At 41.0% G+C, this 230,686-nt stretch carries 213 protein-coding genes, 8 tRNA genes and 1 pseudogene (1 of these 222 only partly in view); 98 read left to right on the top strand and 124 right to left on the bottom strand.

All coding sequences use genetic code 11. The annotated features are described in order from the left end of the window. Positions 1-229 precede the first annotated feature (229 nt). Positions 230-874 (top strand): LysE family translocator, encoded by a 645-nt coding sequence (locus FCN25_RS05615; protein WP_137222754.1) that lies wholly within the window; start codon positions 230-232, stop codon positions 872-874. Between the two features lie 393 nt (positions 875-1,267). Here FCN25_RS05615 and FCN25_RS05610 read toward each other — a convergent pair whose 3' ends face one another. The 14 genes from FCN25_RS05610 to FCN25_RS05545 form a co-directional block, all read right to left on the bottom strand. After that, complete coding sequence (locus FCN25_RS05610; protein ID WP_137222752.1) at positions 1,268-1,888, bottom strand: DsbA family protein; 621 nt, start codon at positions 1,886-1,888, stop codon at positions 1,268-1,270. Positions 1,889-2,292: 404 nt separating this feature from the next. After that, entirely contained in the window at positions 2,293-3,495 is a 1,203-nt protein-coding gene (locus FCN25_RS05605) for a tetratricopeptide repeat protein (protein WP_137222750.1), read from the bottom strand. Between the two features lie 5 nt (positions 3,496-3,500). Then, positions 3,501-4,142 (bottom strand): energy transducer TonB, encoded by a 642-nt coding sequence (locus FCN25_RS05600; protein ID WP_137222748.1) that lies wholly within the window; start codon positions 4,140-4,142, stop codon positions 3,501-3,503. Further along, positions 4,142-4,543 carry a biopolymer transporter ExbD gene (locus FCN25_RS05595; protein ID WP_137222746.1) on the bottom strand — a complete coding sequence of 134 codons (402 nt, stop codon included), beginning with the start codon at positions 4,541-4,543 and terminating at the stop codon, positions 4,142-4,144. Before FCN25_RS05595 ends, FCN25_RS05600 begins: the two co-directional genes overlap by 1 nt. Next, positions 4,533-5,054 (bottom strand): MotA/TolQ/ExbB proton channel family protein, encoded by a 522-nt coding sequence (locus FCN25_RS05590; protein ID WP_137222744.1) that lies wholly within the window; start codon positions 5,052-5,054, stop codon positions 4,533-4,535. The genes FCN25_RS05595 and FCN25_RS05590 overlap by 11 nt, the downstream gene beginning before the upstream one ends. Next, positions 5,041-6,456, bottom strand: coding sequence for a MotA/TolQ/ExbB proton channel family protein (locus tag FCN25_RS05585; RefSeq protein WP_137222742.1), 1,416 nt, complete (start codon positions 6,454-6,456; stop codon positions 5,041-5,043). Before FCN25_RS05585 ends, FCN25_RS05590 begins: the two co-directional genes overlap by 14 nt. Then, complete coding sequence (locus FCN25_RS05580) at positions 6,456-7,259, bottom strand: DUF3450 family protein (RefSeq protein WP_254693725.1); 804 nt, start codon at positions 7,257-7,259, stop codon at positions 6,456-6,458. The genes FCN25_RS05585 and FCN25_RS05580 overlap by 1 nt, the downstream gene beginning before the upstream one ends. Beyond that, positions 7,256-8,077: a hypothetical protein gene (locus tag FCN25_RS05575; RefSeq protein ID WP_137222740.1), complete on the bottom strand. Its 822-nt coding sequence runs from the start codon at positions 8,075-8,077 to the stop codon at positions 7,256-7,258. The genes FCN25_RS05580 and FCN25_RS05575 overlap by 4 nt, the downstream gene beginning before the upstream one ends. Next, positions 8,074-8,766, bottom strand: coding sequence for a hypothetical protein (locus tag FCN25_RS05570; protein WP_137222738.1), 693 nt, complete (start codon positions 8,764-8,766; stop codon positions 8,074-8,076). Before FCN25_RS05570 ends, FCN25_RS05575 begins: the two co-directional genes overlap by 4 nt. A 29-nt stretch (positions 8,767-8,795) precedes the next feature. Next, complete coding sequence (locus FCN25_RS05565; RefSeq protein ID WP_137222736.1) at positions 8,796-10,118, bottom strand: ATP-binding cassette domain-containing protein; 1,323 nt, start codon at positions 10,116-10,118, stop codon at positions 8,796-8,798. Further along, positions 10,118-11,164, bottom strand: coding sequence for an iron ABC transporter permease (locus tag FCN25_RS05560; RefSeq protein ID WP_137222734.1), 1,047 nt, complete (start codon positions 11,162-11,164; stop codon positions 10,118-10,120). Before FCN25_RS05560 ends, FCN25_RS05565 begins: the two co-directional genes overlap by 1 nt. After that, positions 11,155-12,153 carry an ABC transporter substrate-binding protein gene (locus FCN25_RS05555; protein WP_137222732.1) on the bottom strand — a complete coding sequence of 333 codons (999 nt, stop codon included), beginning with the start codon at positions 12,151-12,153 and terminating at the stop codon, positions 11,155-11,157. The genes FCN25_RS05560 and FCN25_RS05555 overlap by 10 nt, the downstream gene beginning before the upstream one ends. 9 nt (positions 12,154-12,162) lie before the next feature. Next, entirely contained in the window at positions 12,163-14,202 is a 2,040-nt protein-coding gene (locus FCN25_RS05550) for a TonB-dependent siderophore receptor (RefSeq protein ID WP_254693724.1), read from the bottom strand. A 370-nt stretch (positions 14,203-14,572) separates the two neighbouring features. Further along, positions 14,573-15,940, bottom strand: a complete 1,368-nt coding sequence (locus tag FCN25_RS05545) for a sigma-54 dependent transcriptional regulator (protein ID WP_137222730.1) — start codon at positions 15,938-15,940, stop codon at positions 14,573-14,575. A gap of 242 nt (positions 15,941-16,182) precedes the next feature. Between FCN25_RS05545 and FCN25_RS05540 the strand changes: the two genes are divergently transcribed. From FCN25_RS05540 to rimI, 3 genes are all read left to right on the top strand, one after another. Then, positions 16,183-17,061, top strand: a complete 879-nt coding sequence (locus FCN25_RS05540) for a helix-turn-helix transcriptional regulator (protein WP_254693723.1) — start codon at positions 16,183-16,185, stop codon at positions 17,059-17,061. 158 nt (positions 17,062-17,219) lie between these two features. After that, positions 17,220-17,591: a hypothetical protein gene (locus FCN25_RS05535; RefSeq protein WP_137222726.1), complete on the top strand. Its 372-nt coding sequence runs from the start codon at positions 17,220-17,222 to the stop codon at positions 17,589-17,591. Continuing rightward, complete coding sequence (rimI, locus tag FCN25_RS05530; RefSeq protein ID WP_137222724.1) at positions 17,557-18,036, top strand: ribosomal protein S18-alanine N-acetyltransferase; 480 nt, start codon at positions 17,557-17,559, stop codon at positions 18,034-18,036. Before FCN25_RS05535 ends, rimI begins: the two co-directional genes overlap by 35 nt. Before the next feature lie 112 nt (positions 18,037-18,148). Here the strand turns inward: rimI and lipA are convergent, their stop codons facing one another. The 14 genes from lipA to leuS all read right to left on the bottom strand — a co-directional run bounded on the left by lipA (position 18,149) and on the right by leuS (position 32,843). Then, a complete protein-coding gene (lipA, locus tag FCN25_RS05525; RefSeq protein WP_137222722.1) occupies positions 18,149-19,114 on the bottom strand; it encodes a lipoyl synthase in 966 nt (321 codons plus the stop codon). Next, a complete protein-coding gene (lipB, locus tag FCN25_RS05520) occupies positions 19,114-19,764 on the bottom strand; it encodes a lipoyl(octanoyl) transferase LipB (protein WP_137222720.1) in 651 nt (216 codons plus the stop codon). The genes lipA and lipB overlap by 1 nt, the downstream gene beginning before the upstream one ends. Before the next feature lie 101 nt (positions 19,765-19,865). Next, positions 19,866-20,132: a DUF493 family protein YbeD gene (ybeD, locus tag FCN25_RS05515; protein ID WP_137222718.1), complete on the bottom strand. Its 267-nt coding sequence runs from the start codon at positions 20,130-20,132 to the stop codon at positions 19,866-19,868. A gap of 156 nt (positions 20,133-20,288) precedes the next feature. Beyond that, positions 20,289-21,500 carry a serine hydrolase gene (locus FCN25_RS05510; RefSeq protein WP_175405829.1) on the bottom strand — a complete coding sequence of 404 codons (1,212 nt, stop codon included), beginning with the start codon at positions 21,498-21,500 and terminating at the stop codon, positions 20,289-20,291. Between the two features lie 169 nt (positions 21,501-21,669). Beyond that, positions 21,670-22,368, bottom strand: a complete 699-nt coding sequence (locus tag FCN25_RS05505) for a septal ring lytic transglycosylase RlpA family protein (protein ID WP_368074078.1) — start codon at positions 22,366-22,368, stop codon at positions 21,670-21,672. Positions 22,369-22,471: 103 nt separating this feature from the next. Beyond that, positions 22,472-23,485 (bottom strand): lytic murein transglycosylase B, encoded by a 1,014-nt coding sequence (gene mltB, locus FCN25_RS05500; RefSeq protein WP_137222715.1) that lies wholly within the window; start codon positions 23,483-23,485, stop codon positions 22,472-22,474. A 14-nt stretch (positions 23,486-23,499) separates the two neighbouring features. Further along, positions 23,500-24,606, bottom strand: coding sequence for a rod shape-determining protein RodA (gene rodA, locus FCN25_RS05495; RefSeq protein WP_175405927.1), 1,107 nt, complete (start codon positions 24,604-24,606; stop codon positions 23,500-23,502). Beyond that, complete coding sequence (gene mrdA, locus FCN25_RS05490) at positions 24,603-26,459, bottom strand: penicillin-binding protein 2 (protein WP_137222711.1); 1,857 nt, start codon at positions 26,457-26,459, stop codon at positions 24,603-24,605. The genes rodA and mrdA overlap by 4 nt, the downstream gene beginning before the upstream one ends. Positions 26,460-26,588: 129 nt before the next feature. Continuing rightward, complete coding sequence (gene rlmH / locus FCN25_RS05485) at positions 26,589-27,059, bottom strand: 23S rRNA (pseudouridine(1915)-N(3))-methyltransferase RlmH (RefSeq protein ID WP_137222709.1); 471 nt, start codon at positions 27,057-27,059, stop codon at positions 26,589-26,591. Next, positions 27,059-27,388 carry a ribosome silencing factor gene (gene rsfS, locus FCN25_RS05480; RefSeq protein ID WP_137227336.1) on the bottom strand — a complete coding sequence of 110 codons (330 nt, stop codon included), beginning with the start codon at positions 27,386-27,388 and terminating at the stop codon, positions 27,059-27,061. The genes rlmH and rsfS overlap by 1 nt, the downstream gene beginning before the upstream one ends. A gap of 527 nt (positions 27,389-27,915) precedes the next feature. Continuing rightward, positions 27,916-28,551 carry a nicotinate-nucleotide adenylyltransferase gene (gene nadD / locus FCN25_RS05470; protein ID WP_137222707.1) on the bottom strand — a complete coding sequence of 212 codons (636 nt, stop codon included), beginning with the start codon at positions 28,549-28,551 and terminating at the stop codon, positions 27,916-27,918. 21 nt (positions 28,552-28,572) lie between these two features. Then, positions 28,573-29,607, bottom strand: a complete 1,035-nt coding sequence (gene holA / locus FCN25_RS05465; protein WP_137222705.1) for a DNA polymerase III subunit delta — start codon at positions 29,605-29,607, stop codon at positions 28,573-28,575. Then, on the bottom strand, positions 29,607-30,101 hold the full coding sequence (gene lptE / locus FCN25_RS05460; RefSeq protein ID WP_137222703.1) for an LPS assembly lipoprotein LptE: 495 nt from the start codon (positions 30,099-30,101) through the stop codon (positions 29,607-29,609). The genes holA and lptE overlap by 1 nt, the downstream gene beginning before the upstream one ends. Before the next feature lie 150 nt (positions 30,102-30,251). After that, the gene (leuS, locus tag FCN25_RS05455) at positions 30,252-32,843 is read right to left on the bottom strand and encodes a leucine--tRNA ligase (protein ID WP_137222701.1); all 2,592 of its coding nucleotides are present in this window, start codon (positions 32,841-32,843) and stop codon (positions 30,252-30,254) included. Between the two features lie 119 nt (positions 32,844-32,962). Between leuS and FCN25_RS05450 the strand changes: the two genes are divergently transcribed. Then, entirely contained in the window at positions 32,963-33,463 is a 501-nt protein-coding gene (locus FCN25_RS05450; RefSeq protein WP_137222699.1) for a zinc ribbon-containing protein, read from the top strand. A gap of 200 nt (positions 33,464-33,663) precedes the next feature. Here the strand turns inward: FCN25_RS05450 and FCN25_RS05445 are convergent, their stop codons facing one another. The 6 genes from FCN25_RS05445 to miaB form a co-directional block, all read right to left on the bottom strand. Continuing rightward, positions 33,664-34,164: a type II secretion system protein gene (locus tag FCN25_RS05445; protein ID WP_137222697.1), complete on the bottom strand. Its 501-nt coding sequence runs from the start codon at positions 34,162-34,164 to the stop codon at positions 33,664-33,666. A 12-nt stretch (positions 34,165-34,176) separates the two neighbouring features. Then, a complete protein-coding gene (gene lnt, locus FCN25_RS05440; RefSeq protein WP_137222695.1) occupies positions 34,177-35,739 on the bottom strand; it encodes an apolipoprotein N-acyltransferase in 1,563 nt (520 codons plus the stop codon). 3 nt (positions 35,740-35,742) lie between these two features. Beyond that, entirely contained in the window at positions 35,743-36,621 is an 879-nt protein-coding gene (gene corC / locus FCN25_RS05435; protein ID WP_137222693.1) for a CNNM family magnesium/cobalt transport protein CorC, read from the bottom strand. A 45-nt stretch (positions 36,622-36,666) separates the two neighbouring features. Then, entirely contained in the window at positions 36,667-37,140 is a 474-nt protein-coding gene (ybeY, locus tag FCN25_RS05430; protein ID WP_137222691.1) for an rRNA maturation RNase YbeY, read from the bottom strand. After that, on the bottom strand, positions 37,140-38,198 hold the full coding sequence (locus tag FCN25_RS05425) for a PhoH family protein (RefSeq protein WP_137222689.1): 1,059 nt from the start codon (positions 38,196-38,198) through the stop codon (positions 37,140-37,142). Before FCN25_RS05425 ends, ybeY begins: the two co-directional genes overlap by 1 nt. A 170-nt stretch (positions 38,199-38,368) precedes the next feature. Next, the gene (gene miaB, locus FCN25_RS05420; protein WP_137222687.1) at positions 38,369-39,793 is read right to left on the bottom strand and encodes a tRNA (N6-isopentenyl adenosine(37)-C2)-methylthiotransferase MiaB; all 1,425 of its coding nucleotides are present in this window, start codon (positions 39,791-39,793) and stop codon (positions 38,369-38,371) included. 744 nt (positions 39,794-40,537) lie between these two features. On the opposite strand from miaB, the gene FCN25_RS05410 reads away from it, so the two are divergent. The 11 genes from FCN25_RS05410 to FCN25_RS05360 all read left to right on the top strand — a co-directional run bounded on the left by FCN25_RS05410 (position 40,538) and on the right by FCN25_RS05360 (position 45,980). Beyond that, complete coding sequence (locus FCN25_RS05410; protein WP_137222685.1) at positions 40,538-41,758, top strand: FAD-dependent monooxygenase; 1,221 nt, start codon at positions 40,538-40,540, stop codon at positions 41,756-41,758. Between the two features lie 169 nt (positions 41,759-41,927). Further along, entirely contained in the window at positions 41,928-42,515 is a 588-nt protein-coding gene (gene pth, locus FCN25_RS05405; protein ID WP_137222683.1) for an aminoacyl-tRNA hydrolase, read from the top strand. 78 nt (positions 42,516-42,593) lie between these two features. Then, positions 42,594-43,685, top strand: a complete 1,092-nt coding sequence (gene ychF / locus FCN25_RS05400; protein WP_137222681.1) for a redox-regulated ATPase YchF — start codon at positions 42,594-42,596, stop codon at positions 43,683-43,685. Between the two features lie 212 nt (positions 43,686-43,897). Next, positions 43,898-43,974 (top strand) — tRNA-Met (locus FCN25_RS05395). 45 nt (positions 43,975-44,019) lie between these two features. Next, a tRNA-Leu gene (locus tag FCN25_RS05390) sits at positions 44,020-44,104 on the top strand. A gap of 45 nt (positions 44,105-44,149) precedes the next feature. After that, positions 44,150-44,224, top strand: a tRNA-Gln gene (locus FCN25_RS05385). Between the two features lie 23 nt (positions 44,225-44,247). Further along, positions 44,248-44,322, top strand: a tRNA-Gln gene (locus FCN25_RS05380). 5 nt (positions 44,323-44,327) lie between these two features. After that, a tRNA-Met gene (locus FCN25_RS05375) sits at positions 44,328-44,404 on the top strand. Between the two features lie 94 nt (positions 44,405-44,498). Continuing rightward, positions 44,499-44,583: transfer RNA gene (locus FCN25_RS05370), tRNA-Leu, on the top strand. Positions 44,584-44,636: 53 nt separating this feature from the next. Further along, a tRNA-Gln gene (locus FCN25_RS05365) sits at positions 44,637-44,711 on the top strand. Between the two features lie 234 nt (positions 44,712-44,945). After that, on the top strand, positions 44,946-45,980 hold the full coding sequence (locus tag FCN25_RS05360; RefSeq protein ID WP_137222679.1) for a patatin family protein: 1,035 nt from the start codon (positions 44,946-44,948) through the stop codon (positions 45,978-45,980). 245 nt (positions 45,981-46,225) lie between these two features. Here the strand turns inward: FCN25_RS05360 and FCN25_RS05355 are convergent, their stop codons facing one another. From FCN25_RS05355 to lolB, 3 genes are all read right to left on the bottom strand, one after another. Continuing rightward, a complete protein-coding gene (locus tag FCN25_RS05355) occupies positions 46,226-47,173 on the bottom strand; it encodes a ribose-phosphate pyrophosphokinase (protein WP_137222677.1) in 948 nt (315 codons plus the stop codon). A 90-nt stretch (positions 47,174-47,263) separates the two neighbouring features. Then, entirely contained in the window at positions 47,264-48,145 is an 882-nt protein-coding gene (ispE, locus tag FCN25_RS05350; protein ID WP_137222675.1) for a 4-(cytidine 5'-diphospho)-2-C-methyl-D-erythritol kinase, read from the bottom strand. 46 nt (positions 48,146-48,191) lie between these two features. Beyond that, positions 48,192-48,803, bottom strand: coding sequence for a lipoprotein insertase outer membrane protein LolB (lolB, locus tag FCN25_RS05345; protein WP_137222673.1), 612 nt, complete (start codon positions 48,801-48,803; stop codon positions 48,192-48,194). Between the two features lie 238 nt (positions 48,804-49,041). On the opposite strand from lolB, the gene hemA reads away from it, so the two are divergent. From hemA to FCN25_RS05305, 8 genes are all read left to right on the top strand, one after another. Beyond that, positions 49,042-50,292, top strand: coding sequence for a glutamyl-tRNA reductase (gene hemA / locus FCN25_RS05340; protein WP_137222671.1), 1,251 nt, complete (start codon positions 49,042-49,044; stop codon positions 50,290-50,292). 14 nt (positions 50,293-50,306) lie between these two features. Continuing rightward, positions 50,307-51,395: a peptide chain release factor 1 gene (prfA, locus tag FCN25_RS05335; RefSeq protein WP_137222669.1), complete on the top strand. Its 1,089-nt coding sequence runs from the start codon at positions 50,307-50,309 to the stop codon at positions 51,393-51,395. Between the two features lie 9 nt (positions 51,396-51,404). After that, on the top strand, positions 51,405-52,262 hold the full coding sequence (prmC, locus tag FCN25_RS05330; protein WP_137222667.1) for a peptide chain release factor N(5)-glutamine methyltransferase: 858 nt from the start codon (positions 51,405-51,407) through the stop codon (positions 52,260-52,262). A 137-nt stretch (positions 52,263-52,399) separates the two neighbouring features. Next, positions 52,400-52,795: a SirB2 family protein gene (locus tag FCN25_RS05325; protein WP_137222665.1), complete on the top strand. Its 396-nt coding sequence runs from the start codon at positions 52,400-52,402 to the stop codon at positions 52,793-52,795. 9 nt (positions 52,796-52,804) lie between these two features. Next, positions 52,805-53,593 (top strand): tetratricopeptide repeat protein, encoded by a 789-nt coding sequence (locus tag FCN25_RS05320; RefSeq protein ID WP_137222664.1) that lies wholly within the window; start codon positions 52,805-52,807, stop codon positions 53,591-53,593. A gap of 184 nt (positions 53,594-53,777) precedes the next feature. Further along, entirely contained in the window at positions 53,778-55,025 is a 1,248-nt protein-coding gene (locus FCN25_RS05315; protein ID WP_137222662.1) for a DUF819 domain-containing protein, read from the top strand. Between the two features lie 17 nt (positions 55,026-55,042). Further along, positions 55,043-55,894, top strand: coding sequence for a 3-deoxy-8-phosphooctulonate synthase (gene kdsA / locus FCN25_RS05310; protein ID WP_137222660.1), 852 nt, complete (start codon positions 55,043-55,045; stop codon positions 55,892-55,894). Positions 55,895-56,065: 171 nt separating this feature from the next. Then, the gene (locus FCN25_RS05305) at positions 56,066-56,938 is read left to right on the top strand and encodes a DMT family transporter (RefSeq protein WP_137222658.1); all 873 of its coding nucleotides are present in this window, start codon (positions 56,066-56,068) and stop codon (positions 56,936-56,938) included. A gap of 120 nt (positions 56,939-57,058) precedes the next feature. Here the strand turns inward: FCN25_RS05305 and FCN25_RS05300 are convergent, their stop codons facing one another. Continuing rightward, positions 57,059-58,033 carry a ketopantoate reductase family protein gene (locus FCN25_RS05300; protein WP_254693722.1) on the bottom strand — a complete coding sequence of 325 codons (975 nt, stop codon included), beginning with the start codon at positions 58,031-58,033 and terminating at the stop codon, positions 57,059-57,061. A 27-nt stretch (positions 58,034-58,060) separates the two neighbouring features. Next, positions 58,061-58,417 carry a VanZ family protein gene (locus FCN25_RS05295; RefSeq protein WP_137222656.1) on the bottom strand — a complete coding sequence of 119 codons (357 nt, stop codon included), beginning with the start codon at positions 58,415-58,417 and terminating at the stop codon, positions 58,061-58,063. A gap of 341 nt (positions 58,418-58,758) precedes the next feature. Between FCN25_RS05295 and FCN25_RS05290 the strand changes: the two genes are divergently transcribed. The 4 genes from FCN25_RS05290 (at position 58,759) to FCN25_RS05275 (ending at position 63,355) form a co-directional block, all read left to right on the top strand. Beyond that, positions 58,759-59,244 (top strand): YajQ family cyclic di-GMP-binding protein, encoded by a 486-nt coding sequence (locus FCN25_RS05290; protein ID WP_137222654.1) that lies wholly within the window; start codon positions 58,759-58,761, stop codon positions 59,242-59,244. 774 nt (positions 59,245-60,018) lie between these two features. Continuing rightward, a complete protein-coding gene (locus tag FCN25_RS20885; protein ID WP_175405828.1) occupies positions 60,019-61,635 on the top strand; it encodes a methyl-accepting chemotaxis protein in 1,617 nt (538 codons plus the stop codon). Positions 61,636-61,717: 82 nt separating this feature from the next. Continuing rightward, positions 61,718-62,929 carry a hypothetical protein gene (locus FCN25_RS05280; RefSeq protein ID WP_217495331.1) on the top strand — a complete coding sequence of 404 codons (1,212 nt, stop codon included), beginning with the start codon at positions 61,718-61,720 and terminating at the stop codon, positions 62,927-62,929. 12 nt (positions 62,930-62,941) lie between these two features. Beyond that, entirely contained in the window at positions 62,942-63,355 is a 414-nt protein-coding gene (locus tag FCN25_RS05275; RefSeq protein WP_137222651.1) for a phosphate ABC transporter substrate-binding protein, read from the top strand. Positions 63,356-63,571: 216 nt separating this feature from the next. Here FCN25_RS05275 and nqrM read toward each other — a convergent pair whose 3' ends face one another. Next, positions 63,572-63,769 carry a (Na+)-NQR maturation NqrM gene (nqrM, locus tag FCN25_RS05270; RefSeq protein WP_137222649.1) on the bottom strand — a complete coding sequence of 66 codons (198 nt, stop codon included), beginning with the start codon at positions 63,767-63,769 and terminating at the stop codon, positions 63,572-63,574. A 337-nt stretch (positions 63,770-64,106) separates the two neighbouring features. Here nqrM and FCN25_RS05265 point away from each other — a divergent pair, with 337 nt between their 5' ends. Beyond that, the gene (locus tag FCN25_RS05265; RefSeq protein WP_137222647.1) at positions 64,107-64,616 is read left to right on the top strand and encodes a PaaI family thioesterase; all 510 of its coding nucleotides are present in this window, start codon (positions 64,107-64,109) and stop codon (positions 64,614-64,616) included. A gap of 168 nt (positions 64,617-64,784) precedes the next feature. On the opposite strand, the gene trmH is transcribed toward FCN25_RS05265, so the two are convergent. From trmH to FCN25_RS05240, 5 genes are all read right to left on the bottom strand, one after another. Beyond that, positions 64,785-65,486, bottom strand: coding sequence for a tRNA (guanosine(18)-2'-O)-methyltransferase TrmH (gene trmH / locus FCN25_RS05260; RefSeq protein ID WP_137222645.1), 702 nt, complete (start codon positions 65,484-65,486; stop codon positions 64,785-64,787). Positions 65,487-65,826: 340 nt separating this feature from the next. Then, complete coding sequence (locus tag FCN25_RS05255) at positions 65,827-67,254, bottom strand: AmpG family muropeptide MFS transporter (protein WP_137222643.1); 1,428 nt, start codon at positions 67,252-67,254, stop codon at positions 65,827-65,829. 127 nt (positions 67,255-67,381) lie between these two features. Then, positions 67,382-67,714: a hypothetical protein gene (locus tag FCN25_RS05250; RefSeq protein ID WP_137227332.1), complete on the bottom strand. Its 333-nt coding sequence runs from the start codon at positions 67,712-67,714 to the stop codon at positions 67,382-67,384. Positions 67,715-68,052: 338 nt separating this feature from the next. Next, entirely contained in the window at positions 68,053-68,637 is a 585-nt protein-coding gene (locus FCN25_RS05245) for a peptidylprolyl isomerase (protein ID WP_137222641.1), read from the bottom strand. 61 nt (positions 68,638-68,698) lie between these two features. Further along, on the bottom strand, positions 68,699-69,265 hold the full coding sequence (locus tag FCN25_RS05240) for a YajG family lipoprotein (RefSeq protein WP_137222639.1): 567 nt from the start codon (positions 69,263-69,265) through the stop codon (positions 68,699-68,701). 271 nt (positions 69,266-69,536) lie between these two features. Here FCN25_RS05240 and FCN25_RS05235 point away from each other — a divergent pair, with 271 nt between their 5' ends. Both FCN25_RS05235 and FCN25_RS05230 read left to right on the top strand, forming a co-directional pair. After that, complete coding sequence (locus FCN25_RS05235) at positions 69,537-70,562, top strand: DUF2804 domain-containing protein (RefSeq protein WP_175405827.1); 1,026 nt, start codon at positions 69,537-69,539, stop codon at positions 70,560-70,562. Positions 70,563-70,673: 111 nt separating this feature from the next. Further along, a complete protein-coding gene (locus FCN25_RS05230; RefSeq protein ID WP_137222637.1) occupies positions 70,674-71,552 on the top strand; it encodes a sterol desaturase family protein in 879 nt (292 codons plus the stop codon). Between the two features lie 28 nt (positions 71,553-71,580). On the opposite strand, the gene FCN25_RS05225 is transcribed toward FCN25_RS05230, so the two are convergent. The 7 genes from FCN25_RS05225 to FCN25_RS05195 all read right to left on the bottom strand — a co-directional run bounded on the left by FCN25_RS05225 (position 71,581) and on the right by FCN25_RS05195 (position 80,137). Beyond that, positions 71,581-72,354: a bifunctional 2-polyprenyl-6-hydroxyphenol methylase/3-demethylubiquinol 3-O-methyltransferase UbiG gene (locus FCN25_RS05225; RefSeq protein ID WP_137222635.1), complete on the bottom strand. Its 774-nt coding sequence runs from the start codon at positions 72,352-72,354 to the stop codon at positions 71,581-71,583. 173 nt (positions 72,355-72,527) lie between these two features. Next, complete coding sequence (locus tag FCN25_RS05220; RefSeq protein WP_137222633.1) at positions 72,528-73,469, bottom strand: sugar kinase; 942 nt, start codon at positions 73,467-73,469, stop codon at positions 72,528-72,530. Between the two features lie 2 nt (positions 73,470-73,471). Next, a complete protein-coding gene (locus tag FCN25_RS05215) occupies positions 73,472-74,758 on the bottom strand; it encodes an MFS transporter (RefSeq protein ID WP_137222631.1) in 1,287 nt (428 codons plus the stop codon). After that, positions 74,755-75,102, bottom strand: a complete 348-nt coding sequence (locus FCN25_RS05210) for a cupin domain-containing protein (RefSeq protein WP_137222629.1) — start codon at positions 75,100-75,102, stop codon at positions 74,755-74,757. The genes FCN25_RS05215 and FCN25_RS05210 overlap by 4 nt, the downstream gene beginning before the upstream one ends. Before the next feature lie 43 nt (positions 75,103-75,145). After that, positions 75,146-77,377, bottom strand: a complete 2,232-nt coding sequence (locus FCN25_RS05205; protein ID WP_137227330.1) for an alginate lyase family protein — start codon at positions 77,375-77,377, stop codon at positions 75,146-75,148. A gap of 65 nt (positions 77,378-77,442) precedes the next feature. Continuing rightward, positions 77,443-79,734: a chondroitinase-B domain-containing protein gene (locus tag FCN25_RS05200; protein WP_137222627.1), complete on the bottom strand. Its 2,292-nt coding sequence runs from the start codon at positions 79,732-79,734 to the stop codon at positions 77,443-77,445. 124 nt (positions 79,735-79,858) lie between these two features. Beyond that, entirely contained in the window at positions 79,859-80,137 is a 279-nt protein-coding gene (locus FCN25_RS05195) for a hypothetical protein (protein ID WP_137222625.1), read from the bottom strand. Between the two features lie 313 nt (positions 80,138-80,450). Here FCN25_RS05195 and FCN25_RS05190 point away from each other — a divergent pair, with 313 nt between their 5' ends. After that, positions 80,451-81,191, top strand: a complete 741-nt coding sequence (locus tag FCN25_RS05190; RefSeq protein ID WP_137222623.1) for a FadR/GntR family transcriptional regulator — start codon at positions 80,451-80,453, stop codon at positions 81,189-81,191. 722 nt (positions 81,192-81,913) lie between these two features. Here the strand turns inward: FCN25_RS05190 and FCN25_RS05185 are convergent. Next, positions 81,914-83,062 carry a methyltransferase gene (locus FCN25_RS05185; protein ID WP_137222621.1) on the bottom strand — a complete coding sequence of 383 codons (1,149 nt, stop codon included), beginning with the start codon at positions 83,060-83,062 and terminating at the stop codon, positions 81,914-81,916. Positions 83,063-83,373: 311 nt separating this feature from the next. Between FCN25_RS05185 and FCN25_RS05180 the strand changes: the two genes are divergently transcribed. Next, a complete protein-coding gene (locus FCN25_RS05180) occupies positions 83,374-83,784 on the top strand; it encodes a hypothetical protein (protein ID WP_137222619.1) in 411 nt (136 codons plus the stop codon). A 30-nt stretch (positions 83,785-83,814) separates the two neighbouring features. Here FCN25_RS05180 and FCN25_RS21235 read toward each other — a convergent pair whose 3' ends face one another. Beyond that, a complete protein-coding gene (locus FCN25_RS21235) occupies positions 83,815-84,294 on the bottom strand; it encodes a Tfp pilus assembly protein FimT/FimU (protein WP_302629364.1) in 480 nt (159 codons plus the stop codon). Between the two features lie 187 nt (positions 84,295-84,481). On the opposite strand from FCN25_RS21235, the gene FCN25_RS05170 reads away from it, so the two are divergent. Further along, positions 84,482-86,266, top strand: coding sequence for an ABC transporter transmembrane domain-containing protein (locus FCN25_RS05170; protein WP_137227329.1), 1,785 nt, complete (start codon positions 84,482-84,484; stop codon positions 86,264-86,266). A 95-nt stretch (positions 86,267-86,361) separates the two neighbouring features. On the opposite strand, the gene FCN25_RS05165 is transcribed toward FCN25_RS05170, so the two are convergent. Next, positions 86,362-87,966, bottom strand: coding sequence for an AMP-binding protein (locus FCN25_RS05165; RefSeq protein ID WP_137222615.1), 1,605 nt, complete (start codon positions 87,964-87,966; stop codon positions 86,362-86,364). 480 nt (positions 87,967-88,446) lie between these two features. Between FCN25_RS05165 and FCN25_RS05160 the strand changes: the two genes are divergently transcribed. Continuing rightward, on the top strand, positions 88,447-91,053 hold the full coding sequence (locus FCN25_RS05160) for a TonB-dependent siderophore receptor (RefSeq protein ID WP_137222613.1): 2,607 nt from the start codon (positions 88,447-88,449) through the stop codon (positions 91,051-91,053). Positions 91,054-91,150: 97 nt separating this feature from the next. On the opposite strand, the gene FCN25_RS05155 is transcribed toward FCN25_RS05160, so the two are convergent. Then, a complete protein-coding gene (locus FCN25_RS05155) occupies positions 91,151-91,705 on the bottom strand; it encodes a thioredoxin family protein (RefSeq protein ID WP_137222611.1) in 555 nt (184 codons plus the stop codon). A gap of 130 nt (positions 91,706-91,835) precedes the next feature. On the opposite strand from FCN25_RS05155, the gene FCN25_RS05150 reads away from it, so the two are divergent. Further along, positions 91,836-92,453 carry a LysE family translocator gene (locus tag FCN25_RS05150; protein WP_137222609.1) on the top strand — a complete coding sequence of 206 codons (618 nt, stop codon included), beginning with the start codon at positions 91,836-91,838 and terminating at the stop codon, positions 92,451-92,453. Positions 92,454-92,677: 224 nt separating this feature from the next. Here the strand turns inward: FCN25_RS05150 and FCN25_RS05145 are convergent, their stop codons facing one another. Beyond that, positions 92,678-93,004 carry a DUF3144 domain-containing protein gene (locus FCN25_RS05145; RefSeq protein ID WP_137222607.1) on the bottom strand — a complete coding sequence of 109 codons (327 nt, stop codon included), beginning with the start codon at positions 93,002-93,004 and terminating at the stop codon, positions 92,678-92,680. A gap of 71 nt (positions 93,005-93,075) precedes the next feature. Further along, positions 93,076-93,627 carry a type II secretion system protein gene (locus FCN25_RS05140; protein WP_137222605.1) on the bottom strand — a complete coding sequence of 184 codons (552 nt, stop codon included), beginning with the start codon at positions 93,625-93,627 and terminating at the stop codon, positions 93,076-93,078. Positions 93,628-93,727: 100 nt separating this feature from the next. Here FCN25_RS05140 and ung point away from each other — a divergent pair, with 100 nt between their 5' ends. Continuing rightward, positions 93,728-94,390 (top strand): uracil-DNA glycosylase, encoded by a 663-nt coding sequence (ung, locus tag FCN25_RS05135; protein ID WP_137222603.1) that lies wholly within the window; start codon positions 93,728-93,730, stop codon positions 94,388-94,390. Between the two features lie 85 nt (positions 94,391-94,475). Here the strand turns inward: ung and ispB are convergent, their stop codons facing one another. Beyond that, entirely contained in the window at positions 94,476-95,447 is a 972-nt protein-coding gene (gene ispB / locus FCN25_RS05130) for an octaprenyl diphosphate synthase (RefSeq protein WP_137222601.1), read from the bottom strand. A 405-nt stretch (positions 95,448-95,852) separates the two neighbouring features. Between ispB and rplU the strand changes: the two genes are divergently transcribed. From rplU to FCN25_RS05095, 7 genes are all read left to right on the top strand, one after another. Continuing rightward, on the top strand, positions 95,853-96,164 hold the full coding sequence (gene rplU, locus FCN25_RS05125; RefSeq protein WP_137222599.1) for a 50S ribosomal protein L21: 312 nt from the start codon (positions 95,853-95,855) through the stop codon (positions 96,162-96,164). A 16-nt stretch (positions 96,165-96,180) separates the two neighbouring features. Then, complete coding sequence (gene rpmA, locus FCN25_RS05120) at positions 96,181-96,435, top strand: 50S ribosomal protein L27 (RefSeq protein WP_011638531.1); 255 nt, start codon at positions 96,181-96,183, stop codon at positions 96,433-96,435. Positions 96,436-96,642: 207 nt separating this feature from the next. Further along, positions 96,643-97,821: an Obg family GTPase CgtA gene (gene cgtA, locus FCN25_RS05115; protein WP_137222597.1), complete on the top strand. Its 1,179-nt coding sequence runs from the start codon at positions 96,643-96,645 to the stop codon at positions 97,819-97,821. A gap of 20 nt (positions 97,822-97,841) precedes the next feature. Next, on the top strand, positions 97,842-98,600 hold the full coding sequence (locus tag FCN25_RS05110) for a threonine/serine exporter family protein (RefSeq protein WP_137222595.1): 759 nt from the start codon (positions 97,842-97,844) through the stop codon (positions 98,598-98,600). After that, positions 98,600-99,070 carry a threonine/serine exporter family protein gene (locus FCN25_RS05105; RefSeq protein WP_137222593.1) on the top strand — a complete coding sequence of 157 codons (471 nt, stop codon included), beginning with the start codon at positions 98,600-98,602 and terminating at the stop codon, positions 99,068-99,070. The genes FCN25_RS05110 and FCN25_RS05105 overlap by 1 nt, the downstream gene beginning before the upstream one ends. Positions 99,071-99,089: 19 nt before the next feature. Continuing rightward, entirely contained in the window at positions 99,090-99,572 is a 483-nt protein-coding gene (folA, locus tag FCN25_RS05100; RefSeq protein WP_137222591.1) for a type 3 dihydrofolate reductase, read from the top strand. A gap of 94 nt (positions 99,573-99,666) precedes the next feature. After that, a complete protein-coding gene (locus FCN25_RS05095) occupies positions 99,667-100,053 on the top strand; it encodes a DUF3718 domain-containing protein (protein ID WP_137222589.1) in 387 nt (128 codons plus the stop codon). A 271-nt stretch (positions 100,054-100,324) separates the two neighbouring features. Here the strand turns inward: FCN25_RS05095 and FCN25_RS05090 are convergent, their stop codons facing one another. The 7 genes from FCN25_RS05090 to lptD form a co-directional block, all read right to left on the bottom strand. Then, a complete protein-coding gene (locus tag FCN25_RS05090) occupies positions 100,325-102,346 on the bottom strand; it encodes a methyl-accepting chemotaxis protein (RefSeq protein ID WP_137222587.1) in 2,022 nt (673 codons plus the stop codon). Between the two features lie 139 nt (positions 102,347-102,485). Next, entirely contained in the window at positions 102,486-103,304 is an 819-nt protein-coding gene (locus tag FCN25_RS05085; RefSeq protein WP_137222585.1) for a symmetrical bis(5'-nucleosyl)-tetraphosphatase, read from the bottom strand. Between the two features lie 3 nt (positions 103,305-103,307). After that, positions 103,308-103,688, bottom strand: coding sequence for a Co2+/Mg2+ efflux protein ApaG (gene apaG / locus FCN25_RS05080; protein WP_137222583.1), 381 nt, complete (start codon positions 103,686-103,688; stop codon positions 103,308-103,310). A gap of 50 nt (positions 103,689-103,738) precedes the next feature. Next, positions 103,739-104,545, bottom strand: a complete 807-nt coding sequence (gene rsmA / locus FCN25_RS05075; protein ID WP_137222581.1) for a 16S rRNA (adenine(1518)-N(6)/adenine(1519)-N(6))-dimethyltransferase RsmA — start codon at positions 104,543-104,545, stop codon at positions 103,739-103,741. 9 nt (positions 104,546-104,554) lie between these two features. Then, complete coding sequence (pdxA, locus tag FCN25_RS05070) at positions 104,555-105,538, bottom strand: 4-hydroxythreonine-4-phosphate dehydrogenase PdxA (RefSeq protein ID WP_137222579.1); 984 nt, start codon at positions 105,536-105,538, stop codon at positions 104,555-104,557. Between the two features lie 9 nt (positions 105,539-105,547). Beyond that, positions 105,548-106,852, bottom strand: a complete 1,305-nt coding sequence (gene surA / locus FCN25_RS05065; RefSeq protein WP_137222577.1) for a peptidylprolyl isomerase SurA — start codon at positions 106,850-106,852, stop codon at positions 105,548-105,550. Between the two features lie 140 nt (positions 106,853-106,992). After that, positions 106,993-109,287: an LPS assembly protein LptD gene (gene lptD / locus FCN25_RS05060; RefSeq protein ID WP_137222575.1), complete on the bottom strand. Its 2,295-nt coding sequence runs from the start codon at positions 109,285-109,287 to the stop codon at positions 106,993-106,995. 144 nt (positions 109,288-109,431) lie between these two features. Here lptD and FCN25_RS05055 point away from each other — a divergent pair, with 144 nt between their 5' ends. From FCN25_RS05055 to FCN25_RS05035, 5 genes are all read left to right on the top strand, one after another. Next, positions 109,432-110,532 (top strand): aminoglycoside phosphotransferase family protein, encoded by a 1,101-nt coding sequence (locus tag FCN25_RS05055; RefSeq protein ID WP_137222573.1) that lies wholly within the window; start codon positions 109,432-109,434, stop codon positions 110,530-110,532. Then, positions 110,529-111,212 (top strand): N-acetylmuramate alpha-1-phosphate uridylyltransferase MurU, encoded by a 684-nt coding sequence (murU, locus tag FCN25_RS05050; RefSeq protein ID WP_137222571.1) that lies wholly within the window; start codon positions 110,529-110,531, stop codon positions 111,210-111,212. Before FCN25_RS05055 ends, murU begins: the two co-directional genes overlap by 4 nt. 66 nt (positions 111,213-111,278) lie before the next feature. Continuing rightward, the gene (djlA, locus tag FCN25_RS05045) at positions 111,279-112,052 is read left to right on the top strand and encodes a co-chaperone DjlA (protein ID WP_137222569.1); all 774 of its coding nucleotides are present in this window, start codon (positions 111,279-111,281) and stop codon (positions 112,050-112,052) included. 41 nt (positions 112,053-112,093) lie between these two features. Beyond that, entirely contained in the window at positions 112,094-113,047 is a 954-nt protein-coding gene (locus FCN25_RS05040; protein WP_137222567.1) for a D-2-hydroxyacid dehydrogenase, read from the top strand. A gap of 94 nt (positions 113,048-113,141) precedes the next feature. Further along, positions 113,142-113,588: a hypothetical protein gene (locus FCN25_RS05035; RefSeq protein ID WP_137222565.1), complete on the top strand. Its 447-nt coding sequence runs from the start codon at positions 113,142-113,144 to the stop codon at positions 113,586-113,588. Positions 113,589-113,649: 61 nt separating this feature from the next. On the opposite strand, the gene purT is transcribed toward FCN25_RS05035, so the two are convergent. The 3 genes from purT to FCN25_RS05020 all read right to left on the bottom strand — a co-directional run bounded on the left by purT (position 113,650) and on the right by FCN25_RS05020 (position 117,211). Further along, a complete protein-coding gene (purT, locus tag FCN25_RS05030) occupies positions 113,650-114,840 on the bottom strand; it encodes a formate-dependent phosphoribosylglycinamide formyltransferase (RefSeq protein WP_137222563.1) in 1,191 nt (396 codons plus the stop codon). Positions 114,841-115,147: 307 nt separating this feature from the next. Continuing rightward, positions 115,148-115,783, bottom strand: coding sequence for a peroxiredoxin-like family protein (locus tag FCN25_RS05025; protein ID WP_137222561.1), 636 nt, complete (start codon positions 115,781-115,783; stop codon positions 115,148-115,150). Between the two features lie 126 nt (positions 115,784-115,909). Beyond that, on the bottom strand, positions 115,910-117,211 hold the full coding sequence (locus FCN25_RS05020) for a DEAD/DEAH box helicase (RefSeq protein ID WP_137222559.1): 1,302 nt from the start codon (positions 117,209-117,211) through the stop codon (positions 115,910-115,912). A 1,252-nt stretch (positions 117,212-118,463) separates the two neighbouring features. Between FCN25_RS05020 and FCN25_RS05010 the strand changes: the two genes are divergently transcribed. Then, positions 118,464-119,090, top strand: coding sequence for a family 16 glycoside hydrolase (locus FCN25_RS05010; RefSeq protein WP_175405825.1), 627 nt, complete (start codon positions 118,464-118,466; stop codon positions 119,088-119,090). A gap of 662 nt (positions 119,091-119,752) precedes the next feature. Here the strand turns inward: FCN25_RS05010 and FCN25_RS21315 are convergent. The 13 genes from FCN25_RS21315 to FCN25_RS04945 all read right to left on the bottom strand — a co-directional run bounded on the left by FCN25_RS21315 (position 119,753) and on the right by FCN25_RS04945 (position 133,828). Next, complete coding sequence (locus tag FCN25_RS21315; RefSeq protein WP_137227328.1) at positions 119,753-119,908, bottom strand: hypothetical protein; 156 nt, start codon at positions 119,906-119,908, stop codon at positions 119,753-119,755. Between the two features lie 343 nt (positions 119,909-120,251). Continuing rightward, complete coding sequence (locus tag FCN25_RS05000; RefSeq protein ID WP_137222555.1) at positions 120,252-121,130, bottom strand: F0F1 ATP synthase subunit gamma; 879 nt, start codon at positions 121,128-121,130, stop codon at positions 120,252-120,254. Beyond that, the gene (locus tag FCN25_RS04995; protein ID WP_137222553.1) at positions 121,127-122,680 is read right to left on the bottom strand and encodes an alternate F1F0 ATPase, F1 subunit alpha; all 1,554 of its coding nucleotides are present in this window, start codon (positions 122,678-122,680) and stop codon (positions 121,127-121,129) included. Before FCN25_RS04995 ends, FCN25_RS05000 begins: the two co-directional genes overlap by 4 nt. Then, the gene (locus FCN25_RS04990) at positions 122,664-123,488 is read right to left on the bottom strand and encodes a F0F1 ATP synthase subunit delta (protein WP_137222551.1); all 825 of its coding nucleotides are present in this window, start codon (positions 123,486-123,488) and stop codon (positions 122,664-122,666) included. The genes FCN25_RS04995 and FCN25_RS04990 overlap by 17 nt, the downstream gene beginning before the upstream one ends. Positions 123,489-123,491: 3 nt before the next feature. After that, positions 123,492-123,773, bottom strand: coding sequence for a F0F1 ATP synthase subunit C (locus tag FCN25_RS04985; protein WP_101088766.1), 282 nt, complete (start codon positions 123,771-123,773; stop codon positions 123,492-123,494). A 31-nt stretch (positions 123,774-123,804) separates the two neighbouring features. Next, on the bottom strand, positions 123,805-124,545 hold the full coding sequence (locus FCN25_RS04980) for a F0F1 ATP synthase subunit A (protein WP_137222549.1): 741 nt from the start codon (positions 124,543-124,545) through the stop codon (positions 123,805-123,807). Next, entirely contained in the window at positions 124,542-124,886 is a 345-nt protein-coding gene (locus tag FCN25_RS04975; RefSeq protein WP_137222547.1) for an ATP synthase subunit I, read from the bottom strand. The genes FCN25_RS04980 and FCN25_RS04975 overlap by 4 nt, the downstream gene beginning before the upstream one ends. Positions 124,887-124,929: 43 nt before the next feature. After that, complete coding sequence (locus FCN25_RS04970; RefSeq protein ID WP_101088769.1) at positions 124,930-125,295, bottom strand: AtpZ/AtpI family protein; 366 nt, start codon at positions 125,293-125,295, stop codon at positions 124,930-124,932. A 2-nt stretch (positions 125,296-125,297) separates the two neighbouring features. Next, on the bottom strand, positions 125,298-125,708 hold the full coding sequence (locus FCN25_RS04965; protein WP_137222545.1) for a F0F1 ATP synthase subunit epsilon: 411 nt from the start codon (positions 125,706-125,708) through the stop codon (positions 125,298-125,300). A 1-nt stretch (position 125,709) separates the two neighbouring features. Beyond that, the gene (gene atpD, locus FCN25_RS04960; RefSeq protein ID WP_137222543.1) at positions 125,710-127,161 is read right to left on the bottom strand and encodes a F0F1 ATP synthase subunit beta; all 1,452 of its coding nucleotides are present in this window, start codon (positions 127,159-127,161) and stop codon (positions 125,710-125,712) included. A 662-nt stretch (positions 127,162-127,823) separates the two neighbouring features. Then, complete coding sequence (locus FCN25_RS04955; RefSeq protein WP_137222541.1) at positions 127,824-129,179, bottom strand: NCS2 family permease; 1,356 nt, start codon at positions 129,177-129,179, stop codon at positions 127,824-127,826. A gap of 497 nt (positions 129,180-129,676) precedes the next feature. Next, the gene (gene ftsH / locus FCN25_RS04950; RefSeq protein ID WP_137222535.1) at positions 129,677-131,557 is read right to left on the bottom strand and encodes an ATP-dependent zinc metalloprotease FtsH; all 1,881 of its coding nucleotides are present in this window, start codon (positions 131,555-131,557) and stop codon (positions 129,677-129,679) included. Between the two features lie 483 nt (positions 131,558-132,040). After that, on the bottom strand, positions 132,041-133,828 hold the full coding sequence (locus FCN25_RS04945) for an aminopeptidase P family protein (RefSeq protein WP_137222533.1): 1,788 nt from the start codon (positions 133,826-133,828) through the stop codon (positions 132,041-132,043). Between the two features lie 555 nt (positions 133,829-134,383). Here FCN25_RS04945 and FCN25_RS04935 point away from each other — a divergent pair. The 5 genes from FCN25_RS04935 (at position 134,384) to FCN25_RS04915 (ending at position 138,462) form a co-directional block, all read left to right on the top strand. Continuing rightward, entirely contained in the window at positions 134,384-135,598 is a 1,215-nt protein-coding gene (locus FCN25_RS04935; protein ID WP_137222531.1) for a Xaa-Pro peptidase family protein, read from the top strand. A 385-nt stretch (positions 135,599-135,983) separates the two neighbouring features. Further along, entirely contained in the window at positions 135,984-136,268 is a 285-nt protein-coding gene (locus FCN25_RS04930; protein WP_137222529.1) for a J domain-containing protein, read from the top strand. Positions 136,269-136,275: 7 nt separating this feature from the next. Further along, entirely contained in the window at positions 136,276-136,803 is a 528-nt protein-coding gene (locus FCN25_RS04925; RefSeq protein ID WP_137222527.1) for a hypothetical protein, read from the top strand. Further along, positions 136,803-137,561 carry a hypothetical protein gene (locus tag FCN25_RS04920; RefSeq protein WP_137222525.1) on the top strand — a complete coding sequence of 253 codons (759 nt, stop codon included), beginning with the start codon at positions 136,803-136,805 and terminating at the stop codon, positions 137,559-137,561. Before FCN25_RS04925 ends, FCN25_RS04920 begins: the two co-directional genes overlap by 1 nt. A gap of 10 nt (positions 137,562-137,571) precedes the next feature. Next, entirely contained in the window at positions 137,572-138,462 is an 891-nt protein-coding gene (locus FCN25_RS04915) for a hypothetical protein (RefSeq protein ID WP_137222523.1), read from the top strand. A 339-nt stretch (positions 138,463-138,801) separates the two neighbouring features. On the opposite strand, the gene FCN25_RS04910 is transcribed toward FCN25_RS04915, so the two are convergent. The 5 genes from FCN25_RS04910 to FCN25_RS04890 form a co-directional block, all read right to left on the bottom strand. After that, positions 138,802-139,272, bottom strand: a complete 471-nt coding sequence (locus FCN25_RS04910; protein ID WP_137222521.1) for an FKBP-type peptidyl-prolyl cis-trans isomerase — start codon at positions 139,270-139,272, stop codon at positions 138,802-138,804. 106 nt (positions 139,273-139,378) lie between these two features. Continuing rightward, on the bottom strand, positions 139,379-139,729 hold the full coding sequence (locus FCN25_RS04905) for a DUF1294 domain-containing protein (protein WP_137222519.1): 351 nt from the start codon (positions 139,727-139,729) through the stop codon (positions 139,379-139,381). A gap of 245 nt (positions 139,730-139,974) precedes the next feature. Continuing rightward, the gene (locus tag FCN25_RS04900) at positions 139,975-141,120 is read right to left on the bottom strand and encodes a DUF418 domain-containing protein (RefSeq protein ID WP_137222517.1); all 1,146 of its coding nucleotides are present in this window, start codon (positions 141,118-141,120) and stop codon (positions 139,975-139,977) included. Between the two features lie 190 nt (positions 141,121-141,310). Continuing rightward, positions 141,311-142,198 carry an SPFH domain-containing protein gene (locus FCN25_RS04895; protein ID WP_137222515.1) on the bottom strand — a complete coding sequence of 296 codons (888 nt, stop codon included), beginning with the start codon at positions 142,196-142,198 and terminating at the stop codon, positions 141,311-141,313. 99 nt (positions 142,199-142,297) lie between these two features. Next, complete coding sequence (locus tag FCN25_RS04890; protein ID WP_137222513.1) at positions 142,298-142,774, bottom strand: hotdog fold domain-containing protein; 477 nt, start codon at positions 142,772-142,774, stop codon at positions 142,298-142,300. Positions 142,775-142,964: 190 nt separating this feature from the next. On the opposite strand from FCN25_RS04890, the gene FCN25_RS04885 reads away from it, so the two are divergent. The 13 genes from FCN25_RS04885 (at position 142,965) to FCN25_RS04825 (ending at position 156,392) form a co-directional block, all read left to right on the top strand. Beyond that, positions 142,965-143,855 (top strand): DUF368 domain-containing protein, encoded by an 891-nt coding sequence (locus tag FCN25_RS04885; RefSeq protein ID WP_137227327.1) that lies wholly within the window; start codon positions 142,965-142,967, stop codon positions 143,853-143,855. Between the two features lie 255 nt (positions 143,856-144,110). Then, complete coding sequence (locus FCN25_RS04880) at positions 144,111-145,064, top strand: DUF523 and DUF1722 domain-containing protein (RefSeq protein ID WP_137227326.1); 954 nt, start codon at positions 144,111-144,113, stop codon at positions 145,062-145,064. Between the two features lie 11 nt (positions 145,065-145,075). Next, entirely contained in the window at positions 145,076-146,509 is a 1,434-nt protein-coding gene (gene phrB, locus FCN25_RS04875; protein WP_137222511.1) for a deoxyribodipyrimidine photo-lyase, read from the top strand. A gap of 289 nt (positions 146,510-146,798) precedes the next feature. Continuing rightward, positions 146,799-148,010 carry an NnrS family protein gene (locus FCN25_RS04870; protein ID WP_137222509.1) on the top strand — a complete coding sequence of 404 codons (1,212 nt, stop codon included), beginning with the start codon at positions 146,799-146,801 and terminating at the stop codon, positions 148,008-148,010. A 50-nt stretch (positions 148,011-148,060) separates the two neighbouring features. Further along, entirely contained in the window at positions 148,061-149,470 is a 1,410-nt protein-coding gene (locus FCN25_RS04865; RefSeq protein ID WP_137222507.1) for an ammonia-forming cytochrome c nitrite reductase subunit c552, read from the top strand. A 342-nt stretch (positions 149,471-149,812) separates the two neighbouring features. Then, complete coding sequence (locus tag FCN25_RS04860; protein ID WP_254693764.1) at positions 149,813-150,211, top strand: nuclear transport factor 2 family protein; 399 nt, start codon at positions 149,813-149,815, stop codon at positions 150,209-150,211. After that, positions 150,211-150,960: an SDR family NAD(P)-dependent oxidoreductase gene (locus tag FCN25_RS04855; RefSeq protein ID WP_137222503.1), complete on the top strand. Its 750-nt coding sequence runs from the start codon at positions 150,211-150,213 to the stop codon at positions 150,958-150,960. The genes FCN25_RS04860 and FCN25_RS04855 overlap by 1 nt, the downstream gene beginning before the upstream one ends. Positions 150,961-151,027: 67 nt before the next feature. Continuing rightward, positions 151,028-152,296, top strand: a complete 1,269-nt coding sequence (locus FCN25_RS04850; RefSeq protein WP_137222501.1) for an NAD(P)/FAD-dependent oxidoreductase — start codon at positions 151,028-151,030, stop codon at positions 152,294-152,296. After that, positions 152,293-153,108, top strand: coding sequence for a DUF1365 domain-containing protein (locus tag FCN25_RS04845; RefSeq protein WP_137222499.1), 816 nt, complete (start codon positions 152,293-152,295; stop codon positions 153,106-153,108). Before FCN25_RS04850 ends, FCN25_RS04845 begins: the two co-directional genes overlap by 4 nt. 147 nt (positions 153,109-153,255) lie before the next feature. Beyond that, entirely contained in the window at positions 153,256-154,491 is a 1,236-nt protein-coding gene (locus FCN25_RS04840) for a cyclopropane-fatty-acyl-phospholipid synthase family protein (RefSeq protein ID WP_137222497.1), read from the top strand. A 97-nt stretch (positions 154,492-154,588) separates the two neighbouring features. Beyond that, a complete protein-coding gene (locus tag FCN25_RS04835; RefSeq protein WP_137222495.1) occupies positions 154,589-155,119 on the top strand; it encodes a DUF2878 domain-containing protein in 531 nt (176 codons plus the stop codon). Then, a complete protein-coding gene (locus FCN25_RS04830) occupies positions 155,116-155,748 on the top strand; it encodes a chalcone isomerase family protein (RefSeq protein WP_137222493.1) in 633 nt (210 codons plus the stop codon). The genes FCN25_RS04835 and FCN25_RS04830 overlap by 4 nt, the downstream gene beginning before the upstream one ends. 143 nt (positions 155,749-155,891) lie before the next feature. Further along, positions 155,892-156,392 carry a DUF3833 domain-containing protein gene (locus tag FCN25_RS04825; RefSeq protein ID WP_254693763.1) on the top strand — a complete coding sequence of 167 codons (501 nt, stop codon included), beginning with the start codon at positions 155,892-155,894 and terminating at the stop codon, positions 156,390-156,392. Positions 156,393-156,536: 144 nt separating this feature from the next. Here the strand turns inward: FCN25_RS04825 and FCN25_RS04820 are convergent, their stop codons facing one another. The 5 genes and pseudogenes from FCN25_RS04820 to FCN25_RS04800 all read right to left on the bottom strand — a co-directional run bounded on the left by FCN25_RS04820 (position 156,537) and on the right by FCN25_RS04800 (position 161,358). Further along, the gene (locus FCN25_RS04820; protein ID WP_137222489.1) at positions 156,537-156,881 is read right to left on the bottom strand and encodes a DUF3634 family protein; all 345 of its coding nucleotides are present in this window, start codon (positions 156,879-156,881) and stop codon (positions 156,537-156,539) included. A gap of 366 nt (positions 156,882-157,247) precedes the next feature. Continuing rightward, positions 157,248-157,970 (bottom strand): TorF family putative porin, encoded by a 723-nt coding sequence (locus tag FCN25_RS04815; RefSeq protein ID WP_137222487.1) that lies wholly within the window; start codon positions 157,968-157,970, stop codon positions 157,248-157,250. Between the two features lie 120 nt (positions 157,971-158,090). Next, the gene (locus FCN25_RS04810; RefSeq protein WP_137222485.1) at positions 158,091-158,468 is read right to left on the bottom strand and encodes a cupin domain-containing protein; all 378 of its coding nucleotides are present in this window, start codon (positions 158,466-158,468) and stop codon (positions 158,091-158,093) included. Positions 158,469-158,477: 9 nt separating this feature from the next. Next, complete coding sequence (locus FCN25_RS04805) at positions 158,478-159,977, bottom strand: CoA-acylating methylmalonate-semialdehyde dehydrogenase (protein WP_137222483.1); 1,500 nt, start codon at positions 159,975-159,977, stop codon at positions 158,478-158,480. A 29-nt stretch (positions 159,978-160,006) separates the two neighbouring features. Beyond that, positions 160,007-161,358, bottom strand: a pseudogene (locus FCN25_RS04800) (aspartate aminotransferase family protein). Positions 161,359-161,669: 311 nt separating this feature from the next. On the opposite strand from FCN25_RS04800, the gene FCN25_RS04795 reads away from it, so the two are divergent. The 5 genes from FCN25_RS04795 to FCN25_RS04775 all read left to right on the top strand — a co-directional run bounded on the left by FCN25_RS04795 (position 161,670) and on the right by FCN25_RS04775 (position 167,437). After that, positions 161,670-163,166, top strand: coding sequence for an aldehyde dehydrogenase (locus FCN25_RS04795; protein WP_137222480.1), 1,497 nt, complete (start codon positions 161,670-161,672; stop codon positions 163,164-163,166). 241 nt (positions 163,167-163,407) lie between these two features. Then, entirely contained in the window at positions 163,408-163,812 is a 405-nt protein-coding gene (locus FCN25_RS04790; protein WP_137222478.1) for a VanZ family protein, read from the top strand. Positions 163,813-163,854: 42 nt separating this feature from the next. After that, a complete protein-coding gene (locus FCN25_RS04785; RefSeq protein WP_137222475.1) occupies positions 163,855-164,688 on the top strand; it encodes a sulfurtransferase in 834 nt (277 codons plus the stop codon). Positions 164,689-165,318: 630 nt separating this feature from the next. Beyond that, on the top strand, positions 165,319-166,077 hold the full coding sequence (locus FCN25_RS04780) for a potassium channel family protein (RefSeq protein WP_175405824.1): 759 nt from the start codon (positions 165,319-165,321) through the stop codon (positions 166,075-166,077). 70 nt (positions 166,078-166,147) lie between these two features. After that, positions 166,148-167,437: a hypothetical protein gene (locus FCN25_RS04775; RefSeq protein WP_137222471.1), complete on the top strand. Its 1,290-nt coding sequence runs from the start codon at positions 166,148-166,150 to the stop codon at positions 167,435-167,437. Between the two features lie 563 nt (positions 167,438-168,000). Here FCN25_RS04775 and FCN25_RS04770 read toward each other — a convergent pair. Then, positions 168,001-169,308, bottom strand: a complete 1,308-nt coding sequence (locus FCN25_RS04770) for an FAD-binding oxidoreductase (RefSeq protein ID WP_137222469.1) — start codon at positions 169,306-169,308, stop codon at positions 168,001-168,003. A 232-nt stretch (positions 169,309-169,540) separates the two neighbouring features. Here FCN25_RS04770 and FCN25_RS04765 point away from each other — a divergent pair, with 232 nt between their 5' ends. The 14 genes from FCN25_RS04765 (at position 169,541) to FCN25_RS04695 (ending at position 184,947) form a co-directional block, all read left to right on the top strand. After that, positions 169,541-170,089: a cupin domain-containing protein gene (locus FCN25_RS04765; RefSeq protein ID WP_137222467.1), complete on the top strand. Its 549-nt coding sequence runs from the start codon at positions 169,541-169,543 to the stop codon at positions 170,087-170,089. Positions 170,090-170,535: 446 nt separating this feature from the next. Continuing rightward, positions 170,536-171,300 carry a gamma-glutamyl-gamma-aminobutyrate hydrolase family protein gene (locus tag FCN25_RS04760; RefSeq protein WP_137222465.1) on the top strand — a complete coding sequence of 255 codons (765 nt, stop codon included), beginning with the start codon at positions 170,536-170,538 and terminating at the stop codon, positions 171,298-171,300. Positions 171,301-171,302: 2 nt separating this feature from the next. Continuing rightward, the gene (locus tag FCN25_RS04755) at positions 171,303-172,658 is read left to right on the top strand and encodes a glutamine synthetase family protein (protein ID WP_137222463.1); all 1,356 of its coding nucleotides are present in this window, start codon (positions 171,303-171,305) and stop codon (positions 172,656-172,658) included. A 93-nt stretch (positions 172,659-172,751) separates the two neighbouring features. Next, positions 172,752-174,152 carry an aspartate aminotransferase family protein gene (locus tag FCN25_RS04750; RefSeq protein WP_137222461.1) on the top strand — a complete coding sequence of 467 codons (1,401 nt, stop codon included), beginning with the start codon at positions 172,752-172,754 and terminating at the stop codon, positions 174,150-174,152. A 257-nt stretch (positions 174,153-174,409) separates the two neighbouring features. After that, a complete protein-coding gene (locus FCN25_RS04745; RefSeq protein ID WP_137222459.1) occupies positions 174,410-175,510 on the top strand; it encodes a polyamine ABC transporter substrate-binding protein in 1,101 nt (366 codons plus the stop codon). A gap of 160 nt (positions 175,511-175,670) precedes the next feature. Beyond that, positions 175,671-176,807 (top strand): polyamine ABC transporter ATP-binding protein, encoded by a 1,137-nt coding sequence (gene potA, locus FCN25_RS04735; RefSeq protein ID WP_137222455.1) that lies wholly within the window; start codon positions 175,671-175,673, stop codon positions 176,805-176,807. Beyond that, entirely contained in the window at positions 176,804-177,703 is a 900-nt protein-coding gene (locus FCN25_RS04730; RefSeq protein ID WP_137222453.1) for an ABC transporter permease subunit, read from the top strand. Before potA ends, FCN25_RS04730 begins: the two co-directional genes overlap by 4 nt. Beyond that, positions 177,700-178,515: an ABC transporter permease subunit gene (locus tag FCN25_RS04725; protein ID WP_137222451.1), complete on the top strand. Its 816-nt coding sequence runs from the start codon at positions 177,700-177,702 to the stop codon at positions 178,513-178,515. Before FCN25_RS04730 ends, FCN25_RS04725 begins: the two co-directional genes overlap by 4 nt. A 185-nt stretch (positions 178,516-178,700) precedes the next feature. After that, positions 178,701-179,987 carry an FAD-binding oxidoreductase gene (locus tag FCN25_RS04720; protein WP_137222449.1) on the top strand — a complete coding sequence of 429 codons (1,287 nt, stop codon included), beginning with the start codon at positions 178,701-178,703 and terminating at the stop codon, positions 179,985-179,987. An 82-nt stretch (positions 179,988-180,069) separates the two neighbouring features. After that, positions 180,070-181,518 carry an NADP-dependent succinate-semialdehyde dehydrogenase gene (gene gabD / locus FCN25_RS04715; protein ID WP_137222447.1) on the top strand — a complete coding sequence of 483 codons (1,449 nt, stop codon included), beginning with the start codon at positions 180,070-180,072 and terminating at the stop codon, positions 181,516-181,518. An 11-nt stretch (positions 181,519-181,529) separates the two neighbouring features. Next, entirely contained in the window at positions 181,530-182,804 is a 1,275-nt protein-coding gene (gene gabT / locus FCN25_RS04710; RefSeq protein WP_137222445.1) for a 4-aminobutyrate--2-oxoglutarate transaminase, read from the top strand. A gap of 260 nt (positions 182,805-183,064) precedes the next feature. Next, complete coding sequence (locus FCN25_RS04705) at positions 183,065-183,724, top strand: RluA family pseudouridine synthase (protein ID WP_137222443.1); 660 nt, start codon at positions 183,065-183,067, stop codon at positions 183,722-183,724. Between the two features lie 99 nt (positions 183,725-183,823). After that, entirely contained in the window at positions 183,824-184,546 is a 723-nt protein-coding gene (locus FCN25_RS04700; protein ID WP_137222441.1) for a DUF599 domain-containing protein, read from the top strand. A gap of 182 nt (positions 184,547-184,728) precedes the next feature. Then, entirely contained in the window at positions 184,729-184,947 is a 219-nt protein-coding gene (locus tag FCN25_RS04695) for a diguanylate cyclase (RefSeq protein WP_217495330.1), read from the top strand. Positions 184,948-185,238: 291 nt separating this feature from the next. Here the strand turns inward: FCN25_RS04695 and FCN25_RS04690 are convergent. The 5 genes from FCN25_RS04690 to rpsU form a co-directional block, all read right to left on the bottom strand. After that, positions 185,239-185,315, bottom strand: a tRNA-Ile gene (locus FCN25_RS04690). Positions 185,316-185,500: 185 nt separating this feature from the next. Then, complete coding sequence (gene rpoD / locus FCN25_RS04685) at positions 185,501-187,327, bottom strand: RNA polymerase sigma factor RpoD (protein WP_137222437.1); 1,827 nt, start codon at positions 187,325-187,327, stop codon at positions 185,501-185,503. 151 nt (positions 187,328-187,478) lie between these two features. Then, entirely contained in the window at positions 187,479-189,206 is a 1,728-nt protein-coding gene (dnaG, locus tag FCN25_RS04680) for a DNA primase (protein ID WP_137222435.1), read from the bottom strand. A gap of 89 nt (positions 189,207-189,295) precedes the next feature. Beyond that, entirely contained in the window at positions 189,296-189,739 is a 444-nt protein-coding gene (locus tag FCN25_RS04675; protein WP_137222433.1) for a GatB/YqeY domain-containing protein, read from the bottom strand. A 7-nt stretch (positions 189,740-189,746) separates the two neighbouring features. After that, positions 189,747-189,962, bottom strand: coding sequence for a 30S ribosomal protein S21 (rpsU, locus tag FCN25_RS04670; protein ID WP_006080725.1), 216 nt, complete (start codon positions 189,960-189,962; stop codon positions 189,747-189,749). Between the two features lie 270 nt (positions 189,963-190,232). Here rpsU and tsaD point away from each other — a divergent pair, with 270 nt between their 5' ends. Beyond that, on the top strand, positions 190,233-191,249 hold the full coding sequence (tsaD, locus tag FCN25_RS04665) for a tRNA (adenosine(37)-N6)-threonylcarbamoyltransferase complex transferase subunit TsaD (protein WP_137222431.1): 1,017 nt from the start codon (positions 190,233-190,235) through the stop codon (positions 191,247-191,249). A 56-nt stretch (positions 191,250-191,305) separates the two neighbouring features. Here the strand turns inward: tsaD and plsY are convergent, their stop codons facing one another. Then, positions 191,306-191,923, bottom strand: a complete 618-nt coding sequence (plsY, locus tag FCN25_RS04660) for a glycerol-3-phosphate 1-O-acyltransferase PlsY (protein WP_137222429.1) — start codon at positions 191,921-191,923, stop codon at positions 191,306-191,308. A 252-nt stretch (positions 191,924-192,175) separates the two neighbouring features. Between plsY and folB the strand changes: the two genes are divergently transcribed. The 4 genes from folB (at position 192,176) to FCN25_RS04640 (ending at position 194,954) form a co-directional block, all read left to right on the top strand. After that, a complete protein-coding gene (folB, locus tag FCN25_RS04655) occupies positions 192,176-192,529 on the top strand; it encodes a dihydroneopterin aldolase (RefSeq protein ID WP_137222427.1) in 354 nt (117 codons plus the stop codon). Positions 192,530-192,678: 149 nt separating this feature from the next. After that, positions 192,679-193,191, top strand: coding sequence for a 2-amino-4-hydroxy-6-hydroxymethyldihydropteridine diphosphokinase (folK, locus tag FCN25_RS04650; protein ID WP_137222425.1), 513 nt, complete (start codon positions 192,679-192,681; stop codon positions 193,189-193,191). 63 nt (positions 193,192-193,254) lie between these two features. Next, complete coding sequence (locus FCN25_RS04645; RefSeq protein ID WP_137222423.1) at positions 193,255-194,055, top strand: undecaprenyl-diphosphate phosphatase; 801 nt, start codon at positions 193,255-193,257, stop codon at positions 194,053-194,055. Positions 194,056-194,111: 56 nt separating this feature from the next. Then, positions 194,112-194,954, top strand: coding sequence for a putative RNA methyltransferase (locus FCN25_RS04640; RefSeq protein ID WP_137222421.1), 843 nt, complete (start codon positions 194,112-194,114; stop codon positions 194,952-194,954). Between the two features lie 336 nt (positions 194,955-195,290). On the opposite strand, the gene FCN25_RS04635 is transcribed toward FCN25_RS04640, so the two are convergent. Next, on the bottom strand, positions 195,291-195,557 hold the full coding sequence (locus FCN25_RS04635) for an Lpp/OprI family alanine-zipper lipoprotein (protein WP_137222419.1): 267 nt from the start codon (positions 195,555-195,557) through the stop codon (positions 195,291-195,293). Positions 195,558-195,834: 277 nt separating this feature from the next. Then, entirely contained in the window at positions 195,835-197,067 is a 1,233-nt protein-coding gene (locus FCN25_RS04630) for a multifunctional CCA addition/repair protein (RefSeq protein WP_137222417.1), read from the bottom strand. A gap of 130 nt (positions 197,068-197,197) precedes the next feature. On the opposite strand from FCN25_RS04630, the gene FCN25_RS04625 reads away from it, so the two are divergent. Both FCN25_RS04625 and FCN25_RS04620 read left to right on the top strand, forming a co-directional pair. Continuing rightward, on the top strand, positions 197,198-198,871 hold the full coding sequence (locus FCN25_RS04625) for an ExeA family protein (protein WP_137222415.1): 1,674 nt from the start codon (positions 197,198-197,200) through the stop codon (positions 198,869-198,871). Next, a complete protein-coding gene (locus FCN25_RS04620; RefSeq protein ID WP_137222413.1) occupies positions 198,871-199,947 on the top strand; it encodes a general secretion pathway protein GspB in 1,077 nt (358 codons plus the stop codon). The genes FCN25_RS04625 and FCN25_RS04620 overlap by 1 nt, the downstream gene beginning before the upstream one ends. Positions 199,948-200,034: 87 nt before the next feature. Here FCN25_RS04620 and nhaD read toward each other — a convergent pair whose 3' ends face one another. From nhaD to FCN25_RS04600, 4 genes are all read right to left on the bottom strand, one after another. Then, positions 200,035-201,282: a sodium:proton antiporter NhaD gene (nhaD, locus tag FCN25_RS04615; RefSeq protein ID WP_137222411.1), complete on the bottom strand. Its 1,248-nt coding sequence runs from the start codon at positions 201,280-201,282 to the stop codon at positions 200,035-200,037. A gap of 349 nt (positions 201,283-201,631) precedes the next feature. After that, entirely contained in the window at positions 201,632-202,918 is a 1,287-nt protein-coding gene (hemL, locus tag FCN25_RS04610; RefSeq protein WP_137222409.1) for a glutamate-1-semialdehyde 2,1-aminomutase, read from the bottom strand. Between the two features lie 26 nt (positions 202,919-202,944). Continuing rightward, entirely contained in the window at positions 202,945-203,964 is a 1,020-nt protein-coding gene (locus tag FCN25_RS04605) for an aspartate carbamoyltransferase (protein ID WP_137222407.1), read from the bottom strand. A gap of 277 nt (positions 203,965-204,241) precedes the next feature. After that, on the bottom strand, positions 204,242-205,981 hold the full coding sequence (locus tag FCN25_RS04600; protein ID WP_137222405.1) for a chloride channel protein: 1,740 nt from the start codon (positions 205,979-205,981) through the stop codon (positions 204,242-204,244). A 262-nt stretch (positions 205,982-206,243) separates the two neighbouring features. Between FCN25_RS04600 and FCN25_RS04595 the strand changes: the two genes are divergently transcribed. Continuing rightward, positions 206,244-207,023, top strand: coding sequence for a DUF6776 family protein (locus FCN25_RS04595; protein ID WP_137222403.1), 780 nt, complete (start codon positions 206,244-206,246; stop codon positions 207,021-207,023). Positions 207,024-207,044: 21 nt separating this feature from the next. Further along, a complete protein-coding gene (gene erpA / locus FCN25_RS04590) occupies positions 207,045-207,395 on the top strand; it encodes an iron-sulfur cluster insertion protein ErpA (protein WP_137222401.1) in 351 nt (116 codons plus the stop codon). A gap of 143 nt (positions 207,396-207,538) precedes the next feature. Here erpA and FCN25_RS04585 read toward each other — a convergent pair whose 3' ends face one another. The 4 genes from FCN25_RS04585 to FCN25_RS04570 form a co-directional block, all read right to left on the bottom strand. Next, positions 207,539-208,009 carry a hypothetical protein gene (locus tag FCN25_RS04585; RefSeq protein ID WP_137222399.1) on the bottom strand — a complete coding sequence of 157 codons (471 nt, stop codon included), beginning with the start codon at positions 208,007-208,009 and terminating at the stop codon, positions 207,539-207,541. A 6-nt stretch (positions 208,010-208,015) separates the two neighbouring features. Then, positions 208,016-208,402: a DUF2750 domain-containing protein gene (locus FCN25_RS04580; protein ID WP_137222397.1), complete on the bottom strand. Its 387-nt coding sequence runs from the start codon at positions 208,400-208,402 to the stop codon at positions 208,016-208,018. Positions 208,403-208,516: 114 nt separating this feature from the next. Then, on the bottom strand, positions 208,517-209,629 hold the full coding sequence (locus tag FCN25_RS04575) for an anhydro-N-acetylmuramic acid kinase (RefSeq protein WP_137222395.1): 1,113 nt from the start codon (positions 209,627-209,629) through the stop codon (positions 208,517-208,519). A gap of 47 nt (positions 209,630-209,676) precedes the next feature. After that, complete coding sequence (locus tag FCN25_RS04570; RefSeq protein ID WP_137222393.1) at positions 209,677-211,194, bottom strand: peptidoglycan DD-metalloendopeptidase family protein; 1,518 nt, start codon at positions 211,192-211,194, stop codon at positions 209,677-209,679. Positions 211,195-211,318: 124 nt separating this feature from the next. Here FCN25_RS04570 and tyrS point away from each other — a divergent pair, with 124 nt between their 5' ends. Beyond that, the gene (tyrS, locus tag FCN25_RS04565; protein WP_137222391.1) at positions 211,319-212,515 is read left to right on the top strand and encodes a tyrosine--tRNA ligase; all 1,197 of its coding nucleotides are present in this window, start codon (positions 211,319-211,321) and stop codon (positions 212,513-212,515) included. A 62-nt stretch (positions 212,516-212,577) separates the two neighbouring features. On the opposite strand, the gene FCN25_RS04560 is transcribed toward tyrS, so the two are convergent. From FCN25_RS04560 to FCN25_RS04495, 14 genes are all read right to left on the bottom strand, one after another. Beyond that, complete coding sequence (locus tag FCN25_RS04560; protein ID WP_240778486.1) at positions 212,578-212,988, bottom strand: nuclear transport factor 2 family protein; 411 nt, start codon at positions 212,986-212,988, stop codon at positions 212,578-212,580. A gap of 67 nt (positions 212,989-213,055) precedes the next feature. After that, the gene (locus tag FCN25_RS04555; protein ID WP_137222387.1) at positions 213,056-213,682 is read right to left on the bottom strand and encodes a trimeric intracellular cation channel family protein; all 627 of its coding nucleotides are present in this window, start codon (positions 213,680-213,682) and stop codon (positions 213,056-213,058) included. Then, entirely contained in the window at positions 213,679-214,068 is a 390-nt protein-coding gene (locus FCN25_RS04550) for a DUF2721 domain-containing protein (RefSeq protein WP_137222385.1), read from the bottom strand. Before FCN25_RS04550 ends, FCN25_RS04555 begins: the two co-directional genes overlap by 4 nt. 79 nt (positions 214,069-214,147) lie before the next feature. Continuing rightward, positions 214,148-215,155, bottom strand: a complete 1,008-nt coding sequence (locus tag FCN25_RS04545; protein ID WP_137222383.1) for a cobalamin biosynthesis protein — start codon at positions 215,153-215,155, stop codon at positions 214,148-214,150. Between the two features lie 96 nt (positions 215,156-215,251). Continuing rightward, the gene (locus FCN25_RS04540; RefSeq protein WP_137222381.1) at positions 215,252-215,944 is read right to left on the bottom strand and encodes a 5'-methylthioadenosine/adenosylhomocysteine nucleosidase; all 693 of its coding nucleotides are present in this window, start codon (positions 215,942-215,944) and stop codon (positions 215,252-215,254) included. 406 nt (positions 215,945-216,350) lie between these two features. Beyond that, positions 216,351-217,436: a methyl-accepting chemotaxis protein gene (locus FCN25_RS04535; RefSeq protein ID WP_137222379.1), complete on the bottom strand. Its 1,086-nt coding sequence runs from the start codon at positions 217,434-217,436 to the stop codon at positions 216,351-216,353. Positions 217,437-217,649: 213 nt separating this feature from the next. Further along, entirely contained in the window at positions 217,650-218,462 is an 813-nt protein-coding gene (locus FCN25_RS04530) for a sterol desaturase family protein (RefSeq protein WP_137222377.1), read from the bottom strand. Beyond that, positions 218,459-219,154: a CDP-alcohol phosphatidyltransferase family protein gene (locus FCN25_RS04525; RefSeq protein ID WP_137222375.1), complete on the bottom strand. Its 696-nt coding sequence runs from the start codon at positions 219,152-219,154 to the stop codon at positions 218,459-218,461. The genes FCN25_RS04530 and FCN25_RS04525 overlap by 4 nt, the downstream gene beginning before the upstream one ends. A 79-nt stretch (positions 219,155-219,233) precedes the next feature. Then, positions 219,234-219,920 carry an ATP-binding cassette domain-containing protein gene (locus FCN25_RS04520; RefSeq protein WP_254693721.1) on the bottom strand — a complete coding sequence of 229 codons (687 nt, stop codon included), beginning with the start codon at positions 219,918-219,920 and terminating at the stop codon, positions 219,234-219,236. Between the two features lie 2 nt (positions 219,921-219,922). Further along, complete coding sequence (locus FCN25_RS04515) at positions 219,923-221,635, bottom strand: ABC transporter permease (protein ID WP_137222373.1); 1,713 nt, start codon at positions 221,633-221,635, stop codon at positions 219,923-219,925. Further along, positions 221,632-222,900 (bottom strand): ABC transporter substrate-binding protein, encoded by a 1,269-nt coding sequence (locus FCN25_RS04510; protein ID WP_137227324.1) that lies wholly within the window; start codon positions 222,898-222,900, stop codon positions 221,632-221,634. The genes FCN25_RS04515 and FCN25_RS04510 overlap by 4 nt, the downstream gene beginning before the upstream one ends. 115 nt (positions 222,901-223,015) lie before the next feature. Beyond that, positions 223,016-223,762, bottom strand: a complete 747-nt coding sequence (locus FCN25_RS04505) for a DUF547 domain-containing protein (RefSeq protein ID WP_254693762.1) — start codon at positions 223,760-223,762, stop codon at positions 223,016-223,018. A 262-nt stretch (positions 223,763-224,024) separates the two neighbouring features. After that, positions 224,025-226,178 carry an FAD-dependent oxidoreductase gene (locus FCN25_RS04500; protein ID WP_137222369.1) on the bottom strand — a complete coding sequence of 718 codons (2,154 nt, stop codon included), beginning with the start codon at positions 226,176-226,178 and terminating at the stop codon, positions 224,025-224,027. 11 nt (positions 226,179-226,189) lie between these two features. After that, entirely contained in the window at positions 226,190-228,493 is a 2,304-nt protein-coding gene (locus FCN25_RS04495; protein ID WP_254693761.1) for a TonB-dependent siderophore receptor, read from the bottom strand. Between the two features lie 301 nt (positions 228,494-228,794). Between FCN25_RS04495 and FCN25_RS04490 the strand changes: the two genes are divergently transcribed. Continuing rightward, positions 228,795-229,208: a hypothetical protein gene (locus FCN25_RS04490; protein ID WP_137227323.1), complete on the top strand. Its 414-nt coding sequence runs from the start codon at positions 228,795-228,797 to the stop codon at positions 229,206-229,208. Between the two features lie 160 nt (positions 229,209-229,368). Here the strand turns inward: FCN25_RS04490 and FCN25_RS04485 are convergent, their stop codons facing one another. Continuing rightward, positions 229,369-230,686, bottom strand: the 3' portion of a protein-coding gene (locus FCN25_RS04485) for a cytochrome c/FTR1 family iron permease (protein WP_254693760.1). It continues 590 nt past the right edge of the window; 1,318 of the gene's 1,908 nt are visible here — the last part of the coding sequence; the start codon falls outside the window, past its right edge — the gene reads right to left on this strand; its stop codon occupies positions 229,369-229,371.

Raw genomic sequence — 230,686 nt, 5'->3', positions numbered from 1 at the left:
CTGAGTAAACTGACTTTTAGCGTCAAAAACAAAGGCTAGCCGTTACGGCTGGCCTTTATTATTTATACTTCTTTGGTTTATAACCACTTAGTAATTCTAACCGTAAACAAACCCTGCCAACTGTGCCTCTGCTTTAAACTCCTGTAGCCGCTTAACATGATTTTCATTCATGTTGGATAGCGTTAGAATCCGCGCCTTGTTTTAGCATTCGTTTAGAATTTGTGTATTTATGATAATTGATCTGGCTTTACTTCCCGTTTATTTAACCACAGTGGTTGCCTTACTATTAATTCCTGGGCCTGACATGTTGTTGATTGCCAGTTCTAGCTTGAGTTATGGCCGCAAAGTGGGTGTGTATGCCAGTTTTGGTAATGCGACCTCGGGACTTATTTTAACCTTACTTGCTGCAATGGGCGTTTCCGCATTAGTGGCAATGAATCCAATGGCGCTAGAGTTGTTGCGAGTGTTAGGCGGGGCTTACTTGCTTAAAATGGGTTGGGATTGCATGCGCAGCAGTGCTAGCGATGCGCCCGAAATTACTCAGCAGGGTAATTTAGCTAAATTACTTTATCGCCGAGCAGTAATGAGTAATCTACTTAATCCTAAAGCGCTGATATTCTTCGTGTTGTTTTTGCCTCAGTTTGTTTCAACTCAATTGAGTGCCAGTTCTGGTGAACAAATGCTGGCATTAGGGTTGCTGCTTAATGTGATGGGTTTAGCATTTAATTTGTTATTAGTGGCGTTAGTGGGCAGTTTAGGCAAACCCTTACTGAAAAATGAAAAGTTTCGGACTTATCAGAACAAGTTTATGGGGGTAATATTTTTTGCTTTAGCGATTTGGTTACTGGCGTCGCAGGTGCAAAGTATTAGCTAATACCAATCCTTATTAGAATATGATCTATTTTAGGCTGCGTCACTAGGCCCAGTACAATAAAAATGACTGTAGGTGTAGTCTTCTACATCAAAGTCATTTGAAACAGTAATGGGTGTTGTGACACAGCCCCGAAGGGCGAATTTATCAGAGTGGTCTTCTTTGTTAGCCTTTCTTAACGTAGAACGACTATGTCTTCAAAAGGCTGCCTCGAATACCTCACTGATAATTTTAGCTAAAAGAGCAAATTCTAATGCGGATTGGTATAAGTAAGTCGGAATAAGATTTCAATTAATAAAAAACCACGGTGATAGCCGTGGTTTTTTTATTGATACATTCAAATATTGTTACGTAAACTACAAACTACAAACTAAAAGCATTCAATATGTTGTGACATTAATGCTTTGATTGCTTGATGGCATCCATCTCTTTTTCAACGGCTTCAACTACCGCTTGGGGATTGCTCAAGTATTGTGAGTGATCAACAAAGATGGCGTTGTCATCAACCGTGATCACGATAGCAGGGAATCCTGCCGTGCCAATAACTTGTTGAATTTCCTCAATGCCTTCTAGTACGTATTCGGCATCCATACTGAGTTCATCTTTAAATATTTTATTCGATGCTGACAGCTTAAATTTTTCTACTATGTCATTAAAGTCGTGTTTATTGGTAAGCGGGTTGCCTTCAATGAAATGGGCTCTTTGTAGCGCATTAAGCACTGGCAATTGCTTATCGGCATGCTTGGTTTGCAACCATGCCATTAAGTTTGCGACTTTTATTGAGCTTTTAGGACTGTTTGCGTAGCGAATATGGTCGCGACCAAACTTAAGCCCACTGATTTTTGCAGCGGCTTGCATTTGTTCTTCGCCTGCACTGTCTTTGCCGATGTAATGCGCGCTATGTAGTAAGTGTACATTCATCTCTGGATAGGCTTGTTGCAGTGCATTCACCAAAGGTGTGGCAGCATAGCTCCAAGGGCAATGTGAGTCGTAGATAAAATAAAGCTCAATGGTCATTAAGTGGATTCTTGTTTGCGATCAGATGTGGTGATCCTAAATAGTTTATTACTATTATTCAATCATTGAATTTATGCAGATTCATCCTGAAATGTATTATCGATTAACGTGACGTGCAGAATTGGACGCGTATCTGTTATCGACTGATGCAAGCGATTGATTACTTAGCGCAAACCAATCAAGCATAATGGAACTCTTATTGGCTCTGATTTAGTCATCTTAACTTGTTGGCAGTGAAAAGGGCTTCAATTTAATTATTCTTTAATAACGATCGTCATTAGTACCATTAAACGATATCGACTCATATCGGTGCGTTTAAGCATTAGCTAGATTGACGACGCAGAATGAAGCGTGTTGTGGATTAGCGACTGCAACTGATTATTATCGGTTCATTAGAATTGTAATCAGGGGGTAAATAGTTCAAATCCTGCTAAGTTTTGCTCAAAAGCTTTCGAGATGGATTCAAATCCTGGTGTTTGTGCTAGCTTGCGATAGCATGCTTTGGCTTCTGGCCATTGTTGGGCTAACCAGTAATTTTGCCCCATTAGCAATAATGCTTGCCCTTGTTGCTGATTGCGCTTTTGTCGTGCGTATTTGATTTCTTTAGCAGTGCCAAGTGTGAGTGGTTGTTGTCCTACCTTTTTCCATGAGTTTATTGCATGGTCATTTTGTTTTAATACGGCAAATAATTGCCCTTGAAGTAAATAATAGTCGTCGTATAAGGCTGTATTAAGTTTGGAATTAATGACAAATGATTGCATAAAATCTAACGCCCGCTGATATTGGCCAGAAAGCCAAGCATACTGCGCACAAGTAAAATGTTGCGAGGTAAACACTTGGCCTTGCTGCTGCGATATACATTCAACGGCAAAGTTATATGCTTTTAGGTTACCTAATAGGTTAACGTTTACGTTTGTTTTTTTACCATCTATTACACTAGAAACATCCGTCGCGACAGCTGCCGCTATGGGATTATTTAATCCCATTTCACTTCTAGCTAAAATTTGCCAAGCGCTTAGATTATCTGGTGAGCTCTTTAGCCACTGCAGCGCACTATTTTTAGCCCCTTGCCAATCTTCTAAAGCTAATTGACTATAACTAATCAAAGGCCACCAATGTTGTTTTACTGGCGATATTAATAGTATGTCGATAACCGCTTGATATTGTGTCAATTGATAATAAGAATAACCCATTATATAACGAGTTTGCACAAGTAGAGCTTGATCGCTACTTGATGCCAGTAATGGTTTTAATAGATTAATAACCATCTGATATTGATTAGATTTTAAAAGCGAATCTGCTAAGTTTATGGCTAAATTAATATCATTAGGGTAAAGCTTGTATCCTTTCGTCCAACAGTTTAATGCTTCAGTTAACTTTCCTGTGTCAGTTAAGAGTTTGCATCCATACTTAAATACGGTTGCATGAGGTTTTTCTTGTTCAAATAGTGGCTTAATTATGTTTGATGCGGCATCATAATTTTTGTTTTCAAGTAATTGATTCATTTTATAAAGTTGGTTCGACTCAAAATGACTGAGCTCGCGAGATTGAGCGTTAACACCAACTAATAAAAAGAATATCAATATAGAAGCAGTAAGATAATTCATCTAAATTAATTGACCTTAAAGTTAATGGGTACATCAACAAAAACCTTAACGGCCTCGCCAGACAATATTGCGGGTTTAAAGCGCCATTTTCGCGCGGCTTGGGTTGCTGAATCATCAAATACTTTTTCAGGATTAGATTCTAATATGTTTACTTGGCTTACCAATCCATTCGCCTCAACTATCAATCGTAATAGTACTTTGCCACCGTCTTTATATTTTCGTCCTGCAATAGGCATTTGGGGTTGAATATATTTCAGTAATTCAGGCGGTTGGTCGACATCTTTAATCCCCATCGTCATTGGGCCTAGACTGGGTAGGGGAGTGCTATCTATTGATGGTGCGACAAAAATAGGTTGATGTACCGGCGTATCTGCAACTCCCGCCATAATTGGTAAGTTCATGGTGAGTGGTGGAGCGACTTTTGCTGCAGTATGTCTTACTTCAACGCTTTCTATTTTCGATAATTTTTGTTTTTCGACTTCAGGCAACGCTATTGCCAGAGTGATAGGCTTGTTATTTATTAATCGTTGCGAAGGTTTGTGGTTTAAATAGTTGGGCAGATAAAAACAAAGCAAAATAGTCAATCCAATTGATAATAATAATCGGATACTCACAATCGTCATTTTATAATGCGGCTTTTGTTTCATTAGTCACTCTCTGAGGCCACAGAGCTATAGCTGATGCCTGCTTTTTTTGCTATATCGAGTACTTTTATGGTCACCCCAGTTGGACAGTTGGTATCAGCAACAATCAATAATTTTATTTTGGGTGTTTGGGTGACGATTTGCTGTAATTTGCCGGGCAAATAATAGATATCAATTTCTTTAGATTCAAAGTAGACCCTTCCAGTGGTATCTAATGTCACTATGATAGGGCTACCATCAACACGTGTTGCGGTGCTGGCGTATGGACGGTGTATTTCAACTGCAGATTGTTGAACAAAATTGGTCGATACAATAAAGAAAATAAGTAGAATGAATACCACATCGAGCATGGGAGTCATGTTGATTTCTGGGTCTTTATCTTGCCTAAAACGATCACTCAGCATGGTAGCCTCTTACAAGATCAATCCTTTGAATTTTATTCAATTTTCTTTGCCAGAAAAATGCTAATAACGCTCCACTTAACCCAATAAAAAGTCCTGTTTGAGTGGTGACCATTGCCATGGATATTCCCGCAGAAATCACCGCAGGGTCATGAAAACCGTAGTCTGCACCAGCAGTAAACATGGCTATCATTCCGCTAACGGTACCGAGTAACCCTAAAAGCGGTGCGACCATGGATAAAAGTTTTACGCCTTGAAGATCAAAGTATTGTTGTTGATACGCTTTTCTTAATGCAATTGAATCCAGTCTATGATTAAGCCAGTCTGGACAAGTTTGCGTTGTCGTGCGGATATAAGATAAATCATATGACTTAAATATGATCTGGCTTGCCAACCATAACATCCATAAGCAACAGGCAAAAAGTGGCCACATTACTAATCCGCCCATGTCTATAAACGCGAGGATAGAATGTTCAAACTGACTAATGGAATAAATAATATTATTGATTGTCATGTTTATCACCAGATTCAATATACAGTGCTAGCAACAAAGCCGCTTGTTGTTCCATATTCAAGCTAAGAGCTTGTGCACGTCGTTTCAATGGGTAATGAAGTAATAGTAACGGTAGTGCAACCAGTAAGCCTGCTTGAGTGGTTATTAATGCTTTACTGATACCTTGTGATAATAATTTAGGATCGCTGTTACCAAATTCGGTGAGCGACTGGAAGGTTTCAATCATCCCCGATACCGTACCTAGCAGGCCTAACATAGGCGCCATCGCAGCCAGTAATGCTATAAAACCTAAACCTCGTTCAAACTTGGACATTTGCTTTAGCATAAGTTGTTTAAGTCTGAGGTCCATAGATTCAACACTTGAATTGATTACCATTGAGTTTGCTAATACCAATGCAGCAGGTATACGGGAAGCCTTTAACAATTGCTGTTTAATCAAAGTTAAGTCAGCACTTGCTAGGTTATCTTCGTCGATTAAATGGGCTAACGGTCGCCACCTAAACAACACAATTGCTCGCCATAGGGCAATGATTACACCGATCAAGGCTAAAATAAGGATAGGCCAGAGCACTTCTCCTCCTTTTTTTACCCAATCAATAAAGGTTTGTTTATCAGCCAAACTTGGCAGCATCCGCCCTTGGCTTAAATCAAGCGGCAGTAATTGAGTTTGATTAGTTAACCACTGGTTGATGTTGTTACTGATTGTCGAATTATTGGGGGTAATTGCCGTTGGTAATTTATCGGTAAACATAATTAATTGTGGCTTCTTGCTTTCACTAACTGCCATTAATCCACCAATAATGCTAAGGTTTTCTTCACTTACGTGGCCGTCTTCAAAGCTAATAGCTGTATGAGATTTTGATACTTTAGCGGTCATCTTCATATCGTCAACAGCATAGGTTATTAACGCATTTAAGCGGGCCATGTCAGGAAAGCCAGGATGAGATTGCGCTTTTTCCAGTGATTGACGTCTTTGCGGCTCAATTAGCTGGGTCGGACTTAGTTGCCATTGTTGCGATAAGCTGCGTATTGTTTTTTGGTATGCACCTTGGACTAGTTTCATATCATCAACAATGCTTTGATAATCATCTGTTAATGTATTTTTTTGTTTGCTTAACGCTGCTAGTTTTTGATTAATAACAGCAAGCTTTTGTTTTTTATCATCCAAGCGCTTATCTAAGTTTTGTTGATTATTTCTTACTTCAGATATTTCTTGTTTCAGGCGAGTGCGCCACTGTTGGTTTTGTTGGTTGAGATTGTTTGCATGGGTGTTTACTGCTTGATCAATTATTTTGTACTTGTCACTCTGTTGTGTGACTTTATCTTTTTCCAAAGCAATAGCATTTTGCATATTCATTAACGTTGATGCACATAGGAATAAAATGATAAATATTGCTTTCATTATCTTTGCACTCCTAATGGTATATTGACGATTTCGGCAATTTGCTTATTCATTGTAATCGCCATTGCCAACCTTAAATCGCCTTGTTCATTGAGTGGTATGGTATTCCATTGGCGAGTTTGACGATCAAACCAACCAAATTGTTGTTCATCTGGTGTCATGTAAAACCAAGCTAGGCGACCTAAACGTAGTAAATTAACTTGCATTGGTTTTTCATCGATTACGACCACATCTTGGTTTACTTGCTGACCATATCCGTAGGCAACTTCAATGCTTACCACATCCAATAAACGTCTAAAGCGTTCAGCCAATGGCAATTCACTTTTATCCATCGCACTACGTAAAAACGCTAAACGTCGTTTACGCTCATCAAAGTCAAACGGTAAATCAGAGAACACTTGTTGTTCTAACATGGCATACCAAACCTCAAGTTGGGGTTCAAGTTGTTCCTTTAGAACATTAATCGTATCAATGTCTTGTTGTAACTGATTTATTTCCATTTGTAGTGACTGTAAATTTTTTTGTTTTTTCTGTAATTGGTATTCTGTCCAATATAATTCGCCTAAACTTTGCTGCTGTTGAGATAAAGAATGCATTTTCTGTTGTTGCCAATCAGCTGCTTCTTGCCCTAATTGAACTGATTGCTGAATGGGTTGTTTTATTTTATCAGTCCATTGTTCGGCTAAATTATCAACGACAGGTTTTTCGTTAACCTGTTTATTGTCGTTCGCCGTTACTATGTTGCTAGTCAACAACAAACAACAGGTTAATAAACCATTTAATTTGATTCGACTTGTCATCATCGAGTTCCTTTTTTATACGAACGACGCCAAAATATAAATCCTTGAATGAATAGGCTTAATAACAATAATCCATAACAAGCAAAAAAGTAGTTTACTAATGGGTTATGCACGGCAACAACTTTGACTTGCACCCCAAGATTATCCTTTTGATAAGGAATGCTAAAATCAGTTACTGTGAGGTATAAATCATCCACTCTGAATTGGCGCATAAATCCGGCATCACCACTGACTTTTTTGTGCCCATCATCAACAATAAAATGTGCACTATTTTTACGAGGGTCAAATTGCTCTACGCTGCGGCGAGTAATTCTACCTGCAGGGCTTTTACCTGTTTCATCTTCTTTAATGAGTGAAACATCATCTTGATAGTCTACATTTGTGAGTTGTATTTGATAATTGCCACTGGAGAAACGTTGGCCTTGATGTAACACCGCGCTATCGTGCCCATGAATGAACACCAAATCGATACCATGAAATAAAAATACCAATAGAGTAAGTACATGTATGGGCAGCATCATAATGCGTGGGCTATGCCAACGTTTACGGCGCCAAGTCGGCCATAAATCGCGCCAAGAACACAAAGCTGTGTTAACACCCAACATAACCATTAATGCGACTAAACCAATGAGCCATACGGCTACAATTGGGGCTGTTGTTAACGGTTGTAACCATTGAGACATGGGTAAATCATTCAATAATTTAAACACTTGCCTCGATGACTCTTGTTCACTAACAGCCATGCCTGCAGCAAACCACAAAGAGACAAGGACTAGTAAGACAAATGCTAAGCGCATTGAATATAACCAATTCATCTTCATAATAATCGGTATCCCAACATCAACAGGCTAATAAAGCCCAATACAACGGCCTTTCCCATGCAGAGTGCGCTAGCATTTGAAAACCACGCTTTAGGTATATGAAATACCAATATAAATAGCAGGTAAGTTAATGCCGATAAGAAAAAGTGACTGCTCCAACTCCAACTGCGTCCCCAACCGATAAATGCCCAATAACTGCCGGCGATTTCACCGCCTAAATAGGCTGTTCCAGCAAATAAACCTAACAAGTGACTATGGCTTTCTAAATTGGCATCACTGCGTAAAGCTTGTATTAGGTACCCCAAACATCCTGCGATGGCTAAGCCTAGCGCTAATGGTCGTGATAAAAAAAATAACTGAGCCCAAACCGAGGTCAGCATGGCGCTACTCTCTTTAGGTGGGATAAGCATTTGGCTGTATAACAACATTGCAAGTGCCGTCGCACATAAGAAAAAAACATAATTTATTTGGGCGCGAGTTTGTAGATTCAAAAAAACAACCGACAACATACATATCAAGGCTGTTGCGACCAAATAAATAATTTCACTGCTAGCGGGGAATAGTAAGCTATTGTTATTAATTAAGATTAATATAAATACAGCTAAACCAAGTAAAGCCACATTAGCTAATCGTACCGATAATCTCATTTTGCTAGCGGTACCAATAGACCTTAGACTTGTTTCACTCATATCATTCATTCTCTTGTTAACGGTCGTCATTAGGCCTTGGTATAGTGCTCATTATTATTCACAAATCGCATTAATTTGTTCAGTACATCAGTATCTTTAATATTGACGATTTGAGGCTTATTTAAGGACCAATGTCGGCAAACTTGATCGACTAAATTAGGCCGAACCACCCAAATGTGTCGACTTTGATTCATGGCTAATAATGGGGCTATTTGGTGGCCGAATCCTTGTCCATTTAGTTCCATTGGACCAATCTCATCTATGATACAGACCGATTTTTTGTGGATACTTTTTGGTGTTAATGCTTTTATCCCTAATGCCATCCCTTGCTCGGTAAAAGAAAATCGAGTGTTGGTTTTATTATCAAGCACACCTGTACGGTGACCGAACAAGCAACGTTCATTGGTTGCAATATCAATAATATCGCTGCTGAACCTTTGTCCTTCTTTCATCACTCCAGGGCAGAGTATTCCTGCTAGAGGGATGTGGTTTATATGACATTGTTGAATCAATTCGGTTAGTGCCGTTGTTTTGCCACTGCCACTTTCACCGGTAATAATCAACACTTTGCTAGGATGTTGGCCTAATACATTTTGTGGAATAAAAAACTCTTTATCCGCGACTTGATAGCTAGTTGCGGCAACACCATAAAGGCGGCTAATATTTTGACTCGTCATGACCATATCTCGCTCACCATAATTGAGCACCTTGCCATCTTCTAGCAGCAGCACTTTATCTGCATAAAGTTGGGCAAGATTTGGGTCGTGTAAAATGGCAATAACAGCAGTATTAAATTCAATACAACTGCGCTTAACTTGAGTCAATATTTGATAACGATGACGGAAATCAAGGTGGTTTGTCGGTTCGTCAAGCAACAATAAACGATTACTTTGAAATAGTGCTCTTGCTAATAAAACCAACTGGCGCTCACCGCCAGACAGGCGGTTGTAATCACTTTTAGCCAATCCTTCTACATCTAATAATTGCATGATGTTTTTTGCATCAATAACATCTTGCTCTGATGGCGACTCAAAAGTAGAAATAAAAGGTGTTCGCCCCATCACCACCATTTCTAATGCGGTAAACGCAAAAGCAGTTTCTTGTTGTTGAGGAACCAGTGCCATTTGCATGGCTATGTCTGCACGAGACATTTCACTTAATGGACGTTGGTTTAATGATATACAGCCATTACTTGGATGTGTTAACCCACATAAGCAATTCATCAATGTGGTTTTTCCCGCACCATTAGCGCCCAAAATGGCTAAAAACTCACCGGGTTTGAGCTCAAAACTGACATTGTCTAATAAAAGCTTATCTCCAATAGAGAAGCTAATACCTGATGCTTTTAGCATTAGTAAGTCCCTCCTTGGCGAAAACGGAATAGTAAGAATGCAAATAAAGGCGCGCCAACTAAGGAGGTTACGATCCCAATGGGAATTTCCATGGTGAAACTTGATCTTGCTACACTGTCGGCTAACAGTAGAAAAATAGCGCCGATAGCGGTGGAAAGAGGGATTACGCGCATATTATTAGCTCCCGTAAAAGTGCGAACCATGTGCGGAACAACTAACCCAATCCATGCAACTTGGCCAACGGTTGCAACGCAAGATGCCACGATGAAAGAACTAATAACAATCAATACCAAACGTAGTTTTTCAGGTTCAACGCCTAAACTTCGGCTTTGTTGATCACCTAAACACAGTACATTCAAACGATAACGTAAAGAGTGAATTAGGCCATAGCCAAGCACGACAGGAATAGCCAGTTGAGCGACTGTACTCCAGCTACTTGCAGACAAGGATCCCATTAACCAAAAGACAATAGCCGGTAATTCCCCGTAGGGGTCGGCCAGTGCTTTTAGCATGGTTAAACCAGAACCGAATATCGAACCTATAATAATGCCGGTCATTAACATCAACAATATGCTATTACTGCCAAACTTTTTGGCCATAAACATAGCAACACAAGCGGCTGATAACCCACATACAAAAGCGAGTACTTGAACTGTAATCCAACTACTGCCAGGCATAATAAGGCCCATTGCTGCACCGAACATACAGCCAGAAGCGACTCCTAGAATATCAGGCGAAACTAACGGATTACGAAATACTCCTTGGTAGACTGCTCCAGAAACAGCAAGGCCGGCACCTACAATTAATGCGGTGAGTAATCGTGGGAAGCGAATAAGTAAAATGATGCGTTCTTGTTGGGTTAACTCTTCAGAAATTTGCCCTGTCATGATTAAATCACTCAATATAGATGGCAGTTTCTTAATGGCGCTAACTAAGTCACTAGGATTAATTGAAAACCGGCCGGCAGTTAACCCAATTAATACAATAATGATTGCAATAACAGCCCATTGAATAGGGCGTAGTTTATGTTTATTGCTTACAAGCATGTAGACATACTTTGTAAAGGTGATAAGCATTCATCACCAAAAGCAACTTGATAGAAACGAGCAATCTCTGCGTTTGCATCAACATTTTTAAACTGTTCTGGATAAGCATTTACCGCAATGTAAAGCGCGCCCGCCATTGCCATTGGCGATGGCATATCCCAAAAGCTTCCTTTAGGTAACATTATTTGTGGCAATTTGCTTAATGGGGACACTAAAGATTGAGCCAGTTGCTCGTCAACCTTGGAAGAGTCATTAGATTCCCTAACTAAAATTTGTGGTTGCCAAATTAATAGCTGTTCTACATTCACTTTAGGGTAAAACCCTGGAATATTTTTAGCGACATTATCGACACCAGCTATAGTCATTAATTGGTGTTGGAACATTTTTTCACTTGCAGTGCGGTATAAATCTGAGCTATTGACATAATAAGCGCGTAAACCTTGTTCTTTAGATAAGCCAGCCAAACCCGTGTTGATAATGTTTTTTAATCTCAGGTTTTCAGCGGCAATTTGCGCAGCTTTATCTTGAGTCCCTGTAGCTTTAGCCAGCAAATCAAGCACCTGTTGAGCTTCTGAGAACGTTTCTGGTTGGATGATTAAACAGGCAATACCTAATGAGGTTAAACGGTCTGCTAATCTATAACCGTCTTTTTTGCCAAAGACTAAAACTAAGTCTGGATTTAACGCAATGATGGTTTCTAAACTGGTGCCAGCTGAACGACTACCAACAACCGAAGGTTCACGATTGCCTAGTTGCTTATTGATAAACGGTGAGTTTTTAGTCATGCCACCAATTCCTACTAATTTATCTGCAAGTCCTAAACTTAAGGAAAATAAATTAGCTGGGGTAAAGGTTGAGACTATTCGCTCTGCAGGTTTTTGTAATACCACTTCACGACCTTGTTGATCAATCAAGTGTATCGGCGCTGCCGATACACTTGAAAGACCACAAAGTAAAATGGCTACAATACTTAATAGTATGTTAGGCATTCATTATCCTTAAAAACGATATTTAACGCCGACTTCATAAGAACGGCCTTCATTTGGTTGGCCGTATCCTTCGTAGTGCGACTCGTCTAAAACGTTATTGAGGTTTACATATGCAGAAAATTGCGGTGTAAATGCTTTCTTAACGCCCATATCGATGGTCAATGTATCGCTTTCCCATTCGTCTGAACGCTCATCAATTAGGATATCTGTACGGTAACGAACGCGTAGATTGCTGCTAATATCTAAAGTTGGTTGATACCAATCTAAAATCGCTGTTATTGAATCTTTAGGGATATCTCGGAAGTAGTCGGAGTCACGATCTTCACTTTCGTTGCGGGCGTGCGTGTAGCTATAATCGAGTGATAGGTTCACGTTTTCTGAAAGTTGGCTAATGGTGCTAATTTCTAGTCCATAAATTTCTGAGGTACCAACATTTTGATATACCTCTAGATCCCAATCAGGATTGTCAGGATCTGTTTGATAAATTGATACTATTTTATCGCTAACGTCGTGATAAAAAAGACCAATATCAATATTGTTTAACCAATTATAAGTAAGATCGTTTTTCCAACCTATTGTATAGCTTGTATTACGTTCAGGTTTTAAGTCGTGGCGAGCACCCGTATCATCAAACATCTCTGAGAAGGTAGCAAAACGTGTTTTTTTCGCGATAGATCCATAAACAAGCCCCGCATTATCAAAGGTGTAGCTCATGCCTAAGCTCGGATCAAAAGTATCTGAATCATCCTCGTTTGTGTCCGCATCAATCCCGCGGTCTTCTCCAACCGTTTGTTTATGCCATGCCATTCCTGCAACAACATTGAGCGCCCCAAATGTCATTGTATCTTCAGCGGCAAAACTTAACGTATCTAATTGAGAACGTTCGTAACCGTGAGATTCATCAGGGTCAACATAAGCGACATTCTTTTTCTTATGTACATCATTTTTATAGTTAACCGATACGCTTAAGTTATTCCAATCCGTTAAATTCATATCCGCAAATAGTGCACCGCCGCCAGTATAATCACTGTAACTACTCACCGCTAATTTTACGTATTGCTCAGGTGTATCATAAGAGTCATAACTGTCATTATGGGTGTGATAATAAGCTAATGCTCGCAGGGTTAGTGAATCATTAATACGATGCAGACCACTTAAATCTACCCCGGTATCTTTATATTCAGAAATGTTTGCAAAACTACTGAAATCACTGAAGACTTTGTTATTGCGGGTATTGTAAGGAAGGTCTCGTTCGGTATCTAGATTAAAAACACTGGCAAAAATTTCACTGTTTTCGTTAGCATATCCGCCACGTACCCAGATATTAGTAGAGTCATAAGATGAGTTTTCACGCTTGTCACCATCTTCAACAATCATTTGTTTAGGTAAGTCGCCATACTTATCTTTTACATCTGAAAGTACAGGTTCATAGTCATTAGACATTCTCATGGAGTCGCGGCCACGGTGATTTACCGTTGCAAATAAACTAAATCCATTTTTACCTAGGCTAATGGATGCTGATTCATTATTTTGCCCCATTTGTCCTAATGAGGCGTCAAGGTCACCACTAATTCCATTTTGACCTTTTTTGGTAATAATATTAACCACGCCGCCCATGCCATTGGGACCATACAGTACCGATGATGCACCTTTAGTAACTTCAATTTTTGCAATAATACTTGCAGGAATTTGGTTTAAGTCTAATTGACCGTAATTGGTTTCATAATATGGCACGCCATCAAGAAGGATTAATATTTTATCTTGTTCAAACCCTTGAATGGTTATAAATTTTTCACCTTTACTAGACTGAGCGGTATGCACTCCAGGAACATAATCAAGTGCATCTGCAACCGTTTTAGCACCAACTAGTTGGATTTTTTCTTCAGTGATGGTGTTATTAATTGCAATATCTTTAACACCAGTCTGTCCTGATACAATAATTTCGCCTAAAGAAAATACATCACTTTCATCACTGGCGATTGCTATTTGGCAGGTCAGTAAGCTGCAAACAGCAATAGCAATTTTGGTTTTTTTTGTTCTAGTCATCATAGATCCCATTTGTTCAATATTGATTAACATCTGCCTGTAGAAACTTTATTCAGCTACATTTTAAAGGGCGTTATTAGCATCATTTATATTTCGGGTTTCAACATCGGTATAAAGGACCGGAATGCCCATTGCTGGGTTATAAGCCGTCTCTATATTAAGACCGATATAAATGTGCGTATTGTCACGATGGCATTGTTACAATTCAAGATTGACCAATTAGAATTACAACCAAGGCAGCAAAATTCCAGCAAATGGAAAATGGAAATTCAAAAAAGGACAAATTGTCCTTTTTTGAAAGCCGAGGCAAAGATGATTAGCAGTTATCAGGAGGGGGAAGTAAGTTGACCTAGTAATTCAGAGTGAACAATGATCAATCTTGTTTCCACTCTTTTAATTTTCTGTCGATGGTTTTACGAGCAACGCCTAGGTGTTCTGCGGTTAATATTCTATTACCTTGGTAAATATTCATGACTCGAAGGATATGGGCCTTTTCAATTTTCTTGAGGCTCCATTCAATAGGGAAGTCATGCTCATTATGCGTTCGCTCCAACTCATTTCGTTGAGTTTGCATAAAATAATGTTGAGGTGTGATGTTCTGTATCAGACATTTTTCTACAGTATTTTTAAGTTCTTGCGTATTATTTGGCCAATTGTGTTCAGTAAGGCTTAAAAAGTCTGATGCTTGCCAAGTTTGAAAACGAGACAGAATTTGACCATAGTTTTTGTCCATAGCCATTAATAAGTTATTAGTGAAAAATTTTACTAATGTAACAATATCTTCTGGGTGTTGAGACAGTGGGGGTAAACTAATATTAACCACTGCAATTCGGTAATAAAGATCACTTAAAAATGTCTTATTTTTTACCAGATTTAATAATGATGATTGACTTAAACTAATAAGACGTACAAGTGAGTTATTTTTTAATACTGTGCTATTTAAAAGGTGTAATAATTGAGTTTGCTCTGTAATTGAAAGCAAATTTATATGTGTTATGACTAAAAAAGTCTGTAGTTTGGTTTGTGTGCAACAGTTTGCAAGTTTATGCCAATCTATTAGGGATGGAGCTCGACAATCAATATTAATCATCTGGCTTTGAGATGCTGAAAAGAGTTCTAACTGTTTAATTGCGAGTTTTTTCCCTGTCCCAGCTTCTCCTTCAATAAGTAAAGGATGATGATTAAGGCTGATCTCATATAAGTTTTTCCTTATATTTTTAATTATTTCACTTTCTCCAATAAATAATGAATGCTGTTTATTGCAATTGTTGGTTATATTTGTGATTTTTTTATGGGATAAACGAAATTGCCAATGAGTAATTGCTCGCTCAACATCCTCGTGAAACAATGGCTTAGCTATAAAGTCGCATGCACCCATACGCATAGCCTCAATAATTAATTCTGGTTCGTTAGATCGACTCGTTAGTATAAAGCTAAGCGGAAAGCACAATTCAGTAATATCATCTCTAGTATTTGAATGTACGGTATGGAGAGTGTCTAGTTGTTGTTTGTTATCTGTTAAAGCCTGCCAAAACTCTTTTAATAATGTCGAGTCTATAATGATTAAGTTGAAATGAAACCGTCGAAAACTCACCTTGGCCTGCTCAGCTGTTTTGGTATGCTTAACAAAACCAAAGTATAGCCTTAGAATAGGGTCAAGTTTTTTCCAAGCGTTAAGATCGGGTTCAATAACTAATACCGCAGCATCAGCAATATAGCTAGGTGATTTGTTATTATTCATTGGTATTTACCATTTTCTTAAGCCATTAATCTTTTGGTGATATTTAATCATAAATTGAACAAGAATATGATGTCTAAAGCTGATTTTAAATACAAGCTCCATAAATCGAACATTGGCCACAGAACTGCAAAATTATTTGATTGGTATTTGTAGCTAAGAGCTAAAAAATTTAAAATGATAGAATTATTTGGGATCTAACTACTTGTAGGAATACTATGCCTATTGATTCAAGTGCTATATATATGAGTACGAAACAAGTTGCTGATTACTTAGACTTAAATGAGAAAAAAGTTTATTCAATGGCTAGCCACCGTATTTTACCTGCAACTAAAGTTACTGGTAAATGGTTATTTCCTAAAGTGTTAATAGATAGATGGTTAATGGACTCATGTCATAGTGGGATGCTTTCTGACAGAATGCATATTACTGGCAGTGATGATCCACTCCTTTCAATGTTAGTTGCACAGCTAATGTCTAAAGGAAATCATCAAGAAATAATTAGTTATAGTGCCACGGGGTCGACGCTAGGCTTGGAGTTGCTCTCTCGAGGGTATGCAGATGTTTGTAGTATCCACTGGGAAAGCCAACAAGGTAACCGAGACAGCTTGTATTCTTTACTTAAAAGCTTCCCTAATCATCCTCAATGGGTCTTAGTGAGCGGCTTTGAGCGTCAACAAGGCTTAATGGTCCGTCAAGAAATGGCATCATTGTTTGATGACAAAGCTAAATCATCGCTACAACCATTACGTTGGGTTTCTCGCCAAAAAGGGGCTGGGAGTCAGCGGCATTTAGAACATTGGTTGATGCAACAAGATGTTAATCCCAATGAGTTATTGTTTAGCGCAACGGCTCAATCAGAACGCGAATTAGCGGGTTATATAGCACGTAGAAATGCTGATATTGGCTTCGGTTGCCAAGCTGTGGCTGTTGAAAGTGGCCTGCACTTCATTCCCAAACTAACGGAGTCGTTTGACTTTGTTATGTCGCAAAGTATTTTTTTTAGGCGTCAGTTGCAAGCATTATTAGAGTTGTTAAAACAACCTCAAACAGCACAATTAGCCAATATGCTAACGGGTTATCAACTTGGGGAAAGCGGAAAAATCATTTGGAATGGGCAGTAATTCGATTTTTAAGAGACTTCCCCTTCATATTTACGTAACAATATCGGCTTTACTATGTATTTATTATCTGAATTTTTGTATGGAGTCATAATAAATAACTGCACAACCTTATTTGCTTAACTGTTATGCTTACTCTGTGTCCTTGTTTTGAGAGTTCGATGGATAAATCTGTTTTTTTAGATGCGATGAATATTACTCGCTGGCGTTGTGCCGATAAACCGTTAAAGCCTTATTTAGTGCTGCATGATATTGATGCTGATTTATCGGATCAAACATTGATTAGTGATGTACTGGGTTTATTGAACGTTGACATTGATCAGTGCGAGTTTGATTGTGAAATGATCAAGGGTCCACAGGTTGTTTGGGATATGCGTAAGGTAAAAACTCGTCCTCGTGTTGCTTGGGTAGTTAGTGCGCCTGTTAGTGACTTATTGATTCACCCCGATGAGAAACGCCAACTGTGGCAGCAAATAATACTGCATATCAATAAATCTGATGTCGATGTGGAGGGTACCTGTGCACAACACTGAATCATACACCATAGTTAATCTTACGCTTGATGATGTTCCTGAGATGGCGAATATAGAAGCTAAGGCACATACTAACCCTTGGTCTAAAGCGGGCTTAGCTGATTGTTTTGGCCCCTTGTATCGGATTATTGGTTTGAAGCAACAAAGTCAGTTATTGGGTTTTGCGGTGGTGCAGCAAATTTTCGATGAAGCGACATTACTTGATATCTGTATTGATCCTGCTCACCAAGGTTTAGGATTCGGTTTATTGCTTATTCGACAGGTTTTTGATGATGCTAAACAAGCCGATGCTGTGGTGGTAATGTTAGAAGTACGACAGTCAAATATTGTGGCGAAAGGATTGTACGAGAAAGTGGGTTTTATTGAGTCTGGCCGACGTAAAAATTATTATGCTACTGATGAAGGTAATGAAGATGCCATTTTAATGGATTTGTCTTTGGTTTAATGTTGAGTTTTGAGTGTGATATTGAGTATTGTTGCAGACAGTAGATTTATTTAAACTTTTAGACAAAAAAACAGCGCTATATTAGCGCTGTTTTTTATGCAGGTAAAGATAGTTATTTAACTTCTTTGCCCTGTGCTTGTAAATCTGCATGATAGCTTGAACGAACCAATGGACCACAGGCAGCATGGGTAAAGCCAAGTTCATCGGCTAATGCTTTCAATTCATCAAATTCAGCTGGTGGAACATAACGTTCAACAGGTAGGTGGAATTTAGACGGTTGTAAGTATTGACCCAGTGTTAGCATTTCTACGTTGTGGGCGCGAAGATCGCGTAATACGTCAGCGATCTCTTCGTTAGTTTCACCTAATCCCATCATTAAACCAGACTTGGTCGGAATAGTTGGGTGACGCTCTTTAAAGCGTTTAAGCAAATCTAATGACCACTGATAGTTTGCGCCTGGACGCGCTTTACGATAATGAGCTGGAGCGGTTTCTAAATTGTGGTTGAACACATCAGGAGGCTCGGTGGCTAATATATCTAAAGCGGCATCAATACGGCCACGGAAATCTGGAACCAGAGTTTCAATCTTAATTTCTGGGTTTAATAAACGTATTTCGCGAATACAATCAGCAAAATGTTGTGCGCCACCATCACGTAAATCATCACGGTCGACTGAAGTAATAACAACATACTTTAGTTTCATGTCTCTAATGGTTTGTGCGAGCTTTTGTGGCTCTTGAGCATCAGGTTTTAATGGACGGCCATGAGCTACGTCGCAGAATGGGCAGCGACGGGTGCAAATTGCTCCAAGGATCATAAAGGTCGCCGTGCCGTGGTTAAAACATTCTGCTAAGTTTGGGCAAGATGCCTCTTCACAAACCGAATGTAATCCATTTTTACGTAATGCTGCTTTTATATCGAGAATGCGTTGGTTTGATGCAGGCAATTTAACTCGCAACCAATCTGGTTTACGCAGCATAGTTGCGCGCTCTGATGGCACGACTTTTATAGGAATTCGGGCGACTTTCTCGGCATCACGTAATTTGACACCTGGTTGTAATCTTTCAGGCCTATTCATTATTCTGCTAATCCTTGATGATGTACAAGTTGTTGATAGCCCATAATTTGGCTAAAGGTTTGGATTAATTTATCGCCAGCTTCAAGCACGGTTTTGGGTCCACCTAATGCTTTACATTGCACCATTTCTAAACCCGCATATCCGCAAGGATTGATACGTTGAAACGGTGCTAAATCCATGTCGACATTTAATGCTAAGCCATGAAAAGAGCAACCTTTGCGGATACGTAATCCTAAAGAAGCAATTTTTCGCTCTGTAACATAAACACCTGGAGCATCAGCTTTTGCATACGCATTGATATCGAAATAGGCGAGCATATCAACAATACTTTGCTCAATATTGTTCACTAATTGACGAACACCTATTTTATTACGTTTGATGTCAATAAGTGGATAAACCACTAATTGTCCCGGTCCGTGATAGGTAACTTGACCACCTCGGTCGACTTGAATAACCGGAATATCACCTGGATTGAGTATATGCTCGCTTTTGCCAGCCTGGCCTTGGGTAAATACGGGTGGGTGCTCAACTATCCAAAGTTCATCTTGGCTGTCGCTATCGCGAGTATCGGTATATTGCTGCATTGCATGCCATGTTGATTCATAGTCCTGCATACCAAGGTGGCGAATGTGCAGTGTTTGTGCTTGCAAGGGCAACGTCTCCCACCAGATGAATGGTGTGTATCCACTTAATAAATTAATTGTTGAGCATTATACTCAAGTTTATGAGTAATGATGACCCTTTTTGGCGCTTACAGTACGCGTTTTACACCTTCAATGGCGGCAAGATCTATATACGCTTTTTCAATATGCTCTTTACTGGTCACAGTAATACGGATTGTGATTGAATTGTAATGACCTTTACTCGATGCTTTAACTGTTGGAGCATAATCACCCGGGGTAATTTGTTGTGCAACAGCAACAACACGATCTGCTAAGGTATCATCTGCTTCGCCAATCACTTTAAAAAGGCATGCACTAGGGAATTCCATTACTTGGTCAAACGTTGTATTTAACATTAGCTTACTCGATTCTGTGTTTGATATTACTAATATGGTGGCTATTATAACGGATTCAAGCCTGACAGATCTTAAAAAATTAAAGCCGCAGATTAGGCGGCTTTAATTAGTTGATTCACTAATAAATTAATTAGTGAATCAAGTAAATCTATTTAATTATTCAAACCAACTTGCGAACATTTGTTTGAAATAATCCATTAACTTACTGAACCAACCGCCTTCTTGAACTTCATTCAAGGTGACCAGTGGAAACTGAGCGATGTCTTTTCCATCAAGTTGGAAAAATACTCGGCCTACAGTTTCGCCTTTCGCTAGCGGAGCTGCTAATGGTTTAGTTAATTCAAAATTGGCTTGTAAATCTTTTGCTTTACCACGACTAAGGGTAATAGGAGTATCGGTCATGACACCAAGATCAACGGTTTCTCTATCGCCATACCAAATTTTTTGAGTGACAAAGGTATCGCCAGCTTTGTATGGTGTGATGGTTTCAAAGAAACGGAAACCATAATTGAGTAATTTTTTACTTTCTGCCTTACGTGCTGATTCACTTGCTGTGCCCATGACGACTGTAATAAGACGCATACCATCGCTAGTACCAGATGAGACTAAGTTGTAACCTGCGCCCGAGGTATGGCCGGTTTTAATTCCATCAACATTTAAGCTTTTATCCCATAATAATCCATTACGGTTATATTGCTTAATGCCGTTATAGGTAAATGACTTTTCGGAATAAACTTTGTATTCGTTAGGCACATCTCGAATTAATGCTGCCGCGAGTATCGCCATATCATAAGCGGTGGTTTTATGATTTTCTGAGTCTAAACCATGAGAGTTTTCAAAGTAGCTGTCTTTCATGCCCAATTGCTTGGCCCATGAATTCATTAAATCAACGAATGCACCTTCTGTTCCGGCAATATGTTCTGCCATAGCAACACAAGCATCATTACCTGATTGAATGATAATACCGCGGTTTAAATCGTGAACTTTGACTGTTTTACCCACTTCGATGAACATTTTTGATGAATCAGGGAAGTTTTTTGCCCAAGCATTTTTACTAATGGTGACATCGTCATCTAACGTAATATTACCGACACGGAGTTCATGACCAATCACATAACTGGTCATCATTTTGGTTAGACTTGCAGGGTTTAAACTCTCATAAGCATTTTCTTCAGCAATGATTCTGCCAGAATTATAATCCATGAGCACGTAAGCTTTGGCTGCAACACCTGGTGCATCTGGTGTCACCATAGGTGCGCGATTTGGCGTTGGACGTATATCTGGTTGTGGAGTTGCTGCTAGTGAAGAAAAACAGACAACTGATGCTATCAGCATTGTTGTTAATTGAGCAGTTTTGGAAGTCATCATGAAGTTGGCACGTCTCTTGTTAGTCGAAGAAAAGACAAAAATTAAGCGGTATAATTTTATCGATTATACAATTTGTTGATTATACATTAGTAGGCAGTCATTTCGCATTAAGCTTCATTCATACAATGTAAATGAACGTTAATGAAGCCCTTTTCGGTCAATATTTTGCTTACGGTACGATAAAGCTTTGCGGATAGCCATTTTCTTGAATACGATCGAGCAACTCATTGGTAAGATGAATTTGTCGAATAGGACCCAATTGCAATCTGTGCATACCATTTATAGAGGTGACGCGAGAGGTCACCGCATATTGAGTTTCTAGTTGCTTTGCCAGCATATTGATACTTAATATGTTTTGAGATGCGGCGACTTGAATAAAGTGATTTTCGTTGTCCGCTAAGTCACTTATCGCTCGCGCTTCTGCAGAGGGAATATAAATGGTCTCAAGTGCTACTTTAGCGGTTCCTTTGGCGAGCATACCTAAATGATAAGCCGCTGCATAAGAGAGGTCTATCACTCGGCCATGATGAAACGGTCCACGGTCATTTACCCGAACAATAATTTGCTTGTTATTGTCTAAATTGGTGACTTTGACATAACTTGGTATGGGTAAGTTTTTATGTGCTGCGGACATAGTGTACATGTCGTAAGTTTCGCCACTTGAGGTTAAATGACCATGAAACTTTGAACCATACCATGATGCATTACCTTGCTCTTTGAACCCCTTCCCACTATCTAGCACTTTATAGCTTTTACCTAATACAGTGTAATCACGATTACCTTGTCTGCTATAAGGCTCATATTTGGGTTGAGCATTTTTAACTAAACTGACATCTGGCGCATCATCAGGATAACGGTCATTAGCCATTTGATAGCGACTTTTTTTGCCTGAAGGAGATGTCTTTGCGTCATTAGACGAACAGCTTATAAGGAATATACTGCTGAAAATGATTAACAAGATGAAACGGTAATTAATGGTCATGTTGATTTACCGATTTATGATGAGCGTTAAGTTGTTGACTGAACTGATAAACCGCCATTGCATACAATGGGCTACGATTATAGCGAGTGATCACATAAAAGTTTTTAAGTCCTAGCCAATATTCAGCATTTTCTGCTTGGTCGAGTTTAATTAACATCGCCGCTTGTGATGCATCAATATCTTGGTTAATGGCCAAGCTTAAGCTTGGGCTCAAAATGTCAGAAACCTTGTAATGCAATTTTTCTTTAGTCCACACTTTTGCCTTGGGCGCCTGGGTTGATGTGTGATTAAGTAATAATGCGACAGGCTGACCTTTTTGCCAACCATGTTGATGAAAGTAATTGGCTACACTACCAATAGCATCGACTTTACTGGTTAACAAATCTCGTCGACCGTCGCCATCAAAATCGACCGCATAATGACGGTAACTTGATGGAATAAATTGACCGTAACCCATTGCGCCTGCATATGAACCTTTTAAGGTGTCTGCATCGAGTTTTTCTTCTGTAATTAAAGACATTAAGTTGGCATATTCACTGCGAAAGAAGGTTGATCGCGGTGGGTAATAAAAGCCCAGGGTGTACAAGGCATCTTTGACGCGATAATTACCTAAATAACTACCATAAAATGTTTCAATACCAATAATGGCCACGATAATTTGCGGGTCAACATTAAACTTTTTAGCCGCGTTAGTTATTGCCTGCTCATTTTCCTGCCAGAACTTAAGTCCTTTTTGCAGACGTTTCTCGGTTAAAAAAATCGGATAGTATTGATACCAAGGTTTCGCTTCCCAGGGTTTTGATATTGCGTCTATAATCGTTTGATCGAAATTAGATGATGCTAAGAATTGTTCAACTTGTTGTTGATTAAATCCTTGTTTTACTTGCGCGGCCACAAATGCTTTTTTCGCGGCCTGAGTGTCTATTTCTGTTATCGCATTGGCGTCAAAAAAAGCACTGATGAATAATGCAAAACTGACAATTTGAATGGTTATTTTAGTCATTGTTATTCTTAGTCCTATCTGTCGACAAAGCGTCTGTGTGTATGAATACTCATTAAAATACCAAAGCCTGTCATTAAGGTCAGCATCGAGGTTCCACCATAACTTATCAGTGGCAAAGGTACACCTACTACGGGCAAAATGCCTGATACCATGCCAATATTGACAAAAATATAGACGAAGAATGTTAGGGTAATACTACCGGCTAATAAGCGTGCAAAACTGGTTTGGGCTCGAGATGCGATAACCAATCCTCTGCCAATCACAAATAAGTACATTGTGAGTAACACTAAACTGCCGACTAAGCCAAACTCTTCACCGATCACCGCAAAAATAAAATCGGTATGGCGCTCTGGTAAAAATTCTAATTGTGATTGAGTGCCGTCAAGCCAGCCTTTCCCCCATAACCCACCAGAACCAATGGCAATTTTAGATTGGATAATATGATAACCCGCACCTAAAGGATCTTGTTCAGGATTAAACAGTGTTAATACTCGAGTGCGCTGATAATCGTGCATCAAGAAAAACCATAATATAGGCAAAAAGATCAAAATGGCAGTAACAAAGCCACCCACAATGAGCCAACTCATGCCTGAGAGAAACAGCACGAATACACCGGACGCAGCCACTAAAATAGAGGTGCCTAGGTCGGGTTGTTTAGCAATGAGCAATGTTGGGATTAGTAGGATAATGACTCCACCCGCTAGATAACGCTTTTTTGGGGGCAGTGGAAATTTACTGATATACCACGCCATGGTGATAGGGAAAGCCAGTTTGATGAGTTCCGATGGTTGAAACTCCATAAAACCAAGATTTAACCAACGTTGTGCGCCTTTATTAATGGTGCCGAATAGTTCCACTCCTACCAGTAACGCTATCCCGGTTAGGTAAATTGGAAATGCCCAACGTCTGAGTATTTCTGGATTGATTTGGGCAAAACACAACATGACACCCAGTGACAGAGTCATACGCACGAGTTGGCGTTCCATCATTGCTGGATCTTCACCACTGGCAGAATAGATCACAAAAAGACCAAATCCCATTAGCAATAAGATGCCCGTCAGTAATGGCAAATCTATGTGTATTTTTTGCCAAAACGATTTTTGATGTGCATGATGATTCACGGTTTTACCGCCCATTCGTCTCGTAATATATATTCATCGAGCAATGCTCTTGCTAGCGGACCTGCATTAGCGCCACCCCAACCAGCATTTTCTAATACGACAGCTAACACAATACGAGGGTTTTCATAAGGTGCATAAGCAACAACGAGTGCATTGTCGCGCAAGTGTTCTGCAATGGTATTGGCATTATATTTTTCATCTTTGCCGACACTAAATACCTGTGCCGTACCGGTTTTCATTGCGGCGGTATAAGTGGCATCGGTAAAGCGCGACTTATCGGCTGTTTGACGCATCGCTTCGTTAATGATGTCCCAGTTATGAGGATTTTTAAGTTCTATTGGTGGTTGCTCATCAATAGGGACATTAATTTTGACGGTATTATTTTTAAATGATTTTAATAGATGAGGCGTAAAGCGCTTGCCTTTATTCGCCATAATCGTAACTGCATTAGCAAGTTGTAATGGTGTTGTTGTCCAGTAACCTTGGCCAATACCGACCGAAATGGTATCACCGTTATACCAAGGTTGGTTGTAACGCATTCTTTTCCAGTCTCGAGATGGCATAACGCCATCTGATTCTTCAAAAATATCAATGCCAGTACTTTTACCAAAACCAAAACGGTCCATAAAGATTGCCATTCTATCAATGCCAACTTTATAGACTAGGTCATAAAAGAAAATGTCACAGGAATCGACAATGGCGTGATAGATATCTACCCAGCCGTGTCCCCATTTTTTCCAATCGCCCCATTTGCGATCTACTCCTGGCATTTGCCAATAGCCTGGGTCCCAAATTCGGGTGCGTTCGTCAATGATTTTCTCTTCTAAACCAAGTAACGCTACGTGAGGCTTGATAGTGGATGCTGGAGAGTATTGCCCTTGGGTTGCACGATTGATTAATGGCCGTGATTTATCATTTAATAATTTATTATAAGCTTTAGAGCTAATACCGTAGACAAACGGATTGGGGTCATATGTTGGACTTGACACCATTGCTAATACACCACCATCTCTAGGGTCAATAGCAACGACAGACCCTCGGCGGCCATCAAGTAGTTCCATGGCTTTTTGCTGTAATTTGAAATCCAGTGTGAGATAAATATCTTGTCCTGGTGTCGGGAGGGTCACTTTGAGGGTACGGATCACTCGACCACGGTTATTAACCTCTTCTTCGAGGTGCCCTGGCATACCGTGGAGTAGGCTTTCATAATATTTTTCGATACCGAGCTTACCAATGTCTTTGGTTGCGGCATAGTTTTTCCATTGACCGTTTTTTTCAAGCAAGCTTTTATCTCGGCTATTAATTTTACCGACATATCCCAATACGTGAGTCATTAAATCACTATAGGGATAGCGACGCTTAAGTCCTGCTTCAACATAAATCCCTGGAAATTTATATTGATTAACACTAAAAATAGCCACTTGGTCTTCGGTTAATTTGCTTTTAATGGTTAATGGCTTAAAGCGACGATGAAACTTTAAGGTTTCAGTGATACTTTCTCGTTCCTCTTCAGTGAGTTTAATTAAGATACTAAGCTCATCGAGGGTAGCGGTAATGTCACTGACTTTTTCGGGAATAAGTTCTAAAGAATAATAAGGCTGATTTTCGGCTAATAACACCCCATTGCGGTCATAAATCAAGCCACGGCTGGGCGCAGTAGGGACGACACGAATACGGTTGTCATTCGAACGAGTTTCATAGTCTTTATAAGAGACAATTTGCAGGTGATAAAGATTCGAAAATAATATGCACAGTAGTAAGAATACACAGACAAAAGTGAACAATGCACGGCGTTTGAATAGCGCTGCTTCTGCGGCGTGATCATGCATGGTAATGCGCTTTCTTGGCGGCACTTATGCTATCCCCGTCGTTGCCCAATAAAAGGTTGGATTATAAAAAGTCACTGTATCAGCTGATGGATATGAAAAAAAGAGTTGCATGATAATCATTATCGGTAAGTTTAGCTATTCATGCGACTGAGTTTATTCTCTGTGATATGGATGATTGTTGTTGATACTCCAAGCACGGTATAGGCTTTCTGCCACAATAACCCTAACCAAAGGATGGGGTAAGGTGAGGGCTGATAAACACCAGCTTTGGTTGGCCGCCTCTTTACAAGCAGGTGAAAGTCCTTCTGGGCCACCAATCAGTAAGCTGACATCTCTACCATCGAGTTGCCACTTTGTCATTTGCTCTGCAAGTTCTGGGGTTATCCAGTTTTTGCCGGGTAAATCTAAACTGACAATGTGGTTACCTTTGGCTACTGCCGCTAGCATTAACTCGCCTTCCTTATGTAAAATTCGGGCGATATCGGCATTTTTTCCGCGCTTCCCTGCTGGGATTTCGATGAGTTCCAAAGCCATATCTCTAGGGAAACGGCGTTGGTATTCTTCGAAGCCTCGGGTTACCCAATCGGGCATCTTGGTGCCAACGGCAATGAGCTGTAGCTTCATTATGCGCTGTGTTCAGACCACAGTTTTTCAAGCTCGTAGTAGTCACGAGTTTGTTCTTGCATTACATGCAAAATAACTGACCCTAAATCAACTAATACCCATTCACTGCTGTCACGGCCTTCAACCCCAAGAGGTTGTACTCCGGCGTCTTTTGCAGACACGATGACGTGTTCACCAATAGAACGAACGTGTGTTTTTGATGTACCAGTACAAATGATCATAGTATCGGTGATGGTTGACTGCTTAGATACATCTAAAACAGTAATGTTTTTTGCTTTTAAATCTTCGATTTTGTCGATAACAAAATCTTTTAGTTCGGTGCCTTGCACTCGAAGTACCCCATAAGTAAAAATTAACGGAGTATTATACTCAAATTCACTGTTGATGCGCAATTAATACCAATCCTATTAAATATGTGATCTTTCAGCGGGAGTTCAAAGTGCTGTAGGCAAGGCAGATGATTGAAGCGAATAGTGATTCTCGGTAACGAGCTCCTGCGTTACTCTACCTCCAGCATCTGACCGCCATGGAGGGTGGGAATGTCTTATTTTTTATGGAAAAAAATAGACCATGCAGTCGTATTTTGAAAGCATCTAACGAAGGATAAAGGACTTTGAAACCCGCCAGAATGGAGTCTCTCAGGTATTCCACTTCTGTGTTACATCGATTTAAAAGGGAACAACCATTTCTACATCAATGCGCCTTGAATTGAAAAACCTGAGTGACTCTGAACTGAGCAGATATTTAATGAGATTGGTATAAGCACTGCTAAACAAAAGTAGAATTAATTTTGGCATTGGTGCTGACTTAAGCAAAAATATGAATGGTTGGATTAACGATTGGATTTATTTGAGTATTAACAGTAGAGCTTATGTTGGTGAATATAATCTATGGTGGCTGGCGTTAATACTGAACTAGTGTCGAGACCTTGTGCTAACATTTCGCGTATTTCACTAGATGATATGTCTGTTAACTTACTGTTGATGCAAAATATTTTTCCATATTTCGTATGCGTCGGTGAGTTAAGGTAGTCGGGCGTAGCCTGTCTTAATAATAGCTGTTTGGTCATTTCTGAATGAGTATCCATACTCCAACCTGGACGTTGACACAAAGCGATATGACACAGAGCAAACAAGGATTGCCATTGATGCCAGAGTGGTAATTGAATAAATGAGTCCATTCCCATAATGAAAAAGAATTCATCATTTGGATACTGTTGTGCCAATAAAGTGAGTGTTGTAACGCTGTAAGACGGGGTATTGCGATTGATTTCAATATCGCACAGTTTAAATTGTGGGTATTGCTGGCAAACTAATTTCACCATTTCAAGCCGATGATGACTATTTACCACAGTGGTATTCTTATGAGGTGGAATGTGATTAGGCATTAACCAAACTTGGTCTAAATTAAGTTGTTGTTTTACATCTAATGCGGGATTGATATGGCCTAAATGGATCGGATCGAAAGTACCGCCTAAAATACCAATACGCATTTGCTGTCCTTATTTTGGTCGTTAGTCAGATAATTCAATATGGGCTAAACGGCTATGGGCTCGAGGATCAAACAAAATGCACAAATGGCTCATGCCAACCCAATCATCAATCCCTTTTTGTTTGAGATTTAATTCTAACGTAGAGGCAAACGCAAGCATATGTTCGATATGTTCTAAATCCAATCGTGTTATTGCCGCCTGATAGAGTGGTTTACGTTTATCCCAAATTCGATGTTGGCTCCATAATTTACTGAGTTGCTCACCATTGTGAACCGCCAGTTTTAGGCTGAGTAGTAAGTTAATCTCTTTGAATAATGCCCACATGACAATTGGCATCGCGGTGCCTTCGGCCTGTAATTGCGCCAGCATGTGTTGTGCTTGCTTTTGGTGATTACCTAAAATGGCATCACAGAGTTGAAAAACGCTGAACCGAGATTGGTCTTCGAAATATTCACTCAGTTGTTCAGTCGTAATATGTTGTTTAGGACTGAGTAATTGTAATAATTGCATCGCTTGCTCAGCAGCCAGTAAATTACCTTCAAATAACGTAAATAACATGGCTTTAGCATCATGATGAACCGTGAGCTCATAATGTGTTATTCGGCTGTTTAACCAGCGTTCAAACTGGCTGCCTTCTGGGGTGGTACAAGGTAAATATATGCCTTTGGCATCAAGTGATTTAAACCATTTGCTATTGGTTTGTTCTGCACTGACTTTTGGTCCTTGAACAATCAATAGCATATCTGGATTAGGATGTTGCAACAGCGTTTGAAATGCTGAGGCTCCTTCCATTGCTGGTTTAGCTTGTGGCAGGGTTAATTCAATAATGCGTCGACTGGAAAATAAGCTCATCGCTTGCCATTCTTGGATCAAATCGCCCCAATTAAATCCTGTTTCTTGATTTAATTGTACCCGCTCTTCAAACCCTTGTTTTTTAGCGGCATTGAGAATGAGCTGTTTGCTGTTTTCGATTAACCAAGGGTCATCGCCAAACAATAGAACACATTGAGGGAGCTGTTTAAGATGCTGTTTGAGCTGATCCGGATAAACCCGCATTACTCTGCCCCGATTGACGCCAGAGTTTGAATAATGTAATCGGCTGCTTGAATTCGCATTTCTTTAAGTAACAATTCCATTTCACGACTTTTTGCTAATGCGGTACGTGGATCGTCTTGATAGTCGCGGCGAATTTCAGTATCAAATTCTTGCGGTTCTTCTTTAGGTAATGTAACTGAATAATGCACTAAGTAGATAAGTTCATATTCTGCGACATTTCCAGTTGGATACAATGACAGCGTAGCGCGCTCAAGCGAGTCATTGATTAATCGTAAAGTTGGTGTTTTATCCGTGGCATCGACAAGGCTAATACGGTTGATGCGCAGTCTGTCACGCACTAGGCGAGTTAATTCACTGTATTCATCGTTGCTGCTTAGATGTAACTCATTTAACTCAGCGGGAATGGAGTAACTACGTTGAAGTTTAAAGCCGCAACCAGCACTGGTGAGTATTACCAATGTCATTATTGCCAAGCAAATCTTTTTGGCTAGCATAGTGAGGGTAGGCATCCTTGTTGGTTCGCATCGATAAAAATAAATAACTTACCGAAGAGTTTGTCATCCGCGGTAAGTTATGTCATTGCTAAATGTTAAGGCTTAATGCGATATAAAGCTAACTTGTTTTATATCGCACTTAAGTTTGACTTAGTTGGCCACAATACTGAGGAGTTTACCGGGTACGTAAATTACTTTACGAATCGTTAACCCTTCAGTGTGTTTTTGTACATGTTCATCACTCATGCCTAATGCTTCCACATCTTCTTTTGATGCATCGGCAGCAACAGTGATTTTTGCACGTACTTTACCGTTAACTTGAACCACAATCAGTTTGCTGTCTTCAACTAAAGCAGATTCATCAACCTCTGGCCAACGACTGTCTTCGATATTGCCTTCGTTACCCAATTCATGCCATAACGTAAATGTCATGTGTGGAACAATAGGGTAAAGCAAACGTGTAACGGCAGACAAAGCTTCGTCAAGTAATGCACGGTCTTGAGCGGTTTCTTGTGGTGCTTTTAGCAAATGGTTCATGAGTTCCATTACTGAAGCGACTGCGGTGTTAAACATTTGACGACGCGCAATATCATCACTGACTTTTGCGATTGTCTTATGCAATTCACGGCGTAAAGCTTTTTGATTGGCGTTTAGTTTGCTGGTATCTAATGCTTCAGTTTTACCTGCAGCAACATGATCGCTAGCCAATTTCCAGAAGCGCTTAATGAAGCGATGTGCTCCTTCAACGCCAGACTCTTGCCATTCCAGGGTTAATTCTGGTGGCGAGGCAAACATCATGAATAAACGTACGGTATCTGCACCGTATTTTTCAACCATGACTTGTGGGTCGATACCGTTATTCTTCGATTTAGACATCTTGCTCATACCAGTGTAAACCAGTTCATGACCTTGATTGTCTATTGCTTTAATGATGCGGCCTTTGTCGTCTTTTTCTACCACAGTCACTTCTAAAGGTGATACCCAAACACGGGCACCTTTTTCGTTGCTGTAGTAGTAAGCGTCTGCTAATACCATGCCTTGAGTTAGCAATTGCTTTGCAGGCTCATCACTGTTGACCATGCCTGCGTCACGCAGCAGCTTATGGAAAAAGCGGAAATACAACAAATGCATACAAGCATGTTCGATACCGCCAATGTACTGATCTACTGGTAACCAGTAGTTGGCTTTAGCTGGATCTAACATTTCATCTGCATGAGGGCTACAGTAACGCGCATAGTACCAAGACGATTCCATGAAGGTATCGAAGGTATCTGTTTCACGGGTTGCTGGCTGACCGTTGACTGTGGTTTCAGCCCAAGCTTTATCGGCTTTAATTGGACTTTGGATACCGTCCATTACCACATCTTCTGGCAAAATAACTGGTAGCTGATCTTCTGGCGTTGGTACAACAGTGCCATCAGCAAGGGTGACCATAGGGATCGGAGCCCCCCAGTAACGCTGACGAGACACACCCCAATCGCGTAAACGATAATTGACTTGGCGTTTACCTTTACCTTCTGCGGTTAATCTAGCATCAATAGCTTCAAAAGCGGCTTGAAAATCTAAGCCGTCTAGCTCAGGGAATGCATCGCCCGAATTAAACACCACACCTTTTTCGGTGTAGGCTTCTTTGCTGACATCTACTTCGCTATCTAGCGGCTTAATGACCGCTTCAATGGCAAGGTTGTACTTAGTCGCAAATTCATAATCACGTTGATCATGAGCTGGAACTGACATTACCGCGCCAGTGCCGTAATTCATCAATACAAAGTTAGCGACCCAAATAGGTACCAGTTTGCCCGAAATAGGATGAATAGCCTGTAAGCCAGTTGCGACGCCTTTTTTCTCCATAGAAGCCATGGCAGCTTCAGTGGTATCAGCATTTTTACATTCTTCTAAAAATGCTGCTAATTCAGGATTGTTCAGCGCAGACTGTTCAGCTAATGGGTGACCAGCTGCAATAGCAACATAAGTAACACCCATTAAGGTATCCGGACGAGTGGTGTAGATATCAAACGAGGCATCACTGTCTGCAACAGTAAAGGTCATTTCAATGCCTTCACTGCGTCCAATCCAGTTACGTTGCATGGCTTTAACCTGTTCAGGCCAGCCATCTAACGTGTCGATGTCGTTAAGTAATTCTTCAGCGTAATCGGTGATTTTAATAAACCACTGAGGAATTTCTTTTTGAATAACTGGAGTATCACAGCGCCAGCAACAACCATCTTGTACTTGCTCGTTTGCGAGTACAGTTTCATCGTTTGGACACCAGTTTACAGATGAAGTTTTTTTGTACACTAAACCTTTGGCATACAACTGAGTGAAGAACCATTGTTCCCAACGATAGTACTCAGGGGTACACGTAGCGATTTCACGACTCCAGTCATAACCAAACCCTAATAACTTAAGTTGGTTCTTCATGTAATCAATATTTTCGTATGTCCACGGTGCCGGTGAAGTCTTGTTATTTATCGCAGCATTTTCTGCAGGTAGACCAAATGAGTCCCAACCAATTGGCTGTAAAACATTTTTACCTTGCAAACGTTGATATCGTGCCACTACATCGCCTATTGTGTAGTTACGAACGTGGCCCATGTGGAGACGACCTGAAGGGTACGGAAACATTGAAAGACAATAGAATTTCTCTTTGCTTTCATCTTCAGTGACTTCAAAGGTTTTATGTTCTTGCCAGTGCTTTTGCACTAAGGCTTCAATTTCTGATGGATTATATTGTTCTTGCATCAATCTATTTCCGGCTATGCCGCCTATTTTTGATCTAACGCTCGACAGCGTGATTTATAACTGCATAGAATAAACTAGAAGTGACCTATTAAAAAGGTGCGTATTAAGGAGTATTACTTATGAGTGGAAAAAGTTCAGCACTATTAGCCTTGTATGAGTCACTATTCGAACAGGTTAAAGCCATGTTTGAAGAGGATAACTCATTAACAGCTAAGGATTTGTTTAAGGCCGTGACCCAGGGGAAGGAGTTCGTAAAACTTAAATCTCATGCTGATGATGAAGAACTCGCATTAGTAGAAGAATTTTTAAAGCGTGACATTGAAGCCTTCCTAAATGAAGAACATGCCGATGATTTGAGTTATAGCCCAATGGTAATTGGGATTGAGAACACATTATGGCAGTGGTTGAGCGAAATAACCGATCGTAGCCAAGTGGAGTGGCACGAAATATTACAAGATTTCAAAAATAATGGGGTTTATAAGTCTGGGGAAATTATTAACCAAGGTAAGCTGACTTGTAATAAATGTGGTCATCAAATGGAAATCAATTTTCCTGGGGTTATTCCTAATTGTCCTAAATGCGATTTTAATGAGTTTTCTCGGGAGCCATTAACGCCATAATTCATTAACATGTTACTTGGTAAATATATTTAGGGTAACAATCATATTTTCGGTAATAGCAGCTAACGCTTCTGTTACCGATTATTTTGTTATATGCCACTTTCTACAGGGGGGAGCGTTAATTTTACAGAAAAATTAGTAAAATTGATTTTTAAATACTCAGTTAAAATCCGCTAAAGTACTTTTCGATTAACAGCCACTCAACACTGTTTGATATTGGGGGGGGTGGTAGCGTTTGCGGCTTGAGTGTATAAAAAATAGCAATTATCGTTAGCCACTTGGCCATTACCGTCTTTATCATAGCCAATGTACGTAAACGCAATCCCTTGATACTGAATGGTAAAAACATCATCAAGATTTATCCATTCTTCGATGTCAGTGTTATCTAAATAGCCCCATTTTAACCGCGTTTCATAGACACCATCATTGTCGAGATCAACATCGATTAAATCGTCTCGGTTAGTTACAGGCTGCACTTGAAAACTGGTCATTTGTGAACGGGCATACACTAGGTTATTGGCTGTTTTTACACTGGCCATCACGCCAGATAGCGTGCTTTCTCTTGCTTCAGTACTGAGGCCTATAAACTTAGGTGCAGCAACAACAGCTAGAATAGCTAAAATGATGATCACCACAACCAACTCAATTAACGTAAATCCTTGCGAAAGTGAATGCCTGGTAAGTAGAGTTGATTGCGTCATATTACAATTCCTTTAGCGACGAAAGTAGTTTCTAACGCCTAAAAGTGTGAGTAAACCACAGAGTATCAGTAAGGGGGATTGGCCAAATTTTCTAAACCAAGTTTGTCCTTGGTAAAGCGGAATATTGGTTACAAGCACTCCTGTTTCAAATTGAGGGATCGCATCAGTTATGCGCCCATGAGGGTCAACTACCGCAGTGATGCCGTTATTGGTTCCTCTGAGTAATGGTTTTCCCATTTCAATCGCACGCATTTGGGCAATTTCCATATGCTGCAATGGCCCATTTGAGGCACCAAACCAAGCGTCGTTAGAAACTGTGAGAAGTAAATCTGTTTCGTTTGTGACACTTGCCCTGACTTGTTCAGGAAAGGCTATCTCGTAACAAATAGCGGGGGCAATATGGTAACCCAAGGCAGTTAAATTAGGCTGCGTGTAGTCACCCCGTTGGAATGATGACATTGGCAAATTAAAAAATGGTGCAATAGGGCGAAGTAAATCGCCTAACGGGACAAACTCACCAATGGGCAATAAGTGATGCTTTTTAAATTGATTACTGCCATCAACCACATAATCAGCACTCGGTTGGTGCTTCTGTTGGTAATTACCTAACACGATGAGTGAATTATAAAAATCATTTTGCTGGTGGCTAATAATACCGCTGATAATCGCCATATTGTTGATATTGGCAACTTGATTAGCATTCATTAGGAAGTCTTCAACCATGGCTTCCGGTGCTGGGATTGCGGCTTCAGGCCAAATAACAATATCGACGCTAGAGGCTTCATCAAATTGTTCGCGAGTTAGATCCATGTACTTGAGCATGGTTGGCCACAGTGCATCGGGTTCCCATTTCATGCTTTGGGCAATATTACCTTGTACTAATGCAACCTTGACCGATTTACCTGAGGCAGTAATTGGATTGAGTTGTGGTGCAATCCAAGCACTTAGTGTTAAGACGGGCAATATAATTAATACAGGTAATAGGCGTTTTTGGGTTAACAGCATTAATGAGCCTGCAACTAATGCCACCACGAAGCTCAAACCCAAGGCGCCAATAAAGCTGGCTAACTCACTAAGTGGGCCCAATGTTTGGCTATAGCCTGCCCAAATCCAAGGGAAACCAGTTAGTACCCAGCCTCGTAACCATTCTGTGAGCACCCATAATGCTGGGAATAGCCCCAGATAGGTTAAGTAAGGATTTAAGGTGTGTTTAGATGTACGTGATAGTTTACTGACTAAATACCCACAAATAGCAGGGTAAATAGCCAGATAGAGTGCCAGCAGTGCCATTAGGCTTATTGATACCGCAATGGGCATACCACCAAAGGTGTCAATACTGACATGAACCCAACTAATGCCGATAGCAAAACAACCAAAGCCAAAACTGAACCAGTAATACAAATTTTGTTTGGCGGTTAATGTTTGGCTTTGCCATAAGGCAAAGCCCAGTGCTAAAGGAAATACCGCCCAAATTTCATAAGGCGCAAATGATAATGCGGTACTGGCGCCAGCAATAAATGCTGTCACCAGACGAGCAATACTCAAAGGTGAGTATATAGATTGAGTTTTTAGCACGATTTAGTCGTCGAATTCTTCACTGGTATTAGGGTCGGGAAGTTTAACACGAAGTTGTACTAATCGGCGGTTATCTGCATTAATGACTTTGAACTCGATATTGTTAATGACAATAATTTCATTCCGTTCAGGTAGATGACCAAATGCATGCGACACCATGCCACCCACAGTATCGAATTCTTCATCACTAAAGTTGGTACCACAAGCTTCATTGAAATCGTCGATTTCAGTGAGTGCTTTCACCATAAATACGGTGTTACTGAGTTTTTTTATTTCAGTGTCTTCAACAGAATTATGGTCAAATTCATCTTCAATCTCACCGACAATTTCTTCGAGAATATCTTCGATGGTCACTAAGCCTGATACGCCGCCATATTCATCGACAACAATCGCCATATGATAACGTTGCGAGCGAAATTCTTTAAGTAGCACATCGACGCGTTTGCTTTCTGGTACAACAACAGCAGGTCGAATGACTTGGGCAAGCGTTAATGGTTCATCTGACTGTTTAAAACCGAATTTAATCAAATCTTTGGCCAGTAAAATGCCTTCAATATGATCTTTATCTTCATTAACAACAGGGAAGCGAGAGTGACCTGAATCCATGACGATTTCTAAAAATTCATCAACAGTCGAGTCTATTTGGATGGTAACAATTTGCGCTCTTGGGATCATGATGTCGCGCACTCGAAGGTCCGAAACCTCTAATACACCTTTAATCATTTCGCGAGTGTCTTCTGTAATGAGGTCGCGCATTTCTGCACCTGCGATTACGTCGACTAAATCTTCGCGATTTTGAGGTTCGCCCTGAAATAATTGGTTAATCTTATCGAACCAGCTCTTCTTGTGGGCGTTTGTACTCGGGGGGATATCGTCACTCATAATATTTACTTAAACAAGTATATCTATTTGATATAAATAGTTTATTTATGCTTCCTTATAGGGGTCGGTAAAGCCTAAGCCTTCAACAAGTTGGGTCTCTAATGACTCCATCTCATCGGCTTCTTGGTCGATAATATGGTCATAACCTAGCAAATGCAAGCAGCCGTGTATGACCATGTGCGCCCAATGCGCATTTAGGGGTTTATTTTGCTCAATGGCTTCTTGTTCGACAACCTCAACGCAAATAACTAAATCGCCCAATAATGGTAGTTCAACTTCTGGTGGCGCTTCAAACGGAAACGACAATACATTGGTGGGTTTGTCTTTACCGCGATAAGTTAAATTAAGTTGCTGACTTTCTGTAATATCAACAAGACGAATGGTTAACTCAACTTCAGGCATTGTCTGACCAATAGCAGTACGTACCCAAGTTTCAAATTCAGTTTTAGAAGGTAAGTTGAGCTTATCATCAACTGCAATTTGCAGGTCAAGATCTAGTTTTATCCCTTGTTGACTCATTAAACTAGGCCCTCTTTTTGTTGTTGACGTTTTTGCTCACGCTCTTGATATGCTTTTTCTTTGATGGCTTTTTCAATTTGCTCTTGTTGCTCAAACGCTTCATAAGCTTCAACAATTCTAGCCACAACAGGATGACGAACCACGTCTTGTGCAATAAAGAAATTAAAACTGATTTCTGGCACCTCACTCAATACTTCTATGGCGTGACGCAAACCAGACTTTTGGCTACGAGGTAAATCGATCTGGGTAATGTCACCCGTGATCACTGCTCGCGAATTAAAGCCAATACGGGTTAAAAACATTTTCATTTGTTCAACGGTGGTATTTTGGGCTTCATCTAAAATAATAAAAGCATCATTGAGCGTTCGACCGCGCATATAGGCGAGTGGGGCGACTTCAATTACGCCGCGTTCAATCAGTTTTTCAACTTTCTCAAAACCCATCATTTCAAACAATGCATCATAGAGCGGGCGTAGATAAGGGTCGACTTTTTGACTTAAATCGCCCGGCAAAAAGCCGAGTTTTTCACCCGCCTCAACCGCTGGACGAGTTAATAGAATACGGCGTACTTCTTGACGTTCATACGCATCAACCGCCGCCGCAACAGCAAGGTACGTTTTACCCGTACCGGCAGGGCCAATACCAAAGCTGATGTCATGACGAGTAATATTATGCATGTACACACTTTGATTGGGTGTACGAGGCTTAATGACGCCACGCTTTGTTTTGATATGAACGTCGCTGTCGTCATTATCTTGTTGTGCTTCAAGGTTAATCGCTTCTTGAATGGCTAAATGAACCATTTCGGGTTCTAAGTCCGGCGTACTGCCTTTTACGGTTTGGGTTTCAATGTATAACTGACGCAACAAGTTATTGGTATTGAGTGCATTACGTGGCAAACCGACAATAGTGAAATGATTATTCTTATGGATAATCTCAACACCTAAGCGGCGTTCAAGTTGTTTGATGTTGTCATCAAATGGGCCACATAAGGAGGCGAGGCGACGAGTATCTGAAGGTTCTAGATACAAATTCATGGTGGTAACTTTAGTACTCAAATAAGGCTCCAGGTTTTGGTATTGGACAACAAAACAATAGCGATATAATGCTATTTCTTCATGATAACAGTTTACGAGCCTCCGGATAGAATTACCATGATATGACTAATTTTAAGCAAAATTAAAGGCGGACAAGCCGCCTTTAATTATTTTTAAACTACAAACATCAATTACGGCTTAAAGTGGGTTACACCTAAAGCATCATCTTGCTTGTGTTTAGCCATAATATCTGACGGATGTAAGCTGCGACGTAAATCCATTTCATCTTCACCTCGAACAAATTCACCGCGTAATGAGTTGGTATAAACATCAACAATTTTCACATCAACGAAACTGCCGATGTGGGTGTGGGCAGCTTCAAAGTTAACCACACGACTGTTTTCAGTACGACCGCGAAGTTCCATTGGATTCTTTACCGAAGGACCTTCAACTAAAATGCGTTGAACAGTGCCCAACATTTGACGGCTATAACGCATTGCTTGTTGAGTAATACGTTCTTGTAAAATAGCTAAACGCTGTTTCTTTTCCTCATCGCTGACATTGTCAGGCAAGTCTGCCGCAGGTGTACCTGGGCGAGCGCTATAGATAAAACTAAAGCTGTGATCAAACGCGACATCTTCAATCAGTTTCATGGTATCAGCAAAATCTTCTTTAGATTCACCTGGAAAACCAATAATAAAGTCTGAGCTGATTTGAATATCAGGACGAGCTTTACGCAGACGACGAATAATCGACTTGTATTCAATCGCCATGTGACCGCGTTTCATTTGGGTTAAAATACGATCTGAACCCGATTGCACCGGTAAATGCAGGAAACTCACCAATTCAGGCGTGTCTTCGTACACATCGATAATGTCTTGAGTAAACTCAATTGGGTGGCTGGTAGTAAAGCGTAAACGATCGATACCGTCGATTGATGCAATTAAGCGTAGCAATTCTGCAAAGGTACAAATTTCATCGTCGTGGGTTGCGCCACGGTATGCGTTAACGTTTTGACCTAATAAATTCACTTCACGCACACCTTGAGCAGCCAATTGAGCTACTTCAAGAATGACGTCATCTAATGGACGGCTGACTTCTTCGCCGCGAGTGTAAGGCACTACGCAGAAAGAACAGTATTTACTGCAACCTTCCATAATAGACACAAATGCCGTTGGACCATCAGCGCGAGGTTCAGGAAGGCGATCGAATTTTTCAATTTCTGGGAAGCTGATATCAATTACGGCTTTTTCGCCGCGTTGAATTTGTTCAATCATCTCAGGTAAGCGATGCAGTGTTTGTGGACCGAAGATAATATCAACGCATTGAGCGCGATCTTTAATCGCTTTACCTTCTTGTGAGGCAACGCAGCCGCCGACACCAATAATTAAATTAGGATTTTTATCTTTTAAAGATTTCCAACGCCCTAGCTGATGGAAAACTTTCTCCTGTGCTTTTTCACGAATAGAGCAAGTATTAAGCAGCAGTACGTCTGCTTCGCTCGCATCTTCGGTCAAGGTATATCCTTGATAGTCGTCTAATAAATCAGCCATCTTTGATGAGTCATACTCATTCATTTGACAGCCCCAGGTCTTAATATGAAGTTTTTTACTCATCAGTGCTCGCCAGTAAATCCACAGTAAAAATAGCGCGACATTTTACCTGTTGTCGGACGCTCTGGCTAGCATTAGTGCACGTTTCGCTCATTTGAATATAAACTGGTGAGTACCCTTATAAACTGTAATGGCTTATTGTTTGAGTAAAATTAGTGTGATTGAGGGACTGAAAAAATGAATTTTGCAGCCATTTTATGACCCTAGCGCTGAACATTGGTGACTTAAGTCAGCATTATTGGATTGCAACATTTCCGTGGCATGTTGATATAGGGCATAATTAAATCCATTACGATATGTGGCTGTCATCATTTCAATAACGCTAACGTCTGTAACGTTAGGGCCTGTTGGTCTTTCAAGGTTGTTTTTGCAGCGAATTGTTGGTCATTTGTACAAGGCAGAGACTTTGTGGTGTAGTTATTCTACATAAAAAGTCGATAACGCAGTAAAAATGACCAACAAACGCTGCCCGAAGGGTTCGGCTAAAAAGGTTTTACTCTTTGTTGAGCGAATTTAGCTTAGATTGCTAGGCAGCAATCCGCTCGCCTCGATTAAAACGTTTTTATCTCGAACAAAATTTAACCTGCAAAGATCAACAGACCCTAATTATTCATTGCAAGGCAATGTAGATAAAGACGTTATAGCACCATGGGGTTATACTGTTTTTAGCCTGGCTTTAACTAGGTTGCCGATTCATTGACTGTCATATTAAACATCACGTCATCTCACTATTATGGATGTAAAACCATGCAAGATGCTTCTCTTACTGCAACTCATTGCTCCAATACCATTAATTATGATGTTGTCGTTGTCGGTGGCGGAATGGTTGGCGCTGCAGCAGCAATTGGATTAGGTCAATTAGGGCTAAGCGTGGCGGTGATCGAATCACGCCAGCCACAAGCTTATGAACCTGAGCAACCGCTCGATGTAAGGGTGTCTGCTATTAGTGTGGCGTCTGAGCAGTTGCTCACTCGTTTAGGTGTGATGGAGTATTTACTTACCCTGCGTCACGCACCATACAACGGTTTGGAAACGTGGGAACTCGACGGTTGTTTAACTGCATTTAATGCCGAACAAGTTGGTCAGGCGCACTTAGGCTATTTTTTTGAAAACCGGTTAATTCAATTGAGTCTATGGCAGCAAATCGATCAAATGGACAATATCACCTTATTGTGTCCCCATAGTGTGGCCCAATTTTCCCGGTTAGCAGACTGTCAGCAAGTGAGTATAAAGCTTGATAATGGCGATACACTGACGACTAAGTTGCTCATTGGTGCCGATGGTGCTAATTCGCAAGTGCGTCAATGGGCGGGGATTGGTGTGACAGGCTGGGATTATGCCCAGTCGGCGATGTTAATTAATATTAATACTGAAACACCACAACAAACGATCACTTGGCAGCAGTTTACACCAGCGGGTCCTCGTAGTTTGTTACCTCTGCCTGGCCATCATGCTTCATTAGTATGGTATGACGATGCCAATCGTATTAAACAATTATCGCAACTCAATAATCTTCAACTTGCAGAGCAAATTCGCCAGCATTTCCCGTCACGGTTAGATCCTCGTTTTACCGTAGAAAGTCGGGGGAGCTTCCCGTTAACGCGTCGTCATGCACAACGCTATTACCAAGATAATGTGGTGATCATTGGTGACGCAGCCCATACCATTAATCCATTGGCTGGGCAGGGGGTTAATATTGGTTTTAAAGATGTTGATTTGCTGGTGGCTCAGGTGGCTAATGCCATTGGCTGCGGTGAAACATGGTGGCAAACGCCAGTATTAAAACGCTATCAACAATCACGTTACCTTGATAATCAATTAATGATGACCGCAATGGATGCATTTTATGCGGGCTTTAGTAATAACATTTTGCCATTAAAATTACTGCGTAATGGTGCGTTAAAACTCGCCAATATTGATTCTCCAATTAAACGAAAAGTCTTGAAGTATGCACTTGGACTTAGTTAAACCTAATAAGCGGGTTAACTTGTGGTTTGTTGACAAGCCATTTGAGTGCTAAAATGCCGCGTTTTGCATCATGTGTATTTTGATGTACCCCATGAAAGGCGTTTAACTGCACTTATTGCGAATAACTTACGCAGATAATAACTTGTGCTAATAAACTGACTAGGTCGTGATGAGTAACATTAAACTGATTGTCGGGTTGGCAAACCCAGGTGCTGAATACGCACAAACTCGCCATAATGCTGGTGCATGGTACGTGCAAGAATTAGCGCGTATTTGCAATGTTCAATTAACACCAGACAGCAAATATTTTGGGGTTACTGCTCGTGCTACTTTGCACGGAAGAGATGTGCGTTTGTTGATCCCAACAACGTACATGAACTTAAGCGGAAAGTCGGTTGCAGCGTTAGCCAACTTTTTCCGGATACTGCCCGAAGAAATCTTGGTCGCCCATGATGAGCTCGACATGGAGCCCGGTGTCGCCAAATTTAAATTAGGTGGCGGTCATGGTGGTCATAACGGTTTAAAAGACATTATTGCCTGTTTAGGTAATGACAAAAACTTTTATCGCTTGCGCATTGGTATTGGTCATCCTGGTGATAAAAATAAAGTCAGTGGCTATGTACTGGGTAGAGCACCAGCAGTAGAACAAGAACGAATAAGTGCTGCGATTGATGAAGCGGTTCGTTCCACCGAGATATTATTTAACCAAGACATGGCGAAAGCTATGCACAGATTACATTCGTTCAAAGCAGAATAAGCCATGCTAATTTTGTTTTAACACCCTTTTCGACATCATTATCCGATGGGATAATTCTACATATATAAAGGTAAGCATATGGGTTTTAAATGCGGCATTGTTGGTCTTCCAAACGTAGGTAAGTCAACGTTGTTTAATGCGTTAACACAAGCGGGTATTGAAGCGGCAAACTTTCCGTTTTGTACTATTGAGCCAAATACTGGGGTAGTACCTGTACCAGATGCACGCCTTGACGCGTTAGCGGAAATTGTAAAACCACAACGCATATTACCGACTACAATGGAGTTTGTGGATATTGCTGGTTTAGTGGCTGGCGCTTCTAAAGGTGAAGGTTTAGGTAATAAGTTTTTAGCTAACATTCGTGAAACCGATGCAATTGGTCACGTTGTACGTTGTTTTGAAGATCCGAACATTGTTCACGTGGCGAACAAAATCGATCCTGCTGGCGATATTGAAGTGATCAATACCGAATTAGCGCTAGCCGATTTAGATGCATGTGAGCGTGCCATTTTTCGTCAAGCCAAGCGTGCTAAAGGTGGTGACGGTGATGCGAAATTTGAAGTCGCTGTACTTGAAAAAATGCGTCCACTGTTAAATGAAGGCCAAATGTTACGTTCGTTGGAATTAACTAAAGAAGAGTTAGCAGCCGTTGCTTACCTTAATTTCTTAACGATTAAACCTACGATGTACATTGCTAACGTTGCTGACGATGGCTTTGAAAACAACCCTCATTTAGATGTTGTTCGTGCTATTGCAGCAACAGAAAATGCCATAGTTGTGCCTGTGTGTGCTGCTATTGAATCTGAATTAGCAGAAATGGAAGCCGATGACCGTGCAGAGTTTATGACCGATCTTGGTATAGAAGAATCAGGTTTAGATCGGGTTATTCGTGCCGGTTACGAACTATTGAATCTGCAAACTTACTTTACTGCGGGTGTAAAAGAAGTGCGTGCATGGACGGTTCCTGTCGGTGCATCTGCTCCGCAAGCTGCGGGTGTTATCCATACCGACTTCGAGCGTGGTTTTATTCGTGCACAGGTAATGGCGTATCAAGATTTTATTACCTACAAAGGTGAAGCTGGCGCCAAAGATGCTGGTAAATTACGTGTTGAAGGTAAAACTTATGTCGTTAAAGATGGCGATGTAATGCATTTCTTATTTAACGTATAAGTGCTATTTACGTTATTTAGAAATTAAAATGGGGCGTAAGGGGATTTTTCGTAAGTTAATGGTGTTTATTTTGTCGATTAGGCATTCAGTTTGGTGAAGTTATAGCCGAACAAGCCGAATTGATGAAAATAGCGAAAAAAACCAGTTGACCTCGATAACCTGAATAAGCATAATACGCCCCGTTCCTCGCAAGAGGGATAGCAAGAAATAGTGGCAATATAGCTCAGCTGGTTAGAGCACAGCACTCATAATGCTGGGGTCGCAGGTTCAAGTCCCGCTATTGCTACCATCTATTTCTTACCCATCTGCTCAAGATGTAAAACTAGAGTGTTGTGCGGGAGTGGTGGAATTGGTAGACACGCCAGATTTAGGTTCTGGTGCCGCAAGGTGTGAGAGTTCAAGTCTCTCCTTCCGTACCATTTATTCGAGATGTTTGCTTCGGCGAATGTTTCAAAAAGCTTTATTGGGATATCGCCAAGCGGTAAGGCACTGGGTTTTGATCTCAGCATTCCAAGGTTCGAATCCTTGTATCCCAGCCATTTTAAACGTTAGACAAGATTATTGGGATATCGCCAAGCGGTAAGGCACTGGGTTTTGATCTCAGCATTCCAAGGTTCGAATCCTTGTATCCCAGCCATCTTTGGCAATATAGCTCAGCTGGTTAGAGCACAGCACTCATAATGCTGGGGTCGCAGGTTCAAGTCCCGCTATTGCTACCATATTTATTAGGTAGAGTGAGAGTTGCTTACACTAGCTAATAAAGCCAAAGTTTACTCTGAAATAAAAAGAGTATACTGTAAGTTAAAATTTGATGCGGGAATGGTGGAATTGGTAGACACGCCAGATTTAGGTTCTGGTGCCGCGAGGTGTGAGAGTTCAAGTCTCTCTTTCCGTACCATCAAATTTTAACCATGTGAATGGTTTATCTGCTTTACAATAAATAGTTACAATTGGGGTATCGCCAAGCGGTAAGGCACTGGGTTTTGATCTCAGCATCCCCAGGTTCGAATCCTGGTACCCCAGCCATATTTAAAAAGCCCGTCTATTAAGACGGGCTTTTTGCTGTGTATTTTTTGAAATCTTTTGCTATGAGGGTTAGTTCAAAACAAGAACAAACTTTACTGTTATCCCCATTATTGTTGTGCAAGCTGATTATCAATAGTATTTCTCTATTAACATGATTGATTCTATCCGTTATCTATTTTACTGGCTGTTGTTTAAACTTACCTTATTCAGTAAATATAGTGACAAAGGCTCACCATGAAAACTTCAGCATCGACATCACCAAGAAATCCTAATGAAGCATCTAGCCCTAAAATGGCGCTTATTGCAGAGGGTGGTGGTCAGCGGGGAATATTCACTGCTGGTGTGTTAGATGCGTGGTTAGAGAATAATTTTGATCCCTTTGATTTATTTATAGGCACGTCTGCTGGTTCTCAAAATCTGACTAGTTTTTTGTCTCGTCAAAAAGGCTATGCCAAACGGTTAATTCGTGGGCTGTCACGCCATAAGCGTTTTTACCAGTTAGGCCGAGGCTTAATCGGGGGGGATGTCGTCGATTTAGATTGGTATTTTGATAAAACGACTCAAGGTTATTTTACCTTAGACTTTACTACTGCTATGAAATCATTAGGCAACCGTGAGTTACTGATCACCGCAACTAACTCTCGCAATCGTCAAGGTTACTTTTTACGTCCAAATGGTGATAGTCATCAATGGAACGAATTACTCAAAGCATCAAGTGCATTACCTTTCTTATATAAACAAGGTGTTAAACTTACACCCTGGTTAACAACTGATGCTGCTAATCAAGCCCATGACAGTAACGATTCCCCTTTGGAAGATTTCTACCTAGACGGTGGCTTAGCCGCACCATTACCTGTGCGTGAAGCGTATCGTCGTGGCGCTAAAAAAATTGTGGTTATTCGCACTGTTAATGCGGACTTTCAGGCGCAATCAGCTTGGGTACATAAGCTAACATCATGGATTTGTGTGTCAGGATACTGCCCAAAAACTATCGATTACTTAGTTCAGCATGAACAAGCTTATGAGCAAGAGCTCGCTTTTTTGGCTAATCCTCCTGAAGATGTCGAAATCATTCAAATTTTTGCTGGTAACAATCTTGAAAGCAAACTATTAGGCAGTTCTGATGTGGATTTACGTCATGACTATCGTACGGGTATTGCTGCTGGAAATACTTTTTTGCAGACCCAGCAAGCATTTTATGCAACTGATACATTACATAAGATAGATAAGCAGCCATCATTTGCTGTTAGCCACGCATTGAGCGCTTAATAGAGTTTTATTGGTTTTAAGGGGCGATATGAGACTTGCTACGGATTAAAACTACTATCCTTAATATTTACATACCATTATCAATATCCCTAGAAGGTACCGCTTGAACTGTGCAATATGATTAGGTTGCTGATGGACTGGTAATGAGTTTGTCGTCATCGCCACGCCATTGCTAAGTTTTGGCATAGCAAACAAAAAACGCACTCATATGAGTGCGTTTTGTTATTTCATTCACTGAATAATAATTAGTGACGGAACATCGCAGAGATTGACTCTTCGTTACTTACACGACGGATTGCTTCTGCTAATACTGCTGACATAGTCAGTTGGGTAACCTTAGTCACTTTCAGCATTTCAGCGCTCAAGGGTACTGTGTCAGTTACGATAACTTCATCAATGACAGAGTTAGCAATATTTTCAGCAGCATTACCTGAAAATACCGGGTGAGTAGCATAAGCAAACACGCGATTAGCGCCATGTTCTTTTAATGCTTCAGCTGCTTTACATAAGGTGCCACCAGTGTCGATCATGTCATCGACAATAATACAATCGCGGCCTTGAACATCACCGATGATATGCATCACCTGAGCAACGTTTGCCATTGGACGACGCTTATCGATAATAGCAAGATCGGTATCATCTAATAGCTTGGCTACTGCGCGAGCGCGAACTACACCGCCAATATCAGGAGACACAACAACAGGGTTATCTAGTTTTCTGGCGAGCATGTCTTCAAGTAACACTGGGCTACCGAATACGTTATCAACAGGAACATCAAAGAAACCTTGAATTTGCTCAGCGTGTAGGTCACAAGTCAATACGCGGTCAACACCCACGCTAGACAAGAAATCTGCAACTACTTTCGCTGTAATAGGTACACGTGCACTACGTACACGGCGGTCTTGACGAGCATAACCAAAGTACGGAATAACGGCAGTAATACGACCCGCTGATGCACGGCGTAACGCGTCAACCATTACAATAAGCTCCATGAGATTATCGTTAGTTGGTGCGCAAGTAGATTGGATGATAAATACATCCGCACCACGTACATTCTCGTTTATTTGAACACTGATTTCACCGTCGCTGAAACGGCCTACAACTGCATCGCCAAGTTTGCAAAATAAACGGTCGGCAATCTTAGCGGCTAGATTTGGGGTAGCGTTACCAGCAAAGAGCTTGATGTCGGGCACTTTATGAACCTCAGGTGTTTGCTTTACGATTAAAGGCTAGATCAATTTTATGTGTTGTCACTCAAAACTGACCCAGAAGAAATTATGTTGTTAGAGTTGCTCAAGTCGTATTTGTAATGGCGACTTGTTCATCCCTTTTGCGACAAAACCTTGCATATCAGCTGGAAGTTCGGCTAAAGCATCAAGGGCTTGTTGCGAATGTGTAAATTCCCCGAACACGCATGCACCTGTTCCGGTCATTCTCGACGGCGCATATTCTACCAGCCAGCTTAAGGCATTGGCAACTTGAGGGTGCCTAGTTGTGACCAATTTCTGACAATCATTTGTCCACTGCTGTCCCATTAAGCTGACAATTTCAAGTTTTGGGGTGTCGCGAGGTAAGCTTGGATCTTGAAATATGTCTTGTGTTGACACATGCACATCTGGCACAACAACTAAGTACCATAGCTCGGCAGGTTCGACGCTAATCAATCGCTCGCCAACGCCTTCTGCAAAAGCTGAAAAACCATTAATAAAAACAGGGACATCAGCACCAAGAACAAGGCCTATTTCGGCTAGTTTTTGTGGCGAAACGTTAGTTTTCCATAGTGCATTTAGTGCCACTAATGTGGTTGCTGCATCAGACGAACCACCACCTAAACCGCCACCCATAGGCAATAATTTGTCTAACCAAATATGCGCACCACCATTATATTGGGTGTGTTTTTTGAGTGACTTTGCGGCTTTAAGAATTAAGTTATCGCTGTCAGCAACAGAATCTGAAATGGTAGAGTGGAGAATGAGCTCTGGCGAGTCGGTGATTTGAAAATCAAGGTAATCACAATGATCAATAAATTGAAATAGTGTTTGTAATTCATGATAACCATCGGCACGCTGGCCTGTAACATGTAAGAATAAATTCAGTTTTGCTGGCGCAGGCCAACGTTTGGATATAGCTGAGTTAGTTAAGTTATGTGAGTTAGTTGAGGTCATGTTCGTTTAACTACCTTATTGATTCGCCAGCACTTAATATTTTACGCTACTTTGTTTTGGCTGCGACGGCTGTCCATTGATTAGTTTGAATTTTTATTTGCACATCTTCGCGTTCAATTTTCAATAATTTAGGCACAATAGCACCGTTTTGTTGTTGCCAACTGAGAAAGCTGACCAACCAATTTGCTTCGGGGTCATGGCTAATTAATTGTTTAATGGTGCCGTCAGGATTATAGCTGATGATGTTATCATTACTACCGACTTGGCCTGTGATCCATAATGGCAGGCTTTCTAAGGGGATTGACCATCCACTGATGCCTGTCAGTAAATCCTGAGCGTTACTGTCTCGATATGTTTTGCCGTCAACATCAAGTGTTGCCATGCCTTGATCTGTCTTAAGAGTTAATACCGTTGTGCCTAATACGGTTGTTAAGCGTAAATCATTGGCCGCTGGTTGATGTAACCAATACAAATTAGTGCTGAATTTGTCCTGAGATGTCTTAACAGCAATTTTACCTTGAAGCTCCCATGCTTTAGCTTGATTCGCATTCGTGACATTGATAGGCGTAAAATCTTCAGATGGGGTTACACTACAACCTGCTAATAAAAGCGCCACGGAAATAAAGGTGATATAAAATAAAGATGTAGATAAGCGCAATGGATTTGCCTAGCAGTTGCTTAAGATGTTCTTATGATACTGGGGTTAAGGCGTTATGTAAAAATGCTTTTGCCAAAATTAATGCGACATTAATGTTATGGTTTATATAATACTTATCTGAACAATCCATAAATATTTAAACATTTATTCGGTTTTGTTAAGCCAATTGTGTTTTTCGTTGGTTCAATTCAGTAGAATAGCCTAATTAACGTCACCGAAAAGAACTTGATATTATCAAATGAGCCTAGTAATAATCGGGATAAACCATAAAACCGCCACGGTAGATTTGCGTGAAAAAGTCGCTTTCTCTCCAGACCGCATTCATGACGCCATGAAAAGCTTGGCTAGTCGCACCCGAACGGGTGAGGCCGTTATTGTGTCTACCTGTAACCGTACTGAGCTATATTGCAATAATGCCGAAAAAGAAGACATTATTGAATGGTTGCAGGATTATCATGACCTAGAACGCAGCGATTTAATGCCGTGTATTTATGCTTATGAAGAACAAGTTGCCGTCCAGCATTTAATGCGAGTCGCATCGGGTTTAGATTCACTGGTATTGGGTGAGCCGCAAATTTTAGGGCAAGTCAAACAAGCCTTTGTCAAAGCTAAAGAAGCGGGCACTATCGCATTAACGATTGATCGCTTATTTCAAAATACCTTCTCAGTGGCTAAAAAAGTCCGCACAGAAACTGAAATCGGTGCCGCCGCCGTTTCTGTCGCCTTTGCCGCTGTTAGTATGGCGAAACACATTTTCTCATCATTAAGTACAACTAAGGTGCTACTTATTGGTGCCGGAGAAACCATTGAGTTAGTCGCCAAGCATCTTAAAGACAATGGCGTTGCTTCTATGGTGGTGGCCAATCGCACTATCGAACGTGCTCAAGCCATGTGTGCAGAGTTTAATGCGACAGCGATAACCTTGGAGCAAATACCAGACTTTCTCGCTAAAGCCGATATCGTGATATCCTCTACCGCCAGCCCGTTACCTATTTTGGGTAAAGGTATGGTCGAAAAAGCGCTAAAACAGCGCCGTCATCAACCTATGTTATTGGTGGATATTGCCGTTCCTAGAGATATTGAAGCAGAAGTCGGTGAGTTAGACGACGCATTCCTTTATACTGTAGACGATCTGCATAGCATAATTGAACAGAACATGGCTTCACGTAAAGAAGCCGCCGAGCAAGCAGAAATAATTACTGAAGAGCAATCTCACCTATTTATGGAGTGGATTCGTTCTTTAGAGTCAGTCGACAGTATTCGCGAATATCGTAGCCAGAGCTTGGCGATTAAAGATGAATTAGTTGAGCGTGCCTTGAGCAAATTGTCTCATGGCAGTAATAGTGAGCAAGTGATACTTGAGTTAGCTAATAGGTTAACCAATCGTTTGATACACTCACCGACACAAGCGCTTACTTCAGCAAGCCGTCAAGGCGATTTGAATACGTTAGGCCAATTAAGATCTGCGCTTGGTTTAGATAAAAACTAAGGTTAGCGAGCTAAATGAAAGAATCCGTTATCCGCAAGCTTGAAGGCTTGCTCGAGCGAAATGAAGAAGTATTAGCATTACTGAGTGATGCGACCGTGATTGCGGATCAAGACCGTTTTCGTGGATTATCAAAAGAATATTCTCAACTTGAAGATGTTGTAAGTAGTTTTAAGGCGTTTCAACAAGCTCAAAAAGATTTTGATTACGCCAAAGAGATGCTTGAAGAAGAAGACGATGCTGAAATGCGCGAAATGGCGCAAGATGAGTATAAACAATCAAAGCAAGTATTAGAAAAACTTGAAGATGAATTACAAGTTTTACTCTTACCCACTGATCCTAATGATGACACCAACGCGTTTCTTGAAATTCGTGCCGGTGCTGGTGGTGATGAAGCGGCTATTTTTGCTGGCGATTTATACCGTATGTATTCACGTTACTGTGAAGCCAACCGCTGGCAAATGGAAGTCATGAACGTTAACGAAGGCGAGCATGGCGGCTTTAAAGAAATTATTGTTAAAGTCAGTGGTGACGGTGCCTACGGTAAGTTAAAGTTTGAGTCTGGCGGACATCGCGTACAACGCGTGCCCGAAACCGAATCTCAAGGCCGTGTGCATACTTCTGCTTGTACCGTAGTGGTATTGCATGAAGTACCTGAAGCTGAAGCGATTTCAATTAATGCTGCAGATTTAAAAGTGGATACTTTCCGCGCGTCAGGTGCTGGTGGTCAGCATGTTAACAAAACCGATTCTGCTATTCGTATTACGCATATCCCATCGGGTATTATTGTTGAGTGCCAAGATCAACGTTCACAGCATAAAAATCGTGCCCAAGCTATGAGTGTATTGGCTGCGCGTATTCAAGCTGTTGAAGATGAAAAAAGACGTAGTGCTGAAGAAACAACGCGTCGTAGCTTAGTGGCCAGTGGTGATCGTTCAGAACGCATTAGAACGTATAATTACCCACAAGGGCGAGTAAGTGATCATCGCATTAACTTAACGCTTTATCGCTTGAATGAAGTCATGGAAGGCGACTTAGATGCCTTACTTGATCCTATCATGCAAGAACATCAAGCAGATATGCTTGCAGCGTTAGCTGACGATTAAGGAGTGCTCTTGCCTCAATCTTCGTATTCAACAATTGCTGAAGCCCTACAATGGGCTTATTCACAATTAGCGGCAACCTCTGACTCAGCACATATAGATGCAGAGGCATTGCTATTACATTGCCTGAATAAAAATCGCAGTTTTTTATATACTTGGCCTGAGCGACAACTTACTAGTGAGCAATTTAAGGCCTATAGCCAGATGATTGCTAAACGTCAGAATGGTACTCCGGTTGCACATATTTTGGGTGAACGCGAGTTTTGGTCATTACCTTTTATTGTTAATGAATCAACCCTTATTCCAAGACCTGATACCGAGATTTTAGTTGAGACGGCACTGAACTTATCTGTGCGTCACAATGCAAGAGTATTGGATTTAGGCACAGGAACTGGGGCCATTGCATTGGCTTTAGCATCGGAGCGACCTAAATGGCGTATCACTGCTATTGATAATGTTATTGGCGCTGTTGAACTCGCCAAAGCTAATCGTGAAAATTTACACTTAACCCAAGTTGAAATTATTCAGTCCGATTGGTTTTCAGCTGTTGAGCATCGCGACTTTGACTTAATTGTGTCTAATCCTCCTTACATTGATGAAGCCGATGAGCATCTTCACTTAGGCGATGTGCGCTTTGAACCGCAAAGTGCATTGACCGCAAGCAATGAAGGTTATGCTGATCTGTATTATATTGCCGAACAAGCGCGAGAACGTTTACTTCCTGGTGGCTATTTACTGCTTGAACATGGTTACGAACAAGCCATAAAAGTACGTGAAAAACTCATTGAGCTCGGCTATCAAAATGTCGCTACGGTACGCGATTTTGGTAGTAACGATCGCTGTACCTTGGGTGAATGGATAAATGAATAATCCTGCAATCACCAGACACATTAACCCTTCTAAATAAATAGTAACTAATTAGCAATAATCACGATATTGGTATACGGCTGGTTGATAGAGTAAACTAGCCGCCTTTTATTTTACCTTTTTTAAATGAGACTTAATTAATGGAAACATTTTACAGTTTATATCCTGCGGTAAAACATACTCATATGACGTTAGTTTTATTGAGTGTGATATTTTTTATCACCCGTTTTGTTTTGCATTTGCGTCAGTCTCCGGTTATGGAAAAAAAGTTTCTTAAAGTGGCGCCGCATGTTGTGGATACTTTTTTATTACTGTCAGGATTTACCCTTTGTTTTATGATCCAGCAGTTTCCTTTTGTGGACCCATGGTTGACCGAAAAAATCATCTGTGTGGTGGCATATATTGCTTTAGGCATTATGGCGCTTAAATCTAACCGTAATAAATTGTTTAAGTTTTTTGCTTTTATCGGCGCAATTGGTTGGGTAGTGTTAGCGGCCAAACTGGCTTATTTTAAACAAGTCGTATTGATGGGTTAATTGGTTTTAATGGCAAAATATCTTCTTAATGATGCAGTTTCTATTCCAGAAACTGCATTCGAACTCACTGAACACCTAGGCTTTTCAGTATCCAAACCTGCTATGTGGGCGTGGTATGAAATGGCCGGTTCAGTATTGAGTCACTACGTAGTTGACCAGCAAGCAAGGCTTGAGGGTCTGTTTAACTGGTTTTATAAAGATTTAGGCTTTTGTGCTCGAGATGACTATTTTAGTGTTGAGGCGGCAGATCTAAGCTATTGCGTGTTAAAGCGTCAAGGTAATAGCACCACCTTATCAATATTATTGATTCTACTGGCAAAGCAACTCGATTTATCGCTTGAGGCGGTTTTATTACCCGGCAATACGGTTCTTAAAAGCCAAATAAATGATGTGGTTAAATACCATGATCCATTAACTGGTCAAGAGCTTAATCGCCATCAACTGCATGCATTAGTACGCGGTGAGTTGGGTAACGCTGCAAAATTAAAACCCAGCCATCTTAAAACGGCTACGCTAAAGCGTTTAATTAGTCGCATGATACATGAGCTAAAAGCGGGTTGTATTGTCAGTCATAAATTTGAACAAGCAATGGAATGCTGTAATTTATTATTACAATGGCATCCTGACGACGTGCATCTTAATCGTGAACGGGCATTTATTGCTCAACAATTAGGTTGTATTAAGGTGGCCATGTCTGATTTGCAACACTTCATCGATTTGAGTCCGCATGATCCGGTGATTGAGCTGGTTAAGATTCAATTAAAGGAACTCAGTCAACATACGCAGGTTTATCATTAATCTTTTGATGAGTCTGTGGCTTAGGCTGCTTTGATAATTCAAAGCAGCTTTATTCGCAAATAGGGCATTAGTCAGCTCATTTTGACAGCATTTAACTGCAGCACTATGCGAATTGAGCAATACTTGATTTTCGCATTAACAATAATAACTAAAAATATAATGTAACTGTAAGGGAGAACACTGCATGACAACATCAGCAATGGTGACCAATGATGCTACCGCACTGGGTATACTCGCCGTTATTCTAGGTTTCGTTTTTTACACTAATTCATCGGCTCATCCTTTTTGGCAAAAATTCTATAAATATATTCCAGCATTATTACTCTGTTATTTTCTACCTTCATTATTAAATACCTTTGGAATAGTTGATGGTAATACATCCAAATTGTATTTTGTCGCATCGCGTTATTTACTGCCAGCGTGTTTAGTTTTACTGATCCTTAGTGTTGATTTAAAAGCGATCCTTGCCTTAGGCCCTAAGGCCGTCATTATGTTTTTAACGGGTACCTTAGGGATTGTCATTGGTGGACCGATTGCATTATTGGCCGTGTCGATAATTGATCCATCACTACTAGGCGGTAATGGTCCCGATGCTGTTTGGCGCGGAATGACAACCTTAGCAGGTAGTTGGATTGGTGGTGGTGCCAACCAAGCCGCAATGAAAGAGATTTATTCTGTCGGCGGCGAAATATTCTCGGTGATGGTGACTGTTGACGTTATCGTGGCCAATATCTGGATGGCGGTACTGCTATTTATGGCCTCGAAAGCCAAAGAGATTGATGCGAGAACTGGCGCTGACACGACCGCGATTGAAGCGTTAAAAAAGAAAGTGGAAAAATATCACGCTGAAAATTCACGTATTCCTTCACTTCGCGACATCATGATGATTGTGGCCATTGGTTTTGGGGTGACAGGTTTTGCGCATTTTGCCGCAGATTTCTTGGGCCCTTTCTTTGAAGCTAATTATCCATGGACTGAAGATTACAGTTTAACCTCAAAGTTCTTTTGGTTAGTGGTGATTGTTACTACCGTTGGTTTAGGCCTATCGTTTAGCCCTGTTCGCCATTTAGAAGCGGCAGGCGCTTCTAAAGTTGCTTCAGCATTTTTATATATTTTAGTCGCGACCATTGGCTTACATATGGACGTGTCTAAAATAATGGATACACCCATTTATTTCCTAATAGGCATTGTGTGGATGTTAATTCACGCAGGATTAATGCTATTGGTTGCTAAACTCATTAAAGCGCCATTGTTTTATATGGCAGTTGGCAGTCAGGCAAACGTTGGCGGAGCCGCATCAGCCCCTGTTGTGGCCGCAGCATTCCACCCCGCATTAGCACCTGTCGGGGTGTTATTAGCAGTATTCGGTTATGCATTAGGTACTTACATGGCTTGGCTATGTGGTCAGTTATTACAAGTTGTCGCAGCGTAATGCGCTAAGAGGATCAAATGGATCAAAAAATTATTCAGTTATCTAATAATGTTCAAGTAGGCAACGATAAACCGTTTGTGTTATTTGGTGGTATGAACGTACTTGAGTCGCGTGATTTGGCTATGTCAATTGCAGAACATTATGTGGAAGTGACCCAAAAATTGGGTATCCCCTATGTATTCAAAGCCTCTTTTGATAAAGCCAATCGTTCATCGATTAATTCATACCGAGGTCCAGGTATGGAAGAAGGTTTACGTATTTTTGAAGAAATAAAATCAACCTTTAATGTGCCTATGATTACCGATGTACACGAGATCGAACAGTGTGCACCTGTTGCTGAAGTAGTCGATATTATTCAATTACCTGCATTCTTAGCTCGTCAAACTGATCTTGTTGTCGCTATGGCAAAAACTGGCGCAGTTATTAACGTGAAAAAACCACAGTTTTTAGCGCCGCACGAAATGCGCCACATTATTACCAAGTTTAACGAAGCCGGTAATGACAACATTATTTTATGTGAACGCGGCAGTAGCTTTGGTTATAACAACCTAGTTGTTGACATGTTAGGCATGGATGAAATGAAGCAAACAGGTTATCCAGTGATCTTTGATGCGACTCATGCACTGCAACGCCCTGGTGGACGTGCAGATTCTGCTGGCGGACGTCGTGCGCAGGCAACTGAACTAGCAAGAAGTGGTATGGCATTAGGGTTAGCGGGCTTGTTTATTGAAGCTCATCCAGATCCTGACAATGCAAAATGTGACGGTCCATGCGCACTACCGCTGCATTTATTAGAGAAATACCTAACGCAGATGAAAGCAGTTGATGATTTGGTTAAGTCATTTGAGTTTATCGATACCAGCAAGTAATTAGCTGGATTGCACTTAGTGCTTATTAGTACCAATTAGTGCACAGTGAGTTCTAATCAATTTAGCCATTATTTGTGTCTTTCATCTAGCTGACAAGATAAGCTAATTGTCCTTGTATAAGCCCTGACTTTTTACAAAGTTTTAGGGCTTTTTAGTAGTTGGGATTAAACGATGTGGATTCTATTTACCTTTCTCGCCGCATTTATGCAGGCGTGGCGCAATGCATTTCAAAGCAAACTCAGTAAAGAAGTCAGTGTTGCAGGCGTTACCTTAGCTCGATTTATTTGGGCGGGACCAATTGCTGCTTGTTATCTATATGGACTTCATCAGTTTCAACCCACTGCATTGCCAAATTTTAGCGGCGCTTTTTTGGGATTTGTTATTGGCGCTGCATCAATGCAAATTCTGGCAACAGGTTTAATGGTTAAACTGTTTAAAATGCAAAATTACGCCATAGGTGCAGGGCTTGCCAAAAGTGAAGCGTTAGTCGCTGCCATTCTTGGCGTGTTATTTTTCGGCACTCAATTATCCGTACTTGGTTGGATTGGCGTTACTGTGGGTGGTATAGCGGTGATGTTGCTCAGCAGCAAACAAGGCTTTAAACATTTGTCCCTTAAAACGGTATTGTTAGGCCTTGCGTGTGGCAGTTCCTTTGCGTTGACATCGCTATGGGTGCGCGAAGCCAGTTTGACTCTACAAGGACCATTCACGCATCGTGCTGCATGGGTATTGCTTTGGGTGATAGGATTACAAACGATAGTGCTAATCGGTTATCTATTGGCTAAAGATAAATCGACATTAACAGCTTTATTACAACGACCTAAACTAACCTTGGCGATCAGTGTCACCAGTTGTATCGGTTCAATCGGTTGGTTCAGTGCCATGTCGTTGCAAGCTGTACCTTATGTCAAAACATTAGGGCAAGTTGAAATATTTTTCACGTTACTCATTGCGGTATTTTGGCTTAAAGATAAAGTAAAAATTAATGATGTAGCTGGCTTAGTGTTAATTGCCATAGCAGCTGTTTTAGTGATGTGGAGCTAATTATCCCGAGTTCAGGTTAATTATTAAATTCTGTACCGAATCATTATTCGTCCAAATATTCTAACTGGACTGGCTTATCTCATCTTGTTAATCGAATTGATGCAAATGGCAGTATCGCATTTAAGATTGACTCAGTTGTAGAACCTTGTTGACGAGCTCCTGATTATTGGGCACTTTAAGGTGATGTGCCTTGGCTTGCTGGCAAATATAGCCATTAATCTCATTAATTTCAGTCAGTCTGTTGTGGACCACATCTTGATACATAGATGAAAAGTTTGCCGATGTTAATTCAATAACCTGATAAACCCTCGCGCTGATTACAGCCTTATCTAATGTTATGCCATCACATTTGGCCACTTGTACAAGTTCATCGATAATGGCACTGATCTGTGATTGATATTCTGTGGCTGCCAATTGGCCATTGGCACATTGATTTAACGCGGTTAACGGGTTTATCACCGCATTAATGGCCAGTTTTTGCCATAGCACTGGTAGTACTGGTTGATGCCATTCAATGGTTTGATGGTCACTGTGAAGTGCCGTTAGGCGTGCAGTTAATTCTTTCGACATAATAGAACCACAGAAATGCCCTAGTTGAGTCACGCCAACCCCACTGTGTTTTACTTGCCACTGATTTAGCTTCAACGCCGCTTGTGAAGTAGTGCCTAGGCTTAATCCTTTTTCGGGGTATTTTGCCAATGCAGCAACAATAGGCTGGTGCGGCCCTAAACCGTTATGGAGCAATACGATATGACATTGAGGAGATAGTTTTGCTAATAAAGGAATAAGTGCTTGCTCGACTTGATAGGCTTTAACACACACTAACAACAGCTCAACTTGTGCTAAGCGGTTATCATCAGTACCCAATATTGTTGCGAGTGTTTCATGGGGATGCTGCTTAAGGTCAATAAAAGACAACTGCTGTAGAGCAGTTTGCTTGTTTCGACCAATAAACACCACATCGTTTGTGTGAGATGCTTGGGCGGTTAGTCTGAGTTTGTGATACATCAATTGGCCAATGGCACCCGCGCCCAATATTGCAATAGGCGCGATATTGGTTTGCGTATTCGGTTGGGCTATTGATGTCATCGCCATAGGGCAGGCCTTATTGAAAGTCGTTTATTAGCTGCTTGCTTTTAATTTACGGTATTTTAGTATTGAAAAATGGAGTAAATAAAACAGTGCAATCCCCGCAAAGTCGGCAGCCACATCGGCAACCGATGCGCTTCTATAAGGTAATCGAGATTGGACAAGTTCAATTAAAATTGCATAAGCGGATAAAGACACACATAAAAAATACCAACGCGGTTTGAAAGCATAATGCGCAAGAAAGGCTAGGAAGAAAAAACTGCCTAAATGGCCGACTTTATCCATGTTAGCGAAAGCTTGTGGATAACTCGGTTTAGAAAAAACCAAATAGCTAGTCACAATGACGGCAACAACCAACGCAAGTTTAAAAATATTCTTATAAGTGATCACGAGCGTTACATTAGCCTTTTGAAACGGGAATAGTGCTAATAATAAGAAACCTGTTCAAAATTGTCACTAATAAACCGCTATTGAAAGTCATTATTGTCCAACAAAGGCTATTTTTGCTGTTATTAATGAGAAATGCTTAACCATTAAACTCAATATAAATGAGCTTTTTAGCGCTAAAATGATTAAAAATAGCTCATTAATGATTTTTTGTTAATAAATACGATATTTGTTATAACAAACAATTACCGCAGAAACCTAAGTTGTACTCCACTATCCTGATAATGGTTGCTAGTGTAAAATAGCCTGATATAAATGTGCGATGGATCAAAGAGGAAAGCGACATGCCTTCTATGGATATAGTGTCAGAAGTTGATGAAGAAGAATTACGTAACGCGGTAGAAAACTCTCGTCGTGAAGTTGCTGGACGTTTTGATTTTCGTGGCAAAGAGATCGAGATTGATTTGAAAGACAATGTCGTCACCTTAAAATCAGAAGACGATTTCATTTGTAAGCAACTGGTCGATATTTTGCGAATACAGCTTAGTAAACGTAACGTTGATCCATCGTCAATGGAAGTAGATGATAAAGCGGTTCACAGCGGCAAAACTTTTAGTTTAAAAGTTAATTTCAAGCAAGGTATTGAATCACTGATTGCCAAAAAGCTAGTCAAGGCCATCAAAGACAGCAAGCTTAAAGTACAAACTGCAATTCAAGGTGACTCAGTACGTATTACGGGTAAAAAACGCGATGACCTACAAGCAGTCATGCGTTTAGCCAAAGAGTCTGAACTTGGCCAACCATTCCAGTTCAACAACTTCAGAGACTAACCCTGAAGTAACAAATACTGCACAGATAAGTGCGGTAGAGATAGCAAAGCCGATAAGGAAACTTATCGGCTTTTTTGTTGGTGATAAAACGAGTTGATCGATAGGTATAGGTAAAAATCAGATGTTTATTGCTAATCGATTACAGCGGCTAAAGTTGTAAGTGTCACCACATCAGATCAAGAGGAATGGACGGGGTAAAAAGAAATTGTGTTGGCTTATAAATCTGTAAGTAAGAAAGATTATCAGCTAATACTCGTGACTATCTTTTCCTCAAATTGATTGATGTCGAAACCTTTTTTGAAAAATAAGACGACATTGGGTATTGAAATGAACTACGCAGGAAGCTTGATGTTGAGGTGAGGGGGTAATTACTATATGCATCAAGGGTTTGAGTATTAAAAGGCAGTAAATTCTGACTGGTTGCACTAAATCAATAGAGGTGATGGGTCAGCAAAAAAAATAGTAAAAAAAGTGAGAAATAAGCGTAAATCGAAGATAGAGGCCTTGAACTTAAGTTACTTGTAAATACTTATTACTGCTTAATGAAGTGATAACGCTCACACCCTGCCTCAAAAAGTAATCAAAACATTCTGATAATATATTAAACCGTACGAGTGTCACAGTACAAAATAAATAGGTACATATAATATGCACCTAAAATGTAGAGTAAAAACTCTACGCATTTCTGTGGAGCAACAATATCATCAAGGCACAGAAGTTTAATCAATTTTATCTATAAAATCATCACTTCTCTGAAGTCTACAAGGCCCTAATATGAACATCTGGAATAGTTTAAAGATCAGCCACAAAATAGGGCTTCTTGCCAGTGTCGCTATTTTTGGATTTGTGATTTTCTTTTTATATCAGCAAAAGCTGGTATCGCAAACCCAGAGCAATATTCTTTTACTTCAACATGAATACACGCCCGTATTAGAGTTGCTTACTAATGCTAAAGAAGGCTTAAACGATGTCGAAAAAAGTCTTGAAGGTGCTGTCACTACAGGGGAAGAAGATTTACTGGTAGAAGCAAAACAAAAAGCTGCAGATGTGCGCGACATATTAACTAATATTGAAGCCAGTAACCAAAACCTCAATATGCCGAAAAATCTTATTGATTTATTCGATAGTTATAACAAAAATAAATATTTTGTAGCCTCATCACTTGTGAGTGGTGATGCCGATTTTAACGTTATTGGTCCACGTTCACAGCAAGCAAATGAAGCTCTCAAAGCGTTGGATAAAACATTAAACGATGCAGTGGATATCATTCATACAGTGTCAAACGATGTAGTGGCTAAAACGCTTGAACAAAATGAAACCAGCCGAATGGTTGGTCTTGTGCTGGGTATTATCTTAATTGTCATTATGGTGGTATCTGGTTATTTACTCACTAGAAGTATCACCAGTTCAATAAAACAAGTAACTGATTCACTTCGCGATATTGTTGAAGGTGAGGGAGATTTAACCAAGCGTGTTGAATACTCTCGTAAAGATGAAGTTTCACATCTTGTTTATTGGTTTAATGAATTTATTAATTCAATGCATAACAATATTAGCTCAACACAAGAGACCATCAATACGTTAGAAATGGTGTCTTCAAGGTTGGCTTCCACCAGTATGGATAGCACTCAGTTAATTCAATCGCAAGATACTGCAATGGCCTCAGTGATGACGGCGGTTCAGCAACTTACTACAAGTGTTGTCTCTGTCGCTGAAAGTGCGTTATTAGCATCAACAGAAGCTTCCAATGCTAATGATACCGCTAAAGAAGGCCGAGACGTTGTGGAGTCAACTGTTGCGAGCATTAATGCCCTTGCTATAGACGTGAATAAAACCGCTGGAATGGTCAGCGAGTTTGAGTTGTTGGCAAATAACGCTGGAGAGTTCTTAAGCACAATTAGTCGCATTGCTGATCAAACAAATCTACTAGCACTTAATGCAGCAATTGAAGCTGCGAGAGCGGGTGAGCATGGCCGAGGTTTTGCGGTTGTTGCCGACGAAGTACGTTCATTAGCATCGCATACACAAGATGCTACAGCACAAATAAAACAAGCGTTAGAAGAAATTCAAAAAGGAGCTTCTTCAGTCGTTGTCGCCATGAACTCTGGTCAGCAAAGTGTCAATACAACAGTGACCGAATCGGAAAAATCAGGTCGTTCGCTTGATGATATCACCCGTAAAGTTGAACGTATTTTGAGCCTAAACAAACAAATCGCTGATGAAACAGATGAGCAAAAAGTCACATATGAAGCGATATCCAACAGTATTACCGATGCAAATCATATTTCCTCTTCGGTTAGAGATGGCGCCGACGTTATTTTGCATGAAAGTAAAGAAATTCAAAATGTAACCCAAAGACTAGGTCAAGTGATTAATCAATACAAAGTCTAAATCATAACATGTTGAATGCAGTGTTTACCCACGCGTTAACTTAATCAATAAACAAAAATACCACTCTATATTTTTAGGATAAATGATGATGAATAAAAAGTATTACCTTATTCCGGTGCTGATGACAACGGCCTTGTCTGCGGCAGCAGCAGAAGATACCGTAGATCAACGAGTCAGTCAGCTAGAGCAGGAAATTCAATTGCTTAAAAGCAGTAGCGCAAGTGATATAGCCGACCGTATTAAGGTTAATGGTTTTTTCAGCGTGGGCGCTACACGGTCTAATAATGATGTTGGTTATGTAGACTCTGATGGCAGTTATGAATTGGACTCATTAAGCTTACTTGGCCTACAAGCAGAGTTTACCTTGGGCGAACAGACTAGTGTTGTGTCGCAACTTGTTGCCAAAGGCGAAGATGATTATGACCCATCATTTGAATGGGCCTATATAAAGCATACCTTTGATAATGATGTCACAGTGCGAGGTGGTAAACTTCGTGTGCCACTTTTTATGTACTCTGACTTTCTTGATGTGGGCTATGCACAACCTTTTATCCGCCCACCAGAAGAAGTTTACGGTGTAGTGCCATTTAGCACTTATGTTGGTGGTGATATTGCTTATGATGTGGAGTTTGACAATTCGACGCTTTCATTACAAGCATTTGCCGGTAAAGCTGAAGAATTCGGTGTTGAATATAATTATATGTATGGTGGGATTATTGGTTGGCAATACAACAATTTATTCCTTCGCGCTGTTTATGGCGTTTCAAAAATGAGTGTGTCTACAGCGGGTTCTTACTATGGTCTTATTCCTGATGATACCGATGCCCAATACTCTGGGCTTGGTCTAAAGTATGACGATGGCGACAACTTCATAACGGGTGAATTTACAACTGCAAAAGCGGATGGACAAATATCAAATACTGAATCTGCTTACCTAACATACGGTCGTCGTTTTGGTGATTGGATGCCTTATGTGACAGTCGCAAGGTTAAAAACGACAGATAATGATGAGCGGGTTGGCCAATATGCTAACTTTACTGTCGATGGTGAAACTTACACATTACCAACGGCGCCCTTTATGACGGCAGAACGAGACGCTTATTCATTAGGGGTACGTTACGACGTCATGAGCAATGTGTCGATAAAAGCTGATGCAACTTTAATTAATAATTTTGGCGATACTGTCGGATTGATTAATTACACTATTCCAGCAAATAACGTTGATACGGCCACATTAGGTGCTAAGAACGATGACTCATTGGTTTATTCAATTCGCTTAGACTGTGTATTTTAATTAGGGAGCAAGATGATGAAATCAGTATTTATAATATTAGGCCTCCTAATTGGCATGGGTAGTGCTTTTGCAGAGCCTGTGATCGTTGGGAACATAAATGGTGTCGACAACATTAGCGCGAGCGATGCTAAGAAATTATTTTTAGGTAAACTAAAAAAGTTATCAAATGGTACTAAACCGATTGTGGTTGAATATCCAGATGGTTCAGCTATTCGAGATGCATTTCACAGCAAAGTAACCGGAAAAACCAGTTCTCAACTACAAGCTTACTGGTCACAAATAGTCTTTAGAGGAAAAGGCAATCCACCTAAAGAAGTTGGTTCTGCTGCTGCGGTTATCGCTGAAATAACAGCAAATCCTGCTGTTATCGGTTATGTTGATTCAGCAGAAGTAACAGATCAACTAAAGGTTATTTACCAACCTTAGTTTCACTTTAAAAGCATCGCGTTGGGTCATTTCTTACTAAATAAATCGTTAAAGGATTTGGTAAGTAATGACCCATTATCGTTTCTAACTCGTTATCGTCGTCAACTGTAAATAGTCATTATATTCGATAGTGCATAAACACCTAATGTATCAGGAATCGTTTATTATTTTATGGGCTTATGGCGTGAGGCTTAATGAATGAAAATTGAGATGGATTCATTTTTTAGCTGGTTCTTGTATTTGATATAATATTTTATGCTCTTCACAGGTGACTTCACAATCACAGCTTTTCTCTATTCCTATATTCGCCAATCCGGCACAACTGCCTTGAATGGGCTTCCTACCCAAAAACAGCCCAATTGCCATCGCGGCAAAAAACACGATAAACATTAAAAATGTGATAACAAAAGTCATTATTTTCCCCTTTTGATGCCCTAGATGCTTCGATGTTTAATTTAATAAGCATGTGAGATTTCTTTAGCGTTAAATTGCTATCGCTTAAAAATCATACTGTTATAGACATCTAACTTTTTAGCAGTACCTTGTTGAGATAACCCTCCACATATTAATCAAAAGTAGCAGCGCTCAACTGGCACAGTTAATCTTGAATGGCCAACAAGCCTAATTAGTTTAAATTAGATGATTTATGTTTAGACTTATTAAATACTCAAATTGATATTGATGTGATACTCTAAAACACTTATTAGCATATGCCAATAAGTGTTTGCGTTTTATATCGTTGAGAATAAATATGAATCACCAAGAACAACCTGAAAAAGCATTACTATTCGAAGACTTAACGCTTTTTTATCCCAGTATAACCCTCGACTCTTTACAAGCGGTTGAGAAGCAATCAAGTCATCAACATTGTATGTTATGTGGTACACAACCCTTATTGGGTTTGCATCTGCACTTTTATAGCGGTACCGATCAGCTAGTGTGGGCCAGAGCCAAAGGCACTATTCATCATCAAGGTTATCAAGGTATTTTACACGGTGGATTTTTATCTGCTTTACTGGATAGCGGAATGTGTCAGGCACTGTTTCAACAAAAAATTGAAGCGGTTACTGCGGACATGAGTATTCGCTATTTGCATGAAGTACCGGTAAATAGTGAGATTTTAATTAAAGGTGAGATAACATCTGCTCGCCCCCCTTTATATAAAGTTTCGGGGGAGCTGTATGTGCAAGGCAAACTGATGGTTAAAAGCAGTGCACGCTTTATGACAAAGGGATTTGGCAAAAAGATAAATGTTTCATAGTGCTTTAAATACCCGTAGGTACTCCCAAAAATTGTCCATGGGGTAGATATCGACTGGCATAATAGTTGTTAACATAAGTATTGTTAACATAAGTATTGATTACAAGGTGTTGTTTATCAGTTACTTTAATGCGCTACGGAACACTTTATTCGGTTTGTGGTTGAGATGCTAGGCCATTGACCCTTGTGGATCTGGTGCACGCATTCGATCCCACCATTGTTTGTCGGCAACTATTTGCCCTTGCTCATCTATTGCTGGGTAAGGGATTTGTTTGCGGCGGCAAGCTTTGGCGTATATGGGGTGCCCATGTTCAAATAGCATGGTTTGGCAGTAGGCGCTATCAAGTTTACGCGTTCCGTACATATTGGCCTGTTCGCGTTGGCGTTGAGCCTCATACATGACTAATGCAGCCGCTACGGATACATTGAGCGATTGCACCATACCTCGCATAGGAATGATGATATGTTGATCGGCTGCCGCTATCGCTTCTGCGCTAACGCCGTCACGTTCATTGCCCATTACTATGGCGGTGGGTTGAGTGTAATCAATCTCGCGAAAATCGACCGCAGAGTCTGAAAAGGTTGTGGTTAATATCTGCATTTTTTGTTTTTTAAAGGCTTGGTGGGCTTCTTCAAACGTGTAGTGCTTAACAGTATTAACCCATTGCTGGCTCCCCGACGCCGTATTACCAGATACCCTCATATCGATATCGGGCCACACTGCATGAATTTCATGAATGCCCACGCAATCTGCCGAGCGAATAACCGCTGCAATATTATTGGTCATATGCACTTTATCAAGGCAAACCGTTAAGTCGACCTGGCGGTTATCAAGCATCTTATTTATACGGGCAAAACGTTCTGGGCTCATGGAATAATTCTACTTAATGTTATTCAATTTATTTTAATGTTAGCTTTCAACCGAAAATCATCTAATGCGCAGTAAAGCAATTAATATCGATAGCAGGTGATTATTACGGGTGTTAAAACGCAAACACGTCATGGATCGCGACAAGAAAAATATAGAAGTATTTAACCTTCTGACATTAGTTTTGCAGCCGTTTATGGTTATGCTACTGCTATTCCTCTGGCCACTTTTAATCGGTAATGTACCTTTGATATTGTCAATATCACTACTGTTATCACTATAGAAAAACGAAGATAACATGTTGGTGTCGGTGAAATCCAAACGGAGTTTGGAACATAAACAACTAAAGCGGTGGTTTACCTACATCAGTCGACACATCAATCGATCCCTCTGTTGATGCCGCATCGGCAGCAATCACTTGGTTTTGAGATCGATTCACCAGCACCACTAATAACAACACCGGAAAGCCAATCAAACTGGCAGCAATAAAGAAGTTGATATAACCAAAAGCATCTACGTACAAGCCTGAAAATCCAGCAATAAACTTAGGGAACAACAACATAATCGACGACAATAACGCATATTGTGTGGCGCTATAACCACTACTGGTTAAGCTGGACAAATAAGCAATAAACGCCGCAGTCGCAATGCCTGCACTAAAATTGTCCACTGATATGGCTAAGGTTAAAAACGGCACGTTATAACCAATATACGCTTGCCAAGCGAACAGCAAGTTAGTGACTGCAACTAACAATGCGCCCAAGAACAGAATCTTCATGGTGCCATAGCGCATGATTAATACCCCACCAAAAGCGGCACCGACTAAGGTCATGATCAAACCATAGACTTTACTGATAAAAGCGATTTCCTCTTTACTAAAACCGATGTCGACGTAAAACACATTCGCCATAATGCCCATGACAATATCAGAGATGCGATAGCACGATATTAACAACAAAATGAGAATCGCACTTTTGCCATGGCGCCTAAAAAAGTCAATAAAAGGCAATACACTAGCGCTGTACAGCCAGGCTAATGCCCCCGCGACTTTTACTGGGTATTTGGCGGCAAACTCGGCTCTTAATAGGCGTTCTTTATCGTCAGCATATTTGGTATCTACTCGGGGTTCTTTACTGCATAACGTGGTAATAATACCGACACCCATTAGCATGGCCATAGCAAAGTAGGCGGTCTGCCAAGCTTCTAAATTGTATGCATCATCACCTGGAGATACCCAAGCTGCGATGGTTAACGCACCCGCAGTGGCAATGATCATCGCACTGCGATAACCGACTTGGTAAGCAGCGGCTAGGGCAGCTTGCATTTTTTCTGGGGCGGATTCAATCCTGAAAGCATCAATAACAATATCTTGAGTGGCAGATGCAAAGGCTAACAATAATGCGCATACTGCTAAACGCTCAAGATTAACCACAGGATCACTTACTGACATACCGAGTATTGCACCGACTAAGCATAATTGTGCAAACAGCATCCAGCCGCGTCGTCGGCCTAAAAAACGGGTGAACAAAGGGAGTGACATACGGTCGACGAGGGGAGACCATGCCCACTTAAAAGCATAAGTCAGTGCTATCCAGCTAAAATAACCAATAGCGGCTCGGTCGACACCGGCTTCACGCAACCAAAAGCTGAGGGTAGAAAAAACCAGCATTAATGGTAAACCGGCAGAAAAGCCTAGCAGGAGTAGAATGAATACTCGTTTATGGTAGTAAACCGATAAGGCTTCACGGGTTCGAGATAAAAAAACCGACATAAGACAACTGGATAATGGAGAATGGCTCTAGCTTATGTTGCAAGGGGTTTTGGTTCAAGCCATTCTAAAAGATTATTCAGTCAGTTTGAGGTTAAATAGGAATTAGACCTAAATTCAGCTGATAGTTTTAAGGTCTGATACCTATACAGCTTTGTGGCACATTACCGCCAATATTAATGTAATCGCAGCAATCATGAACTTGTTGACGTAAGTATTGATTGCCTTTAATTGTCCAACCAGACCAATGATCAAAACAGTACAATAAGTGCCAAAACACTTTTTCTGTATCGCTAAGTTGTTCTGTTAGTTGATTAGGGTTGTTTGATATAAATTGCCATTCTTCTAATACATCCCACATATACAGCTGTATTTCTTTGTAATCTAATTGATTTTCTAAAAAAGCTTTACCGAAATAGGCAAGTTGTGGGGCTTTAGTTTCAATAAAATCATTAGCCGAGATCATAAGTGCGTCCTGAGTATTTGAAATGTGATTGCCAAGAATTGCGCAGCTAACTAAGTGGGTATGTAAAATAGAGTATAGACGTTAATTACACACTTGAAGCGGTAAGCGTGAAAAAAAACAGTTATTTTGTCAGTCTAAAGTACTGCTTAGTTGATTTGTTAGCTAGTAAGTATGTATAGGGTAACAATTAATTGCTGTTGTTAATGATTGAAAAAAACGTATCGGTTAACGTTAAGTAAGACGATCTCTGCTGATGGACATTGATCAGAAATGAAGACTGATGACATGACTACCGATGTGATGGTCATCGGTAGTCATAGACAAATAATGTGAGATTAGCGAGGCAATAAAGTGGCTTTTTTCAGCATGACGGTATTAACCGGAAAATCGGGCCAGTTTAAGGTTTCGTTATGTTCAGTCGGTACCAATGAAATTGCTTCTAATACCTCCATACCTTGAGTGACTTCACCAAAAACGGCATAGCCCCAACGTCGTTTAGAAGGATCTAATTTCTTATTGTCACCGAGATTAAAGAAAAACTGACGTGTTGCTGAATGGGGAGCATTATCTCGAGCCATTGCAATTGTTCCCAGAGAGTTAGATAAACCATTTCCGGATTCATTCACTATGGGAGCAAGTGACGGGCGCTCTTCTAGTTTAGAGGTTAACCCACCACCTTGGACCACAAACTCGGCAATCACACGATGGAAAATGGTGTTGTCATATTCACCTTTAACCACATAAGTTAAAAAGTTATCTACGGTAAGCGGTGCACGAGTGCGATCTAACTCAACCACAATTTTCCCCATTGAGGTGTCAAACTCTACTTGTGGATACAAGGTGTCTTCTTGAATATCGACCGCGGCATTGGTGCCCAAGCTGGTCAATAACAATATGCAGGTGGCGAACCTTTTCAACATAATATGCAGTCCTTCTTTATTGGCATCGTTTGATGCCAATACCTAATAACGTCAATTGGGCTTAACGCTGAATAAATTGGTGTAACTCTTCATCGTTAATAATTTCGGTGGTGAGTTTATCAACCAACTTGGTGATATCTAATTCAAGCGTGGCAAAATCTGGGCTTAATGGGCCTTTTAAATAGCCGTTAGCATTATATGTTTTAGTAAACTCTTGCTGTGAGTTTTTAGCCAATACATTGATAACTAAACGTGTTTTGGATTCAAAACTGAATGTCGAATCTGTTACGTCGGCCAACAAATAATGTAACTGAAACTGTACTGAATTAGGTGCAGCAGGGTCTATTACATAACCCGCTTTGCTCATCCCATTACGGAACAGTGTGTCCAGTTGTTGACGAATAGGTTCGCTGGCACTGACTAGTTTAGGCGCTTTGCCTTCTTCATTAAAACGCACTACAAAGCTTGCTTCGCGGGTATCAATGGTCTCGACCATTACAGGGAAATTGGTTTCAGTTTGTAACTGAACAGGGCCCAGTGCAGGGTTGAGACCAATATGAGTCGGCTCATAACTCGCACAAGCCGTAAGCAATAATGTAGACAGTAAAATAGGGATCAATAACTTCATGAGACAATAATAACGAGCAATAGGTGGATAAATAATAACAGAATTTGTCTGGGTTTCCAGCATCCCTAAAGTTATGTTGCTAAAACATAACTTGAGTTATGCGCCTCTCAATGGCGAAGGGTGGCAAAATCATTAATATCTCATTAAAGGTACTGCTCTCAATTGAGCAATATAGCAACAATGTGTGTTGGTTATTGACATTAATGTCGGATCAATTCAGGTTAGTGCGATACAACTTAAGTCAAATAAACAATGTGATGTAGGTAATGTCATGCAACATAAACAGCCACAACTGGCTCCAGATAAATTGATCAATGCCAATGGCCAACCAGTGTTTGGCCTATTTGATGGGATTATTGATTCACTCAATGTGGATCAATTTGCTTATTCTACGGTAATGGATAAACCCGCATCGAAACTGGCTAAGTATTTTAATTTTAAACAGTTCCAGTTTGTTAGCATTATTACCCCTCATTATATTGTGGCAGTCGCGATTGCCGATATTCGTTATGTCGCTAATGGCTTTTGTTATCTTTATGACATCAAAGCCAATAAGCTGACCCAGACACAATGGTTAACCCCATTAGGACTTGGTTGTAAGTTAAGCGACTCTCCTAAGCATGGGCGCGCCGAAATCGGCCGTAAACACAAAGGTATTGTTATCGATATTGTCGATGGACAATGGCAGGTCGATATCAACCTTGCCGATATACAAGCCAATTTACGCATTCAACCTGCACCGCTGAGTTTACCTATCAGTTTGTGTACGCCCACAGGTTATAACGGTTGGACTTATACTCAAAAGCACAATGGTTTAGCCGTAACAGGGCAACTAACCATTCGTCATGAACCACAGCCCTTAAATCATGCGCTGGCAGGTTATGACTTTTCGGCCGGGTTTATGCGTCGCGAAACCAGTTGGCGTTGGGCTTCAATTAATGCCCAAACCGACGATGGTGTTATTGGGCTGAATTTAGCCGCCGGCGTTAACGAAACGGGTCAAACTGAAAATGTAATGTGGATAAATGGTGGACGCCACTTATTGGGCGCTGCGCAATTTGATTTTAATCGATGCTCACAGCAGGATGTATGGCATATCACTACCAATGATGGTCAAGTTGATTTGCATTTTAGACCGTTAAATCAACGCAGCGAAAAGCTCAATTTAATCTGGTTAAAAAACAATTTTAGACAATATATTGGCCATTTCAGCGGGGTGATTTGTGATAACAATGGCAATCAATATCGCTTAACAAACCAATTAGGGTTAACTGAGGATCATTTTGCTAAGTGGTAATGAATATTAATAATACGCCACCCTAACCGAATGATTAAAGAGGTTATTATTCGATATCTGAAGTAAGCCAGTCGCTGAAAATAATAATTATAAACAGAAATGGATAACAATATGGACATGGATTTATTGATTGCTCATCCTGAGTGGTTATTACTGGTGTTAGCGCCGATATTTTTCGGTTGCATTTTATTGGAATGGTGGTTTGGTGTTCGTGCTCAGCGCTTGCCCAGCAATGCGCAATATCGTCCCGCTGAAGTGTTGTGCAATTTTGTATTGGCTGGCATGCATCAAGTTGCGGATATTATCGCGGGTTTATTTATTGCGAAGATCTATTTACACTTTTTTGGCTGGCGTTTATTTGATATCGAAATGACATTATTCACTTTTGGCTTGTTGCTCATTGCTCAAGACTTTTGTTATTACTGGTTTCATCGCGCTAGCCATCGTATTCGTTGGATGTGGGCGGCACATGTTGTGCATCACAGCTCAGAAAACATGAATTTCAGCACAGCCTTCAGACAAAGCTTAATGTATCCACTGGCTGGAATGTGGCTGTTTTGGTTACCTTTGGTGGTCATTGGCTTTGACCCTAATTGGGTGGTGTTTGCCGTTTTACTTAACCTTGGGTTGCAGTTTTTTGTACATACTCAAGGCATTAAGTCGTTAGGTCCACTGGAATGGATTTTTAACACTCCATCTCATCATCGTGTTCATCATGGTCGCAATCCGCAATATATCGACAAAAACTATGCTGGCGTGTTGATTATATGGGACAAAATGTTTGGTACGTTTGAGCCTGAAAATGAAACCGTGGTATACGGTATTACTAAGCCTGTAAACAGTTTTAACCCATTAGTGGTAACATTTAGCGAGTGGCGCGACATGTGGCGTGATGTGAGCAAATCACAATTATCACTTTGGCAGCGATTGCGGATCTTATTTGCACCACCTTCAACGCATCAGCAGTCATCCACTAAAACGGATGCTTAAGTAAACTTAAACCGACCACCGCTGATATTTATCGCAATTTTCTTGCTTTAATAGAGTAAACAAGTGGGATGAGGTGGTCTTGATATTTTAGTTGGTAACCTTTGCCCGTTAAAAACTCCAACCCCTCGGTACAATTATATGGACTGTAAGGGTGCTCGTTAAAAGCTTCGATGTTAAGTCCTGCGTTAATGAGTGCGCTAATGACTTCGCTTATTGGATGCGGCCAAGTGACTACTGTTTCGATTTGGTCATTGTGGTTTTCGGTATAGGTGACTTCATCTTCGATATCGGGTTGTGACTGTGGGAAGTAGCCATAACCAGACAACACATCATTAAAAGGGTGGAACTCAACCAAATGAAATTCACCGCCAGGACGTAATGCACCAGCAATGGTTTGTGCCCAGCGAGTTAAGTCTGGTAACCAAGCTAATACCCCATAAGAGGTGAATACGATGTCATATTGCTTGGTGTTGTCGTCACCAAATTGGTAAATGTCGTTATTAATGAACGTGGCTGGTAAATGTAATTGAGCCGCCAGATTTTTTGCCGTTGCAATCGACTCGCTTGATAAGTCTACTCCCGTGACGTTGGCGCCAAGCCTTGCCCACGATAAGCTGTCTTGCCCAAAGTGACATTGTAAATGGAGTAGGCTTTTATTGTGCACATCGCCGACTTGTTCAAGTTCAATAGGGTTTAACGATGACTGACCTTGGATAAATGGGGCTAAGTCGTAAAATGTTGAGTCGAGATGGATTTGGGTTCGCTCATTCCATGCGTGTTTATTGATGGCTAAATAGTCCATTTGCAATGTTTTCTTATTGTTTTGGTATGGTTAATGACTTAATTATATTACTTGGCTGGACGTTAAAATACCAACATCTCATCAAGCTCGCCATGAAGACAAAAATAAAAAAGGCTTGATAACAAAACGTTATCAAGCCTTTTTTAAAGCGATTAAGTATGACGATTTAGCCGCTATTTTATCATTGATTTTTGACGTTCAATAAACTGATTAAATTCAATTTTTGGTGCAATAGCCCCTTTATGTTGAATAACAAATCCAGCCGCCTGTGAGGCTAATTTAATCGCTGTGTTGATATCTAAACCAGATAATCGAGCCCCTAAATATACCCCGTTAAACGAGTCACCTGCTGATGTCGTGTCAACTACGTTAGTCACGGGTGTGATTGAAAAATGTTGTTGCTGATCATTAATCACGTAGTTAATGCCGTTTTCACCATTCTTGATGACGAGCTCATTAATGGTGTAAGGCTGGCAAAACGCAATAATCTCGTCAACTGTGTTGATGCCATAAAGCTGATCAAAGTCATCAACGCCAGGTAACGCCAAATCGGCCAAGCCAAAGGCTATATCAAACTGGGCTTTGGCTTGTTGTGGATTTTGCCACATTCTCGCGCGGTAATTAGGATCAAACACAATACTGACACCCGCTTGTTTGCATTGTTTGATCAACTGCCAAAAGGTATCTCTATCTTCTGGCTTGATTACCGCTAACGAAATGCCCGAGAAAAATACCATATCTGCTTGAGTTATCTTACTGATGGCAGCATCGTCAATAAATTGCATCACTTGTCTTGCTGCAGAATCGCTGCGCCAGTATGTGAAACTACGCTCACCTTGACTATCGGTTTGAATAGCATACAGCCCAGCAATTTTGTCAGGGCTCTTAAATACCATGTCGGTATTAATGGCCTCATCAGCAAAGCTCTGTAGCATCGCCTGGCTAAAGCTGTCTTGGCCAATAGCCGTGACTAGGTGGGTATTAATGTCACTAAAGGTTCGTTTTAAATAAACCCCAGTGTTATACACATCACCTGCAAATGATTGCCGCAAGCTGGTGGCCGTGACCCGCTGCAATTCGACCATGCACTCACCAAATAAAAACACACTTTTCACAGTTATGATTTCCTTTTTACTTGTTGAATTTTACCGCCTAACCATAGTGAAATTAATGCTAATGGGACCAGTGCAGCACCTAAAATAAAGAATGGCCCATAGTCACCGCCTTTGGTCATCATGGGTACCAATTGAATGGTGATAATCACACTTAATACCGCTGAGGTTCCGCTAATACCAGCTAGCGTACCCACTGTTTTACCCGAAAAGTAATCACTCGGTAAGGTTTGTACGTTACCAATGGCAGTTTGAAAACCAAATAAGATAAGTGCGATAAGCCCCATTGCCATCCAAGGTGTAGCAGCTAGTGACGTTAATAGTAATGATGGCAACATCACCATACAGCCTAATACTATGACACCACGTCGAGCTTTATTTACAGACCAACCGCGATGCATTAAATGACCACTAAACCAGCCACCAAATAACGCACCAATTGCAGCACCGACATAAGGTAACCAAGCAAATGCGCCAATTTGTTTAACATCAAAACCAAATTTTTCATTTAAATATAGTGGTAGCCAAGCAACAAATAACCACCAGATTGGGTCGATGAAAAAGCGCGCGGCTATAACGCCCCATGCTTGACGGTGACGCAGTAATTGTCCCATGGTGGGTACATATTCTTTGGCTTCATGTTGTTCTGTTGAACATTGTTGACCTGTTAAAATATGTTGGCGTTCTTCTTCGGTGATCCATGGATGTGCATCTGGTGCTGATTTATAGATAATCATCCATGGAACAATCCAGATAAGACCTAACGAACCAACAACAATAAAGGTCGCTTGCCAACCTAAAAACGCATATAAAAAGGCGATAAGTGGTGGGGCAATAATTGAACCTAAAGACGCTCCAGAGTTAAAAATACCTTGTGCTAATGCACGCTCTTTAATCGGAAACCATTCGGCATTGGCTTTGGTTGCACCAGGCCAGTTACCCGCTTCACCTAACCCGAGCATGGCTCTGAAAATAGCAAATGAGGTTACGCTTGCTGCAACCGCGTGCAAGGCGATTGAAACCGACCACACGACAATTGACAATAAAAAACCTAAGCGAGTACCGATAGCATCAAATATTTTACCAAATAAAGACTGACCAATAGCGTATGAGATCATGAACACGGTAATAATGTTGGCATAATCGCTTTTATCTAAGCCTAAGTCTTCGGCTATGCCTGGCCACATAATGGCAAGGGCGGAGCGGTCAATGTAATTAATGACGGTAGCAAGTGCCACTAAAGTAACCACTAGCCAACGTAAGTGTTTTAGTTTGAATGGACTGTTTTTCATGTTAACCCCTCTACAAAGTCTTCGCGCGCAGGGCTAAAAGTATCAATTAAAATGCCGCCAGTTGGGCAAACCGCACCATGATCAACATGAGGGGGCACAAAGAAGCTGTCTCCAGCGTTCAGCACCTTAATGACGCCATCCACATTGACATGAAACTCGCCTTCTACCACATACGATACTTGTGAATGGCGATGGGCATGCACATAACCTTCAGCGCCTTTATCAAACCAAATTTTCACGGCCATGAGTTCATTATTAAACCCCAGCATTTGGCGTTTCAGTCCGCCACCGATATCTTCAATTTCGGTGCTATCCCCAAACGAAAAATGTTCACTCTGTTGCATGCTCTTACTCCCCATTTTTATTTTAATTTTTGTCTTAATTGAATTATTTAATGCTTAATAATTGGGCGCGTCCGCTAAACGGATATTGCACACCATTAACGCTAATGATGCTTTGGGTATCTTGAGTTACCGCTTTATCTGTTTGGTTTATTGCCAGCAAATATTGTTGTCCATCGGTAAAGTTTATTTGTACTGCTTCTAGCTCATCTTGTTGATGATAGATTAGCCCAGCAACGCTGCTGGTGGCTGCTAAGGTGTATTCTTTTGATGGGTTGTACTCACCGTGAGGCTCTATCACGCTGACATAAGTGTGATTAGTTGCATTCACTCGGTGAATAAACGACTGCTGTTGGCGTAAGTTCATATTGGGATCGTTGGCGCCCAATTGAGTGAATAACATTTGCTCGTCAGTGGTGTGGTTGAAGTTAGTGTTGACTAACGTGCTAAGGGTATAAAAATGGCCATTGTCATTTAACCAAGTCACTTTAGCTAACTCGTTAGCGGCTTTCTCTTTGGTTAAGTTAGCGGTTGCTAACGACCATAAGTGTTGATAACCATTTTTGTTACCTAGCGTCGATAACTGTGCCAACGAGGCCTGTCTGTCAAAGTTAGTGTCGATCAATTGTCCTTGATAATGTATTGGAAGGTCATATTGATGCGGTTTGTCAGCAGTGACTCGCATAATATCAATACCAATAACCGCATCACGTTGCTTAATGTTGACTAAAGCAAGTGTGCGTTTAAAGGCTACATCATCATAAGCCGTGTCAATTGATGCTGATGAGATAGTTAAATCTTGTTTAGCATCATAAAATGCTAGCTTGGGATGATGTTTGTTAGCGAGCTTAACGTCACCGTTAAAGTGACTTTTTTCATCAACCACTAAGGTGTTATGGGCAATGGTTTGTTTGGCCCAAGATTTATTTTCCGGTAAATAACGTCCGCCAAATTTAGCTTCAACATTTAGAAAACGCGCCGCACCGTAATCTGACACAATTTCATTACCCGCATCGTAAAATTGCCACGTTAATTTATCAAAATGACCGTGACCTAAACCCTGTGCAGTTGCTTTAAAGACAATGGCTTGGTCGTTGGCTTCGCCTTGACGCATTACCACTAATGCACCGTCGTCACCATGTTGACCATCGCGAAATAACGCCGATGTAAATGGAAAGGGTTGCTGCAGATGGTTATCTAAGCCTTGGGCTACCTTGAGCCCATCACCGGTAAGTAAGATGTTGTTTTGCTGTTGGGCGATATCTAATAAGCGTGGATCACCATTTAAGCCATAGGCTATCGCAACGCCATTAACTAACTCAATTGTGTCGATCCCTTTGCTTTTAATCGCATCATTCAATGGAAAAAATAGTTTGTTATAACTGAGTTCAACAGTGCTGGTAATCGCTTTAAGTAAAATGCCATCACGGTATTGGAATATCTTACGTTGTGGTTCGTTCTGCTCAATGGCTTTAGCAAAAGTCACAAACGGCATTAATGCATAACGCTGATAATAAGGCCCTTCATTGTAGTAACCGTCTGGCGAGAATAACTCGCTCAGCTGACGCATAAAGCCGCCTTTTTTGGCGAGGTTTAAATCGTACAGCGCACGTTCAACCCATAATGGTTTGTCTAGCACATAACCACTCATTCCTACCGCAGCGGTGGCCCAAGTGCCATGGTTATGTACTTTGTTGAAGGTATGTGGAGATTGTTCTGATAAAAACAATGCAACAGGAGTAATGGCCCCTTTTTCGATACTGTTTCGTTCTGCCGGTGTCAGAGCATCATAGATAAAGTCATATGCCTGAATGGTATGAACCAACCAAACTGCTTCATTGAGTCCTTGCCAAAATAATTTACCCTCATTGTTGCTTTTACGCTTAGGGTGCAACGGGAGTGTTGGGTAAAGTTGGGCGTATTGCAACAGCATATTTTTAACGTATTTGGCATATTTCTTATCACCAGTAAGCTGATAAATAATGCCTGTGTCATACATTTGCTGGTAATTACTTTTGTGCTTTTCGTGAGTGTATCCACCGCCAGCATCTTTTGGGGTCGGAACCTCAATTGGTTGAGTAAGACCTAAATCAACGGCACTGAGCTTGGCATCAAATGCATCTTTAAAGGCACCCTGTTGTGTGATGGCCAGTTTCATGGCCTTAACGTCTTGCTGGTTGATGACCAAGTTAGGGTGACTTGCTGCTACTGCAGGCAGAGCAATACTACAGACTATAAACGCAATGAATGTCAGTGGTTTTAGTGCCAAGCGAGTCATATTTTTTAAGCCGCTCCCAGTCACATTCGTCAACTGGCCTTTGTCGTTTTTGAGTTTGATGTTGTTCATAGTTTTTGCACTTTATTGTTGTTGATATCTGCAGTGTGTTTGCCAGCTGGAACCCGTTCGGTCACTTGTGGGCTAGCAGTATTGTTGAATTCATTATTGGCAATACGTGTTTTGGGTTCACCGACAGTGTGCTCAACAATAATAGGTGCACTATTATTAAATTTATTGTCTTCTACTTGACTCATTTGCACCCCATGCAATTTCAAACTCGCCCCCGCTTTATTCCGCTTACCTAGACCTACTTGAGTGAACTCATTGTGGTTAACAGACACATGTGGCCCAAAAGTACTTTCGTCTGTACCGCCGCGATATACCGAAGCAACAGAACCCTCAATATCTTCAAACTGGTTATTGTTCAGCGTGAGGTATTCGGCGTTATAAATCCCTAAGTCGTCAGTTTCTTTATTTAGGCGAAATAAATCCCCAGTAATATGGCGGAACTGATTGTGGTTAATATTAATCATATCGGCAAAGGCGCGACTTCCAGAGTCAAAGAAATGGAATGAATGATTCACATTAAGTTGTTCAACGATGCTGTTAGTCATTTCAAAACGGTAGTTGATTAACATGCCCCATTTGCGGGTTCTCACTACGCTATTGCCAGCAGAGTCAGGGCTGTTAAGACCGTTGATGACTAATCCATCTAGTTGCAAGCTGCCGTTGTCTTGAATTTCAAATAAGCTTGGGCGCTCAAAACTAATAATGGCTTGACGAGGGTTTGCAGCTTTAAAGGTTAAGGTTTTGCTGATAGCCAATATTCTGCTGACATTATAGCGGCCATCATTTAGCAATAAGGTATCGCCTGATTGAGCTTGTGCAACTGCGCTGGCGAGTTCATCGTCGGTTGCATTGACTTTGATGATGTTACCTGATTGAAATGCAACAGTAGGCTCAGTTTTGGGATACCAAGATGCACCGGTTTCTTGCTTTAAAGTTGGGATTAAATTTTTACTGGCACCATATTGAGCAAGACTTGCATCGCTTGGATATAGCAAGCCGTTAGGTGCGCGTTTCATGGTGATATTTTTTGAACTTATACCTTTTGCCATTGATGGATTGAGATCTTTGCTTGCAAAGTTACTGAGGTTATCTGTAAAGGTTAGGCCGCTAACATCATCGTGCAAAGTAAAGGGTGCTACTGGGCTAATAAACAAGTTTTGACTTAATGTGCTGTCTAAAGGCACTGCTGAACGTTCTGCGTCACTTCCCGCTGCGAGCTCAATATGGTCAAGGTTAATAAAGCTGTTGTGGTTAATATTGGCATTGACCACTTGATGATAGCGATTAATCGATGAGTTCGGTACGCCATTCATGATGGTAAAACCACTACCAAATCGATTGCCAGTTAAGCCTTCTAGGTAATTGTTGGTAATGATTTGATCGCGGTTAATGACTCTGATCCCGCCAGTATGATCTACGCCATTACCTAAAAATACATTGCTGTCGATAGTATTACCGTTGCCGTGTCTTAAGGTTAATGTGCCGCGAGCTTGGTAAAATAGATTGTTTTGAATACGGTTTTTACCTGATTTAACCGAGATAATTTCCACTTCGCCATCGCAGCGATCAAAGTAATTATTTTCAACGACAGTAAATGAGTCTGTTAGCGAGTAGTGACTGGTACCAATTCTAAGTGTTTCGCCGCCGTTAGACCCTAATATTGGACGAGGGCCAAAATAATTATGATCTATTCTGTGATGGTTTTGCTGGCTGTCTTTACTGTCTAAACGCACTGCAACGGTAACACCTACGTTGCGTTTACCAACAAAGTTGTTGTGATCAAGTCGATTATTCTGACCATATAAACTGACCCAGTAATCTGATTCTTGTCTGTCTGGATTACTGTAATTATCAATAACGACTTCGGTTACGCGAGAGTGAAAGGCCAGTTGTTTTTTATTTTTTCTAAAAGCGATGACTTCATTGCTCGGGGTGTAACCATTTTTAAAGACTAACCCTGATACCTGTAAATATTCACCAGCCAGTTTTAAGTTAGATTGGCCAGACAGGATCACCTTGCCTTTAGTTTCGGCGGTTAATTCAATCGGTGAATCAGCAGTACCTTTAGCCATAAACAACACTTCAAAATTTTGCCATGTACCATTTTTTAAAATGATTTTATCGCCAGGTTCAACTTGTTTTAGTGCCGTTTTGTATTCAGCTTGTGTTGCCACTAAGCGATCCTTTGCTTGCACCAAGGTTGATGGAGCGCAAAGCATTAATAAGACTAACAACTGAGTGAACAGCCAATGCGGTGATGATGGCGTATTGTTATTTGAATTATTCATCTAGTCTCTCGTGTAATTCTATTTTAATGATATTCCCGCGCTTGCTTTTGGATGCCATCGCAGGGTAAAAGTTTGATACTTCACTTTTGCATCTATGAAGAACTTAGTGCCAGAACGTGAGTATTCAGCCTTCGAGGTGTTGTCTTTTATTTAATGGCCGCGAAATGGTGTCGCGTAAGCTACCCACTGTAATGATGTCCAGTGGAGGAGATGTTGACACTTTGACATTTTTTGTAGCGAGGTTAGAGGAGATAAATTGTTGTCTTTCTATTAGTGTGTCTGCGGCTTGTGCAGACACATAAGTGCTAAAAAGTGATACCAGTGCAAAGCTGTAAATGGCTAATCGTGGTTGCCATTTTATTTTTGTTAACCTTAAGGTCTTGCTTCTCTTGTTAAATTTCACGTTAATCTCCCCAGATTAATTGATTTCCTTCTCTTAACGTAAACACAATGTTAAATTTTTATCATAAATTCTACTTTTGTGCTTGAATAGAAACTAACCAATGATTAACATTATGTCAACCAAATTGTTTTACCAATTGGTTGGTTTTATATTTATATGTTATTACCAATGTTTTTAAAGATATGACAATGTGCTATTATTTTAATATTGTGATGAAGATATTATGTTAATTAGTTGTTTGCTGCTACGGTATTAACCGATAATATGTCAGTAATAAACCAATCAATTGGTTTTACTTTTCGAAGGAAGGTGTATGAAAACCCGTCGTTTATTTTGGCGAATTGTCGATACTATTGAAGCTGCTATTGCCAGTGGTGAGTATCCTGTAGGCAGTCGCTTACCACCTGAACGTGAACTAGCTGATAAATTTGATGTTAGTCGGCCAACTATTCGTGAAGCAATTATTGCGCTTGAAGTACGCGAGAAGGTTGAAGTTAAAACCGGCTCTGGTGTATATGTTGTCAGCCACAAATTACAAACTAAAGTTGCTGAAAATGTTAATGCATTTGAATTAACCCAAGCAAGAGCATTAGTTGAAGGCGAGATTGCCGCATTAGCCGCAAAAACCATTACAGCAGAAGAGCTTGAAAAACTGCATGGTACGCTGGTGATGATGAAAGATATGCAAAATGTTGAAGAAGCGGATGAGATGTTTCATCAAATAATTGCTTATTCGACACGTAACAGTGCATTGATTAATTTGTTCGAGAACATGTGGTCATTACGTTCGTCTAGCAATGAAATTATTGAAGACTACAATATAGTTTGTAGTACAGATAATTATAAAACCTTAGCCGAGCATACTGCTATTTATCATGCATTAGCTGAACACGACGCTTCAGAAGCTCGTTTAGCGATGCATAAGCATTTTAATCGATTGATCAATGTGTTGTTTGATAAATTAGAACAACAGGCATTAGAGGAAGTGCGCCGTAAGAATAGCGCTAACCGTGACTTGTATTCTATTGAAAACCTCGTAAAAACAAACGGTTAATCTTTATTTTTTTGTTTGTTAAATTATGCGTGTAGACCTGTGAAATTGCAGGTTTAGTGATTCAGAACTTAATATTAAACGCGTTGACACTAAGTTGTTAACGCGTTTTTTATTGGTTTTTATTCGCTCTATTGAGCATGACTGTAGAGTGAGAGAAACTAAAAATACCTAAGGTGCAGGTTCACTGTATGAGGCAAGAGATAGTGCATAATTTATGAAAGGATAATTATGTCGAACTTATTATCTACTGAACTTTCAAGATGAATGTCACCACCGTTTTTGCAATATATTAACCTAGTTAGAGACTTCTTCTCTAACTTTTTGAGCCACTTTATTTTTAAAAACTAAACCGTTTATCTAGAACAAATGTGAACTGCCGAAGATCAATCGTCCTTAGTCAATTGTTTGATTATCACGGACGATGCCGTTTACGATTTGTTACCGTATCTTTTTGGGGAAGATAAACGAATTATTGAACTTATCGCCCAATGGTTTTGGCACTTTCGTTATGTGGCTTTACATTTTAATGATGATTGCCATCAAACAATCCACCTTATTGGTCATACCAATTATCTTGCGCTTTATGACAAAAAAGATGGATATTTTGTTAAATAACCCTAAATGGTTAACTAAAGCAGAAGTAGTCAATTATGAAAGCGCAATAATCCACAGCATAAGCCGCCCCAGAATAAGTGCTATTCCGGTGCCATGATAATCCGAATTTACTTTTTAGCTTGTAACACCACAAATTTACCATTGGATGCAATAGTGGTGCAGTTTTTAAAAATACGGTTTATTTTAACGTGGTAGGCCAAATGTCGATTACCGACAATATGCAGCAAGCCTCCTGGCTTTAAACGCTGATGTGCGTCGACAAACATTTGCCAAGCGATATGGTCTGTGATGGCTTCCCCTTGATGGAAAGGGGGGTTACATAATATTAAATCGGGTTCCACATCTAGTGGGAGGTGCGTTAGGCAATCGTCCCAATAAAAACTGGCTTGTGGTTCATCTATTGTTGGATTATCTAATGTGTTGCTTTGCCAGTTATAGCTTGCCGATGCGATGGCCATATCTGAGTCGTCGACAAAGTAAATATGCGCATCTGGATAACATTGCTTTGCGTGTAATCCCAAAATACCGTTACCGCAACCCAAGTCGACTACTTGCTTAAAGTCTCCTTTTGGCATGTTTTCGAGCATAAACCTTGCGCCAATATCCAATTTATTGGCGGCAAAGACATTGGCAAGGTTTGACATAGTGAGTTTGAGCTCATCTACTGTCCAATTTACTGCTTTTGCTAATGGACGTTGCTTGCCATCGCTATTGCAGCTGATCACTCGGGTATTTTTCCACGCTAAACTAGCCGATGCAGGGCCAAGATTTTTCTCAATAATGGCCAATAATGCTGGATTGATTGATTTTGCTTTAGCGCCAATGAGAACTTGTGTCCCCTCAGGCAATACTCTTGATAAACGCGCAAGCTGTTGATCAAAGTAATGTAGATTTTTCGGCAGTTTCATCAGTACTAATTGGATATTTTGCGGCAATGTATCGCGGCTATTCGACCAATGTATGTTTATCGTTGTTAGTTTGTTATGTAATAAATTTTGTTGACAGCCTAGCAAACTAGTTTTTGCATCCGTTTCTACAAGTAATACCTCATTAGGATTTTGTGTTGCTAATGCACATGTCAATGCCCCAAAATTGTCATTTAGGATAGCTGTGGTATTTGCAGTGATTTCTGAGTCAATTAAGTATCTGATTAGGTGTTCGTCTGCAGCATCCCAAGCTTGTAGGTTTGATGCTTGTTGGCTTGGATAACGGAAAAGCTCAAGCTCTATACCTGAACAAGCAAATTGGGTTGTCATGATGGCGTTACCTAACTAAATGAATATTGATAAAATAGCACGATATTATCTCAGATAACCCTTATTAGCGCGAGGTTTAGGCTTAAACAAGTTAATGAGGATAATGAGTGTTCTGTCCTGTCACCATTTCTAATCATCAGTATATTTTTTTCCATAATATTTTTAAATTTTCATATACAACAAGTTGATAGGAATTAATTGGTTAAATCATTTTATCAAAAAGATGCTCATGTATAGCGATGATTGCTATTAACTGTGCGGTTCAGTAACATCAATCTATTGACTTAAAATAATATTTCCAAGGGATAATAATGAAAGGTGCAGGTGGAACGTCTGGTGGGGTAGGTCAGTTCTTTATTGGGTTAGCGATGATGTGCGGCGGATTTTACATGTTACTTAATGCCATTAAAATCACCAGTTCGTTCGGACTGGGCAATCATTTATATCAGTTTGGTGGTTTTGGATTAACCAGCGGTATGGTGATGATCCCATTTATTTTTGGTATTGGATTGATGTTTTATAACGGTAAAAATCCATTAGGTTGGTTACTGACTTTTGGTTCACTAATCGCCCTTGTTTTTGGGGTGATAAGCTCAATTAATTTTAGATTTTCCTATATGAGCGCATTCGACCTAATTGTTATTTTAGTTTTGAGTGTAGGTGGATTAGGCTTATTTTTACGTTCTTTAAAAAATATTGAAAGCCGTTATCCTGAAGCTTAAAGTGATGGGTTTTGAACCCCATAGGCTCATCTAGCATCCGCTTGTTTGAACGTTAATAATCGGACGTGCGGTTGCTGATGTTGCTTGTCGATAACGTAAATAGCATTGCGCTTTGCCTGCATCCTCTGTGATGACGCCATGCCAATATATCCACGCTCCGTCGTATACGCTTTCGCGTTTTTGCCAATCTCCGTTTGGAACATTCATTAATAAATCAATTCCAGCCGCGGTGCCATCGGGATAACCATAAGCTAATTTTATATCTACCCCATCAATGTTGAGTACTGCTGTCTCAAGCCTTTCATCGCCTGCAATTGCCGCTTTTGAATAGGTTAATGTTGCTGCAGATTGCATGGCTGTTTCCATTCCTTCCATCGTCGACACAATTGCATCTGTTCTGAAATTAACAAATTTACTTGCGGCAACAACAGCTAATATAGCCAAAATGATAATGACGACAACTAGTTCGATTAATGTAAAGCCGTTTGATGATCTTATATTATTTTTCATTATGTTATTTGTACTGTTATGTTTAGTTGATACTAGCATCTGTTTGATGATGGGAGTTAACAGGCTATGTAGATACTTGATTGCTAAGACATCTACAATGTTACGTTTTGTTGCTATTATCAGTAAATCTTAGTTATATACGTTGGTAAATACTGTGACGAATTCTACGACTACTCCAACAGCTTCCATTATTGCAACCAAAAAACCGTTATCACCTTCGGTGTTGCCTTGGATATTACAATTTTTATCACCTTATAAAACAAAAGTTGTTGCTGCCATTGTGTTTTTATTTATTGGTTCGCTTGCGTGGTTGTCGCTTGGCCAAGGTGTAAAGCTGATGGTTGATGAAGGTTTTGTCACTGACAATGCAGCAAGGCTTAATGAAATAATGTTGATTATTATTGGTATAACGGCCATTAGTGGTAGCGCTGTTTTTTGTCGATTTTATTTAATGACTTGGTTGGGTGAGCGCGTCAGTGCCGATATTCGTTTACAGGTTTATCAGCATTTATTGTCACTATCGCCCGCATTTTTTGCCTCTCAACGAACCGGCGAAGTCATATCGCGTTTTACTGCTGATAGTACGTTAATACAAAGTGTTGTGAGTTCTAGTTTGTCGATGGCACTCCGTTCAAGTGTCACTGTGCTTGGTGGCATTGTCATGATGGGGTTTACCAGCGTGAAATTAACACTGCTGGTGTTATTGGCTGTACCTCTGGTATTAGGCCCTGTGAGTTTTTTTGGCCGAAAAGTCAGAACATTGTCTCGTAAAAGCCAGGATAAAGTGGGTGATTTAGGTGCATATATTGATGAAACATTGCATGAAATACATACCGTACAAGCCTATACACATGAAGCTAAAGACCGAGAGTTATTTTCACAACGTGTAGAGTCGGTTATGGATGTGGCTAAAGGTAGAATTAAATATCGCGCATTATTGATATCATCGGTGATGTTTTTAAGTATTGCGGCTATTGCATTTGTGACTTGGGTGGGTGCTAAGGATGTGATGGCGGGTAATATCACTGGCGGTGAGTTATCTGCTTTTATGTTTTATGCCGTGATGGTTGCGGGATCGGTGGCGACCATCAGTGAAGTGTTTAGTGAAATCCAACGGGCATCAGGAGCCGCTGAGCGCTTAATGGAATTAGTGCATACGCCTGTTGATATTCCTCAGCAAGTTATACCGAATCATTTACCTTTACCCGTTGCTGGTTTACTCCAGTTTAATAATGTCAGTTTTGCTTATCCTTCTGATGAAAATCAACACGTTATTCGCCAATTATCAATGACTATTAATCCAGGCGAGCGAGTTGCGTTAGTGGGTCCAAGCGGTGCAGGGAAAAGCACCCTATTTGAATTGATGATGCGATTTTATCAACCTAAAAATGGCCAGATTTTGTTAGACGGTATCGACATCTCAACGTTGTCGTTGGCTGAGTTACGTCAACAATATGCGCTTGTACCACAAGAGTCGGTAATTTTTGCGATGAATGTGTTCGACAATGTGCGTTATGGCCGCTTAGATGCTAGTGATGAAGAGGTTGTACAGGCGTGTGTTGCTGCAAAAGCGGATGAGTTTATTGGTGAGTTTACTGAGGGTTATTTAACGTATTTAGGTGAACGGGGCGTGCGTTTATCTGGTGGTCAAAAACAGCGGATCGCAATTGCCAGAGCTATTTTGGCAGACAGGCCATTACTGCTGCTCGACGAGGCTACCAGTGCGTTGGATGCTGTTAGCGAGGTGAAAGTAAAGCAAGCTCTTGACTCACTCATGGCCAAACGCACTACTGTTATTATTGCTCATCGTTTGGCGACTGTAATTAATGCCGATCGTATTTTTGTTATCGATAAAGGTCAACTCGTTGCCAGCGGTACCCACCATGAGCTTATGGACAGCAATGATCTCTATCGTGAGTTTGCGAGTTTACAGTTATTAATGGATAACAATAACGGTGACTCTAGCATTTAATAGGTAAAGAACAATTTTCTTTATTGATTATCGAAAAACAATATTAGCGATAAAAATTCACTTTAGGGCGAACGGCCTAAGCCATTGTTCGACAATTAGGCTGATTTACGTAACTCGCGACGTAAAATTTTTCCGACGGTACTTTTTGGCAGTTGTTCGGTAAATTCAATAATACGCGGGACCTTGTAAGCCGTGAGTTGGCTGCGACAATAATCTTTAATTATTTGTCTTGTTTCATCGATATTAGTTGATGGTTGTTTTAAAACAATGACTGCTTTAACTGCTTCACCTGAGTGTTCATCTTCAACCCCTACCACAGCGCATTCGAGCACTAACTCATGGGTTGATAGTACATCTTCGATTTCATTAGGGTAAACGTTAAAACCGGACACTATAATCATGTCTTTTTTACGATCAACAATGGTGTGATAACCATCTTCACTGGCAACACCAATATCGCCAGTTTTAAAGAAGCCGTCTTTGGTCATCACGTTAGCGGTTTCGCCTGGTTTATTCCAATAGCCTTGCATCACTTGTGGACCACGTACTGCGAGTTCACCTGCTTGGCCAACGGGTACTTCGTTATCATCCATGTCGAGCACCCGAACTTCTGTTCCGAGTACGGGTTTACCAATAGACCCTAGTCGTTGATATCCTGGTGCGTTTAAGCTCACTACAGGGGATGTTTCTGACAATCCATAGCCTTCAGAAATCATACAACCTGTAGTTTGTTTCCATAAGTTAGCTGCAGCACTGGTTAATGCGGTACCACCTGAAATCGTAATCGTCATTCTACTGAAATCTAACGCTTTAAATTCGGGTTGATGGCATAAACCAACAAACAAAGTATTTAAGCCCGCAAACCCAGTAAAAGGGTATGCCTTCATCGTATTGATTAATCCATGAATGTCGCGTGGATTAGGGATAAGGACTGAGCAACTACCAGATTCAAAGTACAGTACCAAATTAACCATAAATGCATAAATATGATAAATCGGCAATGGTGCAACAAACATATCATGTCCTTCAGTCATGGTGCTGGCAACACGAGATTTTACTTGGGCTGAGTTAGCTAAAAGGTTGCCATGATTGAGCATTGCACCTTTTGATAAACCCGTAGTGCCACCAGTGTATTGTAAGGCAATGAGATCGACATGGGTTGGCTTAACTGCTTGATATTGATATTTAGCGCCTTGTGCTAATACATCTAAAAACGTTATTTTTGAAAATGGCGTATCAGCTTGGGGTTGAGGTTGGATAAGATCCATTGCATGGGTGGAGATAACCAGCTCGACGGTTGTGTTGTTTACCACATTTGTGAGTGTCGGTAGGAGATCTGACAGCACGACTAAAGCTTTAGCCTCAGAGTCATTAAACTGATGAGTCAATTCTCGCTCTGTATACATTGGATTAGTATTAACTAACACCATACCCGCACGGATAATCCCATAAGCAGCAATAACAAACTGCGTAATATTAGGCAGTTGAACCGCAACTCTGTCTCCTGGTTGTAAATCAGTGCAATGTTGTAGATAAGCCGCAAAATGACGAGAGTCTCGTTCTATTTCTTTAAATGTGGTGTCTTTACCTAAACATGCGTATGCAGTGTTGTCAGCAAATTTGTCACAAGCTTTTTCGATCAAATCAACGATTGATGTGTATTGGTGTAAGTCGAGTGTTGAATCAGCATCATAAGGCATGCTATCCCCTTTTATTTTTGGGTTGTTATTATAAAAAATCAAACGTCTGTTTAGATTGTTTTTACTAACCTACACGGGTCGAGATTAATTGGCAAAGGTTGAATATAAAATCAAATTATTTTTGAGTGGGTAATGACAAAATTATTGGAAAATAAAAAATTAATTTAAATGTACACATTTGTATACAAGCTTGTTTTTTTGGTTGTTTTATAAGCGAAAAAGTTATTTGAAGTAAACAAACTGTAAATAAATTTCAATGTGATCTATATCACTAAAATCAGACTCTTACCGCATTAATCATAAGTTTATTATTTAGAATTGACTAATTTTGTTTAAAAAATGTTAGCAATTATGTTTTTGTTGTTATAAAAATGTATCTGTGGTGATGGGTGTTTCACATAGAAGGAAGCTGGTTTTATGGAATGAATCGCCTAAAACCAAGTTGGAACACAACAATAATAAGCAGTTGGGATGATAAGAATGATGCAATCAAAAAAATCTACATTTGGTTTTAGTTCGTTGAGCTTGGCCATTTCATTTGCACTTGCTGGAACTGTTGTTAGTTCACAAGCTTTTGCAGCAGATGAAGAAGTAGCAAAATTAGATAATGTTGAGAAAATGGCTGTAGTGGGCTCTCGTGCGGCACCGCGTTCTATTGGTGACTCACCAGTCCCAGTGGATATTATCAGCAGTGACGACCTTAAGAAAAACGGCTCCACAGACATGATCGATATGTTAGTGACCTCAGTGCCGTCTTTTAACTCTCGTGCGCAACCTATTAGCGATGCCGCGACACTTGTTCGTCCGGTAAACTTACGTGGCTTGCCATCAGACAGCACGCTTATTTTGGTTAACGGCAAACGCCGTCACCGAGCATCTGTTATTGCTTTCCAAGGTGGTGGCATTAACGATGGTGCTCAAGGTCCAGATATTTCAGTTATTCCTGGTGTGGCATTAAAGCAAGTTGAAGTATTACGTGACGGCGCCGCTGCTCAGTATGGTTCGGATGCGATTGCGGGTGTTATGAACTTCGTATTAAAAGATGCTTCTGAAGGCGGCTCTATTACCGTTAGTCAGGGCGAATACTATGAAGGTGACGGCGCTGCAACGACGATTGATGGTAATGTTGGTTTACCGCTAACAGATGATGGTTTTATTAACATCAGTGCGCAATACAAAACTGCCGATGCAACCAGTCGCAGTGTACAACGCTTTGATGCTTTTGACATTGCTAATGCGGGTAACGAATTTATTCAAGACCCTGCGCAAACTTGGGGTAACCCAGAAATCAAAGATGACTTTACCGTATTCGTAAACTCTGGTTTTGATATCAATGATAAGACACATTTATACGCTTTTGGTAACGTCTCATCGCGTAAAGCGACTGGTGGTTTTTATTATCGTAATCCGCATAACCGTGGCAATGTTTACTCGGATGATGGCGGCGAAAGTTTATTAGTCGGTGACGTAGGGTTAGCCACTGATGGAGTCGCAACATGTAATAACATGGATGTACCCATTCCTAAAATAGATACCGATGGTGATGGCATTCCAGATAAAGACGGAAATGTGCTAGATACTGACGCCTATAAAGCGATGGTTGCTGACCCAAATTGTTTCTCAATGAACCAAATTCGTCCAGGCGGCTATACACCGCAATTCACCGGTAAAATTGAAGACATGTCTTTCTTTGCTGGTGTTAAAGGCGAGCTAGGCGAGTGGATGTATGATGTCAGTGCAGGTACGGGTAGCAACAAAGCTAGCTTTGGTTTAAAAAACTCACTTAACCCATCTATGGGGTTAGATACACCTACTGACTTTGATACCGGTTCGTACGAGCAAGTTGAAACTACGGTTAACGTCGACTTTAGTCGTTACGTTACTATCGGCAGTTTAGAAGATATTAGTTTTGCTACGGGTTTTGAATGGCGTGAAGAGTCATTCGAGATTGGCCAAGGTGAAGAAGCGTCTTGGATTGCTGGTCCTTATGCCGACCAAGGTTTTAACATCGGCTCACACGGTTTTAAAGGCTTTGGTCCTGAATCTGCGGGTAAAAATGACCGTAGCAATATTGGGGTTTATACCGATGTTGAAGCGCACTTAACTGATGATTTCTTGGTTGGCTTAGCATTACGCTACGAAGACTTTTCGACCTTTGGTGACACGTTAAACTACAAGTTAACCGCACAGTACATTGCAACGGATGAGTTATCATTCCGTGCATCGCACAGTACGGGTTTCCGTGCGCCGACAGTTGGTCAAGAAAACGTGGTTAATACTCAAACATCGATTGTTGAGGGTGACTTAATTCAAACCTTTATTGCACCACCAACGAATCCGTTAGCGGCATTTTATGGTGGTGAAGTACTCAATCCTGAAGAGTCGGTGAGTTATGCTGCAGGTTTTGTATATGAGTATGAAAACTTATTCTTAACTGTCGATTACTACAATATTGAAGTAACGGGTCGTATTGCGCAGTCTAGCCAAATTGCGGTTAAATCAAGTGACTACGATGCATTAAGAGCTGCAGGCGTTGAGTTTCCTGAATTAATTTCAGCGGTAACTTATTACACTAATGATTTTGATACCACCACTCAAGGTGTTGATATTGTTGGTTCTTATACAACAGAAATGTTGTCAGGTGATGCGAAATTTAGTTTAGCCTATGGTTGGACTGATACAAGTGTCGATAAATACAATCCTGAAACAACTAATGAAGGCAAGGTTCGTCGTTTAGAAGATGGTATTCCTGCACACCGTGCAACCCTTACTTGGGGTCAAAGCTGGGATGACTTAAGCATGTCTTTACGTGGTAATTACTTCGGTGAGTACTATGCAACCCATGCTGATGATACATCTGATTGGGGTTCTGAAATGGCTGATGCAGCTGTGACAATCGACCTTGAAGTGAGTTATGCCGTAATGGATAACTTAACGGTATCGGTTGGTGCTAATAACATCTTCGATCAAGAAGCGCAGAAGCTTAAAGACGGTACTTTAGGTGCATTAGGTGCAGTGTACTACGAAAGTGGTCCATTCGATTATAACGGTGGTTACTACTACGGTCGTGTAAACTATCGCTTCTAAATTATTGGTATCGTAATTATCATTAATTGTGAATAAAAAAAGACTGCTGCGGCAGTCTTTTTTATTGGCACTATGTATAAAATAATAACCTCATAAATTATTGTAGAATGCTGACGCTTTTATGGTTTGCTAACGATAAGGCTTGATAAAGATCGTCGATAACAAGCGCTTTAGGCAGTTCTATTCCGTCAGGGTAACTTGATCCATATACTTTATTAAAAGGCGTACCAGCAGCTGCCTGTTGGCCCATATATCGTTCAATGACATTATCTGCTTGAGTCCAGTTTCCTTGCATTAGGATAATCTGTGGGTCATTTAAGCGCTCCACCACTTGCTCCCGATAAAGGACATTGGCTTTATTCGTTTGGCAGGGCACACACCAATCTGCTGTGATATCAACAAAGACAATTTTACCTTGTTCAACATAGGCAGAAATCTTTTCGGGTTGAAGCGGTTGCCAGCGTAATTTTTGATAGGTTTGATAATTTTCACCCTGATTAACAAAGGAAATAATCCCCGCAAAACATACCCCCATAAACCCGAGCATAATGATGACTAAAGTCGGAATTGATTTTCCTCGAATTTTAGCCCAAATAAGCCCCATAACAGCACTGAAAATAACCACCAGTAATATCATCATTAATATCTTCATCGGTTTCCTTTGTAAATACGGTAATATATCAATCCATTATCAATGGCGATACGTTAGCAGTACACACTTAATTGGCTGTTAAAATGGAATGGTTAGCCAAATAGAATTTGTTATTGCAACAAGAGGTGTTATGACGTTAAGTACGTGGTTAGGGTTATTAGCAATATGCTGTTTGGGCGCGATGTCTCCGGGACCCAGTTTAGCTATGGTGGTGAGGCATACTCTCAGTGGCGGAAGGTTACACGGAGTGGTGTGTGCTTGGGCACACTCAATCGGTATTGGTGTATATGCTCTGGTGACGTTATTAGGCTTGGCCGCAATATTAAAAACTTCGCCATTAGTTTTTAATACTATAGCGTTAATTGGGGCGCTTTACTTAGCTTGGATGGGCATTCAGGCACTTAGCTCTAAAGGGGGATTACAGCATAAATTAGCCGCTGGAAAGCCAACCAGTTTATGGGTAGCAGCTCGAAATGGGCTCGCTATTTCACTTTTTAATCCCAAAATTTTATTGTTCTTTTTAGCCTTGTTTAGTCAATTTGTATTGGCAGCACAAACCACAACGGGACAGGCTTTAATCGTGTTTACACCGTTAATTATGGATGGCTTGTGGTATACCATTATTGCATTTGTGTTATCACATTCTGCTGTATTGCCGAGATTACGTGACAAGGCAAAGCTCATCGATAGATTATCTGGGATTGTACTAATTTTACTTGCGATAAGAGTTGTTTATACCATTTTATAGCGCTTAAACTACTAAAATCTAATAAAGGCTATTTGCCCCTGTTATTTGAGTTAGTGTCGTACTTCGGCGTTGAATCCGGGAATAACAAATGACCAATCTTTCGATAATCTAAGGGTAATAAAAAATCCCAATCAGTAATCTGATTGAGATTCTTCTATTGCTTTGGTTAGCATTCAATGACTGCTAATTATTTGCGATAACTTTTAGCTAATTATGAATTAGCTTTAGTCAGCTTTAAACATTTGCACGCTATCATCGCTAACTTGCTCTTTTTTTGGTGCTGCAACTGGCGGATTAGCAATATGATCCTCTAAATTTTCTTTTAGCATGGCTTTGTACTCATCAGAAAACCAAGCTAATGCATGATCTTTTTCTGCAGCGAGATCGGATGATTTAAGCGAAGCTTCAAACGCGTTAAAACGTGCTGAAGCAAATCTCATTGCGGTACCGACTTTGCCAATATCATTTTCTTGTTGGCTTAATTGATTGGCGAGGGCAATAAATTGGTCAGCTATTTGATACATTGTTAATTCTGTTTTTGGTTCAGACATCAGATCCACTTTTTCGATGAGTTAATTTCCATTGAGTGTAACGTCTTTAATTGAAAATATCAGGTAAAAAATTAACTATTGGGATCTGAATCTACCAACACTTGGCCGTCACGTGAATCATAATATATTGATAAAAGCGGTAGTGGGTTGTAGTAATAACGACACTGATCTGGGCTGATATACTCTGCTTTGTAATCAGATGTATCTTCATCTGCACTGCTTGAAACGCTTGGGCCATCTAGTAGCAGTGTCGGCCAGACTGAGAGGCAATCATTGGTGTTATTCAATCTTGGTGAAGCTTCATAAGGGGTATAATGTTGCGCAGGATAACCCCATAGATTTATATCCAATTGGCCATCGGTTCCAGCTTGGCTGAAAATAACCAAATTATCAGCAGGGCCAGAATAGCCCAATGCGGCCCATTTTACATGTGCCAGAGTTATTGCTGAAGAAAATGCTCCACCGGTTGCTTTAACGGAAGCAATTTTTGCATCTTGACCTAAATCTAAAAATTTGGGTAATGCCACGATAGCAAGAATTCCGAGGATTATAATCACGACTACTAACTCTATTAGGGTAAATCCAGGTTCGTTCGTGTTGTTAGTTATATTCAATGGCATCATACTCATTTTTATGTGTATTTATGACGTTTGACAATGATAAATCAAATTACCTATTGATAGATAGGTTTTATCAGTGTGGCGCTTATTTTAAGGAAAGTGGATGACTAAGCATTGGCAAGAATTTATTCAGCAACAACAGAACCAAGTCTATTATCAGCAACTTCAGTCGTTTATTACCCAACAACGTAATGAGGGGAAAACGATATACCCACCTGAAAATGAGGTGTTTTCTGCTTTTCAATTAACACCACTAGAGCAAGTTAAAGTCGTGATATTAGGCCAAGATCCATATCATGGGCCTGATCAAGCTCATGGGTTATCTTTTTCAGTAAAAATAGGCATTAAACCACCACCATCATTAGTTAATATTTATAAAGAATTACAGAATGATATTGAAGGGTTTACCATACCCAACCATGGTAATTTGACGGCTTGGGCAAAGCAGGGCGTTTTACTATTAAATACGGTGTTAACGGTTGAACAAGGGAAAGCTCATTCTCATGCTAAAGCGGGTTGGCAAGCGTTTACTGATAATGTCTTGAAACGATTAAATCAGCAATCAACGCCGATTATATTTGTGTGCTGGGGGAATTATGCGATTAAAAAAGGGCAGCTGATTACAGCATCTCATCACCATATTATGAATGGCCCACACCCATCGCCATTATCGGCTTATCGTGGTTTTTTTGGTTGCGGTCATTTCTCAATTATAAATCAATTATTACTTGAGCATGGGGATAACCCTATCAATTGGCAAGTGTAATAATAAAAAAGGTATGAATTTGTTATTCATACCTTTTTTAACTAACCTCATCAGTAGCTGAATAAAATTCTGGACTGAGTTGTATTTAATTACTGCGGTTAACGGACAAATGGGCTAACGAAATTAAAGCTTCTTTATAGTCACTTTCAGGAAAAATACTTAAGGCGTTGATGGCCTTTTGTGACTCAGCCTGAGCTTTTTCTTGCGTATAAACTAATGCGCCAGACTCCTCTAAAGCAACTAAAATCTCATCAATGACTTTAGAACCGTCGCTTTGTTCAATCGCTTCTCGTATGAGTTTTTTAGCAGTGTCAGAACCATTTTCCATTGCATAAATTAACGGTAATGTAGGTTTGCCTTCCGCGAGATCATCCCCTATGTTTTTTCCTAGTTCATCAGCGTTAGCTGTGTAATCAAGTAAATCATCAGTTAGTTGGAAAGCTGTGCCAAGGTATTTACCGTAATCGGCCAAGGCTTGTTCTTGTTCTGGAGTGGCATTTGCTAATACACCAGCTAACTGAGTTGCCGCTTCAAACAACTTTGCGGTTTTACAGTAAATAACCCGCATATAGTTTGCTTCGGTGGTATCAGGATCATTACAGTTCATTAACTGTAATACTTCACCCTCAGCGAGCACGTTAGTGGTATGGGCAAGGACTTGAAGCACTTTCATATTGTCGAGATCAGTCATCATTTGAAATGACCGCGTATATAAAAAGTCGCCTACTAGTACGCTAGCACTATTTCCAAATAAAGCATTGGCTGTTTCACGGCCGCGTCTAAGTGTCGATTCATCAACAACATCGTCATGTAGTAAAGACGCTGTATGGATAAATTCGATAATGGCAGCGAGTTTAAGGTGTTGTTCGCCTTGATAGTCAACGGTTCGGGCGGCTAATACTGATAATAACGGACGTAAACGTTTACCACCGCCATTGATAATGTAGAAACCTAATTGATTTATTAAGGCTACATCAGACTCAAGTTGTTTGTATATCAGCTGATTGACTGCTTGCATATCAGTGTCAGCCAGTTGACGAATGGCGTTTAAATCCATAATGGTCTCTGGTTGTTGGACGACAGGGTTTACACCCTTAATTTAGTTATATCGAATTAGAGCGCATATCTTACAGGATATCAGCGCCATTTTTCAAAGTATGTATTCGTATAATTGCGCTTTTAAAAATCGGATGTTGCAAAAGATTGTTGAATTATTATCAATTTACCTATAAAACTTAAGTATAATTTAGCATTAACATGTTAGCTAAATTTTGAAGATTACACATTAGCTATTAATGAATAGTGTGCAGTAATAAGGCCTTTTTTAGTTGATTGTGAATTAAGGCTTGCCGGATGACAATTCTTCGCGTAAAATCCGCGCCCATTGTCATTAAAAGTTTTTTAGCACCTAGTCTCGTCAATAATATGAGTTAGTGTGTTAGTCATTTGGAGTAAAATAGCCATGTACGCTGTTTTTCAAAGTGGCGGAAAGCAACATCGTGTTGCTGAAGGTCATACAGTTCGTTTAGAAAAATTAGAAGTTGCTACTGGTGAAACCGTAGAATTCGATCAAGTTTTATTGATTGCAGATGGTGAAACAGTACATGTTGGTGCTCCTTTAGTTGCTGGCGGTAAAGTCGTAGCTGAAGTAGTTGGCCACGGTCGCGGCGAAAAGGTAACTATCGTCAAGTTCCGTCGTCGTAAGCATCACGACAAGAAGATGGGCCATCGTCAATGGTTCACCGAAGTTAAAATCACTGCGATCAGCGCATAATTTAGGAGTCTAACTCATGGCACATAAAAAAGCTGGCGGTTCTACTCGTAACGGCCGCGATTCAGAAAGTAAACGTCTTGGTGTTAAACGCTTTGGCGGTGAATCAGTTCTAGCTGGTAACATTATCGTTCGTCAACGTGGTACTAAGTTCCACGCTGGTGTAAACGTAGGTATTGGTCGTGACCATACTTTGTTTGCATTAACAGACGGTAAAGTAAAGTTTCAAGTTAAAGGTCCTAATAACCGTAAGTTTATTAGCATCGAAGCTTAATTCTTTCTAAGCTAGATCTCGAAAGCCCTGCCTATGGTGGGGCTTTTGTGTTTTTTATATCATTAAACTATTATTGATAGTTTAATGATTTTGTTTATATGCAGTAGGCGATATCGTGATGAATGCTATCTTCAGCGCTTTCCTGCAAATCCCAATGATTTGGGGTTATAATTACAGATTAAGTAGCGTCAGGAGTCAGGAGTCAGTATGAAGTTTGTTGATGAATCGAATATTCGCGTAGAAGCAGGTGACGGCGGAAGCGGTTGCGTGAGTTTTAGACGCGAAAAATATGTTCCAGATGGTGGCCCTGACGGTGGTGATGGCGGAGATGGCGGTAGTGTATATCTACAAGCTAATGAAAACTTAAACACGCTGATTGATTACCGTTTTACTCGTTTCCATATGGCTGAACGAGGAACTAATGGTCGTGGTCGTGATTGTACTGGTCATGGCGGCAATGATTTAGTGCTTCAAGTACCAGTAGGTACTCGTGCTATCGATCAAGAAACAGATGAGTCACTAGGTGATTTAACTGCACATGGACAAAAACTGCTTGTCGCTAAAGGTGGTTTCCACGGTTTAGGTAATACTCGTTTTAAGAGCAGTACTAACCGAGCTCCACGCCAAAAGACTTTAGGTTCTCCTGGTGAAGTCCGTTCAATTAAACTTGAGCTTTTACTGCTAGCCGATGTGGGTTTGCTAGGCATGCCAAATGCGGGTAAATCGACATTTATTCGTTCGGTATCTCGTGCTACGCCTAAAGTGGCAGATTACCCATTTACAACTTTGGTTCCTAATCTTGGTGTGGTTAATCCACGTCCAGGTCAGAGTTTCGTTATTGCAGACATTCCTGGTTTGATTGAAGGTGCTGCTGATGGTGCCGGCCTCGGTATTCGTTTTTTGAAACATCTAGAACGTTGTCGAGTATTATTGCATATCATTGATATTCTTCCTGTTGATGGTTCAGATCCTGTTCATTCTGCACGTGCTATTGTGGGCGAATTAGAAAAATATTCACCTAAATTGGCCGCTAAGCCACGTTGGTTAGTCTTTAATAAAACCGATTTGCTACTTGAAGATGAGCTACAAGAAAAAATCGATCACATTGTTAAAGAGTTAGATTGGCAAGGTGATGTGTATACTATGTCTGCTTACAATCGAACAGGTACTGAAGAATTAAGCATTAAGATGCTTGATTATATTAGAAGTTTACCTGCTATTGTTGAAGAAACGATCCCTGATGCTGATGTTGAATTTAAATGGGATAATCATCATAGTGCTGCAGATGAAAATGCTAATGAAGATTATGATGACGATTATGATGACGATTTTGATGACGACTTTGATGATGATGATTATGATGTAGAAGTTATCTATCAACGCTAATTTACTCATTTGAGGATAACGTGTACGCAGATAGTCAAAATGATATTACTCGCCTTGTAGTACGCTGCGCACAGCTACTGTTGGCTTATGGTGCTGAGTCTGATCTCGTGGAAGAGATTAGCCAGCGCCTTGGTCAGGCACTAGGTCTTGCTAGCATTGAATTATCAATTTCCTCCAATTCATTAGTGTTAACGAGTTTAGTGCACGGTCGATGCATCACCACAACTCGTCGTATTCGTGCTCATGGCATTAACATGATGGTGATTTGTGAGATTCAACGAATTTGTATCCTCGCAGAAAAACGCATTTATGGCGCCAATGAAGTTCGTAGACGATTAGCTCACATTAAGCCAAAGTCTTATCCTGCTATTGCTCTTATTCCTATGATCGGTTTATCTTGTGCCAGCTTTTGTCATTTATTTGATGGCGACTTGTTGGCCTGCGTAATTACATTTTTTGCCTCCGCTATTGGGATGATGGTTCGGTTGTTTCTCGCCTCTCGACATTTTAATTTATTGGTCAATTTCTCGTTAACGGCTTTTGTCATTTCAAGTGTTGCCCAAGTGGGTTATATTTGGCCTATTACCGAAACTCCTCAAGCTGCAATGGCGGCAAGTGTGTTGATGTTGATCCCTGGCTTTCCGATGATTAATGCAATTTCAGATATGGTAAAAGGCCACATGAATGTGGGCATTTCTCGGTGGGGCCATGCCACCTTGCTTACCTTAGCATCAGTCATAGGTATTACTATTGCTATGCAATTAGGCGGGATATTTTAATGTTATCCTTTCTAAATCTATTACTTCATGATGCTTTTTTTGCATCGATCCCAGCTGTTGGCTTTGCTATGTTATTTAATGTGCCAAAACGGTATTTAATTTACTGCGCTATCGCGGCAGCTATTGGCCATAGTTCAAGAACGGTACTATTACATTTCTCAATGCCAATTGAATGGGCGACCTTTATCGCAGCAGCTATTGTTGGGTTGATTACCATTCAGTTTGCTAAACGCCATCTTGCGCCACCGCTGATGTATGCTGTTGCGGCAATTATTCCAATGGTGCCAGGAACTTATGCATTCAATACTGTCATTGCATTAATCCAACTCACGGCCCAAAGTCAAGTGAGTACAGAGCTCAGTGCTCAAGTCATTGTTAGCGGATTAAAAACCGTGTTTATTTTAGGCGCACTTGCTGTCGGATTAGCGTTACCGAGTTTACTTTATTACCGCACCAGACCCATTATTTAACCATAAGGATTTTGCTTCAATGCGTATTGCAATGATTGCCGCAATGGCCAATAACAGAGTCATAGGTAAAAACAATAAAATGCCATGGCATTTACCTGAAGATCTTCGTCATTTCAAAGCTGTTACCTTGTCTAAACCTATTGTAATGGGTCGAAAAACATTTGAATCCATCGGACGACCATTACCTGGAAGACTCAATATAGTGATAAGTCGTAACACTGAGTTTAGTCCTGAAGGAGTAACTTGTGTAACAAATTATGACGATGCAATCACTGCTGCTGGGGAATGTGAAGAGTTAGTTATTATTGGTGGTGGCCAACTTTATGCGCAATTATTGCCTAAAACCGACGTTTTATACCTAACTTTGATTGATTTAGACGCTGACGGTGACACTTTCTTTCCCGATTGGGATGATGGTTCTTGGGATTTACAGAACTCAGTAAATGCAACAAATGATAAAGGGTTGCAATATAGCTTTAACACTTTAGTTAAAAAGTGTTAAATTAGATCGTGTACCCTGAGATTATATGAACCAGTTCTCAAAAACTGAAGTTGAGTTCATTGCTATATAACTAGAAAGACTAAAGGAGTGTCAGATGCGTTTATTGCCTGTAGCAATTGCGGCCCTGATTGCAGTATCTTTTGTATCAGCCCCTGCTGTTGCGGATACAGATCAATTAGTTGCAAATATTTGTGATTATGTAAAATCAAACGATAAAAACCGTTTACGTAAGAAAATGAAAGAGAACCGTGTTAAATTGCGTAACATCTATTCAGGCATTTCTTGTGATGGCAGCAGTTTATTGCGTACTGCCTACAAGTCGAATGCTAATGATGTCGGTGAGTTTATCGCGAAGCGTATGCCATCTTCTGATCTTTCTGAACCAGAAGCTGATGGGAAAACTATTTTAGATTGGGCTTCTGCTAATGGCCATGATGCAAGTGTGATAACCGTAGCCATTAAAGATCGTATTGGCGGTTAACGCCGGATCTGATGGGAAGTCATGACATCAGTAAGTAAAAAGTAAAAAAACAAAAATGCCGATATGAATTTATCGGCATTTTTGTTTTTTAATTTCTGCTTTATGCAAATTAAATATACCCATCGCAGAAATATGGTAACCACAAACTGACGATCTTTATCAATTTATCCTGTTTTTAAACCTTTGTTTCATTTGAATAACGATTAAGTTCTTATGGCAATAAAAAAGGCCCTATAAGAGCCTTTTTTATATTTCTAATGTATGAGGCTAGTTAAATCTTGAACTCGCGCACAGAGGCTTGTAGCTCTTCTGCAAGCTTAGCGACCTGATGGCTTGATTGTGCTGTTTGATCGGCACCGGTTGATGTTTCTTCAGAGATAGAAGCAATATGTTCAAGTTTTTCCGAAACTTGTTGGCTAACGATATTTTGCTCTTGAGCCGCGTTAGCAATATGGTTACCAGAATCAAAAGCCCGGTGAACAGATTTGCTGATGGTCTCCAAAGCTACATTTGATTGCTCATTCTTCTCAACGCAGCTATCCGCTTGGGTACGACCCAATTCCATTACCGCAACAGCTTCTTGAGCGCCAAGTTGCAACACTTCAATCATTTGTTGAATTTCACTCGTTGAATGCTGAGTTCTTGATGCTAAGTTGCGCACTTCATCAGCAACAACGGCAAAGCCACGTCCTTGTTCACCCGCTCTAGCAGCCTCAATGGCAGCGTTGAGGGCAAGCAAGTTAGTTTGATCTGCAATGCCACGGATTACATCTAAAATAGAGCCAATCGATGCACTGTCAGAATGTACTTTATTGATAACAATTCCAGCTTTAGCGACTTCTTCTGCAAGGGCGAGAATAGTATTTTTACTTTCTTCAGCAAGCGCACGCATGTGCTGGGTTTCTTCGTCGGCTTGTTTAATCTCATTAAGTGCTTGATCTGCACTCATGGAGACTTGTTGTGCACTTGAACTTAGCTCTGTAGTAGCTGCGGCGACTTGATCAACTTGACTCTTTTGCTCTTGAATTCCAATCGTTGTTTGAGAGGTAATCGCTGAGGTTTCTTCTGCAGCAGCGGCTAACTGGTTTGAACGATCCACAATACCTATGATTAGACTGCGTAAACTGTCGACGAGTCGGTTGCAGTTTTTGGCTAACTCCGCAAACTCATCATGACCCGTGTCATCTAATTTGTGAGTTAAATCACCGGATGCCAATACATTCAATGCTTTGTTGACTTCTCCTAGTGATTTAGTCAGCGGTTTAACGACTGCAATACTCACAATAACAGAAACGACAATAGCCGTTAGTACAACTAATAAAGTTTTTATTGTCGCTGAATCAATAATTTCTATCGCTTTATTACTGATATCCCCAGCAAAGTTATCTATTGCTTTTGCAAGGGTTGTCATTCTTTTATTGACTAATTTGGCAATGCTTTGAGTTTGAGTTAGTAGTTTATCTGCCGCAAAACCATGGGTTAACTGTTTTTGTTTTAATGCTTGAATCGAATCTGCACCATTAAGTAATTTGAATATTTTTGTTGATTCAGTTGTAAGATCTTCTAAAGTTGAACTGCTTAGAACACCACTGCCTTGCCGATTAATATACTCAAGTTTAGCCTTAGTTTCACTGGACATGTAGTCTAGTTCTTTGATAATAAGATCATATTTATTTTGTTCAGTAGCACCAACAAGATCATAAATCGTGGTAATAGTGTTGATAAACATGGTGTCGACTAAACTGGCTGTCGCTGCGAGGCTTTGCTCCGTTGCATCTTCGCTGGTTTCAAGATCAATGATGTCTAATAAGATTGATGATGCATCGTCGGCAGCATTTTCAAACGTGTTACGTAATTTTAGTAATTGCTCTTGCTGGCTTAATGAACTTTCTTGTTCAATTAGCATCTTTTCCTCTTTTTCTGCATAAATCCGGTAAGACTTTGTCAGTTCAATAAGAGGTGCTGTAAGTTGTGATTGAGATTTTACTAGACTATTTAAACGAGTAATATCTGCTTCGAAAGCATTATTAAGTTCAGCAAGGTTTTTTCTAATAGGAGCAATTTTCGAAGAATTGTCACTGTAAAAAGCCAATAAAGCTTCATTTTGTTGCGTGTTAAGATTCTCACTCAAAATACTGGTGGTTTCTAACGCGGGTAAACTCACCGTTTTAAGAATAGTGGTTCCGTCTTTAATACTGTTATTACTCATTAGAGTAACACCACCAAGGATCAGCAGTAACAGCGTCACAACGGTAAACCCGCCAATGACTCTGGTCGCTACGTTAATTTTCATAAAGTACTCCGGCTATTATAATTAGATCCTGCATATGCTGTATTTTACTATATTGAATTTTTTATAGGGCAAACTTTTCTCAGGCAAATGTAACAAATTCTAACTTAAACTATCGGCAAAAGAATACTTTAGTTTAACCTTAAATTAACTTTTTTTGAGTAATTTTTTCATTCTTTTCAAGATGCCATAGGGTTAAGTGTTCTCCCCAGCAGCAGCCTGTGTCAAGTGCAAGAATATGTGAATTGTTGGTTTGGCCCATTAATGCAGCCCAATGACCAAACACTAGTGTGTATTGTGGGCTCGTTTTTGATGAGAATTCAAACCATGGGCGTAATTCTACAGAATGCGGTTCATCTGGTGCTGACTTACATTTAAAATCAAGGCGACCATCAAGATGCAAATATCTCATTCGGGTTAAAGCATTCATACAGTATCGCAATCTGGTTATACCGGTTAATGTTGGCGACCATTGTTCAGCCTCATCAGTGAACATTTTTGCAATTAATTCGGTTAAATAATCGTCTTGCTGCAAAGCTAAGCTAACTTGTTTTGCTTCATGTTCTAGGGTCGCAATATCCCATTGAGGAGGTACACCAGCATGGGTCATGATGATATTGTGTTCGGGTAATGTTCTCACTAATGGTTGTTGACGGATCCAATTAACCAAATTATCAATATCTGGTGCATTGAGTAATTCTTCAAGATGATCCTTTCGACTCACTCGTTTTAATTTACCGTGCAAAGCCAATAGATGTAAATCATGGTTACCCAGTACCACTTTTGCAGAATCATTTAATGATTGGAAGAAACGAAGTGTTGCTAGCGACTCTGTACCCCTGGCAATCAGATCGCCAACAGCCCAGAGCTGATCTTTTGAAGGATTAAAATCGACTTTTTGTAATAATAATTGCAATTCACTATTACAGCCCTGAATATCGCCAACAAAATAGTGTGCCATAAGTTATTGAAATACCCCTGGGACCGCTAAACGAAAAGGTGGAATGGTTGCTAAAAAGCGCTCACCTTTGTGATCTTCCATACCGTAAAAGCCTTGCATAAATCCAACCGGTGTTTCCAATACGGTACCGCTGGTATATTGATAAGCGGTATTAGGCGCGATAGTCGGCGTTTCACCTACAACACCTGGACCTTTTACTTCATTCTGTTCGCCTTCTGAATCTGTGATAATCCAATGGCGGTCTTTAAGCGTTACTTTGGTATCGCCCAGATTGATAATAGTAATGGTATAGCTAAAAAGGTATTTATTATCAGCGACATCAGATTGTTGTTCTAAGTATTGGGTGTCGACTTTAATTTTAATAGGCGATTCAACAGGGTTCATTTTACGTCCTAAAGCGAAAGGGCACGCTGAGTATCAGCATGCCCTTATGATTAATCTTTTTTGTCACACAACATATTAGCCATTGCCACATATTGCGGAACACTTATTTGCTCTGGCCGCAGACTTGGATCAATTTTTAATGTTGCAAAATCGTCGTCTGACAGTAAAGTTTTTAAATTATTACGCAATGTCTTACGGCGCATATTAAATGCCGTCGTGACTAAGTGTCTCAATACATCGACATTTTGACATGGCCAAGGTTTGACTTCATAGGGCAATAATCTTACCACTGCAGAATCAACTTTCGGGGCAGGGGTAAAGCTTGTCGGCGGCACTTCTAATACGGGAACCACTTGACAATAATATTGTGCCATTACTGTTAAACGGCCATAAGCTTTAGTACCAGGGCTCGCAGATAAGCGCAGAACGACTTCTTTTTGCAGCATAAAGTGCATGGTCTCAATTTGTTCAGCAAACTCAAACAAATGAAACATAAGTGGTGTTGAAATGTTGTAAGGAAGGTTACCAAACACTTTCATTTTTTTGCCAGCTTGTTGCAACTGACTAAAGTCGAACTGTAACGCATCACCTTGATGAATCGTCAGTTTGTCTTTAAGTGTTGGATGGTATTGTAAGCGTTTAACCAAGTCTCTATCTAATTCAACAACGGTTAGGTTATCAATCATGTCTGCAACAGGTTCTGTTAACGCACCCAGACCGGGCCCAATTTCAACGATGACATGGTCATTATCAGGTGCAATTGCACCTACAATGCTGCTGATCACGCCTTGATCAGTTAAGAAGTTTTGTCCAAAACGCTTTCTGGCCGTGTGGCCTAAATGTACTTTATTACTCATTAAAATGGGTTACTTACTTTTTGAGGCCAATTCGATGGCTTTGTTTAATGCACAGGTAAAGCTGCCGCAATCAGCTTTACCACTTCCAGCTAATTCTAGGGCTGTACCATGATCGACTGAAGTACGAATATAAGGTAGACCTAACGTTATATTGACCGATTTGCCAAATCCTAATGATTTAAGCACAGGTAATCCTTGGTCATGATACATGGCTAATATCACGTCAGCTTGTTCAAGATATTTAGGTTGGAATAGTGTATCTGCCGGCAAAGGGCCTACAATATCCATGCCTTGCTCTCGTAACTCATTGAGTGCTGGGATGATTATATCAATTTCTTCACGGCCCAAATGACCGTCTTCTCCAGCATGTGGATTGAGACCGCACACATAAATTTTGGGTGAGCCCAAACCAAATTTACTGACTAATTCACGGTGCAAAATAGTAATAATATGATGCAGTCTGTCACGGGTAATGGCTTTTGCAACATAGGCTAATGGTATGTGGGTGGTCATTAATGCAACTTGCAAACCTGGAGCTGCAAGCATCATAACAACATCAGCACAGTTAGCTTGTAGTGCAAAAAATTCCGTATGCCCACTAAATGGAATACCGGCTTGGTTAATAATACCTTTATGCACGGGGCCGGTTACAACGGCGTCGAATTCATTCGACATATTTTTTTCACCGGCATAACGTAAAGTCTCGACAACATAATCACTGTTTGCCTCATTCAACACACCGCAGTGTACTTCTTCAGCTAATGTAAAAGGAGCTATGGTTAATGTCCCAGCTGTTTGAGGCTTTGGTTGTTGTGATGGTTGGTAAGGCCTAAGTTGTAAAGGCATTCCAAGCATTTTAGCGCGTGACATAAGTAAATTAGGATCAGCGCAAACAACTAACTCAACAGGCCATGCCTGTTGAGCGAGTTTGATGACTAAGTCGGGACCTATACCTGCTGGTTCGCCGGGAGTAATTGCAATACGTTTAGTCATGGGTCTTGCTTAACCTCGTCTGCTTTCTGGCTCAATGATTTCAATATACGCTTCAGAGCGCATTTCGTCTAACCAGTTTTGTAGCTCTTCATTAAACTTACGACGGAAGATTAACTGCTGGGCACGGTTACTGTTAAATTTTTCAGTGGCGTCTGTTTTACGACGTGACTCAAGTTGGACTATATGCCAACCGTGAGTAGTACGAAACGGCTCGCTGATTTGACCTTCTTGAAGACTAGCAAGCGTTTGTGAAAATTCAGGGACATACATGCTTGGATCTGCCCAACCTAATTCACCACCTTTAACTGCAGAGCCTGGGTCTTCTGAGTACTGAGTTGCTAGCTTAGAAAAATCGGCATCACCAGAACGAAGTTGAGTGACAAAGTTAGTTAACATCGCTTTAGCACGCTCTTCCGATAAAATCGGTGACGGCTTTAATAGGATATGACGAGATTTAACTTCTTCAACCTCTTGTGTTTGCAAGCCACGAGTATCTACAACTTTAATAATGTGAAAGCCAGAACCTGATTTAATAGGGCCAATAATATCACCTTTCTTGGCGCTACTAACGACTTCAGCAAACAATGTTGGCATCTCATTAATGCTCATAAACTCCCATATACCGCCTTCTAGCGCTTTAGGGCCAGATGAAGATGCAATTGCTGTGCTACGGAAGTCGTCACCATCGTTTAAGCGTTTAAGCACGATATCGGCACGACGACTTGCACTTTCAAGTTGTTCACTTGTAGGGTTACTTGGTACTTCGATTAGAATGTGACCGATTTGAAACTCAACATCTTTTAAGCCTTGTTCCTGAATTAATTTAACTAAGCTATTAATTTCTTGTGTTGAAACTTGAATACGACGTTGGACTTGAATACGTTGAATTTCACCTAAAGTCACTTCTTGGCGTAATTGTTCACGATACTGGCTAAAACTTGTACCTTCACTTTCAATTGATTGCTGCATTTGGGCAACTGTCATTTTTTGTTCTTTAGCAATATTTTCAATGGTTTGATCTAATTGTAAATCACCAATGTTCAAGCCAATGCGTTCAGCTGTCTGCATTTGTAAATGGGTTAAAATAAGGCGTTCGATAACTTGGGTGCGCAAAGCATCATCTGATGGTAATGTTTGGTCCGCAGCTTTAGCATTCGCTTTAACAGTTGAAATCATGTTGGTGATTTCACTTTCAAGAATGATACCATCATTAATTTGTACTGCTACGCGATCTAATGGCACGGGTACAGCGAAGCTAGTGTGACTTATCGCAAGAGCTAATAATGCAAAAATAATTTTTTTACTGTGTTTCATCCACTAAATCCTTTGGCACATTCAATATAATACAGGCGATTTATCGCCAAATTGGGTCGTTTTATGTTAATTAACAACATAGTTATTGTTATTGGACTATCAGATTGTCGCTAGGTTCAGCAATCTATCACAAAAGAGTGTTAATTCCTTAAGTAAAGTGGCTTACGATAATTAAATAACCCTTCATCGAGCATGTCATCCACACCTAATGGGCCAGAACCACCGAGCCCTTTAATGACAAAATTAAGGTAAACCCCACTATCAAATTCTTCCATAGCAGTTTGAGATGTGTCGTCATCATAGTTGGTTTTTATACGGTAATGATAGCTCAAGCGTAATGCCCAACAACACGATTCATATTGCACACCTGTGTATGTTTCAATATTACGTGACTTATTGAGATCGTAATAGTAATTACCCACAAAATATAGGTTGTCACTAATGGGCCAAGATGTACGCATGCCAGCCTGCGAAATATCTACTCGGTCGTTAGTATTTGTATTGAGTAAGTCGGGTACATATCGGTAACTTAACTGCAATAATTTGTCATTGCTTGGACGATAGTCCAAGGTGACTTCATTTTTCTTGTTTTCACCTTTTTCAGTGTCGTGCTGTACAGAGCCACTGATGAACCAATCATTGTATAATTGCGCATCTAACTCAGCTGCTAATACTGAAGTTGATTGAGATTGTTCTTCATTATCATCGATTAAGAGAACTTTAGAGTCTTCGAAGAAAATGATTTGACCGACACTGAATTTGAATCTTTCGTGATTAGCTTCATCAAACAAGCGGGTCGTGAAACCTAATGTAAATTGATTAGCATCTGCCACACGATCTAAACCTGAATATTGGCGATCGCGGAACAAACCATAGTAGTCTTCTTGCAACTGTGCTGTGTCATAAATACCAATATCAGATTGATCTTCATAGCCGACATAGAGGTATTGGATTTGAGGTTCAAGTGTTTGCCTGTATTGCTCATCAAACAGTTGTGTTGTTCGTTCAAAATTGATCTGACCATGTAAACGCGCTTGCGGGATCGTACGGCTTACATTGTCCTCTAACGTTGAGTCTTCGTCGATATTTTGTTGCCAATACTGGGTTTGCAGTAATTTTATTTCACTGGTAAACGAACCTGCAGGCCCTTGAATTGGCCAAATTAAGCTTGGCACTAAGTGTAAGCGGGTTGCCGTATTATACTCGTTATCTTGATGACGGAAGTTCGTGAGTTCAGAGTTAAAATTAAAATCGATAGCTTCAAACAAATCTGCTGAACGATAATTAAAATTAAGTTGTGGCATCACCTGATAGGGTTTTTCTTCTTCGCCGAGTACTTTTATATCTTGTACTCGCATGTTGAAGTCCCAGTTACGTTCAAAATAACTGGCTTCACCAATTCGGGATAACTGGTTGTCAGTAGACTGATTAATGTCAGAATTTAAATCATTGAAATAATTGTTGTCTGACACATCTGTGTAATTGGCTCTTACACGCCAATTTTTATTCAATGCGCCTTGATGACTCCAGTGATAAAGATAACGGTTGGCGTTGGTGCTGAGTTCGTTATCACTGTCTATATATTCAAAGTTAAGTTGACCATTTTGTTTTTCTCCAGCCAAATACCTAAATTCAGTTTTGGTGTATAAGCCACGAGATGACATATAGTCTGGTGTAAAGGTTAAATCGTACTCTGGGGCGATATTCCAATAATAAGGTGTACTTACTTCAACACCGTTGGTGGTACTGGTGCTAAAGCTAGGAAACAGAAAGCCTGATTTACGTTTATCTGAAACTGGCACTGTCATATACGGAATGTACAACACAGGGACACCCGCAATACGTAGTTTGGCGTTCCAAATTTCACCCCATTCCTCTTTACTGTCAATTTTGATCATATCTGCTTCGAGCAACCATGATTCATCGCCAACGGGACAAGTGGTGAAGTTGGTTTTTGTCAGCAATAGATTATTGTCTGAAGTGATCTGCAATTTTTCTGCATCACCATGGACTTGTTGTCCATGCAACCAATACTGAGCACCTTCTAACGTAGCATTATTACTGCTCATTTGTGCTTCTAGGGTATCGGCAGTGATGGTAAATAATTCGTCTTTAAATATCAGATTTCCATCAGCATTTAAACGTTGTTCCTTTTGATCTAACACGGCATTATCAGCTGCGATATGACGAAGTCCTTGGCTAAAACTGACATCACCCGAAAATTCAGCCTGATTATTATAAACGACATTCGAATTATCACTAATAATGACAATTTGGTCGTCTGAGATATTAGTTAATGCTGCGCGGTCTTCAAATGAGCGAGACACAGGCGGAGCCACAACGCATTGCAACGCAGGCGCTTCGGTTGTAGTAGGCTCATTGGCCAACACTATGTTTGGGAGTAGGCTTAGTGCCAGAAAATAACGGATCTGCATTGTTGTCAATAATTTATGAATTCTGATTCAGGAAAAATTTTGGAGAGAAAAAGATACTCAGCTAAGTAAAACATTCCATTCTTTAGCTGTTTCCAAATGTTATGCTGGCTATAATAAAGCAATTTTTCATTAAGAGCCATTGAGATGATTCTATCTGATCCAAGATTTGTCGCGTTAAGTAACTGGTTAAAACAATATTTTGGCGATGAAGTTAGCATTAATTTGATTTGTGGCGATGCCAGTTTTCGACGTTATTTCCGTATTCAACATCAAGGTTGTCATTATATTGTCTCTGATTCGCCTATTGATTTAGTGCCAATAGCCCCTTTTGTTGCGATGGCCAAGGCATACCAACGCGTTGGGCTACTGGTACCTGAAGTACTCGCTACCTGCGAGGAATATGGTTTTGTTTTGCAAACTGATGTTGGTGAATTACAGCTTTTATCGGTGCTGAATAAAGACAATGTGACCGATTATTATCAACAGGCTTTAACGTTATTACCTGTGATTGCAGCTGTAACGGAAACTGATAACGGACCACTAGCCGATTACGATGCGTCTTTTGTGACGAAAGAATTGGCCATTTTTGTCGATTGGTTAATAAAAGAACATTTAAATTACGTATTGACGAGCAATGAACAGCAAATAATTGCCTCCACCTTTAATGCGTTAACCCAAAACGTTATCGCCCAACCTAAAGTAGGGATGCATCGTGATTATCATAGTCGTAATTTATTGCTGAACGACCAAGCTCTAGCTGTAATCGACTTTCAAGACGCGGTGCTTGGCCCGATAACTTATGACGCGGTGTCATTATTGCGCGATTGTTACGTGCGTTGGCCAGACAATATCGTTAATCAGTTGATGATATATCATTATCAACTCGCTATAGAAAAAAAATTAATGGATGAAAGTGTTGAGTTTTCAACCTATAAGCAATGGTTTGATTTAATGGGAATACAGCGCCACATTAAAGCCGCCGGGATTTTTGCACGTTTATATCATCGCGATGGTAAGCGCGGTTATCTGGCGGATATTCCATTAACATTGCAGTATATTGTCGATATTGGCGCCCAATACCCACAAATTGCAGACTTCAGTGCCTGGGTAGCTAGCGTTATCCTGCCGTTAGTTAAGCAACTGTCCATTCTCGAAGCCGACAATGAAGCTGGATGTAAAACAGAAAGCAAAGTAGGGAATTCAATTGGCACTGAGGCAAAGAATAAAGCGAGAAATAAACCATGAAAGCAATGATTTTGGCTGCAGGTCGAGGCGAACGTTTACGGCCACTAACCGATTCATTGCCTAAACCACTCGTCAATGTTGCAGGTAAACCGTTAATTGAATATCACTTAGAAAAACTGGCCTCAATAGGCGTGACGCATGTGGTGATTAATCAAGCTTGGTTAGGGCATAAGTTACCTGAAATATTGGGTGATGGAAGTCGTTGGGGTTTACTGATTAGCTATAGTGAGGAAACTACGGCGCTAGAAACCGCAGGTGGTATTAAACAAGCATTAACTCTATTGGACGATAAGCCTTTCTTAGTTATTAATGGTGATATTTTTATTGATCACTTGCCAACGTTAGCGTTAGCTTACGAGCAAGTATCGCAAGGTTATGCTGATGCTTTTTTGTGGTTAGTCGATAACCCCGAACATCATCCACAAGGTGACTTTGCCATTGCAATGCAAGGCCAATTAAGCCTTAACAGTCAACAACAGTTTACTTATTCTGGAATAGGCATTTATCATCCTCAATTATTTAGCAATCTACCAACAGGCAAGCAAGCGTTAGGGCCATTGCTTAAGCAATCTATTGCTAAGCAACGGGTTTATGGCGAACATTTTAATTGTTATTGGTGTGATGTTGGCACCATTGAACGTCTAGAACAACTGCAGAGCAGATTACTGACTCAAGGTTAAACCATGTGATTTCGCTTAAGTGATATGCGCGAAAAGTATTAATTATTAACGGTAATGGAAAACAAGATGCGAATTTGGGGTAAAGTTTTTGGGTTTATCATTGGTTTTATGTTTGGGCGATTTTTTGGTGCCATTTTAGGGTTATGGTTAGGTCATGCTTATGACAAACGCCAAGGTTTTACTTCATTAATTCGCAAAGGCGGTGAACGTCAGGCGATGTTTTTCCATTCTACATTTGCGGTGATGGGCCATGTAGCTAAAGCTTCTGGGCGAGTGACCAAAAGCGATATACGTATTGCGACCATGTTAATGGATCAAATGAAACTGTCTGGACAGTCGCGTATTGATGCGCAAACGGCTTTCCGTGAAGGGCGCCAAGCTGACTTTGATTTAATCAAGCAGTTAGAACAGTTTCGACAAGTCACCCAAGGTCGGACTGAATTAGCGCAGATGTTCTTAGAGATCCAAATACAAACAGCCTTGGTGGATGGCGAGTTACATGCCAATGAAAAACAAATATTGTCAGTTATTGCCCAAAAATTAGGGCTAGGTGCACAACTGGAGGCATTACTTGCACGTTGGCAGGCTGAGTTTAGCCATCATCAGTCGCCGCAAGGTAATAACATGTCGCTTACTGACGCTTACGTGTTACTTGGAGTACAAGAGTCTGCTAGCGATCAAGATGTAAAACGAACCTATCGTAAATTGATGAATGAACACCATCCAGATAAGCTTGTGGCAAAAGGTCTACCAGAAGAAATGATGGAGCTGGCTAATAACAAAGCTCGAGATATTCAAGTCGCATACGAGCGAATTAAAACCTCGCGAGGCATGCGATAACGCAAGCTGATAACGTATTTTTGTTAGGATTGAGGTAATAGATGAAAATAGTGGTATTAGATGGTTATACCCTTAACCCAGGTGATTTGAGTTGGCAGGCGCTTGAAGCATTGGGCCAGTGTGATATTTACGACCATACTACACTGGATCAAATTGTCAGTCGCTGCCAAGGTGCGCAAATGGTACTTACCAATAAAACGGTACTCAGCGCAGAGACCTTAAAGCAGCTGCCCGACTTAGCCTATATTGGCGTTCTAGCCACAGGCACCAATGTGGTCGATGTTGATGCCGCATCAGCACAGGGAATAGTGGTAACCAATATTCCTGCTTACGGTCCTGATGCCGTGGCGCAAATGGTGTTCGCTCATATTCTACATCACCATCAACAGGTAGCCTTACATGACCAAGCCGTTAAGCAAGGGCAGTGGGCTACACAACGAGATTTTTGTTTTACCCTAGCGCCATTGACCTCATTAAAAGGCCTCACTCTCGGCGTTGTGGGTTATGGTGATATTGGCCAACAGGTTGCCAATTTAGGTGTCGCGTTTGGCATGAAAGTATTGATCACCACCACTCAACCCAAAACAGATTTACCTGATGCTATTCAATGGTGTGATCGCGACAGCTTACTTAAGCAAGCCGATATTATATCGCTACATTGTCCGCTTAATGCCGCGACAAAGTACATGATAAACAATGACAGTTTACGTTTACTTAAACCGGGCTGTTTATTAGTTAATACTGCCCGTGGCGACTTGATTAATGAAAATGATCTCGCTGAATGGCTTAACAATGGTAACGGATTTGCCGCTGTTGATGTGTTATCCACTGAGCCGCCAAGTAGCAATAATCCTTTACTTAGTGCCGCTAACATTACCATTACCCCGCATATCGCATGGGCGACATTACAAGCCAGACAAAATCTGCTTAATATTGCGGTTGATAATGTACGCCAATTTCAACAAGGTAAAGCATTGAATCAGGTTAACGGCTAACGGGATTTATCACTCTGTTATAAATCTTGTATCGACTGGTTAGCACTGTGATTTATAGTGCTAACCTACATTACAATACGAACGGGATCTGCACATGTCACTCTGGAAAATCTTGTTTGATTTTGTCGATAAAGAACGTACAAGGTTTGATAACGTGCGTCATGACACTCATGCACTGCAATTTGAAATTGAATCGAATATTCATTTTATTGTTGATGGTTTAGCGCAAAAGATTTGTGCCGCTGACATCATCAAGGGTCTAGAAACCCAAGCGTTTGATAAAGCCATGCGATCGGGATTAGATATTCGTCAGGCTAAGTTAGTACCGCGAACCATTGAAGGTTATAAAGAGTTCGATAAATACTTAGGTGAGCCAAGTGGCGTATTGATTAAAAAGCTGTACATAAAAATAACGGTACTGAAAAAACTGATTAACGCGGGTAAACTTGATCAAGATCTTAAACTTAAAGCGCTGTTTCGTTTGCTAATGTTAGTCCATTTTCACTTAGCCGATAAATCACTGCCAACAGTAAAAAGCTAAACCGTAGAAGCTCTACAGTTTAGCTTGTTTTTTTGTTTGCTTCAGTTCAATTCAACTTTGTTTAGAATAACACCTTAATCTTGCTTGCTACTGTCTTGGCTTTTTCTATAGCCGATTCCACTGAGCTATCGCGAGCTAATGCAACACCTAAACGACGGCGTCCATCTATGTCTGGTTTACCAAATAAGCGTAATTGCGTATCCGCAGGCGCTAAAGCCGCGGCCATACCTTGGTAGCGGATATTAGTCGATGTGCCTTCAGCAAGAATAACCGCAGAAGCGCTGGGCCCATGTTGCACAATATTACTGATCGGTAACCCTAAAATCGCGCGTACATGCAGAGCAAATTCCGACAAGTCTTGGCTCATTAAGGTCACTAAGCCCGTATCGTGTGGCCTTGGTGACACTTCAGAAAAATACACCTCATCACCTTTTACAAATAACTCGACCCCAAATAAGCCATAACCACCAAGGGCCTCAACCACTTTTCGACTCATTGCTTGGGCTTTTTGTAGTACTGCCGCCGACATCGCTTGTGGCTGCCATGATTCACGATAATCACCATCTTCTTGGCGGTGACCTATCGGCTCGCAAAAATGAATCCCATTGACGGCGCTAATAGTCAGGAGGGTAATTTCATAGTCGAAGGGGATAAAGGCTTCAACAATTACGCGTCCTTTGCCAGCACGACCACCTTCTTGAGCGTATGCCCATGCTTGTTGGATAGTGTCGGTCGACTTAATCACGCTCTGTCCTTTACCTGACGAGCTCATTACTGGCTTAACTACGCATGGAATACCGATATCAGAAACGGCTTGTTCAAACTCGGCCTGGGTATCACAGAAATAATATTTTGATGTTGGTACCGCTAAGGTTTCTGCTGCAAGTCGGCGAATGCCTTCACGATCCATGGTTAGTTTTGTCGCATTGGCGGTTGGCACCACATGCAAACCTTGCTGTTCTAGTTCTACTAACGTTTGGGTGGCAATAGCTTCAATTTCTGGGATCACTAAATCTGGCTGCTCCAGCTCGATAACGTCTTTTAATGCTTTTGCATCCAGCATGTTAATGACATGGAAACGATGCGCAATTTGCATTGCTGGGGCATTAGGATAGCGATCAACTCCGATAACTTCAATACCGTAACGTTGTAGCTCAATGGCAACTTCTTTGCCAAGCTCTCCACAACCCAATAGCATCGCTTTAATCGTACCAGGAGTATTTGCTGTGCCAAATGTAGTAGGAATAGACATAGTAATTTACAGCCTCTGTGTAGGGATATTTTTATATGCCGAACAGTGTAACGAGGTGAGGTATTAAAAATCCAATATAAAAATCATTAAATGGATAAGACTATGGGTATTTTGTGTTTTTTTGTGATGAAAGATTGTATTTAATTACGATAAGTCTAGATGTATAGGTATGTAGATGTTGACAGTGCCGAGTTTGAGTGAGTAATAGTCACAACACTACGGCGTTGAATTCTAGGGTACTGATACGATAAAAAAGCCAACATCATGGGGGTAATGTTGGCTAAATATTATTTGAATTTGGAGCTAACTAAGGTTTAACGAGTAACTCAGCAGCAGTTAAAATCAACTCTGGCGCAGGACGAACCTTGTAGTTCGGGTTCACATATTGAAAATGAATCAAACCGCTTTTATCTGCCACATAGACAGCAGGCACTGGCAATACTAAACGTTTATCACCTTGTGGCGTGGTAAATAAGGTGTTGTTGACGTGCAACTTAGCTTGGTAAGTTTTAGTGACTTTTTCACTGGTGTAATAAGCTAAACCAAACGCTTGTGCTGCTGCCATTGACCTGTCTGACAACAATAAATAATCGAGTTCTTGTTTATTCATCGACGCGCGCATTTTTTCAGGGGTGTCAGGTGAAATTCCCACTAACTGGAAACCCATCTCAAGCAGTTTAGGTTCAATTGCTTTTAGCTGACCCATTTGTGAATTACAAAATGGACACCAACCGCCACGGTAAAAGAAGAATATCGTCGGCTTTTGCGCCATAAGGTTACTGAGCTCAATCGCTTTACCATCCACATCTTGCAGGGTAATGGCTGGTATCTGGTGGCCATTGAGTAGCGGCATGACATTATTTTCGTCACTGGCAATAGGCTTAGCCACACTGGCAAAACTGGTTAACGTAAGTGCGGTGGCAACAAGCAGTGTTTTTAACATGATCATTCCTTATAGAGTAATGTCCCGACTAAAGTAGACCACATAATCACACAATTTATTTCATTCAAATACAAAAAAAGCGCCTAAGCGCTTTTTTCAATTACTGTTTATTGTTTCGAACGGGGGTTATTTAATTTTTTTGTATTTAACTGTGCTGCTAACTTTACCCACTTTAACACGACGTCCGTCCATGTTTTTCTCAGCAATCATCTGGTCACCAGCGTTATCGCCACGTTGTTGTTTTTTGGCAAAGCTACGACGCTTTTCAATTTGTTTCAACAACATCTCACGGCTACCTACTTCATAGCCCGGTACAGTAACACGACGAATTGGCTGACCGATTAGTTTTTCAATATCGGCTAAGGTGCGTTCTTCTTCACGGCTCACAAACGAAATGGCGACACCGGTTTTACCTGCACGACCTGTACGGCCAATACGGTGCACGTAATCTTCGGCTAAAAACGGTAAATCGTAGTTAACAACGTATTCAAGATTTTTAATATCAAGACCACGGGCTGCCACTTCGGTAGCCACTAACACGCGGATTTTTCCTTCAACAAATTCACGTAACGCACGACGACGGCTACCTTGCGCTTTCTCGCCATGAACCACGCCCGATGGAATACCATCTAAGTTTAATTCTTTAACTAATTTGTCTGCTGCGTCACGAGTTGCCGTGAACACCAATACTTGTTGCCAGTTTTTGGTGCCGATTAACTCAGATAATAATTCACGCTTACGACGTTGTTCAACAGGGTATACCACCTGACTAACGGTGTCTGCAGTGGTGTTTTGCTTATCAACCGTAATCACTTTAGGTTTATTAAGCATGTCATTCGCTAGTTTTTTTACCTCAGAAGAAAAGGTCGCAGAGAACAACATATTCTGGCGTTCTTTGTTTACTGCTTGAAGGATCTTTTTAATATCGGCACTAAAACCCATATCAAGCATACGGTCTGCTTCATCAAGTACTAAGAACTCAACATTAGACAAACTTAAGTTACACGCTACTATGTGTTCAAGTAAACGACCTGGGGTGGCAACGATCACGTCAGCACCTCGTTTCAGTTTTTGTGATTGGGTATCTAATTTAACGCCACCATAAATGGTTAATACCGTTAAATTAAGATGCTTGCTGTAAGCACTAATGTTGTCTGCAACCTGTGCAGCCAGCTCACGGGTTGGAGTAAGAATTAAAGTGCGGGTGTTAGACGGCATCGTCTCTTTTGGGTTATCACACATTCTTTGCAATATAGGCAGTGCAAATGCTGCGGTTTTACCGGTGCCTGTTTGAGCGCTTGCTAGGACATCTTCACCACGACGGATTGCCGGAATCGCTTGTTGTTGAATTGGCGTCATAGATTGATAACCGCACTCAGCGATCGCGCGTAATATTTCTGGGGCGAAGCTAAAAGATTCGAATTTCATGGTGCGGTTCCTGTATGTACATCAAAACAAAGCGATTAAGTTGTAGCAAGCTAAGTTAGCTGCACAGCATCAATCTAGAATATTTGGGCCGATAGCCATTATTAAATGACTGAACTTATGCTTAACTGGGTTGATTAACGTCTTAGGATAGTTGAAAAACGTTAAGCTTGAATGATACACCCAATTGAGTAGCATCGATAAGCGGCCGCGGAGTATAACAAACTTTTGTTTAAATCCTGAACTTTATCTGTGTCTAATGATAAGATTTTTTAGCAGGGAATTGTTTTGATGATATGGCTCGATAGTAATGGCATTTACAGCCTATAGAATTTAGGACTGTTAACTCGATATTGGGCAAAAGTGTATTTAAGATATGGCCTGCGGCCACGACGTTAGTGGCCGCAGGCCATATCTTAACCAACTTAGGTGTGTGCGACGTGAGGTCGTATGAAGCGCTGTTCACCGCTTTTGAGTGAACCATCTGTATCACAAGATGAACCTAGGGCTCTGAATAAAGTAGCGAGCCTGACAATGTAACGAAGATTGGTCATCGACTAATCGGGATCTAAATCGTGAGAGGACGATCCTCCTGATAACCACAAATTGGGTGAGTGCTAGGTAGTCAGTATGATGAACATAAGTGAATCCGCGTAAGGTGCGTTATGTGATGAAACAGCGAAAGTGGTTAATACGCTGTAGCCAAAAGGCATGAGAGTTGGAAAGAGATTGCCCCATGCTCTTTCGTGATCGTTAAGCTCTTCGCACTATAGCGGGCATCTAACCTGACATTGCGCGACATACGGAACACGGTAAGCCAATACCACTCCCTTTGGGAAAGCTAACTTGGCCGATAACGATGTGGGTATAGGAGGTTGGAAAAAACAAAGGCTGCATTGTAACGATGCAGATATAGACTTGTGTCTGGTCACGAAAGTGAGCCCACTTCCGACTGGTCTCTCGTTGCAAGATAATTTGAAGAACTTTATTCAAGGCTAAAATCGATCGTCAAGACATATATCACTGTTTTAGAAAGCCTATACTTCCACAATTAGTGTTGGCTGCATTCAACGCGATCACTGCTGCCGATATTGATGTATTGGGCTATAAAGAGGGGGAGGTCTCTCATCAACAACGACAACGTGTACAACAAAGCACTTTAGTCGTGAAAAATAAGCTCCTTGAGCAAGGGGGGATTTATCCTTACTGTGACTAATGTTGTTCCACATGTAGTCAAGATGAAATGGAGTTATTTATGAAAAAATGTTGGATGCTTATCTTTGCCTGCTTATTCCTTAGTATGACAAGCTGCAATTGCCAAGCCGAGGACAGCTTGGTGCTATCTCTTATTGATGAATCCACACAGTTGGTTGAGGATGGTTTTAATCAGAAAAATGGCGCATGGCAGCCGTATAGTGGTGTATGGGATTTTTCTGACGGTCGGCTAACACAAACGAGTACTCGTGATTATTCTCCCGTTATTTTGCGAAGCGATCATCAATTTAGAGATCTTGATCTCAGTGTCGAATTTAAACCAATTTCAGGTCGAATTGATGCCAGTGGAGGGGTCATTTTCCGCGCACTAGATCACGAAAATTACTATGTTGTTCGAGCCAACAGTCTCGAAAATAATTTTAGACTCTATACGGTTAAAAATGGTGTGCGGCGACAAATTGCTTCCGCTCACACATCGCCACCTATTTTGGGCCAGTTTCATCAAATTCGTATAGTTGCTATTGGTGCCACCATCCAAGCCTATCTAAATGGTATATTATTGTTAGATCATCACGATAACACCTTTATCCGTGGTTTTGTCGGCCTGTGGACTAAGGCCGATTCCGTGACCGAATTTGATCAATTCAAGGTTATTGGGGTGGAGTAAGTCGACTTGGTCGTGAAATAAATGGGTGATATTCCCCTAAATCAGTAGACACTTTTTACTTAAAAACCGCAGTAAGGTAAAAAGTGTTATGAATAAAAAATTGAGCTTAGCTTTTGCGGTACAGGTCGTTCATTAGCATCTGCCCCTTAGGATATGGGAAGTGTCATTATCATGTAGGGGGCATCATAGACCATGTCATCACGATATTCGTGAATCCATTCACATCCGATGTACCATCGGAAGCGTTAGCATTTCCACTCTTTACAGCTATGGGACAGAAGCTGATGTTAAGTGAGTTAAAAAACTGGATCCATCCCGATGATGAACTTTTTGTCTCTCTGTAAATGTTATGCGTATGGCAGAACTAGTACTATGGGGAGCACAGTTAATTGTTATATACATTTGTGAATCAGCAAAGCTTCATCTTCTAAGATAGGACCTTTAATTTTGACCTTTCTTCCGCCTGATTTTAATATATCTCGACTAGAAATATTAAAGTCGATGTTGGGATTGTCATTACCAAACTATTGGTAGAAGGGAGCTTTACTTAAGCCAAACGTTAATTTACCTATACCGCCCCAAAAAATTGCTGAAGAGTACATAGGGCAAGGTTCGTCACTTGTATAGATCCTACATTTATTTAAAAACTCAGGTGAATATAGTTATGAGGCTTCACTAATCAAGTTTATCTCTGCATGCCCTAATGAATCATTTTTAGTGAGTACAGAGTTTTCTCCTTCTAGAATAATCTTATTATTTTCATCAACTAATAAACAGCCGTAAGCTAAATTTCCATTTAATTTAGAACGCTTTGCTATTTCAAAAAACTTTTCTAAGTAGAGTTTCGGTGATTTTGTTTTCCATTACGATTTCCAATTTTTAAACTTTGATTATCTGTATCGACCTCACAATTAGTGGGTGGTTGAGCCAATTATTTTTTAAAGACTGAAGAACTGTTTATTTACATCATAGTTTGATGTAGGGTTATGATTACATAAATATTCGTAGCCTAAACAATACGTTGGGGGAATGTGTCTGCTATACCAGATGATAATGTGGCAAATTAATATTCTTTAATTGCCGCCGAACTGAGCAAACTAGAGTAGATTCCGGCGTTGATCATTGCTCGGATGAAGGGGATAATAATTAACCATGCGATCTCTATTCCATTGCTCCAAATCCAGATATGACATCGAACAATTCCGCATCGATACTACTTTGACGTAAGCTGTGAAATTTTTGCTTAAGACTTGCATGCAGTTCATCGATATTTTTTTCTGCCCGCTGCATTGCAGACAAGCGACTGGCATTTTCACTGTTAAGTGATTCAGCACAAGCCCTAAACAGACTGACAAATAGATATTCACGCATCATAGCGCTTAGTGTTTCAGACCGCTCGGGCATAACTTCGGGTAAGTTATTAGTTGGCCATTGAATACTGGCAAAGTTTTGACTCCAGTGAGCATCTAGGGGTAAAAGTTGTTGGCTCACAGGAGTATAAATTGAATCGACATTTGGGCGATGATGAAAAATATACACCCGATCGATTGTCCCTTTCTCTCGTTGCGCTTCCATTTCAATCAAAATTGTACCGACTAGCGTTGAAATGACATCAACTGAATTTGGCAATATAAAACCTTGCTTTAGCACGAGTTTGGTTTCTAAAAGCCTTGACTGAAGACGATCTCCCACTGTCCAGACCAATTTATTCCCCGGCATTTTCTGCAATGACTCACAGACAAATTCGACCATTACTTCGTTAAATTGACCGACTAAACCCTGATCGGTTCCAAATACTATGACGCCAATGGCTGCTTTATTTGACGGTGGCCTTTTTGTTTTAATACTAGGGGATTGATATTGCTGGAAACAGGCGGCTAAGCCAAGTTGCACAGTACGATAATAATCATCTAATGAGTGAACTGCATTTTCGTATTGGCAGATATTAGATGACGCCATTGCCTTCATGCTGCGCACGACAGACTCAAGATCATCAGCACTGTTAATCTGATGACGCAGACTTGCGAGGCCTTCACTCATACTATTTCCTCTGCTTTCTGGCTGGACATAAATTGTGCTAATGCATTATGGACAGACTGGATAATGGCGTCTCTATCTTCTGCTGTTAATTCTTCAGATGTCTCTAAACGAGTGATTATTTCAGCTGGAAAATCGGCAGCAGCATTGCGGACTGCCAACTCGGCTTCACTCATTAGTGTCAACGGTATGTCATCAAATAGATTGGCCGTTAATGCCAGCAAGACCGCAATTTGTTTAACCATAGAAATTGGCGTGGATTCAGCTTGCTTTAGGCAAGCGCGAATACGTCGACCGTGGCCGATTGTTTTTAATGTGTTGTCATCTAATCGAGCGCCAAAACTCGAAAATGTTTCCAGCTCTTCAAACTGCGCATAAGCCAATTTTAGGTTTGATGCAACGGACCGATAAGCAGCTCGTTGTGCCTTACCCCCAACACGAGAAACAGATTTCCCTACGTTGATAGCAGGCAGCACGCCCAGTTCAAATAACGAGGGTGAAAGATAGATCTGCCCATCGGTGATAGAAATGAGATTCGTAGGAATATAGGCAGATATATCCTGTGCTTCAGTTTCAATAATGGGCAGCGCCGTTAATGAACCACCACCTTGTTCTTGACTTAAGTGAGTAGCCCGCTCCAATAAACGCGAGTGAATATAAAATATATCACCGGGAAAAGCTTCACGTCCTGGAGGGCGACGCAACAGCAGTGACAGCTCGCGGTAAGTGCGTGCGTGGTGTGTTAAGTCATCATAAACAATTAATACGTCGCGTCCTTGCTGCATAAAATATTCGGCAATACTGGTTGCTGCATAAGGGGCAATATAGGCGAGGCCTGGAGGATCATTACCTTCGGTAACCACTACAACGGTATATTCCATAGCGCCTTGTTTTTCTAATGTGGCAATGACTTTGGCAACACCAGATGTACGTTGGCCAATAGCACAATATACGCAAAGTACATTTTTGCCGCGTTGGTTCAGTATGGTGTCAAGGGCAATAGCCGTTTTACCAGTTTGTCTATCGCCGAGAATCAACTCTCGTTGGCCACGCCCCACCGGAATAAGGGCGTCAATTACTTTGATACCTGTTTGCAAGGGAACACTCACCGCTGCACGATTCATAATTGCAGGCGATGGACGTTCAACGGGGAAGCGGGTACTTGATAGCAATCGGCCTTTGCCATCTAAGGGTTCTCCGATAGGATTGATAATACGGCCTATCAAGCCATCTCCTACGGGAACATCCACTATATGCCCACAACGTTCTACTTCATCACCGGCTTGTAAATGCCAATACTCTCCCAATAGTACAACCCCAATTTCATTTTCATTCACATTGAATGCAATGCCAAAAATATCACCAGGGAACTTAAGCACTTCTTCAAAACCGACTTTTGGCAAGCCAGATACGATTGCAATACCAGTGGCAATACTGGTAATTATGCCGACTTCTCGCGGTTGCAATAGGGGTGAAAAAGATTGCCGCGCTTGTTGCAGAGTCGAAAATGTTTGCTCAAATATTGATTGTAAGAAATCAGGCGCTGGTTTCATGATTATTATCCTGTGCGCTTGAGGGACTTAAGTCTGAATTCTCGATACTGCTGGTGGTTAATAGTAATTCATCAACACGTTTTGCCAGTGATCTGAGATATTCGTTAATGCTCCAAGATATTTTTTGACCATTGATACTGATCTCTATCCCGCTGATGACCTTGGGCTCAATGGCGAATTGAAGTGTTATCTCGTGGCCCAATATTTTTTCTATTTCTGTTTTAATAACAGAGCATTGCGGCTTTGGAAGTGTAAAGGCTGTTTGAACAAGAATAGGTTTAGCTGATAAGTTAAATGCTGCGGTAAAATCAGTCGTCTCTTTATCCGTTAATTCATGTAAACGGCGAATAAAAATCTCTGTCATGGACGCTTCCAAAGAGGTTTCAGCAAGATCGTCGAGAACCTTACGTGTGATGGAAAATATTTCTTCGCGCGCACTTTGGCTAAGCGCCACTTGTAAATTGAGTTGCTCATTTTTAAGGGCTAATTGTAATTTTTTACGGAGATCTTCTGCTTCTTGTCTAACCGTTTCGAGTAACTGAGCCCGCTCAGCTTTTGTATCTTCTATTAATTTATTCATGCGGGTTGTTTTTTGCTGTTCAAACTCAGCATTTTTCTGCTCAAATTCATTGCGCTGCTGCTCTGCTTTGGCACTTTTGGCATCCGCGTCGGCAATTTCTGTGGCGATCCTTTTCTCTCGGGCATCGATATTATTAATAATAGGTCGGTATAAAAATCGTTTCAGTAACCATATGAGTACCAAAAAGTTAACCACTTGAGCAAATACGGTAAACCAGTCAATTAGCATAACTTATATACCTGCAGCTAGGTCGATAAAGTAATTCCAAAATGGATTGGCAAACAACAAAATCATCGATACAACAAAGCAATAAATTGCAGTGGATTCTATCATCGCCAAGCCGACAAGCAGGGTACGAGTGATAGTGGCAGATGCATCAGGTTGTTGGGCTAATGCAGATAATGCCGTTGCAACTGCCTTGCCTTCGGCTAATGACGGTCCAATAACGCCGATAGTGATGGTTAATCCCGCGGTGATAATCGATACCATTGCAATAATTGTTATGCTGTCCATACTTGCTCCTAAATCAATTTAAGGTGTTGGATCATTGCTGAGAGCCTGGTTTAGTGTCTTGATCTTCAATGGTGTCAGAGCTGTCTTGTGCAAGCTCACCCTCCGTTTTTTGAATGCGTGTTGCTGCAGTGATGTATACGGTTGCCAAAATAAAAAATATATAGGCTTGTATAATGCCCGTGAGTAAACCGAGTAGTGTCATTACTATCGGAAATATAAATGGGGTAATACTCAGTAAAATACCGATGATCATTGCACCACTCATCATATTGCCAAACAATCGCACCGCTAAGGCCAGCGTACGCGACAGTTCACTAATAATGTTAAATGGCAACATAATAACGGTTGGCTTGGTATAGGAGACTAGGTAGCCGCGCAAGCCTTGCTCCTCAATGCCAAATAATGGCACTGCTACAAATACAGATAATGCCAAAGCGACGGTACAGGAAAGTGAGCCTGTCGGCGGTTCGAAGCCGGGAAAGACCGTACAAATGGCGGAGGCGGCGATAAATAAAAATAGCGAGCCAAGAAAGCCTAGATACTTATGGGGATTACTCAGACCAACTTCTTCAATTTGTCTGCTAATCATGATGACAAGCATTTCTAGCAAGTTTTGCCAGCGGGTGCGGCGCATATTTTTGGATAATTTTCTGGTAATAACAATGGAACTTATCACCAATAACAGCATGACTAACCAAGTAAATACTATCGTCGCGTTGAGCTTAACAAAGCCCATTTGCCAGAAAATAATTTGGTCAGGACTAAGGTTCATAAAACGTCTTCCTCAGTATCGAGTATGAGATCGTTGTTTAACGAGTGTGTATGTTGTTTGAGTTGAATGTATCTCGTTGTAATTAAACGTACTAACATAAACCCAAATAAACCCGCCACTAAATTATGCCAATCTTTGCCGATAATAAAATAGAATCCAGCAATTACTATAGTTGAGCGTACTAACAAACTGATGATAAATAGCAGTGCAACATGTTGGCTTGATTGCAGCTGATTAACCGTCCACCAAAGCCCTGCGAAAAAAAGTATTCCCAGCAATGCGCCTGCTAGCAAAGCCAATGCTAGCTCTACAAATATGTTGCCTACCAATAAGTTTTCCATAAGTCGGTTTCCATCAAATAAGTTGCCTACAGGGTTTATTAAGTTAATCGCCTCGGTGGATTTCTTTATCTTCTTTGTCAATCCAATACCAGGCATTGGCACAACCTAGGCATAAACCGAGAACCAATAACATCAAGGTTCTTGAATGTTCACCGGGATAGTGTTTATCAAGCCAAATACCCAATACTGTACCGAGTATGGTCGGTACCACCACTGACCAACCAATGAGTCCCATCATTCCAAACCCCATCCAAACTATTTTGTTTACATGGCGTTGAGCCTTTAATTTTCGCGTTGCCATATTATCAACTTGTCGGCTAAACTTTTCGTTGTTGGACTTATATTTTTCGGGCTTTGTTGTGTCGGCATTTGGTTTTAGCGACGTTTTTTTTTGCGATTTATTATTCATAATTACACTCGCTCATGATGAAAATCAGTCAAGCGGTGGATAAAATCACTTTCCATTTTTATCAGTACTGAACGCAATTGTTGTTCCTGCTCATCTAGGTGCATAAACTCTTGCTCAACGGCTTGATGTAATTCACCCAGCCCCAAACCGCCTATGGCGTTACGCACTGATATCAATACATCAAAGCCCGTTTTAACCAATACACCTTCATCAATGGCAACGTAGACTTCATCAGCCCCCTCGCATTCATAAACCAGTAACCCTGCGGTTAATGACGCTACACAGTCTAGTCTATGGGGCAAAATACCAAACGAACCTTGATGGGTTACTGCGACAATACGTACAATATTTTGCTGCTCGGTAAACACTTTATATGGCAATAGAATTTTAAGGTTCATGTGTGCTGATAACATGTTACGTACCTTGTTTGTCCGTTTGCTTATCTACAGTTGGCTGTGCGTTTATTTTCTCAAGCTTAGGGTTTATGGCTTCATCAATTGAGCCAATCATATACAGAGCACTTTCTGGATAGTCTTTAAATTCATCGAGTAGAATTCGTTCGCAGCCATCTAATGCTTCACTAAGACTTACCAATTTCCCTGGCATACTGGTGAACTGTTCTGTGGTAAAAAAAGGTTGAGTAAAAAAACGTTCAAGGCGACGAGCACGTGCCACAATTTTATGATCTGCTGCCGATAGCTGTTCCATACCTAACATGGCGATAATGTCTTTAAGTTCTTCATATTGTGCCAACGTGCTGCGTATTTTCTGCGCCAAGTCGTAGTGGCGTTGACCGATAATACTCGGAGTGGCCATTTTAGAATTAGATTGCAACGGATCAATGGCTGGGTAAAGTCCTTCACTGGCTCGTTTCCGCGATAGCACAATTGATGCCGATAGATGTGAAAAAGTATGCACCGCAGCGGGATCGGTAAAGTCGTCTGCCGGCACGTATACCGCTTGAATGGAAGTAATCGCACCCGTATCAGTATTGGCAATACGATCTTCGAGTTGTGACAATTCAGTACCTAAGGTTGGCTGGTACCCCAAGCGTGCTGGCATTTGGCCCATTAAACCAGACACTTCCATACCCGCCTGAATAAAACGAAAAATATTATCAATCAGTAACAACACATCACGATGTTCATCGTCACGAAAATATTCGGCCATGGTTAATGCGGCATGACCCACACGAAAGCGTGCTCCAGGTGGCTCATTCATTTGTCCGAATACCATTACCATATTATCCAATACGCCTGCTGCTTTCATCTCTCGGTAGAGTTCTTCACCTTCTCGACAACGCTCACCAATACCGCAAAAAATACTCACCCCAGCATGCTGGCCTACCATATTGTGGATCATTTCGGTCAGTAACACCGTTTTGCCCACTCCGGCACCGCCAAAAAGTCCAGCCTTACCACCACGTTCAAGAGGCATTAATACATCAATTACTTTGATACCGGATTCGAATACTTCGGATTTAGTTGCAAGCTGGTCGATTGCTGGCGGTTCGTTATGTACAGAACGCCACTGGGTATCTATAGGTGGTGGTTTATGATCAATGGCGTTGCCAAAAACATCAAACATCCGCGATATAATTGTCTTACCCACAGGTGCCAATAGTGGTCCGCCGCTGTCATCTACCACCATGCCTCTAGCCAGCCCTTGGGTTGGTGTCAGCGCAATGCAGCGCACTCGATGTTCATCTAGTTGCGAAAAAACTTCGAGAAAAACTTGTCCCTTTTCTCCGGTAGTTAATAAAGTTCGAATAGGCGGGAGTTGCTGAGCAAATAGAATATCGACAACACTACCGCGTATCGCTATAACTGTACCTGAATTGGGTGAGGCATTTTTTCTATCCATCATATTCTGTCGATTATCTCCGATAACCAGATTGAAGTGCATAGAGGTTAATAACGAGTAAGAGGCTTACTAACTTACTATTATCGCAAGGCTTTGATTAAGTTGAAGTCTCCATTTGTTACCGCTAGTCAATGACTTGTTCTATTCGAACGTTATAGGTTTATTTAGTTATAGTACTCGCTGCGTCGTTTTACCATTTGTTTGCTTTGTTCTATAGCAATAAGTAATCACATTGGACATTATTTTAAAGGAATAAAAAAACCGTAATAAGTCCGTGCATTAACCTCAAACATATATTTATCCAACATAACGCCTAGCAATCAATCTTTTCCAAACACTTACCAATATTTAGCTCATTACCTCATTAAAAACCTTTTGGCGTGCTTTGCGTTGACGCAGATCAATTCAGAGTAATAGAGCTGCAGCAACCTCTGTTTTACCCTTATCTAATGCAAGATTAATCAATTCGAATGCTGGTGGTTATTGGCGAGGTGGCATTGGTTTATTGAATATTCGGTAAGTTCGCGATGCTGGCAGTCGCGATCTTGATTGTCATCGTCAAGCCGTGGGTCTGCTAAACTAGCGTTCTGTCGTTGCCCATATTTCCGTCGATAATAAAAAGGCCAGCCTCGATGGCTGGCCTTAATATTCGCTCAATAATGGTGTTAAATCGCCCAACCACCCATGTAAAAGGCGACTAAACCGAGGGTAATTAACATAACCCCAAGTCGCAGTTTACGCCACTCGCCACTGCATATGCGGCCAATAACCAAGGTAACAAAACCAAGCATAATTCCGGTAACGATATTGCAGCTTAAAATGATAAATACCGCGCAGGTTAGCCCTGCCATTGCATCCACTTTATCGTCAAAATCAAGCTTGGTGACATTGCTTAGCATCAGTAAACCAACATACATCAGTGCTGGAGCTGTCGCATAAGCAGGCACTAAAAAGCTTAACGGCGCTAAGAACATCATCATCAAAAATAGCACGCCAACGATGGTCGCGGTCAGGCCCGTTTTACCACCTGCAGCGGTGCCTGCTGCGGATTCAATATAAACCGCTGCTGGTGCGCCGCCGACCACGCCTGCAAAAATACTGCTAACAGAATCTGATGTCAGTGCCTTACCGCCACCAACAATATTGTCCTTATCATCGAGAAGTTCCGCTTGCCCTGCAACTGCTCTAATTGTGCCAGTTGCATCGAAGATAGCTGTCATCACTAATGCCAACACAATGGGCAGTACCACTGGGTTTAGTGCGCCCATAATATCGAGCTGACCAATGAGCGATGTTTCAGACATTAAGTCAGGCAAAGCAAATAAGCCTTGATATGTCACGCTAGGATCAAATATTAACCCAAAAATTGATAATCCGACGATGACCAGCAATATGCCACCAGGCATACCTCGGCGTTCAAGCCCAATTGTCATTGCAAGACCAATAATGGTAGCGATAACCGGTAAGCTATTAATATCACCAAGCTTCACAGGTAAACCGGCATCGTTAGATACAATCAATTTCACGCTATTGGTTGCAATAAGGAGTAAAAACAAACCAATACCTATACCCGTACCGTGAGCAATACCGGTTGGCAGGTTAGTGAGTACCCATTGACGAATACCGGTGACACTCACAAGTGTAAACACGATACCCATAAGGAAAATAGCACCAAGGGTGACAGGAATCGATATTCCCTGTCCTAGCACCATACTAAATGCAGTAAATGCGGTGAGTGAAATTGCACAACCAATGGCCATTGGCAAATTAGCCCATAGCCCCATGAGCAACGAACCAAACGCGGCAATTAAACAGGTAGCGATAAACACTGCCGCAGGGTCAAACCCAGCAGTGCCCAACATGTTTGGCACTACAATTACCGAATAAACCATAGCCAAAAACGTTGTTAAGCCAGCAATGACTTCACGTTTTAAGGTACTTCCACGGGCAGAAATATTGAAATAGCGATCCAAGAATGAATCAGAAACAGCAGTGTTTGAGAGAGTCTGTTCAGACTTCATAGTGATAATACCTTTTGATCTCTTAAATGATGAGTTAACCAATGGTTATTCATTGGCGACACGGCTATGGCAGGTAGAGCCCTAAACGAGAAATATTTAGGTGAGAGATCCACTTGGCGCATATAGCGTTAGTGACCTGCGAATATTGTGGTAAACAAATTTGTTATACACATGTCTGGTAAAATTTACGCTTACCAACATAGCCTTAGTTGGCGCGGAGTTTACAGTAATCGACAATGAGGAAATAGGAAGCAGTTAACAATTTTGTGCTATATCGATAAAAAACACACCCCAAATAAATAGATTGTTCTTTAAACCGTACGATGAAAGTGGCCCACTGTAGTGACAATACTCTTTGAACTATTATCCTATAAAAACAGCAGACCAATTCGTGGCACATCATTCGCTGAAGTGCCACTTTATACTGACCATTATCGCTATTGGATTAATGGCTTAAATAGAACAAAAAAACCTTATTAGCAAAAATATTATTTTTGTTAATCTTTAGGCTTTAGCATTGCTTCAATCATGTGAATATCTAGGGTTTCTTTGTTGAGTAGTTCTTCAACTAGTCGATTTAGATCGTCACGGTGTTGTAATAAAATGGCAAAGGTTGTTTGTTCTGCTTCTTTTATTATTCGGTAAATCTCTTGGTCAATTGTTGTTGCTGTTTTTTCACTAAAATCTTTTTCTTGTTGTATTTCATAGCCAAGAAAAGGATGTTCGGAGCCGACTTTAAAATGAATGGGGCCAATGGCGTCGCTCATCCCCCATTGGGTGACCATCATTTTTGCAAGGTGGGTTGCTTGTTCTAAATCATTAGATGCACCTGAACTGGTATCATCCAAGACAATTTTTTCGGCTACGCGTCCGCCTAGCATAACGGATAACCGTGTTTCTAAATAAGATTGAGTGTAATTGTGTCGGTCTTCAACGGGGAGCTGTTCTGTTGCACCTAACGCTCGGCCGCGTGGAATGATCGATACTTGGCGAAGCGGATCGCTATTGGGTAAGAATAATGCTGCGATGGCGTGGCCGCTTTCGTGAACAGCCGTTCTTTTTCTTTCCGATGGATTTAATAAATCTTTTCGCTCGCTTCCCATAATTATTTTGTCATGGGCCTGATTAAAGTCATCTCTTGTTACTGTGTCGGCTTTTTTTCTTGCTGCGGATAATGCAGCTTCATTGACTAAATTGGCAAGATCAGCGCCTGAAAACCCAACGGTCATGCTGGCTAATTCTTTGTAATCAAAATTTAACTCAATCGGCACTTTACGAGTATGTACTTTTAATATTTTTATTCTCGCTTCTTGTTGAGGTAATTCAAACGTTACTTTTCTATCAAATCTCCCCGGTCTTAATAGCGCTGGGTCTAGCACATCGGGGCGATTTGTTGCAGCTAATACCACAACCGCTTCACCTACTGAGAACCCGTCCATCTCTGCGAGAATTTGATTAAGTGTTTGCTCTCTTTCGTCATTGCCACCACCGAGACCTGTGCCTCGAACGCGGCCAACGGAGTCAATTTCGTCGATAAAAATCAGGGCCGGAGCTTTATCTCTTGCTTCTTTAAACAGGTCGCGAACACGGGAAGCACCAACACCAATAAACATCTCGATAAATTCTGATCCGCTTATACTAAAAAAAGGCACTCCAGCTTCATGAGCTGTGGCTTTTGCTAGCATGGTTTTACCGGTTCCTGGTGGCCCCATTAATAAAATACCCCGAGGCATTTTTGCGCCAAGCTTATTAAATTCTTCAGGTTTTTTTAAGTAATCGATGATTTCTTGAAGGTCTTGTTTGGCGCCTTCTACGCCGGCGACATCGTCGTAATTAATTTCATTGTCTTTGGTTTCAAACAATCTCGCCTTAGACTTTGAAAAGCCCATAAAACCATCTTTCCCGCCCATTTTTTGTTGCAGCATTCGGCTTGAGTAGATGAAAAAAGCAATAATTAACAACCAGGGAACAATGCCGATCAAAATGGAAAGCCATTGGGGATCAGCAGAAGACTTAGCTGAAATATTGACTTTATTTGTTTCGAGAACAGGCATTAAATTGGTGTCTGTAGTGGGGGGAATAACGGTATGAAAGGTTTTGGTTTTGTCTGCATCTTTTTCGATATAGATACCGTAAATTTGGTCGCCTTTGAAAGAGATGGACGATACCTGATTAGAAATGACTGCCTTTTTAAAATCCGTATATGAAATCTCTGGAGTTTTTTGGGCAAATAAACCTGAAAAAATGGTATAAGCGGCAAAGAACATTAAAATCCACATTAACGTGTGAGCATCAAAAGGATGCGGCGTTTGCTGCGGCGTTGATTCCGATTTTTTAGTCGTGTCGTTATTGTTAGTTGGGATTTTGTTGTTTGTCATATCGCCTCTGTTTTGAGTTGATTAGATCACGGTAGTCAAAATTAAAATACTAATTATGCGGCTTCTTAATACTGCTATTTAATTTAAATCCTTCCAACTTAAATGACTATAGTCTTTTATAACTATTCTTACGGGAAAAGGGATAGGACTTATTAGTCAATTGCTTTCAAGAAGCTTTGGTATTGCTAATATCATAAACCCAACACAGCAGAAAAACTTGATATCAATCATGTCGAAATGAAGTAGCCGGGTTTATACATTAACGTTTATTTATAGATCCGCAGTTGGCAGTTCGATACACCTTGTCGCTAATTTGCTCTAAATATGGAGGTTAAGCACCTCCCTACACCGTACGGCCTACAACAGTCATCATTGTTTAATGCATTGTTATTAAGCGATATTTTTAGCGTTTAACTAAAAAGGCTTAGGATGATTCAATCACCCTAAGCCTTTCATATTAACAATTACTTGAAGCGTTAATGCTTAAATCGCAACAGTTACTTTGTTTAACCAGGCTAACTCGTCACCTTGCATTAATGGTGCTAAGGTTTGACGTACTTTTTGCTGATATTGATTAAACCAATTCACTTCAAAATCAGTTAACAATGAGGTATCGATTAAGCGTGCATCCATTGGTATATGGGTTAATACATCAAACTCGTACATTTCACGCTCTGCACCTTGTAGCGCTTGGCAAGGTTGAACGGTTACTAGGTTTTCGATGCGAATTCCAAAGGCATCGGCACGGTAGTAGCCAGGTTCATTCGATAAAACCATGCCTGACAGCAGTGCCACGCCATTAAGGTTTTTACCTATGCGTTGTGGGCCTTCATGAACACTTAAAAAGTGACCGACACCGTGACCTGTTCCGTGATCGTAATCAAAACCGTGTTGCCATAAATACTGACGGGCAAAGCCATCAAGTTGTTGGCCCGTAGTCCCTTTTGGAAAGCGTGCGGTATCTAACGCGATATGGCCTTTTAACACCAAGGTAACCATTTTCTTCTGCTCGTCGGTTACCTTACCAATGGCGACGGTGCGGGTGACATCTGTTGTGCCGTCTAGGTATTGGGCGCCTGAATCGACCAAGTAAATGCTGTCCATGGTCATGGTGCTTGGAGTGCCATTATTGTGGTTGTAATGGCACATGGCAGCATTGGCACCAGTGGCTGAAATAGTGTCAAAGCTTGGTTCGCGATACAGCGGGTCTTGTAATCTAAAGCTTTCTAATTTGTCAGCCAGTTGTGCTTCATCGTGCATAATGTTCTGTTCGATTTGGCTGTCTAACCAGGCTAAAAAACGGCTAACGGCAGCGCCATCACGAACATGACACGCTCGCATACCAGCTAATTCGGCATCATTCTTTTGTGCTTTAGGTAATGCAACAGGGTCAGTGCCAACAATCAGTTTAGCGCCGCCTTTTTGTGCCAGTAATTGCGAATAGGCGTTGGCAGAATGAGGGTCGGCTAATAACTTCACACCATCCATTTGTGCAAGTACGGTAGCCAGTTCAGCTTCATCTTTAAAACTTACCCCTGCACCTACGTGTTGTTCAATATTTTGCGGCACTTTAGCTAAATCTGTAAAAAAGGTCATGTCGCCATTGGTAGATAATAATCCGCAGCCAAGTATGACGGGGAAGCGTGGAACGTCGTTACCACGGATATTCAGTAACCAACAACATGAATCTAATGCGGCAATAAGGGCAACATCGGCACCTTGCTTGTTAATCAATTGACCAATTTGTTGACGTTTCTCGACACTATTACGTCCAGCGCCTTGGTGGCTAAATAAAGTCATGGTGGATGCTGACGGTGCAGGGCGGTCTAACCAACTGACATCAATCGGGTTGTTATCCACTTCAACTAAATTGATTTGGGCTTTATCAAATTGCGCTTTAGTTTGTTGATACCAAGCTAGGGTATGTAGGCGACTGTCTATGCCGACGCTCGATCCTGCAGGTAATGTATCGATTAACCAGTCAATTTGTGGGTCGTCATGCAAGCTTAAATACTCAAATAAGTTACCGTCTACTTGTTGGCGCACTTGCACCGTGTAACGGCCGTCGGTAAATATTGCCGCGCGGTCTTTTAGCACGATTGCCATGCCTGCAGAACCCGTAAAGCCAGTAGCCCAATGTAAACGCTCATTACGAGCAGGCACATATTCACCTAAATATTCGTCAGCGCGGGGAATAATGAATGCATCTATTTGGTTGACTTCAAGCTGCTGGCGAATGGCGTTAAGGCGGGTAGCAATAATATTGGACATGGTTTCTCCGTTGGAGGCGACTGATGAACTCAGCTCTGTAGAATGAGCCTCGATTATCGCAAGTGTGACGGTAAACTGGCAAGCGAAGTCGCTTAGATAATGTTTATCAGGCAGATAAAAATTGTAAACTTATATTGTATACAATGGTAACAAAGCGATGTAGACGGTATCCTTGTCGGCATTGATTATCTTGTGTATTTGAACAAGGTAAAACGATTTGATTTAATCAATCTGTTGCTAGATTTGGGCCTGTTGATCTTTGCCGGTTAAATTTTGTTCGAGATAAAAACGTTTTAATCGAGGCGAGTGGATTGCTGCCTAGCAATCTAAGCACCACTTGCTTAACAAAGAATCACTCAACAAAGAGTAAAACGTTTTTAGCCGAACCCTTCGGGCAGCGTTTGTTGTTCATTTCTACTGCGTTATCGGCTTCTAATGTAGAATAACTACACTACAAAGCCTCTGCCTTGTATAAAGGAACAACAATTCACTGCAAAAACAACCTTGAAAGATCCACAGGCCCTAATAACAATAAAAATAACCAAAGGAAAACCTATGACAATCGGTGTCGGCGGCGTTAGTCCGCAACAAGCATTAGCCACACTTACTAATATGACTCACGGTGTAGCTGCGATAAGTGATGATGAATTTAATCAGCGAATTCAACATGCACAACGATTGATGGCGCAACACGGTTTAGAAGCAATCTATGTTAATGCCGGTACTAATTTGTACTATTTTACGGGTACCCGTTGGTTTGCCAGCGAACGTATGGTGGGTGCGATCATTCCTGCTGTAGGTGAGGTTCAGTATATTGCTCCTGCATTTGAACTCGATACATTACAGGGTTATATGACCATTAAAGGTCAAGTGAATACATGGCATGAGGATGAAAGCCCGTACCAGCTTTTTGCCAATGTGCTAGATAACATTGGCTTGAGCCAAGCAAAAATCGGTATTGATGAGTCAACTGCCTTTTTCATTAGCGATGGCATTGCTCAAGCGGCTCCACAACATCGATTTGTAAGTGCGACCACAGTAACGGCTGGATGTCGGATGATTAAGTCGGTTACCGAAATTGCCTTAATGCAACGCGCTAAAGACATGACACTTGAAGTGCATAAAGCAACTGCCAGTATCTTACGTGAAGGCATTACCACTGCAGAAGTCGAAGACTTTATTAACCAAGCTCACTATGCCGTGGGCGCAGTCAAAGGTTCGTATTTTTGCATCGTTCTATTTGGTGAAGATACCGCTTATCCGCATGGGGTTAAATCACCTAAAGTTCTTGAAAAAAATGACACCGTATTGATTGATACTGGTTGCCAGTTACAAGGCTATAACTCTGATATTACTCGTACTTACGTATTTGGTGAGCCAAATGCTCGTCAGCGTCAATTATGGCAACTTGAACAGGATGCACAAATTGCTGCTTTTGATGCTGCTACGTTGGGCACTCTTTGTAGTGACGTGGATGCGGCTGCTCGAACAGTATTAGAAGCCGCAGGATTTGGACCAGATTATAAGGTGCCAGGTTTACCTCATCGTACGGGTCATGGCATTGGCTTAGATATTCATGAATGGCCATATTTAGTGCGAAATGATATGACGCCATTGGAAGTGGGTATGTGTTTTAGTAATGAGCCAATGTTATGTGTGCCAGGTGAGTTCGGCATACGCCATGAAGATCATTTTTACATGACTGATCAAGGGCCTAAATGGTTTACCGCGCCAGCTAAATCCATTGATGATCCATTTTATTTGGCTTAACAAATTGAGAATAACAGCATGTGTTAGTAGATTTATCGCTAACCCATGCTGTTAAATTGTATATTAATGGATTAGCTGTTTTATCTATCTGGTTCTTTCACGCCAGAGGTTAGTGAACAAAGTGCTTAGCGGTTAACTTCTTACTTTTTACCTTTTTTTACCTCCTATTTTTACTTCTAATCCAAAATAATTTATTTTATGTTGAATGATGACTTATCGTTTAGCGGTTAAGGTCCCATCGATAGCAGTTATCTGCGCTGATATGTCAGTGTTAATTGCTGACATCAGGCTATCTCTGTTATCATTGACGATCAATTATTCATATTTTTATGAATGACAATATTTGTCTACCTTTTGATAGCATCATCGCCTACAGGTAACCTTTATGATTAACCACTTCACCGTGCTTGGCGTCAAAGCTAGTGCAAAAGAAGATGAAATAAAAAAAGCCTATAAACGCTTATCCAATAAGTATCACCCAGATAAATTACTCTCAGCTTCTGATGAAGAAAGACAGCAGGCCGCAGTTCAGCTTCAACGAGTGAAACAAGCCTATGACGTGTTGAGTGATAAAAAGCTAAGAAACGCGTTTATTAAAGATTTTAACAATGTAATAGTGACCGATCCTAACGCCGCAATGTGCGAGTTGTGGGACCAATTTTACCCTTGAGCACCCAATGCCTAAATCATTAAATCTTACTCGTATTCAAGAGCTTAAAAGTAACGCCTACGATACTATTGAATCATACAATGATTCTGATAGTCCCAATGCTTTGGATAATTTCACCCGCCAGATAAAGCAGGTGTTACTGGCCGATATCAGCATTCTTTCCTCTGTTCCAGAGTATTTACCAATCGCTTTATTTGGTCATGTGAAGTTTTCACCTGAATCTATGATTAAGTGGTCTTACTGGATTGATCATGCCATTCAACCCGAGTGGGATGATTTTAAGGTGAGCATTGCTTTCAATAATGACGACATTCCGTTAGTACAAGCTATTCGCGGTAAAAGTGAGTCTTTGTTGATCGAAAGCTGCGCAGTGCTATATCTATTGAATCAAGACATCAATGGCAGTGGCAAAAAAGCTAAACCGCCTCACAGTGAAGACGATGAATATGGCCAGTCAAACGATGACTATGATCAAGACGATGAAGATAGTGAGGAAGAAGGCTATTACGATCAATATGATGACGAGGACAGATAATGACAACTAATCTGATTGCGATTGCCGCAGCGGAAATCAAGCAGCTTGCTGATGTAGAGCCAAAACAGGCCAGCAAGCGTTTTGAGATCATTGCCAACACCATGAGTGACGCTCAGCTAGTTGACGTGATAGAGCAAATGGATATCGTTACTCTGACTCAAATTAACAGTCATCATGACATTTCTTGCCCATCAATTATGTCAGAGCTCATGAGCCCAGAGCAAATTCGCGACATCGTCTGCCAGCAGCCGCTGTATTGGGAAGAGCAAGTTAAAACCAACGTTGATGAGCTTATTAACCACACGTTTGAGTTTCTGACATATCTTATTCGTATTCAAGACAGCGAAGCCAAGCAAGCTGCTATTTTAGAATGTATTGCAGAAGATCCTGCCGGTTTGTTCTATTTATCCATTCCATTTATTGAGCTCATGTTAGCGCCAAGTGAGTTTGATGAAGCGGACGAGCAGGATATATTTGACGATGAAGATGATGGTACTACAGTGGGTTACGACAACTGGAATACTAGCGAAGAATCTCACAGTCTAAGCCTTGATGATCCTCGCAGTTTGATGGCACTGATCCAAGATTTAGCGCCAGATGTTGCTCAGTCGATTAAAAACTTACTCCGCAATGAGAGTTCAGGTTGGGAACAGATTATTGCTAAGTTTGTTAACGAGCTGGTACTGCAAGCGAAAGAGAAAAATCAAGTAGCGGATGAATACGCTGAAGTTGATGATATGTTTAGCTTTTTAGATTAAGGATCCTGATATGCAACTGGCATTACGGGACTCAAACCAAGGCCCCTATTTAACCAAAGTACTGGCTTATGGTCAGCTTGAAGACAAGTTAAGCCAGCAAGAGCTGGCTCAAATTAAGGCTAAAGCTATTTTGATGAGCCTTAAACTTGCTGATAAGTTCTATAACAAGCATAAGATGCATTTGCTTGAACAAGCGGCTCACGATGTAATTGGTGTGGTGAGTATTGGGCTTATTTCCCTTACTGGCAACGAACCCGCCACTTCTTTACCTCTGTTGCAAACAAGTGATGGCATACTTAAATGTTTTCAAAAAGGCTGGAGCTTATTAACCCAAGCAAGCAGCCTTAACACCGCAAAATCACTTTATGGTGATGTAAGCCAAAGCTTGCTTGAGAAAGTGTCTAGTCCGCCTGATATGGATGAATGGCAAGGCTGGCAGAGTTATCAAGAAGCTTTAGCCGAGCATGATCGTTTGCAGGCTATTAGTGTTTTATTGAAAACGTTTTATCAAAATTCAAATCTCGATCTCGTAGATTGCTTAAACATTGAAGCGGTATTAGCCGAAGCTGTGCTGTACCGTACTTTGTTTGCCGACAGTAAAGTAAGAGAAGATCTTAAAAAGCGTTTAGGCAAAATTGAATTAGATGATGCGTGGTTTGACAGTGATTATTTAATGGCGCAAACCGACAAAACTCTAGCACTATTACCAGTTGATCTCGTCGCCACTATACGCTCTGATTTAAGTAAGCATTATAACCAAGGCCTGCTGCGCACAATGTATTTTGCCAAAGGTTACCGTGATTTACTTATGCAAGGTGCAAGCCCTGAAAAGCTTGAACGTTTTGAGCACAAAGAAGGCCTCAACGGATTACTTGGCTGGCCTCACTACATCGATTTATAACCAGTATTGAACCAGGCTGATGACTGTATGGCTAACATTTCACATCGTGATGATGAAGTAACAAGCTGATATTGCACTAATAATATTAACCATTAAATAGCGACTTAACTGTCGCTATTTTTTTATCTGAAATGGTTTGCTGGTGGGTGGTATTAGGCACAAGATAAATCAATTCATTAAATCAATTCATTAAATCCACCGATTAACGCCAATAAAAAACGCCTCTTCGTCGTGGATAGAGGCGTTGTTTTTGGCACTTATGCTAACGACTTATTGTCATCAATAGTTTTAGCTATTCATTTTAGCGGTGCTTTAATAGATTATTTTGTGTGAGTTTAGTTAGTTAATTTCAAATAATTCAACATCAAAAATTAACACTGAACCACCTTCAATTTTACCGCTTGAACGATTGCCGTAAGCGAGTTGGCTAGGAATATAAAAACGGAATTTATCGCCCACTGTCATCAACTGTACACCTTCAGTCCAGCCTTTAATCACTTGGTTTAAGCCAAAGCTAATGGTTTCGCCACGGTCTACAGAACTGTCGAATACTGTGCCATCAAGAAGTGTTCCGTGATAATGCACAGTGACTTTACTATTGGCTTTTGGGTGTTCGGTGTTGTCGCCTTTGGTGAGTATTTCATATTGTAAGCCTGATAAAGTTTGCACTACGCCTTCGCGTTTTGCATTGTCAGCTAAAAAAATCTTACCTTGTGCGATATTTTCTTTGGTGGCTTTTGAGTTGTTTGCTTGAGTAAAAAAATAAAAAATAACGCCGGCAATGACCACAATGGCTAAAAGTATGCGCATAGTTGCTCTTGAATAGTTGGAAAACAGTGTCGCTAGTTTAGCGCAAAAAGTGACGACCTAACACATATCAACTCGATTGAATTTACCATTAACCTCATATTTTATATCAAAGATATACCATAAGCCGCGGTTGTAATTGTTGGTAACACAGTAAGCTAAATCCGATTGAGTTGAGTAGGATACAGCACCATAGTATTCGTTTAAATGATGACTTTTGGGTTTTATGCCGTAAATGGTATTGCCCTAGTAATGCTGCAGGCCAACCGCCCATTAACGCAAAAAGCTGCAAAGTGTTTTCGCTTACTCGCCAGCGGCCACGCTTAGCTGCAGATTTATCTCGATAGTACAAACCGAATGTAATGAGATTTATCAATCCATATACCCCAGCTAGCCAAGGTTGGATAATTGCTATAATGGCGCCAAAAATAGCCAACATCAGCCAAGCAAATTTATTCATTTTACGCTACATCCAGCAGTGTTAATTAGTTTAGGTGGCGATTTAGTATTTACTCGTGGCGCATCATCTTGTCAGATTTAAATAGGAATTCAATGCTATTGCTAACTGTATCAATAATAATCTGGTCATCATTGTCTTATGCCTTTGGTCAATGTGCTAGCGGCAATGACTGTTATGCTGAATAGATTAATTTATCAAACACAATGAGTTAATTGAATGTAGCTATTTTTGAACCCTTGCTATTTTTAGCTTGTTCGAGAGACTAAGCCTCGCCATAGTTTTTCTAACGGACCTTGATTGAATTTTCGCAGATAAAGACTGGCTAATGCCAATTGCAGTACACTGTAAATAATCGCAATCGACATATAACCAATTCTGTCTAACGTGTACAGCCATTCAGGAGCAATATAACGGAGCAATAAAATACCTACAATGGATTGCAGGATATACAAACTAAAAGCTAACCGCCCGACGTTTTGCAATAGCGTTAATTTAGATGCAGAATTCTGACAAAATTTGCAGATAAAGTGGATGTAAATTAATGCCATTGCTACAGCACTAAGCCAAACCAAGAGATCGGAAATAGCTTCTAACATAGGGTTGCCACTGATACTAAGTACCGAGTCTAATGATGATAACAGCAGGGTCCAAAATACACATTGCCATAGGGTTTTATTATCTAAACCATTGATGAAAACCTTGCGTTTATATAGCGCCATTCCTAATAACATTAAACCAGCAACAAACCACATTAGGGTTAACGGAATAACCAGCAGCATGTAGCCAAACATGGTTAAATGCATTTTAAGCTGTTGGCCGTAGGTACCTATCCAAATAGGCAGTTGTTCAATAAATAATGCTGAACTACGAGTGTAAACTTGTTCATCGGGGATAAGTGAAATAAGCGCGATAGGGATTAATGATAAAAAGATAAACCATTTTGCTTTTTGCAGTAGTTCGTCCGCATTGAGATTGATATAGCGAAAAGCCAACAGTCCTCCCACGCCATAAGGGAGCAAGATGTCACCAGGAAAGATAAAAATCGCGTGGATCACCCCAAATACAATTAACCAATACAAACGAATTCTTATGGTGTTTTTTTGAGGTTGGCTATTGCTGGCAGTATCAATGCTCATTTGCTGACGTTGGTATTGAATTAACATCCCAACCCCAAACAGCATTGCGAACAGGCTAAAGAAACGCCCCTCTAAGAAAAAATTGCTAAAAATAAGTATCGCAATATCGGCTGTGGGTTGTATTTCATGGGGGGCATAGCCAAAAAAACTATTGCCCATGAAATAAATGTTGAGGAAGAAAATACCTAATACGCCAACACCGCGAATGGCATCAAGATTAGCTAGACGTTGTGTCGGAGAACAATGCTCATCCATGATAGTTGTACTATTAATCGTTGAATTCCTTTTCTATTTGTTGGTTATAAACCATCTTTAATGATTAAAAATGCACTAACAGAGATTAACAGCCAAATGAAGTAATGCAACTAGATAATATATTCTAAATTGGAAAGTAAACAATAAAAAACCAAGCAAGTGCTTGGTTTTTTTATTGTTATTAATGAGGCTATTTTGTTGTTGGCACTTCAAGGAATGGGATTGTGCCAGTAGGTAACATAGTGGTTGGCAGCTTGCCGTCCCAGCGTTCAGCCTTAGTCAATTCAACTAAGTTTTGATTTTGAGCTAGTGCTTCGGCACGGATTTTAATGGCTGATGCTTCTGCATTACCTTTAATTCGAATACTTTCCGCTTCAGCAATGGCGCGAGCCAGTTGTGAGTCGGCTTCCGCTTGTGCTTGAGTGACAGCAATTTTGGCACTTACCCGTTCTTTTTCAAGGTTTTGTAATTGGGTTTGTACTTCAACTTCGGCGCGCATTCTGTCTTCTACTGATTTCTCGTATGCATTACTAAAATCAATATTTTCAATCTGTACCGAATTAATGGTAACAGGGCCTTTAATCGATTGAGTAATGGCGGCAGTAACATCAATACCAAATTTTATACGTTCCTGAACGGCAGAAATGGCGGTGTATTTGCCAAAGATATTCTCAATTTGAGTCGGTACTTGGCGGTCAAGTAAACGCGATACCATTAAGTCGACGCTTTTAAAATTAGCATAGACTTCTTCAACGCGATCTGGAGGAATACTGAATGTAACCGATGCACGTAACGTTGCGGGTTGTTGATCACGACTATACGCCTGTAGGCCTTGATAGTTTGCGGTATGTGTTTGGGTTGAAATTTTAACGACAGTGTCCATTAGAGGAATTTTAAATCCAAGCCCTGGTTCTGCAGTATCAATAATTTTACCGTTACGTAATAACACCCCACGTTCGCCCTGATCGACTGTGTACCAGCTGCTATATAAGCTGATAAGTATTATCAGCAACACAGCGATAGGAATGATTTTTCCTAGATGATTTATGTTGGCTTGCGCCAGATCATTTTTTAACATTATGCTTCCCTAGCAAAAGTGAAATTAGAATATGTTTGGTTTATTCGTTGTGATAGCGTTTAGAACGGTTAGCATTATAAATAATTGTTATAAATGCAATTATTTTTGAGGTTTCTCTGAAATCCAAAGTTTAATATGTCCTTGAACAACCACAACACCGTTAATGTCATAAGCTTTAATGTCGACTAACATATCACCAACTTGCCACTGTTCTGGTGTTACCTCTGCAACACACAAAATATCGCTGCCAGCTTTTGCGGTATAGTCTACTGACATTCCTTTAGGGATCCAACGTAAATGCGCGGGAATAGAGGCTTCTGCCATAGTGCCCATTGCCATTTCTAAGCCATTACAAATAGCAATAACATGTACGGTACCAATATGGTTTTGGACTTTTTTACGTTTTTTAATTAAACATTCACAACGGTTAACACGTAAATCATTTATATAAGGATGCACAGTGCCAAAATAAGGCGCCATGCGTGACACCATTTTAGAGAAAATACGTTTGCCGAAAGGGTAAGATGTCACTTTTTTATATAGCGCCATCACTTTATTGGGTTTAGTTTGGGTCATTAGAAAGACTCTGGTTATTGTGCAAGTAAGTTGTCTGGTCGGATGAGGTTAACATTGTTGTAACCCGTGGTGAAGTGCAGATCAATATTTTCCATCGCTCATTGTGCTACTGACAGGTATAATTTTACTGGTGTCGATTCTTTAAGGATAAATTTTGAAATCTAACTTGTTGTTAAATTATATCAAGGGTATGGCCATGGGGGCTGCTGACGTTGTTCCGGGTGTTTCTGGCGGCACCATCGCATTTATTACCGGGATATTAACCCCGCTTTTAGACGGTATTCGCAAAATAAATTTGTCTTTGTTTGGCATTGTAAAACAGCAAGGTATTAAAGCGGCTTTTTTACATATCAACGGGCCTTTTTTAGTTTGTGTTTTTGGCGGTATCTTAACCAGTATCTTTACCTTAGCTAAGTTAATTTCATGGCTATTGGCCACTCATCCTATTCCGGTTTGGTCGTTTTTCTTTGGTTTGATTATTTATTCTGTAGTGCACATGCTGAAGCAGGTTGAAAAATTTAACGTTCTGCGGATTGTGATGTTTTTTATTGGGGTTGCATTTGCATGGTCTATTACCGTGTTGCACCCCATTGAAATGCAAGATACTTATCTTAACTTCTTCTTTTGTGGTGCTATCGCCATTTGCGCCATGATATTACCGGGTATTTCAGGTAGCTTTATTCTGCTGCTATTAGGCATGTATCCAGCGGTGTTAGCCGCCGCTAAAGGATTCGATATTGTTTATTTAGCCTGCTTTGCAGTGGGCGCCGTGGTTGGGTTATTAAGTTTTAGCCACGTGTTATCCGCATTGTTACGTAAATTTCAGGATGCGACGTTACTGTTTTTAACCGGATTGATGTTGGGCACACTCGGTAAGATTTGGCCATGGAAACAAGTGATCAGCTGGCGCGAAAACTCTAAAGGGGAATTAGTACCATTAGTAGAACAAAACTTATCTCCATTTCAGTTTGAGCAAGTCACCGGTGAATCATCACAAATCATTATCGCCATTGTGTGTGTGCTGGTGGGCATTGGTTTGGTGTGGGGAGTCGAGCGCCTTGGTAAAAAAGCCCATGGATAATAAATATCTGACATTTTTCGGATAAATATTTTTAGATAAATATTAAGCAGAACTTCGGTTCTGCTTTTTTGTGTGCTTTATTTGACTAATATGAAGACTCATTTTGCAAAAATGATAAATAACTCTATAAATAATGAACTTAATGGGGGTTTTACTCGTATATTTGTTTAATCGCATGTGTTGTTAGCATGACATCTTTTTTTATCCCACGTTGGGAATATTACGGTTGCCACAGGAGTGCATAATATGCCAAATATCGATACATTTGTGCCAGAAAAAATCCAAATTGGGATTAGTAGTTGCCTTCTTGGTAATCAAGTTCGTTTTGACGGTGGTCATAAAAACTCATATTACTGTAAACAAGAAATAGAGCCGTTTTTTGAATACACCAATGTTTGCCCTGAAATGGCTATTGGTATGGGCGCGCCACGCAAAAGTATCCGTCAAATTCGTGATGGTGATATTGTTCATATTCGCAGTGCCGATGGCAGTTTAGATGTTACCGACAAGCTTAATGAATATTCTAAAGCTAAAGTTGAAGAGCTGGACTACTTAGGCGGCTACATTTTATGTGCTAAATCGCCAACCTGCGGAATGGAGCGGGTTACCGAGTATAAAATTGGTACCAATAATGGTTCTAAAACGGGTGTTGGTGTTTTTGCTAAGGCCCTGATGGAGCGTTATCCGTTGTTGCCAGTAGAAGAAGAAGGGCGCTTGCACGATTTGCCGCTGCGAGAAAACTTTTTCACTCGTATATTTGCTTATAACGATTGGCAAAAAATGAAGCAATCTGGATTAACTAAGCACAAATTGATGCAGTTTCATTCACGTTACAAATACTTAATTATGGCACACAGCCCTAAGTGGTATCGCGAATTGGGTCCTATTCTGGCGGATATTCAAGATATCGAACAATCGGCTCAGCAATATTTTGAAGGCTTTATGACGGCACTCAAAATCATTGCCACTCGCAAAAACCACACCAGTACTTTGCAACATATTCAAGGTTATTTTAAGAAGCAACTTACGGCTGAACAGAAAGAAGAACTGAGTGAGTCCATTTTAAAATATCGCCAAGGTTTATTGCCTTTACTTGTGCCAATTACCCTGATTAATCATTATGTGCGTGAGTTCCCAACGCCGTATATTGAAGAGCAGGTGTATTTAAATCCACATCCAGAAGCGCTTAAGCTTCGTTATGCCTATTAGGTCGAGTATTAATGACTTCTATGAATAGTTTGATGTGGTTTAGGCAAGATTTACGGGTGGCAGATAATCCGGCTTTAGTGGCAGCGTGCGATTTTGCCCTTGGTAATAATAGCCATCTTCGAGCCGTATATTTTGTCACGCCTTCTCAGTGGGCGCAGCATGATGTTGCGCCGATACAAATCGATTTTATGCAACGACACGTAAATTTATTGGCCCAAGCGCTGGCAGCCTTAGGCATTCAACTTGATGTTGTGCATGTACAAGATTTTGCTGAGGTACAAGAGGTATTAACCACTTATATTGAAAAGCATCAAATTGGCGCTGTGTTTGCCGGTAATGAGCCCGAAATAAATGAACGTCGTCGTGATAGTGCATTAATCGATAGTGGCTTGCCATTAACCTTAATCGATCAAGATTGTGTATTAGCCCCAGATACGGTGAAGAATTTAGCGGGAGGCATGTACAAAGTCTTCACCCCTTTTGCTAAAAAATGGAAGAGTATCGCCAATCAGCGAGCGATTATTACCAAGCGCGTGCCTGCGCCAATGGCCACGGCTTTACCATCTCCAGATGAAATCGTCTTTCATTGTGACAAAGTCAGCAGCGATCTATGGCCTGCAGGTGAAGGTGTCGCTAAAAGAATATTAGATCAATTTCTAGCAAGCCAAGTGGCTGATTATCATGTAGAGCGAGACATTCCAGCCTTAGAAGGAACCAGTCGTTTATCGCCTTATTTGGCTATTGGTGTCATTAGTTCACGCCAATGTGTTGCTGCTATTCTTGCCCGTTACCCCGAAGCTTTAGTCGACGATGCTTGCCCAGCTAAGACCTGGTTAAACGAATTGATTTGGCGTGAGTTTTATCGTCATTTATTGGTGGCATTTCCGCGTTTATCTATGGGGTGTAACTTTAATGAGTTGGGCGATGGTATCGCGTGGCGCAATAATGCCGATGAATTTAACGCTTGGTGTGATGGGCAAACGGGCTATCCACTTGTGGATGCCGCTATGCGTCAATTAAATCAAACGGGTTGGATGCATAATCGATTACGTATGGTGGTCGCGAGTTTTTTAACCAAACATTTGTTAATTGATTGGCGCTGGGGAGAACGTTACTTTAGACAAAAACTCATTGATGGCGACTTAGCGGCTAATAATGGCGGCTGGCAATGGTCTGCAGGGACAGGTTGCGATGCGCAACCTTATTTTCGAGTGTTTAACCCTATGACTCAAAGCAGCAAATTTGACCCCGATGCTAGCTTTATAAAACGTTATGTAACTGAGGTGTCTGGATGGTCTTTGGCTGACATTCACTTACCTAAAACGGTTAATGTAAATGACTTATTTGGCCAACGGCTGGATGAGGGATATCCACAGCCTATCGTTGAACATAAAATGGCGCGCTTAAGAGCCATTGAAGTATTAAGTGCACTTAAGCGGGGTTAAGCTTTTTGATGTAAAATTCATTATTGGTTCAATAGAGGATGACCTTGCCAGTTTGATTCTATTCAAAGATTCGCTAAATCAGTAAATATACGACAGACTGCTATTATCTTTAATGTTAATAGCAGTCTTTTTTTTGCGTTAGATCACACTATGAGACGGGCTGTTAGTGGATTGATGAGTAATGATTGAAGCACATCGAGTAACAGCATAGAATGACGATATTAAAGATTTATATATCATGCATGTTTAAATCCTGTTGATGTTAACCCACTAAGTGAGTGAACTGCTTATGCTGAATATTGATGACCCAGCGATAACTGATAACACCCCTGCAATCTGGCGTTTGGGCTTTAGACCATTCTTTCTCGGTGGGGCAAGTGTTGCTGCTTTATATATCCCATTATGGTTAATGGGTTGGTTTACACCGCAATATAGCTTATTTAACAGTGAGTTTTGGGCTAACGTAGTGCCATTATGGTGGCATCCACACGAGATGTTATTTGGCTTTGCGATGGCGATTGTGTGTGGTTTCCTGCTTACTGCAGTGCAAGCATGGACGAATCAGCCCACCATAACCGGGCGATCATTGATGGTCACCTTTGGTTGTTGGCTTATTGCTCGGTTGATGTTGTTACTTCCAATGGACATTCCTTTGGTATTACCAGCCATATTCGATAGCTTATTTTTAGGGTTAAGTGCGTTGGCGTTGTGGCGCTGTATTTATCCGGTTAAGCAATGGCGTAATATTGGGTTTCCGTTACTATTGGTTGTGGCACTGGTGGTTAACTTAACCAGTTATTATGCGTTATATCAGCGCGACTTTTCATTGTCTACCCAACTATGGCAAGGGATGATTTGGTGGGTCGCAATGATCATTACTATCGTTGGTGGCCGAGTTATTCCATTTTTTACCGCTATGCGTATTAAACAACCCAAGCCAGATCCCATTAGTATATTGGAAAATACATTATTATTCGTAATGGGATTATTGTTTGTACAAGCAGTAAGCCATTGGTTCCCCAAAGGGGTAGAACAAGTTTTATTGGCTGTTGCTGGTGGTTTGCACCTTATCCGTTTTGCGCGTTGGCAAGGGCATAAAACCCTAAAAGAGCCAATGCTATGGTCTTTGCATTTGGCATATATATCGTTACCCATCACGTTACTTTTGATGGCGATTAATATCGACAATGAATATGCCTACCGCACGCTGTTACATTTATTTGCTATCGGCGGCATTGCAGCATTATGTTTATCAATGATTTCCCGCGTGTCTCTTGGTCACACCAGTCGCAATATTTATCAAGGTCCTAATATGACAATTGCCTTTTTGAGCATTGCATTAGCTGCAGTGTTTCGCGCAATTATGCCATTACTTTTGCCAGAATATACCCAAACATGGTTATGGTCTGCTGGGGCATTTTGGTTTATTGGTTTTGGAATGTTTGTGTGGTTTTATGCCCCCATTTTAGTCCGTCCAAGACTCGATGGTCGCCCAGGTTAATGCACTGCAATTAACCTGGTATTTATCAATACAGTTTTAAGGTAAGCAACATGATTAATCCATTAATAGAAGTGATGATGCCCGTCACTCGATCTTTACGCAGTAAGACAGGCTTGAGTATTATTATCGGCGGACTTGCAGTACTGCTGCTAACATCTTGGGGCTTACAAAGTGCAGAGGTTGACCCAAATCAACTTAAGTTTCCTCAGCAATTTGAATCTTGGCAAGCAACAGAAGAACAAGTAGAACGCGACGACATACTGGCGCAATATCCAGCCAATATCATTCTATGGGCTGGTTCGTCGTTTGCGAAAGAATATCATAGCCCTCGTGGACATCAGTTTGCCGTTGCAGACATAACACATACTTTGCGTACAGGTGTTGCTGTAGCCGAAGGTGATAAAGGTTTATCAGCCAGTTGCTGGACGTGTAAATCGCCTGATGCGCCAAGATTGATGAATGAAATGGGTATTCAAGGTTTTTCTGGTGCCAATTTTGTCGATTTAGGCCGAGAAATCAAATCTGTTGTCTATTGCAGTGATTGTCATGTTGATGGCAGTGCAGAACTCGCATTACCACGCCCTCATGCACAAAATGCCATGGCTAAAATTAAACTGCCTTTTGATAAGCAAGACCACGCAATGCAAGGGGCACAGGTTTGTGGTCAATGTCATGTGAGTTATTATTTCCAGCCAGAAAATAATAACAAGGTTAACATTCCATGGATTTTCGGCAGCACGGCTGACGAAATTGAAAAGTATTACGACACGCGTCGCTTTTACGAATGGATCCACCCAATTTCTAAAACACCAATATTAAAAGCGCGTCATCCAGAATTTGAACATTGGAGTCGTTCGGCTCATGCAAAACAAGGCGTGACGTGTATAACGTGCCATATGCCACCTGCGACTGATGAAAAAGGCGCTACATATACCGATCATAAAGTTGCAGGCGCGTTAGATAATTTTGATCGCACCTGTGCAAGTTGCCATAGCAGTAAAGCGGCCATAACCAAAAAGCTTGATAAAACCAAAGCTATTATTGATGCTAAATCACGTAATGTAGAGTCATTGCTGATTAAAGCACATTACGAAGCAAAAGCAGCGTGGGATGCGGGAGCCACATGGCCGCAAATGAATGATGCGATTATGGGTATTCGTCATGCACAATGGCGTTGGGACTTTGCCACTGCATCACATGGCATGTACGCTCATAATCCTAAAGAAGGGATTGAATTACTGGATAAATCTACTGAACAAGTAACCTATGCACGTGAAGCATTAGCACGCATATTGGGTCAATTATCAGTAACTAAGGTTGAATATCCAGATTACAGTACCAAAGAAAAAGCCCATGCAGCCATAGGATTTGTTGAAGCTGACGCCATAAAGGCTAAGGAAGCTTTTATTAAAGAAGAAGTTGATAAATACTGGCAACCAGTAGCCAGAACCGGTTACTAACCTCTAGAAAGTATCAACTCAAGTCATTAACGCCTAAGCATTGCTTAGGCGTTTTTGTTTGTGTGGTTATTAATATGGCTTATCTTCGTGATCTACTTTCATGAATCTCTCGTATAAACTTGTAATCAGGTTAATATTTGCCTCACAGACATAAAACAAATTTATGTTATTGTCATATAAGGCATTGTTATCGCTAGTCATCGTGAATGTCATCCGTCGCGTATTAGGAGTATGTAAATGCAAGCTGCACAATCGATAGTTGATAGTTCATCACCATCATTGGATACGGGCAACCTAACTTCTGTTAATGATAATCCAGCTATCATTAATGCCTTTATTGATATGTATCAAAAGCTTAATAAAGATAATTTATTTCTATTACGTCAAGTGTATCGAGATGACATTCAGTTTCGTGATCCTATCCATCAAGTCAACGGTATTGAAGCGTTAACTCGCTACTTTGACAACATGTATCAAAATGTCACTCACATCGAATTTGATATTAAAGAAGTGGTTGTGAGCAAGCATAATGATCAAGCTGCCTTGTATTGGACTATGAGCTATTCACATCCAAAATTGAGTAAAGGTCAGTTGATTAATGTTGAGGGCATGTCGCAGCTTAAGCTTGATGACAAAATCTATTCCCACCGTGACTATTTCGATTTAGGCCAAATGCTATACGAGCAAATTCCTTTTCTAGGCGGCTTAATTGGTATATTAAAAAACCGAGCGGCAAAATAATGGCTACAGTAACCGTTGATACGCCCGCTGTACTCATTACCGGAGCCAGTTCTGGCATTGGTTTTGCGTTGGCCGAACATTACCTCAGACAAGGTGTTGAGGTCATTGCCTGTGGCCGCAATGCTCAAGCTTTAAAAGCCATTACCGGTGCAACAGCACTTGAGTTTGATATTACTGATAGCACTCAGGTTGAAGCCGCGGCAATTAAACTTAAGCAACTATTACACAATAACCACTGGCAGCTACAGCAGGTGATACTTAATGCTGGCAGCTGCGAATATATTGACGATGCACTACATTTTGATTCAGCGTTATTTGCGCGAGTAATCAACACCAATGTGGTTGCTATGGGGTATTGCCTCGAACATTTTTTGCCTTTACTCAATCGCGGTGCACGACTCGGATTAATGAGCTCAAGTGCCACTTATTTACCGTTTCCTCGTGCCGAAGCTTATGGCGCATCAAAAGCCGCAATTAGTTATTTAGGCCGCAGCTTACGGGTTGACCTTGCTGAGCATGGTATTGGGGTTAGCGTAATTTGCCCAGGTTTTGTTAAAACACCGCTAACCGATAAAAATGATTTTGCTATGCCTATGCAAATAACCGCACAGCAAGCTGCAGTCGCTATTTATAATGGCATGCAGCGTCAACGTAATGAAATTCATTTTCCGGGTAAATTTACCTGGTTACTAAAATTAGCATCCTTGTTACCAGAATCATTACTGGTATCGTTATTGACAAAAAAATAGCTAAATATAATTAATATTTAAAATGGTTAGCAACTCACTTCTAAATGCTAGAACGAAGGATTATTAAATGAAAAATATCGCCGTTATCGGTACTGGAATTTCGGGGTTAACCTGCGCGTATTTACTCAGTCGCGAGCACAAGGTCACCGTGTTTGAGGCCAATGATTATATTGGTGGTCACACTGCAACGGTTGATGTTGAAGTCGAGGGCAAACCCTATGCTATCGATAGCGGTTTTATTGTTTTTAATGACCGAACTTATCCACTTTTTGAAACCTTAATGGCGCAACTTAAGGTTAAATCACTGCCTACTGAGATGAGTTTTAGCGTGAACAATGCCATTACGGGGCTTGAATATAATGGCCATAACTTATGGAGCTTGTTCGCTCAGCGTCGTAATTTATTTCGTCCAAGTTTTTATAAATTTTTAGCTGAAATTGTTCGCTTTAACAATGGCTGTAAAGCCATTTACGAAGCCGATGATTATCCTAGTGCTTCTTTAGGCGAGTATTTAGATCAGCAGGGCTTTTCAGGTTTTTTTTGTGAACACTATATTTTGCCAATGGGCGCGGCTATTTGGTCTGCCAGTATTGATGATATGCGAGGTTTCTCACTGCGATTTTTTATTCGTTTCTTTCAGCATCATGGCTTATTGAATGTTAACGATCGCCCGCAGTGGTCTGTACTCGAAGGTGGCTCGCGCAGTTATATTCCTGCACTCACCGCGCCATTTAAAGATCGTATTAATCTTAATTCGCCAATAACGGGCATTAAGCGCGATGATGCAGGTGTACATATTCAAGTAGCTAACGGAGAATGGCAACAGTTTGATGATGTGGTACTAACGTGTCACAGCGACCAAGCTTTGGCGATGCTAACCGATCCAAGCAAAGATGAAACTGATATATTGTCGCCAATGGAATATCAAAATAACGAAGTTGTGTTGCATACTGACATTAACGTATTACCCAAACGTAAAGCAGCATGGGCCAGTTGGAACTATCGCCTCGATGGCGAAAATCAGCAGGATATCACTCAGCGCCCTGCCAGTGTCACTTACAACATGAACATTTTGCAGCGTTTACCTAAAGATGCACCGACTTTTTGCGTGACCTTGAATCAAACTGACATCATTGACGACAGTAAAATTTTGCGTAAGTTTAATTATGCTCACCCAGTGTTTAATGATGCCAGTATGAAGTCTCAAGCCAAGCGGTCACTAATTAATGGTAAACGTAATACTTACTATGCAGGTGCATACTGGCACAATGGATTCCACGAAGACGGGGTGCGCAGTGCTGTTGATGTATGTCAGCTTTTTGGAATCAGTCTATGACCTTAACTTCATCACAAACCGATCGTTTAAACAGTGGCATTTACACCGGCATGGTGAACCACCGTCGCCACGAGCCTAAATTACACAGTTTTGGTTATCGTATTGCGATGATGGCGATTGATTTAGATGAGGTTGAAGCCATTACTGCAACCACTAAGTTGTTTTCAACCGATAGGTTTACGCCGCTAAAATTTAAACCAAGCGATTACCTTAACGCGCTGGATAAGCAGTTTGCCGACAAGCTTGTGCTGTCTGACGCGTGCATTGGCGATGATGCTTTTGCATTAAAACAACGGGTGCTAGCAACGATTAAGCATTTAGGCGCAAGTCAAACGTGTGACAAAGTAATTTTTTCTGGGCAAATTCGTCACTTTGGTTTTTATTTCAGTCCGGTGAATTTTTACTTTTGTTACCATCAAGACGAAATGGTTTATATGTTGGCTGAAGTGAGCAATACACCATGGAATGAGCGCCATTGTTATCTGGTTGATATTGCTAATAGCACTCACACCGACAAAGTCTTTCATGTGTCTCCGTTTATGAATTTAGACATGCATTATTTATGGCGGATTACGCCTCCGGGAAAACACTTAAAAGTGACCATCGAGAATCGTAATGACGATAACCGCAAATTATTTGATGCCGGTTTAGTACTAAAACGCCAACCTATTACCGCTAAAAGCATGCGTAATTTTATGCTGCATTTTCCGCTGATGACCGGAAAAATTATGTTGGGTATTTATTGGCAAGCGTTAACGTTATTTGTTAAACGCATCCCTTTTGTTGGCAAGCAAACGACAAAACCTGCGTAATCAACACCCTTTTATTCACCGACAGTAAAACAAATGTAAACCAAATGGACTGACGCAACGTATTGACTGCTAATAGGGTTATATCAACAATAGTTAGCTAGCTAATAGTTACCCAATCAATAGCAGTTGATGAACTGGAGACAATACATGGAAAACACGGCCACACAAAGTAGCATGGCTCAAGCAAGTTTATCTGACAGCCTAGCAAGAAAAATTCTGCTTCGCGCACTAGCGCATCTTGCTGAAGGTCATTTAACCATTGTTGATGGCAATCAAACCTCTGAGTTTGGTGATGCCAAAAGTGATCTTCACGCTACCATGCAAGTTCAACATGCTAAGTTTTATCGCCAAGTCGTATTTGGTGGATCAATTGGTGCAGGTGAAGCCTATATTCAAGGTCATTGGTCTAGCCCAGACTTAACCAAAGTGGTGCAAGTCTTTGCCCGTAACTTAGCCTTACTCGACAATATAGAACGTTATTTTTCATGGTTAAGTAATGGCATTAGTCGAATCAAACATGTGCTAAATCGCAATTCTGAAGCAGGTTCTAAACGCAATATTTTGGCGCATTACGATTTAGGTAATGACATGTATCAGCAGTTTTTAGACCCAGAAATGATGTATTCCAGCGCGCTATATCCGACTGACGATAGCAGTTTAGATGAAGCGCAATTACACAAGTTGCATACCATTTGTGAACGATTGGAGTTAACTCCAGGTCAAACCTTGCTTGAAGTCGGAACCGGCTGGGGCGCGTTAGCGATTTATGCTGCTAAACACTTTGGTGTGCATGTTACTACCACCACCATTTCGGATGCTCAATTTGACTATGCACAGGCACGAGTGAAGCAAGAAGGGCTGGAAGATAACATTACTTTGCTCAAACAAGACTACCGATTATTGACCGGTGAATATGACCGTGTAGTGTCGATAGAAATGATTGAAGCTGTAGGTCATCAATATCTTGGCGGCTTTTTTGAAAAGTTACAGCAATTGCTTAAGCCAAACGGGCGGATGTTAATTCAAGCGATTACCATTGCCGATCAACGTTATGACAGCTATCGCAACAGTGTAGACTTTATTCAGCGCTATATTTTCCCTGGCGGCTGCCTGCCTTCAGTGAGTGAAATGACCAAACACATTGCAAAAAAAACCGACATGGTGACTTGGTCTGTAAGTGATATGGGCAAAGATTATGCGCGGACATTACGCCACTGGCATGAGAACTTTGATGCCGCTTACGACAAGATTAAAGCGTTAAATTACGGCGACGACTTTATTCGAATGTGGAAGTTTTACCTAAGCTACTGTGAAGGCGGTTTTTTAGAACGCACCACCAGTACCGTACATTTAGTCGCTGTTCGCCCTCAATACCGTCTTTAATCGATTAGATACGGTTGTCATTTTCTAATGCTACATAGTCATTCACATCCCCGGTAATATTTTGCCGGGACGTCTCATCCTGTTTGAATGAGGTGTTATGTCTACTCTTAGTCTTCCACCAACGTTATTTATTGTGATTAACGCTGTGTGTTTTCAATTGGTATGGTGGGCTGGTGTATTAGGCCATAATCAACTTGTCTTGTTGTCTATTTTACTGATTATTAGTCATTTTTTATTATCAACATCCGTTAGACATGACGTACGAGTAATGTGTGTTTGTGGTGGGATTGGTATCATTGTTGATAGTTTATTAACAGGGTTTGGTGTATTTGAGTTTAATATTATTCCTTATTGGCTTGGGTTGTTGTGGCTCTACTTTGCACTGAGTTTACATTACAGCTTAGCGATATTTAGAACGTTTCCCATATGGTTACAATCATTATTGGGCGGTCTATTCGGTTGTTTAAGTTACATGGCCGGAGCAAAATTTGATGCAGTGGTGTTGCCCTTGGGTAACGTCTGGAGTGTATTTATATTGGCTTTGATCTGGAGTGGCTTATTTCCCGTATTACTCCATATTAGCCATCGTATTACTCGACGGCATATCGCTATGGAGGATCGCAGATGAAAACCTTACATAATGTTGCCAAAGAAAATCTACATTTTAGGCAGTCCCTATCGACACATTGGTTGGTAGAATTATTGTTTGGTATGGTGGGCGCAGTAGTATTAGCGCTAACCGTTATGTTTAGCATTAATGATGCCTCTGCCAGTGAGTCCGATATTGGTGCGGCAACACCTCTTTTTATCATTAACACCACAAATGACTCACTTGTTGAAGTCGGTACTGCCGATATGAGCCTGTTATGGTTTGATATTTATAGTGCAAAATTATTTTCTATTGATGGCAAGTATCGAGCCAATCGATTTCCACTGATACTTGATATCAAATATCACCGTGATATTGATGCCATTGATTTGGTTACTGCCACTATTGAGCAATGGCAACATTTAGGGTTAGCCGAAGAAAATATTGAACTCTATCGCCAACAATTAGTTAATGCATGGCCTGATGTGAAAGAGGGCGACAGACTGACTTTTAGGGTTAACACCCCTGAGGATGCTGCATTCTTACTCAACGACGCACCTTATTACCAAGTCAGTAATACTCAATTCCCTGCAGCTTTTCTTGATATTTGGTTATCAGAAAAAACCAGCCACCCTGAGTTACGTAAACAACTGATTGGAGTTAACTAATGAATTCAGTTCTATTATCCATACGTCAGCCAAAGCATTTTTTTACACGAGTGTTAACGCAAAATCGCATTGTCCAATACACAAAAAGATGCAGTGGCAAACTCGCTAAACCCTTTTTATACGGCGCAATACTATTAGGCGTAATGTCATGTTCGTCTGCATCGATTGAAGATTATCAACAAACAACTCCAACGTTAGATTTAGCCACATTTTTTGACGGTAAATTAACCGCAGCTGGAGTCGTACAAGATTTTTCAGGCAAGGTAACTCGCAAATTTACAGTCACCATGGAAGCGCACTGGGTTGATTCACCTGAAGGTAAGCAGGGGGTGATAAACGAATGGTTTATTTATGATGATGGCGAAAAGCAAACTCGTGTATGGAACATTACTGACAAAGGTAATGGGCTATACCAGGGAACGGCTAATGACATTCTAGGCATTGCCCAAGGTGAGTCGCGCGGTAGTGCATTACGTTGGCGTTACGACATGATATTGCCGGTAGATGGTAATAAGTATGAGGTCCATTTTGATGATTGGATGTTCTTAGTTGACGAAAAAACCATTATCAATAAAAGCGATATTATTAAATTTGGTGTAACGGTTGCCCAAGTGACTTTGGTCATTTCTAAGCAGCCTAACTAAGCAGCCTGACTAAGCAGTAGCTTACGTAATGGGACTGCTAAGAATACCAAGGCGTTAAGTTGGAAATTACAGTGATTTTTCAAATCGAATCTGACAAAAAATGGACTCATTAGAGTCCATTTTTATGTTGATCAACAGGTGATTTTAGCCTTTAAGCTTAGATGCGTCAGTTTGTTTTTTGTCGTAATATTCAAACGGAAACTGGTTACGGATTCGCTGGACTAGGTTATCGCCTATATTGGCCGTTACATGCAAACGCACATCACCAGATTTTTCTGCTCTAACGGTGCAGGTTAGCTTATTCGATTTGGCGATTGCGCGGCAATCTCGTTCAAATTTCTCTGGTATTTTGCCTTTATGCTTATTGAGCTTACCGTCTTTAAAATGCATTTCAAAAAGGGTTAATCCACGGCTACTACTGAAAATCAGTTTATAGGCCAGAAAGCATAATCCTGCAATCACCAGAATTTTAATGATGGTATCAGCCATAGTTCGCTCCTTTGTAGCACATATTTAAAGTGTTATATTATTGTAAGATACTCCCGTATGCGCGGTATGCAATGCAATTTTGTTGAAATTTATGCGCGATGTCTAAGTCTTACAAAAACAACTGGCTAAATGATTGCCATACCTTGCCTTTAAGTCTTGTATGGCGATTGAGCTCAGTGGGTATATCGTTATTAACAAAGGTATTCATTATTTGAATCGAACAGATTGTTAATGTAATCACTATAACGGTGTTGAACCGTTTTTATCTAAATTTTCGGATAATAAAAAACCGCACTTAAGCGGTTTTTTTGTATTCACCAGAGTCTATTTTTATGAGTACAAACTCTTACTCATTCACCGTTATCACTAGAACGAGTAACTAACGCTCGCCAATAACGTGCCGGTATTTTTATACAGATCAGAACTTACTTCGTTAGCACCATCAATGTCGGTATCTAAGTAAGCAATAGACATTCCAAAACCAGCAACTTCAGTTGATACGCCAATAGAGTAATCGGAGTAGCTGTCAAAGCCTTCTCCGTCATCAATGGCGTCGCCAAAGTTGTAGCCATAATGCAAATCTAGGCTCCAGTTTTCGACAAACTCCCAGCCATAGTTTATTTCGGTGTAATGTAGATCTTGATCACTTCCACCATAGTCATTGGTAAACCAGTAAGCGGCTCTAAAACCATTAAAGTCAATTCCTGCACTCACTTCTAAATAGTCTAATTCGCTATCACCTGGGTAGTTGTAACGATATAGCGTTAAGTCATAACTGGTATCGTCGTTAATCTCGCCATAATAGCCAGCATATAGATCAATTTCTACGTCTGGACCGTTATAGCCAGGCTCATCAAAATCGACATTACTGCCCCAAGCTCCGACAAAAAAGCCACTTTCATGGTTCCAATCAATATTGGCTTGTAGCGCTGGATCTGCGGCTGTTTGTGATACACCACGGAAACGATAATCGTTGGTTACCGTGACAGCACCAGACACTTCTGCCATAGCTAACGGAGCCAGTAGGGTAGCCGATAATGTTAATCCGCTTAACAGTGCAATTCGCGTTCTTTTTAATGTGTTTGACACGATATTATCTCCATTTACATAAAATGCAGTCGCTGCTAACTCAAGCTCTAGCTTCTGCGTATGCCACTTATCAGAATCAAAACTGCAAAGGTTTTGTCTGTACCGCATGGCGGTTAAACGTTATTGCTGTGCAAACTGCTGCTCAAACATAACGTAGATTTTTTTACAATTATTGATAACTTCCCAAGTGCCGGTAAAGCCGGCCGGGATAACAAACTTATCACCCACATTGACCGTTAAACTGTGTCCTTGGCTGTCGGTGATAACGCTACTGCCTTCGACAATATCGCAATACTCATATTCGCTATAATTAACTTGCCAGCAACCTGTTTCACTTTGCCAAACGCCAACATTGAACTGCTTACATGGGCTTTCAAAATGATTCTGCACCGATTGCAGAGGATTACCACTAATGAGTTTTTCGTCGGCTAAGTGATAAGACTCAAGCTCAGTTGATTGACTACTAAAAAGCATAATATCGTTAATATGTTTGCTCATTGAGTTCACTTATTTCATGGTCGGCATAATAAATGCCGAAGGTTCGTTACTGTCCGTTTTGGCTTGCGGCCAACGGGCGGTAATGGCTTTTCGTTTGGTATAAAAGCGTACTCCATCGGGTCCATGCATATGCAGCGGCCCAAACAGCGAACGTTTCCAACCACCAAAGCTATGAAATGCCATTGGCACAGGAATAGGTACATTAACGCCGACCATACCCACTTCAACATGGTGACAAAAGTGACGTGCGATTTGGCCACTTTGGGTGAAAATAGCTGTGCCATTACCAAATTCATGTTGGTTAATCAATTCCAACGCTTCCCCATAGTTATCGACACGCACAATGGCTAACACTGGGCCAAAAATTTCTTGTTGGTAAATGCTCATCTGTGGTGTGACATGGTCAAATAAACAGGCCCCTAAAAAGTAGCCTTGTTGGTGGTCACTAATACTGATATCACGACCATCGACTACTAAGCTTGCGCCTTCGTTTACGCCAGCTTCAACGTAGTCGTGCACTTTGGCTAAGTGCTGCGCTGAAATTAACGGCCCCATGTCCATTTCTGGTGTAATGCCACTACCCACTTTTAAGGCACTTATTTGCGGTAATAATGCATCAACTAATTTGTCGCCCACATCGCCTACGGCTAATACCACTGATATCGCCATACAACGTTCACCTGCACTACCATATGCTGCACCCATTAATGCATTCACGGCTTGATCTAAATCAGCATCTGGCATTAATAGCATATGGTTTTTTGCACCGCCCAATGCTTGTACACGCTTGCCGTGGGCCGAGGCAGTGGTATAAATGTATTCTGCAATTGGAGTAGAGCCGACAAAGCTAACGGCTTTGATATCGTCGTGGGTGAGCAGGGCATCAACGGCTTCTTTATCACCATTGATGACGTTAAACACTCCGTCTGGAAGTCCTGCTTGTTTGAGTAATTCGGCAATAAACATCACTGAGCTAGGATCTTTTTCCGACGGTTTCATGATAAAGGTGTTACCGCAGGCAATCGCAATCGGGAACATCCACATTGGGACCATTACCGGGAAGTTAAATGGCGCAATACCGGCCACAACGCCTAGTGCTTGGTTTACTGACCATGCATCGACACCGCCGCCCACTTGTTGGGTGTGCTCACCTTTTAGTAAATGCGGAATACCACAAGCAAATTCGACAACTTCTAAGCCTCGGGTAATTTCTCCTTTGGCATCATCTAACACTTTACCGTGCTCAAGGGTGATGAGCTCTGCTAGTTTGTCGATATTCTGTTCGGCTAACGCTTTAAATTTAAATAGCACCCTAGCGCGGTTAAGCGGGGTCACTTGCGACCAGCTTTCGAACGCTGTTTTAGCGGTGACAATGGCGCTAGCCACTTCATCTTTACTTGCTAATGACACTTGGCCACGGGCTTCGCCTGTCGCGGGATCATAAATTGTTTGGCTGCGCTGGCTTGCTGGTGTGTGTTGCCCATTAACAAAATGGTTGATGTTAAGCATGAACTCTATCCTTATAAACTAAAAATGGGTTAACCCACGGCATTAATGGCATCGGCGAGCTGATTCACCATGTCATCAATTTGCGATTTTTCGACAATCAGTGGTGGTGACAGGGCAATAATGTCGGCCGTTGCCCGCACCAAAGCACCGTTTCTGAAGCAATGATCAAATATGTCATAACCGCGTTTTCCGACACCTTTGTCACTTGGCGAAAATTGAATACCTGCGACTAAACCGGTATTACGAATATCAATGACGTTGGGTAGCCCTTTAAGACTGTGAACCGCTTGTTCAAAATAAGACTCTAGGCCTTTAGCGCGTTCAAATAACTTTTCGTTTTCATAAATCGATAACGTCGCCAATGCCGAGGCAGCTGCAACGGGATGGCCTGAATAGGTATAACCGTGAAAAAACTCAATCAGTTGCTCAGGACCGTCCATGCAGGTGTCGTGAATGGTGTTACTGACAAACACTGCCCCATCGGAATAGCACCATTATTAATCGCTTTGGCGGTGGTGATCATGTCGGGTGTGACCTGCCAGCGTTCACTGGCAAATGCAGCACCTAGGCGGCCAAAGCCGGTAATGACTTCGTCGAATATCAACAAAATTCCGTGCTTTTGAGTGATCTCGCGTAAACGTTTTAGATATCCATCTGGCGGTAAAATGACCCCGGCTGAACCTGACATTGGCTCAACAATTACAGCGGCAATATTTTCGGCGCCGTGTAAGGTAATGAGTTGCTCAAGCATTTCGGCTTTCTCTAATCCGTGTGGCGGCAAGCCATGACTAAAGGCATTATTGGCAATGTCTAGCGTGTGAGGTAAGTGATCAACGCCTTGGAGTAATTGTTGGCTAAAGGTTCTGCGATTATTGCTAATGCCGCCGACCGAAATACCACCAAAGCCGACACCATGATAACCAAGCTCGCGGCCGATAAATCGAGTGCGAGTCGCTTGACCATTAGCGCGATGATAACAAAGCGCCATTTTTAGCGCGGTTTCAACAGATTCAGACCCCGAATTGGTAAAAAATACATGGTCTAATCCATCAGGGCTAATTTGACTGAGTTTATGGGCCAACTCAAAGGCTAGCGGATGACCCATTTGAAACGATGGGGCAAAGTCCATTTGGTTAATTTGTTTACTGACAGCTTCAGATATTTCTTGTCTGCCGTGGCCAGCATTACAACACCATAACCCTGCAGTGGCATCGAGCACTTTATTGCCATTATTGTCGGTGTAATACATTCCTTGGGCCGACACTAACAGCCGAGGATTAGTTTTAAACTGCTTATTGGCAGTAAACGGCATCCAATAATGATCCATATTTGGCCATGTTTGCGATGAATCGCCAGCGGTGATTTTTTGATTTTCGCTCATAAATTGACTCTACTTTGATAGCTACAATTATTAGGGATTCATCTAAAACTGGTTAAATAACGAGTGACGAATATTCGCTATGCTATGTCAAAAATAATGAACATAAAAGGGTTTTGTGCATTTATTTAAACTAAATGGAGCTATTTTGTAAAATATATTGAAAATATCTTGCCGTTGAGCATAATCAGGTGACAATATTCATTAACGTTATTGTGTCGATAATCCATTTTAGACGGCACAAATTTGTCTTAGCACCTACTTTATTTATTAATGTTGGTGCTTATCAATCCATTTATTATTTCGAGGTCACAATGAGTACTCCAACAAGTCGTAGCGATTGGGAAGCACTGGCAGCAAATCTGCAAATCAATGGTAATGCATTTATTAATGGCCAATATCAAGGATCGCTGTCGGGCGATACATTTGACTGTATTAGTCCTATCGATGGCCAAGTACTCGCCAAAGTGGCTAGCTGTGACTTAGCAGATGCCAATGTGGCAGTTGCTAATGCTCGCGAAGTATTTGAAGCCGGTACTTGGGCTCACTTACCGCCAGTTAAACGTAAAGAAGTCATGATCAAGTTCGCCGACTTGCTTGAAGCAAATGCGGACGAACTGGCGTTACTTGAAACCCTCGATATGGGTAAGCCTATTCAATTTTCTAAAGGCGTTGATGTGGTTGGCGCGGCTAGAGCTATCCGTTGGTCTGGTGAAGCCATTGATAAAATTTATGATGAAATTGCTCCTACTGCCCATAACGAAATTGGCATGATCACCCGTGAAGCCGTTGGTGTTGTAGCAGCCATTGTACCGTGGAATTTTCCGATGATTATGGCGTGTTGGAAGCTTGGACCATCACTTGCTACGGGTAACAGTGTCATTTTAAAGCCATCAGAAAAATCACCATTAACTGCAATTCGTATGGCGCAGTTAGCCATTGAAGCGGGTATTCCGGCTGGGGTATTAAACGTATTACCAGGGTTTGGTCATACCGTGGGTAAAGCCTTGGCGTTGCACATGGACGTTGATACTTTGGTGTTTACTGGTTCAACAAAAATTGCCAAACAGTTAATGATTTATGCAGGCGAGTCGAACATGAAGCGCGTGTGGCTAGAAGCGGGCGGTAAAAGCCCTAATATTGTATTTAACGATGCACCAGACTTAAAAGCCGCGGCTGAAGCTGCCGCTGTTGCGATTGCTTTTAACCAAGGCGAAGTGTGTACTGCAGGTTCGCGTTTATTGGTTGAAGCTGGTGTAAAAGATGAGTTGATCAAACTGATAGCCGAAGAAATGCAAAGCTGGCAACCGGGGCATCCACTTGACCCTAAAACGACTTGCGGAGCTATGGTTGATCAGCAGCAACTTAATAACGTGTTGAACTATATTAAAGCCGGTCATGAACAAGGTGCAACTTTAGTTGAAGGCGGATTGCAAGTGATGGCTGATACTGGCGGAGCATTTGTGCAACCGACTATATTTAGTAATGTTAAAAATGACATGACGATTGCGTGCGAAGAGATTTTTGGCCCTGTGTTAGCCGTTATCGAGTTTGATGGTATGGAACAAGCGATTGAGATTGCTAACGACACTATTTATGGTCTAGCTGCTGGTGTGTGGACATCAAACTTAAGCAAAGCACATAAAACGGCTAAAGCGCTGCGCTGTGGCATGGTGTGGATAAACCATTATGATGGCGGCGATATGACCGCGCCATTTGGCGGCTATAAGCAATCGGGTAATGGCCGAGATAAATCATTACATGCGTTTGACAAGTACACCGAACTCAAAGCCACTTGGATTGCCCTATAACGGTCATTCATTACATTGATTTTTCACAACAAGCCCTTTAGCGATAAAGGGCTTTTTTATTCAATAATAGCTAAGTCACTCCTGCCCCAGTTAGCCCGCGAGGTTAAGTTTATTTAACGCTTAAAAACGTCACGTTAGCAGTAAACTAATATTAGTCGTATTAACCATCTGGTCATTTGATCAGCATTTTCATCAACACGCGTAGTTATACGCCAGCATCATGTCATTTAAGGAGAACAGAATGATTCATAAGACTTTTTCTCGTTTGGCTATTATTGTGACTGTTGCGTTGTTTAGCTTTGTTCTATGGGTTATTTATTTAGCCAATATCGGCGGTCATAGTGTATTTTTCGATGTCATAAAACAGATCCCTTATGGCGACAAGCTTGGCCATATGCTGCTATTTGGTTTGTTAACCTATATGGCTAATTTAGCCTTGTTGAGTCGTCATTTTCGACTCGGTGGTGTTCCGCTTTATTACGGGACTGTGTTAGTGTCGATATTCGTCTTGGGAGAAGAAATCAGTCAAGGTTTCATCCCATCCAGAACATTAGATATCTTCGACTTAGCCGCCGATGCAGTCGGTATTATTTTATTCAGTTATTTTAGTGGGTTAACTCAGCGGTATTTGGATAATCATTGTTAAGTTAGCATTATTATTTGCCCTAACAGTTTGGAGAGATTGAGTATGAATTTTCCTTTAGTGACGACCGATTGGCTGGCATTGCATCTTGATGATCCAGACCTTGTATTACTTGATGCCAGCATGGACATTGTGCTGGGTAAAGAACCACTCGTTTATGATGAGCTTTACGTTATTCCTGGTGCATTATCGTGCCAAATGGATAAGCTTTTTTTCGATCATCTTTCTCCACAAACTCACGCTATGCCCACGGAAAATCAATTTACTGCAGCAGCTCAATCATTGGGCGTGAATCATAACAGCACCGTGGTGATTTACGATAACCAAGGTATTTATTCGGCGCCAAGAGCTTGGTGGACCTTTAAAGCGATGGGATTTGATAAGGTATTTGTTCTCGACGGTGGTTTACCGCAATGGCAAGCAGAAGGGCGAGATACGGTGCGTCAATTTGCGACAACAACTGAGTCTGGTGATATTAAAGGTCGTTTACAACAATACAAGGTGTGTGATACTGAGTTTGTGTTAACCCATCTTGGTCATGCAAAAGTGGATATTATTGATGCTCGCGCAGCAGGGCGTTTTAATGGTACTACACCGGAACCTCGTGTTGGGATGCGCGGTGGTCATATTCCCGGCTCGTTAAATCTACCGTTTGCTCAGGTATTAAGTGGTTTTAAAATGAAATCACCACGTGAGTTACAAAGCATTTTTTCGGCTTTAAATACCAGTAATAATGCTCAACGGGTTTTTAGCTGCGGTTCTGGGATCACGGCCTGTATTTTGATTTTGGCGTCGTATGTAGCAGGGCATCATGAAACCATTCTTTATGATGGTTCTTGGGCGGTTTGGGGCGGAGATGCTGCTTTACCAATAGAGTAGGGGCAATTGAATAATTGGTGGGTATTTTTTGTTTTATGGCCTACGGTCACTAACGTCGTGGCGCTTCACCCACACCAGACCAAGAGGAAACCAACGGCTGTTCCCTCTTGGATCTCCCAGCCGCCCCGCAACATTTTCAAACAGCGAAAAGGTCGCCATGGGGATTGATCCAGCTTTTGACCTCTCTTGTAGACAGCCTCGGTCTTATTCGAAAATGCTACCGCTTCCGATCGGCCATCCATGGCCACCGAAAGCTAGCCTGACGTCCTGTCAGGCTCACGCTATTTTCTTCAACACCCTCAAGTTAAGAGTTGAATTTGACCATTTTCAAATCAAGTAAACTAACTCGCTTATGCCCCATTCCTTGTCAGTGAGGTATATCAGGCGCAAGGCAATAATCGATCAATGAAAAAGATTAAACATCATCAACCCCACCTTAAAAGGAATAATCAGAACAGATAATTAGCCTAAAGGTTATACGAAAACTACTACCGCAAAAAAGTAAATTCCTATAGCATAAAACATACCGATTAATATGGATGTGGCATCGGCCAAGTCCAACAAGCGATTTATGCGTCGCATACAGCGCAACGCATAAATACTAAAACGTTAGGTCTCAATGGAGTTCAGTTGTTACATTTTAAGCCTTTAACATATGGCATTATTTACTTCTCTTACATACCTGCATTTGCAATTTTATATTGTATATCTCCTTGTTTGATAAAAGATCTAAGCATAATAGACTCTTTGTATTTTAGCGTGGTTACCTTAACAACACTGGGTTATGGTGATATTTTACCTATTTCATCTTTAGGTAAAATAATAGTTTCATTGCAAACTATTCTAGGAGTGGTAACTGTCGGTTTATTTCTCAACTCTTTAGCTGAATTAAGGGCGAAATTAGAGTTTCAGCGATTAGCCGAAAATAGCGTAAATATTTTAGAAAGGCATGTTTGTTTGTTACTTGAACAATTAAAAAATGCTAGGTTAATGGCATGGGATAAGCATGCTATTAATGCAGAGAGTTATGATCAATTACGAGAGTTTATTGATAATGTTTATCTTGGTGTTTTAAATGGACAGTATAAATTAAATGGTGCTCAGATTATTTTATTCCTACAAACAGTGGATCAGCAGCACGACACTATTGTTGGGTTAATTCCTATAGCAACTAATGTATCTAGTGATATAGGTATGCAATGGATTTCACTGGTTAGTAACGTTCGTAACTTGACTCAACAATATAAAGCATATGCTAGTGCAGATCCGGATGCATTTTCACCACCGACACAAAATGATGTCGCTTTACAGATCGAAGAGCTAATCAATTCTTTTTATATAATTTGCGATAAAAAACGACCTATCAAGAAAATTAAGCAGGACACATAACAATTGGCTTTTGCTCCTGCGTCGCTATTTTTTGCCTCTTAATGAGGTGTCATAAGCTCAAGGAAACATTGTGAGTAAGTCAAAGAAGATCATTGACAATCCAACAAGTGCAGAACTATTAAAGCAGTTCGCGGCGTTTGAGAACTTGGAGGCCCTTTACAAGGCTTTTCCGTTTGCTCGTAAAATCTTCCCTAAAATGGAAGATGCCTTAAATGAATTTAATAAGATTAAAGAACAAGCAAAAATATTGGAGGTACCTGATCAGTTCAATGATCGTTTTGCGAATTTAGGTTGGATTGCATATGAATCCATGAGCATGGAAATGATGCAGAAAACAATAAACATTTATGACACTGAGGGAAAGGATGCTGCGGAAAAATTCCTAGCCGATTCGTATGACGAAGAAACATTAAAATGGGGAATATTACGATTTAATGGAAGTCGTGATTTTAGAAAAAGAATAAGGCTCGCGGTATTGGCCAGAGAGGATTACTTAGCTGGAAGATATCATGCGTGTATACCGTTATTGCTGAGCTTGCTTGATGGTCTCGTAAACGATGTGTCGAAGCATGTAGGATTTTTTGCTGAGAATGTCGATTTGACAGCTTGGGATTGCATTGCTGCTCATGAATCAGGCCTTCAAACATTAGCTTCAATTCTCACTAAAGGCAGAAATAAAACGAATGAAGAAGCTATATCCATTCCATACAGAAACGGGATTCTTCATGGTCGCGAGTTAGCTTTTGATAATAAAGTAGTGGCTGCAAAGTGCTGGGCTGCTCTCTTTGCAGCGAGAGACTGGGCTGGAGCACTTGATGATGGGAAAAAGGAACCAAAACCAAAAGAAGATGTGAGCTGGAAGCAGCTATTTAAGCAAATCTCTGAAACAAACCTTATGAAAAAATCCATTGAAGAATGGAAACCAAGAATATCTGAGGATATCCCATATCTTCCATTTGAAGGGGATATTTACAATCTGCCTGAAAATACACCAGAACATTCAGTGGCTGCCTTTTTAGATCATTGGTGCAATAAGCGATTTGGCCTTATTGCTGATGTCATTTTATACTTTACCGAGACACCTAAGGGAAAAAAAGCTGGTATGGCACGGCAAGATTTTGGTAAGCATGTGCCGGTTTCGTTCAAAGTATTGGGTATAGATGACCAAGCTGCAGCCGTTACTCATGTAATAGCAGAGCTGCGTTTTGAAGTTGATGGTCAAGAAAAGTTTAAAGAAGTTTCGGTACGCGCAATATACCAAGACTTAGAAAATAATCCTTCTGTCCGTTCTATACCCGGTGGGCACTGGAGGATAGTTCAAAATTCTTTCACCGACATCATATATGCGTCCAGCTTATAATAAGGCGTTGCTGTTGGACAAAATTTCCGTTGCGCTGCATTTTGTCGCAGAGTGAGACATTAATAGATATAGAGGGTTCAGGGTAAAGTTTATAAAAATGAATTTAAACAATTACTTATGTAGATTACTTCATTCCAAAACGAGTTATTCTTTACTTGAAAACATTCAAATTCAACTCTGGACTTGAGGCCGTTGAAGAAAATAGTGTGAGCTGGCCATGGATGGCCCGCTAGCTTTCGCGGTACAGGATGTACCATCGGAAGCGTTAACATTTTCGAATAAGTCCGAAGAACACCGAAATGCAGTCAAAAGCTGGATCTGACCACGTCGCGAAATTATCGATTTTCAGATGATTTTGATGTGGCGGCTGGGAGTTCCAAGAGGGAATAGCCGTTGATTTCCTCTTGGTCTGGTGTGGGTGAAGCGCCACGACGTTGGTGGCCGCAGGCCATAATGTATTAGCCCGTGCAGGGTGGAACCTTGCGATCTTAAGCGTTAGTGGCCGCAGGCCATAAAAAGAACAAAGGTTGACCCTTTTGCAAACCGACAGCAAATCCATCAACCTATAGCAAATCCTTCATCCTATGATAAAACATTCCTGCTGCAAGTAGTGGCGATCGCAACATTGGTCCACCTGGGAAGGTCATGTGTTTAATGTCATTAAACACATCGATACGTTGTGACTGCTGACTAATCGCTTCTGCAATCAACCTTGCTGCCATGTGAGTGGCATTCACCCCGTGACCAGCATATGCTTGGGCAAAATAGATGTTAGCGGCGTCAGGTAAACGGCCGATTTGTGGCATACGGTTGGCACCGATGCCCATCATTCCGCCCCATTCATAATCAATTTTGATGCCTTTTAATTGTGGGAATACTTTTTCAAGATTAGGCCTTAACTCGGCTTCAATGTCTTTAGGGTCTTTACCAGAATAAGTACATAAACCACCAAACAATAAACGACGGTCTGCGGATAAATGGAAGTAATCTAACGCCACGCGCATATCGGCAAATGCCATATTTTGCGGGATGATACTGGCGCATTGTTGCTCAGTTAACGGCTCTGTGGCTAACAAGTAAGTTCCAGTGGGTAGCACTTTACCACCAAGGAAAGGGCTTAATTTATTACCAAGGTAACCATTGCCTGCCACTACCAGATAATCACAGGTCACTTCACCTTCTGCGGTAATCACTTTAGGTTTATCACCTTTAATTATCTTTTCTGCCGCGCTGTTTTCAAATAATTGTGCACCAAGTTCACGTGCAACTCGGGCTTCGCCTAAGGCTAAATTGAGAGGGTGTAAATGGCCACTGCCCATGTCGACTAATGCACCTTGGTAAAAATCTGAGCCAATGACTTCGCTGATTTGTGATTTATCTAATAGGGTTATCGGTTTTTGATAGCCTTGGGATTTTAGGTCTTGGTATTCTTGTGCTAAGTCATCCATGTGCCTTGGCTTGACGGCTAGATCGCAATAGCCCATGTGCAAGTCGCAATCGATGTTATGTTGGGCAATCCGGTCGGTGACAATATCTACTGCTTCAAAACCCATCTGTTGAATTGACTTTACACCTTCTTCACCAATCTCATTACGGAACTGGGTTGCGTCATGGCCGATCCCGCGGATGAGCTCGCCACCATTTCGGCCAGAGGCTCCCCAGCCAATGCGTTTGGCTTCAAGCAATGCCACACTGTAACCTCGTTGTCTGAGTTCAATGGCAGTATTAATACCACTAAATCCACCACCAACAATACACACATCGACTGTCAGGTTTTCGCTTAGTTTTGGATGTTGATAAAGCTCTTTTGCGGTCGCCACATAAAAGGAGTCTGGATAGTGTAGGCTATGAATTGGGGATTTATGTGACATAAACGCTCCAAGTTGTTGATTCTAAATGAAATAACAACTTATAAATGAATGGTTAGATGTAATTTAACTCATCTAGGGTGTGCATTTTATTTAACACTTATTTAGTGTAAAATACAATTGCTTTGATTTAAGTAAATTATCATGCTCTATTGATACAGATTTTGTTAGAGTGTTAATAATCTGCAACACTTTAACAGCAAGCTATTAGTCAACATTTAGTAGGAGAACGAATTTGGATATTGGTGCAAACCTAAAAGCTATTCGCAAATTGAAAGGCTTATCTCAACGCGAGTTAGCCAAGCGAGCAGGGGTTACCAACAGTACAATTTCAATGATTGAGAAAAACAGTGTTAGCCCATCTGTTAGCTCACTCAAAAAAGTATTAGCTGGGATCCCAATGTCTTTAGTGGATTTCTTCTCAATTGATGATGGCTCTATCGGTGATCAGAAAGTGGTTTATCGTGCCAATGAATTATTGGATATTGGTACTGGCGAGTTAGTGTATAAACTCATTGGCCGTGACTACCCAAATAGAGCAATGTCGGTAATGAGTGAAATATACCCTATTAATGCAGATACTGGTGCTGAAATGCTGCAACATAAGGGCGAGGAAGGCGGTATCATTGTTGCGGGTAAACTTGAACTAACTGTTGGCGAAGAGGAATTTATTTTAGAAGAAGGCGACAGTTATTATTTTAATAGTGAACAGCCTCATCGTTTCCGTAACCCATTTGATGAACCTTGTAAGGTGATGAGTGCAACCACCCCCGCTGATTTTTGATGGTGTATCATTGAATTGGTTCTGCTTACAGCCAATGCTTTTGTTCTGGGGAATAGTGTAAGGTAATCAATAAACTTGGCTATTCCCACTGATTAAATAGCGGATAATGTATTGGTTTTTATCCGTTGTCGATTTCATTCCTAGCATATGATTATTCATTTGTGTAAAGAATATTAAGCAATAAATTCCCCTTTTTTGTGCATTGCCCGCCCCATTTTAGCGCATTTTACACTCGGTATTAGTCAATTAACCCCTTAGGTAATTTTTTTAACAATCCTGTCAATTTATAGTTATCAACTTGTTTTAATGGTGTTTTATTTTTATTTTTCTAAAAGTTGATTTTATCATTCGTTATCCTCTTGCCTAGCTAAAAAAATGCGTGTAGTGTGTGAAAAAATGAACACGTAAAACAATAAGTTCATCACAATCTTTGCCAAAGGTGAGATATGTCCCAATCAAGTATTCCCCTTATCGGGGTCGTAGCATGCAATCAGCAAATTGGCCTACATCCATTTAATATAGTGGGCGAAAAATATTTGCTTAGCGTGGTTAATGGTGCCAAAGGATTTCCATTGGTTATCCCTTCTTTAGATGTTGAATTACCTACAAAAGATTTGCTTGCTCGCCTTGATGGTATTTTATTTACAGGCTCTCCATCTAACGTTGAGCCTCATCATTACCAAGGTGTGCCAAGTGAAGCTGGTACCCACCACGATCCTAAACGCGATGCCATGACGTTACCGTTAATTAAAGCGGCGATTGAGGCCGGTGTTCCGGTGCTAGGCATTTGTCGCGGTTTTCAAGAAATGAACGTGGTCTATGGTGGCAGTTTGTATCAAAAACTGCATGAAGTTGGCACATTTATTGAACATAGAGAAGATAAGCATGCACCAGTAGATGTGCAATATGGTCTATCGCATCAAGTTAATCTTGTGGCCGGCGGTCTTCTTCACGATGCATGGGGCTGTGACACTGCAGAGGTAAACTCTGTCCATACTCAAGGCGTGGAGCGCCTAGGTGAAGGGTTACAGCCAGAAGCATTCGCTCCGGATGGATTAATCGAAGCATTTTCAGTGAAAAATGCTAAAAGTTTTGCATTAGGTGTTCAGTGGCATCCAGAATGGAAAGTAACCGAAAATGCATTTTATACTGCAATTTTCGAGGCATTCGGACAAGCCTGTAGACAATATGCGGCAACACAAGTGAGATAATAATGGATAAGTTAATTGCTTTTTTAAAAGACAAAAAAATTACCGAAGTTGAATGTGTCATAAGTGATATGACTGGAATTGCGCGTGGCAAAATAGCTCCAGTGGATAAGTTTGTTTCTGAAAAGGGCATGCGTTTACCAGAAAGCGTGTTATTGCAAACCGTTACCGGTGATTTCATCAATGAAGAGATTTATTATCAACTTCTTGATGATGCCGATATCGATTTTGTGTGTGTGCCAGATGAAAATGCCGTTTTCATGTTGCCATGGACTGTTGAAGCTACCGCTCAGGTGATCCACGATTGTTATGATCGTATGGGTAATCCAATTGAATTGTCATCTCGTAACGTGTTGAAGAAAGTACTTAAACTTTATGAAGATAAAGGTTGGGAACCGGTTATTGCGCCAGAAATGGAGTTTTACCTTACCAAACGTTCAGATGATCATGATTTACCGCTTAAACCACCTATTGGTCGCTCTGGTCGCCCAGAAGCAGGACGTCAGTCTTTCTCTATTGACGCCGCTAACGAATACGATCCGTTGTTTGAAGATATGTATGAATGGTGTGAAGTCCAAGGGCTAGATATTGATACTTTGATCCATGAAGATGGTCCTGCGCAAATGGAGATTAACTTCAGTCACGGTAATGCATTGTCATTAGCCGATCAGGTATTTATTTTTAAGCGTACCTTAAGAGAAGCAGCATTAAAGCATGATGTGTGTGCCACATTTATGGCTAAGCCAGTTACCGACGAGCCTGGTAGCGCAATGCACATTCACCAAAGTGTACTAGATACTAAAACTGGCAAAAACATTTTCACTAAAGAAGATGGTACTCAAAGTAAATTATTCCTCAGCTATATTGCTGGTTTACAACATTATATTCCTGAGTTATTGCCGTTAATGGCACCCAGCGCTAACTCGTTCCGCCGCTTCTTACCTGGTACATCTGCACCCGTAAACCTTGAATGGGGTGTTGAAAACCGTACCTGTGGTTTGCGTATCCCTGAGTCATCACCACAAAATCGCCGTATTGAAAACCGTATTCCAGGTGCTGACGCTAACTGCTATCTCGCCATTGCGGCCAGTTTATTGTGTGGTTATATCGGAATGGTTGAGGACTTAAAACCTTCAACACCCGTAACGGGTAAGTCGAACGAAAGCCGTTCTAATAATGAAAACTGTTTACCGTTAACCTTAGAAGAAGCGTTAGCTGCAATGCAAACAAGTGAAGCTTGTATTGAGTATTTAGGCCAGTCGTTTACCACAGGTTTTGTGGCGGTAAAACAAGCTGAGCTTGAAAACTTCCGTCGTGTAGTCAGTTCGTGGGAACGTGAGTTCTTATTATTGACAGTGTAATGATGACTGAGCGTTTTAGCTCGCATGATTAATTTTGTGGATAACAGATAGCAAATACCACAGGGTTTGCTATCTGCTTGAAAGGATATATGTATGACAAACCCATTACCGACGGATGCAATGGATCAACAACAGCATCTTGAGCGTCTGCAAGCCGCAGACAAGCAGCATTTTATCCACCCATTTACCGATTCAAAGGGGTTAGCCGAAAAAGGTACTCGGGTGATAGAGCGTGCTGATGGCGTGTATTTGTGGGACATCATGGGCCATAAGTTGCTAGATGCAATGGCAGGTTTGTGGTGTGTAAACGTCGGTTATGGTCGTCAGTCAATTGTTGATGCCGCCAGTAAACAAATGCAGAAACTGCCTTTTTATAATAGTTTCTTCCAATGTTCACATCCACCCGCTATTGAATTGGCGCAAAAAATTGCTTCGTTAGCACCAGCACACATGAACAATGTGTTTTTTACTGGGTCTGGTTCTGAATCAAATGACACCAATTTACGTATGGTGCGACGTTACTGGGATTTAAAAGGCAAACCAAGCAAGAAAACCATCATTAGCCGCGACAATGCTTATCATGGTTCTACCGTTGCAGGTGCGAGTTTAGGCGGAATGTCTGGCATGCATGAACAAGGTGATTTACCTATACCTGGGGTGGTGCATATTGCGCAACCTTATTGGTATGCCGAGGGTAACGGTTTATCTCCAGAAGAATTTGGATTAAAAACGGCGCAGGCACTTGAAGCCAAAATTATTGAGTTAGGTGAAGATAATGTCGCTGCGTTTATTGCAGAGCCGTTTCAAGGGGCGGGTGGGGTGATTATTCCTCCATCGACTTACTGGCCTGAAATTAAACGTATTTTAGCTAAGTACGATATTTTATTCATTCTTGACGAAGTGATCAGCGGCTTTGGTCGTACCGGGAAATGGTTTGCGGCAGAATATTTTGATTTACAGCCTGATTTGATCACTATCGCTAAAGGCATGACCTCTGGTTACGTGCCAATGGGTGGGGTTATTGTGTCAGACAAAGTGGCAGATGTGATTAAGCAAGATGGTGGTGAATTTACCCATGGTTTTACTTATTCAGGTCATCCCGTTGCCGCTGCTGCAGCATTAGAAAATATTCGTATTATTGAGCAGGAAAACTTAGTTGAACGTGTGGCTAATGATACCTCACCGTATTTACAGTCGCGCTTACAAGAGTTGGCTCAACATCCATTAGTGGGTGAAGTGCGTGGCATTGGTTTAGTGGCCGCCATTGAGTTAGTCAAAGACAAATCTTCGCATCAACGCTTTGATGCCAAAGTTGGCGTGGGAACCTTTTGTCGTGATGCGTGTATTGCTCATGGTTTAGTGATGCGTTCAGTTGGCGACACTATGATTATTTCGCCGCCGTTAATCATCAGTCACAGTGAGATAGATGAGTTAGTCACCAAAGCAACACAAGCATTAGATGATACTTATCAATACGTAAAAGGATTGGAATAAGCATTTAGCTACCGAATGCTTATTTAATAGAGTGATTTTTTATCAATGGTATTTAAGCGATCTTATTATCGAAAATGTTGTTGATAAAAACTGCAAAATTATGGGAGCGTATGCCGTTGCTGTAATCATACCGATGCGTAGTAAAGTTGTAGCATTGGATAATTTCTTTCAATAGAAAGAAGATTTACACGCTGGTATAGCTAGCGAAAAAACGAAAGTCAGTACCATTCTGACCATTATCCAAAAAGGGAGACAGTATGAAGCTACTAAACAAACTATCCACATTGGCCCTCATTACAGCGAGTGTGTTGTCAAGCGCTGCTATTCAGGCCGAGGAAGTGGTCAAAATGTACAATTGGTCGGATTATATTGCCGAAGATACTCTCGCCAACTTTGAAAAAGAAACCGGTATTCATGTTATTTATGACGTGTTTGATAGTAATGAAGTGCTCGAAGCTAAATTACTTTCTGGCCACAGCGGCTATGACATTGTGGTGCCGTCAAATCATTTTTTAGCTAAGCAAATTAAAGCCGGTGCTTTTCAAAAGTTAGATCGCGCTAAGTTGACTAATTACGCCAACTTAAAGCCAGATTTAATGAAGCAATTACAAAAAGCTGACCCTGATAATCAATATGCTATCCCTTATTTATGGGGCACAAACGGCATTGGATACAACATCGACAAAGTTAAAGCGGTATTAGGCGAAGATGCACCTTTTGATTCTTTAGAGCTTATTTTTAATCCTAAATACGCTGAAAAAATTGGAACTTGTGGTTTCGCAATGCTTGATTCTGCCGATGATATGTTACCTCAAGCACTGATTTATTTAGGCCTAGACCCTAACAGTAAAAATGCTGCTGATTATGAAAAAGCCGCTGAAGTATTGGAGAAAGTACGTCCGTATATTACTTACTTCCATTCATCACGTTATATTTCTGACTTAGCAAACGGTGATATCTGTGTTGCGTTTGGTTTCTCTGGTGACGTTTTCCAGGCTGCAGCTCGTGCTGATGAAGCCGGTAATGGCAATAAAATTGGCTATTCTATTCCAAAAGAAGGCGCCAACTTATGGTTTGATATGTTAGCGATTCCAAAAGATGCCACTAACGTTGATAACGCCCTTAAACTGATGAATTATTTACTTCGCCCTGAAGTGATTGCTCCTATCAGTAACTATGTTGCTTACGCGAACCCTAATATACCTGCGCAAGCGTTAGTCGATGAAGCCATTCGTAACGATCCAGCCATTTACCCACCACAGTCGGTAATTGATAAGTTGTACATTGGTGATATTCGTCCATTAAAAATTCAACGTGTTGCGACACGTGCTTGGACCAAAGTGAAGTCAGGCCAATAACCTTACTCACTCAGACTCAGGGCGGGTTAACTCGCCCTGTTTATTCAACAGTATTGATGTATTTATTGGCTAATTTAGCCACTTTAACAGATTGTTACGTGTGCCTTAAAACAGGCTGTTCTGTTGCGGTACGCATACTCCAAAAAGGCGGAGCAGTATTATGGTAAACACCTCGGGCGTCACCAATAAACCAACCACAAAGACGCAAGACAAAGTACTGCTTAAGATAGATCGTGTAAGCAAACTTTTCGATGATGTGCGTGCGGTAGACGATGTATCGTTAACCATCAACAGTGGAGAAATATTTGCGCTATTGGGTGGTTCGGGTTCTGGTAAGTCAACGTTACTACGCATATTAGCGGGCTTTGAAAAGCCAACCGAAGGACGTATTTTTCTTGATGGTGTCGACATTACTGATATGCCACCGTACGAACGTCCTATTAATATGATGTTTCAATCCTATGCTTTATTCCCACACATGACCGTTGAGCAAAATATTGCTTTCGGACTCAAGCAAGACAAAATGCCTAAGGCTGATATTGCTGCACGCGTAAAAGAAATGCTTAAACTAGTGCACATGGAAAAATACGGTAAACGTAAACCACAACAATTGTCTGGTGGACAACGTCAGCGTGTCGCATTAGCTCGCTCGTTAGCTAAACGACCTAAGCTGTTATTACTCGATGAGCCAATGGGTGCATTAGATAAAAAGCTGCGTACCCAAATGCAGTTAGAAGTGGTCGATATTTTAGAGGCTGTAGGTGTAACGTGCGTGATGGTAACCCACGACCAAGAAGAAGCCATGACCATGGCCGGCCGCATTTCTATTATGCACGAAGGTTGGATTGCTCAAACCGGTAGCCCTATGGATATTTACGAGTCACCAGCCAGCCGCTTGGTGGCAGAATTTATTGGTACGGTTAATTTGTTCGAAGGCGAGATTACTGAAGATGAAGTTGACCACGCCATTATTAAGTCTCCGACCTTATCGCAACCGTTTTATATTGGTCACGGTATTTCAACCAGCCTAGAAAACAAAAATGTATTTTTGGCTTTACGCCCAGAGAAAACCATTATTACTCGCCAGAAGCCAGAAGGTGATTACAACTGGGCCCATGGTGTAGTGCATGATATTGCTTATCTTGGTGGCTTGTCTGTGTATTACATTAAGTTAAAAAACAACCAAATTGTACAATGCTCAATGATTAACCGTGAACGCCGCGCCGACCATCCAACATGGGAAGATGAGGTGTATATCAGTTGGGAAGACAGCAGCGGGGTTGTATTACACTCATGAAGAATCCACTGAAAATAATTAAAGGTCGATATCTCACCATGGGGGTGCCATACCTGTGGTTGTTGATGTTCTTTGCCTTACCGTTTGCCATTGTATTAAAGCTGAGCTTTTCTACTGCGGCTATTGCTATTCCACCTTACGAAGCCACATTTAGCTATATTGATGAATTGCTAAATATTTCATTGAACATGGGTAACTATTTACTGTTACTACAAGATTCAATGTATTACATGGCATATTTATCATCATTAAAAATGGCGTTAATATCCACAATCGGTTGCTTAATTCTGGGCTTCCCAATGGCATATGCTATTGCTAGAGCACCAGCACGTTTACAAACGGTATTCCTTTTATTGGTGATGTTGCCATCATGGACGTCATTTTTAATTCGTATTTATGCGTGGATGGGCATTTTAAGTAACAACGGTCTAATTAATAACACCTTAATGTGGCTAGGCCTGACGTCTGAACCCATTCAAATGCTCAATACTAATTTTGCCGTATATATTGGGATTATCTACGCTTATTTGCCCTTTATGATCCTGCCGCTATACGCCACCTTAGTTAAATTGGATTTAAGCCTGATTGAGGCTGCATCTGATTTAGGTTCAAGTAGTTTCAATACGTTTTGGAAAATCACCTTACCCTTATCAATGGGCGGCGTGATTGCGGGTTCAATGTTGGTCTTTATTCCTGCTGTTGGTGAGTTTGTTATTCCTGAATTATTGGGCGGACCAGATACATTAATGATCGGTAAAGTGTTATGGCAAGAATTCTTTAATAACCGCGATTGGCCTGTGGCTTCATCATTAGCGATTGTTATGTTGGCATTATTGATTATCCCTATTACGTTATTCCACCGTTATCAATCACGTGGTATGGAGAACGATGTATGAAGAAGCTAAGTTTCTCTAAAGTGATGTTGTGGTTTGGTTTACTGTTTTTGTATGTGCCGATGTTTATTTTGATCATCTATTCGTTTAACGAATCTAAATTAGTCACAGTCTGGGGCGGGTTTTCGCCAAAATGGTACGGTGAACTATTACAAGACGATCAAATATTAGGTGCGGTATGGACCAGTTTACGTATTGCATTCTACAGTGCTTCAATGGCAGTGATTATCGGCACAATGGCTGCGTTTGTGATGACGCGTTTTCGCCGCTCTTGGGCCAAGCTAACCTTGTCTAACATGATCACCGCACCTTTGGTTATGCCTGAGGTTATCACCGGTTTGTCATTGTTATTGTTATTTGTCGAAATGTCAGAGATCTTTGGCTGGCCAGCAGAACGCGGCATGTTAACGGTGTGGATTGCACACTCAACTTTCTGTGCTGCTTATGTAGCGGTGGTGGTGTCGTCAAGGTTACGTGAATTGGACTTATCAATTGAAGAAGCGGCTATGGACTTGGGTGCAACGCGACTAAAAACATTCTTCTTAATCACTGTACCGATGATTTCTCCAGCGTTAATTGCTGGTTGGTTTTTGTCATTTAGTTTGTCTTTAGATGATTTAGTTATTGCCAGCTTTGCTTCCGGACCTGGCGCAACAACCTTGCCTATGGTGGTGTTCTCGTCGGTTCGTTTAGGGGTATCACCTAAAATTAATGCGCTGGCGACTATTATTATCTTAAGTGTGTCTTTGCTAGCGTTCTTGTCATGGTATTTGGCGCGTCGTTCAGAACGAAAAGCCAAAGAGGCAATGGAGTAACAAACAGCACTATGATCGCCAAAAGCCATGCTGTTAAGTGTGGCTTTTTTTTCAATAACGGAGATTTTAGTGTTAAATATATTGTACAAAGTGTAAAAAATTGCACTTTAAATGCTAGTGTTTAAATTTGCTTAAGTGTACGATGAGTCAGTTGTATTTTGTTTTGAAACTATAAAGGAAGCGCTATGTCCGCCACACCTCACGCTAGTTCATATTATGCTGCGTCGGCCAATGATAAAGTCGAACGCCCTCGCTTAGAATCTTCAATAGAAACCGATGTTTGTATCATTGGTGCGGGATATACCGGGCTATCATCAGCGCTGCATTTATTAGAGAGCGGCATGAAAGTGGTTATCTTAGAAGCGGCCCGAATTGGTTGGGGCGCATCGGGTCGTAACGGCGGGCAAATTGTTAACTCATTCAGTCGTGATATCGACAGTATTGAAAAGGTCGTTGGCAAAGAGCAAGGCAAGTTATTTGGGCAAATGGCCTTTGAAGGTGGGCAGATAATTCGTGATCGTATTGCCAAATATAATATCGATTGTGATTTAAAAGATGGTGGTGTTTTTGCAGCACTTAATGCCAAACAAATGGGCCATCTAGCGTCGCAGAAAAAGTTATGGGAAGCCCATGGTCATAACAATCACTTAGAAATGCTTGATCAAGATGGCATACGTAATGTGGTTAATACCGACCTATATGTTGGCGGTTTACTTGATAAAAGCGGCGGCCATATTCATCCCCTAAACCTTGCATTAGGTGAAGCCCGTGCAGTGGAATCGTTAGGTGGTCTGATATTTGAAGATTCAGCGGTGATTAAAGTGGATGATGGTGCATCACCAGTAGTTCACACAGCGCAAGGGAAAGTTAAATGTAAATTTGTGGTGGTGGCTGGTAATGCTTATTTGGGTAAGTTATTGCCTGAGTTACAAGCTAAATCAATGCCTTGTGGTACGCAAGTTATCACAACAGAACCACTGTCAGATGAAATTGCTGCGAGTTTATTGCCGCAAGACTATTGCATTGAAGATTGTAATTATCTGCTGGATTACTACCGTCTATCTGGCGATAAACGCCTTATTTTTGGTGGCGGGGTAGTTTATGGTGCGCGTGATCCGGCCAACGTTGAAGCCTTGATTATGCCTAAGTTATTAAAGACATTCCCACAGTTAAAAGGGATAAAAGTTGATTATGCTTGGACAGGTAACTTTTTAATGACCTTGTCCCGTCTGCCACAAGTGGGCCGTATTGGACACAATATTTATTATTCGCAAGGCTGCAGTGGGCACGGAGTTACCTATACTCATTTAGCGGGCAAATTAATTGCCGAAATGCTCAATGGTCAAGCCACACGTTTTGATGCCTTTGCTGCATTACCACATTATCCATTCCCTGGTGGTCACGCAATGCGTGTACCGTTTAGCGCCATTGGTGCTTGGTATTATACCTTGCGTGATAAGTTCGGGATTTAATATTGAGTGATTGCCGAGTGATCACCTATTTATTGTTAACTGATTATTAAGATAATTATTTTCGAATTACTAGGAGCTTATTGTGATTTTACATGATCCAAGCTTATTGCATGAACAATGTTATATCGATGGCCTGTGGTTGAGTGCAAACAGCGGTGAAACCGTTGCCATATCTAATCCTGCCACCCTAGAACTCATTGGGCATGTGCCTGTTATGGGTGAAGCAGAAACCGACGCTGCCATCACAGCCGCTAATAATGCTTTACCAGCATGGCGAGCACTTACCGCAAAAGAACGTAGCCAGAAATTGCGCCGTTGGTTTGAGTTAATGCATGAAAATGCTGAAGACCTAGCGTTGATGATGACGACAGAACAAGGTAAACCGTTAGCGGAATCAAGGGGTGAAGTCACTTATGCCGCTTCGTTTATCGAGTGGTTTGCTGAAGAAGCGAAACGTATTTATGGTGAAACGATTCCGGGACATCAAGCCGATAAAAGACTGACAGTGATTAAACAACCTGTTGGCGTAACCGCGGCGATAACACCGTGGAATTTCCCGGCAGCAATGATCACCCGTAAAGCAGGTCCTGCACTTGCCGCAGGCTGTACTATGGTGGTTAAACCTGCGCCGCAAACTCCGTTTACCGCATTAGCACTCGCTGAGCTTGCACATCGTGCGGGCATTCCTGCTGGGGTATTTAGTGTGATTACCGGTGACGCGATAGCGATTGGTAATACCCTATGCGCAAGCCCTATTGTGCGTAAGTTATCATTTACCGGATCAACTGCGGTAGGGATTAAGTTGATGGAGCAATGTGCTCCAACACTCAAAAAACTGTCACTTGAGCTAGGTGGTAATGCGCCGTTTATTGTCTTTAATGATGCAGATATTGATGCCGCAGTTGATGGCGCGATGATTGCTAAATATCGAAATGCCGGCCAAACCTGTGTATGCGCCAACCGTATTTATGTGCAATCTGGCGTGTATGAGCAGTTCACGCAAAAGTTCGCAGCTGCGGTTGCTAAACTCAGTGTAGGTAATGGTGTTGATGATGGTGTTACTACTGGGCCATTAATTAATGCCGACGCAGTGGCTAAAGTACAACGTCATTTAGCTGATGCTGTTGCTAAAGGTGCAAGTATCGTCACTGGCGGTAATATTCATAGCTTAGGTGGCTTTTTCTTCGAACCGACTATTTTACGTGACGTTGATAAGTCGATGTTGGTGGCAAGAGAAGAGACATTTGGCCCATTAGCACCATTGTTTAAATTCGACTCGGTAGATGACGTTATCAAACAAGCTAACGATACTGAATTTGGCTTAGCTGCTTACTTTTATGGTCGTGATATTTCACTGGTCTATAAAGTGGCTGAAGCGCTCGAGTACGGAATGGTGGGTGTTAACACTGGATTAATCTCGACTGAAGTGGCTCCTTTTGGTGGCATTAAATCGTCTGGGTTAGGCCGCGAAGGTTCTAAGTTTGGTATCGACGAATACCTAGAAATGAAATATATCTGCATGTCAGTTTAAGAGGGCGGGCTATGACTAAAACAAATGATGGATTAATGGCGCGTCGCCAAGCGGCAGTGGCTCAAGGTGTAGGACAAATTCACCCTATTTTTACTGAACGTGCTGAAAATGCCACAGTATGGGATGTTGAAGGCCGTGAATATATAGATTTTGCGGGTGGTATTGCGGTTCTCAATACGGGTCATTTACACCCTAAAGTCAAAGCGGCTGTTGCTTCACAGTTGGATGCATTTTCACATACTTGTTTTATGGTATTGGGTTATGAAAGTTACATCGAAGTGTGCGAAAAACTTAACTATTTGGTACCGGGTGATTTTGCTAAAAAAACGGCTTTATTTACCAGTGGCTCTGAAGCCGTAGAAAACGCGGTAAAAGTGGCCCGTGCTTACACTAAACGTGCAGGCGTTATTGCATTTACTGCAGGCTATCATGGCAGAACGATTGCTGCGCTAGCGTTAACGGGTAAAGTTGCGCCTTACAGTAAAGGCATGGGCTTAATGTCTGCCAATGTTTTTCGTGCCGAATTCCCCTGTGAAATGCATGGTGTATCTGAAGATGACGCCATGGCGTCGATTGAACGTATCTTTAAAAATGATGCTGAGCCTGCTGACATTGCCGCTATTATTTTAGAACCAGTGCAAGGTGAGGGTGGTTTTTACGCTGTGACACCATCATTTATGAAGCGCTTACGTGAGTTATGTGACAATCACGGCATAGTATTAATTGCCGATGAAGTGCAAAGCGGTGCAGGCCGCACAGGAACCTTTTTTGCCATGGAGCAAATGGGGGTTTCGGCAGATATTACCACTTTTGCTAAGTCTATTGCAGGTGGTTTTCCGCTGTCAGGTATTACGGGTAAAGCGGAAATTATGGATGCAGTAACCGCAGGAGGCTTAGGCGGCACTTATGGTGGTAGTCCTATTGCCTGTGCTGCGGCATTAGCAGTGATTGAAGTGTTTGAAGAAGAGCAATTATTGGCTAGAGCTAATGATGTAGGTAATCGGCTTAAGTCGGCATTAACCAATATGCAGGCTAAGTATTCACAAATTGCAGATGTTCGTGGCTTAGGTGCGATGATTGCCATTGAATTGATGGAAGATGGTGAACCTGCTCCACAATACAGCGGTAAAATTTTAGCCGAAGCTCGTAACCGTGGTCTCATTTTATTGTCTTGTGGCACATACGGTAACGTCATTCGCGTGTTGGTACCTTTAACGGCACCAGATGAACAAATTGATGCTGGTCTTGCGATAATGGATGCTACATTTCAAACGGTGTTTAAATAGTTAGTCTATTTTTGATGTGAGTTAATAAAATCCCGCTGTTAGTGGGATTTTTTTTTAGCATTAATTCTTATCTCGACTATTCGCTTTCCCTTAGCGTTGCGATTTATAATACCGCTTAGCTGAATTAGTTCGTCAGCAGCATTTACAGCTTGGACGTTTTAGTACTTAAGTTTCTAAAAATAGTATTTACACCATTCAAAGGTGGCTAAAGTGCCATCTTTACCATTATGATCGTGGCTTACATTGAATAACAAAATATTATGACTGAATTTATTGCGCCACCCTGTGACGGGGTTATTGAAGTGTTATATCAAGACGAACATTTATTGTTGATCAATAAGCCGACAGGATTATTGAGCCTTTCGGGGAAAAATCCATTAAACAAGGACTCGGTACACTATCGTTTAGTACAAGACTTTCCCACAGCTACGTTAGTACACCGATTGGATTTTGGTACCTCTGGCATCATGCTTGTGGCGTTAAACAAAGTGGTTAATGGACTATTAACGAAACAGTTTCAGCAGCGCACTGTTAGCAAAAAATATACTGCTGTGTTGCATGGTGACTTAATTAACGACCTCGGTGATATTGAGTTGCCGATAGCTAAAGATAGTGAGCATTTTCCACTAATGAAAATTTGCCACAGCACTGGCAAACCTGCATTAAGTCAATATCAAGTGATTAGCCGTCACCCACAAAGACTATGTACTCGAGTGTGTTTTACCCCTATTACAGGTAGAACTCACCAGTTACGGTTACATAGCCAGCAAATTGGTCATCCAATATTAGGTTGTGATTTATACCGTAATGAAAATTCGCAGCAGATGTCAGATAGACTAATGCTACATGCTACTGTTTTATCATTTACTCATCCTTTAACAGAACAACGAATTGATTTTGTGTGTTCAAGTCCGTTTTAACTTGTTAAATATTTGACTATTAAAGTGACAAACTGATTTGAGTATGATGAAAACTGATGCATAATCAATCCTCTATTAATTTTTTATAGGTTCATCCGTATGTTGATTTCTTGGTTGGATGCTCTAGCTTTAAGCATATTTTTAGGCAGTTGGATAGGATATACCAGTTTTGCACGTCGTAAAGCCAAAAATACCAATTGCATCGCCCGCGTAATGCATCAACAACGTATTCATTGGATGTCTCAAGTTATAACTAAAGAAGTCCGTGTTGGAGATGCGGCTTTATTGGGCAATTTAGAACGTAATATTGCTTTTTTTGCCTCAAGTACATTGCTGGTACTTGCCGGGGTGTTAACACTTTTCTCTCAAGTTGAAAAACTTGAAACCGTTATAGGTTCTATTCCTTATACTGCATCGCCTAATCATGCCTTGATACAGGTTAAACTCGCTCTTTTGGCGAGTATTTTTGTGCTGGCTTTTTTCCAATTTACTTGGTCTATGCGTCAATATGGTTTTGTGAATATTATGATTGGTGCGGTGCCGTTAGACAAAACTGGAACCGATGAAACTGCTTTAGGCTACGCAAGGCAAGTCGCTGTGGTGCAAGACCAAGCTGCACATTCTTATAATTATGGCCTCCGCTCATACTATTACTCTATGGCTGCATTGTGTTGGTTTATGCATCCGGGAATGCTTATTTTTTCCAGCTTATTTGTCGTGTACACCCTGTATCAGCGTGAATTTAATTCTAAGGCAGTAGTGGCTATTACGGCTGCACAAGCCTATTTAGAAAATAATCCCTCATATATCCGTCGTGATTAAGTGATGGCTGTTTCTTGATACGGTATTGTTTGTGTCTACTGTAGGTAGTTATTTTAACCTACTCAACATCATGACGAGATTAAAAAACACCTGGCATTTTGATTGTGTTATTTGCTCAAGAATTGTCTTAAATTTGCGTATAAAATCTCGTTTGTCGCAAGGGAGGAGAAGAATTTGTCATTTTGATACCTGAAGCCACTTCTGATACCGTTTTTAAGAATATCGATCAAATACGCAATAAAATATCCTTGATGAACTTCGTTCCTGTAGACCGATTAACTTTTAGTGCTGGGATGGCAACTCTTGGCGCAGATGAATCTTTCAAAGAGTGGTTCCAAAGAGCGGATCGTGCCTTGTATACCGCCAAAGGTTCAGGCAGAAACTGTATTGTAGTGGATTAAATAATTCGCGAGAAAGCTAAGAAAAATACAAGAGCAAGGTTTAAATCAATAACCTTGGTTTTAACTTAAGTTGAATGGCTGGTTATAAGCGAATCATTTAAGTTGAACACACCTCTAAGAAAGCGTGAAGGCAGCACATCATTATTTATTTTGGTATATAGGCTTAGAAAATATCTAAAGGCTAACAATCAACATTCACTGCTATTACCTTACAAGGCCCCACGACAATACCCATTTCACTAGATACGAAAAAGCCGTAGTAGGTATTAACCTACTACGGCTTATCTAAATTGGTGGCCCCTCACAGACTTGAACTGTGGACCTGACGATTATGAGTCGTATGCTCTAACCAGCTGAGCTAAGGGGCCGACTTAAGGTAGTCGTCACTATCGAAAGCGGATGGAAGTATACGAAGTTTGTTGGCAGTTGTCACCCGTGTTTTAGCTACTATTTACTTATCTTGTTTCAATTGGTTATCTGTTAAGCAATTTTTGGCATTTAGACATAAAAAAAACCTGCCGAAGCAGGTTTTTTCAATATGGTTTCAGGATTCTTACTCGTCTAAGAATGACTTTAAGATTTCTGAACGAGAAGGATGGCGTAACTTACGTAACGCTTTGGCTTCAATTTGACGAATACGTTCACGTGTTACATCAAATTGTTTACCCACTTCTTCTAATGTGTGGTCGGTATTCATATCGATACCAAAACGCATGCGCAGTACTTTGGCTTCACGGGCTGTTAGGCCTGCTAAGACTTCGTGTGTGGCGTTCTTAAGACTTTCGCTGGTTGCTGAGTCTAATGGTAGCTCGAGGGTAGTATCCTCGATAAAATCACCTAAATGCGAATCTTCATCGTCACCGATTGGGGTTTCCATTGAGATTGGCTCTTTAGCAATTTTCAGTACCTTACGAATTTTATCTTCAGGTATCATCATACGTTCTGCTAATTCTTCAGGAGAAGGCTCACGGCCCATTTCTTGAAGCATTTGACGAGAAATACGGTTCAACTTGTTGATCGTTTCGATCATGTGTACTGGAATACGAATTGTACGTGCTTGGTCAGCGATTGAACGGGTGATTGCCTGACGGATCCACCACGTTGCATAAGTTGAAAACTTATAACCACGACGGTATTCGAACTTATCTACCGCTTTCATCAAGCCAATGTTACCTTCTTGAATTAAGTCCAAGAATTGTAAACCACGGTTGGTGTATTTTTTAGCAATAGAGATAACCAAACGTAAGTTGGCTTCAACCATTTCTTTTTTAGCACGACGCGCTTTCGCTTCACCGATAGACATACGACGGTTAATGTCTTTAATGCCTGCGATGGTTAAGTCGGTTTCTACTTCAATAGCACCTAACTTGGTCACACAACGTGTTACGTCGTCGGTGATCAAACGCAAAGCTTCTGCGTAAGGCTTGCTACTTGCTTTTTCTTTGTTAAACCAATCTAAATTAGTTTCGTTGCCAGTGAATGCTTTAATAAAGTTTTTCTTTGGCATTTTAGCTTGTTCAACACAAAGCTTGATAACTAAACGTTCTTGAACTCGCACGCGATCCATCATGCTGCGCATGCTTTTCACTAAACGGTCGAATTGTTTAGGGATTAAGCGGAATTCTTTGAACAATTCACCGATAACAAATAATGAGCCTATCGCCTCAGGGTGGTCACGACCTTTTTTAGCAATAATGGCTAAACTTTTTTCGTAAGCTTCTCTGAGTTGAGTGAATTTCTCTTTAGCTTCTTCAGGATCAGGACCTTTGTTGCCTTCTTCCTCTTCTTCATCGTCATCGTCATCATCGTCATTTTTGTCTTTATCAGCTAATTCTGAACCGACATTGGTGGCTGCTGGTGCGACGTCATCGTCGTCAGGATTGATAAATCCAGAGATAATATCAGACAAGCGCAATTCTTCGGCTTCATACTTATCGAATTGCTCTAAGATCATTGCGATCGCTTGAGGGTATTCACTGACAGAGCTCTGTACAGTGTTGATACCTTCTTCAATACGTTTAGCAATAACAATTTCGCCTTCGCGAGTAAGTAGCTCTACCGTACCCATTTCACGCATATACATGCGGACAGGATCTGTGGTTCGGCCTAGCTCACTTTCTACGGTTGCGAGAGCTGCCGCTGCTTCTTCTGCAGCATCTTCGTCTGTGTTGTCTTCCGACATCATCATGTCATCGGCATCTGGCGCTTCTTCAAAAACGCGGATACCCATGTCATTTATCATCTGGATAATATCTTCAATCTGATCGGAATCGACCATGTCTGCAGGTAAGTGGTCGTTCACTTCTGCATAGGTTAAGTAACCTTGCTCTTTACCTTTAGCGAGCAACAGTTTGAGTTGCGACTGCGGAGTGTGATCCATAGATATCATCCAATTTTGGGTAACTGATAAAACGATAGGCCAACTTAGCCGTGCTAAGTGGCGCGCAAATCGTCAATTATAGCTGTGTGGACTAATCTTAGCTAGTCCATGGCAGTGTTTGTACGCAGATTCTTAACGAATATATTGCGTATTACTTTGCTATGCCTTTCATTATCGAAATCAGCTTTGTTAACTGCATTTTTTCAACTTTTGTTAAAGCCTGTTTTAGGCTTAATTCCTGATATCGTTGTTCGATATATTGATTATTCAACCAAATCAGGGTTTGCTTAAACTCTGGCAATACGTTTTCATCCGCCACTTGATGTTCCCATTGGGCTAGCTTTATTAGAGTGCTTTTTTGGTTATGCTCTCTATGCATTTCAAGTAGTTGTGCGCTGTTTAACGTTTGCTCTCGAGTTATATCTAACAAATGATTGAGCAATTCTATGCCGGTCATTTGTAATCGATCTAGTGCAGGCTGTTTTGCCAAACCAAAGCCTAAACTTGGGTTTTGGACTAGGAGGGCAATAGCCAGTCTTAATGGCGTGCCGCGACCTTGTAAGCCTTTTGCATTTAATGGTTTTATCTGTTTTACAGAAAAACCTAATTTTTTCTTTAAATCTTCGCTACTGTTCATGCCTAACTTATGAGCTAAGTTTTCTAACAATAAATTCTGTAGGACGGTATCTTGTACCTTTTCAATTAGCGCAATTGCTTGCTTGGCTAATGCCCCTTTATCAGTGCCGTGGTTAGCACTTAATGTGTCAAATAAAAACTCAGGTAGTAACATGGCTTTTTGCATTAAGGCTTCAAAAGCCTCTTTGCCAATTTTCCTGACCATAGTGTCTGGATCTTCACCTTGCGGTAAAAACATAAACTTAACATGATCACCTGGTTTTAAAAGTGGTAATGCCGTTTCAAGTGCGCGCCAAGCTGCTTCTCGGCCGGCGCGGTCTCCGTCATAACAACAGACAACTTGTTTTGCACTACGCACTAAAAGCTGAAATTGTTCAGCCGTAGTCGATGTACCCAAGGATGCGACTGCATAATCAACCCCAAATTGGGCGAGTGCGACGACATCCATGTACCCTTCAACAATTAACACATGTTGTGGGTCACGGTGTTTTTGCTTTAGTTCATACAAACCATAAAGTTCATTACCTTTATGAAATATGGGCGTTTCTGGAGAATTCAAGTACTTTGGGGTGCCGTCACCCAAAACTCTTCCACCAAATCCAACAACACGACCACGACGATCGCGTATTGGGAACATTAATCTGTCACGAAATCGGTCATAGCGTTTACCGCTATCATTGGCAATTAACATGCCTGCTGTTAATAATTTATCTTGGGCGGGCAAGTTTTGCCTGTAACGACCCAGTAAACCATCCCAACCATCGGGTGCAAATCCAATGCCGAACTGCTCAACAACTTCACTTGATAATCCGCGAAAATCAAGATAATCGATGACTTTTTGTTTGTCGGCATGTTGCCTAAGTTGGCTTTGATAGAAGAGGTTGGCTTCTTCCATCAGTTCGTATAGATCTCGACTTAATCCTTGATCAGGTCTTTTCCCTGTGCCTTGCTCATGTGGTACGGCAAGACCAAGTTGACCCGCAAGTTCTTCAATGGCATCAACAAATTCTAGGCGATCATATTCCATGACAAAATCAATTGCATTGCCATGGGCACCGCAACCAAAACAGTGATAAAACTGTTTGTCTCTGCTGACGGTAAAAGAGGGTGATTTTTCGCTATGAAAAGGACAACAAGCCGAGTGGTTTTTACCCGCTTTTTTTAGCGGCACTTTTCGATCGATTAGATCGACAATGTCTACTCGAGCTATTAGCTCATTGATAAAATCACGAGGTATCGCCATTGATTGCTGTTGTTCTCGAATTTACTTTATCAACTGATTTAAACAAACAAGCCGTGCAAGTGCACGGCTTATTCAACATTAAAACTTGATTACTTCAATTTAGCGCGGATCATTGTACCAATGGCACTCATATCAGCACGTCCTTGAACTTTAGATTTTAATGCTCCCATTACTTTACCCATATCCGCCATGGATGCAGCACCAACGTCAGTAATAGTTGCATCGATAATCGTTGCAATTTCATCTTTTGTTAGCGGTGTCGGCAGAAATTTTTCGATAACTCGAACTTCTTCTGCTTCAATAGCTGCCAACTCCGGACGATTCGCTGCTTCATATTGAGCAATCGAATCTCGGCGTTGTTTAACCATTTTGGTTAATACAGCTATTGTCTGTTCATCAGTAAGAGTTTCGCGGGTATCCACTTCAATCTGTTTGATGGCAGAAAGCGCCATACGAATTGTACCTAAGCGCACTTTTTCTTTAGCACGCATGGCTTCTTTCATTTGGTCTTTTAGCTGATCGGTTAAGTTCATAATGAGATTAATATAAACGTACGCGACGTGCGTTTTCGCGAGAAAGCTTCTTTGCTAGACGCTTAACTGCAGCTGCTTTTGCACGCTTACGGGCAGTAGTAGGCTTCTCGTAAAATTCACGAGCACGCACGTCAGCTAGAATACCAGCTTTTTCACAAGAGCGCTTGAAACGACGAAGAGCTACGTCGAATGGTTCGTTTTCACGTACTTTAATTATTGGCATACGCCATCACCCCTTAGGTGTAGTTATGCTGGATGATTAAACCGACTAAACATTTTTAGCGATTCAACTCAAACCAAAGGCTATTTAAAATGGTGCGGAATTTTACACCGAGTGACAACCATTTGTAAACCCCTGATTGATTTTCTCTTTGACTAAAGCGGAACAGTTTCATTTAATCAAATCTCTGTATCCATAAATACTGAAATATTGGAGTATTTACGCATAGACGGGTAGAATTGTCGGCCTTATTTTTAATGAAGACGAGAGATTATGCGGGTTATTGGTATTGAGACATCCTGTGACGAGACTGGAGTTGCAGTATATGACGATAAATTAGGTTTATTGTCACATGTGTTATACAGCCAAGTTAAATTACACGCCGATTACGGTGGTGTGGTGCCTGAGCTAGCCTCTCGTGATCATGTTCGTAAAATTGTGCCTTTAATTAGGCAGGCTTTATCAGAAGCTGATTCAAGTTTAGATGATATCGATGGTGTGGCATACACCAAAGGACCTGGTTTAATAGGGGCATTACTGGTTGGCGCTTGTGTTGGGCGTTCATTAGCGTATGCATGGAACAAACCTGCAATCGGTGTGCATCATATGGAAGGCCATTTATTGGCGCCCATGTTGGAAGATGATGCGCCAGAGTTTCCGTTTTTAGCGTTATTAGTGTCTGGCGGTCATTCAATGTTAGTGCAAGTGGAAGGCGTTGGTCGTTATCAAGTGCTGGGTGAGTCTGTTGATGATGCCGCTGGTGAGGCGTTTGATAAAACGGCCAAGCTAATGGGGTTAGATTATCCTGGGGGGCCTCGTTTAGCTAAATTGGCTCAAAAAGGTTTACCAGCAGGCTATAAGTTTCCACGTCCAATGACTGATAGACCAGGATTAGATTTCAGTTTTTCAGGATTAAAGACCTTTACGGCTAACACCATTGCTAAAGAACCTGATGATGAACAGACTCGCGCAAATATAGCACGAGCATTTGAAGAAGCTGTTGTCGATACCTTGGCCATTAAATGCAAACGTGCGTTAAAACAGACCGGCTATACACGTTTGGTGGTTGCCGGTGGTGTCAGTGCTAATACGCGTTTACGTGAGTCATTGGCTGAGATGATGACCAACTTAGGTGGTCAAGTCTATTATCCGCGTGGGGAGTTTTGTACTGACAATGGTGCCATGATTGCGTATGCAGGATTACAACGATTACGTGCGGGACATATAGAAGGGCTTGCGGTTAAAGGTCAGCCTAGATGGCCTTTGGACACGTTACCAGCAGTTGATTAATTTAACTCATTTACGTAGTTGCTAAGCTGTTTAAACTAATAAAAAACCTAGAGCTATTAAGTTTTGGGTTTTTTTATGGATTTTTTTCGTGTCATCTTAGTTTCTTTACCGATACGCAAGCGACCAATATTGTCTTTGTGACGAATTAAAATTAGGGTTGATAACATGGCAACGGGGAGAATAAAGCGTTCGTCTAACCACCATGTATAAAAAGGCGCTAAGGTTGCTGTTGCCATTGCGGCCACTGATGAATAACGGGTTAATAGTACAAATACAATCCACGTTAAGATTAAGCACAGCGCTAAATCACCACCAATGGGTGCCATTGCGCCAAAAGCTGTCGCAACACCTTTACCCCCTTTGAAACCAAAAAATATTGGGTATATATGACCTAAGCAAGCGCTGACAGCAATAAAACCTAGCGCTGCGGCATCAAGTCCAATTTTGTAGCCCAGATATGAAGGTAATGCACCTTTGAGCATATCGAAAAAAAGCACCATAATAGCCGAACTTACACCACCAATACGTAGCACATTAGTGGCACCAGGATTGCCAGATCCGCTGGTTCTTGGATCAGGTAAACCTCTTATTTTACAAACCAGTATGGCACTTGAGATCGAACCAGCCAAGTAGGCTGTAATGATCATCAATAGTGTGACAGTAATGGCGTTCAAATTGGTTTCCTTACTCTTCTTAGGGTATCATCGCGCATTCATTTGCGAGACAAGTCATTTTCAGTATCCACTGAAGCCGCCTTCGCGCTAACATTAACTATTTGGTTGATGTTAGATACATAATAACGCCTATCCTACTGCTTTAATTCATTAGGAAAAAGCTTAAATGTGGATTATTAAACATATAATCGGAAATAAAGTTTGATTATCATGATATTGGGCTTTCTTAACGTGGATTAAGGTAGAGATAATATGGATAAAGTACTCATACGTCAGTTAGCGATAGAGACCGTTATCGGTATCTATGAATGGGAAAAAAAGCTTCATCAAACCTTGCTTATCGATTTGGATATGGCATGGGATAATCGCCTTGCTGCGGCCAACGATAGTTACGAGCAGGCATTATGCTATGAAACAGTATCAAATCGATTAACGTCATTAATTACTGAAAAGCCGATTGAGTTAATTGAAACTGTCGCTGAAATGATTGCTCATTGCCTACAAGATGAATTTAATGTGCCGTGGGTAAAAGTGGTGGTGATGAAACCTGGTGCCATTCCTCATGCGGCTTCAGTCGGAGTAGAGATTGAACGCGGTAGTTGTTAACCTAAACTCGTTTAGTTAGTAAAACAAATGGCAAGTTTGATAGATATAATAACTAAAATTTATCTTTATCATTATATTTTCATCTCTTACCTCGAGATCAGGTTATTTAAGCCATATTTTCTTTTTATTGTTTAGCATTAGGTCTGTCAATGGCACGTATTTACATTAGCTTAGGCACTAACATTTCACCTGAGCACCACCTTAAGGCTGGTTTGGTTGATTTACAGCAACATTTTGGTCCACTTCAGTTATCTCGCGTTTTTGAAAGTGAATCAGTAGGATTTAAAGGCACTAACTTTTTAAATATGGTGGCGGCTGTTGATACCGATTTATCAATTGCTCAAGTTGTGGCAACATTTAAGCAAATTGAACAAGACAACGGCCGTATTAGAGGCGAGAAAAAATTTAGTCCAAGAAGCCTTGATATTGACTTGTTGCTGTATGACGATGTTATTTGTGATATTCCCGTTGAATTACCCCGTGGTGAAATATTGTTTAATGCATTTGTATTATGGCCTTTGGCTGAATTAGTGCCTAATTTATGCCATCCGGTGACATTGCAAAGCTATCAAACTCATTGGCAACATTATGATAAACAAAGCCAGCAATTATGGCCTATTGTATTTGAGTTCCCAGCAGAAATATTACCCGTACCACATTAATCGCTATTAGGTATTAATTACCAGATCATGGCTATCTGATAAGTTAAACTCACAAGGACAAATATGGAAACGTTTCAAGTTATTCTGCTGGCATTAATCCAAGGGTTAACAGAGTTTTTACCGATTTCTAGCTCGGCACATTTAATTTTGCCATCGCAAATATTAGGTTGGGCAGACCAAGGATTATCATTCGATGTTGCGGTGAATACTGGATCCTTATTTGCGGTGATTATTTACTTCCGCCATGAGATCATTGGCCTAGCAAAAGCATGGTTTTCCAGCATAGCGAGTAAGCAACAAACTCAAGAAAGTAAACTCGCCTGGTGGATTATTTTGGCGACGATTCCTGCGGTTATTGTGGGATTTACTGCCAAAGATTTTATTGAAACCCATTTCAGAAATACCTTAGTTATCGCTATCACTACGATTGTCTTTGGTTTATTGCTTTGGTTGGCAGATAGAATGTCAAAGGCACAGTTAACCGAATTTCAGATGGGCTGGAAAAAGGCTTTGCTTATCGGTTTAGCACAGGCTATGGCATTAATTCCTGGCACGTCACGTTCAGGTGCCACCATGACAGCAGCGTTGATGTTAGGGCTTACTCGTGACGCAGCAGCTCGTTTTTCATTTTTAATGTCGGTACCCGTTAGCTTTGGTGCGGCATTGTTGGTGACGAAAGAATTAGTCTCCAGTCCCGAAGCAATTGATTACCAAGCGCTTGGTTTAGGCATAGTGGTCTCTTTTGTGGCTGCGTATTTATGTATCCATTTCTTTTTAAAGTTTATTAGCAAAATTGGCATGACACCGTTTGTATTGTATCGCCTTGCGCTTGGTGCGGTATTGCTCGGTTTGCTTTATCTCTAAGGTAAACACTTAAGCGACTTTTGTTTTCCATCTTTTAATTAACTATCAGTGTAATTATGACTTTAACTTTATTATGTCCAGTGTGTTCTGCTTCACTAAAGCAACATCAAGCTTCATCGGGATTTTATTGCGACAACAAACATCATTTTGATAAAAACCCTAAGGGCTACTGGCCATTGCTGAGTAATACTAAGGCTAAAACTAAGCCACAAGTTGAGTCTCGTCAGCAAATGCGTGGACGTCATTTTTTATTAGAATCAGGTTTATTTGCACCGTTAATTAAACAACTTCAAACAGTACTGTTGGACTTGTGTGTCTCTCGTGGTGACACCGAATTACAGCATATTGACTACCAATGTGCTGATGGCTATTATTTACGCCAGCTAGTACCTGCGTTGGCTCAAGCAAATGTATCGTGCCAGCATTGGGGAATTACCGATGCTGAAAATGCTATTTTTGCAGCGGCTAAATCTGAAACACCGGCTAACTTATTACTATTGGCATTAAAGACATTACCTTTTGAATCACAATCAATCGATATTGTGACGGTACTAGACTCACCGTTAAAGGGTAAAGAGTGTATTAGGATTTTAAAAGATGACGGTCGGATTGTATTATTGCAACCTGGCATTCGGCATTTATGGCAAATTAAACAGCAAATCTATCCCGATTTAGTCGAGAAACCACTGCAGCTTAATTTACCCAACGATGTTGAAATTGATACACAGCAACAAGTGGCATTTACCCAGTCGGTAACCGGTGAGCAAGCCTTAACCTTGCTGGATATGTCGGTATTTGGTTGGCGTGCAAATGATCAGCTAAAGCATCACGTTAAATCGACAGCTATTTCAGATTTAGAGTTTGACTGGCAAATTATAACGCTTAAAAAACGCTTGTAAATATGTGAAAGAGGTAACAACGTGAAAGCTGATGGCAGGCTATGACAATGCGGTGAGAACGTTAAAGCCCGCTTCGTGGCTACATGCTATGAGAGCTGATGCTAAGATTTCTGTGAGATTGTTTAGAAAGATTAAATGGTTGAACAATGCATCGATTAAATAATGAAAAAGCTGGTGTTGAGAGACTGCAGGTGTGTAGATTTTTCGCTTGATACCGCTTTCTGTACAGAGCAGAAATAATTAAGGCTTGATGTTGAAGTACTACAAAGTAGTTATATCAACAATCAAGCCCTAATAATCAACCTATTAGATAAGCTAATTTTTTAATAGCAATTCTTACTTTTTGTAAGAAGTAGCCATGTTGTCTAAACGGTCGTTAGCACGTTTAGCTTCGGCTTGTGCGTCCATAGAAGCAGCTTTAGCGCCTTTAACATCGGCAGATAGCTTGCTTTGCTCAGACTTTAAAGAACCAACTTGTGCTGATAGTTGATCAACTTTGTTACCTAGGTTTGCTACGCTTTCTTCTAAAGCTGTAGTGTTAGCACAACCACCTAATAAAGCAGTCATCGCAACACCAGCAATCATCAGTACTTTCTTGTTCATGGGTAAATCCCTTAATATAGGTTGTTAAATAGTGCAACGGCGTCTGCCTTTGCAACGTGGTAATTATGTCACAGTTTTTTTTATTTGCTATAGGCAAATATAAGATTATTTACTTAAAATAGCGAAATAAATGAAAATTGCAAGTCTATGGGACGAAAAGCATCATTATTTAGCGATTTTATATAAATCTTAGTGATTTATTGCTAATTCACTGCTAAAAAATGTGTTTTTTCGCTTTTTATCATAAATACGACCATATACATTTGTAACACGATTGTTAGTTTTTAACCATTTGTAATTTATAGTCATTAATGAGCTCAATACGCTTTAGCTGTAATTGAGTTTTAATCTCTGCACCTTGATATCCAGAGGCTATTATTGATTGCACATCGACCTCACTTGCCTGTTGATAACAATGCTGCAAATATTCTGCTTGTGGATACGGGGCTTGTTCAAATCCAGTGCGTCCTCTGAGGTCACCGTGGCAACATAATAATAGCTCGTTGAGACGTTGAGGTTTACGCCAAAAATCAGCTTTATCAAAGATTTTTATAATGGTTTCGGCTCTGAGTTCAAATGCATTATGGATATTTTGGTGTTGATCGCTGACTAATAATGCTAAATCTCGATATTCATTGGGTACTCGTAAGCGTTTGCATAAGCTTTTGATCAGCGGCAAGCCTTTTTGACCATGACCGTGATGTTTAGGCCAATCTTGTTTCGGTGTAATGGCTTTGCCTAAATCATGTACCAATGCGGCAAAACGCACGGCTTTGTTGTGGCTTAATAGGCTGGTTTGTTCGAGGACCATCAGAGTATGGATCCCAGAGTCTATTTCTGGGTGCCACTTTTCTGGTTGCGGTACACCAAATAATGCATCAATTTCGGGAAACAACACGACCAATGCTTGGCATTGCCTTAATACTTCGAAAAAAACGTGCGGACTTTGACTGCTCAAAGCTTTGTCACATTCTTGCCATACTCGCTCTGGCGTGAGGTGATCCAATTCGCCACTATTCGCTATGTCGGTCATTAACTGTAAGGTTTCGACTGCAATCGTAAAGCCTAAGTGATGAAAACGCGCCGCAAAACGGGCCACGCGCAATACTCTTAATGGATCTTCGACAAACGCATCTGATACATGGCGAAGTATTCTCGCGTTTATATCTGCTATTCCGTCGTAAGGGTCATAAAGTTTACCGTATTCATCTTGTGCGATGGCATTTATCGTCAGATCGCGGCGCAATAAGTCATCGGCAAGGGTGACATCTTTATTGGCATCACAGCTAAAACCTTGGTAGCCATAACCGGTTTTCCGTTCTGTTCTGGCAAGTGCATATTCTTGCTGAGTTTTCGGGTGTAGAAAAACCGGAAAGTCTTTACCAACTTGTTGATAACCCAATGCCAGCATTTCTTCAACGCTGCTACCAACAACCACATAATCTTTATCGACGACAGTTTGGTTTAGAAGGGTATCGCGTACGGCCCCGCCTACTAAATAAATCTTCATGGCGTACCACAACGTGTAATAATAAGTGGCTTAAATCTTACCAGAGTTAGATTTTTACGGCTAACTTTTGACAAGCAGTGATACAAGCATTAACGTGAGCCGTCAGTTTCAAATAAGGATTTTTGGTCGTATGTATAAAGCCTTTTATGGATTAAATGATAATCCTTTTTCTATCGCGCCTAACCCTCATTACATGTTTTTAAGTGATCGTCATCGTGAGGCCTTAGCTCATTTAACCTATGGTCTGGGCGAAACTGGTGGGTTTGTATTATTAACCGGTGAAGTTGGCACAGGAAAAACCACTGTTTCTCGATGTTTATTACAACAAATACCAGACAATACTGACACAGCCTTTATTCTTAATCCTTCGTTGACTGAACTTGAACTCTTAGCCACGCTTTGTGATGAGTTGGAAATTCAATATGGCGACAATCCAACCTTAAAGCAGCTTACAGATTTGATTAGTCAGTATTTACTCAACAATCATAAAAATGGTCGTAATACAGTATTGATTATTGACGAAGCACAACATTTACGTTCTGAAGTATTAGAACAGCTGCGCTTATTGACTAATCTAGAAACCAATACCAAAAAGCTGTTGCAGGTCATTTTGATTGGTCAGCCAGAACTACAGCAACTGTTAAAGCGTCAAGATTTACGTCAGTTAGCACAACGGATCACAGCTCGTTACCACTTATTACCGTTAAATAAAGATGAAATTGGCTTATATGTACTGCACCGCTTACAAGTGGCTGGTCGACACGAACCCCTGTTTACCCGTAAAGCGATAACTGCGTTGCATAAGCATTCTGGCGGCATTCCACGCTTAACCAATTTACTATGTGAACGAGCGCTTATGGCTGGATATGGCCAAGCTAAAGTACCGGTTGATCATAAAATGGTTAATCAAGCCGCTGTTGAAGTGTTAGGTAACATTGATGCGCCGAGTGATAAGCGCTGGCCATTTGTTGCAGCGACTGTGTTAGTTTTGGTGTTTGGTTTGTCATTTTATCTATTTAACCGCTCGGCCATTGATAATAATTTTAATGTTAATGCGGCAACAGCTAATAACACAACCCAACAGCCTGAAAATACTAACACTACAACGGTTTTATCTAGTGTAACAAACCTGCCTATCACAACTGAGACTCAACAAGTCAAAACCACTACGGCAGCAGTTAATGCACAACAACAAATACTCAATCAAGCTATGTTACAAAGCAGCAATATTGATAATGCCTTTGCGGGTTTATTTGGCTTGTGGAATAAACAACCTATTATTGGCTTGTCGGCTTGCCAGGCGGCGCAACAGCAAGGTTTAGCCTGTTACCAGCAACAAGGTAATTGGTACAGTATTATGCGCTTGAATTACCCTGCGGTGGTGTATTTACAAGATGCACAAGCGAACGTATTTTATGGTGTGATTGTAGAGCGCCAAGCCGAGCAAATTTTATTGCAGTTAGGTGAGCAGCAATTTTGGGTAAATAAAGATTGGTTTGATCGTCACTTTAGTGGCACCTTCGAAATTTTATGGCAACCAGACAGTGTATTACCTCGAGAAATTAGTTTGTCTTCCAGTTTGGGGCAAGTTCAGTGGCTTGAAAATAGCTTAGCGTTAGTTAATAAACGTCCTGCTAGATTGCTTACCCAATTTGACAGCGATTTAGAACAACAGTTAATGCAATTTCAACGTCAGCATGGTTTAAAACCCGATGGTATTGCTGGAAATCAGACCTTGGTTCAACTTAACTTATATTTAAGTCAGCAAGGTCCACGATTAAGTGCCTCTGAGGAGCGCAATTAATGTCGATTCTATTAGATGCAGTCAATCGTCAAAAGCAGCAGCAAACTGATGTCGTCGATATAATGTCAATACCATCCCATCAATATTCATCACCCACTAAGGGATCTCGAAAGGTTAATAAGTTCAGTGTGCTTGCCGTTACTATTGCAATTGGTATTGGCGCTGCTTGGGGAATGAGTGCATTATTACAATCTCCTTCAAAGCAATTAGGGACCGTTGAACCTATAACCGCGGTAGGCACTCAAGCTACAGTCATTGCCGCGCCAGAAAATTTGTTGGTAACGTCAACCGCTCAACCTTCGGTTACTACAAAGGTGGAGCTCGCGGCGCAAAATAATGATGAGATCCGCTTGGCAGGTAAAGTGGCATTGCCTATTGCAAAACCGTTTAATAATTTTAGCTTAGCGGCATCCGTAGGTTCAAATGTTAACTCCAACACCCAAACTTATACAGCATCAACAGAGGCTGATATATCATATTCTCAACCAAACCAGTTAAGCCAAGCAAATCAATCTAACGACCAGCAACAGGATGATCAAAACGAGCAAGATCGTATTGATCAAGCTGCAGCCCTTAATCGCCAAGAAGAGCAAGCGCAACAAGAGATTATTTTAGGTGCTAATGCTAACCGCCGAGGGTTGGCAGAACTTGAAGCATTACGTTTACAAGTCAATGCTGCTGCAAAAGATGTTGATTTTTCTTCGGTAAAACAACCATCGATTGATGAACGTAATAATTTGTTAGCGGCCTTTCAAACGGCACTCAAAGATGTTGAATATGAGCAGTCTGTCAATCAACAAGTGACCGAACCAAAGCTTGATCCGATCCCAACGCCAAGTAATAATCAAATTCCAAAGTATGGTGATTTACCTGCCAGTGTGCAGTTACAAGTGCCCGAGTTTACTATTAATGCTCATGTTTATTCGACAGAACCCAGTAACCGTTGGCTAAATGTCGATGGGGTTGAATTACAGCAGGGTGACATGATTCAGAATAAGCTCACTATCGTTGAAATTCGCCCTCGGGATATAGTGTTAGAAATTGACGGTGAACAATTTAGGGTACCAGCCATTTAACTCAACCATTATCATTTATGTTGATTAATTTCAGATCAAAAAAGGCGCTATAAGCGCCTTTTTTATGGGGTAAGCTCTAACTAATGCTTAACCGTGGATCTGATTGGCTAAAAATAAGGTTAATCCATAACCTATGCAATAGCATAATAGTAATGCAGGAACATATTTTAAGTAGCTGACAAATGTTAGCTCCTCAACTTTACTCATTGCAATAATACCTGATGCAGAACCGATAACTAATAACGAACCACCCACACCAACAGAGTAGGTTAATCCTAACCATTGTGCAGTTGTTAGAATTGGATCTGCTTTTAACAATGCTGCCGTTAATGGCACGTTGTCTAAAAGTGCAGAACCAACACCAGTGAAGAAGTTAGAAATACTTGGGTTATACATGCCATAGACTTCGGTTAATAAATTCAGGGTGCCGATTTCTTTAAGCATACCCACAAGTAATAAAATACCTAAGAAGAACAATAGAGTGTCGAATTCTACTTGACGTATATATTCTAATACTTGCACTTCTTCAGATTTACTTTTATTGGTATTTCCCACTAAGAACATCACTGATAAACCGAATAAAAAGGTCAATACAGGGGGGATTCCAAAGAGGACGTTAAGCACCATTGTTAATATAATGGTCGTGAAGAAAATCACCCCGATAACAATATCGACGGTATTATAATTTTGCGCAGTAGGTGTGGTGCTTACATGTCCTTCTGCTTTGAGTGAGAACAGTATTGCCAGAATAGTGACACTAATGCCTGCAGGAATGAACAGTATTAATAATTCTGAAATATGTACCTTTCCCGCAAGAAAAATCATCAACGTTGTCACATCACCAGTGATTAATGCAACTCCACCAGAGTTCACAGCAAAGATAATTAACACTGCCATACGACGGCGTATTTGTTTATCTAAATTAAAGGTTGTCAGTAAACCTAATGACACCAGTGTGGCAGTAACGTTGTCACAAAAAGTCGATAATACTAATGAAAATATGCCTACCTGAATCATTAACATTCGCACTGAGACTTGTTGTGGAAATATTTTTTGCACCAGTACTTGGATCATACCTTTAGCATTAAGGTAAGCTACAAAGGTCATGGTAGACATTAAAAATAGCCATAATGTGGCGATTTCTAATAAGTTTTCATTAAGCTCTTTGCCAACCAACTTACTGCTCTCAGGACTACCAGAGGCAATGAATAATGTGATCCAAGCAATACAGCCAAGAAACAGGGTGGTTTTCGCTTTATTAATATGGGTAACTTCTTCGAGCACAATACTTAACAGCGCAAGCACTGCAAGTGAGATAAGAAAGGTATGTAGCATGACTGCAATTCCAACTTTGTGTTGTAGGTAACCAATATCATTACCCTGAATTTTTGCTAACCTAGTTCAACCCCATTTTAAGGTTAAATTAAGCTTTCCGTTTTGCGGTGGCGATCACATCACATAATGAGCCATTTCGCAACACAGATCACAGTTAATTCAGCGACAATCGACTAAAGAAGTGCATAGACATTTGAACAAGGGGACGAGGAAGGGATAAATGTGTTATCTCAAATAAAAATAGGACAAATAACGTCGTTATTTATCCTATTTTTGTGACCAACTTTTTAATTACCAGCTATTCGCTTAACGTAGATTAACCACCACTAGCGTTAAGGAATGCAGTTAATTATTTCATTGTGGCAAATACGCGATCTACAGCCGCTAATGTTAATTCAATTTCAGCGTCGCCGTGAGCCATTGACATGAAACCAGCTTCATAAGCACTTGGTGCTAAATAAACACCTTCATCTAGCATGCCATGGTAGAAATGACGGAAGTGATCCATGTTGCATTTGATCACTTGAGAAAATGACGTCATTGGCGCGGTATCTTCGGTGAAGAATATACCAAACATGCCGCCCACATAATTGATGTTCAGTGGAATTCCATGCTTATCTGCCGCGGCTTTAAAGCCTTCTGCAACACGTTTAGTTTTATCAGCAAGTGCTTCATACAAACCAGGTTCACACAAAGCATCCATTTGCGCTAATCCAGCTGTCATGGCAATAGGATTACCAGATAAAGTTCCCGCTTGATAAACGGGACCCGTTGGTGCGATAAACTGCATGACATCTTTACGGCCACCAAATGCGCCTACAGGCATACCGCCGCCAATCACTTTGCCAAGAGTGGTTAAGTCTGGAGTTACGCCGTAGTGACCTTGTGCGCCGCTCATAGATACACGGAAACCGGTCATCACTTCATCAATAATCAATAACGCACCGAATTCATCACAAATGGCACGTAAGCCTTGTAAAAAGCCTTCTACTGGTGGAATACAATTCATATTGCCAGCGACAGGTTCAACGATAATACAAGCGATACCATCAGGTTGTTGCTCAAAGATCGCACGTACCGAATCAAGGTCGTTATAAGTAGCAGTTAATGTGTGTTTAGCAAAGTCTTCAGGAATCCCTGGAGAACTTGGTTGCCCTAAAGTTAACGCGCCAGATCCTGCTTTAACTAATAAGCAATCAGCATGACCGTGGTAACAACCTTCAAATTTTAAAATATTGTCACGATTAGTAAAACCACGGGCTAAACGGATAGCACTCATGGTTGCTTCGGTACCTGAACTGACCATACGTACTTGTTCTATCGATGGCACCATAGCAATGACTTTTTCAGCCATTTTTACTTCAAGTTCAGTCGGCGCACCAAATGATAAGCCGTTTTCGACAGCTTCTAACACCGCTTGACGGATTTTAGGATGATTATGGCCTAAAATCATAGGTCCCCATGAACCCACATAGTCGATGTATTTTTTGCCATCGGCATCAAAAATATAAGCGCCATCAGCTTTTTCAATGAACAGTGGTGAACCACCTACACCATCAAAGGCTCGTACTGGTGAATTAACGCCACCAGGAATGGTTTTTTTAGCCTGTTCAAATAAAACTTCGGAACGGGTCATGTCTAATCCTTAATATTATGCGCCAATTATCTATCGGCTTTACGTGAATACCAGTTTACTGGGCACTCATACTTTTCGAGTTGGTTTTCAACCCCAAGTGTTAATGCAAAAAGTGCCATGCGTATAAGTAAGCCGTTGTCGGCTTGTCTAAAAATAGCCAAACTTGGATGGCTGTTTAAATCATTATCGAGTTCATTTGCTTGCGCGCGTGAATCACGAGGTAGTGGATGCATAATCACCGTATTTGATTTGCAATGCTGCGTATAAATATTGTGATTTAAGCGAAACTTTCCTCGGTACTTGTTGGCTTCTTCTTGTGAAGGAAAGCGCTCTTCTTGAATGCGTGTCAGATATAGAATATCTGCATGATGCAAATTACCTTCAAGTTGTTCTGTTATTGTGATCTTATGGCCAGCATTTTCAATGTCGGCGATCACATAGTCTGGCATTGCTAGTTCACTTGGTGATATCAATGTGAACTGAATGTCTTTATGCATACAAAGTAAGCGTGATAATGAATGTACAGTACGACCATATTTTAAATCGCCAACCATTGCGATATGCATACCATCAATACCCATACCTGCATGGCCTAACTCTTTTTTGATGGTAAATAAATCCAGCAAAGCTTGAGTTGGATGTTCATTAGAACCATCGCCACCATTGATAACAGGTACTCGGCTTCCTTCTGCAAATTCTTTGACTGAATAGGCATCTGGATGACGCATAGCAATTACATCTGAGTATGTTGATAACACTCTTGCTGTGTCATACAAAGACTCGCCTTTTGATAATGACGACGATGCCATTCCAGTCGTTTCGCGTACATGACCGCCAAGTAAGTTGAAGGCACAACCAAAACTGACCCGAGTACGGGTACTCGCTTCAAAAAACAGATTACCTAAAATAGCACCATCTAATACTTTAGTGCGTTTCTCACGTAAAGCATAGGGGGTCATTCTACTTGCGACGTTAAAAATAGTGTTAATTGAATCCAGATCTAACTGGTTTACTGAAAGGATGTGTGAACCTTCGAACTGCGTCATCAGCCTGATTTCCAAAGTGTAGGGCAAAATAGGCACCAGAACAGCATGTTATTTCACCGTTATTTTATAGGGTATTTATCGATTTTTTTTATAATGTGGCTGAGGCAAAATTGTAGCAGAAAATAACGAACAGATAAATATAATAACCGTGTAGAAATAACAGATTCACTTGCTGCTGAGAAGAACATTCTTGGGTTTTTAGCTGAGGTTATTCATTCCATTTCTATGGTCGTTCTCATTAATTTAACCAACACCCACAGAATATAACAATGGCTATTTATATTTGCCCCGCGCGAATTTCTTGTAATAAATTGGACCAACTAATCACCCCAACCACTTTTTGATTATTAGGGCTATTGGGGCTATATCGGTAAATATATACTTCACCAGATCGTTTAGGTGCTAGAGCTTCATAGGCTTCGTTCAAGGTAGCGGTATCAGATAACCCTAGCATTAGATGGCGCGAGAGCGTGGTTGAATCTTCAACAGATGGCATTTCGAGTCGTAACATTTCAATCTGTCCCTCGGCATTACGTACCAATACCGGACGACCTTCTGCGCGTTTTAGTACTTCAAGCAACAGTTCGTCATCATCGTTGACAATAACAAAACGTTTATCCATTAATACTCGGACGCCTTTCATTTGTAGCCCTTGGTTCAATGGAGCAACTTTGTAACCCAGGCCCATAATATCGAGCTGTTTCAAAAGCAGAGAGTTAGTGTTAAGGCCTTGGTATGCGGTTAAAAATGCTGGAATGGTAACAAACATGGCAGGTAAAATAATCGACGCATCATTGGTTAATTCAAGAAGTGCAACTAAGGCCGCCAAAGGTGCGCTAAGGCAAACTCCCATCATTGCCGTCATGCCAATTACGGTATATAAACCCACATAAGGCGCAATAGATGGAAATAGTAAACTACTGATTAAGGCTAAAATTGCGCCGATCAATGCGCCAATACCATAAAGAGGGCCAATAAGTCCGCCTGGTACACCTAATCCTATAGCCGCAATAGTTGCCAACATTTTTGCGAATAACAACGCAATTAAAAATAATAAACTAGGGTGGTCGCTAATTGCCTCGCTAATCGCAAAATCACCAGAACCTAGCGCTTGTGGCATCACCAAACCTATTAGTGTGGTTACGGCTCCAGCAATAAGCAGTCGATAAATTAATGGCCAGTTTTGCCCTGTAGCGGTTACTTTCATGAGCGAAAAGTTAAACAGTGCTGCGACACACCCCAATGCTACGCCGCCAATGAGTAATATTGGATAATGGTCCAATGGAATGTGGATGACATTGATTAACTCATATTCGTGAATATTACCAAACACAAGTTGACTGGAAACTGCACCGCAAATAGCAGAGATCATAATGGGGAAGAAGTATTGGATCTTGTATTCTCGAACAATAACTTCAAACACAAATAATACTGCTGCAAGTGGTGCGTTGAAGATAGCTGCTATACCAGCGGCTATTCCGCTGGCACACATAATGCGCACGCTATTGTCTGGTAACGAAAACTTTTCAGCCATAACACTAGCGCTAACAGCACCAAGGTGAATTGCGGGACCTTCTTTCCCGACAGAGAAATTAGCCATCAATGCAATTAATGCTTGGGAAAACTGTCCTGCAGCAGACTGAAGTGGAACCTTACCATAGTGTAATTTAAATCGATGTAATACATAGGCTATTCCCATACGCCGATAGCGTTTTGAGCCAATAAGTGACAGTAACCAAATCAGTATTGCACCTATTAATGGGAGGTAAATGCGCCAGTCTGTTAAGGTTGAACTGATATGAGCTGTATCAGAAAGCAGATATTGCTCTGACCACACAAGGCATAAACGAAATAAAATAATAACCACTGAAGCGATAATCGCAAACAGCAGTGCCAGTGCGCAAAGTTGCACACTAATTTTGGCTTGAGATAATTTATCTCTAAATTCGTTACGTAGATATTTGCGCGCAGCTCTTTTGGCGTGAATAATAGCAACTTTATTTATCTTAAACTGCACTGTTTCGCTCTAAGCTGATTGGCATTATCAAGCATACAGTAGTTAACCTCCGTTCTGGATAATAAACGGATATCGAACCGTTCTTGGTCCTGCTAACAGCGTAAAATGGATTCTCAATAGATAAACTATTGCAGTGTTAATTCATTTTGTTAGCAAAACAAATGATCAGTTTGATATAGAATTAATCATATTTACTGATATTGCTTTATTAACCTCATCTCTTAACCCGAGTTGAGGTGCGTTATTAAAAGGTTGTTACTTAATGTTAAATTATCACCGTTGGTTAGACAGACTGCAAGTTTTAGAGCGAAAAAACCGGACATCGGGCATATACTTAATAAGTTTAATGTTAGTGTGCTTTTTAATTGGTGCGATAAGTTTTAATTTATGGCTTTCTTTTGCTCCAGAGGCGACACCTAATAGCGTTAGTGGCAAACGCAAATTATTGCTGGAACTCGACACACAAGCACAAGCGCTTGCCAGTCGAAATTTAGCGTTAAGCATTGCAGAAAATGCCAATAAAGAAATGCAAGAGATGTTTAGCCGTCAATTAACTGAGCAAAAAGAATTAGAAAAAGAATTATCATTTTATCGCAGTGTCATGGTAAATGATGCAGACATTGAAGGCGTGGCAATTGATGGGGTAGAGTTGTCCCGAGGGTTAATTCCCGAGCAATATCAATTGCGTTTAATTCTAACCCAGTTGCAAAAACGCAAAATAAAAGTCAAAGCGAAAGCTCGGGCTAGTGTAATCTTGCTGGGGTCCCAAGACGGCCATCCTGCCGAGTTGTCACTCAGTAAGTTGGTGAATAAAAAACTGGATTTCGAGTTTAATTATTTTCAAATTATGGATACTGATTTTGTCTTACCTGTAGGTTTTAATTTGCAAAGGATATCCGTTACAGTGAAGGTCAATGCCAGCCGTGGTGTTAAAGGTGGCGAGATTGAGCAAACCTTTAATGTACCGGAGTTGTTGATGGGTGAAAAAGAACTGCGGGTAATACTTGAACAAAATAGTCAGGTAAAGGATAATTCTCAGTAGAAACCGAAGTAAGAGGTAGTAATGACTGAACAAGTTGATGCAGCAATGCCGATCCAATTTACCGATGCGGCGGCGATAAAAGTAAAAGGACTGTTGGAAGAAGAACAGAATCCTGAATTAAAACTACGTGTGTACGTTACAGGTGGTGGTTGCTCAGGTTTTCAGTATGGCTTTACATTCGATGAAAAAGTCAACGAAGGTGATTTCACTATTGAAAAGCAAGGTGTACTACTGGTAGTTGATCCAATGAGTCTTCAGTATCTTGTGGGCGGTGAAGTGGATTACACATCAGGTCTTGAAGGTTCACGTTTTTTCGTTAGAAATCCTAATGCAACGACCACTTGTGGTTGTGGGGCAAGTTTCTCTGTATAACGATTTTGATACACCGATAAGCAGATCTTAGGACGAATATTAACTTTGTGTCCTTCAATATGTTTTTATGCAATAAAAAGCCGTCTATTGACGGCTTTTTTGATTTTTAGAGTAGTGCTTAGCAGTCAAAGAGTAATCTATGACTAACTGCTCATAATATTCAGATTCATCCGCGGTTTAAACCACGCTTTCACTTTAGCATTAAAGCTAATCCACACTTGAATTATCCCCAGTGCAATAAGCACCGAGTAAATAACCCAATCAGCCACAACTGCTTGAAACAAACCAAAATCAAACGTTGTAGGACCCGCAACTAAATTATCAGGATCATACATAATAATCGGCAATAGGCTATATAGCAGCAGTTGCAGCACACAATAAACCCGCAGTAAATATAAGCCAGCTTTCTGACGTCCCAATATCGCTAACACCATCATTAAGGTTAAAATGCACAACATGGCACTTAAATCTGCTAATGAGTTTGCTGCTATTAATCCGCTGATGGCTGATAAAGTATAAACAACCAATAAGGCTATTAACCGTTTCGGTAAATATGGCTTGATGGCAATTTTAGCTACGGTTGCTTGGTTTGATTCTGTGCTGGTATCAGTCATGACAAATTAATGCTTTTGCTGTGTTTTTGGTGAAATACGTTCATTCATTTCATACGGTGGTACAACAACACCTAAGTCTTCTTGTACTGGAAAAACTGCAATAAATAAATCATCATCTTCCATGCCACTAACCCAGCGCTCTTGGAACTCGTTAAGTGGAATGGCCAGTGGTTCACATTCTTTCCATTCATCTACTGCCCATAATGCTGCCGTTTCTTCTGACGGCCACATAGGGATACAATCTTCATCTTCAGTGGTCAGCATGACACAGCCATCTTGATCTTGAAGTGTCCAAATGACATTTTCAGCTTTAATTTGCTCAACCATATAATCGTAACGGCCTTCAGGCGTAAGATTCATTAGTTCAGATACACTTTTGATTTTGTTGCTCATATTAACTCTCATCTTAAGTTACGGCTTTGCTTAGCCTGAAATGGTTAAGCAAATTTGTGGGCATCATAACATTGAGGCCACAATTGCAAAAGTAAACCACTCATATAGGTGTATTTATCTTGCTTTAAAATGACCACCTAACACCGCAGGGCGAGATGCACCTGTGACAGCGGGTAAGTTAGCTGGTAAGTCATGATGATAACGCATTGCTAACCAAGCAAAAGCCATTCCTTCAACCCATTTAGCATCAACTCCTAAGGCGCTCGTGGAATCCACCGTATAACCAGGGACTAAGATGGCTAATCGTTGCATTAAGGCTTTATTGAACACGCCACCTCCGCACACAAACAGCTCTCCAGTAGGCGACAATTTGTTAATGTCGTTGGCAATGCTGTGGCAAGTAAGATCAAGCAAAGTAGATTGAATATCTTGTTGATCTAGATCGCTATAGTCAGCCAGTTGCTGTTGAAGCCAAGCTTGATTAAACATCTCTCTGCCTGTGCTTTTAGGGTAGGCTTGTGAGAAATAAGAGTGCGATAATAATTGTTTGAGTAGATCTGGCTGGCTAGTACCTGAATCAGCCCATGCGCCATCCCTATCAAAAGGTTGTCCAAGTGCTTGTTGAATATAGGCATCAATTAACGTATTGCCGGGTCCCGTATCAAAGCCCAATACTTGGTCATGATTACCGGGTAAATAGGTGATATTGGCAATGCCACCTATGTTTAAAATCACTCTTTTGTGGCCCTGTTTAGCAAATACTTGTTGATGAAATGCTGGGACTAATGGTGCGCCTTGACCACCAAGGGCGATATCTTTGCGTCTAAAGTCAGCGATTACATCAATATTGGTTTCAATAGCAATCGTATTGGGATCACCAATTTGCAATGTAAAACCAATGTCTAGATTGGGCATGTGACGAACGGTTTGTCCATGTGAACCAATCGCGATAATCTCATCGGCAGTAACCGTGGTTTTTGTTAGCAAATTATTAACTGCTTTTGCAAACAATTGGCCGGTACTACGATCGAGTCTGCCTAAGCGGTTAACTTCATCAGTGTCGGGACGACATAGACGTTGTAAACCTTTGAGTAAGTGAGTTGGAATAGTTTCTGTGTGGCTGGCGATTAAAATGGGCTTTTCAGCCGAAAAATCAACCAATACGGCATCAATACCATCCATACTTGTGCCTGACATTAGGCCGATAAAATATTCTGGCTTAGGCATTGGAAATTCTCTTTTAGTGGCAATTAAAACAAGCTATTAATTACTTGCTAGTTACTTGCTAATTGCTGTTGTTGATTTGACTTTAATTGCGCCATTAATTGTTTACTGATGGCGGTAAATTTGTTTTTCTCTTTACGATCAATAGGCGTTGATTTAGGCAAGCTAATGGTTCTTGGATTACGGTGAACGCCATTAACAATAAATTCATAATGTAAGTGTGCGCCTGTTACTCGACCTGTTTTACCCAGAGTACCAATTATTTGACCTTGTTTGACCGTATCCCCACGTTTTACTTTACGTTTGGTTAAATGCAAGTACTTGGTGGTATAAGTATCATTGTGCTTAATGAATACATAATTACCATTATATTGGTTATAACTTGACTCAATAACCTTGCCTTTACCAGCAGCTTTTATGGGAGTACCAATAGCGGCGACATAATCAACACCTCTATGGGCTTTTACTTGCCCTGTTACCGGATGAAGACGACGTGGGTTAAAGTTAGAACTGACGTATTTAAAGTCTACTGGAGAGCGTAAAAAAGCTTTGCGCATGCTACTACCATTTTCAGAATAATATTCACCGTCGGTATAACGTACAGCTGTGTATCGTTCACTATGGTTATAAAATTCAGCAGCTAAAATATTGCCATTACGTAAAAATTGGCCATCGGCATATTCTTGCTCAAACAATAATGCAAAGTGATCGCCCTTGCGGATATCTAGGGCGAAGTCGACATCCCAACCAAAAATATTGGCTAATTCCATAATGTGGTTACCCGATAAACCAGCATCGGCAGCCGCATTCCAAAAATTACTTTTAATATTAGCGGCGATAAATGAAGTACGACTTTCAACTTTTTTGACGTTAACGGTTTCTTTGTATTCGTCATTTTGATGACTGATGACTAACGTCGACACTTTATCCATACGATAAGTTAATTCTTGTAATTCGCCTTGTTCATTTTTACTGATAGCGATTTCTTCGCCGGGCATAATTTTGAGTAAATTCTTTTTCGCGAGTGGTAATTGGGTAATGTCGTAGACATCTTTGGCGCTGAGTCCTGCACGGCTAAATAAGCCACCTAAAGTATCGCCTTTGGCCACTTCAAAATATTCAACTATGTTGTCATCATTAGCCGTTTGTTGTTTAAGCAGGGCTTTTTGCGCGGCAACTTGATCATCAATATCATTGATCATACCGTCAATATCAGAGGTGCTGGTTTGTAACATCGCAAGATGTTGTGCAAAAGCTTCATCGTCAGGTGTTTCATCGCTGATTAACTTGCTACTGTCATCGCTCGAGAGGAGAACATCAGGTTCATCTTGCTCAACACTATGTTTACCCGGTGGTGTTGGTGTGCGAAAGGCTAGCGGAATGTCATAGCGCTTATGGGTTTCTATGGTTGATTTGTCAGCCGACGAACTCGTTAAGCTAGTTTGTTTCGAGGCTTGAGCATCTTCCGATGGAAACATCAGAATAACAGTCGTTAAAATCACTAATAAAGATAATGTGATTTGATGTGCTTTTGGCAACAATGTGAATAAAGTAAGAAGCTTTGCCATTGACGAAGATACCAATTTTCTCTCTAGTTATGATCTCCTAAGTGTACACTCTTTCATTTGCTGTGGCTAACAAGTAACATAGACCTCTTTATTTTTTGTGCGAGCCCTAGGAGTTGCGGTAGAGATGGCGAATTTAGATCAAGTATTGGCAGAGATTAAGCGTGGTACCGATGAGATATTACTTGAGGCGGATTTGCTTGAGAAGCTGAAAGAAGGGCGGCCATTGCGCATCAAGCTTGGTGCAGATCCTACCGCTCCAGATATTCACTTAGGTCACACCGTCATTTTAAACAAAATGCGTACCTTTCAAGAGTTAGGTCACGAAGTGATTTTCTTAATTGGCGACTTCACTGGTATGGTCGGTGACCCAAGCGGTAAAAATAGTACTCGTCCACCGCTGACTCGTGAACAAGTGCTTGCTAATGCTGAAACATACAAAGAGCAGGTTTATAAAATTTTAGACCCCGCAAAAACCCGTATCGAATTTAATTCAAGCTGGTTAGAGCCATTAGGTGCCGCGGGTATGATCCGCTTAGCATCTCAGCAAACCGTAGCGCGTATGATGGAACGTGATGATTTTAAAAAACGTTACGCATCAGGACAAGCTATTGCGATACACGAATTTATGTATCCTTTACTACAAGGTTATGACTCTGTCGCACTTAAAGCGGATGTCGAGCTTGGTGGTACCGACCAAAAATTCAATTTATTGATGGGTCGTGAGTTGCAAAAAGCAGAAGGGCAAAAGCCGCAAACAGTGATCATGATGCCTTTGCTTGAAGGGCTGGACGGCGTTAAAAAAATGTCCAAATCAGCTCATAATTATATTGGTGTGAGCGAGCCCGCAAATGAAATGTTCGGCAAAATAATGTCGATTTCAGATGATTTAATGTGGCGCTATCTAGAGTTGTTGTCATTCCGTCCGTTAACCGAACTTACACAGTTCAAACTAGATGTTGAAAATGGCACTAACCCACGCGATATCAAGATTTTGCTAGCCAAAGAAATCATTGCTCGTTTTCATGATGAAGCCCAAGCGCAAGCCGCTCATCAGGCGTTTATTGACCGTTTCCAAAAAGGTGCCATCCCTGATGACATCGAAGAAGTGGTATTAGAAGCTGGTGATGGCTTAGCCATTGCTAACTTACTTAAAAGTGCCGGTCTAGTAGGGTCTACTTCTGATGGTATGCGCATGATTAAACAAGGCGCAGTGAAGATGGATGGCGAGAAGATAGAAGACAGTCGTCAAAGCTTTAGTGCTGGTCTTGAAGCGGTATTCCAAGTGGGTAAACGTAAGTTTGCCAAAGTTATTTTGAAATAAAACCAGTAATGAGACAATAAAAAACGGCTTATTGATTAAGCCGTTTTTTTTATGGGGATAAGTTACTGTGACGCCAGTTGGTCCGTCATTGTCTGGTAATCCATTAAATCCATTTGTTCAACCAAGCGCTCAGTGTTGTTATCAAATTTAAGTGTGGTTACCCCTGGCACGGCAAGATCGATAATTTTGCCGGGTTTACCATATTGATCGCCAGGGCCTCGTAAGCGGTAACTGCCAATAATGACTACCAGCGAGCCAGTATTAAACATATGTTCTACGTTTAAACGGTACTCTAATACGCCTTCATGTGCGCGTTGTAAAAATGCAATAATATGTCGTCCACCGGTATAAGTGGTATTCGCTGTTTTGTCGTAAAACACGGTATCGCGAGAATAAAATCGTCGCAAGACGGTATAGTCATGGTCCGTCAAAGCTTCCATATATTGCATCGCAAGCTGTTGTTCCCGTGGCATATCACCAATATTGGCTTTGCTCGGAAAGCTCAATAGCAAACAGCATAATATTAAGATTATTCGCACATTAAATTCTCTTGGTTTTTAAATCAAAAGCCGGTAAAGATAAATGCCAACGGATAGCACTTAAACGAATGATGAGTGTACTTGATATAGCAATCAATAATGATGTCATATTATCCATGCCGACAAATATACTCAAGGTATAACATATTCCGCCAACGATGGAAGCTGTTGCGTAAACTTCTGTTCGCAACACCATTGGGACTTGCCGACATAATAAATCTCGGATAATGCCGCCGCCAACGCCTGTTATTAATCCCATCACTACCGCGACCATACCAGATAAACCTAATAATATGGCTTTTTCTGCACCAATGACGGTAAACAATGCTAAACCAAATGCATCGGCAATGGGTAAGGTGACGGCTGGTAATTTATAGGGTTTGCGCACCAAAACTAAACATGCGATGACCGTTGCAATAATAACATAGATATAGTTAGGATCGCGGATCCAAAATACAGGTGTTGCACCGATTAATGCATCGCGAATACTGCCGCCACCAATTGCAGTAACAGAAGCTAACACGATAACACCGAATGGATCCATGCGATGTTTACCTGCTGCTAATGCGCCAGAAAGCGCAAATACAGCGGTACCACATAAATCAAAAAAGTAGATCCACTGACTCATTTACTTAGCTCTTTTAGGTGAATATTAAGCGCATCAACGGAAATACGAATTTCAATAACCGATAAAATCAATGAATAAAGTAACAGTAATAAGCTTAAACCAAACACTATTGAGCCAGTTTGATTAAAACCGGCATAAATTAAAATCATACAAAACACACACATAGCAAAACTACTGACACCAGCTTCTTGCATTTTTCGAATGATAATAATCCGTTGGCGTAAATTTTTAATTTGATCGTCTTGTATTGGTGTTTTATTGTTGCTTAATTGACGGATCAACGCCGCCAATGAAAAAAAACGGTTAGTGTACGCTAATAGTAATAACGAAATAGCCGGAAATAATAACGCAGGTGTCGTTAATGATACGTGTAAACTATTGAACAAAGTGATATTCCTAATTAAGCATATGCAGTCATTTGATTTTGGCTGAATGATAGCCTGTTTAAAACAAGATTTATATGTTTTAAAGTAATCTTAATCCAGTCCAAATCAAGGGTAGCAGCAAGGTTAAGCTGATCCAAAATTGATTGGCAGTTTGAGTGATGGTGATGGCTTGGCTGATGTGTCGATGATCAGGTAATGGACCCGCTTTTACTTTTGCTAAGTCGACTCGAATGGTTTTGCCGTTGTCACTAAATTGCTGCGGACCTCCTAATTCTATTTTTAATAACTGCGCAGCCAGAGCATAACTGCTGTAGTGATTATTTAACTGATTTTTGTTGGTTTGTGACATGGTGGCTTTCGAAAAAATAGATCGAATACCTAATTGACCAAATTGGATGGCTAATGAGCAATGCCATAACAAGGTAGGAATAAAAAAGATCAGCCGATTTAATTGGCCAACAAAGCTAGAAAAAATATGAAAATGCGGATGATAAGGCGGCCAACAATGCTCTAACTGTCTTAACATACGCACCATTAACGCCATGGTGGCACCACCGAGAGCAAAAAATATTACAGTGGCTAAGGTGCCATAGATTGGGGTGGTAAACAGTTTTTCGATAGTTGTTTTACTTATACCTACTTCAGACAAAACTTGAGTATTTTGTTTTGCCCAAGGTGCTAACAACTGTTTGGCATTTTGCTTATTACCCGTTTTTATTGCATTAACTACCTTTTGTGCAACAGGTTTAAAAGCGGAATCACATAAACAAAAATACAAAATAATCAGCTCAAAAAACCAAGGGTAGGCGGCAAAGCTAAGTAAAAAACTGACAATAATGCCACTTGGTACAATCAAAATGAATGTGGCTAAAATGCCAGCGATAAGCTGTTGGCTCACTGCGCGCTCGGGATGATTTACCTTAGCGGCAATGAGTGTGGCTAAACGGTTAAACCAGAGTAATGGCTGTAATTCTCTTGGAATTGGTGCAAATCGAGCCAATATTAAGGCACAAAAAACAATACAACAACTTTGTAGTAACCCGCCATCTTGGCTAAGTAATTGAGGATTGAATAATTGATTAACCATAAAAACTCAATAGTTGGGCTGTTGATGAAAAGTTAAATGTTGTTTCTCAGAAAAGGGTATTATGAACACCATAATACCCGAATAGAGTTTAGACGGTTATAGCTGTTGTAACAATGCCGTTACCATCATGGCAGAATGCAAACCTGCTTTAATGATGTAAGAGTCAAAATCTACCGGTGAGTCATTATTGGCATTGTCTGATAAAGAGCGAATTACCACAAACGGTACCTTAAATTGATGACATACCTGGGCAATAGCCGCGGCTTCCATTTCGCATGCTGCCATTGTAGGGAAGTTTTCGCGCATCACTTTAGTACGTACAGGATCGCATATAAAGCTGTCTCCAGTACAAATTAACCCTTCTATTACGTTGACTTCACCTAATGACATCACAGCTTCTTTGGCTGCATTGACTAACATGTTATCAGGCATAAATGCAGCAGGTTGTTGGGCCATTTGGCCTATTTCATAACCAAAAGCCGTTACGTCTACGTCGTGGTGGCGCACTTCAGATGAAATGACAATATCGCCAATCGCGAGTGAATCAACAAAGCCGCCAGCCGAACCGGTATTAATCACATGACTAGCGGCGAACTTTTCGATTAATAATGTGGTTGCGATACTAGCAGCTACTTTACCAATACCTGAGCGGGTAACTATCACGTCTTTCCCGGCAATACTGCCGCTAATAAATTCGATGCCAGCAATTGTTGTATGTACTGGTTCTACAATAGCTTGAACTAAATGAACAACTTCTGGCTCCATAGCGCCAATAATACCGATTTTCATGAGTGAACCTTAACAGAATGAGCAAATACGAATGGGCGCTAATATACCATGGTCGCTTTAGGTTAGTAAAAAAGCCGGCTCATTTTATTATTATGTTTGTCACTTTTTTTCGATCAATCTACTCATTCAAGTTTATTTTTTGTGGTTGTTTTATCCAGAATTATTGATGTGAAAATCTCTGGATAACCTAAAATAATAACGGCAAATAAATATTAGAAAATAAACATGCTTTAACATTGTGTTTTAAAATGTTAACTAGATTTTTAGAGGAAAAAATAAAGATAATATTAATTTTTATGTAAAACAGCGCTAAGCTGTTAACGCCTTTAATATTAACTAAAATCCAACTTAGCCCGCATATTATGTAGGCTAAATGTTGTTTTAAATAAAAAAGTCATAGCAGTAATTACTGCTGACTTTGTGTCAGTAGATTATCGATCGCGTGAACTACACTGATGCTAGCATCTTCCATCAGCTCAAGTTGAGTCGAAATAGCATGTTCATCACCTGACTGCATCGCTGTGACAGCAGCCTTTCCTGCGCTGTGCACCGTTTTGTGAGGGTGCTCAATCGCTTTAAAGCTCGATAAGCTTGCGAATTGTTGACCTTCACCTTGGTAATACCATTCACCGAGTCGACATTCAGCGTGACTATTGACTCTTGCATTAAGATCCTTGCTGGCCAGTATTCGGTATACATCACTTTTCCACACGCTATGATCTAATTTGACCGTTGTTAAAAAAGCAGTCAATGAAGCCTCACCAATAACTTGTTTCATCACGTCTGAACTTTGCAATACATCGGAGACAACCTGATTAATTTGTTCCGAAGATACCGCAATATCACTCGAACAAGCTTGGTTTGTTACTACCATCTGCTTAATTTGTTCTGTTTGGTCAATAACCGTGGAGACTAATTTCTCTATATTAGTGCTGGCTTCATGAGCATTACCCGCTAATTGACGAACTTCGCTCGCCACAACGGCAAAACCACGACCAGCATCACCTGCTCGGGCGGCTTCAATTGCTGCATTGAGTGCTAGCAAATTGGTTTGTTCTGAGATTTGTTGAATAGATGACACTAGGTTGCTAATCCCATTTGCAGATAGACTGAGTTCAGCCGCAGTTGTCATGCTTTTCTCTGCGTGATCATTTAAATGCCCCGCGCGCTCTTTTAAGTTGCCTATTGCTACCCGCGTTTGACCAAATAACTTGTCTAATTCAGACAGCATTTGTTTTTCATTATCGAGCTTAATTGAGTTTTCGAGAGTGGAATCACGAATATCGTTGAGCATTGTTGCACCTTGCAATTGAAGGTTGGCGCGTGCTGCATCGTATCCGGATTGGCTATTAGAATGATTTAATTGCTGACTCAACTGCGAAATAGTCTGTTGTAATTGATTTAATTCATCAGAATGTTGTTGTTTATTAGTAACTAATTGGTGTTCTAAATCGGCTATTCTAGCTTTTAAACTTTGGGTAAAACCGATCATAGTATCTTTATCCGTTAATAATATATTAGTAATATAATGGTAAAGTATCATCGATTAATCAAGGACGTCAGAAGTCTCACATCACAAAAATGCATAATAGATACTTCTAATAGTTTTCACCTAACAGTGTGAAGTTGTATTTAGTTTTTAAATACAATGAGTTGCGCTTGTTTTTGCGTCTCACTTAAGCCACTGATGATTTACACCGCACAGTTATTTTTTAGTGGTAAAAGGCATCCATAATAAGCCGGAGAGCCAAGCATTTTGTTTTGCATTGGGGTATTGAGTTAGGCCAATATCAATTTGATTATCAGGTTTACTTGCATCGTTGGAATAGGTGCCAAAAATTCGGTCCCACCAAATAACACTAAAGCCAAAATTAGTATTACTTTCGGCCATTATCTGGCTGTGATGAATGCGATGGAGTATCTGGGTTACCACGACATAACGCGCTATTTTTTCGAGTTTTTTTGGTAAACGGATATTAGCGTGGTTAAAAATTGCAAATCCATTAAGCAATATTTCAAACAATATTACGGCTTCAGCGGGTATCCCCAGTATCACAATCGTGATTGCTTTAATGCCAAGGCTGGCGATGATTTCAAAAGGATGAAAACGCAAAGCTGTACTACTGTCGACTAAGCGATCTGCGTGGTGCACTTTATGTAAGCGCCATAACAACGGAATTATATGAAATAGCCTATGCTGCCAATAAATAAGCATATCCAGTAGCAATATACTGATAATAATATTAGCCCAATATGGCAGCTCAACGTAATGTAATAATCCCCATTGTTGTTGGGTGGTGTATAAGGCAAAACCCGCTAAACCCAGCGGCAGTATTAATCTTGCCATTACAGATGAGATTATCAATAAGCCAAAGTTACCAAACCAACGAGTCAGCATTGTGGCTGATTGTGGTGTTTTGGTTAACTTTCTTGCGGGAAACAACAGTTCTAGACTCATCATCAACACAAGAATGGTTAAAAATACCCCTAATCTGATTGCTGCTATTTCATCTATCATATTCTAGGCTCCTCAATGACCGTTTCCTTTACTGCAGGTTTGTTAACTTCAAGTTTCTTTGAGCCGGATTTTTTAACGGTATGATTTTTCAATGTGTGATAGCCGCCATGTATACGGGTAAAAATGGTAATCGCGCCTAAAAATGCAAAACTGTATGCAAGTTCTGGGAAATAGGCTGGCCATAAACAAAATGCGACAAAAAAGGCGATGGTTTCAGTGCCTTCGGTTAAGCCATTTAAATAATAGAAACTCTTATTGGCAAATTGTGGTCTAGGAAGATTCAGCTGCTCTGCTGGTATCGCAAAAGCCAAAAAACTTGAGCCGGTACCAATAAACACGGTTAATAAAACCGCTGCGGCTAGGGCATTCTCATTAGGGTTGGCTAAGGCAAATCCTAATGGAATGGCTGCGTAAAATACAAAGTCGACGCAAATATCTAAGAAACCACCTGCTGCGCTGGTGTGTTTTTGATAGCGAGCGAGGGCGCCATCAAGGCCATCAATAATACGATTGAGGGCAATAAAAAATAATGCCGTATACCACTGCTGCATTACGAGAAACGGCACGGCTAGCATGCCTAAACCAAAACCGACTAATGTCAATTGGTCTGGGTGCACTTTTTGCTTATCGAGTAACACCACTACTGGGGATAATATTTGTTTAATCACTGGAGTAATAAATTTATCTAACATGCGTCGTTTCCAATTAAGCTGTTGTATGTTAATCGATCTGTTGTCTGTTAATTCAGCGGTTGTTTGTCAAAATAGTGGTTTATATCATTTCACTTGATGTTAATTTAATGACTTTACCTTGAGCTGCATCCGCGTCGGTTTGATCGTGAGTCACCATAATGGCAGGTAGCTGATGCTGGCTTATTTGATCAAATACCAATTGTCGGGTTTCTTGACGTAACTGACTGTCCAGCTTACTAAAGGGTTCGTCTAATAATATGGCTTTGGGTTGACTAAGCAATACCCGCAGCAATGCCACCCTAGCTTGCTGACCGCCTGATAAACTTTGCGGGTCACGTTGTTCTAATCCACCCAGACCGACTTGTGTTAACGCTTCACTAATTGCGGCTTGTCGCTGTGCTTTAGGGCTTGGCGGCATAGCAAAGCCGATGTTTCCTGCCACGGATAAATGCGGGAACAATAACGGGTCTTGGTAGAGCAAACCAATATGGCGTAAATGACTGGCTGTTTTCGTAATATTTTGGCCGTTTAAATGCAATTGACCTTCAGCACTAAAGCCCGCTGGCAACATGCCTGTTAACCAGTTTAATAACGTTGATTTGCCGCTGCCAGATGGCCCCATAATTGTTAATATTTCACCGCCACGAATGGTCGCGCTTAATGATAATAAGTTTTGTTGCTGACGACGCAAGATCAGCCCATCAATGGTGAGTTCTGATGTTGAGGTGGTATTTGAGCCGTTGGCTGTACTCGCGAATGTTTGCATTATTATCCTTGTTGGTGGCGTTTGACTAACATTTTTGGCAATAGCCAAGCCAGTAAAAAACCTAAAGCGGGGAGGATCATTTGCATTAACGCATATACGGCACTGATCCTACGGCTTCCTCCATTGGCTAGTGAAACAGCTTCAGTGGTAATGGTATTGATGCGTCCACCACCAGTGAGTAAGGTTGGTAAGTATTGGCTAAAGCTAATGGCTAAACCTAATGCGCAAGCAATGAATATCGGCCCAATTAACATGGGCAGTTTAATCCGGAAAAATATTTTTGCTTTGGTGGCCCCAAGACTGGCCGCAACAATACTAAAGCGTGGGTCTAAACGACGATAGCTACTGGCCAGCGATAAAAACACATAAGGTAATACAAATAACAAATGGGCCAGTACCACATTGATAAAGGTATGTTGACTGTTTATTTGCTCAAGTAACCAGACCAAACCAAATAAAAACGCGATACTTGGAATAAGCAAGGGCAGATAAATTAATACACTGCCCAGAAGCGATAGCGATTTTCCGCTATGCTGCTCCGCTTCTAAGGTGAGCAAGGTTAAAGTTATCGCCAGAACGGTGGCGCAGAGGGCAATCAGTACCGTGTCGATAAGTGGTGTGTGCATTTGTTGTAATGCCGTTTGCCAGTGCAGCATTACAAATTGTTGCGGCAAGGCATCAGGAAAATGCCAAAAGCCAGCAAAAGACCACAACAGCATTCCCACTAAAGCCAAACCGATGATAGTTAACATTAATGCGGTGATGACATGGGTTATCTTTTGGATGATAGCGCCGCCGTATTCGCGCTCGCCATTGGTTAACATCGGCTTAGCAAATTGACTCACTAAGCGTTCGAGTAACCACCAACAGGCTAACACTAATAACGTCAGTTGAATTTGTAATATTGCCCCAGCAGACGCTTTAATGCGTAGGCTTAAGTCCACGTCATGAAACCACTGCATAATTGCCACAGCCAATGTCGGTGGATTGTTAGGGCCTAAAATTAAGGGGATTTCGACACTGGCGCTGGCGTAAGCCAATACTGCTAATATTGGTAAGCGCAAATGGGGATACAAGCTGGGTAACACTACTTTGAAAAAAGCCGTCATTGGGCAATAACCTAAGCTCAATGCCACTTTATGTTGTGCCCGCAATGTTTGCCCAAGGTCGGGTTGTGCTAATACGCCTAGTGCCATTAGCAATAAAAAAGGCAGTTCTTTTAAGGTCACGCCTAGAATAATACTCAGCCCCATCGCATCGTGTGGATATAGCCAATCTGGTGGTGCATCCCAACCACTTAACCAAGGCGAAACTAAGCGAGACAACATGCCAGACGGGGTGATAAGAAATCCAATAGCAATGGCTGCAGCAGCATGAGGGATAACCAGAATAGGTCCTAAAAGGCGTTGAATATAACCCAGCCACGGACTGGTAAAGTAACTTGCTAGGATCAATATGGTGATTAAAAAGGCCAACAAGGTACTAACCAAGCTGGTGGTGATACTCAATAACGCCATGTGGCCAATGCCCGGAGTTTGCCATAATTGCTGAAAACCATTCAGGTTAAAATGGGTTTGATCCAGTGCTGGGATCCAACCAAACGCAGGCAGAATAACGCCAATTAACCCACCCAATACAGGGATCAGTAACAAAGCCATCATCATAAATGGACTGAAGCGCACAATTGGATTGAACAGCTTGGCTACCGTGTTCATTGCATCACTCCATAGCGTTGTAACCATAGCTTTGTAATAACCTTACTCCAACTTGGATCTGGCTCACTTAACGCTGGGCTGATTGCTTGGTTAGCAATAGTGGCACTGGGATGTGACTGAGCGGGTGGCTCAAACCAAGTTTGCTGTTCGGCTGTCAGCTTTGATAGTGCTAACACGCTGGTGTCGCCCCATATATTCGCTTGCTGTTTGTGTGCTTGAGCTTGTGGACTCAGTAAAAAATTGACTACCAATTTAGCGCTGTCCAGGTGAGCGGCATTATAGGGAATGGCGATAAAGTGAATATTACTCAAACTGCCATCTTGCATACGATAACTACGACTGCTGTCGGGTAATTCAAAACGAGCAACGGCCGCGGGAATTTCGGCGGCTGAAAAGGTAAACGCTAGGGCAAGTTCACCATCGCCGATTAAGCGACGTAGCTCCATGCCACTGGACATAAAGTGTTGACCTTTGCGCCATAGATGCGGATGTAGCTCATCTAAATATTGCCACAATACCGGTAATAACAAAGCCTGGCTTTGCGTTGTCGCGGGTTGATAAAGCAGATTTTTAATCGCCTCAGGTTGTGAGTTGTTCAGCACAATTAAGGCGTACTTTAAAAAGCTGGTGGCTAAAAAGTCAGGTGGCTTAGGGTAGGTGAATCTGCCTGGGTGTTGTTTGGCCCATAGGCTTAGTTGTTGCAAAGTTTGCGGTGGTGATGTGGTCACTATGCTGTCGTAGTAAAACGTCAGCGCAGCTTTACCCCATGGTGCTTCCATCCCTTGTGTTGGCACGCCAAAGTCACGGGTCATCGCGGGATTGTTATCTGGATCGGTTAAACCAAAGTTGGGTAATTGCGTAACCCAATTTGGCGCTAGCAGTTGATGCTTGGCCATGGCGGCAAAATTTTCACCGTTAATCCACACTAAATCGACTTGGCCTTGATGATCATTGTTTGCTGATTTTTCGGCTAATACTCGGCTGACCGCTTCGCTAGTATCGGTGAGTTTTACATGGTGTAAATTGATCTGATATTGCTGCTTAACTTGCTTTGCTGCCCACTGAATATAGCGATTTATTTGCGGATCTCCGCCCCAAGCATGAAAGTACACATCTTGATTAGCACCTCGAGATTCAATCTCTGGCCATGATAATTTCAATGCTTGAGCTGATGCTTGATTAGATACTGGGATTGATGGTGTCGTTAATATTTGGGTTTGTGCTGCCGGTTTATCTACAACATCGTTTACAGAAGCATGAGCCATACCAGTACAAAGGGCAGTAATAAGCAAAAAAGCACTAAGCCCAAAGCTTACTGCAACCTTAGATTTTATAAGATTGCAGTAAAAGGCTGTGCTAACGATATTGCACCAGCGTAAATTAGCCAGCAACATTAAGTGACCAGTCATAATCTAAAAATTCAATATCAAGTTGTTGTTTTTCTGCCGCTTGACGCTGTGCTGGCGTAAGTGTCAGAACACCTTTATCACTATTAGAATAAAGCAGTAAAAACGCTTCAATCGAATGAGTGTTACGAAACCCTTTGGTAAAGTCATCGCCATACCATTTAAAGATAGAAGACAAATACAAGCTGTCTCCCTTGGCATAATTCCGGCTGCTATCGGCAAGAAAACGTTCAGTTTGCTCGGTTAATTGCAGCTCGAGTTTAGCACCTGTATAGGCTTCTTCACGCAGTGCAGGGCAACCAATGCTGGCACAGTTTACCGCGAAGTGGATCCTTGGGTCGTTGTAACGATCACTACCACGTATGAGTTTGTGTTCAATATCATTGAGGCTACGGGTTTTACCCAATAACGAAATAAAACTTTTATCCCAAGGTGAGCTAAATAACCCGCCTAGGTCTTTGATTGAGTCGAGGTCAGGATATTTAGTTAAGATAAGCTCAACTGTCCACGCGTTGTAAGCATTGATTAAAAATGCCAATTGCGATGCTTTGTCCCAAGCATCAAACTCTGCTTGGGTGATCAGACTTAATTGGTTGAGGTAGCCAGTCAATATGGTTCGATCTTGTTGTATCGCTGCGTAATCTATTGCGCTACTGTGACCTGAATTAATCGGTTTTACATGACGGCTGAGTAAGGTATTCCACTCATCATGTAGTGCCATTTTTGTCTGGCTCTGCACAAGATGATTAGTATCAGAAAGCCCCTCAGACTCATCCACAGCCGCAATAGCCGCATTACTGGCAAGCAAGCTCAACAAAAGACCAATAGTTAGTAAGAATGATTGAGTAAATCGCGTTAATATTTTCATTATCTGAGACCTATTTTAAGATCCATCTTTATGATCCAAAAGCTAAATGATTCTAAAGATAAGGCCCAATTTCGTGAGCCTTAGCTAGGTGAACCTGAGTCATTTCTCTGTCAGGTTAGCCACGACGCCATGTGTGGTATTTTTCTAACCAGCGCAATACAGTTTCTGGTGCATGGTTACGCTTCCATTCACCTGCGGCGTACTTGTTGCCTTCGGCCCATGTTGGGTAACTGTGAATTGTGCCTAAAATCTTGTTAAGCCCTAATCCGTGTTTCATCGCCAATACAAATTCAGCAATTAAATCACCAGCGTGTTCAGACACGACCGTTACACCTAAGATTTTATCTTTACCTTTAGGGGTAATCACTTTAATAAACCCTTCGGTAGCACTGTCTGTAATGGCGCGATCAAGCTCGGCAAAATTAAAGCGAGTGACCTCATAATCAATCCCTTGCTGTTTGGCTTCGTATTCATTAATACCCACACGAGCCACTTCTGGATCGATAAACGTAGTCCATGGAATAACGCGATAGTCGACTTTGAACTTTTTCAAGTGGCCAAAAAGTCCATTGACTGCTGCGTACCAGCCTTGATGCGCTGCTACGTGAGTAAATTGATAAGGCCCAACAATGTCACCCGCCGCATAGATATTTGGGTATAAGGTTTCTAAATATTCATTGGTGACGATAGTACGGTTGGTTTCAATACCTAACTCTTCTAAGCCGTAACCGCTTAAGCGGGCACTACGACCGACTGCACATAAAAGCTGGTCGTATTCTAACGCTAACTCTTGCTCTTGATGTTTAACGATAAGGTATTTTTTACCGTCACGCAGTTCACAGCGCAGCGCTTGGTGTGAGGTTAAAATATTCACACCACTTTTTTGCAAGGCTTGGGTGGCAAACTCAGACACTTCAAGATCTTCTTTGATCATGATGCGCTCAGCCATTTCAACTTGAGTCACTTGTGAGCCTAGACGGGCAAAGCTTTGTGCCAGTTCTGAGCCAATTGGGCCGCCGCCTAGTACCACTAATTTTTGTGGTGCTGTATCGAGTTTTGCAAACTCGTCCCACAAGGTATCACTGGTGACATAACCAACTTCTTCTATGCCTGGTAACGGTGGCACAAATGGGCGAGCACCAGTAGCAATAACAATGCTACGCGCGGTTAAGCGACTGATATTACCGTCTGGGTGGTTAATTTCAACTGTCCATGGGTCGACTAATTTTGCATAGCCTTTGACTACGTCGACACCTAAGTTGGTGTAACGCTCAACACTGTCGTGGGGAGCAATATCGGCAACCACTTGATGCACACGCGCCATGACTTTTTTAAATGAAAATTCAGGAGTGCTGTCTTCTAAGCCGTAATGATGGGCGTTTCTTATTTGCTGAGCAATTTTAGCGCTTTTAATAATCGCTTTACTCGGCACACAGCCATAGTTTAAGCAGTCGCCGCCCATTTCGCCGGCTTCAATTAAGGTCACTTTAGCTTTTACTGCGGCAGCAATATAACTGGTTACTAGGCCACCGGCACCTGCGCCTATCACAATCATGTTGCGATCAAATTTAGCTGGCTTGGTCCATTTGCTGTATACGCGACGTTTTTTGATCATGTTAACAATACCTTTTGCAATAATGGGGAATAAACCTAATAGTGCAAATGACACGATAAGGTTAAAGGATAAAATATTCGATAAGCTGTCAATTTGTGCCAACTGAGTACCCGCATTAACGTAAACAAAGGTGCCCAAAAACATACCGACTTGGCTTACCCAGTAAAAAGTCCACGATTTAAAGGCGGTTACACCCATCAGCATGTTGATTAAAAAGAACGGGAATATTGGCACTAAACGTAAGGTAAATAAGTAAAAGCCACCTTCTTTTTCAATACCGGCATCAATGGCCGCTAAGCGCTCTGGAAAACGTTGTTTAATTGAATCACGCAACAGATAACGCGACACTAAAAATGCCAGTGTTGCGCCGATACTCGAGGCAAACGACGCAATAATTAATCCTTCTACGATGCCAAATAAGGCACCCGAAGCGATGGTAAGAATCGCGGCACCAGGTAAGGACAATGCGGTCACTGCCACATACAATAAAAAGAACCCGCCAATAACCAACAGTGGTGACTCTTCACGTAATTGACTAAAGTCATTCATCGAGCCCTTTAGGCCCTCTAAGGTCAGTAATTGATGCAAGTCAAAGTGGAAAAATAATCCCACTAATGATGCAGCAATCAGTAATAAAACAATTTTTTTAAACATAATTTATAGCCTTAAAATGAGTGCTGTAAAGTCAGGGTGGCGTTAACCGGTAGTTCAGGATAAACCAAGGTAGAACCGAAATAACCGCCTTCAAATACCGGGCGCCAGTTCTCTTGATTCGTAACGTTATTGACGTCCAGCCTTAAACTTGTTTGCTCAGTAAAATCATAGCGAGTGTTAATGTTAAGCGTGTACTGATCGCGAATATACACAGTCGCTAAATAGTCCAATGGGTAACTCTTGGTATATAGACCGGAGAAACCAGCTTTCCATTTCTCAGTAATGGACATTCCGCCATTAATTGTGAACGTTTGTTCAGGAAGGCCTTGTACACGGCGGTCCGACGGTGCAAATGAAGCGAAGTTTGGTGCGCCAATACCTGTGCCTTGAATAATATCTGGGCGTGAGTTATCAAACGTATCGGCAACTTGTACTGTATCTTGACTACTGGCGGAGTCATCATAACGCGCGTCTAAATAACTGTAGCCCGCGCTTAACCAAAATGGATCTGCATCATAAAAGGCTTGGGCTTCAAAACCTTTAGTGCGAATGCCGGTATTGCTGCCATCGCGGTTACGCAAGCTACGCTTTTGATCAAACACTGCCGCATCAACATACCAAGCACTGTCCGTGGGTGAATATTTAATGCCTACTTCAGTTAAGGTGTTTTCGGTGGCAAAGTTTTGGCTACTAATTTGGTTGTTGGCGCCTAACGTGGTACCGCCAGCCATGCTGTTTGAGGTTGACTCGTTATAACTGGCGCTGGCATAGGTGGTGATAAAATCGCTGAGTTGATAACTAACACTGATTTGCCCTGATTCAAGCATTTCACTGATCGAATCGCTGGCTGCGATTTGCCCTTGCGGGGCAATCGGATCGTGCGCATCTACATTATAAAAATCGGCACGATAACCAATGCTGGTCGACAATTTATCTGTCCATTGGCTGTTATGTTGAATGGCTAAACCCGTTTGCCAACTGGTTGAGTCTGTGGTGTCAGACAATGAAAAATCGCCGCTGCCATCGCTATTGGTATCGTACTGGGCACCGGGTGACACAAACACACCTGGACGAAGTTCAACTAGCCTTGCTTGCTGCTCAGCAGTAAGCGGAATACGGCGGTTTTCAATGGGACCAGTCAAGTCGATAGGTAAGTCCGCTTCGGTGGTAAATTGACTGTAACCTAACACTTTGTTGTAGCGGATATCGACCGCAGTAATAGTGCTTTGGCTATCGTTCCACTGATAGGCTAATTCAACTCTGTTTTGGGCGGTATCTGCGCCATCAATAATTTCAACAAAACTATTTTTAGCGATTTCTTCACGTTCTAAATGTTGATAATAAGTTATGTTTTTAAAGGTCGCTTTATCACTTAACTCACGAACATAAGTACTGTGAAGTAAAAAGGTTTGGGCGTTATTGATATTGTCGGGGTCGGTTAATACTTGGCTGCGATCTATCTCAACTAACCCAGTAGGGGATACGATGGCATTGGCTCCAGCTATAGTGCTGCCATTAGGCTGTACACCTTGACCTGTAACGTATAAACCGTTGTCGATTAATGCTTGAGTCGGGCGGTTAATCCCCGCGTTGTCAGTAAACTCAACATCGTAATATTCGACATTAATGTCCCAAGTGCTGGCATCGTCAGGAAAAAATCTAAATGCGACAAAGATACTGTCGCTTTTAAAACCTGAGTAATCGTAGTAGCTGCCATTATCGATGTGTTCTGCACTTAACCGCACACCGCTTTGGTTGGCTACTATGTCGGTGCCAATATCTATTTGAGCACGGTAATGATCCCAACTGCCACCCGATAACGTGAGTTTAGAGAATTGGTCATCAGTTGGTGCGACTTTAGAGTGTAAGTTAACAAATCCACCGTTGCGTTGACTGGTGCCTAATAGTACTGGCGGCGCACCTTTTACCACATCAATTTGTTCGACTGGGTTAAACGACATAGGTACACCAAAACCATTGTTACCCGCTTGACGACGCACACCGTCTTGATATAGCTCGCCTAATTGCCCCCGAATAGTGGGTAGGCTTGATGCGCCAAAGCCGCTAGCTGAATAACTGTTTGGGCTGACTTTTTGAATGTCAGACAAGTCTATGATATTAAGCTCTTCAATCATTTCACTGGTGATAGGCGTCACTGAGCGAGCAATATCTTTTAATGCTATTCCGTCACCAAATGGACCATCAACAGTGCTGTTTTTAGGTGACATGCCTTTATCGTTAATCGCTTTGCCTGACACTTGAATGACCTCGATAGAAGAGGTGTCTTCGGCTGCAGTAGCCATCGATGAAGCCATTGATGAATACAGGGCTAGGCTAATGGCTAGCGCAGTAAGTGAACGGTTAGGGTGACGATAAAGAAGCATAATTTTTTCTACTGTAATGAACTTAGTGTAAAAGACCCAATGATTAACGAGTTTATTACAACGATGTTATGCCAAATGTTGTTTATCTAGAACTAAATGGCATAAGTGTTTGTGCAACATAATCTTGGCTTACTCGGTCAATTAACGGCTGATTAACTTTTTTAGTTAAAATCAGTTTAGCCTATTAGAAGCTCAGCAGAATGAGTTTATTTATATTTTTTAAGGAATTATGATGCAAACAACACTTACTAGCGATGTTCAACGCAAATTGCAATGGTCGTTATTGTCTTTACGCTTAGGTGTATTTTTAGTGATGCTAGTGTGGACATTGGATAAGTTCGTTAACCCTGGCCATAGTATGAGAATATTCGAGAATTTTTATGGAATTGGCGGTGTGAGTGAAGTCGCAGCCTATATTATGGGTGGATTACAGTTGTTATTGGTGTTTGCCTTCGTACTTGGGATTAAAAAACGCATCACTTATGGCGTGATTTTCTTAATGCACGGAGCTTCGACGTTGTCGGCATTTAATCAATATTTTGATGCATTTAATAACTTATTGTTTTTTGCGGCATGGCCAATGTGGGCAGCGTGTTTTGCATTGTATCTATTACGAGATCAAGACACTAAGTTTACTGTGAAGTAAACTTTAAACAGATATTTAATACATGCTCTAATATAAAAAGACTGGCTAAATGTATTTAGCCGGTCTTTTTATTGAAGCAATGCTTATTGGAACATTGTTTTATCGATGTAATGCCGAATCAAGCCTTAAAGGTTAATTAAGCTACACCTAGCAGCGTGTATTATTTAGCATCACGATTACGAATAACCAAAAAGCTAAATAACACTACAATCACCATTTGAGTGATTAATCCTTGCCACGTTGAGGCAATGCCTAACCAGCTAATCGACACATCAATCGGGAAAGGTGTCAGGCTAATTACAGCTGCTTCTTGTAGCGCTGAAATACCTTTACCTGCCAGAATAAACGCTAAAATAAGTATGAAGTAAGAGCTCACAGCAAAGAAGCGTGCCAACGGCAATTTAACCGAATAGCGTACCATTAACCACGCAATAACAGCTAAAATGGCTATGCCAGAAAACAAACCATAAACCAAGTAACTTACCTGTTCATTACTGCTGGCGGATCCAATGGCTTGTGTCAATAACGACTGATAGAACAAGATGGTTTCAAACACTTCGCGATATACCGAAATAAATGCCAGCCCAGTGAGTCCCCATAAGGTGCCAGTATTTAAATGACGATCGACATTGTTTTTAATGTAACTTTGCCATTTCGAGCCTTGGGTTTTACTGTGCATCCAATAGCCGACATAAAACAATACTAATGCCGCTAATAGTGCGGCCCCACCTTCCATTAACTCCCTAGATGCTCCACTAATACTAATAAGGTTATCTGCCGCCCACCAGGTTAATACACCAGCGGCGAGTGCTGATATCCAACCAAAATGAACAAATTTAATTGCATCCTGACGTTCGGTTTTAATTAACACTGTCATTAAAGCAATGATTACTAACAGTGCTTCTAATCCTTCGCGTAGCAGGATGATTAATGCAGCCGAAAACATGGCATTATTCGATAATGATTGCCCCGTTAGTAGTGTGTCGGCTTGGTTTAGTTGAGCCAATATGCTGGTCAACTGTTGATTTACCTGGCCATCCTGTCCTGCTGTTTTTAGGATGTTTCTAAAATTAAGCAGCTGGCTTTCGATTGATTTACGCAAACCACTATCGTGGGCATCTAAGTTGTTTTCAATTAATTCAAAACCATCGAGGTAGGCGCTTACCACTAAGGTTTGTGCTTGTGCAAACTCATTAGCTTGATAGGCTTTGACTGCTGCCTGTAAGTTAGTACGGGCTACCGAAATAGGCGAATCAGCATGCTGAAACAGTAGCTCAGGTTGTGAGCGTAGTAATGATAATTTGGCTTTATCAATTCCAACATTCTGCTGAATTAATTGGGTTGGATTGCTATTGACCCATTGTTGTAATTCAATATTAGTATCGTCTTCGATGTGTTTTGTTGTTGCAGCTGTTGGCTCAAAAGCTAAACTACCTACATAGAAAGCCAATGACCAACGCTGTTGATCATTTAATTCA

The organism is Shewanella sp. MEBiC00475 (genome assembly GCF_005234075.1).
Lineage (GTDB): Bacteria > Pseudomonadota > Gammaproteobacteria > Enterobacterales > Shewanellaceae > Shewanella > Shewanella polaris.
The sequence above is the reverse complement of the archived record's forward strand: the minus strand, read 5'-3'. Positions and strand labels throughout refer to the sequence as shown.

Excerpts from the sequence above, each read along its gene's own strand:
- FCN25_RS05615 (WP_137222754.1), top strand. The coding sequence starts at position 230 with ATGATAATTGATCTGGCTTTACTTCCCGTTTATTTAACCACAGTGGTT.
- FCN25_RS05610 (WP_137222752.1), bottom strand. The coding sequence starts at position 1,888 with ATGACCATTGAGCTTTATTTTATCTACGACTCACATTGCCCTTGGAGC.
- FCN25_RS05605 (WP_137222750.1), bottom strand. The coding sequence starts at position 3,495 with ATGAATTATCTTACTGCTTCTATATTGATATTCTTTTTATTAGTTGGT.
- FCN25_RS05600 (WP_137222748.1), bottom strand. The coding sequence starts at position 4,142 with ATGAAACAAAAGCCGCATTATAAAATGACGATTGTGAGTATCCGATTA.
- FCN25_RS05595 (WP_137222746.1), bottom strand. The coding sequence starts at position 4,543 with ATGCTGAGTGATCGTTTTAGGCAAGATAAAGACCCAGAAATCAACATG.
- FCN25_RS05590 (WP_137222744.1), bottom strand. The coding sequence starts at position 5,054 with ATGACAATCAATAATATTATTTATTCCATTAGTCAGTTTGAACATTCT.
- FCN25_RS05585 (WP_137222742.1), bottom strand. The coding sequence starts at position 6,456 with ATGAAAGCAATATTTATCATTTTATTCCTATGTGCATCAACGTTAATG.
- FCN25_RS05580 (WP_254693725.1), bottom strand. The coding sequence starts at position 7,259 with ATGATGACAAGTCGAATCAAATTAAATGGTTTATTAACCTGTTGTTTG.
- FCN25_RS05575 (WP_137222740.1), bottom strand. The coding sequence starts at position 8,077 with ATGAAGATGAATTGGTTATATTCAATGCGCTTAGCATTTGTCTTACTA.
- FCN25_RS05570 (WP_137222738.1), bottom strand. The coding sequence starts at position 8,766 with ATGAGTGAAACAAGTCTAAGGTCTATTGGTACCGCTAGCAAAATGAGA.
- FCN25_RS05565 (WP_137222736.1), bottom strand. The coding sequence starts at position 10,118 with ATGCTAAAAGCATCAGGTATTAGCTTCTCTATTGGAGATAAGCTTTTA.
- FCN25_RS05560 (WP_137222734.1), bottom strand. The coding sequence starts at position 11,164 with ATGCTTGTAAGCAATAAACATAAACTACGCCCTATTCAATGGGCTGTT.
- FCN25_RS05555 (WP_137222732.1), bottom strand. The coding sequence starts at position 12,153 with ATGCCTAACATACTATTAAGTATTGTAGCCATTTTACTTTGTGGTCTT.
- FCN25_RS05550 (WP_254693724.1), bottom strand. The coding sequence starts at position 14,202 with ATGATGACTAGAACAAAAAAAACCAAAATTGCTATTGCTGTTTGCAGC.
- FCN25_RS05545 (WP_137222730.1), bottom strand. The coding sequence starts at position 15,940 with ATGAATAATAACAAATCACCTAGCTATATTGCTGATGCTGCGGTATTA.
- FCN25_RS05540 (WP_254693723.1), top strand. The coding sequence starts at position 16,183 with ATGAGTACGAAACAAGTTGCTGATTACTTAGACTTAAATGAGAAAAAA.
- FCN25_RS05535 (WP_137222726.1), top strand. The coding sequence starts at position 17,220 with ATGGATAAATCTGTTTTTTTAGATGCGATGAATATTACTCGCTGGCGT.
- rimI (WP_137222724.1), top strand. The coding sequence starts at position 17,557 with ATGTCGATGTGGAGGGTACCTGTGCACAACACTGAATCATACACCATA.
- lipA (WP_137222722.1), bottom strand. The coding sequence starts at position 19,114 with ATGAATAGGCCTGAAAGATTACAACCAGGTGTCAAATTACGTGATGCC.
- ybeD (WP_137222718.1), bottom strand. The coding sequence starts at position 20,132 with ATGTTAAATACAACGTTTGACCAAGTAATGGAATTCCCTAGTGCATGC.
- FCN25_RS05510 (WP_175405829.1), bottom strand. The coding sequence starts at position 21,500 with ATGATGACTTCCAAAACTGCTCAATTAACAACAATGCTGATAGCATCA.
- FCN25_RS05505 (WP_368074078.1), bottom strand. The coding sequence starts at position 22,368 with ATGGCTAATGACCGTTATCCTGATGATGCGCCAGATGTCAGTTTAGTT.
- mltB (WP_137222715.1), bottom strand. The coding sequence starts at position 23,485 with ATGACTAAAATAACCATTCAAATTGTCAGTTTTGCATTATTCATCAGT.
- rlmH (WP_137222709.1), bottom strand. The coding sequence starts at position 27,059 with ATGAAGCTACAGCTCATTGCCGTTGGCACCAAGATGCCCGATTGGGTA.
- nadD (WP_137222707.1), bottom strand. The coding sequence starts at position 28,551 with ATGCGTATTGGTATTTTAGGCGGTACTTTCGATCCGATCCATTTAGGC.
- holA (WP_137222705.1), bottom strand. The coding sequence starts at position 29,607 with ATGCGGGTTTATCCGGATCAGCTCAAACAGCATCTTAAACAGCTCCCT.
- lptE (WP_137222703.1), bottom strand. The coding sequence starts at position 30,101 with ATGCTAGCCAAAAAGATTTGCTTGGCAATAATGACATTGGTAATACTC.
- leuS (WP_137222701.1), bottom strand. The coding sequence starts at position 32,843 with ATGCAAGAACAATATAATCCATCAGAAATTGAAGCCTTAGTGCAAAAG.
- FCN25_RS05450 (WP_137222699.1), top strand. The coding sequence starts at position 32,963 with ATGAGTGGAAAAAGTTCAGCACTATTAGCCTTGTATGAGTCACTATTC.
- FCN25_RS05445 (WP_137222697.1), bottom strand. The coding sequence starts at position 34,164 with ATGACGCAATCAACTCTACTTACCAGGCATTCACTTTCGCAAGGATTT.
- corC (WP_137222693.1), bottom strand. The coding sequence starts at position 36,621 with ATGAGTGACGATATCCCCCCGAGTACAAACGCCCACAAGAAGAGCTGG.
- ybeY (WP_137222691.1), bottom strand. The coding sequence starts at position 37,140 with ATGAGTCAACAAGGGATAAAACTAGATCTTGACCTGCAAATTGCAGTT.
- miaB (WP_137222687.1), bottom strand. The coding sequence starts at position 39,793 with ATGAGTAAAAAACTTCATATTAAGACCTGGGGCTGTCAAATGAATGAG.
- FCN25_RS05410 (WP_137222685.1), top strand. The coding sequence starts at position 40,538 with ATGCAAGATGCTTCTCTTACTGCAACTCATTGCTCCAATACCATTAAT.
- pth (WP_137222683.1), top strand. The coding sequence starts at position 41,928 with ATGAGTAACATTAAACTGATTGTCGGGTTGGCAAACCCAGGTGCTGAA.
- ychF (WP_137222681.1), top strand. The coding sequence starts at position 42,594 with ATGGGTTTTAAATGCGGCATTGTTGGTCTTCCAAACGTAGGTAAGTCA.
- FCN25_RS05360 (WP_137222679.1), top strand. The coding sequence starts at position 44,946 with ATGAAAACTTCAGCATCGACATCACCAAGAAATCCTAATGAAGCATCT.
- ispE (WP_137222675.1), bottom strand. The coding sequence starts at position 48,145 with ATGACCTCAACTAACTCACATAACTTAACTAACTCAGCTATATCCAAA.
- hemA (WP_137222671.1), top strand. The coding sequence starts at position 49,042 with ATGAGCCTAGTAATAATCGGGATAAACCATAAAACCGCCACGGTAGAT.
- prfA (WP_137222669.1), top strand. The coding sequence starts at position 50,307 with ATGAAAGAATCCGTTATCCGCAAGCTTGAAGGCTTGCTCGAGCGAAAT.
- FCN25_RS05325 (WP_137222665.1), top strand. The coding sequence starts at position 52,400 with ATGGAAACATTTTACAGTTTATATCCTGCGGTAAAACATACTCATATG.
- FCN25_RS05320 (WP_137222664.1), top strand. The coding sequence starts at position 52,805 with ATGGCAAAATATCTTCTTAATGATGCAGTTTCTATTCCAGAAACTGCA.
- FCN25_RS05315 (WP_137222662.1), top strand. The coding sequence starts at position 53,778 with ATGACAACATCAGCAATGGTGACCAATGATGCTACCGCACTGGGTATA.
- kdsA (WP_137222660.1), top strand. The coding sequence starts at position 55,043 with ATGGATCAAAAAATTATTCAGTTATCTAATAATGTTCAAGTAGGCAAC.
- FCN25_RS05305 (WP_137222658.1), top strand. The coding sequence starts at position 56,066 with ATGTGGATTCTATTTACCTTTCTCGCCGCATTTATGCAGGCGTGGCGC.
- FCN25_RS05300 (WP_254693722.1), bottom strand. The coding sequence starts at position 58,033 with ATGGCGATGACATCAATAGCCCAACCGAATACGCAAACCAATATCGCG.
- FCN25_RS05290 (WP_137222654.1), top strand. The coding sequence starts at position 58,759 with ATGCCTTCTATGGATATAGTGTCAGAAGTTGATGAAGAAGAATTACGT.
- FCN25_RS20885 (WP_175405828.1), top strand. The coding sequence starts at position 60,019 with ATGAACATCTGGAATAGTTTAAAGATCAGCCACAAAATAGGGCTTCTT.
- FCN25_RS05280 (WP_217495331.1), top strand. The coding sequence starts at position 61,718 with ATGATGATGAATAAAAAGTATTACCTTATTCCGGTGCTGATGACAACG.
- FCN25_RS05275 (WP_137222651.1), top strand. The coding sequence starts at position 62,942 with ATGATGAAATCAGTATTTATAATATTAGGCCTCCTAATTGGCATGGGT.
- nqrM (WP_137222649.1), bottom strand. The coding sequence starts at position 63,769 with ATGACTTTTGTTATCACATTTTTAATGTTTATCGTGTTTTTTGCCGCG.
- FCN25_RS05265 (WP_137222647.1), top strand. The coding sequence starts at position 64,107 with ATGAATCACCAAGAACAACCTGAAAAAGCATTACTATTCGAAGACTTA.
- trmH (WP_137222645.1), bottom strand. The coding sequence starts at position 65,486 with ATGAGCCCAGAACGTTTTGCCCGTATAAATAAGATGCTTGATAACCGC.
- FCN25_RS05255 (WP_137222643.1), bottom strand. The coding sequence starts at position 67,254 with ATGTCGGTTTTTTTATCTCGAACCCGTGAAGCCTTATCGGTTTACTAC.
- FCN25_RS05245 (WP_137222641.1), bottom strand. The coding sequence starts at position 68,637 with ATGTTGAAAAGGTTCGCCACCTGCATATTGTTATTGACCAGCTTGGGC.
- FCN25_RS05240 (WP_137222639.1), bottom strand. The coding sequence starts at position 69,265 with ATGAAGTTATTGATCCCTATTTTACTGTCTACATTATTGCTTACGGCT.
- FCN25_RS05235 (WP_175405827.1), top strand. The coding sequence starts at position 69,537 with ATGCAACATAAACAGCCACAACTGGCTCCAGATAAATTGATCAATGCC.
- FCN25_RS05230 (WP_137222637.1), top strand. The coding sequence starts at position 70,674 with ATGGACATGGATTTATTGATTGCTCATCCTGAGTGGTTATTACTGGTG.
- FCN25_RS05225 (WP_137222635.1), bottom strand. The coding sequence starts at position 72,354 with ATGGACTATTTAGCCATCAATAAACACGCATGGAATGAGCGAACCCAA.
- FCN25_RS05215 (WP_137222631.1), bottom strand. The coding sequence starts at position 74,758 with ATGAAAAACAGTCCATTCAAACTAAAACACTTACGTTGGCTAGTGGTT.
- FCN25_RS05210 (WP_137222629.1), bottom strand. The coding sequence starts at position 75,102 with ATGCAACAGAGTGAACATTTTTCGTTTGGGGATAGCACCGAAATTGAA.
- FCN25_RS05205 (WP_137227330.1), bottom strand. The coding sequence starts at position 77,377 with ATGACTCGCTTGGCACTAAAACCACTGACATTCATTGCGTTTATAGTC.
- FCN25_RS05200 (WP_137222627.1), bottom strand. The coding sequence starts at position 79,734 with ATGAATAATTCAAATAACAATACGCCATCATCACCGCATTGGCTGTTC.
- FCN25_RS05190 (WP_137222623.1), top strand. The coding sequence starts at position 80,451 with ATGAAAACCCGTCGTTTATTTTGGCGAATTGTCGATACTATTGAAGCT.
- FCN25_RS05185 (WP_137222621.1), bottom strand. The coding sequence starts at position 83,062 with ATGACAACCCAATTTGCTTGTTCAGGTATAGAGCTTGAGCTTTTCCGT.
- FCN25_RS05180 (WP_137222619.1), top strand. The coding sequence starts at position 83,374 with ATGAAAGGTGCAGGTGGAACGTCTGGTGGGGTAGGTCAGTTCTTTATT.
- FCN25_RS21235 (WP_302629364.1), bottom strand. The coding sequence starts at position 84,294 with ATGAAAAATAATATAAGATCATCAAACGGCTTTACATTAATCGAACTA.
- FCN25_RS05165 (WP_137222615.1), bottom strand. The coding sequence starts at position 87,966 with ATGCCTTATGATGCTGATTCAACACTCGACTTACACCAATACACATCA.
- FCN25_RS05160 (WP_137222613.1), top strand. The coding sequence starts at position 88,447 with ATGATGCAATCAAAAAAATCTACATTTGGTTTTAGTTCGTTGAGCTTG.
- FCN25_RS05155 (WP_137222611.1), bottom strand. The coding sequence starts at position 91,705 with ATGAAGATATTAATGATGATATTACTGGTGGTTATTTTCAGTGCTGTT.
- FCN25_RS05150 (WP_137222609.1), top strand. The coding sequence starts at position 91,836 with ATGACGTTAAGTACGTGGTTAGGGTTATTAGCAATATGCTGTTTGGGC.
- FCN25_RS05145 (WP_137222607.1), bottom strand. The coding sequence starts at position 93,004 with ATGTCTGAACCAAAAACAGAATTAACAATGTATCAAATAGCTGACCAA.
- FCN25_RS05140 (WP_137222605.1), bottom strand. The coding sequence starts at position 93,627 with ATGATGCCATTGAATATAACTAACAACACGAACGAACCTGGATTTACC.
- ung (WP_137222603.1), top strand. The coding sequence starts at position 93,728 with ATGACTAAGCATTGGCAAGAATTTATTCAGCAACAACAGAACCAAGTC.
- ispB (WP_137222601.1), bottom strand. The coding sequence starts at position 95,447 with ATGGATTTAAACGCCATTCGTCAACTGGCTGACACTGATATGCAAGCA.
- rplU (WP_137222599.1), top strand. The coding sequence starts at position 95,853 with ATGTACGCTGTTTTTCAAAGTGGCGGAAAGCAACATCGTGTTGCTGAA.
- rpmA (WP_011638531.1), top strand. The coding sequence starts at position 96,181 with ATGGCACATAAAAAAGCTGGCGGTTCTACTCGTAACGGCCGCGATTCA.
- cgtA (WP_137222597.1), top strand. The coding sequence starts at position 96,643 with ATGAAGTTTGTTGATGAATCGAATATTCGCGTAGAAGCAGGTGACGGC.
- FCN25_RS05105 (WP_137222593.1), top strand. The coding sequence starts at position 98,600 with ATGTTATCCTTTCTAAATCTATTACTTCATGATGCTTTTTTTGCATCG.
- folA (WP_137222591.1), top strand. The coding sequence starts at position 99,090 with ATGCGTATTGCAATGATTGCCGCAATGGCCAATAACAGAGTCATAGGT.
- FCN25_RS05095 (WP_137222589.1), top strand. The coding sequence starts at position 99,667 with ATGCGTTTATTGCCTGTAGCAATTGCGGCCCTGATTGCAGTATCTTTT.
- FCN25_RS05090 (WP_137222587.1), bottom strand. The coding sequence starts at position 102,346 with ATGAAAATTAACGTAGCGACCAGAGTCATTGGCGGGTTTACCGTTGTG.
- FCN25_RS05085 (WP_137222585.1), bottom strand. The coding sequence starts at position 103,304 with ATGGCACACTATTTTGTTGGCGATATTCAGGGCTGTAATAGTGAATTG.
- apaG (WP_137222583.1), bottom strand. The coding sequence starts at position 103,688 with ATGAACCCTGTTGAATCGCCTATTAAAATTAAAGTCGACACCCAATAC.
- rsmA (WP_137222581.1), bottom strand. The coding sequence starts at position 104,545 with ATGAGTAATAAAGTACATTTAGGCCACACGGCCAGAAAGCGTTTTGGA.
- pdxA (WP_137222579.1), bottom strand. The coding sequence starts at position 105,538 with ATGACTAAACGTATTGCAATTACTCCCGGCGAACCAGCAGGTATAGGT.
- surA (WP_137222577.1), bottom strand. The coding sequence starts at position 106,852 with ATGAAACACAGTAAAAAAATTATTTTTGCATTATTAGCTCTTGCGATA.
- lptD (WP_137222575.1), bottom strand. The coding sequence starts at position 109,287 with ATGCAGATCCGTTATTTTCTGGCACTAAGCCTACTCCCAAACATAGTG.
- FCN25_RS05055 (WP_137222573.1), top strand. The coding sequence starts at position 109,432 with ATGATTCTATCTGATCCAAGATTTGTCGCGTTAAGTAACTGGTTAAAA.
- murU (WP_137222571.1), top strand. The coding sequence starts at position 110,529 with ATGAAAGCAATGATTTTGGCTGCAGGTCGAGGCGAACGTTTACGGCCA.
- djlA (WP_137222569.1), top strand. The coding sequence starts at position 111,279 with ATGCGAATTTGGGGTAAAGTTTTTGGGTTTATCATTGGTTTTATGTTT.
- FCN25_RS05040 (WP_137222567.1), top strand. The coding sequence starts at position 112,094 with ATGAAAATAGTGGTATTAGATGGTTATACCCTTAACCCAGGTGATTTG.
- FCN25_RS05035 (WP_137222565.1), top strand. The coding sequence starts at position 113,142 with ATGTCACTCTGGAAAATCTTGTTTGATTTTGTCGATAAAGAACGTACA.
- purT (WP_137222563.1), bottom strand. The coding sequence starts at position 114,840 with ATGTCTATTCCTACTACATTTGGCACAGCAAATACTCCTGGTACGATT.
- FCN25_RS05025 (WP_137222561.1), bottom strand. The coding sequence starts at position 115,783 with ATGTTAAAAACACTGCTTGTTGCCACCGCACTTACGTTAACCAGTTTT.
- FCN25_RS05020 (WP_137222559.1), bottom strand. The coding sequence starts at position 117,211 with ATGAAATTCGAATCTTTTAGCTTCGCCCCAGAAATATTACGCGCGATC.
- FCN25_RS05010 (WP_175405825.1), top strand. The coding sequence starts at position 118,464 with ATGAAAAAATGTTGGATGCTTATCTTTGCCTGCTTATTCCTTAGTATG.
- FCN25_RS05000 (WP_137222555.1), bottom strand. The coding sequence starts at position 121,130 with ATGAGTGAAGGCCTCGCAAGTCTGCGTCATCAGATTAACAGTGCTGAT.
- FCN25_RS04995 (WP_137222553.1), bottom strand. The coding sequence starts at position 122,680 with ATGAAACCAGCGCCTGATTTCTTACAATCAATATTTGAGCAAACATTT.
- FCN25_RS04990 (WP_137222551.1), bottom strand. The coding sequence starts at position 123,488 with ATGCTAATTGACTGGTTTACCGTATTTGCTCAAGTGGTTAACTTTTTG.
- FCN25_RS04985 (WP_101088766.1), bottom strand. The coding sequence starts at position 123,773 with ATGGACAGCATAACAATTATTGCAATGGTATCGATTATCACCGCGGGA.
- FCN25_RS04980 (WP_137222549.1), bottom strand. The coding sequence starts at position 124,545 with ATGAACCTTAGTCCTGACCAAATTATTTTCTGGCAAATGGGCTTTGTT.
- FCN25_RS04975 (WP_137222547.1), bottom strand. The coding sequence starts at position 124,886 with ATGGAAAACTTATTGGTAGGCAACATATTTGTAGAGCTAGCATTGGCT.
- FCN25_RS04970 (WP_101088769.1), bottom strand. The coding sequence starts at position 125,295 with ATGAATAATAAATCGCAAAAAAAAACGTCGCTAAAACCAAATGCCGAC.
- FCN25_RS04965 (WP_137222545.1), bottom strand. The coding sequence starts at position 125,708 with ATGTTATCAGCACACATGAACCTTAAAATTCTATTGCCATATAAAGTG.
- atpD (WP_137222543.1), bottom strand. The coding sequence starts at position 127,161 with ATGATGGATAGAAAAAATGCCTCACCCAATTCAGGTACAGTTATAGCG.
- FCN25_RS04955 (WP_137222541.1), bottom strand. The coding sequence starts at position 129,179 with ATGAAGTCTGAACAGACTCTCTCAAACACTGCTGTTTCTGATTCATTC.
- ftsH (WP_137222535.1), bottom strand. The coding sequence starts at position 131,557 with ATGACAAACAACAAAATCCCAACTAACAATAACGACACGACTAAAAAA.
- FCN25_RS04945 (WP_137222533.1), bottom strand. The coding sequence starts at position 133,828 with ATGTCCAATATTATTGCTACCCGCCTTAACGCCATTCGCCAGCAGCTT.
- FCN25_RS04935 (WP_137222531.1), top strand. The coding sequence starts at position 134,384 with ATGACAATCGGTGTCGGCGGCGTTAGTCCGCAACAAGCATTAGCCACA.
- FCN25_RS04930 (WP_137222529.1), top strand. The coding sequence starts at position 135,984 with ATGATTAACCACTTCACCGTGCTTGGCGTCAAAGCTAGTGCAAAAGAA.
- FCN25_RS04925 (WP_137222527.1), top strand. The coding sequence starts at position 136,276 with ATGCCTAAATCATTAAATCTTACTCGTATTCAAGAGCTTAAAAGTAAC.
- FCN25_RS04920 (WP_137222525.1), top strand. The coding sequence starts at position 136,803 with ATGACAACTAATCTGATTGCGATTGCCGCAGCGGAAATCAAGCAGCTT.
- FCN25_RS04915 (WP_137222523.1), top strand. The coding sequence starts at position 137,572 with ATGCAACTGGCATTACGGGACTCAAACCAAGGCCCCTATTTAACCAAA.
- FCN25_RS04910 (WP_137222521.1), bottom strand. The coding sequence starts at position 139,272 with ATGCGCATACTTTTAGCCATTGTGGTCATTGCCGGCGTTATTTTTTAT.
- FCN25_RS04905 (WP_137222519.1), bottom strand. The coding sequence starts at position 139,729 with ATGAATAAATTTGCTTGGCTGATGTTGGCTATTTTTGGCGCCATTATA.
- FCN25_RS04900 (WP_137222517.1), bottom strand. The coding sequence starts at position 141,120 with ATGGATGAGCATTGTTCTCCGACACAACGTCTAGCTAATCTTGATGCC.
- FCN25_RS04895 (WP_137222515.1), bottom strand. The coding sequence starts at position 142,198 with ATGTTAAAAAATGATCTGGCGCAAGCCAACATAAATCATCTAGGAAAA.
- FCN25_RS04890 (WP_137222513.1), bottom strand. The coding sequence starts at position 142,774 with ATGACCCAAACTAAACCCAATAAAGTGATGGCGCTATATAAAAAAGTG.
- FCN25_RS04885 (WP_137227327.1), top strand. The coding sequence starts at position 142,965 with ATGGCCATGGGGGCTGCTGACGTTGTTCCGGGTGTTTCTGGCGGCACC.
- phrB (WP_137222511.1), top strand. The coding sequence starts at position 145,076 with ATGACTTCTATGAATAGTTTGATGTGGTTTAGGCAAGATTTACGGGTG.
- FCN25_RS04870 (WP_137222509.1), top strand. The coding sequence starts at position 146,799 with ATGCTGAATATTGATGACCCAGCGATAACTGATAACACCCCTGCAATC.
- FCN25_RS04865 (WP_137222507.1), top strand. The coding sequence starts at position 148,061 with ATGATTAATCCATTAATAGAAGTGATGATGCCCGTCACTCGATCTTTA.
- FCN25_RS04860 (WP_254693764.1), top strand. The coding sequence starts at position 149,813 with ATGTATCAAAAGCTTAATAAAGATAATTTATTTCTATTACGTCAAGTG.
- FCN25_RS04855 (WP_137222503.1), top strand. The coding sequence starts at position 150,211 with ATGGCTACAGTAACCGTTGATACGCCCGCTGTACTCATTACCGGAGCC.
- FCN25_RS04850 (WP_137222501.1), top strand. The coding sequence starts at position 151,028 with ATGAAAAATATCGCCGTTATCGGTACTGGAATTTCGGGGTTAACCTGC.
- FCN25_RS04845 (WP_137222499.1), top strand. The coding sequence starts at position 152,293 with ATGACCTTAACTTCATCACAAACCGATCGTTTAAACAGTGGCATTTAC.
- FCN25_RS04840 (WP_137222497.1), top strand. The coding sequence starts at position 153,256 with ATGGAAAACACGGCCACACAAAGTAGCATGGCTCAAGCAAGTTTATCT.
- FCN25_RS04835 (WP_137222495.1), top strand. The coding sequence starts at position 154,589 with ATGTCTACTCTTAGTCTTCCACCAACGTTATTTATTGTGATTAACGCT.
- FCN25_RS04830 (WP_137222493.1), top strand. The coding sequence starts at position 155,116 with ATGAAAACCTTACATAATGTTGCCAAAGAAAATCTACATTTTAGGCAG.
- FCN25_RS04825 (WP_254693763.1), top strand. The coding sequence starts at position 155,892 with ATGTCATGTTCGTCTGCATCGATTGAAGATTATCAACAAACAACTCCA.
- FCN25_RS04820 (WP_137222489.1), bottom strand. The coding sequence starts at position 156,881 with ATGGCTGATACCATCATTAAAATTCTGGTGATTGCAGGATTATGCTTT.
- FCN25_RS04810 (WP_137222485.1), bottom strand. The coding sequence starts at position 158,468 with ATGAGCAAACATATTAACGATATTATGCTTTTTAGTAGTCAATCAACT.
- FCN25_RS04805 (WP_137222483.1), bottom strand. The coding sequence starts at position 159,977 with ATGCTTAACATCAACCATTTTGTTAATGGGCAACACACACCAGCAAGC.
- FCN25_RS04795 (WP_137222480.1), top strand. The coding sequence starts at position 161,670 with ATGAGTACTCCAACAAGTCGTAGCGATTGGGAAGCACTGGCAGCAAAT.
- FCN25_RS04790 (WP_137222478.1), top strand. The coding sequence starts at position 163,408 with ATGATTCATAAGACTTTTTCTCGTTTGGCTATTATTGTGACTGTTGCG.
- FCN25_RS04785 (WP_137222475.1), top strand. The coding sequence starts at position 163,855 with ATGAATTTTCCTTTAGTGACGACCGATTGGCTGGCATTGCATCTTGAT.
- FCN25_RS04770 (WP_137222469.1), bottom strand. The coding sequence starts at position 169,308 with ATGTCACATAAATCCCCAATTCATAGCCTACACTATCCAGACTCCTTT.
- FCN25_RS04760 (WP_137222465.1), top strand. The coding sequence starts at position 170,536 with ATGTCCCAATCAAGTATTCCCCTTATCGGGGTCGTAGCATGCAATCAG.
- FCN25_RS04755 (WP_137222463.1), top strand. The coding sequence starts at position 171,303 with ATGGATAAGTTAATTGCTTTTTTAAAAGACAAAAAAATTACCGAAGTT.
- FCN25_RS04750 (WP_137222461.1), top strand. The coding sequence starts at position 172,752 with ATGACAAACCCATTACCGACGGATGCAATGGATCAACAACAGCATCTT.
- FCN25_RS04745 (WP_137222459.1), top strand. The coding sequence starts at position 174,410 with ATGAAGCTACTAAACAAACTATCCACATTGGCCCTCATTACAGCGAGT.
- potA (WP_137222455.1), top strand. The coding sequence starts at position 175,671 with ATGGTAAACACCTCGGGCGTCACCAATAAACCAACCACAAAGACGCAA.
- FCN25_RS04730 (WP_137222453.1), top strand. The coding sequence starts at position 176,804 with ATGAAGAATCCACTGAAAATAATTAAAGGTCGATATCTCACCATGGGG.
- FCN25_RS04725 (WP_137222451.1), top strand. The coding sequence starts at position 177,700 with ATGAAGAAGCTAAGTTTCTCTAAAGTGATGTTGTGGTTTGGTTTACTG.
- FCN25_RS04720 (WP_137222449.1), top strand. The coding sequence starts at position 178,701 with ATGTCCGCCACACCTCACGCTAGTTCATATTATGCTGCGTCGGCCAAT.
- gabT (WP_137222445.1), top strand. The coding sequence starts at position 181,530 with ATGACTAAAACAAATGATGGATTAATGGCGCGTCGCCAAGCGGCAGTG.
- FCN25_RS04705 (WP_137222443.1), top strand. The coding sequence starts at position 183,065 with ATGACTGAATTTATTGCGCCACCCTGTGACGGGGTTATTGAAGTGTTA.
- FCN25_RS04700 (WP_137222441.1), top strand. The coding sequence starts at position 183,824 with ATGTTGATTTCTTGGTTGGATGCTCTAGCTTTAAGCATATTTTTAGGC.
- rpoD (WP_137222437.1), bottom strand. The coding sequence starts at position 187,327 with ATGGATCACACTCCGCAGTCGCAACTCAAACTGTTGCTCGCTAAAGGT.
- dnaG (WP_137222435.1), bottom strand. The coding sequence starts at position 189,206 with ATGGCGATACCTCGTGATTTTATCAATGAGCTAATAGCTCGAGTAGAC.
- FCN25_RS04675 (WP_137222433.1), bottom strand. The coding sequence starts at position 189,739 with ATGAACTTAACCGATCAGCTAAAAGACCAAATGAAAGAAGCCATGCGT.
- rpsU (WP_006080725.1), bottom strand. The coding sequence starts at position 189,962 with ATGCCAATAATTAAAGTACGTGAAAACGAACCATTCGACGTAGCTCTT.
- tsaD (WP_137222431.1), top strand. The coding sequence starts at position 190,233 with ATGCGGGTTATTGGTATTGAGACATCCTGTGACGAGACTGGAGTTGCA.
- folB (WP_137222427.1), top strand. The coding sequence starts at position 192,176 with ATGGATAAAGTACTCATACGTCAGTTAGCGATAGAGACCGTTATCGGT.
- folK (WP_137222425.1), top strand. The coding sequence starts at position 192,679 with ATGGCACGTATTTACATTAGCTTAGGCACTAACATTTCACCTGAGCAC.
- FCN25_RS04645 (WP_137222423.1), top strand. The coding sequence starts at position 193,255 with ATGGAAACGTTTCAAGTTATTCTGCTGGCATTAATCCAAGGGTTAACA.
- FCN25_RS04640 (WP_137222421.1), top strand. The coding sequence starts at position 194,112 with ATGACTTTAACTTTATTATGTCCAGTGTGTTCTGCTTCACTAAAGCAA.
- FCN25_RS04635 (WP_137222419.1), bottom strand. The coding sequence starts at position 195,557 with ATGAACAAGAAAGTACTGATGATTGCTGGTGTTGCGATGACTGCTTTA.
- FCN25_RS04630 (WP_137222417.1), bottom strand. The coding sequence starts at position 197,067 with ATGAAGATTTATTTAGTAGGCGGGGCCGTACGCGATACCCTTCTAAAC.
- FCN25_RS04625 (WP_137222415.1), top strand. The coding sequence starts at position 197,198 with ATGTATAAAGCCTTTTATGGATTAAATGATAATCCTTTTTCTATCGCG.
- FCN25_RS04620 (WP_137222413.1), top strand. The coding sequence starts at position 198,871 with ATGTCGATTCTATTAGATGCAGTCAATCGTCAAAAGCAGCAGCAAACT.
- nhaD (WP_137222411.1), bottom strand. The coding sequence starts at position 201,282 with ATGCTACATACCTTTCTTATCTCACTTGCAGTGCTTGCGCTGTTAAGT.
- hemL (WP_137222409.1), bottom strand. The coding sequence starts at position 202,918 with ATGACCCGTTCCGAAGTTTTATTTGAACAGGCTAAAAAAACCATTCCT.
- FCN25_RS04605 (WP_137222407.1), bottom strand. The coding sequence starts at position 203,964 with ATGACGCAGTTCGAAGGTTCACACATCCTTTCAGTAAACCAGTTAGAT.
- FCN25_RS04595 (WP_137222403.1), top strand. The coding sequence starts at position 206,244 with ATGTTAAATTATCACCGTTGGTTAGACAGACTGCAAGTTTTAGAGCGA.
- erpA (WP_137222401.1), top strand. The coding sequence starts at position 207,045 with ATGACTGAACAAGTTGATGCAGCAATGCCGATCCAATTTACCGATGCG.
- FCN25_RS04585 (WP_137222399.1), bottom strand. The coding sequence starts at position 208,009 with ATGACTGATACCAGCACAGAATCAAACCAAGCAACCGTAGCTAAAATT.
- FCN25_RS04580 (WP_137222397.1), bottom strand. The coding sequence starts at position 208,402 with ATGAGCAACAAAATCAAAAGTGTATCTGAACTAATGAATCTTACGCCT.
- FCN25_RS04575 (WP_137222395.1), bottom strand. The coding sequence starts at position 209,629 with ATGCCTAAGCCAGAATATTTTATCGGCCTAATGTCAGGCACAAGTATG.
- FCN25_RS04570 (WP_137222393.1), bottom strand. The coding sequence starts at position 211,194 with ATGGCAAAGCTTCTTACTTTATTCACATTGTTGCCAAAAGCACATCAA.
- tyrS (WP_137222391.1), top strand. The coding sequence starts at position 211,319 with ATGGCGAATTTAGATCAAGTATTGGCAGAGATTAAGCGTGGTACCGAT.
- FCN25_RS04560 (WP_240778486.1), bottom strand. The coding sequence starts at position 212,988 with ATGCCACGGGAACAACAGCTTGCGATGCAATATATGGAAGCTTTGACG.
- FCN25_RS04555 (WP_137222387.1), bottom strand. The coding sequence starts at position 213,682 with ATGAGTCAGTGGATCTACTTTTTTGATTTATGTGGTACCGCTGTATTT.
- FCN25_RS04545 (WP_137222383.1), bottom strand. The coding sequence starts at position 215,155 with ATGGTTAATCAATTATTCAATCCTCAATTACTTAGCCAAGATGGCGGG.
- FCN25_RS04540 (WP_137222381.1), bottom strand. The coding sequence starts at position 215,944 with ATGAAAATCGGTATTATTGGCGCTATGGAGCCAGAAGTTGTTCATTTA.
- FCN25_RS04535 (WP_137222379.1), bottom strand. The coding sequence starts at position 217,436 with ATGATCGGTTTTACCCAAAGTTTAAAAGCTAGAATAGCCGATTTAGAA.
- FCN25_RS04530 (WP_137222377.1), bottom strand. The coding sequence starts at position 218,462 with ATGATAGATGAAATAGCAGCAATCAGATTAGGGGTATTTTTAACCATT.
- FCN25_RS04525 (WP_137222375.1), bottom strand. The coding sequence starts at position 219,154 with ATGTTAGATAAATTTATTACTCCAGTGATTAAACAAATATTATCCCCA.
- FCN25_RS04520 (WP_254693721.1), bottom strand. The coding sequence starts at position 219,920 with ATGCAAACATTCGCGAGTACAGCCAACGGCTCAAATACCACCTCAACA.
- FCN25_RS04515 (WP_137222373.1), bottom strand. The coding sequence starts at position 221,635 with ATGAACACGGTAGCCAAGCTGTTCAATCCAATTGTGCGCTTCAGTCCA.
- FCN25_RS04510 (WP_137227324.1), bottom strand. The coding sequence starts at position 222,900 with ATGGCTCATGCTTCTGTAAACGATGTTGTAGATAAACCGGCAGCACAA.
- FCN25_RS04505 (WP_254693762.1), bottom strand. The coding sequence starts at position 223,762 with ATGGCACTACATGATGAGTGGAATACCTTACTCAGCCGTCATGTAAAA.
- FCN25_RS04500 (WP_137222369.1), bottom strand. The coding sequence starts at position 226,178 with ATGTTTAAAAAAATTGTTTTATTACTGATTGCTGCATCATTAGTGGGA.
- FCN25_RS04495 (WP_254693761.1), bottom strand. The coding sequence starts at position 228,493 with ATGGCTTCATCGATGGCTACTGCAGCCGAAGACACCTCTTCTATCGAG.
- FCN25_RS04490 (WP_137227323.1), top strand. The coding sequence starts at position 228,795 with ATGCAAACAACACTTACTAGCGATGTTCAACGCAAATTGCAATGGTCG.